Annotated in this window: 213 protein-coding genes and 2 pseudogenes (2 of these 215 running past the window's edge); 115 read left to right on the top strand and 100 right to left on the bottom strand. The window is 60.5% G+C overall.

What is annotated here, in order from left to right; translation table 11 throughout:
- Together gatA and gatC are read right to left on the bottom strand one after the other, a co-directional pair.
- On the bottom strand, positions 1–982 hold the 5' portion of the coding sequence (gene gatA, locus ACM6I7_RS16165) for an Asp-tRNA(Asn)/Glu-tRNA(Gln) amidotransferase subunit GatA (protein ID WP_414888865.1). Its footprint begins 470 nt before the window's first position; 982 of the gene's 1452 nt are visible here — the first part of the coding sequence; the start codon lies at positions 980–982; its stop codon lies beyond the left edge, outside the window.
- A gap of 16 nt (positions 983–998) precedes the next feature.
- Entirely contained in the window at positions 999–1286 is a 288-nt protein-coding gene (gatC, locus tag ACM6I7_RS16160) for an Asp-tRNA(Asn)/Glu-tRNA(Gln) amidotransferase subunit GatC (RefSeq protein ID WP_003221657.1), read from the bottom strand.
- Between the two features lie 211 nt (positions 1287–1497).
- Here gatC and mreB point away from each other — a divergent pair, with 211 nt between their 5' ends.
- The 8 genes from mreB to tldD all read left to right on the top strand — a co-directional run bounded on the left by mreB (position 1498) and on the right by tldD (position 12682).
- A complete protein-coding gene (gene mreB, locus ACM6I7_RS16155; protein ID WP_002555108.1) occupies positions 1498–2535 on the top strand; it encodes a rod shape-determining protein MreB in 1038 nt (345 codons plus the stop codon).
- 141 nt (positions 2536–2676) lie between these two features.
- The gene (mreC, locus tag ACM6I7_RS16150; RefSeq protein ID WP_150370275.1) at positions 2677–3789 is read left to right on the top strand and encodes a rod shape-determining protein MreC; all 1113 of its coding nucleotides are present in this window, start codon (positions 2677–2679) and stop codon (positions 3787–3789) included.
- Complete coding sequence (gene mreD, locus ACM6I7_RS16145; RefSeq protein ID WP_096795347.1) at positions 3789–4280, top strand: rod shape-determining protein MreD; 492 nt, start codon at positions 3789–3791, stop codon at positions 4278–4280. Before mreC ends, mreD begins: the two co-directional genes overlap by 1 nt.
- Positions 4281–4324: 44 nt before the next feature.
- A complete protein-coding gene (locus ACM6I7_RS16140; RefSeq protein ID WP_096795348.1) occupies positions 4325–4921 on the top strand; it encodes a Maf family protein in 597 nt (198 codons plus the stop codon).
- A 58-nt stretch (positions 4922–4979) separates the two neighbouring features.
- A complete protein-coding gene (gene rng / locus ACM6I7_RS16135) occupies positions 4980–6437 on the top strand; it encodes a ribonuclease G (RefSeq protein ID WP_007961585.1) in 1458 nt (485 codons plus the stop codon).
- A 75-nt stretch (positions 6438–6512) separates the two neighbouring features.
- On the top strand, positions 6513–10316 hold the full coding sequence (locus tag ACM6I7_RS16130; RefSeq protein WP_414888864.1) for a YhdP family protein: 3804 nt from the start codon (positions 6513–6515) through the stop codon (positions 10314–10316).
- A gap of 58 nt (positions 10317–10374) precedes the next feature.
- Positions 10375–11235 (top strand): carbon-nitrogen hydrolase family protein, encoded by an 861-nt coding sequence (locus ACM6I7_RS16125; protein WP_096795350.1) that lies wholly within the window; start codon positions 10375–10377, stop codon positions 11233–11235.
- Between the two features lie 4 nt (positions 11236–11239).
- A complete protein-coding gene (gene tldD, locus ACM6I7_RS16120; protein ID WP_414888863.1) occupies positions 11240–12682 on the top strand; it encodes a metalloprotease TldD in 1443 nt (480 codons plus the stop codon).
- Positions 12683–12733: 51 nt separating this feature from the next.
- On the opposite strand, the gene yjgA is transcribed toward tldD, so the two are convergent.
- Entirely contained in the window at positions 12734–13258 is a 525-nt protein-coding gene (yjgA, locus tag ACM6I7_RS16115) for a ribosome biogenesis factor YjgA (protein WP_007961589.1), read from the bottom strand.
- Between the two features lie 108 nt (positions 13259–13366).
- Here yjgA and pmbA point away from each other — a divergent pair, with 108 nt between their 5' ends.
- The 6 genes from pmbA to ACM6I7_RS16085 all read left to right on the top strand — a co-directional run bounded on the left by pmbA (position 13367) and on the right by ACM6I7_RS16085 (position 18731).
- Positions 13367–14713 (top strand): metalloprotease PmbA, encoded by a 1347-nt coding sequence (pmbA, locus tag ACM6I7_RS16110; RefSeq protein ID WP_027610838.1) that lies wholly within the window; start codon positions 13367–13369, stop codon positions 14711–14713.
- A 248-nt stretch (positions 14714–14961) separates the two neighbouring features.
- Positions 14962–15369 (top strand): hypothetical protein, encoded by a 408-nt coding sequence (locus ACM6I7_RS16105; RefSeq protein WP_007967195.1) that lies wholly within the window; start codon positions 14962–14964, stop codon positions 15367–15369.
- A complete protein-coding gene (locus ACM6I7_RS16100) occupies positions 15350–16726 on the top strand; it encodes a class II fumarate hydratase (RefSeq protein WP_027610840.1) in 1377 nt (458 codons plus the stop codon). The genes ACM6I7_RS16105 and ACM6I7_RS16100 overlap by 20 nt, the downstream gene beginning before the upstream one ends.
- Positions 16727–16753: 27 nt before the next feature.
- A complete protein-coding gene (locus tag ACM6I7_RS16095; RefSeq protein WP_007967199.1) occupies positions 16754–17194 on the top strand; it encodes a hypothetical protein in 441 nt (146 codons plus the stop codon).
- 1 nt (position 17195) lies between these two features.
- Complete coding sequence (locus ACM6I7_RS16090) at positions 17196–17807, top strand: superoxide dismutase (RefSeq protein ID WP_103369140.1); 612 nt, start codon at positions 17196–17198, stop codon at positions 17805–17807.
- 30 nt (positions 17808–17837) lie between these two features.
- Complete coding sequence (locus ACM6I7_RS16085) at positions 17838–18731, top strand: ZIP family metal transporter (RefSeq protein ID WP_285375546.1); 894 nt, start codon at positions 17838–17840, stop codon at positions 18729–18731.
- A gap of 62 nt (positions 18732–18793) precedes the next feature.
- Here the strand turns inward: ACM6I7_RS16085 and ACM6I7_RS16080 are convergent, their stop codons facing one another.
- The 10 genes from ACM6I7_RS16080 to ACM6I7_RS16035 all read right to left on the bottom strand — a co-directional run bounded on the left by ACM6I7_RS16080 (position 18794) and on the right by ACM6I7_RS16035 (position 25908).
- Positions 18794–19069 carry an HPr family phosphocarrier protein gene (locus tag ACM6I7_RS16080; RefSeq protein WP_027610843.1) on the bottom strand — a complete coding sequence of 92 codons (276 nt, stop codon included), beginning with the start codon at positions 19067–19069 and terminating at the stop codon, positions 18794–18796.
- A gap of 15 nt (positions 19070–19084) precedes the next feature.
- Positions 19085–19942: an RNase adapter RapZ gene (rapZ, locus tag ACM6I7_RS16075; protein ID WP_414888862.1), complete on the bottom strand. Its 858-nt coding sequence runs from the start codon at positions 19940–19942 to the stop codon at positions 19085–19087.
- Positions 19943–19944: 2 nt separating this feature from the next.
- Complete coding sequence (gene ptsN, locus ACM6I7_RS16070) at positions 19945–20409, bottom strand: PTS IIA-like nitrogen regulatory protein PtsN (RefSeq protein WP_027610845.1); 465 nt, start codon at positions 20407–20409, stop codon at positions 19945–19947.
- A 12-nt stretch (positions 20410–20421) separates the two neighbouring features.
- The gene (gene hpf, locus ACM6I7_RS16065) at positions 20422–20730 is read right to left on the bottom strand and encodes a ribosome hibernation-promoting factor, HPF/YfiA family (protein ID WP_025109458.1); all 309 of its coding nucleotides are present in this window, start codon (positions 20728–20730) and stop codon (positions 20422–20424) included.
- A gap of 73 nt (positions 20731–20803) precedes the next feature.
- Positions 20804–22297 (bottom strand): RNA polymerase factor sigma-54, encoded by a 1494-nt coding sequence (locus ACM6I7_RS16060; RefSeq protein ID WP_027610846.1) that lies wholly within the window; start codon positions 22295–22297, stop codon positions 20804–20806.
- Between the two features lie 274 nt (positions 22298–22571).
- Positions 22572–23297, bottom strand: a complete 726-nt coding sequence (gene lptB / locus ACM6I7_RS16055; RefSeq protein WP_007967211.1) for an LPS export ABC transporter ATP-binding protein — start codon at positions 23295–23297, stop codon at positions 22572–22574.
- Positions 23297–23842: a lipopolysaccharide transport periplasmic protein LptA gene (gene lptA / locus ACM6I7_RS16050; RefSeq protein WP_096795357.1), complete on the bottom strand. Its 546-nt coding sequence runs from the start codon at positions 23840–23842 to the stop codon at positions 23297–23299. Before lptA ends, lptB begins: the two co-directional genes overlap by 1 nt.
- Positions 23829–24401, bottom strand: coding sequence for an LPS export ABC transporter periplasmic protein LptC (lptC, locus tag ACM6I7_RS16045; RefSeq protein ID WP_027610848.1), 573 nt, complete (start codon positions 24399–24401; stop codon positions 23829–23831). Before lptC ends, lptA begins: the two co-directional genes overlap by 14 nt.
- A gap of 8 nt (positions 24402–24409) precedes the next feature.
- Positions 24410–24934 (bottom strand): KdsC family phosphatase, encoded by a 525-nt coding sequence (locus ACM6I7_RS16040; RefSeq protein ID WP_007967216.1) that lies wholly within the window; start codon positions 24932–24934, stop codon positions 24410–24412.
- Positions 24934–25908 (bottom strand): KpsF/GutQ family sugar-phosphate isomerase, encoded by a 975-nt coding sequence (locus ACM6I7_RS16035; protein WP_027610849.1) that lies wholly within the window; start codon positions 25906–25908, stop codon positions 24934–24936. Before ACM6I7_RS16035 ends, ACM6I7_RS16040 begins: the two co-directional genes overlap by 1 nt.
- Before the next feature lie 274 nt (positions 25909–26182).
- Here ACM6I7_RS16035 and ACM6I7_RS16030 point away from each other — a divergent pair, with 274 nt between their 5' ends.
- From ACM6I7_RS16030 to hisC, 10 genes are all read left to right on the top strand, one after another.
- Entirely contained in the window at positions 26183–26992 is an 810-nt protein-coding gene (locus ACM6I7_RS16030; RefSeq protein WP_003221703.1) for an ATP-binding cassette domain-containing protein, read from the top strand.
- Positions 26992–27789 carry a lipid asymmetry maintenance ABC transporter permease subunit MlaE gene (mlaE, locus tag ACM6I7_RS16025; protein ID WP_027610851.1) on the top strand — a complete coding sequence of 266 codons (798 nt, stop codon included), beginning with the start codon at positions 26992–26994 and terminating at the stop codon, positions 27787–27789. Before ACM6I7_RS16030 ends, mlaE begins: the two co-directional genes overlap by 1 nt.
- A complete protein-coding gene (gene mlaD / locus ACM6I7_RS16020) occupies positions 27789–28256 on the top strand; it encodes an outer membrane lipid asymmetry maintenance protein MlaD (protein ID WP_007967220.1) in 468 nt (155 codons plus the stop codon). The genes mlaE and mlaD overlap by 1 nt, the downstream gene beginning before the upstream one ends.
- An 11-nt stretch (positions 28257–28267) precedes the next feature.
- Positions 28268–28921 (top strand): phospholipid-binding protein MlaC, encoded by a 654-nt coding sequence (locus ACM6I7_RS16015; protein WP_096795359.1) that lies wholly within the window; start codon positions 28268–28270, stop codon positions 28919–28921.
- Complete coding sequence (locus ACM6I7_RS16010; protein WP_027610853.1) at positions 28918–29223, top strand: lipid asymmetry maintenance protein MlaB; 306 nt, start codon at positions 28918–28920, stop codon at positions 29221–29223. The genes ACM6I7_RS16015 and ACM6I7_RS16010 overlap by 4 nt, the downstream gene beginning before the upstream one ends.
- Before the next feature lie 116 nt (positions 29224–29339).
- Complete coding sequence (locus ACM6I7_RS16005) at positions 29340–29579, top strand: BolA family protein (RefSeq protein WP_007953556.1); 240 nt, start codon at positions 29340–29342, stop codon at positions 29577–29579.
- A 22-nt stretch (positions 29580–29601) separates the two neighbouring features.
- Positions 29602–30867, top strand: coding sequence for a UDP-N-acetylglucosamine 1-carboxyvinyltransferase (gene murA / locus ACM6I7_RS16000; RefSeq protein ID WP_027610854.1), 1266 nt, complete (start codon positions 29602–29604; stop codon positions 30865–30867).
- A 127-nt stretch (positions 30868–30994) separates the two neighbouring features.
- Positions 30995–31630, top strand: coding sequence for an ATP phosphoribosyltransferase (hisG, locus tag ACM6I7_RS15995; RefSeq protein WP_007912384.1), 636 nt, complete (start codon positions 30995–30997; stop codon positions 31628–31630).
- 125 nt (positions 31631–31755) lie between these two features.
- Positions 31756–33081, top strand: coding sequence for a histidinol dehydrogenase (hisD, locus tag ACM6I7_RS15990; RefSeq protein ID WP_027610855.1), 1326 nt, complete (start codon positions 31756–31758; stop codon positions 33079–33081).
- 2 nt (positions 33082–33083) lie between these two features.
- On the top strand, positions 33084–34136 hold the full coding sequence (gene hisC, locus ACM6I7_RS15985) for a histidinol-phosphate transaminase (RefSeq protein ID WP_027610856.1): 1053 nt from the start codon (positions 33084–33086) through the stop codon (positions 34134–34136).
- Positions 34137–34256: 120 nt separating this feature from the next.
- Here hisC and ACM6I7_RS15980 read toward each other — a convergent pair whose 3' ends face one another.
- The 3 genes from ACM6I7_RS15980 to algW all read right to left on the bottom strand — a co-directional run bounded on the left by ACM6I7_RS15980 (position 34257) and on the right by algW (position 38336).
- Positions 34257–34976, bottom strand: coding sequence for a DUF4198 domain-containing protein (locus ACM6I7_RS15980; protein WP_115988202.1), 720 nt, complete (start codon positions 34974–34976; stop codon positions 34257–34259).
- A gap of 12 nt (positions 34977–34988) precedes the next feature.
- The gene (locus tag ACM6I7_RS15975) at positions 34989–37094 is read right to left on the bottom strand and encodes a TonB-dependent siderophore receptor (protein WP_115988201.1); all 2106 of its coding nucleotides are present in this window, start codon (positions 37092–37094) and stop codon (positions 34989–34991) included.
- Positions 37095–37181: 87 nt separating this feature from the next.
- Positions 37182–38336 carry a Do family serine endopeptidase AlgW gene (gene algW / locus ACM6I7_RS15970; protein ID WP_096795365.1) on the bottom strand — a complete coding sequence of 385 codons (1155 nt, stop codon included), beginning with the start codon at positions 38334–38336 and terminating at the stop codon, positions 37182–37184.
- 103 nt (positions 38337–38439) lie between these two features.
- On the opposite strand from algW, the gene ACM6I7_RS15965 reads away from it, so the two are divergent.
- The 3 genes from ACM6I7_RS15965 to cysN all read left to right on the top strand — a co-directional run bounded on the left by ACM6I7_RS15965 (position 38440) and on the right by cysN (position 42280).
- On the top strand, positions 38440–39198 hold the full coding sequence (locus tag ACM6I7_RS15965; protein ID WP_096795366.1) for a Nif3-like dinuclear metal center hexameric protein: 759 nt from the start codon (positions 38440–38442) through the stop codon (positions 39196–39198).
- 256 nt (positions 39199–39454) lie between these two features.
- Positions 39455–40372, top strand: a complete 918-nt coding sequence (gene cysD, locus ACM6I7_RS15960; RefSeq protein WP_003221715.1) for a sulfate adenylyltransferase subunit CysD — start codon at positions 39455–39457, stop codon at positions 40370–40372.
- A gap of 9 nt (positions 40373–40381) precedes the next feature.
- Positions 40382–42280: a sulfate adenylyltransferase subunit CysN gene (gene cysN / locus ACM6I7_RS15955; RefSeq protein ID WP_027610861.1), complete on the top strand. Its 1899-nt coding sequence runs from the start codon at positions 40382–40384 to the stop codon at positions 42278–42280.
- 800 nt (positions 42281–43080) lie between these two features.
- Here cysN and ACM6I7_RS15950 read toward each other — a convergent pair.
- Genes ACM6I7_RS15950 through ACM6I7_RS15940 form a run of 3 tightly spaced genes read right to left on the bottom strand, consistent with a single transcriptional unit; the run spans position 43081 to position 46473 of the window.
- Positions 43081–43986, bottom strand: coding sequence for an acyltransferase (locus tag ACM6I7_RS15950; RefSeq protein ID WP_414888861.1), 906 nt, complete (start codon positions 43984–43986; stop codon positions 43081–43083).
- Positions 43987–46086 carry a phosphate acetyltransferase gene (gene pta / locus ACM6I7_RS15945; RefSeq protein ID WP_027610863.1) on the bottom strand — a complete coding sequence of 700 codons (2100 nt, stop codon included), beginning with the start codon at positions 46084–46086 and terminating at the stop codon, positions 43987–43989. It abuts the gene before it with no gap.
- Positions 46087–46146: 60 nt separating this feature from the next.
- Complete coding sequence (locus ACM6I7_RS15940; RefSeq protein ID WP_414888860.1) at positions 46147–46473, bottom strand: DUF3565 domain-containing protein; 327 nt, start codon at positions 46471–46473, stop codon at positions 46147–46149.
- Between ACM6I7_RS15940 and ACM6I7_RS15935 the strand changes: the two genes are divergently transcribed.
- From ACM6I7_RS15935 to ACM6I7_RS15925, 3 genes are all read left to right on the top strand, one after another.
- A complete protein-coding gene (locus ACM6I7_RS15935; RefSeq protein ID WP_007968032.1) occupies positions 46442–46927 on the top strand; it encodes an FKBP-type peptidyl-prolyl cis-trans isomerase in 486 nt (161 codons plus the stop codon). The genes ACM6I7_RS15940 and ACM6I7_RS15935 overlap by 32 nt on opposite strands.
- Positions 46928–47049: 122 nt before the next feature.
- Positions 47050–47532, top strand: a complete 483-nt coding sequence (locus tag ACM6I7_RS15930; protein WP_027610864.1) for a glutathione peroxidase — start codon at positions 47050–47052, stop codon at positions 47530–47532.
- 141 nt (positions 47533–47673) lie between these two features.
- Complete coding sequence (locus ACM6I7_RS15925) at positions 47674–48777, top strand: NADH:flavin oxidoreductase (protein ID WP_414888859.1); 1104 nt, start codon at positions 47674–47676, stop codon at positions 48775–48777.
- A gap of 135 nt (positions 48778–48912) precedes the next feature.
- Here ACM6I7_RS15925 and ACM6I7_RS15920 read toward each other — a convergent pair whose 3' ends face one another.
- Positions 48913–50112: a glycosyltransferase family 4 protein gene (locus ACM6I7_RS15920; RefSeq protein WP_414888908.1), complete on the bottom strand. Its 1200-nt coding sequence runs from the start codon at positions 50110–50112 to the stop codon at positions 48913–48915.
- Positions 50113–50226: 114 nt separating this feature from the next.
- On the opposite strand from ACM6I7_RS15920, the gene ACM6I7_RS15915 reads away from it, so the two are divergent.
- Entirely contained in the window at positions 50227–50802 is a 576-nt protein-coding gene (locus ACM6I7_RS15915; RefSeq protein WP_143520542.1) for a hypothetical protein, read from the top strand.
- Positions 50803–50830: 28 nt separating this feature from the next.
- Here the strand turns inward: ACM6I7_RS15915 and cysZ are convergent, their stop codons facing one another.
- Entirely contained in the window at positions 50831–51586 is a 756-nt protein-coding gene (cysZ, locus tag ACM6I7_RS15910; RefSeq protein ID WP_414888858.1) for a sulfate transporter CysZ, read from the bottom strand.
- A gap of 311 nt (positions 51587–51897) precedes the next feature.
- Between cysZ and trxB the strand changes: the two genes are divergently transcribed.
- Entirely contained in the window at positions 51898–52860 is a 963-nt protein-coding gene (gene trxB / locus ACM6I7_RS15905; RefSeq protein WP_003221727.1) for a thioredoxin-disulfide reductase, read from the top strand.
- A gap of 183 nt (positions 52861–53043) precedes the next feature.
- Here the strand turns inward: trxB and ACM6I7_RS15900 are convergent, their stop codons facing one another.
- From ACM6I7_RS15900 to ACM6I7_RS15875, 6 genes are all read right to left on the bottom strand, one after another.
- Positions 53044–53382, bottom strand: a complete 339-nt coding sequence (locus ACM6I7_RS15900; protein ID WP_414888857.1) for a HopJ type III effector protein — start codon at positions 53380–53382, stop codon at positions 53044–53046.
- Positions 53375–53671 carry a DUF1244 domain-containing protein gene (locus ACM6I7_RS15895; RefSeq protein ID WP_007968038.1) on the bottom strand — a complete coding sequence of 99 codons (297 nt, stop codon included), beginning with the start codon at positions 53669–53671 and terminating at the stop codon, positions 53375–53377. The genes ACM6I7_RS15900 and ACM6I7_RS15895 overlap by 8 nt, the downstream gene beginning before the upstream one ends.
- Positions 53672–53767: 96 nt before the next feature.
- Entirely contained in the window at positions 53768–54139 is a 372-nt protein-coding gene (gene folX, locus ACM6I7_RS15890; RefSeq protein ID WP_007968040.1) for a dihydroneopterin triphosphate 2'-epimerase, read from the bottom strand.
- Positions 54140–54700, bottom strand: a complete 561-nt coding sequence (folE, locus tag ACM6I7_RS15885) for a GTP cyclohydrolase I FolE (RefSeq protein ID WP_095139529.1) — start codon at positions 54698–54700, stop codon at positions 54140–54142.
- Between the two features lie 22 nt (positions 54701–54722).
- Positions 54723–55433 carry a dihydromonapterin reductase gene (gene folM / locus ACM6I7_RS15880; RefSeq protein WP_097090402.1) on the bottom strand — a complete coding sequence of 237 codons (711 nt, stop codon included), beginning with the start codon at positions 55431–55433 and terminating at the stop codon, positions 54723–54725.
- Positions 55434–55608: 175 nt separating this feature from the next.
- The gene (locus ACM6I7_RS15875; protein WP_027610870.1) at positions 55609–56178 is read right to left on the bottom strand and encodes an antibiotic biosynthesis monooxygenase; all 570 of its coding nucleotides are present in this window, start codon (positions 56176–56178) and stop codon (positions 55609–55611) included.
- Between the two features lie 212 nt (positions 56179–56390).
- On the opposite strand from ACM6I7_RS15875, the gene ACM6I7_RS15870 reads away from it, so the two are divergent.
- Positions 56391–57350 (top strand): MerR family transcriptional regulator, encoded by a 960-nt coding sequence (locus tag ACM6I7_RS15870; RefSeq protein WP_166496200.1) that lies wholly within the window; start codon positions 56391–56393, stop codon positions 57348–57350.
- 3 nt (positions 57351–57353) lie between these two features.
- On the opposite strand, the gene ACM6I7_RS15865 is transcribed toward ACM6I7_RS15870, so the two are convergent.
- Positions 57354–57959, bottom strand: a complete 606-nt coding sequence (locus ACM6I7_RS15865) for a hypothetical protein (protein WP_027610872.1) — start codon at positions 57957–57959, stop codon at positions 57354–57356.
- Positions 57960–58014: 55 nt separating this feature from the next.
- Complete coding sequence (locus tag ACM6I7_RS15860) at positions 58015–58491, bottom strand: PAS domain-containing protein (RefSeq protein ID WP_027610873.1); 477 nt, start codon at positions 58489–58491, stop codon at positions 58015–58017.
- 151 nt (positions 58492–58642) lie between these two features.
- Between ACM6I7_RS15860 and ACM6I7_RS15855 the strand changes: the two genes are divergently transcribed.
- The gene (locus ACM6I7_RS15855) at positions 58643–59098 is read left to right on the top strand and encodes a flavodoxin (protein WP_096795376.1); all 456 of its coding nucleotides are present in this window, start codon (positions 58643–58645) and stop codon (positions 59096–59098) included.
- Here ACM6I7_RS15855 and ACM6I7_RS15850 read toward each other — a convergent pair.
- Positions 59088–59975: a LysR family transcriptional regulator gene (locus ACM6I7_RS15850; RefSeq protein WP_027610875.1), complete on the bottom strand. Its 888-nt coding sequence runs from the start codon at positions 59973–59975 to the stop codon at positions 59088–59090. The two genes, ACM6I7_RS15855 and ACM6I7_RS15850, sit on opposite strands and share 11 nt — an antisense overlap.
- A 94-nt stretch (positions 59976–60069) precedes the next feature.
- Here ACM6I7_RS15850 and ACM6I7_RS15845 point away from each other — a divergent pair, with 94 nt between their 5' ends.
- From ACM6I7_RS15845 to ACM6I7_RS15820, 6 genes are all read left to right on the top strand, one after another.
- Positions 60070–60456, top strand: a complete 387-nt coding sequence (locus ACM6I7_RS15845) for a CidA/LrgA family protein (RefSeq protein WP_115986674.1) — start codon at positions 60070–60072, stop codon at positions 60454–60456.
- Positions 60446–61132, top strand: a complete 687-nt coding sequence (locus tag ACM6I7_RS15840) for an LrgB family protein (RefSeq protein ID WP_210558911.1) — start codon at positions 60446–60448, stop codon at positions 61130–61132. Before ACM6I7_RS15845 ends, ACM6I7_RS15840 begins: the two co-directional genes overlap by 11 nt.
- A 131-nt stretch (positions 61133–61263) precedes the next feature.
- Positions 61264–62046, top strand: coding sequence for a class II aldolase/adducin family protein (locus tag ACM6I7_RS15835; protein WP_135294979.1), 783 nt, complete (start codon positions 61264–61266; stop codon positions 62044–62046).
- Positions 62046–62948 carry an alpha/beta fold hydrolase gene (locus ACM6I7_RS15830; RefSeq protein WP_414888856.1) on the top strand — a complete coding sequence of 301 codons (903 nt, stop codon included), beginning with the start codon at positions 62046–62048 and terminating at the stop codon, positions 62946–62948. Before ACM6I7_RS15835 ends, ACM6I7_RS15830 begins: the two co-directional genes overlap by 1 nt.
- A 201-nt stretch (positions 62949–63149) precedes the next feature.
- On the top strand, positions 63150–64061 hold the full coding sequence (locus ACM6I7_RS15825) for an SDR family oxidoreductase (RefSeq protein ID WP_007968066.1): 912 nt from the start codon (positions 63150–63152) through the stop codon (positions 64059–64061).
- A 602-nt stretch (positions 64062–64663) separates the two neighbouring features.
- The gene (locus tag ACM6I7_RS15820; RefSeq protein ID WP_414888855.1) at positions 64664–68146 is read left to right on the top strand and encodes a dermonecrotic toxin domain-containing protein; all 3483 of its coding nucleotides are present in this window, start codon (positions 64664–64666) and stop codon (positions 68144–68146) included.
- 30 nt (positions 68147–68176) lie between these two features.
- Here ACM6I7_RS15820 and ACM6I7_RS15815 read toward each other — a convergent pair whose 3' ends face one another.
- Positions 68177–68962, bottom strand: coding sequence for an IclR family transcriptional regulator (locus tag ACM6I7_RS15815; RefSeq protein WP_103369124.1), 786 nt, complete (start codon positions 68960–68962; stop codon positions 68177–68179).
- Between the two features lie 165 nt (positions 68963–69127).
- Here ACM6I7_RS15815 and hmgA point away from each other — a divergent pair, with 165 nt between their 5' ends.
- The 4 genes from hmgA (at position 69128) to ACM6I7_RS15795 (ending at position 73920) form a co-directional block, all read left to right on the top strand.
- Positions 69128–70432: a homogentisate 1,2-dioxygenase gene (gene hmgA / locus ACM6I7_RS15810; RefSeq protein WP_414888854.1), complete on the top strand. Its 1305-nt coding sequence runs from the start codon at positions 69128–69130 to the stop codon at positions 70430–70432.
- Between the two features lie 3 nt (positions 70433–70435).
- Positions 70436–71740 (top strand): fumarylacetoacetase, encoded by a 1305-nt coding sequence (fahA, locus tag ACM6I7_RS15805; RefSeq protein ID WP_134785459.1) that lies wholly within the window; start codon positions 70436–70438, stop codon positions 71738–71740.
- A gap of 12 nt (positions 71741–71752) precedes the next feature.
- Positions 71753–72388 (top strand): maleylacetoacetate isomerase, encoded by a 636-nt coding sequence (gene maiA, locus ACM6I7_RS15800; RefSeq protein WP_414888853.1) that lies wholly within the window; start codon positions 71753–71755, stop codon positions 72386–72388.
- A gap of 161 nt (positions 72389–72549) precedes the next feature.
- Entirely contained in the window at positions 72550–73920 is a 1371-nt protein-coding gene (locus tag ACM6I7_RS15795; RefSeq protein ID WP_414888852.1) for an MFS transporter, read from the top strand.
- Positions 73921–74103: 183 nt separating this feature from the next.
- On the opposite strand, the gene ACM6I7_RS15790 is transcribed toward ACM6I7_RS15795, so the two are convergent.
- Positions 74104–74907 carry a SirB1 family protein gene (locus tag ACM6I7_RS15790; protein WP_183785877.1) on the bottom strand — a complete coding sequence of 268 codons (804 nt, stop codon included), beginning with the start codon at positions 74905–74907 and terminating at the stop codon, positions 74104–74106.
- Positions 74908–75079: 172 nt separating this feature from the next.
- Between ACM6I7_RS15790 and ACM6I7_RS15785 the strand changes: the two genes are divergently transcribed.
- Positions 75080–76099 (top strand): Glu/Leu/Phe/Val dehydrogenase family protein, encoded by a 1020-nt coding sequence (locus tag ACM6I7_RS15785; protein ID WP_047597781.1) that lies wholly within the window; start codon positions 75080–75082, stop codon positions 76097–76099.
- 181 nt (positions 76100–76280) lie between these two features.
- Here the strand turns inward: ACM6I7_RS15785 and ACM6I7_RS15780 are convergent.
- The 5 genes and pseudogenes from ACM6I7_RS15780 to ACM6I7_RS15760 form a co-directional block, all read right to left on the bottom strand.
- Positions 76281–76535, bottom strand: a pseudogene (locus ACM6I7_RS15780) (YebG family protein); the annotation flags it as partial.
- Positions 76536–76722: 187 nt separating this feature from the next.
- Positions 76723–77493 (bottom strand): SDR family NAD(P)-dependent oxidoreductase, encoded by a 771-nt coding sequence (locus tag ACM6I7_RS15775; protein ID WP_115986654.1) that lies wholly within the window; start codon positions 77491–77493, stop codon positions 76723–76725.
- A gap of 13 nt (positions 77494–77506) precedes the next feature.
- Positions 77507–78655 (bottom strand): NADH:flavin oxidoreductase, encoded by a 1149-nt coding sequence (locus ACM6I7_RS15770; RefSeq protein ID WP_414888851.1) that lies wholly within the window; start codon positions 78653–78655, stop codon positions 77507–77509.
- Entirely contained in the window at positions 78652–79896 is a 1245-nt protein-coding gene (locus tag ACM6I7_RS15765) for an AfsA-related hotdog domain-containing protein (protein WP_115990443.1), read from the bottom strand. Before ACM6I7_RS15765 ends, ACM6I7_RS15770 begins: the two co-directional genes overlap by 4 nt.
- Before the next feature lie 156 nt (positions 79897–80052).
- On the bottom strand, positions 80053–80607 hold the full coding sequence (locus tag ACM6I7_RS15760; RefSeq protein ID WP_097090418.1) for an acyl-homoserine-lactone synthase: 555 nt from the start codon (positions 80605–80607) through the stop codon (positions 80053–80055).
- A 155-nt stretch (positions 80608–80762) separates the two neighbouring features.
- Between ACM6I7_RS15760 and ACM6I7_RS15755 the strand changes: the two genes are divergently transcribed.
- Positions 80763–81482, top strand: a complete 720-nt coding sequence (locus ACM6I7_RS15755) for an autoinducer binding domain-containing protein (protein ID WP_027610892.1) — start codon at positions 80763–80765, stop codon at positions 81480–81482.
- Positions 81483–81807: 325 nt separating this feature from the next.
- Positions 81808–82308, top strand: a complete 501-nt coding sequence (locus tag ACM6I7_RS15750; protein ID WP_003221775.1) for a phosphate-starvation-inducible protein PsiE — start codon at positions 81808–81810, stop codon at positions 82306–82308.
- Here ACM6I7_RS15750 and ACM6I7_RS15745 read toward each other — a convergent pair.
- The 3 genes from ACM6I7_RS15745 to ACM6I7_RS15735 form a co-directional block, all read right to left on the bottom strand.
- Positions 82305–82622 carry a DUF3509 domain-containing protein gene (locus ACM6I7_RS15745; protein WP_095139557.1) on the bottom strand — a complete coding sequence of 106 codons (318 nt, stop codon included), beginning with the start codon at positions 82620–82622 and terminating at the stop codon, positions 82305–82307. The two genes, ACM6I7_RS15750 and ACM6I7_RS15745, sit on opposite strands and share 4 nt — an antisense overlap.
- A gap of 295 nt (positions 82623–82917) precedes the next feature.
- Positions 82918–84219 (bottom strand): HAAAP family serine/threonine permease, encoded by a 1302-nt coding sequence (locus ACM6I7_RS15740; protein WP_096795389.1) that lies wholly within the window; start codon positions 84217–84219, stop codon positions 82918–82920.
- Between the two features lie 86 nt (positions 84220–84305).
- The gene (locus tag ACM6I7_RS15735; RefSeq protein WP_115988184.1) at positions 84306–85682 is read right to left on the bottom strand and encodes an L-serine ammonia-lyase; all 1377 of its coding nucleotides are present in this window, start codon (positions 85680–85682) and stop codon (positions 84306–84308) included.
- Between the two features lie 135 nt (positions 85683–85817).
- Between ACM6I7_RS15735 and ACM6I7_RS15730 the strand changes: the two genes are divergently transcribed.
- Positions 85818–86765: a LysR substrate-binding domain-containing protein gene (locus ACM6I7_RS15730; protein WP_007914183.1), complete on the top strand. Its 948-nt coding sequence runs from the start codon at positions 85818–85820 to the stop codon at positions 86763–86765.
- Between the two features lie 200 nt (positions 86766–86965).
- Positions 86966–87370 carry an HPF/RaiA family ribosome-associated protein gene (locus ACM6I7_RS15725; RefSeq protein ID WP_027610895.1) on the top strand — a complete coding sequence of 135 codons (405 nt, stop codon included), beginning with the start codon at positions 86966–86968 and terminating at the stop codon, positions 87368–87370.
- Positions 87371–87583: 213 nt separating this feature from the next.
- On the opposite strand, the gene fecA is transcribed toward ACM6I7_RS15725, so the two are convergent.
- The 3 genes from fecA to ACM6I7_RS15710 all read right to left on the bottom strand — a co-directional run bounded on the left by fecA (position 87584) and on the right by ACM6I7_RS15710 (position 91500).
- Positions 87584–89914 (bottom strand): TonB-dependent Fe(3+) dicitrate receptor FecA, encoded by a 2331-nt coding sequence (gene fecA / locus ACM6I7_RS15720; protein WP_414888850.1) that lies wholly within the window; start codon positions 89912–89914, stop codon positions 87584–87586.
- Positions 89915–90082: 168 nt separating this feature from the next.
- A complete protein-coding gene (locus tag ACM6I7_RS15715) occupies positions 90083–91015 on the bottom strand; it encodes a DUF4880 domain-containing protein (RefSeq protein ID WP_414888849.1) in 933 nt (310 codons plus the stop codon).
- Positions 91012–91500, bottom strand: coding sequence for a sigma-70 family RNA polymerase sigma factor (locus tag ACM6I7_RS15710; protein WP_027610898.1), 489 nt, complete (start codon positions 91498–91500; stop codon positions 91012–91014). Before ACM6I7_RS15710 ends, ACM6I7_RS15715 begins: the two co-directional genes overlap by 4 nt.
- A gap of 178 nt (positions 91501–91678) precedes the next feature.
- On the opposite strand from ACM6I7_RS15710, the gene ACM6I7_RS15705 reads away from it, so the two are divergent.
- From ACM6I7_RS15705 to ACM6I7_RS15680, 6 genes are all read left to right on the top strand, one after another.
- Positions 91679–91984 carry a DUF3649 domain-containing protein gene (locus ACM6I7_RS15705; protein WP_007967542.1) on the top strand — a complete coding sequence of 102 codons (306 nt, stop codon included), beginning with the start codon at positions 91679–91681 and terminating at the stop codon, positions 91982–91984.
- Complete coding sequence (locus tag ACM6I7_RS15700; RefSeq protein WP_414888848.1) at positions 91981–93564, top strand: PepSY-associated TM helix domain-containing protein; 1584 nt, start codon at positions 91981–91983, stop codon at positions 93562–93564. Before ACM6I7_RS15705 ends, ACM6I7_RS15700 begins: the two co-directional genes overlap by 4 nt.
- Entirely contained in the window at positions 93564–93890 is a 327-nt protein-coding gene (locus tag ACM6I7_RS15695; RefSeq protein WP_103369609.1) for a DUF3325 domain-containing protein, read from the top strand. Before ACM6I7_RS15700 ends, ACM6I7_RS15695 begins: the two co-directional genes overlap by 1 nt.
- A 1-nt stretch (position 93891) precedes the next feature.
- Positions 93892–94458 carry an RNA polymerase sigma factor gene (locus ACM6I7_RS15690; protein WP_414888847.1) on the top strand — a complete coding sequence of 189 codons (567 nt, stop codon included), beginning with the start codon at positions 93892–93894 and terminating at the stop codon, positions 94456–94458.
- Entirely contained in the window at positions 94455–95444 is a 990-nt protein-coding gene (locus ACM6I7_RS15685; RefSeq protein ID WP_414888846.1) for a FecR family protein, read from the top strand. Before ACM6I7_RS15690 ends, ACM6I7_RS15685 begins: the two co-directional genes overlap by 4 nt.
- 214 nt (positions 95445–95658) lie before the next feature.
- The gene (locus ACM6I7_RS15680) at positions 95659–98088 is read left to right on the top strand and encodes a TonB-dependent siderophore receptor (RefSeq protein ID WP_414888845.1); all 2430 of its coding nucleotides are present in this window, start codon (positions 95659–95661) and stop codon (positions 98086–98088) included.
- A 142-nt stretch (positions 98089–98230) separates the two neighbouring features.
- Here ACM6I7_RS15680 and ACM6I7_RS15675 read toward each other — a convergent pair whose 3' ends face one another.
- Positions 98231–99106, bottom strand: coding sequence for a helix-turn-helix domain-containing protein (locus ACM6I7_RS15675; RefSeq protein ID WP_097090427.1), 876 nt, complete (start codon positions 99104–99106; stop codon positions 98231–98233).
- Positions 99107–99360: 254 nt separating this feature from the next.
- Here ACM6I7_RS15675 and ACM6I7_RS15670 point away from each other — a divergent pair, with 254 nt between their 5' ends.
- Positions 99361–100263, top strand: coding sequence for a DMT family transporter (locus ACM6I7_RS15670; RefSeq protein ID WP_414888844.1), 903 nt, complete (start codon positions 99361–99363; stop codon positions 100261–100263).
- 19 nt (positions 100264–100282) lie between these two features.
- Here the strand turns inward: ACM6I7_RS15670 and ACM6I7_RS15665 are convergent, their stop codons facing one another.
- From ACM6I7_RS15665 to ACM6I7_RS15650, 4 genes are all read right to left on the bottom strand, one after another.
- Positions 100283–100792 carry a DUF2165 family protein gene (locus tag ACM6I7_RS15665; protein WP_103369613.1) on the bottom strand — a complete coding sequence of 170 codons (510 nt, stop codon included), beginning with the start codon at positions 100790–100792 and terminating at the stop codon, positions 100283–100285.
- A gap of 148 nt (positions 100793–100940) precedes the next feature.
- Entirely contained in the window at positions 100941–101915 is a 975-nt protein-coding gene (locus ACM6I7_RS15660) for a 2-hydroxyacid dehydrogenase (RefSeq protein ID WP_097090428.1), read from the bottom strand.
- A gap of 534 nt (positions 101916–102449) precedes the next feature.
- On the bottom strand, positions 102450–102824 hold the full coding sequence (locus ACM6I7_RS15655; RefSeq protein WP_414888843.1) for a DUF6124 family protein: 375 nt from the start codon (positions 102822–102824) through the stop codon (positions 102450–102452).
- Between the two features lie 382 nt (positions 102825–103206).
- Complete coding sequence (locus ACM6I7_RS15650) at positions 103207–104175, bottom strand: LysR family transcriptional regulator (RefSeq protein ID WP_027610909.1); 969 nt, start codon at positions 104173–104175, stop codon at positions 103207–103209.
- Positions 104176–104471: 296 nt separating this feature from the next.
- Here ACM6I7_RS15650 and ACM6I7_RS15645 point away from each other — a divergent pair, with 296 nt between their 5' ends.
- The 4 genes from ACM6I7_RS15645 (at position 104472) to ACM6I7_RS15630 (ending at position 109449) form a co-directional block, all read left to right on the top strand.
- Entirely contained in the window at positions 104472–105971 is a 1500-nt protein-coding gene (locus tag ACM6I7_RS15645; RefSeq protein WP_414888842.1) for an efflux transporter outer membrane subunit, read from the top strand.
- Positions 105972–106189: 218 nt separating this feature from the next.
- Positions 106190–108382 carry an FUSC family protein gene (locus ACM6I7_RS15640; RefSeq protein ID WP_414888841.1) on the top strand — a complete coding sequence of 731 codons (2193 nt, stop codon included), beginning with the start codon at positions 106190–106192 and terminating at the stop codon, positions 108380–108382.
- Positions 108372–108572 carry a DUF1656 domain-containing protein gene (locus ACM6I7_RS15635; protein WP_003221811.1) on the top strand — a complete coding sequence of 67 codons (201 nt, stop codon included), beginning with the start codon at positions 108372–108374 and terminating at the stop codon, positions 108570–108572. The genes ACM6I7_RS15640 and ACM6I7_RS15635 overlap by 11 nt, the downstream gene beginning before the upstream one ends.
- A 10-nt stretch (positions 108573–108582) precedes the next feature.
- Entirely contained in the window at positions 108583–109449 is an 867-nt protein-coding gene (locus ACM6I7_RS15630) for an HlyD family secretion protein (protein WP_047292653.1), read from the top strand.
- 130 nt (positions 109450–109579) lie between these two features.
- On the opposite strand, the gene ACM6I7_RS15625 is transcribed toward ACM6I7_RS15630, so the two are convergent.
- Both ACM6I7_RS15625 and ACM6I7_RS15620 read right to left on the bottom strand, forming a co-directional pair.
- A complete protein-coding gene (locus ACM6I7_RS15625) occupies positions 109580–109978 on the bottom strand; it encodes a DUF4440 domain-containing protein (protein WP_414888840.1) in 399 nt (132 codons plus the stop codon).
- Entirely contained in the window at positions 109975–111345 is a 1371-nt protein-coding gene (locus tag ACM6I7_RS15620) for an MFS transporter (RefSeq protein WP_414888839.1), read from the bottom strand. The genes ACM6I7_RS15625 and ACM6I7_RS15620 overlap by 4 nt, the downstream gene beginning before the upstream one ends.
- Positions 111346–111454: 109 nt before the next feature.
- Here ACM6I7_RS15620 and ACM6I7_RS15615 point away from each other — a divergent pair, with 109 nt between their 5' ends.
- A complete protein-coding gene (locus ACM6I7_RS15615) occupies positions 111455–112336 on the top strand; it encodes a LysR substrate-binding domain-containing protein (protein WP_414888838.1) in 882 nt (293 codons plus the stop codon).
- 100 nt (positions 112337–112436) lie between these two features.
- Here the strand turns inward: ACM6I7_RS15615 and ACM6I7_RS15610 are convergent.
- From ACM6I7_RS15610 to ACM6I7_RS15600, 3 genes and pseudogenes are all read right to left on the bottom strand, one after another.
- A pseudogene (locus ACM6I7_RS15610) lies at positions 112437–112625 on the bottom strand (short-chain dehydrogenase); the annotation flags it as partial.
- Positions 112626–112686: 61 nt separating this feature from the next.
- Positions 112687–113511, bottom strand: coding sequence for an SDR family oxidoreductase (locus ACM6I7_RS15605; protein ID WP_414888837.1), 825 nt, complete (start codon positions 113509–113511; stop codon positions 112687–112689).
- Between the two features lie 36 nt (positions 113512–113547).
- Positions 113548–114012, bottom strand: coding sequence for a multidrug transporter (locus ACM6I7_RS15600; RefSeq protein ID WP_098967290.1), 465 nt, complete (start codon positions 114010–114012; stop codon positions 113548–113550).
- A 178-nt stretch (positions 114013–114190) separates the two neighbouring features.
- Between ACM6I7_RS15600 and ACM6I7_RS15595 the strand changes: the two genes are divergently transcribed.
- The gene (locus ACM6I7_RS15595; RefSeq protein WP_414888836.1) at positions 114191–117043 is read left to right on the top strand and encodes an RHS repeat domain-containing protein; all 2853 of its coding nucleotides are present in this window, start codon (positions 114191–114193) and stop codon (positions 117041–117043) included.
- A gap of 73 nt (positions 117044–117116) precedes the next feature.
- On the opposite strand, the gene ACM6I7_RS15590 is transcribed toward ACM6I7_RS15595, so the two are convergent.
- The 13 genes from ACM6I7_RS15590 to yaaA all read right to left on the bottom strand — a co-directional run bounded on the left by ACM6I7_RS15590 (position 117117) and on the right by yaaA (position 135255).
- Positions 117117–118568: a mannose-1-phosphate guanylyltransferase/mannose-6-phosphate isomerase gene (locus ACM6I7_RS15590; RefSeq protein ID WP_183785837.1), complete on the bottom strand. Its 1452-nt coding sequence runs from the start codon at positions 118566–118568 to the stop codon at positions 117117–117119.
- Between the two features lie 155 nt (positions 118569–118723).
- The gene (locus tag ACM6I7_RS15585) at positions 118724–119380 is read right to left on the bottom strand and encodes an alginate O-acetyltransferase AlgF (RefSeq protein WP_007969549.1); all 657 of its coding nucleotides are present in this window, start codon (positions 119378–119380) and stop codon (positions 118724–118726) included.
- A 15-nt stretch (positions 119381–119395) separates the two neighbouring features.
- Entirely contained in the window at positions 119396–120568 is a 1173-nt protein-coding gene (locus tag ACM6I7_RS15580; RefSeq protein ID WP_135295000.1) for an alginate O-acetyltransferase, read from the bottom strand.
- 10 nt (positions 120569–120578) lie between these two features.
- A complete protein-coding gene (locus ACM6I7_RS15575) occupies positions 120579–122144 on the bottom strand; it encodes an MBOAT family O-acyltransferase (RefSeq protein WP_007969546.1) in 1566 nt (521 codons plus the stop codon).
- Between the two features lie 194 nt (positions 122145–122338).
- Positions 122339–123463, bottom strand: a complete 1125-nt coding sequence (locus ACM6I7_RS15570) for a mannuronate-specific alginate lyase (RefSeq protein ID WP_115988166.1) — start codon at positions 123461–123463, stop codon at positions 122339–122341.
- A gap of 8 nt (positions 123464–123471) precedes the next feature.
- Entirely contained in the window at positions 123472–124932 is a 1461-nt protein-coding gene (locus tag ACM6I7_RS15565; protein WP_204894936.1) for an alginate O-acetyltransferase AlgX-related protein, read from the bottom strand.
- 10 nt (positions 124933–124942) lie between these two features.
- Complete coding sequence (algG, locus tag ACM6I7_RS15560) at positions 124943–126529, bottom strand: mannuronan 5-epimerase AlgG (RefSeq protein ID WP_414888835.1); 1587 nt, start codon at positions 126527–126529, stop codon at positions 124943–124945.
- Between the two features lie 26 nt (positions 126530–126555).
- On the bottom strand, positions 126556–128037 hold the full coding sequence (locus tag ACM6I7_RS15555) for an alginate export family protein (RefSeq protein ID WP_027610925.1): 1482 nt from the start codon (positions 128035–128037) through the stop codon (positions 126556–126558).
- A complete protein-coding gene (gene algK / locus ACM6I7_RS15550; protein WP_177416189.1) occupies positions 128034–129539 on the bottom strand; it encodes an alginate biosynthesis TPR repeat lipoprotein AlgK in 1506 nt (501 codons plus the stop codon). Before algK ends, ACM6I7_RS15555 begins: the two co-directional genes overlap by 4 nt.
- Positions 129540–129554: 15 nt before the next feature.
- Positions 129555–130724: an alginate biosynthesis protein Alg44 gene (locus ACM6I7_RS15545; RefSeq protein ID WP_027610927.1), complete on the bottom strand. Its 1170-nt coding sequence runs from the start codon at positions 130722–130724 to the stop codon at positions 129555–129557.
- Positions 130725–130759: 35 nt separating this feature from the next.
- The gene (alg8, locus tag ACM6I7_RS15540; protein WP_414888834.1) at positions 130760–132241 is read right to left on the bottom strand and encodes a mannuronan synthase; all 1482 of its coding nucleotides are present in this window, start codon (positions 132239–132241) and stop codon (positions 130760–130762) included.
- A gap of 106 nt (positions 132242–132347) precedes the next feature.
- Positions 132348–133664: a nucleotide sugar dehydrogenase gene (locus ACM6I7_RS15535; protein WP_414888833.1), complete on the bottom strand. Its 1317-nt coding sequence runs from the start codon at positions 133662–133664 to the stop codon at positions 132348–132350.
- Positions 133665–134475: 811 nt separating this feature from the next.
- Positions 134476–135255: a peroxide stress protein YaaA gene (yaaA, locus tag ACM6I7_RS15530; RefSeq protein ID WP_103369088.1), complete on the bottom strand. Its 780-nt coding sequence runs from the start codon at positions 135253–135255 to the stop codon at positions 134476–134478.
- A gap of 314 nt (positions 135256–135569) precedes the next feature.
- Between yaaA and ACM6I7_RS15525 the strand changes: the two genes are divergently transcribed.
- The 6 genes from ACM6I7_RS15525 to ACM6I7_RS15500 all read left to right on the top strand — a co-directional run bounded on the left by ACM6I7_RS15525 (position 135570) and on the right by ACM6I7_RS15500 (position 140853).
- Positions 135570–136646, top strand: coding sequence for a polysaccharide deacetylase family protein (locus ACM6I7_RS15525; protein WP_414888907.1), 1077 nt, complete (start codon positions 135570–135572; stop codon positions 136644–136646).
- A gap of 337 nt (positions 136647–136983) precedes the next feature.
- The gene (locus ACM6I7_RS15520; protein ID WP_027610931.1) at positions 136984–138378 is read left to right on the top strand and encodes a PhoH family protein; all 1395 of its coding nucleotides are present in this window, start codon (positions 136984–136986) and stop codon (positions 138376–138378) included.
- Between the two features lie 237 nt (positions 138379–138615).
- Entirely contained in the window at positions 138616–139089 is a 474-nt protein-coding gene (gene moaC / locus ACM6I7_RS15515) for a cyclic pyranopterin monophosphate synthase MoaC (RefSeq protein WP_027610932.1), read from the top strand.
- Positions 139086–139328, top strand: coding sequence for a molybdopterin converting factor subunit 1 (gene moaD, locus ACM6I7_RS15510; RefSeq protein ID WP_027610933.1), 243 nt, complete (start codon positions 139086–139088; stop codon positions 139326–139328). The genes moaC and moaD overlap by 4 nt, the downstream gene beginning before the upstream one ends.
- 3 nt (positions 139329–139331) lie before the next feature.
- Entirely contained in the window at positions 139332–139784 is a 453-nt protein-coding gene (gene moaE / locus ACM6I7_RS15505) for a molybdopterin synthase catalytic subunit MoaE (RefSeq protein ID WP_007965204.1), read from the top strand.
- Positions 139785–140076: 292 nt separating this feature from the next.
- A complete protein-coding gene (locus ACM6I7_RS15500) occupies positions 140077–140853 on the top strand; it encodes an ABC transporter substrate-binding protein (protein ID WP_027610934.1) in 777 nt (258 codons plus the stop codon).
- A gap of 124 nt (positions 140854–140977) precedes the next feature.
- Here ACM6I7_RS15500 and ACM6I7_RS15495 read toward each other — a convergent pair whose 3' ends face one another.
- The 5 genes from ACM6I7_RS15495 to ACM6I7_RS15475 all read right to left on the bottom strand — a co-directional run bounded on the left by ACM6I7_RS15495 (position 140978) and on the right by ACM6I7_RS15475 (position 146284).
- Entirely contained in the window at positions 140978–141604 is a 627-nt protein-coding gene (locus ACM6I7_RS15495; RefSeq protein WP_027610935.1) for a transcriptional regulator, read from the bottom strand.
- 92 nt (positions 141605–141696) lie between these two features.
- Positions 141697–142824, bottom strand: a complete 1128-nt coding sequence (locus ACM6I7_RS15490) for an NAD(P)/FAD-dependent oxidoreductase (protein ID WP_097086319.1) — start codon at positions 142822–142824, stop codon at positions 141697–141699.
- Positions 142825–142976: 152 nt separating this feature from the next.
- Positions 142977–143921 (bottom strand): ornithine cyclodeaminase family protein, encoded by a 945-nt coding sequence (locus tag ACM6I7_RS15485; RefSeq protein ID WP_027610937.1) that lies wholly within the window; start codon positions 143919–143921, stop codon positions 142977–142979.
- 137 nt (positions 143922–144058) lie between these two features.
- Positions 144059–145531 (bottom strand): ATP-dependent RNA helicase RhlB, encoded by a 1473-nt coding sequence (rhlB, locus tag ACM6I7_RS15480; RefSeq protein WP_414888832.1) that lies wholly within the window; start codon positions 145529–145531, stop codon positions 144059–144061.
- A 96-nt stretch (positions 145532–145627) separates the two neighbouring features.
- Positions 145628–146284: an alpha/beta hydrolase gene (locus ACM6I7_RS15475; protein WP_103369080.1), complete on the bottom strand. Its 657-nt coding sequence runs from the start codon at positions 146282–146284 to the stop codon at positions 145628–145630.
- A 468-nt stretch (positions 146285–146752) separates the two neighbouring features.
- Here ACM6I7_RS15475 and ACM6I7_RS15470 point away from each other — a divergent pair, with 468 nt between their 5' ends.
- From ACM6I7_RS15470 to ACM6I7_RS15430, 9 genes are all read left to right on the top strand, one after another.
- On the top strand, positions 146753–147784 hold the full coding sequence (locus tag ACM6I7_RS15470; protein ID WP_007965188.1) for an amino acid ABC transporter substrate-binding protein: 1032 nt from the start codon (positions 146753–146755) through the stop codon (positions 147782–147784).
- A gap of 65 nt (positions 147785–147849) precedes the next feature.
- The gene (locus tag ACM6I7_RS15465) at positions 147850–149031 is read left to right on the top strand and encodes an amino acid ABC transporter permease (protein ID WP_096795182.1); all 1182 of its coding nucleotides are present in this window, start codon (positions 147850–147852) and stop codon (positions 149029–149031) included.
- A gap of 10 nt (positions 149032–149041) precedes the next feature.
- Positions 149042–150139 carry an amino acid ABC transporter permease gene (locus ACM6I7_RS15460; protein WP_007965184.1) on the top strand — a complete coding sequence of 366 codons (1098 nt, stop codon included), beginning with the start codon at positions 149042–149044 and terminating at the stop codon, positions 150137–150139.
- 13 nt (positions 150140–150152) lie between these two features.
- Entirely contained in the window at positions 150153–150917 is a 765-nt protein-coding gene (locus ACM6I7_RS15455) for an amino acid ABC transporter ATP-binding protein (RefSeq protein WP_003221897.1), read from the top strand.
- Positions 150918–151053: 136 nt separating this feature from the next.
- Entirely contained in the window at positions 151054–151713 is a 660-nt protein-coding gene (locus ACM6I7_RS15450; protein WP_041064777.1) for a FadR/GntR family transcriptional regulator, read from the top strand.
- Positions 151703–152989 carry a CynX/NimT family MFS transporter gene (locus ACM6I7_RS15445; RefSeq protein ID WP_150370318.1) on the top strand — a complete coding sequence of 429 codons (1287 nt, stop codon included), beginning with the start codon at positions 151703–151705 and terminating at the stop codon, positions 152987–152989. Before ACM6I7_RS15450 ends, ACM6I7_RS15445 begins: the two co-directional genes overlap by 11 nt.
- Positions 152990–153192: 203 nt before the next feature.
- Positions 153193–153663 carry a nuclear transport factor 2 family protein gene (locus tag ACM6I7_RS15440; RefSeq protein ID WP_027610944.1) on the top strand — a complete coding sequence of 157 codons (471 nt, stop codon included), beginning with the start codon at positions 153193–153195 and terminating at the stop codon, positions 153661–153663.
- Between the two features lie 39 nt (positions 153664–153702).
- Positions 153703–154005, top strand: coding sequence for a GIY-YIG nuclease family protein (locus tag ACM6I7_RS15435; RefSeq protein WP_027610945.1), 303 nt, complete (start codon positions 153703–153705; stop codon positions 154003–154005).
- A gap of 84 nt (positions 154006–154089) precedes the next feature.
- On the top strand, positions 154090–155025 hold the full coding sequence (locus tag ACM6I7_RS15430; RefSeq protein WP_414888831.1) for a glutathione S-transferase family protein: 936 nt from the start codon (positions 154090–154092) through the stop codon (positions 155023–155025).
- 158 nt (positions 155026–155183) lie between these two features.
- On the opposite strand, the gene ACM6I7_RS15425 is transcribed toward ACM6I7_RS15430, so the two are convergent.
- Both ACM6I7_RS15425 and yejK read right to left on the bottom strand, forming a co-directional pair.
- On the bottom strand, positions 155184–155534 hold the full coding sequence (locus ACM6I7_RS15425) for a glutaredoxin family protein (protein WP_027610947.1): 351 nt from the start codon (positions 155532–155534) through the stop codon (positions 155184–155186).
- Positions 155534–156538 carry a nucleoid-associated protein YejK gene (yejK, locus tag ACM6I7_RS15420; protein WP_027610948.1) on the bottom strand — a complete coding sequence of 335 codons (1005 nt, stop codon included), beginning with the start codon at positions 156536–156538 and terminating at the stop codon, positions 155534–155536. The genes ACM6I7_RS15425 and yejK overlap by 1 nt, the downstream gene beginning before the upstream one ends.
- A 395-nt stretch (positions 156539–156933) precedes the next feature.
- Here yejK and ACM6I7_RS15415 point away from each other — a divergent pair, with 395 nt between their 5' ends.
- Positions 156934–157215: an HU family DNA-binding protein gene (locus tag ACM6I7_RS15415; protein WP_003221909.1), complete on the top strand. Its 282-nt coding sequence runs from the start codon at positions 156934–156936 to the stop codon at positions 157213–157215.
- A 185-nt stretch (positions 157216–157400) separates the two neighbouring features.
- Here the strand turns inward: ACM6I7_RS15415 and rlmF are convergent, their stop codons facing one another.
- The 5 genes from rlmF to ACM6I7_RS15390 all read right to left on the bottom strand — a co-directional run bounded on the left by rlmF (position 157401) and on the right by ACM6I7_RS15390 (position 164134).
- Positions 157401–158420 carry a 23S rRNA (adenine(1618)-N(6))-methyltransferase RlmF gene (rlmF, locus tag ACM6I7_RS15410; protein ID WP_414888830.1) on the bottom strand — a complete coding sequence of 340 codons (1020 nt, stop codon included), beginning with the start codon at positions 158418–158420 and terminating at the stop codon, positions 157401–157403.
- A gap of 234 nt (positions 158421–158654) precedes the next feature.
- The gene (locus tag ACM6I7_RS15405) at positions 158655–161501 is read right to left on the bottom strand and encodes a valine--tRNA ligase (protein WP_103369076.1); all 2847 of its coding nucleotides are present in this window, start codon (positions 161499–161501) and stop codon (positions 158655–158657) included.
- Positions 161502–161750: 249 nt separating this feature from the next.
- Positions 161751–162146, bottom strand: coding sequence for a DNA polymerase III subunit chi (locus ACM6I7_RS15400; RefSeq protein ID WP_414888829.1), 396 nt, complete (start codon positions 162144–162146; stop codon positions 161751–161753).
- Positions 162147–162154: 8 nt separating this feature from the next.
- Positions 162155–162583, bottom strand: a complete 429-nt coding sequence (locus ACM6I7_RS15395) for a DNA polymerase III subunit chi (protein WP_414888828.1) — start codon at positions 162581–162583, stop codon at positions 162155–162157.
- 60 nt (positions 162584–162643) lie between these two features.
- The gene (locus ACM6I7_RS15390; RefSeq protein WP_414888827.1) at positions 162644–164134 is read right to left on the bottom strand and encodes a leucyl aminopeptidase; all 1491 of its coding nucleotides are present in this window, start codon (positions 164132–164134) and stop codon (positions 162644–162646) included.
- Positions 164135–164442: 308 nt separating this feature from the next.
- Between ACM6I7_RS15390 and lptF the strand changes: the two genes are divergently transcribed.
- From lptF to pdxJ, 8 genes are all read left to right on the top strand, one after another.
- Positions 164443–165564, top strand: a complete 1122-nt coding sequence (lptF, locus tag ACM6I7_RS15385; protein WP_414888826.1) for an LPS export ABC transporter permease LptF — start codon at positions 164443–164445, stop codon at positions 165562–165564.
- Positions 165557–166618 carry an LPS export ABC transporter permease LptG gene (lptG, locus tag ACM6I7_RS15380; protein WP_007965162.1) on the top strand — a complete coding sequence of 354 codons (1062 nt, stop codon included), beginning with the start codon at positions 165557–165559 and terminating at the stop codon, positions 166616–166618. The genes lptF and lptG overlap by 8 nt, the downstream gene beginning before the upstream one ends.
- A gap of 172 nt (positions 166619–166790) precedes the next feature.
- Complete coding sequence (lepA, locus tag ACM6I7_RS15375) at positions 166791–168587, top strand: translation elongation factor 4 (protein WP_003221926.1); 1797 nt, start codon at positions 166791–166793, stop codon at positions 168585–168587.
- Between the two features lie 9 nt (positions 168588–168596).
- Complete coding sequence (lepB, locus tag ACM6I7_RS15370; protein WP_096795193.1) at positions 168597–169451, top strand: signal peptidase I; 855 nt, start codon at positions 168597–168599, stop codon at positions 169449–169451.
- 183 nt (positions 169452–169634) lie between these two features.
- Positions 169635–170324 (top strand): ribonuclease III, encoded by a 690-nt coding sequence (gene rnc / locus ACM6I7_RS15365; protein WP_024011703.1) that lies wholly within the window; start codon positions 169635–169637, stop codon positions 170322–170324.
- The gene (gene era, locus ACM6I7_RS15360) at positions 170317–171219 is read left to right on the top strand and encodes a GTPase Era (protein ID WP_003221935.1); all 903 of its coding nucleotides are present in this window, start codon (positions 170317–170319) and stop codon (positions 171217–171219) included. The genes rnc and era overlap by 8 nt, the downstream gene beginning before the upstream one ends.
- Positions 171220–171387: 168 nt before the next feature.
- Entirely contained in the window at positions 171388–172077 is a 690-nt protein-coding gene (recO, locus tag ACM6I7_RS15355) for a DNA repair protein RecO (RefSeq protein ID WP_007965159.1), read from the top strand.
- Positions 172078–172116: 39 nt separating this feature from the next.
- A complete protein-coding gene (gene pdxJ, locus ACM6I7_RS15350) occupies positions 172117–172860 on the top strand; it encodes a pyridoxine 5'-phosphate synthase (protein WP_064382428.1) in 744 nt (247 codons plus the stop codon).
- A 126-nt stretch (positions 172861–172986) separates the two neighbouring features.
- Here the strand turns inward: pdxJ and mltF are convergent, their stop codons facing one another.
- Positions 172987–174447, bottom strand: coding sequence for a membrane-bound lytic murein transglycosylase MltF (gene mltF, locus ACM6I7_RS15345; RefSeq protein ID WP_097086355.1), 1461 nt, complete (start codon positions 174445–174447; stop codon positions 172987–172989).
- A 285-nt stretch (positions 174448–174732) separates the two neighbouring features.
- Here mltF and purL point away from each other — a divergent pair, with 285 nt between their 5' ends.
- The 4 genes from purL (at position 174733) to ACM6I7_RS15325 (ending at position 180997) form a co-directional block, all read left to right on the top strand.
- The gene (purL, locus tag ACM6I7_RS15340; RefSeq protein ID WP_414888825.1) at positions 174733–178629 is read left to right on the top strand and encodes a phosphoribosylformylglycinamidine synthase; all 3897 of its coding nucleotides are present in this window, start codon (positions 174733–174735) and stop codon (positions 178627–178629) included.
- A 5-nt stretch (positions 178630–178634) separates the two neighbouring features.
- Positions 178635–178946 carry a YqfO family protein gene (locus ACM6I7_RS15335; RefSeq protein WP_150370326.1) on the top strand — a complete coding sequence of 104 codons (312 nt, stop codon included), beginning with the start codon at positions 178635–178637 and terminating at the stop codon, positions 178944–178946.
- 1147 nt (positions 178947–180093) lie between these two features.
- Positions 180094–180456: a DUF6124 family protein gene (locus tag ACM6I7_RS15330; RefSeq protein WP_414888824.1), complete on the top strand. Its 363-nt coding sequence runs from the start codon at positions 180094–180096 to the stop codon at positions 180454–180456.
- A gap of 244 nt (positions 180457–180700) precedes the next feature.
- Positions 180701–180997: a hypothetical protein gene (locus ACM6I7_RS15325; protein ID WP_414888823.1), complete on the top strand. Its 297-nt coding sequence runs from the start codon at positions 180701–180703 to the stop codon at positions 180995–180997.
- An 80-nt stretch (positions 180998–181077) separates the two neighbouring features.
- On the opposite strand, the gene nagE is transcribed toward ACM6I7_RS15325, so the two are convergent.
- The 7 genes from nagE to ACM6I7_RS15290 form a co-directional block, all read right to left on the bottom strand.
- Entirely contained in the window at positions 181078–182793 is a 1716-nt protein-coding gene (gene nagE, locus ACM6I7_RS15320; RefSeq protein WP_414888822.1) for an N-acetylglucosamine-specific PTS transporter subunit IIBC, read from the bottom strand.
- Between the two features lie 35 nt (positions 182794–182828).
- A complete protein-coding gene (ptsP, locus tag ACM6I7_RS15315) occupies positions 182829–185342 on the bottom strand; it encodes a phosphoenolpyruvate--protein phosphotransferase (protein ID WP_414888821.1) in 2514 nt (837 codons plus the stop codon).
- Positions 185343–185376: 34 nt separating this feature from the next.
- Positions 185377–186387: an SIS domain-containing protein gene (locus ACM6I7_RS15310; protein WP_150370649.1), complete on the bottom strand. Its 1011-nt coding sequence runs from the start codon at positions 186385–186387 to the stop codon at positions 185377–185379.
- Positions 186380–187486 (bottom strand): N-acetylglucosamine-6-phosphate deacetylase, encoded by a 1107-nt coding sequence (gene nagA / locus ACM6I7_RS15305; RefSeq protein WP_330206305.1) that lies wholly within the window; start codon positions 187484–187486, stop codon positions 186380–186382. The genes ACM6I7_RS15310 and nagA overlap by 8 nt, the downstream gene beginning before the upstream one ends.
- Before the next feature lie 24 nt (positions 187487–187510).
- A complete protein-coding gene (locus ACM6I7_RS15300) occupies positions 187511–188242 on the bottom strand; it encodes a GntR family transcriptional regulator (protein WP_027610964.1) in 732 nt (243 codons plus the stop codon).
- 282 nt (positions 188243–188524) lie between these two features.
- Positions 188525–189040 (bottom strand): L,D-transpeptidase family protein, encoded by a 516-nt coding sequence (locus ACM6I7_RS15295; protein WP_027610965.1) that lies wholly within the window; start codon positions 189038–189040, stop codon positions 188525–188527.
- A gap of 48 nt (positions 189041–189088) precedes the next feature.
- Positions 189089–189640 (bottom strand): NUDIX hydrolase, encoded by a 552-nt coding sequence (locus ACM6I7_RS15290; protein WP_027610966.1) that lies wholly within the window; start codon positions 189638–189640, stop codon positions 189089–189091.
- Between the two features lie 146 nt (positions 189641–189786).
- Between ACM6I7_RS15290 and ACM6I7_RS15285 the strand changes: the two genes are divergently transcribed.
- The 5 genes from ACM6I7_RS15285 to purT all read left to right on the top strand — a co-directional run bounded on the left by ACM6I7_RS15285 (position 189787) and on the right by purT (position 193084).
- Positions 189787–190386: a CoA pyrophosphatase gene (locus ACM6I7_RS15285; protein ID WP_007967803.1), complete on the top strand. Its 600-nt coding sequence runs from the start codon at positions 189787–189789 to the stop codon at positions 190384–190386.
- 47 nt (positions 190387–190433) lie between these two features.
- Positions 190434–190958, top strand: coding sequence for a gamma carbonic anhydrase family protein (locus ACM6I7_RS15280; protein ID WP_025112181.1), 525 nt, complete (start codon positions 190434–190436; stop codon positions 190956–190958).
- Positions 190955–191170 carry a DUF1289 domain-containing protein gene (locus ACM6I7_RS15275; RefSeq protein ID WP_096795202.1) on the top strand — a complete coding sequence of 72 codons (216 nt, stop codon included), beginning with the start codon at positions 190955–190957 and terminating at the stop codon, positions 191168–191170. Before ACM6I7_RS15280 ends, ACM6I7_RS15275 begins: the two co-directional genes overlap by 4 nt.
- A 165-nt stretch (positions 191171–191335) precedes the next feature.
- On the top strand, positions 191336–191803 hold the full coding sequence (locus ACM6I7_RS15270) for a VUT family protein (RefSeq protein ID WP_096795203.1): 468 nt from the start codon (positions 191336–191338) through the stop codon (positions 191801–191803).
- A 99-nt stretch (positions 191804–191902) separates the two neighbouring features.
- Positions 191903–193084, top strand: coding sequence for a formate-dependent phosphoribosylglycinamide formyltransferase (gene purT / locus ACM6I7_RS15265; RefSeq protein ID WP_024011715.1), 1182 nt, complete (start codon positions 191903–191905; stop codon positions 193082–193084).
- Positions 193085–193171: 87 nt separating this feature from the next.
- Here the strand turns inward: purT and ACM6I7_RS15260 are convergent, their stop codons facing one another.
- The 3 genes from ACM6I7_RS15260 to ACM6I7_RS15250 form a co-directional block, all read right to left on the bottom strand.
- Positions 193172–194488, bottom strand: a complete 1317-nt coding sequence (locus ACM6I7_RS15260) for an MFS transporter (RefSeq protein ID WP_414888820.1) — start codon at positions 194486–194488, stop codon at positions 193172–193174.
- Between the two features lie 345 nt (positions 194489–194833).
- Entirely contained in the window at positions 194834–196066 is a 1233-nt protein-coding gene (locus ACM6I7_RS15255) for an HlyC/CorC family transporter (protein WP_414888819.1), read from the bottom strand.
- A 12-nt stretch (positions 196067–196078) separates the two neighbouring features.
- A complete protein-coding gene (locus ACM6I7_RS15250) occupies positions 196079–196891 on the bottom strand; it encodes an inner membrane protein YpjD (RefSeq protein ID WP_027610969.1) in 813 nt (270 codons plus the stop codon).
- Positions 196892–197086: 195 nt separating this feature from the next.
- On the opposite strand from ACM6I7_RS15250, the gene ffh reads away from it, so the two are divergent.
- The 6 genes from ffh (at position 197087) to ACM6I7_RS15220 (ending at position 201175) form a co-directional block, all read left to right on the top strand.
- On the top strand, positions 197087–198463 hold the full coding sequence (ffh, locus tag ACM6I7_RS15245) for a signal recognition particle protein (protein WP_414888818.1): 1377 nt from the start codon (positions 197087–197089) through the stop codon (positions 198461–198463).
- 261 nt (positions 198464–198724) lie between these two features.
- Positions 198725–198976 carry a 30S ribosomal protein S16 gene (rpsP, locus tag ACM6I7_RS15240; protein WP_003185073.1) on the top strand — a complete coding sequence of 84 codons (252 nt, stop codon included), beginning with the start codon at positions 198725–198727 and terminating at the stop codon, positions 198974–198976.
- 5 nt (positions 198977–198981) lie between these two features.
- Positions 198982–199518 carry a ribosome maturation factor RimM gene (rimM, locus tag ACM6I7_RS15235; RefSeq protein ID WP_047601381.1) on the top strand — a complete coding sequence of 179 codons (537 nt, stop codon included), beginning with the start codon at positions 198982–198984 and terminating at the stop codon, positions 199516–199518.
- 3 nt (positions 199519–199521) lie between these two features.
- Positions 199522–200274, top strand: coding sequence for a tRNA (guanosine(37)-N1)-methyltransferase TrmD (trmD, locus tag ACM6I7_RS15230; RefSeq protein WP_003221981.1), 753 nt, complete (start codon positions 199522–199524; stop codon positions 200272–200274).
- Positions 200275–200319: 45 nt separating this feature from the next.
- Positions 200320–200670 carry a 50S ribosomal protein L19 gene (rplS, locus tag ACM6I7_RS15225; RefSeq protein WP_003175895.1) on the top strand — a complete coding sequence of 117 codons (351 nt, stop codon included), beginning with the start codon at positions 200320–200322 and terminating at the stop codon, positions 200668–200670.
- 91 nt (positions 200671–200761) lie between these two features.
- On the top strand, positions 200762–201175 hold the full coding sequence (locus ACM6I7_RS15220; RefSeq protein ID WP_007908981.1) for an acyl-CoA thioesterase: 414 nt from the start codon (positions 200762–200764) through the stop codon (positions 201173–201175).
- 107 nt (positions 201176–201282) lie between these two features.
- Here the strand turns inward: ACM6I7_RS15220 and ACM6I7_RS15215 are convergent, their stop codons facing one another.
- A complete protein-coding gene (locus ACM6I7_RS15215) occupies positions 201283–203091 on the bottom strand; it encodes a cation:proton antiporter (protein WP_414888817.1) in 1809 nt (602 codons plus the stop codon).
- A 108-nt stretch (positions 203092–203199) separates the two neighbouring features.
- Here ACM6I7_RS15215 and xerD point away from each other — a divergent pair, with 108 nt between their 5' ends.
- From xerD to ACM6I7_RS15180, 7 genes are all read left to right on the top strand, one after another.
- A complete protein-coding gene (gene xerD / locus ACM6I7_RS15210) occupies positions 203200–204096 on the top strand; it encodes a site-specific tyrosine recombinase XerD (protein ID WP_007967784.1) in 897 nt (298 codons plus the stop codon).
- A gap of 313 nt (positions 204097–204409) precedes the next feature.
- Positions 204410–205141, top strand: a complete 732-nt coding sequence (dsbC, locus tag ACM6I7_RS15205; protein ID WP_007967782.1) for a bifunctional protein-disulfide isomerase/oxidoreductase DsbC — start codon at positions 204410–204412, stop codon at positions 205139–205141.
- A gap of 131 nt (positions 205142–205272) precedes the next feature.
- On the top strand, positions 205273–206577 hold the full coding sequence (locus tag ACM6I7_RS15200; RefSeq protein WP_007908972.1) for a homoserine dehydrogenase: 1305 nt from the start codon (positions 205273–205275) through the stop codon (positions 206575–206577).
- A gap of 66 nt (positions 206578–206643) precedes the next feature.
- Positions 206644–208053 carry a threonine synthase gene (gene thrC, locus ACM6I7_RS15195; RefSeq protein ID WP_027610971.1) on the top strand — a complete coding sequence of 470 codons (1410 nt, stop codon included), beginning with the start codon at positions 206644–206646 and terminating at the stop codon, positions 208051–208053.
- 119 nt (positions 208054–208172) lie between these two features.
- On the top strand, positions 208173–209537 hold the full coding sequence (locus tag ACM6I7_RS15190; protein ID WP_414888816.1) for a transporter substrate-binding domain-containing protein: 1365 nt from the start codon (positions 208173–208175) through the stop codon (positions 209535–209537).
- 116 nt (positions 209538–209653) lie between these two features.
- Complete coding sequence (locus tag ACM6I7_RS15185) at positions 209654–210061, top strand: response regulator transcription factor (RefSeq protein WP_095138296.1); 408 nt, start codon at positions 209654–209656, stop codon at positions 210059–210061.
- A 162-nt stretch (positions 210062–210223) separates the two neighbouring features.
- Positions 210224–210505, top strand: a complete 282-nt coding sequence (locus ACM6I7_RS15180; RefSeq protein WP_027610974.1) for a DUF3509 domain-containing protein — start codon at positions 210224–210226, stop codon at positions 210503–210505.
- Positions 210506–210680: 175 nt separating this feature from the next.
- Here the strand turns inward: ACM6I7_RS15180 and ACM6I7_RS15175 are convergent, their stop codons facing one another.
- Together ACM6I7_RS15175 and ACM6I7_RS15170 are read right to left on the bottom strand one after the other, a co-directional pair.
- A complete protein-coding gene (locus ACM6I7_RS15175) occupies positions 210681–211661 on the bottom strand; it encodes a TIGR02285 family protein (RefSeq protein WP_414888815.1) in 981 nt (326 codons plus the stop codon).
- Positions 211588–212787, bottom strand: a complete 1200-nt coding sequence (locus ACM6I7_RS15170) for a CaiB/BaiF CoA transferase family protein (RefSeq protein WP_027610976.1) — start codon at positions 212785–212787, stop codon at positions 211588–211590. Before ACM6I7_RS15170 ends, ACM6I7_RS15175 begins: the two co-directional genes overlap by 74 nt.
- A gap of 146 nt (positions 212788–212933) precedes the next feature.
- Between ACM6I7_RS15170 and ACM6I7_RS15165 the strand changes: the two genes are divergently transcribed.
- The 4 genes from ACM6I7_RS15165 to ACM6I7_RS15150 all read left to right on the top strand — a co-directional run bounded on the left by ACM6I7_RS15165 (position 212934) and on the right by ACM6I7_RS15150 (position 217233).
- On the top strand, positions 212934–213476 hold the full coding sequence (locus tag ACM6I7_RS15165; RefSeq protein ID WP_027610977.1) for a YaeQ family protein: 543 nt from the start codon (positions 212934–212936) through the stop codon (positions 213474–213476).
- Positions 213477–213531: 55 nt separating this feature from the next.
- On the top strand, positions 213532–215241 hold the full coding sequence (gene recJ, locus ACM6I7_RS15160; RefSeq protein WP_414888814.1) for a single-stranded-DNA-specific exonuclease RecJ: 1710 nt from the start codon (positions 213532–213534) through the stop codon (positions 215239–215241).
- Between the two features lie 268 nt (positions 215242–215509).
- Positions 215510–216616: an NADH:flavin oxidoreductase/NADH oxidase gene (locus ACM6I7_RS15155; RefSeq protein ID WP_096795213.1), complete on the top strand. Its 1107-nt coding sequence runs from the start codon at positions 215510–215512 to the stop codon at positions 216614–216616.
- Positions 216617–216699: 83 nt separating this feature from the next.
- Positions 216700–217233, top strand: coding sequence for a GNAT family N-acetyltransferase (locus ACM6I7_RS15150; protein WP_096795214.1), 534 nt, complete (start codon positions 216700–216702; stop codon positions 217231–217233).
- A 159-nt stretch (positions 217234–217392) separates the two neighbouring features.
- Here ACM6I7_RS15150 and ACM6I7_RS15145 read toward each other — a convergent pair whose 3' ends face one another.
- Complete coding sequence (locus tag ACM6I7_RS15145) at positions 217393–219021, bottom strand: glucan biosynthesis protein D (RefSeq protein WP_414888813.1); 1629 nt, start codon at positions 219019–219021, stop codon at positions 217393–217395.
- Between the two features lie 392 nt (positions 219022–219413).
- On the opposite strand from ACM6I7_RS15145, the gene ACM6I7_RS15140 reads away from it, so the two are divergent.
- Complete coding sequence (locus ACM6I7_RS15140) at positions 219414–219599, top strand: hypothetical protein (protein ID WP_003222012.1); 186 nt, start codon at positions 219414–219416, stop codon at positions 219597–219599.
- 49 nt (positions 219600–219648) lie between these two features.
- Here ACM6I7_RS15140 and ACM6I7_RS15135 read toward each other — a convergent pair whose 3' ends face one another.
- Positions 219649–220155: a Bro-N domain-containing protein gene (locus ACM6I7_RS15135; protein WP_097086381.1), complete on the bottom strand. Its 507-nt coding sequence runs from the start codon at positions 220153–220155 to the stop codon at positions 219649–219651.
- Positions 220156–220594: 439 nt separating this feature from the next.
- Here ACM6I7_RS15135 and ACM6I7_RS15130 point away from each other — a divergent pair, with 439 nt between their 5' ends.
- Entirely contained in the window at positions 220595–221848 is a 1254-nt protein-coding gene (locus ACM6I7_RS15130) for an AAA family ATPase (RefSeq protein ID WP_097086382.1), read from the top strand.
- A 2-nt stretch (positions 221849–221850) separates the two neighbouring features.
- Positions 221851–222477 (top strand): RloB family protein, encoded by a 627-nt coding sequence (locus ACM6I7_RS15125; protein ID WP_285375377.1) that lies wholly within the window; start codon positions 221851–221853, stop codon positions 222475–222477.
- Between the two features lie 44 nt (positions 222478–222521).
- Here the strand turns inward: ACM6I7_RS15125 and ACM6I7_RS15120 are convergent, their stop codons facing one another.
- The 6 genes from ACM6I7_RS15120 to ydcS all read right to left on the bottom strand — a co-directional run.
- Entirely contained in the window at positions 222522–224006 is a 1485-nt protein-coding gene (locus tag ACM6I7_RS15120; RefSeq protein ID WP_414888812.1) for an APC family permease, read from the bottom strand.
- A gap of 219 nt (positions 224007–224225) precedes the next feature.
- Positions 224226–225650 (bottom strand): gamma-aminobutyraldehyde dehydrogenase, encoded by a 1425-nt coding sequence (locus tag ACM6I7_RS15115; protein ID WP_414888811.1) that lies wholly within the window; start codon positions 225648–225650, stop codon positions 224226–224228.
- A 166-nt stretch (positions 225651–225816) separates the two neighbouring features.
- The gene (locus ACM6I7_RS15110; protein ID WP_285375369.1) at positions 225817–226626 is read right to left on the bottom strand and encodes an ABC transporter permease; all 810 of its coding nucleotides are present in this window, start codon (positions 226624–226626) and stop codon (positions 225817–225819) included.
- Positions 226616–227551, bottom strand: a complete 936-nt coding sequence (locus tag ACM6I7_RS15105; RefSeq protein ID WP_096795795.1) for an ABC transporter permease — start codon at positions 227549–227551, stop codon at positions 226616–226618. The genes ACM6I7_RS15110 and ACM6I7_RS15105 overlap by 11 nt, the downstream gene beginning before the upstream one ends.
- Position 227552: 1 nt before the next feature.
- On the bottom strand, positions 227553–228590 hold the full coding sequence (locus ACM6I7_RS15100; RefSeq protein WP_098967401.1) for an ABC transporter ATP-binding protein: 1038 nt from the start codon (positions 228588–228590) through the stop codon (positions 227553–227555).
- Positions 228591–228834: 244 nt separating this feature from the next.
- A protein-coding gene (gene ydcS, locus ACM6I7_RS15095; protein WP_115988133.1) for a putative ABC transporter substrate-binding protein YdcS crosses the window boundary here: on the bottom strand, positions 228835–229095 show its 3' end. 891 nt of this gene lie beyond the right edge of the window; the window shows 261 of its 1152 coding nt (coding positions 892–1152); its start codon lies off the right edge, out of view — the gene reads right to left on this strand; it ends in the stop codon at positions 228835–228837.

Genomic DNA, 229095 nt, shown 5'->3' with positions numbered 1-229095 from the left:
GGCCGAAACGCACGCCGTCGAAACGCGACAGGTTTGAGGATGCTTCGGCCGGGGCGATCACGTAGTACGCAGGAATCGCGTGCTGCATGTTCGGCAGGCTGATTTCCTTGATCACGGCACCGAGCTGCTGCAGCTCTTTGATGCTGTTCTGGATCAGCTCGGCGATGCGCGGGTCGAGACCGGCGCTGAAGTATTCCTTCGGCACGCCGATGCGCAGGCCCTGCAGCGAAGTGTTGAGGCTGGCGGAGTAATCCGGAACCGGCTCATCGATGCTGGTGGAGTCGTTCTGGTCGAACCCGGCCATACCTTGCAACAAAATCGCGCAGTCTTCGGCCGTACGCGCCAACGGGCCGCCCTGATCGAGGCTGGAGGCGTAAGCGATCATGCCCCAGCGCGAAACACGACCGTACGTCGGTTTCAGGCCGGTGAGGTTGGTGAATGCAGCGGGCTGACGGATCGAACCACCGGTATCGGTGGCCGTGGCCGCCGGCAACAGACGAGCGGCAACCGCCGCCGCCGAACCACCGGACGAACCACCCGGCACGTGTTCCAGGTTCCACGGGTTTTTCACCGCGCCGTACCAGCTCGACTCGTTGGCCGAACCCATGGCGAATTCGTCCATGTTGGTCTTGCCCAGGGTCACGGCGCCGGCAGCGGCCAGTTTCGCGACCACGGTGGCGTCGTACGGGGCCTTGAAGTTGTCGAGCATCTTCGAACCGCAGCTGGTGCGGATGCCTTGAGTGCAGAACAGGTCCTTGTGGGCGATCGGCGCACCGAGCAGGGCGCCGCTCTCACCGTTGGCCCGGCGTGCATCGGCGGCTTTCGCCTGCTCGAGTGCCAGCTCTTCGGTGAGGCTGATGAAACTGTTGAGCTGCGGATCGAGCTGGGTAATACGCGCCAGCAGGACTTTGGTCAGCTCTTCGGAGGAAAACTTTTTATCGGCGAGACCGCGGGCGATCTCGGCCAGAGTCATTTGATGCATTGCAGGCTCTTTCCCTTTAGTCGATGACTTTCGGAACCAGATACAGGCCGTTTTCGACCGCTGGTGCGATGGACTGATAGGCCTCGCGGTGATTGGTCTCGGTCACGACGTCGGCGCGCAGGCGCTGACTGGCTTCCAGCGGGTGGGCCAAAGGCTCGATACCGTCGGTATCGACGGCCTGCATTTCGTCGACCAGCCCGAGAATGCTGTTGAGGGCGGAAGTAATGTGCGGAAGATCGGCATCATTCAGGCCAAGGCAGGCCAGATGTGCGATTTTTTCCACGTCGGAGCGTTCTAGCGCCATCGGGATTCTCCAGTGGAAAACAGAACGGACGGCGTCCGTGTGTTAGATTGTCGGAACACTACCGCACTTCTACGGTCATAAGGCCGCGATTGTGGGGCTTGGTGCACAGAAAAGCGGCCAATTTAACATATTGGCGCCTTGCCCAAAATCCCTGTCGTTGTTAGAGTTTGCCGCACTTTTTTACCCACGCGTTGCCTAGGGTCCCTTTCCCATGTTCAAGAAACTGCGTGGCATGTTTTCCAGCGATCTTTCCATTGACCTGGGCACTGCCAACACCCTTATTTACGTGCGCGAGCGCGGTATCGTCCTGAATGAGCCATCGGTTGTGGCCATTCGGACACACGGTAACCAGAAAAGTGTCGTTGCTGTCGGCACCGAAGCCAAGCGCATGCTCGGCCGTACGCCGGGCAACATTGCTGCCATTCGTCCGATGAAGGACGGCGTGATCGCCGACTTCAGCGTCTGCGAAAAGATGCTGCAATACTTTATCAACAAGGTTCACGAAAACAGCTTTCTGCAGCCCAGCCCTCGTGTGCTGATCTGCGTTCCATGCAAATCCACCCAGGTTGAGCGTCGGGCCATCCGTGAATCGGCCCTCGGTGCCGGTGCCCGTGAAGTGTTCCTGATCGAAGAGCCGATGGCTGCTGCGATCGGTGCCGGCCTGCCGGTTGAAGAAGCACGCGGTTCGATGGTCGTCGATATCGGTGGTGGCACCACTGAAATCGCGCTGATCTCCCTGAACGGTGTGGTCTACGCCGAATCCGTCCGCGTGGGCGGCGACCGCTTCGACGAAGCGATCATCACCTACGTGCGCCGCAACTACGGCAGCCTGATCGGTGAATCGACTGCCGAGCGCATCAAGCAGGAAATCGGTACGGCCTACCCGGGCGGCGAAGTTCGCGAAGTCGACGTTCGCGGTCGCAACCTGGCCGAAGGCGTTCCACGTGCATTCACCCTGAACTCCAACGAAGTGCTGGAAGCTCTGCAAGAGTCCCTGGCCACTATCGTTCAGGCGGTGAAAAGCGCGCTGGAGCAATCGCCGCCGGAACTGGCTTCCGATATCGCCGAGCGTGGCCTGGTGCTGACCGGTGGTGGCGCACTGCTGCGTGACCTCGACAAGTTGCTGGCCCAGGAAACCGGTCTGCCGGTGATCGTTGCCGAAGATCCGCTGACCTGCGTTGCTCGCGGCGGTGGCCGTGCATTGGAAATGATGGACAAGCACACCATGGATCTGCTCTCCAGCGAATAAGCGCCGGTTTGCAATACGTGGGTGAGCGCACAGGCAGCACTTTGCAGTGCTGCCTGTTGGCGTTTATCTTCTGTCAGTCTTCATCCAGGCCGGTTTGATGCCGTATGAATAAACAGAACATTTGCCTGGGAGGAGCGGCTTATTAAACCGCTTTTCGCCAAAGGCCCTTCGTTGGGTGTGCGCCTGTTGGTGCTGGCCGTGCTATCGGTCGCGCTGATGGTGGTCGATGCCCGCTTCGACCTGCTCAAACCCGCGCGCAAACAAGCGTCGCTGGTGTTGATGGACGCCTACTGGATCACCGACCTGCCCGGACGGCTGTGGGAAGGGATCGCCAGTCAGTTCGGCAGCCGCACCGAGCTGGTCGCCGAAAACGAAAAACTCAAGACCGAGAACCTGCTGTTGCAGGGCCGCATGCAGAAGCTCGCCGCCCTTACCGAGCAGAACGTGCGGCTGCGCGAGTTGCTCAATTCCTCCGCGCTGGTCAACGAAAAGGTCGAAGTGGCCGAGTTGATCGGCATGGACCCCAATCCCTTCACCCATCGCATCATCATCAATAAAGGTGAGCGCGATGGCGTGGTGCTCGGTCAACCGGTGCTCGATGCACGCGGTCTGATGGGCCAGGTGGTCGAGTTGATGCCTTACACCTCCCGGGTGCTGCTGCTGACCGACACCACTCACAGCATTCCTGTGCAGGTGAACCGTAACGGTCTGCGGGCGATTGCCAGCGGCACCGGTAACCCGGAACGCCTGGAACTGCGCCATGTCGCCGATACCGCCGACATCAAGGAAGGCGATCTGCTGGTCAGCTCCGGCCTGGGTCAGCGTTTCCCGGCCGGTTATCCGGTGGCGACGGTCAAGGAAGTCATCCACGATTCCGGCCAGCCGTTCGCGATTGTCCGCGCGGTGCCGACCGCTGCGTTGAACCGCAGCCGTTATCTGCTGCTGGTGTTCAGTGACAACCGCACCGCCGAAGAGCGCGCCAACGATGCGGCGCAGGCCCAGGAAAATCTCGATGCGCAGGGCGGTGGCCCGATGCTTCCGGCCACGGTGCCGAAAGTCGTCAACACACCGGCAGCGGCGGCAACGCCAGCTGCGTCGACCGCTCCAGCGCCCGCTGCTGCGGCCAGCACCACGCCGGCCAAACCTGCAGCCAAGCCCCCGGCGGCAAGCAAGCCGCCGGCATCCCAGCCTGCTGCGCGCCCGACGGCGAAACCACCTGCCGCCACGCCAGCCAACACCGGGAGACAAGAATAATGGTCGGCGCTACCGCTTCGCGTAACGGCTGGATTGTCTGGCTGACGTTTGTCTTCGGCATCCTGCTCAGCGTTTCACCGCTGCCGATGTTCATGGAAATCCTGCGTCCCCTCTGGCTGGCCTTGCTGCTGACTTTCTGGGCGTTGTACATGCCGCATACGGTCGGCATGGTCACCGCGTTCTGCCTGGGGCTGGCCGAAGACGTGCTGCAGGGCGATCTGCTTGGCCAGAATGCCTTGATCCTGACGCTGATCACTTTCCTCGTGCTGTCGTTGCAGCAGCGTCTGCGGATGTTCCCGATGTGGCAGCAATGCCTGGTGATCCTGGTGATCTTCGGCCTCGCTCAACTGGTTCAACTGTGGCTCAGCGCCTTGACCGGCAATCGTCAGCCCACCCTGGCGCTGGTACTGCCGGCACTGGTCAGTGCCTTGCTCTGGCCTTGGGTCAGCTTCGCTTTGCGTGGATTGCGCCGGCGCTACAAAATCAACTGATTCGGTCAGGCATGTGCCCGCACCTCGACAAGGGAGATGTCTTGATGAAGCCGCTTTACCTCGCCTCTGGTTCGCCGCGTCGGCGTGAGTTGCTCACGCAGATCGGCGTGCCGTTCTCCGCCATCAGTGCGGACATCGATGAAACCCCAATCCCCGAAGAATCGCCCTCGGCCTATGTCGAACGCCTCGCGCGTGGCAAGGCCGAGGCCGGTCGACGCACGCGGGTGTCCGACGCGGCGTTTTGCGTTCTGGGCGCGGACACCGCCGTGGTGCTCGACGGCAAAATTCTTGGCAAACCGGTGGACGAAGCCGATGCATGCGCCATGCTGATGATGTTGTCCGGCAAGGAGCATGAAGTGCTGACCGCCATCGCCGTGCTCGAAGGCGAGCGCTGCGAGTCGCGCGTGGTGCGCAGTCTGGTGCGGTTCCGCCCGATCAGCCGCGAAGAGGCTGCGGCCTACTGGGCCAGTGGCGAACCCCGGGACAAGGCCGGCGGTTATGGCATTCAGGGCCTCGGCGCGGTGTTTGTCGCCGGGCTCAATGGCAGCTATTCGGCGGTGGTCGGGCTGCCGGTTTGCGAAACCGCAGAACTGTTGGGCCATTTCGGCATACCCTGTTGGCAAAACCTGAACGCGCAATGAGCGTCGTACGAATCAAGATGCGGCCATTATCGTGAACATGCCTGAACGAGACCCTGCCATGAGTGAAGAGATTCTGATCAACATCACGCCGATGGAATCGCGCGTGGCGGTGGTCGAAAACGGTGTGCTGCAAGAAGTCCACGTTGAGCGCACGCAAAAACGCGGGATCGTCGGCAACATCTATAAGGGCAAGATTGTCCGGGTGCTGCCGGGCATGCAGGCGGCATTCGTCGACATCGGTCTGGATCGCGCCGCGTTCATTCATGCCTCGGAAATTTCTTTGCGCGAAGGCCCGGCGGTGGAAAGCATCAGCGCGCTGGTGCACGAAGGGCAGAGCCTGGTGGTACAGGTGACCAAGGATCCGATCGGTTCCAAGGGCGCGCGCCTGACCACGCAGCTGTCGATTCCGTCGCGCTATCTGGTGTACATGCCGCGCACCGCCCACGTCGGCATTTCCCTGAAAATCGAAGACGAAGCCGAGCGCGAGCGCCTCAAACAGGTGGTCAGCGATTGTGTGGCCAAGGAAGGAATCAAGGAGGCCGGTGGCTTCATCCTGCGTACCGCCGCCGAAGGTGCCGGGGCCGATGAGATCCTCATGGACATCCGCTACCTGCGCCGTCTGTGGGATCAGATCAATGCGCAGATCCAGACCATCGGCGCGCCAAGTGTGATCTACGAAGACCTCGGTCTGGCCCTGCGCACCTTGCGCGATCTGGTCAGCCCGAAGATCGAGAAAATCCGTATCGACTCCCGGGAAACCTTCCAGAAAACCACGCAGTTCGTCGCCGAACTGATGCCGGAAATCGCCGATCGTCTGGAACACTATCCGGGCGAACGGCCGATTTTCGACCTGTATGGCGTCGAAGACGAAATCCAGAAAGCCCTCGAACGCAAGGTGCCGCTCAAGTCCGGCGGTTATCTGGTGGTCGATCCCGCGGAAGCCATGACCACCATCGACGTCAACACCGGCGCGTTTGTAGGCCATCGCAACCTTGAAGAAACCATCTTCAAGACCAACCTCGAAGCCGCCACCGCGATTGCCCGGCAGATGCGCCTGCGCAATCTGGGCGGGATCATCATCATCGACTTCATCGACATGGAAGATGAGGAGCATCAGCGCCAGGTGCTGCGCACCCTGGAAAAACAGCTCGAACGTGATCACGCCAAGACCAACATCATTGGCATCACCGAGTTGGGCCTGGTGCAGATGACCCGCAAGCGCACCCGTGAAAGCCTTGAGCAAGTGCTGTGCGAGCCGTGCAGCAGTTGCCAGGGCCGGGGCAAGTTGAAGACCCCGGAAACCATCTGTTACGAGATTTTCCGCGAGATTCTTCGCGAAGCCCGCGCCTATCAGGCCGAAGGTTACCGGGTGCTGGCGAACCAGAAAGTGGTGGACCGTTTGCTCGATGAAGAGTCCGGTAACGTCGCCGAGCTTGAAGGGTTCATCGGCCGCACCATACGCTTTCAGGTCGAAACCATGTATTCCCAGGAACAATATGACGTGGTGCTGCTCTGAACCCCTGCAGCACAACTAATCCAAAACGGCTGGCCTCAGCTTTCAGTAGTTTTTTTGCCATGGGAGCCAACTGACATGGAGCGTCTGACACGCATTTTGGCCGCACTGACCCGCTGGGGGCTGGGCCTGTGCGCGTTGGTTCTGGTGTTGATGGCGTTGTACGTCAGCCTCGGTCGGGAACTGACGCCGCTGGTGGCGGAATACCGCACCGATATCGAAGACAAGGCCACCGCCGCACTCGGCATGCCGTTGCAGATCGGCGAACTGGAAGGCAACTGGAGCGGCTTCGCGCCGATTCTGCTGGCCCATGATGTGATGGTCGGTGACGGCGCCAATGCCTTGCGTCTGGATCGGGTGCGCGTGGTGCCTGATCTCTGGGCCAGTCTGCTGGCGCGCGAAGTCCGCATCGCCCACCTGGAACTGAACGGCCTGAAAATCAGCGTCAAGGAAGCGCAGGACGGTACCTGGGCGCTGGAAGGCCTGCCGGTGCAGAACGATCAGCCGCTGGATCCCGAGCAATTGTTCCAACGTTCGCAGATGGTTCAGCAACTGTCGGTGCTCGACAGTCAGGTGACCGTGCAGCCGCTGGATCAGGCGCCGATGACCTTTACCTACGTCGGACTGAATCTGAAAACCGGCAGCAGCCGTCAGCGTCTTGATGCTCGTCTGACCTTGCCCGATGGGCAACCGGTGGCGATGAGCCTGCGTACACGGATTCGCCCCTCTCAATTGCCGAACAGTTCGGTGGAAGGTTATGTCAGCCTGCCGCAAAGCGATTGGTCGAAGTGGCTGCCTGAGCGTGTGACTCAACAGTGGAATTTTTCCGAGATCAAAGCGGGCGGCGAGCTGTGGGTGAACTGGAACGACGGCGCTCTGCAAAGCGCCGCCATCCGTTTGAACGCACCACAGGTGACCGGCGCTTATGCCGAGCGCAAGCCGATCAAGATCAGCAATCTGGCGCTCAACGGCTATTACCAGCGCGATGACGAGGGCGCGATTGTCACTCTCGATTCGCTGGCGATGAACTTCGGCGAGACCCGCTGGGAATCCCATGTGCAGCTCAAGCAGACGGTGGCCACCGATAAAACCGATGAGTTGTGGCACTTGCAGGCCGACCGCCTCGACCTGACACCGATCACGCCGTTGCTCAATGCGCTGGGGCCGTTGCCCGAAAACGTCGCTACGGTCGTCGACCACCTGAAGGTGACGGGTGGACTGCGCAACGTGCTGCTGGATTTTCGTCCCAATGCCACCGACGGCTCGAAATTCGGCTTTGCGGCCAACCTCGATAATGTCGGTTTCGATGCCTATCACGGTGCCCCGGCGGCGCGAAACGTCAGTGGCAGCCTCAGCGGCAACCTCGACGGTGGCGAGTTGCGCCTGGACAGCAAGGATTTCGTCCTGCACCTCGACCCGATCTTCGCCAAGCCATGGCAATACATCCAGGCCAATGCCCGACTGACCTGGAAGCTCGATAAAGAAGGTTTCACCCTGATCGCGCCGTACCTGAAAGTGCTGGGCGAAGAGGGCAAAATTGCCGGCGACTTCCTGATCCGCCTGCACTTCGACCATAGCCAGGAAGACTACATGGACCTGCGCGTCGGGCTGGTCGATGGCGATGGTCGCTACACCGCCAAATACCTGCCCGAAGTCTTGAGTCCGGCCCTCGACGAGTGGCTGCGTACAGCGATCCTCAAGGGCGCCGTGGATCAGGGCTTCTTCCAGTACCAGGGTTCGCTGAGCAAAAACGCCAAGGACGTGGATCGCAGCATCAGCCTGTTCTTCAAGGTGCATGACGCCGAGCTGGCGTTCCAGCCGGGCTGGCCGCACGTGAGCAAGGTCAGCGGCGATGTGTTCATCGAGGACAGCGGCGTGCGCATCGTGGCCGACAAGGGCCAGTTGCTCGACACCCAGGTCAGCGACGTTTTCGTCAACATTCCCCATGTGCCGGCCGGGCAGCCCACCCATCTGTTGCTCGACGGCGGGTTTGCCGGCGGGCTGGGCGATGGCTTGAAGATTCTGCAGACCGCGCCGATCGGTACCGGCGAAACCTTTGCCGGCTGGGAAGGCGAGGGCGATTTGCAGGGCAGGGTCAAACTCGACATTCCGCTGGAAAAGGGCGATCTGCCGAAGATCCTCGTCGATTTCAAAACCGCCAATGCGCGCCTGAAACTGGCTGAGCCGAAGCTGGAACTGAGTCAGCTCAAGGGCGATTTCCGTTTTGACAGCGCCAAGGGGCTGAGCGGGCAGAACATCGCCGCCAGGGCCTTCGACAAGCCGGTGACCGCGCAGATTTTCGCTGATGGCAGCCCGAACAAGCTCAAGACTCGGGTCGCGGCTTCCGGGCAGGTCGAGGTCAAGAAGCTCACTGACTGGCTGGGCGTGACTCAGCCGTTGCCGGTTTCCGGGACCCTTCCGTATCAGTTGCAGGTCAACCTTGACGGCACTGACAGTCAGCTCACTGTCAGCTCCAGCATGAAAGGTGTGGCAGTGGATCTGCCGGCACCGTTCGGCATGTCGGCCGAGCAGGGTCGTGACACGGTGTTCCGCATGACGTTGCAAGGTGCGGAGCGGCGTTACTGGGTCAACTACGATCAACTGGCGAGCTTCACCTTCGCCGCGCCGCCGAGCAATATCGCCGAGGGTCGCGGTGAGCTGTTCCTCGGTACCGGCGACGCACTCCTGCCGGACGCCAAGGGCCTGCGCATTCGCGGTGTGCTGTCGGAGCTGGACGTCGCGCCGTGGCAGGATCTGGTCAGCAAATACGCCGGCAACGATCCGGGCGGCAGTGCCAAACAATTGCTCAACAGTGCCGACTTCAAGGTGGGCAAGCTCACCGCATTCGGCACCACGCTCGATCAGGCCGCCGTGCAGGTCAATCGCAAGCCATGGGCGTGGAATCTGTCGCTCGACAGCCAGCAGGCCAAGGGTTCGGCCAGCCTGCCCGATGCCAAGGGCGCGCCGATCGCGGTCAATCTGCAATACGTACGTCTGCCGGCGCCGGATCCGACGGTGCAGGCCGACGAGAATTCGCCTGATCCGCTGGTTTCGGTCGACCCGACGAAGATTCCCGCGCTGGATATCACCATCAATCAGTTGTTTCTGGGCCAGGATCTGGTGGGCGGCTGGTCGCTCAAGGTTCGACCGACGGCCAAAGGCATTGCCCTGAACAATCTCGATATGGGCCTCAAGGGCATCCTGTTGCAGGGCAATGGCGGCTGGGAAGGGGCGCCGGGTTCGACCAACAGCTGGTTCAAGGGCCGGATCAGCGGCAAGAACCTTGCCGATGTGCTCAAGGGCTGGGGCTTTGCGCCGAGCGTGACCAGTGAAGAGTTCCACATGGATGTCGATGGCCGCTGGCCGGGCTCGCCGGCATGGCTGGCAACCAAGCGCTTCTCCGGCACGCTGGATGCCTCGCTCAATAAAGGTCAGTTCGTTGAAGTGGAGGGCGGCGCGCAGGCGTTGCGGGTGTTCGGTCTGCTCAACTTCAACTCCATCGGCCGTCGTCTGCGTCTGGACTTCTCCGACTTGTTTGGCAAAGGCTTGAGCTACGATCGGGTCAAGGGCCTGTTGGTGGCAAATAACGGCGTGTATGTCACCCGCGAGCCGATTCGTCTGACCGGTCCTTCGAGCAATCTTGAGCTGGACGGTACGCTGGATCTGGTCGGCGATCAGGTCGACGCCAAATTGCTGGTGACCTTGCCGGTGACCAACAACCTGCCGATTGCCGCGTTGATCGTCGGCGCACCGGCGGTCGGCGGGGCGCTGTTCCTGATCGACAAGCTGATCGGCGACCGCGTGGCGCGCTTCGCCAGCGTCAAGTACACCGTCAAAGGCCCGTGGAAAGAGCCGAAAATCACCTTCGACAAGCCTTTTTGAACAGCCACATCCCAGGCCTATGGAGTAGCATGGCCGCATACCTGTTACGGAGTGCGCCATGTCTTTAGCGGTGATTCAAATGGTCAGCCAGAGTGATGTGCTGGCCAATCTGGCGCAGGCTCGACGCCTGCTCGAACAGGCCGCGGCCGGCGGCGCGAAGCTGGCGGTGCTGCCGGAAAACTTCGCCGCCATGGGCCGTCGCGACATCGCCGACATCGGCCGTGCCGAAGCGCTTGGCGAAGGTCCGATCCTGCCATGGTTGAAACAGACCGCCCGCGACCTCAAGTTATGGATAGTGGCCGGCACCTTGCCGTTGCCGCCGCTTGGGCAACCGGACGCCAAGTCGCATGCCTGTTCGCTGCTGGTCAACGATCAGGGTGAAACCGTGGCACGGTATGACAAGTTGCACCTGTTCGATGTTGATGTGGCGGACAATCGCGGGCGGTATCGCGAATCCGATGACTATGCTTATGGCAGTGGCGTGGTGGTCGCAGACACGCCGGTTGGCCGAGTCGGCCTGACCGTGTGTTACGACCTGCGCTTTCCGGAGCTGTACAGCGAATTGCGCGCCGCCGGTGCCGAGTTGATTACCGCCCCGTCGGCCTTCACCGCAGTGACCGGTGCGGCGCATTGGGATGTGCTGATTCGCGCCCGGGCCATCGAGACGCAGTGTTATGTATTGGCGGCAGCGCAGGGCGGGACTCACCCGGGACCGCGTGAAACCTTCGGTCATGCGGCGATTGTCGACCCGTGGGGCCGTGTGCTGGCGCATCAGGATCAAGGCGAGGCGGTATTGTTGGCCGCACGCGACAGTGATGAACAAGCGTCTATCAGGGCGCGAATGCCGGTGACGAGTCATCGGCGGTTTTTCTCGCAGGGCGCCCAGCGGCCTGCTTCAGAACATGAATTTAAGGCGTAAACCTATGAGCGAGTTGTTGTCCTCAGTCAGTGATCACCTGTTGGCGCCCGGCGGCGTGACCATCGAGAGCCTGCAAGGTGTGCTCGGCGATCTGGCCGGCCCGGGCATTGATGCTGCCGATCTGTATTTCCAGGGCCAGATCTCCGAATCGTGGTCGCTGGAAGACGGTATCGTCAAGGAAGGCAGCTTCAACCTCGACCAGGGTGTTGGCGTGCGTGCGCAGTCCGGCGAGAAAACCGGTTTTGCCTACAGCAATGCGATCACCCTTGAGGCCCTCGGCGCTGCGGCCCGTGCCGCGCGTTCGATCTCCCGCGCCGGGCAGAACGGCACGGTGCAGGCGTTCAGCACTCAGGATGTCGCGCAGTTGTATGCGCCGGACAACCCGCTGGAAGTGCTGAGCCGCGCCGAGAAAGTCGAGCTGCTCAAGCGCATCGACGTCGCCACCCGCGCTCTCGATCCACGGATTCAGCAGGTCAGCGTGAGCATGGCCGGGGTCTGGGAACGGATTCTGGTGGCGTCCACCGACGGTGGCCTGGCCGCTGATGTGCGTCCGCTGGTACGTTTCAACGTCAGCGTGATCGTCGAGCAGAATGGGCGTCGCGAGCGCGGCGGACATGGCGGCGGCGGGCGTACCGACTACCGTTATTTCCTCGCCGAAGACCGTGCCATGGGCTATGCCCGTGAAGCACTGCGTCAGGCCCTGGTGAATCTGGAAGCGATTCCGGCACCGGCCGGCACCTTGCCTGTCGTCCTCGGTTCGGGCTGGTCCGGTGTGCTGCTGCACGAAGCGGTCGGTCACGGTCTGGAAGGCGACTTCAACCGCAAGGGCAGTTCGGCCTACAGCGGGCGGATGGGCGAAATGGTTGCCTCCAAGCTCTGCACCATTGTCGATGACGGCACGTTGAGCGGTAGTCGCGGCTCGCTGAGCGTCGACGACGAAGGCACTCCGACCGAGTGCACCACACTGATCGAGAACGGCGTGCTCAAAGGTTACATGCAGGACAAGCTCAATGCGCGTCTGATGGGCGTGGCCCGTACCGGCAACGGTCGTCGCGAGTCCTACGCGCATCTGCCGATGCCGCGCATGACCAACACCTACATGCTCGGAGGCGAGAGCGATCCGGCGGAAATCATCGCGTCGGTGAAGAAGGGCATCTACTGCGCCAACCTTGGCGGCGGTCAGGTCGACATCACCAGCGGCAAGTTCGTGTTCTCCACCAGTGAGGCGTACCTGATCGAGGACGGCAAGATCACCGCGCCGGTCAAGGGCGCGACGTTGATCGGCAACGGCCCCGAGGCGATGAGCCGGGTGTCGATGGTCGGTAACGATCTGGCGCTGGACAGCGGTGTGGGCACGTGCGGCAAGGACGGGCAGTCGGTGCCGGTGGGTGTCGGTCAGCCGACGCTGAAGATCGATGCGATTACCGTGGGTGGCACGGGAGCATAAACAGAGGTGGAGCTGCGGGTGGCGCGCAGGGCGGCCACCCGATGGCGAGTATCAACGCAGGCCGCGTTGGGTATCGTCCAGCTCACGGATGTACTTGAAGATCTTGCGGCTGGAAGCAGGAGGTTTGTTGTGTGCAACCTCGTGCTGAGCCTGACGGATCAGGGAACGCAGTTGCTGGCGATCGGCGTCGGGGTATTCGACGACGAATTTCTCCAGCACGGCATCGTCACCAGCGATCAGGCGGTCACGCCAGCGTTCGAGGTTGTGGAAACGCTCGTTGTACTGACGGGTGGAGGCATCGAGTTGATCGAGCAGGACCAGAATCGCGTCAGTGTCCTGATCGCGCATCAGTTTGCCGATGAACTGCAGGTGCCGTTTACGCGCGATGTTCGCGGTGTGCTTCGGCGCATCAGCCAGGGCCCGGCGCAAGGCGTCGGTCAATGGCAGTTTTGCCTGCAAGTCGGGCTTGAGTGTTGTAAGGCGCTCGCCAAGGTCAACCAGAGCATGCAGCTCGCGTTTGACCTGAGATTTGCTTTTTTCTCCCGTATCGAGGGAGTCGTCGTAAGAATCAACCATGGTGGCAGTCCGCAAAGAAACGCCGCCATGATAACCAGTCGGGGGCCGCTTGTCCGGCCCGGTCGCTCGATGACCCCAGCCGAAAGCAGAATTTGAGTGGAGATGAGCATGAGTGCAGTTCAAAGCGTCGGCCCGCAAGCATTGCCGGCACTGCAGGAACAGGTCGAGCAGATCATCGCCGAAGCCAAGCGTCAGGGAGCCAGTGCCTGCGAAGTCGCGGTGTCGCTGGAGCAGGGTTTGTCGACGTCGGTGCGCCAGCGTGAGGTCGAGACGGTCGAATTCAATCGCGACCAGGGCTTTGGCATCACCCTGTACGTCGGCCAGCGCAAAGGCTCAGCCAGCACGTCCGCCACCGGGCCGGACGCGATTCGTGAAACCGTTGCCGCTGCACTGGCGATCGCCAAACACACCTCTGAAGACGAAGCCTCGGGCCTCGCCGATGCCGCGCTGATGGCCAGGGATGTGCAGGATTTCGACCTGTTCCACGAATGGGACATCACCCCGGAGCAGGCCATCGAGAAGGCGTTGCTCTGTGAAGCCGCCGCGTTCGACGCCGATGCGCGAATCAAGAACGCTGACGGCACCACCCTCAGCACCCATCAGGGCTGCCGTGTATATGGCAACAGCCACGGTTTCATCGGTGGTTACGCGTCGACCCGGCACAGCCTGAGCTGCGTGATGATCGCCGAAGCCGACGGCCAGATGCAGCGCGATTACTGGTATGACGTCAATCGTCAGGGCAGCCTGCTGGCGGATCCGGTGAGCATCGGCCAGCGTGCCGCGCAACGCGCCGCGAGCCGTCTGGGCGCGCGTCCGGTACCGACCTGCGAAGTGCCGGTGCTGTTTTCCGCTGAACTGGCGGGCGGCTTGTTCGGCAGCTTCCTGTCGGCGGTTTCTGGCGGCAGTCTGTATCGCAAATCGTCGTTCCTCGAAGGCACGCTGGGGCAGAAGCTGTTTCCGGAATGGCTGACCATCGACGAGCGTCCGCACCTGATGCGCGCCATGGGCAGTGCGTCCTACGACGGTGATGGTCTGGCCACCTACGCCAAACCGTTTGTCGAGAAGGGCGAGTTGGTGTCGTACATCCTCGGCACGTACTCCGGGCGCAAACTCGGCATGCCGAGCACCGCCAACGCGGGTGGCGTGCACAACCTGTTCGTCACTCACGGTGATGAAGATCAGGCGGCGCTGTTGAAACGCATGGGCCGTGGCCTGTTGGTTACCGAGTTGATGGGCCATGGCTTGAACATGGTCACCGGCGACTATTCGCGTGGGGCGGCGGGGTTCTGGGTCGAGAACGGCGAAATCCAGTTCGCGGTGCAGGAAGTGACCATCGCCGGCAACATGCGCGACATGTTCAAGCAGATCGTCGCAGTCGGTAATGATCTGGAGCTGCGCAGCAATATTCGTACGGGCTCGGTGCTGATCGAGCGCATGACTGTCGCGGGCAGCTAAGCCCCAGCGGTCAGACAAGAAAGGCGCGCCACCTCATCGGGTGGCGCGCCTTTTTTCTTGGCTCCACACAAAACCTTGTGGGAGCGAGCCTGCTCGCGAAAGCGATAGCAGCCTGCTGCAGCAGCGACTGACACGACGCCTTCGCGAGCAGGCTCGCTCCTACAATGGAGTCTGTGTAATCAGGCGCTCTTGTTTTGGTTCTCATTATCATCTAATAATAAATCTCATCTCCGAACGAGTCCCGGATCATGAGTTCTGCCTTGCACGAGCAGCCGTACCTCGAAAGCTGGCGCTGGATGAGTCGCCAGATCCGTTGCGCGATGGATCCTGACGAACCACGCCTGATCGAACATTACCTGGCCGAAGGCCGTTATCTGGCCTGCTGTACGGCGACTTCCCCGTGGACCATCGCTGAAACCTCCTTCCGTTTGTTGATCGACACGGCCACCGATATCGCCTTGCCGTGGCACTGGCGCAGCCTGTGTCTCGATCAAGCCTGGCGGCCGTTGCGTGAAATGGAGCGCCTGTCGCTGTGCAACTGCCGGCTCCAGCGCTGGCAGCGCTACACCTGGCAACTGGCGACCTGCGAGTTGCTTCCCTCGATTCCTCTCATTGAATTAGTCCAAGGATTTACCGATGACCAAGACACGTATTGAGCGCGACAGCATGGGCGAATTGCAGGTGCCGGTGGACGCTCTCTACGGCGCGCAGACCCAGCGCGCAGTGGATAACTTCCCGATCAGCGGCAAGCCGATGCCAACGCAATTCATCCGTGCGCTGATCCTCGCCAAAGCCGCCGCCGCGCGGGCCAACGTCGAGCTCAACCAGCTCAGCGCCGGCCAGGGCAAAGCTATCAGCGATGCCGCGCAAGGCCTGCTCGAAGGCGATTTCATGCAGCATTTCCCGGTGGATATCTTCCAGACCGGCTCCGGCACCAGCTCCAACATGAACGCCAACGAAGTGATCGCGACCCTCGCCAGCCGCCTGCTCGGCGAGCCGGTCAACCCGAACGATCACGTCAACTGCGGCCAGAGCAGCAACGACATCATTCCGACCACCATCCACGTCAGCGCCGCCCTGGCGTTGCACGAACAACTGCTGCCGGCGCTGTTGCATTTGGTGCAGGTCATCGAAAACAAAGCCGAACAGGTGCACCACCACGTCAAAACCGGCCGCACGCACTTGATGGACGCGATGCCGGTGCGCATGAGTCAGGTGCTCAATGGCTGGGCGCAGCAGCTCAAGGCCAACATCGGTCATCTGCAGGACTTGCTGCCGAGCCTGCAATCGCTGGCGCAGGGCGGTACGGCGGTCGGCACCGGGATCAACGCGCATCCGGAGTTTGCCAAGCGTTTCAGTCGCCAGCTCAGCCAACTGACGAATGTGCAATTCACTCCGGGCAAGGATCTGTTCGCCCTGATCGGCTCGCAGGACACCGCCGTCGCCGTCTCTGGTCAGCTCAAGGCCACCGCCGTGTCGCTGATGAAAATTGCCAATGACCTGCGCTGGATGAACTCTGGTCCGCTCGCCGGCCTTGGCGAGATCGAGCTGGAAGCCCTGCAACCGGGTTCGTCGATCATGCCGGGCAAGGTTAATCCGGTGATCCCGGAAGCCACCGCCATGGTCGCCGCACAAGTGATCGGCAACGACTCGGTGATCACCATCGCCGGCCAGTCGGGCAATTTCGAACTGAACGTGATGCTGCCGATCATCGCCCAGAACCTGCTGAGCAGCATCGAACTGCTGGCCAATGCCAGTCGTCTGCTCGGCGACAAGGCCATCGCCAGCTTCAAGGTCAATGAGTCGCGGCTCAAGGAAGCGCTGTCGCGCAACCCGATTCTGGTCACCGCGCTCAACCCGATCATCGGCTACCAGAAAGCCGCCGAAATCGCCAAGCAGGCCTACAGACAAGGGCGCCCGGTGATCGACGTCGCGCTGGAACATACCGATCTGTCCCGCAGCCAACTGGAAGAGTTGCTCAACCCCGAGAAACTCACCGCCGGCGGCGTGTAAACCCCGCAACCGCTTTGGAGGCTCACCATGGAGCACTGGAAACGCACGATCGAACGGGCTAATCGCTGCTTCATGCTGGGCGAGCTGATTGATGCCCGCGAGGCTTACCTGCAAGCCCTGGCGCTGGCGCAAGTATTGTTCGAGCGCTGGGCAGATGCCGATGAAGCGGTGGCGGCCTGCGTCATCTCCCACCACAACCTGGCGGATCTGCACTTGCGCCTGAATCAGCCGGAGGAGAGCGCCGAGTACCTCTGTGCGATTCATCAGCGGCTGTTGCAGACCATGCAGGACGAGCGCCTGCGTCCCGCTCTGCGGGAAGCGGCGTTGCGCCAGAGCAGCAAGACCTACGTCGAACTGCTGAATTTCATCAGCGAGCACGGCGAATACCCGCGCACCCAGCGCCTGCTGCACCCGGACACCGGCAACGCACGCCGCGCGTCAGCCTCACATCATCATGGAGTCCACTGAAATGGCTTTTACCTTGCCTGCCTTGCCTTACGCCTACGATGCCCTGGAACCGCACATCGATGCGCAAACCATGGAGATCCACTACACCAAGCACCACCAGACCTACATCAACAACCTCAATGCCGCCGTCGAAGGCACTGAGTACGCCGAATGGCCGGTGGAAAAACTGGTCGCCAGCGTTCAGCAGTTGCCGGAAAAACTCCGCGCGGCCGTGATCAATCAGGGTGGCGGGCATGCCAACCATTCGCTGTTCTGGGAAGTCATGGTGCCCAACGGCGGTGGCAAGCCGGACGGCGCGCTGGCCAAGGCGATTGACGACCAACTGGGCGGTCTCGACAGCTTCAAGGACGCCTTTACCAAAGCCGCGTTGACCCGTTTCGGCAGCGGCTGGGCCTGGCTCAGCGTGACCCCGGAGAAAAAACTGGTCGTGGAAAGTAGCGGCAATCAGGACAGCCCGTTGATGAACGGCAACACGCCGATTCTCGGTCTGGATGTTTGGGAACACGCCTACTACCTGCGTTACCAAAACCGTCGCCCGGAATACATCAACGCGTTCTACAACGTGATCAACTGGCCGGAAGTTGCTGCGCGCTACCAGGCTGCACTGGTTTAAGTCTTCTATAAAAACAATCCAGGGCTGACTATGGGCACTGAAACACTGGCGATTGGCGGTGGGCGCATGTTTCGTTACGCGGTCGGGTCGCTGTTGCTGCTGGCGGGCATGACCCTGCTGGCCGTGCACGGGCTGGAATGGCTGGATCTGCAGCCGCGATTGTCACGCGCATTGCAGGGCGGCGCGATCTGCGCCCTCGGCACGGCGCTCGGCGCGGTGCCGGTGCTGGTGATCCGGCGTATGCCGCAGAGGCTCAGCGATACGCTACTGGGTTTCGGCGCCGGTGTGATGCTGGCGGCGACCGCGTTTTCGCTGATCGTGCCGGGTATCGCTGCTGCCGAAAGTCTGGGCCTGACACCGTGGGCCGCCAGCGGGTTGATCTGCTTCGGCATCATGCTCGGTGCGTTCGCTCTGTATCTGGTGGATCTGAAACTGTCCGGCGCCTCACCGGAAATGCTCGTCGGTACCCCCGAGCACCCGGTGATTCCGCCGCGCATCTGGCTGTTCGTCTTCGCCATCATTGCTCACAACATCCCGGAAGGCATGGCGGTGGGGGTGTCTGCTGGCGGCGGCATGCCGGATGCCGACAGTCTGGCGATGGGCATCGCCTTGCAGGATGTGCCAGAGGGATTGGTGATTGCGCTGGTACTGGCGGGGGCGGGAATGTCGCGGGTCAAGGCATTCTTGATCGGCGCGGCGTCAGGACTGGTCGAGCCGGTGTTTGCACTGCTCTGTGCCTGGCTGGTCAGTCTGGCGGAGCTGTTATTGCCGTTGGGGCTGGCGCTGGCGGCGGGGGCGATGTTGCTGGTGGTGACGCACGAAGTCATTCCGGAATCGCGCCGCAATGGTCATGACATGCTGGCCAGTCTTGGCTTGCTGATCGGGTTTTGTCTGATGATGGTGATGGATACGGCGTTGGGTTGAATACCAAAAGATCGCAGCCTGCGGCAGCTGTTGCCAAGGCTGCGATCTTCGGTGCTGGGCTGTCAGCCCCCTTCATCGAAGTAGTTGTTGATCAGCTCCACCAAAGCAACCATGGCCTCCTCAGCCTGTTCGCCTTCGGTGCTCAAATGGATCTTGGTGCCCTTGCCGGCCGCGAGCATCATCATCGCCATGATGCTTTTGCCGTCTACTGCTGTCTCGGGTGTGCGACCGACTCTTATCGTGGTCTCCGGAAACTTGCCGGCCACGCCGACGAATTTGGCCGATGCCCGGGCATGCAGACCCAATTTGTTGATGATTTCGATTTCACGAGCAGGCATCGCGGTGTGAATCCTTTAAGTGAGGTCGCGGTGGCGAACCTGGACGTTCTTCAGGGTTTTCTGCAGGGCCTGACCCAGACGTTCAGTCAGGTAAACGGAACGGTGATGCCCGCCGGTGCAGCCAATGGCAATGGTGACATAGGCGCGGTTACTCGCAGCAAAGCGTGGCAGCCATTTGTTCAAGTAGCCGAAGATGTCCTGGAACATCTCCTCAACCTCCGGTTGTGCAGCCAGGTACTCGGCGACAGGTGCGTCTAGACCCGATTGTGCACGCAGTTCCGGTTTCCAGTAAGGATTGGGCAGGCAGCGCACATCGAACACCAGATCCGCGTCCACCGGCATGCCGCGCTTGAAGCCGAACGACTCGACCAGAAACGCCGTGCCCGGCTCCGGCTGGTTCAACAGTCGCAGCTTGATGGTGTCACGCAACTGGTACAGATTGAGATTGGTGGTGTTGACCTTGAGGTCGGCCAGATCGGCGATCGGGCCGAGCAGGGCGGTCTCATCGTTGATTGCCTCGGCCAGCGAGCGATCGGCATTGCTCAACGGATGGCGCCGGCGGGTTTCCGAAAAGCGCTTGAGCAGGGTTTCATCGTCGGCATCCAGATACAACACATCGCACTGGATGTGCCGGGCCCGGACTTCTTCAAGCAGCTCAGGGAAACGCGACAGGTGGCTCGGCAGATTGCGTGCATCGATCGACACGGCCACCAGCGGCTGGGCCAGTTCGGTGTGAATCAGGGCGCGTTCGGCGAGCTCCGGCAGCAGACCGGCCGGCAGGTTGTCGATGCAGTAGTAGCCGTTGTCCTCAAGGACATTCAGGGCGGTACTTTTACCCGAGCCGGAGCGGCCGCTGACGATGATCAAGCGCATGATTAATGACCGTTCTGCTCGCTCAGGACGACCTGATACAAGGCTTCGTTGCTCGGTGCGCTGCGCAGTTTTTCGCGCACTTCCTTGCGATCGAGCATGCTGGCGATCTGGCGCAGTAATTCCAGGTGGGCATCGGTGGCAGCTTCCGGGACCAGCAGTACAAACAGCAGGTCGACCGGTGCGCCGTCGATGGCATCGAAATCGATGGGGGCATCAAGATGCATCAACGCGCTGATAGGCGCTTCGCAGCCTTTGAGGCGACAGTGGGGAATGGCGATGCCGTTGCCGAAACCGGTGGATCCGAGTTTCTCACGGGCTACCAGGCTCTCGAAAACATCCTGCATGGCCAGATCCGGCACTTCTTTATGGATGAGGTTGGCAATCTGTTCGAGGGCTTTCTTTTTACTGCCGCCCGGCACGTTCACCAGGGAACGGCCGGGGGTCAGGATACTTTCAAGTCGGATCATGGGTTGGGAGTGTTAACGACCTGTCGCGCCCTGGAGGAGGCTCTGGGTCTTTTCCTTATGCTTTTTGAGTTGGCGATCCAGCTTGTCGGTCAGTGAGTCGATCGCAGCGTACATGTCGGTATCTTCTGCGTTGGCGACCACTTCGCTGCCGGGTATATGCAAGGTGGCTTCGATTTTCTGCTTGAGCTTTTCGACGCACATCGTGACTTGCACGTTGGTGATCTTGTCGAAATGGCGCTCCAATCGTTCGAGTTTCTCGTTGATGTAGGTGCGCAGAGGTTCGGTCACTTCCAGTTGGTGTCCACTGATGTTGACTTGCATACAGCTTCTCCTTCGTTGCCAGTGCATAAAGCGGCAGGCCGAAGAGCCTGCCACTGGAACGCTGTAACGTGGCTTACATCAACCGCTTGCGTTCGCTCGAAGGCGCGATCCCGAGGGATTCGCGGTACTTGGCGACGGTGCGGCGAGCCACCTGAATGCCTTGTGCCTCCAGTAAACCAGCGATCTTGCTGTCACTCAACGGCTTTTTCTGATTTTCCGCCGCAACCAGTTTTTTGATGATCGCGCGGATCGCCGTCGACGAGCATTCACCGCCTTCGGAGGTGCTGACGTGGCTGGAGAAAAAGTATTTCAGTTCATAAATACCGCGCGGGGTATGCATGAATTTCTGCGTGGTGACCCGGGAAATCGTCGATTCGTGCATGCCGACCGCCTCGGCGATGTCATGCAGGACCAACGGCTTCATGGCTTCATCGCCATACTCCAGGAAGCCGCGCTGATGCTCGACGATCTGGGTGGCCACCTTCATCAGGGTTTCGTTGCGGCTTTGCAGGCTCTTGATGAACCAGCGTGCCTCTTGCAACTGGTTGCGCATGAAGGTGTTGTCGGCGCTGGTGTCGGCGCGACGGACGAAACCGGCGTACTGCGCGTTAACCCGCAGACGGGGCACTGACTCCTGATTCAGCTCGACCAGCCAGCGTTCGTTATCCTTGCGCACAATGACGTCGGGCACCACGTACTCGGCTTCGGTCGATTCGATCTGCGAGCCCGGACGCGGATTGAGGCTTTGCACCAGTTCGATGACCTGACGCAACTCGTCTTCCTTGAGCTTCATACGCCGCATCAACTGGCTGTAGTCGCGACTGCCGAGCAGATCGATGTAATCGCTGACCAGACGTTTGGCTTCGTTGAGCCACGGGGTCTTGGCCGGGAGCTGACGCAGTTGCAGCAGCAGGCATTCGCCGAGGTTGCGCGCGCCGATACCGGCCGGTTCGAACTGCTGAATGCGGTGCAGAACGGCTTCGATCTCGTCCAGCTCGATGTCGAGCTCCGGATCAAAGGCGTCGAGAATTTCTTCGAGGGTTTCGTCGAGGTAGCCCTGATTGTTGATGCAATCGATCAGGGTCACGGCGATCAGGCGGTCGGTGTCGGACATCGGCGCCAGGTTCAATTGCCACAGCAGATGGCTTTGCAGGCTTTCGCCGGCGGACGTGCGGGTGGTGAAGTCCCACTCGTCGTCATCGCTGCTGGGCAGGCTGCTGGCGCTGGTCTGGTAGACGTCTTCCCAGGCGGTATCAACGGGCAGTTCGTTAGGAATGCGCTCGTTCCATTCGCCATCTTCCAGATTGTCCACCGTCGGGGCGGCTTCCTGATAGGACGGTTCCTGAATGTCGGTGTTGGGTTTTTGTTCGGCGTTGTCGGCCAAAGGATCGGTATTGTCGAAGTCGTCGCCTTCTTCCTGGCGTTCGAGCATCGGATTGGATTCCAGGGCCTCCTGGATTTCCTGTTGCAGGTCCAGGGTCGACAATTGGAGCAGGCGGATGGCCTGTTGCAGCTGCGGTGTCATCGTCAGCTGCTGGCCCATTCTCAAGACTAGCGATGGTTTCATGGCAGGGGCTTAACACCTTATTCGCCGGCGCGCATGCGCCATCCACTACAGGGCGCCGGAGCGCCAAACTTAAGCAAATTATATGCCTGAAACTGTCGTGTTTGCCTAGAGCGCTGTAACAATAAAAGCGTATAAAACTTTGTTGACGCATCGCGTCGGAGCACGGTGAACATCTTTGAGGCGTCGTGTCTGCCCAGAGCGCTGTAACAATAAAAGCGTATAAAAGCCTGCTTCATCGATACAGCACCCGGAGGCTGGCCAAGTGCCTTGGTGCTTACAGGCGGAACTCGTGGCCCAGGTACACTTCCTTCACCAGATCGTTGGCGAGGATGGTCGCCGCATCGCCTTCCGCGATCAGTTGACCGTCGTTGACGATGTAGGCGGTTTCGCAGATATCCAGGGTCTCACGCACGTTGTGGTCGGTGATAAGAACACCGATGCCCTTGGCCTTGAGGTGATGGATGATCTGCTTGATGTCGCCGACCGAAATCGGGTCGACACCGGCGAACGGTTCGTCGAGCAGGATGAATTTCGGTGCGGTCGCCAGGGCGCGGGCGATTTCCACCCGGCGGCGTTCACCACCGGACAGGCTCATGCCGAGGTTGTCGCGGATGTGGCTGATGTGGAATTCCTGCAGCAGGCTTTCCAGTTCCTTGCGACGACCGGCCTTGTCGAGTTCCGTGCGGGTTTCGAGGATGGCCATGATGTTATCGGCCACCGACAGTTTGCGGAAGATCGACGCTTCTTGCGGCAGATAGCCGATACCGGCCTTGGCACGGCCGTGCATCGGCTGATGGCTGACGTCCAGATCATCGATCAGTACGCGACCCTGATCGGCCTGCACCAGACCGACGATCATGTAGAAGCAGGTGGTCTTGCCGGCGCCGTTCGGGCCGAGCAGGCCAACGATCTGACCGCTGTCGATCGACAGGCTGACGTCGCGCACAACCTGGCGGCTTTTATAGGCCTTGGCCAGGTGTTGAGCTTTCAGAGTTGCCATTACTGGGTTTTCTCGTCGGTTTTCTTCTTCGGCTGGATCACCATGTCGATACGCGGACGCGCTTCGGTGACTTTGCTGCCGGTAGCGCGACCGGCACTGGCCAGTTTCTTCACCGTGTCATAGACGATTTTCTCGCCCTGAGTGGTGTTGTTGTCCTTGTCGACAACCTTGGCCTTGTCGATCAGCACGACGCGGTTTTGCGCGGCGTGGTACTGAATCGTCACGCCCCAGCCCTGAACAGGCTTGGCGTCACCCTGGGTTTGCAGTTGCTCGAAGTAGGCAAGGTTGCCCACCGAGGTCACCACGTCGATATCGCCGGTCGGAGTACGGGTGATGGTCACCGTATTGCCCTTAACGATCATCGAGCCCTGGGTGATGATCACATCACCTTTATAGGTGGCGATGCCGTTCTTGTCGTCCAGCTGGGCGTCGTCGGCCTGAATGCGGATAGGTTGCTGCTGATCGTTCGGCAGAGCCCAGGCGCTCACGCTTCCCAGTGCTGCGCCCAGACTGAGCAAAATAGGGAGGGTTTTAACGAGCCTCATACTGTCCTCTTACGTTCGATTGCAGGTGTATCCTGCTTTCCTTCAAATACGCCTTCATTCCCACGCCAGTCGATACACCGCCAGCGCCGTCGATTCTAACGGGTTGCTCGGTCTGCGCATATTGCTGCTGAGGGAACACCGTCATGCGTGTGCTGGTGATCAGGGTGTCGCGTTTCTTTTCATCGGTGCGCTTGATGCGTACCGAGTCGATCAATTCTACCTGCGTTCCGTCCGGATTCACTTCGCCGCGCTCGCTGGTCACGTGCCACGGAAACTCGGTGCCGCGATACATGTTGAGGTCGGGTTTTGTAACCAGGGTCACATCCGTCGCTTTCAGGTGTTCGGCCTTGTCCGACGTCATTTCGTACTGCACTTTGCCGTCCGGCAGATATTGCAGGGTATGCGTATTGGTGGCGTACCAGTCGATGGCAGTGTCTTCGACCTTGGCCACAGGCTTGTCGAGGAAACGTTCCGGACTGATGTTCCAGTAGCCGACCGCCGCAAACATCGCAGCGATGCAGCCGAACAGCAGGAAGTTGCGAAATTTTTTGCTAAACATGATTTGGCTCACAGGTACGCGGCGTTGGCCGCATCAAGGCGGCCCTGGGCGCGCAGGATCAATTCGCAGAATTCACGGGCGGCACCTTCGCCACCGCGGGCCCGAGTGACGCCATGGGCGTGTTCGCGCACGAAGTCGGCAGCATTGGCAACGGCCATGCCCAGGCCTACGCGGCGGATCACCGGCAAGTCAGGCAGGTCGTCACCCAGGTAGGCGACCTGTTCATAGCTTAGGCCCAGTTGCGCCAGCAGGCCGTCCAGAACCACCAATTTGTCTTCGCGACCCTGAAACAGGTGCGGGATACCGAGGTTCTTCGCCCGGCGTTCAACCACCGGGGTCTTGCGGCCACTGATGATGGCAGTCTCGACACCGGCATTCATCAGCATCTTGATGCCCTGGCCGTCGAGGGTGTTGAAGGTCTTGAATTCGCTGCCGTCTTCGAGGAAGTACAGGCGCCCGTCGGTGAGGACGCCGTCGACGTCGAACACCGCCAGTTTGATCGCTTTGCCGCGTTGCAGCAGATCGGTGGTCATTACATCACTCCTGCACGCAGCAGATCGGAGAGGTTGAAGGCGCCGATCGGGCGATCTTCTTCATCTACGACCACCAGTGCGTTGATTCGGTGGTCTTCCATGATTTTCAGGGCTTCGGCGGCGAGCATCTCGGGCCGTGCGGTCTTGCCGTGTGCGGTCATGACCTGGTCGATGGTGGCGCTGCGGATGTCGATGCTGCGGTCCAGCGTGCGGCGCAAATCGCCGTCGGTGAAGATTCCGGCCAGTTTGCCATCGGCTTCAACGATCGCGGTCATGCCCAGACCCTTGCGGGTCATTTCCATGAGCGCGTCCTTGAGCAGGGTGCCGCGCTGCACTTGCGGCAGCTCTTGCCCGGCATGCATGACGTTTTCCACTTTCAGCAGCAGGCGTCGACCCAGAGCGCCGCCCGGGTGTGAAAAAGCAAAATCTTCGGCGGTGAAACCACGCGCTTCCAGCAGCGCCACGGCCAGGGCATCACCCATGACCAGTGCCGCCGTGGTCGAGGAAGTCGGTGCCAGGTTCAGTGGGCAGGCTTCGTGTTCGACATGAACGTTGAGATTGACTTCGGCAGCTTTGGCCAATGGCGACTGCGGATTGCCAGTCAGACTGATCAACTGGATGCCGAGGCGCTTGATCAATGGCAGCAGGGTGACGATTTCGTTGGTCGAGCCGGAGTTGGAGAGGGCGAGGATCACGTCGTCGCGGGTGATCATGCCCATGTCGCCATGGCTGGCTTCGGCCGGGTGGACGAAAAATGCCGGGGTGCCGGTGCTGGCCAGGGTCGCGGCAATCTTGTTGCCGACGTGCCCGGATTTGCCCATGCCGACCACGACCACACGGCCTTTGCTGGCCAGAATCATCTCGCAAGCGCGTACGAAATCGGCGTCGATATGGGGCAACAAGCCTTGTACGGCTTCCACTTCGAGGCGAATGGTGCGTTGTGCCGATTGAATCAGGTCGCTGGATTGGCTCATGTCAGAAATCGTATAGCCCGATGAAAAGGCGGCGATTATAGCGGTTATGTTGAAAAGCCTCACGCAAGTTCGTCGTGCTTTGTCATTCCGCGTCAGCAAAACCCCGAAAAAGTGCCGTCAGGCCTGTCATATCGTTGAACGCGGAGGGGCGGGGCCTTGGGCGCTTGGCGTTTGCAGTGATATAGTTCGCCGCCAGTTCGGCCTGCCCGGGAGGTATGTGCTTTCTGCGGAAAGCCAGGCGTCCGAGTGAGAGGCTGCATCGCAAGGAGTTTAGATGAGTGCCGATAACGCCTACGCGGTCGAGCTGAAGGGAGTCTCCTTCAAGCGCGGTGCGCGCAGCATTTTCAATAACGTCGATATTCGCATCCCGCGTGGCAAGGTTACCGGCATCATGGGACCTTCCGGGTGCGGCAAGACCACTTTGTTGCGCTTGATGGGGGCACAGTTGCGTCCTTCCAGCGGCGAAGTCTGGGTCAACGGCCAGAACCTGCCGACGCTGTCGCGCAGTGATCTGTTCGATGCGCGCAAGCACATGGGCGTGCTGTTTCAAAGCGGCGCGCTGTTCACCGATCTCGATGTCTTCGAGAACGTCGCTTTCCCCCTGCGCGTTCATACCCAATTGCCGGATGAAATGATCCGCGACATCGTCCTGCTCAAATTGCAGGCGGTCGGTTTGCGCGGTGCCATCGAGCTGATGCCCGACGAGCTGTCCGGCGGCATGAAGCGTCGGGTCGCCCTGGCCCGGGCGATTGCGCTCGATCCGCAGATTCTCATGTATGACGAGCCTTTCGTCGGCCAGGATCCGATCGCCATGGGCGTGCTGGTACGCCTGATCCGTCTGCTCAACGATGCGCTGGGGATCACCAGTATCGTGGTCTCCCACGATCTGGCCGAAACCGCGAGCATCGCTGACTACATCTATGTAGTGGGTGATGGTCAGGTGCTGGGGCAGGGTACGCCGGACGAGTTGATGAATTCGGATGAGCCGCGTATTCGCCAGTTCATGACCGGCAACCCCGATGGCCCGGTGCCGTATCATTTTCCAGCGACGGATTACCGCGCAGATCTTCTGGGGAAGCGCTAATGCGCAGAATTTCACTAATAGAACGCGTACGCCGGTTCGGCGAGGCGGCGATCGACGCCGTCGCGGTGTTTGGCCGCGCGACCCTGTTCCTGTTTCACGCCCTGCTCGGTCGTGGCGGTATCAGCGGCGGTTTCGGCCTGCTGGTCAAGCAGTTGCATTCGGTCGGCGTGATGTCGCTGGTGATCATCGTCGTGTCGGGGATTTTCATCGGCATGGTGCTGGCGCTGCAGGGCTTCAGTATTCTGTCGAGCTACGGTTCGGAGCAGGCGGTGGGGCAGATGGTGGCCCTGACGTTGCTGCGTGAACTGGGGCCTGTCGTGACGGCGTTGCTGTTTGCCGGGCGTGCCGGTTCGGCGCTGACCGCAGAAATTGGCAACATGAAGTCCACCGAACAGCTTTCCAGCCTGGAAATGATCGGTGTCGATCCGCTCAAATACATTATTGCCCCGCGTCTGTGGGCCGGTTTCATTTCCCTGCCGGTGCTGGCGATGATTTTCAGCGTGGTGGGAATCTGGGGCGGTTCGTGGGTGGCTGTCGACTGGCTTGGCGTGTATGAAGGCTCCTACTGGGCGAACATGCAGAACAGCGTGAACTTCACCAGCGATGTGCTCAACGGCGTCATCAAAAGTGTCGTTTTCGCCTTCGTCGTGACCTGGATCGCCGTATTCCAAGGCTATGACTGTGAGCCCACTTCCGAGGGCATCAGTCGCGCCACCACCAAGACCGTGGTATTCGCCTCGCTGGCGGTACTGGGCCTGGACTTTATTCTGACCGCTTTGATGTTTGGAGATTTCTGATGCAAAACCGCACCCTGGAAATCGGTGTCGGCCTGTTCCTGCTGGCAGGGATCCTGGCTTTGTTGCTACTGGCTCTGCGGGTCAGTGGCCTGTCTCCGACTTCGACCACCGACACCTATAAACTGTATGCCTACTTCGACAATATCGCCGGTTTGACGGTCAGAGCCAAAGTGACCATGGCTGGCGTAACCATCGGCAAGGTCACGGCCATCGATCTGGATCGCGACAGCTTCACCGGTCGGGTAACCCTGCAAGTGGATAAAAAGGTCGACAACCTGCCGACCGACTCCACAGCGTCTATCCTGACCGCTGGCCTGTTGGGCGAGAAGTACATCGGTATCAGCGTGGGCGGCGAAGACACCCGTCTGAAGGATGGTGGAACCATCCACGACACCCAGTCGTCTCTGGTACTGGAAGACCTGATCGGTAAATTCCTGCTCAATACCGTTAGCAAAGACGCCAAATGAGGAGCTTTTGAATGATCTCTACCTTGCGACGTGGCCTGTTGGTGTTGCTTGCGGCACTGCCGATGCTGGCTAACGCTGCGCCCGGACAGTCGGCGCACGACCTGATTCAGGACACCACGAACCGGATGCTGGCCGACTTGTCGGCCAATAAAGAGAAGTACAAGAAGGATCCGCAGGACTTCTACACGGCGCTGAACACCATCGTCGGACCTGTGGTGGATGCCGAAGGCATTTCCAAGAGCATCATGACGGTCAAGTATTCGCGCAAGGCCACGCCGGCGCAGATGCAGACCTTCCAGGAAAACTTCAAGCGCGGCCTGTTCCAGTTCTATGGCAATGCCTTGCTCGAATACAACAACCAGGGCATCACGGTTGATCCGGCCAAGGATGAGTCCGGCGATCGCACCAGCGTCGGCATGACCGTCAAGGGCAACAACGGCGCGATCTACCCTGTGCAGTACACGCTGGAGAAGATCAATGGCGAGTGGAAACTGCGCAATGTGATCATCAACGGCATCAACATCGGTAAGCTGTTCCGTGATCAGTTCGCCGACGCGATGCAGCGCAATGGCAACGATCTGGACAAGACCATCAACAATTGGGCTGGCGAAGTGGCCAAGGCCAAGGAAACCACCGAGAAAGCTGCCGAGAAGCCAGCGCAATGAATGAGGCGGCAGTTCGTATGAGTGATGTCGACGAGCTATTGCTCAGCGGAGTGCTGGACTATCGCACAGGTCCCGACCTGCGCAAGGAAGGCCAGGCGCTGATCAAGTCCAGCAAGGCGGCATCGCTGGTCATCGATTGCTCGGCAGTGAAGAAGTCCAGCAGCGTCGGTTTGTCGTTGCTGCTGTGCTTCATGCGCGATGCCCAGGCGGCCGGCAAGGCCGTCAGCATCCGTGCGATGCCGGAAGACATGCGCGAAATCGCTCAGGTCAGTGAACTGACCGAGTTGCTGGCGCACCCCTGAACCCGCATCGATAAACAAGCCCCCCGTCAGAGTCCTGCCAATGCGGGGTTCGCAGGCGCGGGGCTTTTTTGTATGATGTCCGACCCGTGCGCACAGGGCGCCGATTGAGGTTGAGCATGCAGGCCGTAGAAGTGAAGAGCTTCCTTGAAGGAAAGCTGCCAGGAACGCAGGTGGAAGTTGAAGGCGAAGGCTGCAACTTCCAGCTGAACGTGATTAGTGATGAACTGGCGGCGTTGAGCCCGGTCAAGCGTCAGCAAAGCATCTATGCCCATTTGAACCCTTGGATCGCCGATGGCAGCATCCACGCGGTCACTATGAAATTTTTCAGCAGCGCGGCCTGGGCCGAGCGCACCTGAGCCCTAGGGCGTCGAGATTCTTATGGATAAATTGATTATTACCGGTGGCGTTCGTCTTGATGGCGAAATCCGTATCTCCGGGGCGAAGAACTCCGCCCTGCCGATTCTGGCTGCCACCCTGCTGTGCGATGGCCCGGTGACCGTTGGCAACCTGCCGCACCTGCACGACATCACCACCATGATCGAGCTGTTCGGTCGCATGGGCATCGAGCCGGTGATCGACGAGAAACTCAGCGTCGAAATCGACCCACGCACCATCAAGACCCTGATCGCGCCGTACGAACTGGTGAAAACCATGCGTGCCTCGATCCTGGTACTGGGCCCGATGGTTGCGCGTTTCGGTGAAGCCGAAGTCGCCCTGCCTGGCGGTTGCGCGATCGGTTCGCGTCCGGTCGACCTGCACATTCGTGGCCTCGAAGCCATGGGCGCGGTGATCGACGTCGAAGGCGGCTACATCAAGGCCAAGGCGCCTGAAGGCGGTCTGCGCGGTGCGCACTTCTTCTTCGATACCGTCAGCGTGACCGGTACCGAAAACATCATGATGGCAGCCGCCCTGGCCAAGGGTCGCAGCGTGCTGCAGAACGCTGCGCGCGAGCCTGAAGTGGTTGACCTGGCGAACTTCCTCAACGCCATGGGCGCCAAGGTATCCGGCGCCGGTACCGACACCATCACCATCGATGGCGTCGAGCGTCTGGGTTCGTGCTTCTACAAAGTCATGCCCGACCGTATCGAAACCGGCACCTACCTGGTGGCCGCTGCGGTCACCGGTGGCCGCGTGAAGGTCAAGGACACTGATCCGACCATTCTTGAAGCGGTCCTGGAAAAGCTCCGTGAGTCCGGTGCGGAAATCACCTGCGGTGAAGACTGGATCGAGCTGAACATGCACGGCAAGCGCCCGAAAGCGGTCAACGTGCGTACCGCGCCGTACCCGGCGTTCCCGACCGACATGCAGGCGCAGTTCATCTCGCTCAACGCCATTGCCGAAGGCACCGGTGCAGTGATCGAGACGATCTTCGAAAACCGTTTCATGCACGTGTACGAACTGCACCGCATGGGCGCCAGGATCCAGGTCGAAGGCAACACCGCGATCGTCACCGGTACTGAAGTCCTGAAGGGCGCGCCAGTGATGGCCACCGACCTGCGTGCTTCGGCCAGCCTGGTGATCTCGGCACTGGTTGCTGAAGGCGACACCCTGATCGACCGCATCTACCACATAGACCGTGGTTACGAGTGCATCGAAGAAAAACTGCAGATGCTGGGCGCCAAGATCCGTCGCGTTCCGGGCTGATTGCTGCATGCGGACACAGGGACGTGTCCACTGAATTTGTTTCGAGTCGAGCCGGTATCCGGCTCGATGTGTGTCCGGCGCCGATTGCGACCGGACATGAGTACCTTGATAAGGACTGACGTTTCCCATGTTGACCATCGCACTGTCCAAGGGCCGCATCCTTGACGACACTCTGCCGCTTCTCGCTGAAGCGGGCATCGTGCCGACCGAGAATCCGGACAAGAGCCGCAAGCTGATCATCCCCACCACTCAGGATGACGTACGTCTGTTGATCGTGCGTGCCACCGACGTGCCGACCTACGTCGAGCATGGCGCGGCCGACCTTGGCGTCGCCGGTAAAGACGTGTTGATGGAATACACCGGCCAGGGCCTGTACGAGCCGCTGGATCTGCAGATTGCCCAGTGCAAGCTGATGACCGCCGGCAAGATCGGTGCGCCGGAACCCAAGGGCCGTCTGCGCGTGGCGACCAAGTTCGTCAATGTCGCCAAGCGTTACTACGCCGAACAGGGTCGTCAGGTCGATATCATCAAGCTCTACGGCTCGATGGAGCTGGCGCCGCTGATCGGTCTGGCCGACAAGATCATCGACGTGGTCGACACCGGCAACACCCTGCGCGCCAATGGCCTGGAGCCTCAGGAACTGATCGCCACGATCAGCTCGCGCCTGGTGGTCAACAAGGCTTCGATGAAGATGCAACACGCCCGAATCCAGGCGTTGATCGATACCCTGCGCAACGCAGTGGAATCGCGACACCGCGGCTGATGTACCTGCGCGACCCTTGGTCGCGCCGTCTATCCGCCTCATAGCCAGAATTCTCAGGTGCCCAAGCGGATCGAATGATAGTTTCGGGCGCCTGAGTTTTTCGCCATTCCTATGAGGCTCTCGCTATGACCGCACCGACTGCAATTCGCCGACTCAACGCTGCTGACCCGGATTTCGCGCATCATCTGGATCATCTGCTGAGCTGGGAAAGTGTGTCTGACGACTCGGTCAATCAGCGCGTGCTGGACATCATCAAGGCGGTGCGCGAGCGCGGCGACGCGGCGCTGGTCGAGTTCACCCAGAAGTTCGACGGCCTCGAAGTGGCGTCGATGGCCGACCTGATCCTGCCGCGCGAGCGTCTGGAACTGGCCCTGACCCGCATCACCGTGGCACAGCGCGAAGCGCTGGAAAAAGCCGCGGCGCGGGTGCGCAGCTATCACGAAAAACAGAAACAGGACTCCTGGAGCTACACCGAGGCCGACGGCACCGTACTCGGGCAGAAGGTCACGCCGCTGGATCGCGCCGGCCTGTACGTACCGGGCGGCAAGGCGTCGTACCCGTCTTCCGTGTTGATGAACGCGATTCCGGCCAAGGTCGCCGGCGTGACCGAAGTGGTCATGGTCGTGCCGACCCCGCGCGGTGAGCTCAATGAACTGGTGCTGGCGGCGGCGTGCATTGCCGGCGTTGACCGGGTGTTCACCATCGGCGGTGCGCAAGCGGTTGCCGCGCTGGCTTACGGCACTGAAAGCGTGCCACAGGTGGACAAGGTCGTCGGCCCGGGCAACATCTATGTCGCCACCGCCAAGCGTCACGTGTTCGGTCAGGTCGGCATCGACATGATCGCCGGCCCGTCGGAAATCCTTGTGGTGTGCGACGGCCAGACCGATCCGGACTGGATCGCCATGGACCTGTTCTCCCAGGCCGAACACGACGAAGACGCCCAGGCGATTCTGGTCAGCCCGGATGCCGAATTCCTCGACAAGGTCGCCGCCAGCATCGACAAACTGCTGCCGACCATGGACCGCGCAACCATCATCGAAACCTCGATCAATGGTCGCGGTGCACTGATTCATGTGCGCGACATGGCGCAAGCCATCGAAGTCGCCAACCGTATCGCCCCGGAACACTTGGAGCTGTCGGTCGCTGATCCACAAGCGTGGTTGCCGCAGATCCGTCACGCCGGCGCGATCTTCATGGGCCGCCACACCTCCGAAGCGCTGGGCGACTACTGCGCTGGCCCGAACCACGTGCTGCCGACCTCCGGCACTGCGCGGTTCTCCTCGCCGCTGGGTGTGTACGACTTCCAGAAACGTTCGTCGATCATCTTCTGCTCCGAGGCCGGTGCCTCCGAGCTGGGCAAGACCGCTTCGGTGCTGGCCCGTGGCGAATCCCTGAGTGCGCACGCACGCAGCGCCGAATACCGCATCAAAGCTGAGCAGAAGGGGAACTGATTATGAGTAAATTCTGGAGCCCGTTCGTCAAGGATCTGGTGCCGTATGTGCCGGGCGAACAGCCAAAGCTGACCAAACTGGTCAAGCTCAACACCAACGAAAACCCCTACGGCCCGTCGCCAAAAGCCCTGGCGGCGATGCAGACCGAACTCAACGACAACCTGCGTCTGTACCCGGACCCGAATAGCGATCTGCTGAAAAACGCCGTCGCTAACTACTACGGCGTGCAGAGCAATCAAGTGTTTCTCGGCAACGGTTCGGACGAAGTGCTGGCGCACATCTTTCACGGTCTGCTGCAACACGAGCAGCCGCTGCTGTTCCCGGACATCAGCTACAGCTTCTATCCGGTGTATTGCGGTCTGTACGGCATCCAGTTCGATGCCGTGCCGCTGGACGCGCAGTTCCAGATCAACCCGGCGGACTACGCCAAACCGAACGGCGGGATCATTTTCCCCAATCCGAACGCACCGACCGGTTGCCTGTTGGCGCTGGAGGCGGTCGAGCAGATCCTCAAGGCCAGCCCGGATTCGGTAGTGGTCGTGGATGAGGCGTACATCGACTTCGGTGGCGAAACCGCGATCAGCCTGGTGGATCGTTATCCGAACCTGCTGGTGACCCAGACCCTGTCCAAGTCGCGCTCGCTGGCCGGCCTGCGCGTTGGTCTGGCGGTGGGTCATCCGGATCTGATCGAAGCGCTGGAGCGGATCAAGAACAGCTTCAACTCCTATCCGCTGGATCGCCTGGCGATTGTCGGGGCGGCGGCAGCGTTCGAGGATCGCGAGTATTTCGACAAGACCTGCCGTCTGGTGATCGAGAGCCGTGAATGGGTGATCGCGCAATTGCAGGCCAAGGGCTTTGAAGTGCTGCCTTCGGCGGCGAACTTCATCTTCGCCCGTCACCCGCAACACGATGCAGCAGGGCTGGCAGCCAAACTGCGCGAGCAGGGTGTGATCGTGCGTCACTTCAAGCAGGAGCGGATTGCCCAGTTCCTGCGGATTTCGATCGGTACGCCGGAGCAGAATCAGGCGCTGATCGACGGTCTCGGCAACCTCTGACCCGCCGCTGAACCTGTGGGAGCGAGCCTGCTCGCGAAAGCGGTTTTTCATTCAACATCCTTGCTGAATGTTTTGCCCCCCTTCGCGAGCAGGCTCGCTCCCACATTGGTTTTGTGTTGGTTATTCGTGATGCGGTTCGCCAAGGAACGTCAGCGAACTGAACAGCCCGCGACTGTTCACATCCGCGCTGTCCTTCACCGGCACTTCCACCTGCGCCGCAATCACATTCAACCCTTCATTACGCACCAGCACTTGCGCACGACCGTCCTTGTCCGTTTCAGTGCTCAGGGTGTTCGGTGCATTGCGATAGTCGCCAATCAGCTTCACGCCCGCTGCCGGTTTGCCATCGAGCAGCACCCGTACCGGCAGTGATTTGCCCGGGCCGACGGTCAGCGGGTCGACCTCCGGCAAAATCAGCAACTTGATCTGCTCAAGCCTGGGCAACTTTGCTCCCGGTTGATAAATCGCCAGGCTGTACTTGAGCGTCTCGGTGGCTTCGACAGCACCCGGCACTTTGCTGCGGCCTTCGTTGATCCATTTTCTGTCGGCGGTTTGCGACCACATGCCGTTGTTCAGTGCGACGGCCATGACCGCCGGTGTTTTTAGCGGCTTCAGGCGCGCGTGATCGGACAGGCGTTCGACACTCACCGGGATCATTTTGCCGCTTGTGTCATAGGCCCAGGCGCCGCTGATTTTCTGCGCCTTGAAGGCATTGTCTTCGGCGCCGTGGCCGTAGATCACTTCGATGTTGCCGCGCCGTTGTTCTGTCCACAGGCCGTGGGCCGAAGCCTGAGTGGCGAACAGGGCGGCGATGATCAGCAGGGTTTTGCCGTATTGCATGGTGACGTCCTTTTACAGGTTGAGTGTCAGGCTGACGGTGAAATTGCGCGGCTCGCCGGGGTTGACCCAGTAATTGCTGTAGGAGCGCTCGTAGTATTTTTCGTCGAAGAGGTTGTTGAGGTTCAGGCCAACCGTGACGTTGTCGCTGGCCTTGTAATGGGCCAGCAGATCGACGGTGTGATAGGCCGGCATTTCAAAATCACCGCCGGCTTCACCGGAGCGATCGCCGACATAGGTGAACGCCGCGCCGACGTCCGAGCCGCGCAAATGGCCGTCCTGAAATTCGTACACACCGAGCAGGCTGCCACTGCGCTTGGCCACGCCAAGGATGCGGCTGCCGGTCGGGATTGCCGCGTCGCCCTTGGTCACTTCAGCGTCGATGTAAGCGAAGGCACCCATCACCCGCACGGCATCGGTCACTTGCCCGGTCACTTGCCAGTCGAAACCGCGACTGCGCGCCTTGCCCATCGCGCGGCTGGTGTCGGTGCCCGGGTCGAGGGCTAGGACGTTCTCCTTGTCGATGTGGAAGAAGGCGAGGGTGCTGCTCAGGCGCTCGTCGAACAGTTCGTTCTTGATCCCGATTTCGTAACCGATGCCCTCTTCGGGATCGAAGGATTTGCCGGAGGCGTCGAGGCCGTTATTCGGTTTGAACGAGGTCGAGGTGTTGGCGAACAGGCCGGTGTTCGGCGTCAACTGATAGAGCAGGCCGGCGCGTTGGGTGAGGGCGTCGTGAGTCTGCTGGCTTTTGGCATCGCGGGTGTGATCGTCGATGCGTTGATCAAAGTGTTCGAAGCGTGCGCCGATCATCCCGCGCAGTTTGTCGGTGAAGATGATTTGATCCTGCAGGTTCAGTGCGTGGCTTTCGACGTGTTCGAAGAAGTCAGTACCCGAGCGTGGGCCGTTGGGTTTCGGTTGGCCGTAGATCGGCTTGTAGATGTCGATGGCGTAGGGACCGCCAGCGATGGTAGTGACGCGTTCGTTCTTGCGGAAGTTCTCGTATTCGGTGCCGATCAGCAGTTCGTGCTGCCATGGGCCGAGGTCGAACAGACCGCGCAGCTCCAATTGGGTGATGCTGTCGTGCCAGTTAGTGTCCCGTTCGCGGTAGCGTCGGTTGACCGTGTGACCATCGGCGTTCAGCGCACGACTTTCAGACGCGTCGCCCCACAGTTTGCCTTCCTTGTAGTGGCTTGCCAGACGCAGTTTCCAGCTGTCGTTGAGGTGATGTTCGAGGGTGGCCTGGAGCAGGTTGTTGTGGTTGTCGATGTTGCCGTCGTTCGGTTCACCGAGGAAGGTCGAGCGCGAAACGCCGCTCCATTTGTTGTTCGGCGCGACGATTCCTCGGTCGAACGTGGAGTTGTGCCGGACGATTTCGCTTTCCACCAACAACGAAGTGTCCGGGCTCAGTTGCCAACTGATCGAAGGTGCGACGAAGACCCGCTGGCTGTCGACGTGATCACGGAAGCTGTGGTTGTCTTCGACCGCGAGGTTGATCCGCGAGAGCACGTCCCCCTGCTCGTCGAGCGGCGTATTGACGTCCAGTGCCGTGCGATAACGATCCCAGCTGCCAGCGCTGGTCTGCAGGGTGGTGAACGCTTCGGGCTGCGGCTTTTTGGTGACGATGTTCACCGTGCCGCCAGGATCGCCACGGCCATACAGGCTCGCGGCCGGACCTTTGAGGACTTCGATGCGCTCCACATTGGCCGCGTCCGGCGTGCTCGGGTAGCCGCGATTGGCGCTGAAACCATCCTTGTAGAACTCCGAGGTGGTGAAGCCGCGTACGCTGTATTCGTACAGCGTCAGGCCGCCAAAATTGTTCTGCTTCGACACGCCGCCGGCAAATTCCAGTGCGCGTTCGACATTGTGGCTGCCCAGATCCTTGAGCACGCTGGCCGGCACCACGCTGATCGCTTGGGGAATGTCGCGGATGGCGGTGTCGGTTTTGGTTGCACTGGCGGAGCGCGTCGCGCGGTAGCCGCTGACCGGCCCGCTGGCGGACTCGTAATCGGAAGTGACGCTGATGGCGTCGAGTTCGAGGGGTTGCGGATCTTCGGCGAATACAGGATCGCCCAGCAGGCCCAGGGTCAGGCCAAGCAGCGAAGCCTTTTTTCGAGACGACATGTTATGTTGTTCCAATCGTTAAATTGAAACAATATAACATGCCTGTTGAGAGTGTCTTTCATTCGCGCACTCGGCGCGAATAAAGTTTTACTCTTCTTCTTTCACCGGTGCAGGCGGCGGACGCAGGCCGATTTCAGCGGTGAGCTTCAGTTCTTTGCCGTTGCGCATGACCTGAATGGTCACTTTGTCAGTCGGCTTGATCCGCGCCACTTGGTTCATGGACTTGCGGCCATCACCGGCCGGTTCGCCGTCGATACTCAGAATCACGTCACCCAGTTGCAGGCCGGCCTTCTGTGCCGGACCATCGCGGAAGATCCCCGCCACGACAATCCCCGGGCGCCCGGACAGGCCAAACGACTCGGCCAGTTCCTGGGTCAGCGGCTGCACTTCAATACCGAGCCAGCCACGAATCACCTGACCGTGCTCGATGATCGACTTCATTACTTCCATCGCCAGTTTCACCGGGATCGCAAAACCGATGCCCTGCGAGCCACCGGACTTGGAGAAGATCGCCGTGTTGATCCCGGTGAGGTTGCCGTTGGCATCGACCAGTGCGCCGCCGGAGTTGCCCGGGTTGATCGCCGCGTCGGTCTGGATGAAGTCTTCGTAGTTGTTCAGGCCCAACTGGTTACGCCCGGTGGCACTGATGATGCCCATGGTCACGGTCTGGCCGACGCCGAACGGGTTGCCGATGGCCAGCGCGACATCGCCGATGCGGATGCTGTCGGAGCGGCCGACGGTGATCGCCGGCAGGTTTTTCAGGTCGATCTTCAACACCGCGAGGTCGGTTTCCGGATCGCTGCCGATCACCCGGGCGAGGGTTTCGCGACCGTCCTTGAGCGCCACCACGATCTGGTCGGCGCCGGTGGTCACGTGGTTATTGGTCAGAATGTAGCCTTCCGGGCTCATGATCACCCCGGAACCGAGGCTCGATTCCATGCGTTTCTGCTTCGGCGAGTTGTCACCGAAGAAGCGCCGGAACTGCGGGTCTTCAAACAGCGGGTGCGCCGGTTTGTTGATGACCTTGGTGGTGTAAAGGTTGACCACCGACGGTGCGGCGATGGTCACTGCGTCGGCATAGGACACCGGTCCCTGCTGCACGCTGGTGGTTTGCGGGGCCTGTTGCAGGTTGACATCGAGGCTCGGCAGCCCGACCCACTGCGGGTAACGCTGAATAATCAACAGAGCGATAAGCACACCGGCCAACAGCGGCCAGCCGAAAAAACGCAGCGCCTTGAGCATTAAGCACGTCCTGGAAAAGTTGCAGGCGGGGTCAGACCGCCCATAATGTCGCGCATTATACGAGGCCGCGCGCGCCTCTGAACGGGATTTTCAGGAGTCTTTCATGGCCGTCGCCCTCAGCACCCTCGTCGAAGAAGCCGACCGTTACCTCGGCAGTGCGAAAATCGCCGATTATTGCCCGAACGGCCTGCAGGTCGAAGGCCGACCGCAAGTGATGCGCATCGTCAGTGGCGTCACCGCCAGTCAGGCCTTGCTCGATGCTGCGGTGGAAGCCGAAGCGGATCTGGTGCTGGTGCATCACGGTTATTTCTGGAAAGGCGAGAACCCGTGCATCACCGGCATGAAGCAGCGGCGTTTGAAGACTTTGCTCAAGCACGACATCAGTCTGCTCGCCTATCACTTGCCGCTGGATCTGCATCCGGAGGTTGGCAACAACGTGCAACTGGCGCGTCAGCTGGACATTACCGTTGAAGGGCCACTGGATCCGGACAACCTCAAAATTGTCGGACTGGTCGGGTCGTTGAATGAGCCGATGACTGCGCGTGATTTCGCCCGCAAGGTTAAAGACGTCATGGGCCGCGAGCCGCTGCTGGTCGAGGGCAGTGGGATGATTCGTCGGGTCGGCTGGTGCACCGGTGGCGGGCAGGGCTATATCGATCAGGGCGTGGCGGCGGGTGTCGATCTGTTCCTCAGTGGTGAAGCCTCCGAGCAGACCTTCCACAGCGCGCGGGAAAACGACATCAGCTTCATCGCCGCCGGTCACCACGCCACCGAGCGCTATGGCGTGCAGGCGCTGGGTGACTACCTGGCAAAACGTTTCGCCCTCGAACACATCTTCATCGATTGCCCGAACCCGATCTAAGGCTAAACCTTATTTCAGTGTGGGAGCGGGCTTGCTCGCGAATGCGGTGGTTCAATCAGCGGCGATGTTGGATGACACACCGCTTTCGCGAGCAAGCCCGCTCCCACAGGAACAGCATTGCCCGGCCGAACCGGCAGGCATATTCATATGCCCTTTCGATCTAGTAGGCGTCCTGATTAGAAGAGGTCGCTGTGCTAGGATTCCCCGCTCGAACACGGCCCGCTGGCCGTTCATAAGAAAGCTTTCGTGAGTAGCCATGGTCGACAAACTGACGCATCTGAAACAGCTGGAGGCGGAAAGCATCCACATCATCCGCGAGGTGGCCGCCGAGTTCGACAACCCGGTGATGCTGTACTCCATCGGTAAAGACTCCGCCGTGATGCTGCATCTGGCACGCAAGGCGTTCTTCCCGGGCAAACTGCCGTTTCCGGTGATGCACGTCGACACTCGCTGGAAATTCCAGGAGATGTACAAGTTCCGCGACAAGATGGTCGAAGAGCTGGGCCTGGACCTGATCACCCACATCAACCCCGATGGCGTGGCGCAGAACATCAACCCGTTCACCCACGGCAGCGCCAAACACACCGACATCATGAAGACCGAGGGCCTGAAACAGGCGCTCGACAAGCATGGTTTCGACGCCGCGTTCGGCGGCGCCCGTCGCGATGAAGAGAAGTCCCGTGCCAAAGAGCGCGTGTACTCGTTCCGCGACAGCAAGCACCGCTGGGACCCGAAAAACCAGCGCCCTGAGCTGTGGAACGTCTACAACGGCAAGGTCAACAAGGGCGAATCCATTCGGGTGTTCCCGTTGTCGAACTGGACCGAACTGGACATCTGGCAGTACATCTACCTCGAAGGCATCCCGATCGTGCCGCTGTACTTCGCCGCCGAGCGCGAAGTGATCGAGAAGAACGGCACGCTGATCATGATCGACGACGACCGTATCCTCGAACACCTGTCTGACGAGGACAAGGCACGCATCGTCAAAAAGAAAGTGCGTTTCCGTACCCTTGGCTGCTACCCGTTGACGGGCGCGGTGGAGTCCGAGGCTGAAACCCTCACGGACATCATTCAGGAAATGCTCCTGACGCGAACTTCCGAGCGCCAGGGCCGGGTCATCGACCACGATGGCGCAGGCTCGATGGAAGACAAGAAACGTCAGGGTTATTTCTAAGGGGTTGTCATGTCGCACGCATCTGATTTGATCAGCGAGGACATCCTCGCCTACCTGGGCCAGCACGAACGTAAAGAGCTGCTGCGCTTTTTGACCTGCGGTAACGTCGATGACGGCAAGAGCACCCTGATCGGGCGCCTGCTGCACGACTCCAAGATGATCTACGAAGATCACCTGGAAGCCATCACCCGTGATTCGAAGAAAGTCGGCACCACCGGTGACGACATCGACCTGGCGTTGCTGGTCGACGGTCTGCAGGCCGAGCGTGAGCAGGGCATCACCATCGATGTCGCCTACCGCTATTTCTCCACCGCCAAACGCAAATTCATCATCGCCGACACCCCTGGCCATGAGCAGTACACCCGCAACATGGCCACCGGTGCGTCCACCTGTGACCTGGCGATCATCCTGGTCGACGCCCGTTACGGGGTGCAGACCCAGACCCGTCGCCACAGCTTCATTGCCTCGTTGCTGGGCATCAAGCACATCGTCGTCGCCATCAACAAGATGGACCTGAAAGACTTCGATGAAGGCGTGTTCGAGTCGATCAAGGCCGACTACCTGAAGTTCGCCGAAGGCTTGAAGATGAAGCCGACCAGCATGCACTTCGTGCCGATGTCTGCCCTCAAGGGCGACAACGTGGTGAACAAGTCCGAGCGCTCGCCTTGGTACAAAGGTCAGTCGCTGATGGAAATTCTCGAGACCGTGGAAGTGGCGGGCGACCGCAACTTCACCGATTTGCGTTTCCCGGTGCAGTACGTCAACCGTCCGAACCTGAACTTCCGCGGTTTCGCTGGCACCCTCGCCAGCGGCATCGTGCACAAGGGCGACGAAGTGGTGGTTCTGCCGTCGGGCAAGAGCAGCCGCGTCAAATCCATCGTCACCTTCGAAGGTGAGCTGGAGCAGGCCGGCCCGGGTCAAGCGGTGACGCTGACCATGGAAGACGAAATCGACATCTCCCGTGGCGACCTGCTGGTGCATGCCGACAACGTGCCGCCGGTCACCGACAGCTTCGAAGCGATGCTGGTGTGGATGGCTGAAGAGCCGATGCTGCCGGGCAAGAAATACGACATCAAGCGCGCCACCAGTTACGTGCCGGGCTCCATCGCCAGCATCGTCAACAAGGTCGACGTCAACACCCTTGAAGAAGGTCCGGCGAGCGCGTTGCAGCTCAACGAAATCGGCAAGGTGAAGATCGCGCTCGACGCGCCGATCGCCCTCGACGGTTACGACAGCAACCGCACCACCGGCGCGTTCATCGTCATCGACCGTTTGACCAACGGCACCGTCGGCGCCGGCATGATCGTCGCTCAGCCAGTGGCTCATGGGACTGCCTCGCACCACGGCAAACTGGCTCACGTTGCCACTGAGGAACGTTCCCAGCGTTTCGGCCAGCAGCCAGCGACCGTGCTGTTCAGCGGCCTGTCGGGCGCGGGCAAGAGCACGCTGGCCTACGCGGTCGAGCGCAAGCTGTTCGACATGGGCCGTGCGGTGTTTGTGCTCGATGGTCAGAATCTGCGTCACGACCTGAACAAAGGGCTGCCGCAGGATCGTGCCGGTCGTACCGAGAACTGGCGGCGTGCTGCGCATGTGGCGCGTCAGTTCAACGAGGCGGGTCTGTTGACCCTGGCGGCGTTTGTTGCGCCGAGCGCCGAAGGTCGCGAGCAGGCCAAGGATCTGATCGGCAAGGAGCGTCTGCTGACGGTTTATGTGCAGGCTTCGCCGGCGGTGTGTGCCGAGCGTGATCCGCAGGGCTTGTATGCTGCGGGTGGCGATAATATTCCGGGTGAGTCGTTCCCGTATGACGTGCCGCTGAATGCTGATCTGGTGATCGACACGCAGTCGCTGTCGTTGGAAGAGAGCGTCAAGCAGGTGTTGGATCTGCTGCGTAAGCGTGGCGCGATTTAAGCTTTAGTCGGAAATAAAAGGCCCGCGGATGAGTGATCATCGGCGGGTTTTTTATTGGGGGGCATTTGGTTTTCGGCGGTGGCGGCCTTTGGGCTGGCCATGCTCTGGGTGGGTTGTGTGAATATCCGTTTCTTCGGGTGTTGCTGATTGCGGTTCCGCCCTTACGGCGGGTCACTTTTTACAAACGCCTAAAAAGTAACCAAAAACGCTTGCTCCTGCGTTCGGCCCGCTCGCTGGGGCTCGGGGTCCCTTCGCTGCGGGATTGATCCGGGCGCAGCGCCTCCGGTTTGCTTCGCTGCACCTCCTCTCGCTGTGTTTGGCTGCGCCAAACGGTCGCTGCGCTCCCACCCCCGGATCAATCCCTACGCTCAGCCTTCCGACGTCGCCCGTGGATCAAGATCAAAAGCTTTCGGCGAGCTGACACTCGGCCATTTGAGTGGTGAAAAGCGTGCGCCTGGCTTTAGCTTTTCCTGTGGGAGTTGGCTTGCCAGCGATGGCGGCCTCACAGCCGACCAATCTCTACCTGAATACACCGTGTTCAAACTGTGGGAGCGGGCTTGCTCGCGAAGGCGGCCTGACAGCCGACTAATCTCTACCTGAATACACCGTGTTCAAACTGTGGGAGCGGGCTTGCTCGCGAAGGCGGCCTCACAGCCGACCAAGCTCTAACTGAATGCACTCCATCCTGAATGCACTCCATCCAACTGTAGGAGTGAGCCTGCTCGCGATAGCGGTATGTCGTTCAACATTGGGAGTGGCTGTTCCACCGCTATCGCGAGCAGGCTCGCTCCTACAGGGGATTAACGTTTGTCTGCGAATTCGCGGTGCATCTGTTCCAGCAGCGCATCCTTGTCCTGCCATAGCTGGTTGATCCAGCCCTGGAATTGCAGGCGATATTCGCCGTCCTGGTCGTAGTTCTTGCCGATGAAGGCTGGCGGGATTTTCAGTTCTTCAAAGTGCACCACCACGTCGCGCACGTTGCCGCACAGCAGATCCCAGAAACCCGGACGCCCGCCTGGATAGTGAATGGTCACGTTGACGATCGACTCCAGTTGCTCACCCATCGCGTCCAGCACGAAGGCGATGCCACCCGCCTTGGGTTTGAGCAGGTATTTGAACGGCGACTGCTGCTGCGCGTGCTTGCCTTCGGTGAAGCGTGTGCCTTCGACGAAGTTGAAAATCCCCACCGGGTTGTTGCGGAATTTCGCGCAGGTCTTGCGCGTGGTTTCCAGGTCTTTGCCTTTCTTCTCCGGGTGTTTTTCCAGATAGGCCTTGGAGTAGCGTTTCATGAACGGAAAGCCCAGCGCCCACCACGCCAGGCCAATTACCGGGACCCAGATCAGCTCCTGCTTGAGGAAGAATTTCAGCGGCTGGATGCGCCGGTTGAGCACGTATTGCAGCACCAGGATGTCGACCCAACTCTGGTGGTTGCTGGTGATCAGGTATGAGTGTTGGTAGTCCAGACATTGCAGGCCGCTGATGTGCCAGCGGGTGCGGCGCACCAGGTTCATCCAGCCTTTGTTGTTGCTGATCCAGGCTTCGTGGGTGTGGCTCATCAGCCACAGTGAGGCGCGGCGGGCGAGGTCGAAGGGCAGCACTTTGATCAGCGCGACGCAGAACAGGAACGAGCACAGCAGAATCGTATTGAGTGCCAACAGCAGCGCGGCGATCACGCCGCGAATCGGGGCGGGCAGGAAGTCCAGCATTTACACATCCATAGGTCGGTTGGCGGCTTGAATCGCGGTCAGGGCGATGGTGTAGACGATGTCGTCGACCTGCGCGCCGCGCGGCAGGTCGTTCACCGGTTTGCGCAGGCCTTGCAGCATCGGGCCGAGGCTGACGCAGTCGGCGCTGCGCTGCACGGCTTTGTGGGTGGTGTTGCCGGTGTTCAGGTCAGGGAACACGAACACCGTGGCGCGACCGGCCACCTGGCTGTTCGGCGCCAGTTGCCGGGCAACGTCTGCGTTGGCAGCGGCGTCGTATTGCAGCGGGCCGTCGATCAGCAGCGAGTGCTGTTGCTCGTGGGCGAGCAGGGTGGCTTCGCGGACTTTCTCGACTTCTTCGCCGCTGGCCGATTCGCCGCTGGAGTAACTGATCATCGCCACGCGCGGGGTGATGCCGAATGCTGCTGCGGAATCAGCGCTTTGCAGGGCGATCTCCGCCAGTTCGGCGGCGCTCGGGTGCGGGTTCATCACGCAGTCGCCGTAGACCAGCACTTCTTCGGGGAACAGCATGAAAAACACCGACGACACCAGCGTACAGCCCGGTGCGGTCTTGATCAGTTGCAGGGCCGGGCGGATGGTGTTGGCGGTGGTGTTGATCACGCCCGAGACCAGGCCGTCGACCTCATCCAGCGCGAGCATCATGGTGCCGATCACCACGGTGTCTTCCAGTTGCTGTTCGGCCATCGGCGCGTTGAGGCTTTTGCTTTTGCGCAGCGCGACCATCGGCTCGATGTAGCGCTCGCGAATCAAGTCCGGATCGAGGATCTCCAGCCCCGGCGGCAACTCGATACCTTGCGCACGGGCCACGGCTTCGACGTCTTCGGGTTTGGCCAGCAGCACGCAACGGGCGATGCCGCGCTCCTGGCAGATCGCCGCCGCTTGCACGGTGAGCGGCTCGCTGCCTTCGGGCAGCACGATGCGTTTATTCGCCGACTGCGCCCGTTGAATCAGTTGGTAGCGGAATACCGCTGGCGACAGACGCATTTCCCGCGGGGTGCCACAGCGCTGATGCAGCCATTTGGCGTCGAGATGACTGGCGACGAAATCGGTGATGATCTCCGCACGTTCGCGGTCATCGATGGGGATTTCCTTGTTCAGGCCATTGAGCAGGTTGGCGGTGTCGTAGGAGCCAGTGCTCACCGACAGCACCGGCAGACCGGCCTGCAGCGCGCCACGGCATAGGTCCATGATGCGTGGATCGGGCAGGGTGTCGCTGGTCAGCAACAGCCCGGCCAGCGGTACGCCATTGAGTGCCGCGAGGCTGACCGCGAGGATGATGTCGTCGCGATCACCCGGGGTCACCACCAGTACGCCGGGCTTGAGCAGCTCCACAGTGTTGCGCATGGTCCGTGCGCAGATGATGATTTTGGTCATGCGCCGGGTTTCGTAATCGCCGGCGTTCAGCACCTGCGCGCCCATCAGGTCGGCGACGTCGCGGGTACGCGGTGCATTGAGTTCGGGTTGAAACGGAATGCAGCCGAGCAGGCGGAAATCACCGCTGCGCAGTAATGGCGAATGCTCCTTCAATCGTGTGGCGAAGGCATCCATGCTCTCGTCGGTCTTGACCTTGTTGAGGATTACGCCGAGGACTTTTGGATCTTTCGGGCCGCCGAACAATTGCGCCTGCAATTCCACGCGACCGGAGAGTTCGGCAAGCACTTCGTTTTCCGGGGCCGAGACCAGAATCACCTCGGCATCCAGGCTTTTCGCCAGGTGCAAATTGACCCGCGCGGCGTAGCTGGCGCTACGGGTCGGCACCATGCCTTCGACCACCAGCACATCTTTGCCGATAGCAGCTTGCTGATAGAGGGCGATGATTTCTTCGAGCAACTCATCGAGCTGACCGTCGCCGAGCATCCGCTCGACATGGGCCAGGCCCAGTGGCTGCGGCGGTTTCAGGCCGTGGGTGCGCGCCACCAGTTCGGTGGAACGCTCCGGGCCAGTGTCGCCCGGATGCGGCTGGGCAATCGGTTTGAAGAAGCCGACTTTCAGTCCGGCCCGCTCCAGGGTACGCACCAGCCCGAGGCTGATGGAGGTCAGACCCACGCCAAAATCGGTGGGCGCGATAAAAAAAGTTTGCATGCGGATTCTCTAAAGGTGCATGGCAATGGTGGCGATCTATACGTGACCGCCTACCGCAATTCAGTCGCCAAGGTTATCGCTAACCGAGCCTTGTGCGCACCAACCGCAGTCAAAGGGTTGGCCTATTTTTTCAATACGTTGCGCCGGGTCCAGGACCCATGGCCGCGATTGCCACGGCGGCTGGTGACGCAGGTGCTGGGTGTGGCCACAGGAAAGCTCGGCCATCCAGTGACCGTCTTCATCCTGATGGAAGCCGGCGATTGTCGAATCCCGTTTGTCCGGGTTGTGTTCGCTTTCGCGCGATTGCTTCGCTAAACTTGGCCTTTCTATATTCTTCTGCAAAAGGTCTCGCCCCATGCTGATCGCCGCCAATAAGGCTGTCTCCATCGACTATACCCTGACCAACGACGCTGGTGAGGTCATCGACAGCTCCGCCGGCGGCGCTCCGCTGGTCTACCTGCAAGGCGCAGGCAACATCATCCCGGGCCTGGAAAAAGCTCTGGAAGGCAAAGCTGTTGGTGACGAGCTGGAAGTGTCCGTTGAGCCGGAAGACGCTTACGGCGAATACGCTGCCGAACTGGTCAGCACCCTGAGCCGCAGCATGTTCGAAGGCGTTGACGAGCTGGAAGTCGGCATGCAGTTCCACGCTTCGGCGCCGGACGGCCAGATGCAGATCGTGACCATCCGTGACCTGGACGGCGACGACGTCACCGTTGACGGCAACCACCCACTGGCCGGTCAGCGCCTGAACTTCAAAGTGAAGGTCGTTGCTATCCGTGACGCCAGCCAGGAAGAAGTCGCTCATGGCCACGTCCATGGCGAAGGTGGCCATCACCACTGATTTTCTGCGCTAAGCTTCGAGTACTGGAGAGGCGCCTGCGGGCGCCTTTTTAGTCCGCGGCTGTCCTTGGTGCTCTCGCCAAGTGGCTGTTTCGAGTAGAACACGGGAATCTGGAGTCCGTCATGAGTGCTTTTCACGACCTTAAGTTGACAGCCCTGGATGGTCAGGAGCTACCGCTGGCGCCTTTCAAAGGCCAAGTCGTGCTGGTGGTCAACGTCGCCTCCAAATGCGGCTTGACCCCACAGTACGCGGCGCTGGAAAACCTCTACCAGCAATTCAAGGGCAAGGGCTTCAGTGTGCTGGGCCTGCCGTGCAATCAGTTTGCCGGTCAGGAACCGGGTACCGAACAGCAAATCCAGGAGTTCTGCAGCCTGAACTATGGCGTGACGTTCCCGTTGTCGAGCAAGCTTGAAGTCAACGGCCATGATCGTCATCAGCTGTACCGCTTGCTGGCGGGCGAGGGTGCGGAGTTTCCGGGGGATATCACCTGGAACTTCGAGAAATTCCTGCTCGGCAAGGATGGACGGGTATTGGCGCGATTCTCGCCGCGCACGCCGCCGGATGATCCCACCATTGTCCACGCGATTGAAAAAGCGCTGGGCTGAAACACAAAAATCGCAGCCATCGAGCTGCGATTTTTTTTGCCTGACTTTTGACCCTTAATCATTCAAATCAATAGTGCTGTTAAAAGGCGCTGACTGTTCATATTATCGCCGTCATAAAGTCATTCCCTGTGGAGCCTTCCAATGCCGGTGCAAGCCCTGTTCAAACCGTTTCACCTCGGTGCCCTCGAACTGCCGACCCGCGTGGTGATGGCGCCGATGACCCGCTCGTTTTCCCCGGGTGGCATACCCAATTCCAAAGTGATCGAGTACTACCGTCGCCGCGCTGCGGCCGGTGTTGGCCTGATCATCACCGAAGGCACCACTGTCGGTCACAAGGCTTCCAACGGTTACCCGAATGTGCCGCAGTTCTTCGGCGAAGCGCCACTGGCCGGCTGGAAAAAAGTCGTCGACGCGGTGCACGCCGAGGGCGGGAAGATTGTTCCGCAACTGTGGCATGTCGGCAGCGTGCGCCGCATCGGCACCGAGCCGGACGCCAGCGTCCCGGCTTACGGCCCGACGGAAAAACTCAAGGATGGCCAGGTCGTGGTGCACGGCATGACCAAACAAGACATTCAGGACGTGATCGGTGCTTTCGCCCAAGCGGCGAAGGATGCGCAAAGCATCGGCATGGACGGCGTGGAAATCCACGGCGCCCACGGCTATCTGATCGACCAGTTCTTCTGGGAAGGCAGCAACCAGCGCACCGACGAATACGGCGGCAGCCTGGCCAACCGTTCGCGCTTCGCCATCGAGCTGATTCAAGCGGTGCGTGCGGCAGTCGGTGAAGGCTTCCCGATCATCTTCCGTTTTTCGCAGTGGAAGCAGCAGGATTACACCGCGCGTCTGGTGCAGACCCCGGAGGCGCTGGGCGAATTCCTCAAGCCGTTGGCCGACGCCGGGGTGGACATTTTCCACTGCTCGACGCGGCGTTTCTGGGAGCCTGAATTTGACGGTTCCGAGCTGAACCTCGCCGGCTGGACGCGCAAACTGACTGGCAAACCGACCATCACCGTAGGCAGCGTCGGCCTCGACGGCGAGTTCCTGCAGTTCATGGTCAACACCGACAAGGTCGCGCAACCGGCAAGCCTGGAGAAACTGCTGGAGCGTCTGAACAACGACGAGTTCGATCTGGTGGCAGTGGGCCGTGCGCTGCTGGTGGATCCGGACTGGGCGCTGAAAGTCCGTGAAGGGCGTGAGCAGGATATTCTGCCGTTCAGCCGTGAGGCGTTGATGACGCTGGTTTAAGCGTCGCCATTACCGACCCCTTCGCGAGCAGGCTCGCTCCCACAGGTTTCTCTGGGTTCACAGAATCTGTGTTCACTGAAGATCCCTTGTGGGAGCGAGCCTGCTCGCGAAGGCAGGTTCAAAATCAGCAAAGATCTAAGGTAATGTCTGCGCATTCGGCAACACCTGCTCCCGCAGACACGCGCCACGCAAATGCTTTTCAAACTGCTCGATGATCGCCGCCCACCCTTGGCGACTGGCATGCTGGCGCGCATTCAGGCGCACGCAACGCAAGGTCTCATCCTCCTCCAGCAACCACGCCGCCGCATCGCAGAACGCATCCTCATCTCCGGGCATCGCCAACACGCCGTTGTAACCGTGGCGAATGTGCTGCGCTGCCGCAGCCTGATCGTACGCCACCACCCCCAGCCCTGACGCCAGTGCTTCCAGCACCACATTGCCGAAGGTTTCGGTCATGCTTGGGAACAGGAAGATATCGCCGGACGCATAGTGCGCCGCCAGTGCTTCGCCGCGCTGTGAACCACAGAAGATCGCCTCGGGCAGCTCCTTTTCCAGCGCAGGCCGTTGCGGCCCGTCGCCGACCACGATCAGCTTCAGCTTGCGCTGTGGATAAGTGCCGCACAGGGTGTCGAAGCAGCGCTTGAGCAGGCCGAGGTTCTTTTCCGGGGCCAGCCGGCCGACGTGAATCACCGCGATGTCCTGCTCGCTCAGGCCCCATTGCTCACGCAAGCCGTTCAGGCGCTTGGCCGGGTGAAACAACTGGCTGTCCACGCCGCGGGAGAGCAGGGCGAGGCGGTCGAAATGCCGACGCTCCAGTTCCAGGCGCTGACTGACACTGGGCACTAGGGTCATCGCCGAGCGGTTGTGAAACCAGCGCAGATAATGCGTGAGCAAGCGCGTCAGCAAACTCAGTCCGTACTGGTTGGTGTACTGCTGAAAATTGGTGTGAAAGCCGCTGACCACCGAGATCCCCAGGCGTCGCGCCGCACGCAACGCCGACAAACCGAGCGGGCCTTCGGTGGCGATGTACAAAACGTCCGGGCGATGACGCTTCCAGCGCCGCAGCAGCTTGTGCATCGACGACTGTCCCCATTGCAGACCGGGATAACCCGGCAACGGCCAGCCTCGACACAACAGCAAGGCATCGTCCTCGACGCGCTGCGGATCTCCCGCCTGGCGCGGTCGCACCAGTTCCACCTGATGCCCACGCGCGCGCAAGCCATCGCACAAGCGACCAAGGGTATTGGCCACTCCGTTGATTTCCGGTGGGAAGGTTTCGCTGATCAGGGTGATATGCAGAGCTGTCGTCATGACCTCAGTGTCGATTGAGGCGATGTCGTCATTGTGTCGAGTTGATGATCGATTGATGACAGCTGCTTACCGTGTGCCTAAACCTTTTGCCTGCCCGGTCGTTAGCCTTGACTTGAACTCTTTCCAGGAAATATGGCTGTGTCCGAGAATGCTTATGCACCGCCTGAGGCGGAACTGTTGGTTGCGGATGAACAAACACCAGAGTTTTATGTTGTTGCACGGTGGAAGTTCATTCTGCTGGCGATCCTCAGTTTTGGCCTGTATTTCTACTTCTGGATTTACAAAAACTGGAGTCAGTACAAGCGCAGTACTCGACAGGAGCTATGGCCGTGGGCGCGAGCGTTTTTCTATTTGTTTTTCGTGCATCAGCTTTATCGGCAAGCCAAAAAACGAATCCATGACAGAGGTGGAAAGTCCGATTGGGATCTTGAGCAATGGGCAACAGTCTTTGTTGTACTGACCGTAGTCGCGCACATATTCGAAAAGCTTCCCAAGCAGATTCCAGAGCTGAGTTTTCTTGGCCTTGTCGCCTTGATCATGCTGCCGATAAGAGTTTATGTCGCAAGCCAAGGGCAACAACTGATCAATTTGGCCGCCAGCGATCCTCAAGGCCTGAGTAACAATCGCCTCAACGCCTGGAACTTGCTGATTATCTTGCCAGGCGCTGCGGCGTGGGTATTGGTAGGGCTGCTTCTAGGCGGCGTTTACCCCTGAGTTGCCAGAAGGATTGATGCCTGGAGGCTCAGACTTTTTCCTGAGCCAGCATCTCGGCACCGCGTTCACGCACCCAGAACAACGTCGCCCCGGCCACTGCAGCCGGCATCATCATAATGTTCACCACCGGAATCAGCAGCGCCAGATAGACGATCCCGCCAAAACTCATGCTCTGCCAGCGTTTCTGCCGCAGCCAGGCGAGCATCTCGTTCCAGCCCAGTTTGTGGTTGTCTGCCGGGTAGTCAATGTACTGGATCGCCATCATCCACACGCCGAACAGCAGCCACAGCGGGGCGGCGACGATGTTCACTACCGGGATGAACGAGAGAATGAACAGGCCGATCGCCCGCGGCAGGAAGTAGCCGAGTTTGCGCATTTCCCGGGCGAGGGTGCGCGGGATCATCGCAATCAGTTCGCCCCAGCTGAAGGCCGGGAAATCATCGGTGCCGCGTACCACCACTTCGACTTTTTCCGCGAGGAAACCGTTGAACGGCGCAGCGATCACGTTGGCGAGCATGGTGAAGGTGAAGAACACCATCAACGCCACCAGCACCACGAACAGCGGCCAGAGGATGTAGCTGAGGAAACTCAGCCAGTCGGGCAGCGACGGCATCAGGCTGTCGACCCACAGGCTGAACTGATGGCCGGCCAGATAGATCAATCCGACGAACAGCACCAGGTTGATCGCCAGTGGCAGCAACACGAACAGGCGCAGGCCCGGGCTGAGAACCAGTTTGAGGCCTTCGCGCAGGTATTGCGGGCCGGACAGAACAGGGGCGGGCATAAGGTGCTCCGAGCAAGGGAAAACGCGCCGACCTTACCGACTTTGCAACAGGTGCGAAAGCGCGGCAGAGCGATCGACATTCACTGTAACAAAGACGTCGATCCGGTCGGAGTCTGCGTATAGAGACCACCTATGAGCTGGATTGTTAATCCGTATTTCCTTAATCTTGCCCCCCTCGATACGCTGCACCCAACTTTTTACAGGACTGTCGAGCTCATGCCTTCCCCAAGGTTATCCACAGTCCTTTTTTATTCCCGCCGGCAGTCCGGCGTTCCGCGCCAGTGTTTCGGCCCGGTCAACAGGAGCAGGTCATGTCTGAAGTCCGTCATTCGCGAGTGATTATTCTCGGTTCCGGCCCTGCCGGTTACAGCGCTGCGGTCTACGCCGCCCGTGCCAACCTCAAGCCACTGCTGATCACCGGCATGCAGGCCGGCGGTCAATTGACCACCACCACCGAAGTCGACAACTGGCCGGGCGACGTGCACGGCCTGACCGGTCCGGCCCTGATGGAGCGGATGCGCGAGCACGCCGAGCGTTTTGAAACCGAGATCGTTTTCGATCACATCAACGCCGTGGACTTCGCTGCCAAGCCGTACACCCTGACCGGCGACAGCGCGACTTACACCTGCGACGCCCTGATCATCGCTACCGGTGCCAGCGCTCGCTACCTGGGCCTGCCGTCGGAAGAAGCGTTCATGGGCAAAGGCGTTTCGGCCTGCGCGACCTGCGACGGTTTCTTCTACCGCAACAAGCCAGTGGCTGTGGTCGGCGGCGGCAACACCGCTGTTGAAGAGGCGCTGTACCTGGCTAACATCGCCAGCACCGTGACCCTGATCCACCGTCGCGAAACCTTCCGCGCCGAGAAGATCCTGATCGACAAGCTCAACGCCCGCGTGGCCGAAGGCAAGATCATCCTCAAGTTGAACGCCAACCTCGACGAAGTGCTGGGCGACAACATGGGCGTGACCGGTGCGCGTCTGAAGAACAACGACGGCAGCTTCGACGAGATCAAAGTCGACGGCGTGTTCATCGCCATTGGCCATACCCCGAACACTTCGCTGTTCGAAGGCCAGTTGACCCTGAAAGACGGTTATCTGGTAGTGCAGGGCGGCCGTGACGGCAACGCCACTGCCACCAGCGTTGAAGGCATCTTCGCTGCCGGTGACGTGGCTGACCATGTTTACCGTCAGGCCATCACCTCGGCCGGCGCTGGCTGCATGGCGGCACTGGACACCGAGCGTTACCTGGACGGTCTGCAGAACGCTTCGTTCTAAATCGCAGACACAAAAAAACCGGCTTCGGCCGGTTTTTTTTGTGCCCGTATTTCCGCTACATCGCATAACCCTGTGGGAGCGGGCTTGCTCGCGAAAGCGGTGTGTCAGACAAAGAAAAGTCGCCTGGCACGGCGCCTTCGCGAGCAAGCCCGCTCCCACAGGGGATGGGGTTGGCTATGGAAATCAGCGACGGGTCAGGGGCTGCGTTTCGAACTTCACACCCGCCAGACCGTGCTTGATCAGCGCGCGGATATTGCCGTGGTCGCTGCCCTCAGGCGTCGCCACCACCGAACGGTAATGTTCACCGAACGCCAGCAGCGCTTCTTCATCACTCAAGCCTTCCAGCAGTGCCAGACCCAAAGTCTTGCACGAACCTTCGTTCTTCCCGGCGGCGTTTTCCACGCCACCGTTGTTGAACGCCTGAGGCTGGTAGTCGTAACCGGCGGCGATGAAAGCCAGGGTGTCGGCGAAAGCGTGTTCGCCGCTTTTGAGGCTGGCGCGCAGGGTGTTCAGATCACTCATTGGGTTTTCCTTTGGCGAACGCCGCCTGTTGTTCGGCGCTGGCTTCTTGCTGGTATTGGGCTTTCCACTCGGCGTAAGGCATGCCGTAAACCACTTCACGGGCGTCGTCGAGGCTGACCTCGATCTGACGGTCATCGGCGGCAGCCTTGTACCATTTGGACAGGCAGTTGCGGCAGAATCCGGCGAGGTTCATCAGGTCGATGTTCTGCACGTCCTTACGGCTGTCCAGGTGGGCGACCAGCCGGCGGAAGGCGGCGGCTTCGAGTTCGAGGCGTTGTTGCTCGGTCATGGGAGTCTCTGCGAGACAGCTTCAAGCGACGAGCTTCAAGCTGCAAGATGGGTGGCGTTGATACGAAGTTTACAGCTTGCCGCTTGAAGCTTGAAGCTAGCGGCTCGCTGCAAGCGTTATTGACACCGACTCGGCAAAACGCAGCGCATGCGGCTTGTCGACTTCGACTTCGGCGTACAGCACTGCAGCATGAGTCATCACCAGATCCAGCAGTTCCTGGGTCAGGCGTTCGAGCAGCGCAAACCGATTGCCCTCGACGTGAGCGATGATCGCCTTGGTGATGGTGCGGTAATTCAGCGCGTGATCGATGTCGTTGTCGCGCACCGCTTCCTGCGCCGCGTACAGGATCGTGAGATTGATCAGCACATCCTGCTTGTTGAGGATCTCGTCCTCGTTGATCCCGATAAAGGTGCGCAAGCGCAGATCCTTGACCCGGATGCGCGCCATTCCCGGTTGAAGTTGTGACATTTACTTGCTCCGTCCAATCAATTGCAGGAACTCCTGGCGGGTGTTGCTCGAGTCGCGAAAGGCGCCGAGCATGACCGAGGTGTTCATGGTCGAATTCTGTTTCTCGACACCGCGCATCATCATGCACATGTGCCGGGCCTCGATGACCACCGCGACGCCGGCGGCATCGGTGACCTGTTGCACCGCATCGGCAATCTGCCGGGTGAGGTTTTCCTGAATCTGCAAGCGCCGGGCGAACATGTCCACCAGCCGCGCGATCTTCGACAGCCCCAGCACCTTGCCTGTCGGAATATAAGCCACATGGGCCTTGCCGATGAAGGGCAGCAGGTGATGTTCGCACAACGAGTAGAGCTCGATGTCGGCGACGATGATCATCTCGTCGCTGTCGGAGGCAAACAGCGCGCCGTTGACGATCTGATCCACACTCTGTTCATAGCCGTGACACAGGTATTGCATGGCTTTGGCCGCGCGCACCGGGGTATCGAGCAGACCTTCGCGGTCGGGGTCTTCGCCGAGGCCGATGAGGATCTCGCGGTAATTCTCGGGCAGGGAACGGCTCATGGGGTGATCCTCGCGCAGCAGCTTATTTGACGTGCCGTCCGCCGTTGACGGTCAGGGTCGTGCCGGTGACATAGGGGTTGTCGAGCAGATAGCGCAGGCTCTGGTAGATCACTTCGCTGCCGGGCTCGATGCCCAGCGCGGATTTGGCCAGCGCCCTGGCGCGGTACGCCGCGTCGTCGTCGGGATTGAACAATAGCAGGGCCGGCGCGATGCCGTTGACTTTGATTGCCGGCGCGTAGCGCGCGGCGAAGGACAGGGTCAGGCTGTCGAGCCCGGCTTTGCTGGCGCAATAACCGATGTGTTTGCTGCTGCCCTTGCGCGTGACGTCGTCGCTGATGTGGATGATGTCGGCCGGGGTCGAGCCTTTGAGCAGGTCGGCGCAGTGCAGGTTGATCAGATACGGCGCGAGCATGTGCACGTTGAGCATGCGCGAGAAGGCCTCGGCTTCACTGCCCGGGGTTTCCGCCAGCCATTCGGAGGCGTTGTGGACGATGGCGCGCAGGCAGTCGGTGTGGGTTTTCAGTTCATCGATGAAGGCGAGGATGGCGGCTTCGCTGGAGAAGTCCGCGAACACCGCGACAGCGCCCAGATCACGCAGGGCTTGTACGCCCGGACGTTCGCTGCGGTAGGTGAAGATGACCCGATGGCCGTCTTCAAGCAAACGCTGTGCGCAGTGCAGACCGACACGCTGGCCGGCACCGGTGATGAGGATCGGGGCGGAGGATATGGACATGAACGGCTCGCGTCGCGGTTGGAGCAAAAACTATAACAGCGACATGAGCCATGCACCTATCGTCGGCCTTACCAATACCTGTGGGAGCGAGCCTGCTCGCGAATGCGGTGTCTCAGTCGACATCAATGTTGAATGGCAGTCCGTATTCGCGAGCAGGCTAGCTCCCACACAGAGATCATCGATTCTGCGTAGAGGGTGTTGCAGGCAAAGGTCGCGCAGGCACAGCGTTCAACCAGTTGGCCAGCAACCGCGTCGACAACGGAATAAAGAAATACACCATCAAGGGCGTCAGGCACGCCGTGCTGATCAATACCCGCGGCAGCAGGCTCATCTCGCCGAGCAGCGGTCCGAGGACAAAGTTGAACAGCAGCGACACCGGGAAGAACGCCAGCCAGATCGCCACGGCCTGTTTCCAGCGTGGTGGCCGTTGACCGGCAGCGCCGAACCAGCCTTCGATGCCGCTGACCCGATGCTCCTTGGGATGCTCGAACAGATCGCTGCCCCGCGCCAGCCACGCGGTCCGCGAGACCGAGTGCTCCCAGGCGTGCAGGGTCTGCTCGTCGACGAAGCGGAAAATGATCTGGAATTCGTTGTCACCGGGTGGCGGAGCGAGCACGCCGGAACCCAGGTAACCGGGAAAGTCAGTGGCCAGTTGTTCGCCTTCGCGCAGCCAGGCAATCAGGTCCTGATAGCGACCGTCGGCGACGCGACGCGCAACCATCAGCGTGACGGGGGAAGTAGACATTGTGTATCTCCATATTTCGAGTGCGGCGCTCCGGGTAGGAGGTTTCGCATTGCGCAAACCGGGGTAGGGGTCTGCGCTTTTCAACAAGCAAGGATTATTCCCGATTTTGATGACAGTTTCAGAGACTTTCGTCTCTGTTTATTGGGTTGAACCGACAGAGGGCATCGGATGTAGAATGGGATCCAAATTCAACGAGCGGACAAACCTGCACCATGGCTGTTATCACGGACGCTAACCCTGCCTCGCAGGCTTCTGTCGCACTTGAGCGCGAAGAGTTGTTCCCTATTCGGGAGGTGTCGCGGCTGACCGGCGTCAACCCGGTAACGCTGCGTGCATGGGAGCGCCGCTACGGTTTGATCCAGCCGACGCGCACCGAAAGCGGGCACCGGTTGTATTCGATGACCGAAATCGAGCGCGTGCGCAGCATCGTCGACTGGATCGATCGCGGCGTGGCCGTGAGCAAGGTCGGCAAGATTCTCGCCAAGACCGAGCCGCTGAAAGTGCTGGCTCATATCATTCCTGATGATCTGGTGCAGGCTGATTACGGTCAGTGGCAGCAACAGGTGCAGGCCGCGATCAGCGCGTTCGATGACCGTGCGCTGGATCAGGTCTACAACCAGATTTTCTCTTCATACGCGCTGCCGGTGGTGTTCCAGGACATCCTCATGCCGTTGTGGCTGCAGATGCTGCAGCGCCAGGATGCCTTCGGGCAGACCAGCGAGTGGCTGTTTTTCGACGGGTTCCTGCGGGCGCGGGTGTTGCAGCGGATCGTCGCGCTGCGCGGCACCCAGCCGCGCAAAGTGATTGTCAGTGCGCTCGCCGGTCAGTGTCGTGAACTCGAGCTACTGGTTGCCGCGTTGTTTCTCAGTGGCAATGATGCGGGCGTGCGGGTGCTGACCACCGGCCAGCCATTCGATGAGTTGGCGCTGGTGTGCGAGCGGATCAAGCCGCAGGCGCTGGTGCTGTTTTCCAACCATGCCCCCACCGCGGATTTGCCGCGCCGTCTGAATCGACTGGCCTTGAGTCTCGACTGTCAGGTAATGCTCGCCGGCGACGCTGCCGATCTGGCACAGGACAGTCTGGCCGGATCCTCGATCGGTTGTCTGGGCAATGAAGGAGCGACGATGCGTCAGCGCATGACGCAATTTCTCGCAGGTACGCTGGATACCTGAATATCAGGTGTGCAGGGCGGGGTGGGTCAGACGGTGTTGTTGCAGGATGAACTGGCGCAGCCGTTCGGTTTCATCGGCGTCGGTCTGGCTCAGCTCGTAGGCGTAGAAGCCGTGCTCGGTTTCGCGCTCGAAGTTGCCGCGCAGGGAAATCCGCTCGTAACCTGAAGGGCTGAACCACAGCGCGAAATGCTTGGGCGGTTTGGTCTTGTTGCGCATTTCCAGCAGCACGCCTTTGTGCGACACCTCGTGCACCCACATCATGCCCGGTTGGCCTTTGGCATTTTCCAGCGCGACCGGCTCTTCGAGAGTCAGGCGCCATGGGCGAATCATCGGCCCGTCTTCGTAAATGCTCGGCACGCCCAGGCGCAGGTGCAACGCGTGGAATTCGTCTTCCACCAGGTGCAGCGGAAAGGTCATTTGCTGATTTTCGAAATTGGCCTGAATGGTCACTTGCTCGTGAGCCGCCAGGCGTGTGAGCAGGTCACGGATCTGCGAACCTCCATTGACCAACAGGCTCGACGTCGCATCCCGCACATTGAGCTGCGGGTTGTGCTGCATGGTCTGGATGAAATCCAGCTCATCCTGGGTCAGGAGTGCGTCGCGTTGCATGGCCTGGCTCGAAAGAAATAGTTACAAAGTCATTGGTGATTGTAGTTACTGACACTTAGTTCGCAGTTTTGTTTGCGCCGTTCGTCGCTTTCAGGGCGGCGAGTTCGGCTTGCAAGGCGGCAACTTGTGCTTCCAGTTGTGCAACGCGTTGCTGCGCCTTGACCTGAACCGTGACATCTTTCTGCACACCGACGAAATAAGTCTGGCCGTCATCAGCGTTTTTCACTGTCGACAACGACAGCTCGTTCCAGAATGGTGTGCCGTCCTTGCGGTAGTTGCGCAGGATTTCCCGGCACGCCCCGCCGTTGTGCAAGGTGTCGCGAATCAGCGACAGACCGGCTTGATCGCGGTCTCCTGACTGCAGAAAGCGGCAGTCCTGATAAAGAATCTCTTCGCTGCTGTAACCGGTCAGGCGTTCGAAGGCCGGGTTTACGTAAATCAGGATGTTGTCCTGCTCGCCTTCCTTTTCGGCCACCACGATTCCATCGTTCGACGCGTTGATCACCATTTGCAGCAGACTGGCGTTGATCATCAATGAATCCTTTCAGTGTCGATAATGGCTGGCATTCTAGAAGTTCCAACGCCGCTGTCTACTGGCTATCACGGCGAATCGGGGCTGGATCGCGGCTTTTGCGTCGGACTGCTACTATCGCCGCTCTTTTTTCCGCTTCAGGATCAGATTGATGAAAGTCGCCATCCTCTCCGGCTCGGTATACGGCACGGCCGAAGAAGTCGCCCGTCACGCGCAGAACCTGCTGAAAGACGCCGGTTTTGAAACCTTCTACAACCCGCGCGCCAGCCTGGCGGATATCCAGGCGTTCGCACCTGAAGCGTTTCTCGCGGTGACGTCTACCACCGGCATGGGCGAATTGCCGGATAACCTGCAGCCGCTGTATTTCAGCCTTCGCGATCAGTTGCCAGCCGCGTGGCGCGGTTTGCCGGGTGCGGTGATCGGTTTGGGGGATGCCAGTTACGGCGATACGTTCTGTGGCGGCGGCGAACTGATGCGTGAGTTGTTCGCCGAACTGGGCGTGCGCGAAGTGCAGGAGATGCTGCGTCTGGACGCCAGCGAAAGCGTGACCCCGGAAACTGACGCTGAGCCATGGCTGGCGCAATTGATCGCCACGCTCAAGGGCTGATCGCGCGCTCACGCAGCAGAGCCATCCAGGCCTGCGCGGCTTTCGACAGATAGGCGCCTCGGCGCCAGATGAAGGCGATGTCCCAGCGCAAATAATCTGGCGCGCGCAAGGTCAGGCGCACCACGCCCGGACGCTCCAGTGCCCGGGCCACCACGCTGGGCAGCAGCACCACGCCTTGCCCGGCGGCCACCAGTGCCACGAGAAAATCCGCCTGCCCGCTGCGCCCGCCTTCTTTCGGGGTAAAGCCCAGTTGCTGGCAGGCCTGCAGTAAACGGTCATTGAGCACGAAGCTGCGCTGATACAACAGGAACGGCGTGTCGGCCAATTCCTCAAGGCCAATCTCGCCGCGCCCCGCCAACGGATGATCCACCGGCAATAACGCATCGAGTTTCTCATCGCAGAACGGCTGGAAATCGAACTGCGGATCTTTCGGCAGCAGGCTCCCGCCTAACTCCAGTTCGCCGCTGAGCACCGCTTGCTCGACATTGCGGCTGCCGCCTTCAAGCAATTGAATGCTGATGTTCGGATAGCGCCGGCGATACTCGGCGAACAACCCGGCGAACAGTGCATCACTGCCCAGCAGCGGCAGACCGAGGCGCAATTCGCCGCGTGCCAGTTGGCTCAGATCATCCAGTTCGCTGAGCAATTCATTGCGCAGGCGCAACATGCCCTCGGCGCGCTGCAGCACCACGCTGCCCGCGGCGGTCAGGCGCAATTGCGAGCCGAGTCGTTCGAGCAACGGCGTGCCGAGGCTCTGCTCCAATTGCGCGACTTGCTTGCTCACCGCCGACTGGCTGATGTGCAGGGTTTTCGCCGCTTGGGTGAAGCCGCCTTGGTGCATGACTTCGACAAAACTGCGTAGCTGTTTGAATTCCATCATCCGATTCCATTGTGGAATAGGGCTGAGTCTAACAATTCGCTTCTGGGATGACAGGGCGCTTCGTAAAATAAGCCCCTGTAAGGAGCCCATCATGAACGCCGCATCCCTCAAATACCTGTCCCGTCTCTGCGTCGAACTGGCCGTGTTGCTCGGTCTCTACCTGCTCGGCTGCCAGATCGCCGCGTGGCTGGCCTGGCCGATTCCCGGCGGCGTGATCGGCATGGCCCTATTGCTGCTGGCATTCGCGTTTGGCTGGGTCAAACCGGCGGCGCTGCAACTGGGTGCCGGATTGCTGATGGCCGAGATGCTGCTGTTCTTTATTCCGGCGCTGATGAGTCTGCTCGACTACGGCGCGCTGTTGCGCGATGACGGCTGGCGGATTTTGCTGGTGATCGGCGCCAGCACCCTGATGGTGATGCTGGTGACAGCCTTCACCGTGGAGCTGGCCGTGCGCCTGAGGCGGTCCCATGAAGCTTGAATGGATGCCGATGTTCTGGCTCGCCTTTACCCTGTTGGCGTACCTGTTCAGTCGCTGGATTTACCGGCGCACCGGGCGTTACTTGCTGTCGCCGCTGATTCTGGTGCCGGCACTGCTGCTGGCGCTCGCCGTGCCGCTGCACACCGCCTATGCCGAATACGCCAGCAACACCCATTGGTTGATGCTGGTGCTCGGGCCGGTGACGGTCGCCTTCGCCGTGCCGATCTGGCAGCAGCGGCGTCTGCTGGTGCGGCACTGGTCAGCGCTGCTGTTGGGTATGCTCGCCGGCAGCGCGGCGTCGATCGCTACGTCGTTCGGCCTGGCCAAGGCGTTGGCGCTGGATAGCTCGGTGACGATGTCGCTGGTACCGCGCTCGATCACCACGCCGTTCGCCATGCCGCTGGCGCAGGATCTCGGTGGCGTGCCGGAACTGACTGCCGTGTTCGTGATGTTTACCGGCGTGTTCGGCGCGATGCTCGGCGGCGTATTGCTCAAGTGGCTGCCGTTGCGCAGTGCCCTGGCGCGCGGTGCGTTGTTCGGGGTTGGCGCGCACGGCGCAGGCGTCAGTCGGGCGCATGAAGTGGGTGGTGAGGAAGGCTCGGTGGCGGGGCTGGTGATGGTGCTGACCGGGCTGCTCAATCTGTTCGCCGCACCTTTGTTGGCGTCGTGGCTTTGACATGGATCCAAGGAGTTTGCCTGGCTGACCCGCTCAGTCATCAAGCTGGCTGGCAATGCAACTACGCGATCCTCTGCGCCTGACTAGACTGCTCGTACGTGCAGAACAATAAGAACGCAGAGGTGCATACAGTGAGCGTAGCCCCCGTCCAATTGTCCCTTGATGTCAAAGACCAGGTCAGTGCCGCGGAATGGCAGACCCGGGTCGATCTCGCCGCCTGTTATCGGCTGGTTGCGCTACATGGCTGGGATGACCTGATCTTCACCCACATCTCGGCCAAGGTCCCGGGCACCGAAGACTTCCTGATCAACCCGTTCGGGTTGATGTTCCATGAGATCACCGCGTCGAGCCTGGTCAAAGTCGATCAGGCCGGCCACAAGCTCATGGACAGTCCCTACGAAATCAATCCCGCCGGTTACACCATCCATAGCGCCGTGCACGAGGTACGGCACGATGTGGTTTGTGTGCTGCATACCCACACCGCGTCCGGTGTAGCCGTTTCCGCGCAAAGACAGGGTGTGTTGCCGATCAGCCAGCAGTCGCTGTTCGTGCTGTCGAGCCTGGCCTATCACGCCTATGAAGGCGTGGCGCTGAATCACGAAGAGAAGGCGCGCTTGCAGGCGGACCTGGGCGAGAACAATTTCCTGATGCTGCACAACCACGGGTTGCTGACCTGTGGCGGTACCATCGCCGACACCTTTCTGATGATGTTCACCTTCCAGCGCGCCTGCGATATTCAGGTCATGGCGCAGACCGGCGCTGCTGAACTGATCGCCATCGAACCGCAGATCCTGGCGGGCGCCAAAGCGATGATCGCCGGCGTGACCAAAAGTGCTCAAGGCATGGGCGGCGCGCTGGCCTGGCCGGCGCTGCTGCGCAAACTCGATAAACAAGACCCCGGATATAAACTCTGATGCCTCTTGCCGAGATTCCTCTGTGTGTCTGGCGCAAACGCAGCCGGACGTTTGTCTTTCGCGGCCAGTCGATCCGTTACTGGACGGCGGGGCAGGGTGAGCCGCTGCTGCTGATCCACGGTTTCCCGACGGCCAGTTGGGACTGGCACTACCTGTGGCAGCCTCTGGCCCAGCGCTACCGGGTGATCGCCTGTGACATGCTCGGTTTCGGTGACTCGGCCAAACCGTTGAATCACCGCTACAGCCTGCTGGAACAGGCCGACCTGCAACAGGCGCTGCTGGCGCATCTTCAGGTCGAGCAAGCTGTGCATGTGCTGGCCCACGATTACGGCGATAGCGTTGCCCAGGAGTTGCTCGCCCGGCATTACGAAAACCGGATCGAGGTGGCCAGTTGTGTCTTTCTCAATGGCGGGCTGTTCCCCGAAACCCATCGTCCTGTGCTGATGCAAAAGCTGCTGCTCAGCCCGCTGGGCTGGATGATCGGCCGGGCGTTCAGCCGTGATGCACTGGTGAAAAGTTTCCGCCAGATCTTCGGCCCGCAGACCGGCCCCAGCGAAAGTGAACTGGATGATTTCTGGAGCCTGATCGAAACCCATCGTGGCCCACGCATCCTGCACAAACTGATCGGCTACATCCCTGAGCGGCGGGTGCAACGTGATCGCTGGGTGACGGCGATGCAACGCGGCGAGGTGTCGCTGCGAGTTATTGACGGTGAGGTCGACCCGATCTCCGGTGCGCACATGGTCGAGCGTTACCGCGAGCTGATTGCCGACGCCGATACGGTGCTGTTGCCGGGCATCGGCCACTATCCGCAGATCGAAGCGCCGGTGCAGGTGCTCAAGCATTACCTGGCGTTTCGTGAGCGCCTGGAGTTACCGCCGCGCAAGGTCGCATGCTCCTGACAGATCAAAAGATCGCAGCCTGCGGCAGCTCCTAAACCGATCTTCTGTAGGAGCTGCCGCAGGCTGCGATCTTTTGATCTTTTGACGCCCTCATCATCCCTCACCCTTATCGCGCACCATTCAGCCTCAGCCGTATTCGTTGTGACCCAAAGCCCTGTGCCTGACACTCGGACTCAATACTGGCCTGCTGGAGTTGCTGCGATGAATGAGTCCGTACGTTTCGAAGATAAAGTCGTGATCGTCACCGGCGCCGGTGGTGGCCTGGGGCGAGCGCACGCTTTGCTGTTCGCCCGGCACGGTGCCAAAGTGCTGGTCAACGACCTCGGCGGCTCGACCCAGGGCGAAGGGGCCAACGCCTCCGCCGCCGACCGTGTGGTGGCGGAAATTCGCGAAGCCGGCGGCATCGCCGAGGCCAACCATGACTCGGTCACCGACGGCGACAAACTGGTGCAAAACGCCCTCGACGCCTTTGGCCGTGTCGACGTGGTGGTGAACAACGCCGGGATTCTGCGCGACAAGACCTTTCACAAGATGGACGACGCCGACTGGGATCTGGTCTACCGCGTCCACGTCGAAGGCGCCTACAAAGTGACCCGCGCCGCGTGGCCGCACTTGCGCGAGCAAAACTACGGAAGGGTGATCTTCACCGCCTCGACCTCGGGCATCTACGGCAACTTTGGCCAGTCCAACTACGGCATGGCCAAACTCGGCCTCTACGGCCTGACCCGTACCCTGGCCATCGAAGGTCGCAAGAACAATATTCTGGTCAATGCCATCGCGCCTACCGGCGGCACGCGCATGACCGAAGGCCTGATCCCGCCGCAAGTGTTCGAACAGCTCAAACCGGAGCTGGTCAGCCCGCTGGTGGTGTACCTGGCCAGTGAACAGTGCCAGGAAACTTCCGGCCTGTTTGAAGTCGGTGGCGGCTGGATGGGCAAGGTGCGCTGGGAACGCAGCCTCGGTGCTGGCTTCGATCCCCGCAGCGGCTTCTCCCCGGAAGATGTCGCGGCGCACTGGCAGCAGATCTGCGACTTCGAAGGCGCGGCGCATCCGAAGGACAACATTGAAGCGCTGAAGGAAATGATGGCGAATTTGCAGAAGTATTCGCTGTAACGTTTGCCACGCCCCGCAAATACCGATCCCGCCGGTAAAGCCTTCGCCCATAAAAAAGGCCGCTACAAACGCAGCGGCCAAGGTAAGACGTTGGATCAAGGAGCTACAAATCAACGTCAGTGAACACCGGGGCGATCAATCGAAGCATCGACTCATCTGAAATCGGTCAGCGCTGGCGCGAGTTGCTCAGCAGCCAAGGCTTGGTGCTTTGCGGCGTCTGCCTGAAAGCCCGCTCAGAATAAGCATTTGAACCCGAAGGAAAAATAGCGATTCCGGACATGCACTGTTACGGGGCGTGCAACAGTCTTGATCGCGCCACAGGATCCTGCACGGACTGCGCAAAGTGTTCGCGCCCGGAAATATATCGCTTCGCTGTCTATTCTGGATGGTTGAGTTAGTTACTTTGTATGAGGCTTTGTGCGGATTATTTGTTTGTGAATTTGTCATTTTTTACAGGTGGTTTTTTTTGTTTTGGTTAATACCTTGTAATCTATATTTGTTGAAATGAACTGGCGCTTCTTGTTTGTTAAAAATAAAACTATCTTTCGCTATCGCAGTGATGCGGGGTTGCGTTCACTGAACTTGAAAGATAGGACTTGAATATGGATAAGTTATACAAAAGCTTGATGCGAGGTTCTGAAGGTGCAGAAGTAACCTGGAGGGCTGAGTGGGTAAAGTCCGCTGCCGCGCAGAATGATTTGTTCGCTATTGTTGAGGCGATCCCGAAAGTTCGGCAGATTGCTCGGCAGGCATTGCAGCAAGAATTGCAGCAGCGGCAGAAGAATATCGATATCGATAATGTTTTTATAAATATTACCGATCAGTCCAGTGAGATTGAACGTCGTCCTTCGGGGAAACTGTCTGAGGTATTGCTTCATTGTCTTGATAATAATGTGGCGCCGAGCTATCTGGCTGGCGGCGGGGACGGTGTCTTTCACCTGCCCGATACCGTTGGCGAAGAGATGAGAGTCAAGGGCTTCAGTATTATCGAGGCTGAGGAGGCTATTACTTATACGCTGCGAAACATGGAGAGCAGCCTGCGTTCGGAGATAGGCAAATATTGGGCGGCCCCCGTAAAAGTCGCAACAACTGAAAATACCGGACTGACAAATAAACAGGCCTTGCAGCAGGCTTATAACGTTGTGCTGACAGCGGAGCTTTCTTTAAAAGCCATGGCGGGATTTCTGGATCATGGCATGGCGACGCGCTATTGCTATTTGTTGAACCTGGAAAACGGCGCCGGCGCTTATAACGTTGTGGTGAGTCCTGAATCCGACTCTCGCACTTCGCTTGTTCCGGGGTTTGTCCTCGATAATGCGATGCGGGCGGATCCGCAAATGAAACTGCTCAATGAGTCCACCGGTTATGTCATTCACACGCCAGGCAACGGCTTTGAATACTTCGCCAGGAATATCGACGCGCACGCAACGCTGCTGGCGCGTGTATCGGCGTCCGGTAGCAAAATCGCTTTCCCTAAAGCCACGCAAAGTGTGTCTGCTCATTGTGTCGACGCTTACTTGAAGGGACAACTTGAGACGCTTGCAAGTCTGATGCGTGATCGCAATGGCCAGACTCGAGCGTTCAGCCGGGTATTGCAGGACAATCAGATGTTGTCGGTGATGCGTGCTGACATCGGTCGTCGATTCGATCAAGTGCAGGCAGAACTCAAGCGGACCGAATGGCCACTCTGGCTGAAGAACGGTGGTAACGCTCTTCAGCAGCGTTACGTCGAGCTTGAGCACTCGATGGAGAAATATCACTCTGACTACCGGGTGGTTTTCGACAGGTGTTTCTCTTTTAAAGATTATGTCTTGCGTTGTTTTTCCGAGTGGGCGATGAGCGCGTTGGGTGAGCAACTGGAAGCCGAGACGATAATGGTGCGCAGCGTCCACAAGATGCAACTGGGGGGCCGCACCCTCGAGCAGGTCGACAGTCGGACCCTGACGGAATTCATCATCTTCGGTCTGCATGACGAGGGGTATAAAGCCGAAATCAGCCTCACCGGGTTGCCGTCCGGCAGCAGGCTATCCGCTGCTGCACTTGAGCAATGGTTGAACAACATCAACTTGCGCTCGCAGTTTGTATCCAGTCTTCCAACTGATCCATCGCCGGAGTTTGCACAGGCGTATCGCGACCACTTGCACAGCAACATCGAGTTCGCGCTTTTCGTTGCGCGCCATTCGGGCGCCTTCAGTGAAACCGAAGCGAAGGTCATTGAAAGGGCGTTGGCAGGTGACCTTTCGGTGTCTATCCGCGGATTGAAACTGAGCCTGCAGATTCCAGGGCCCGCCTTGAAAGGTGTGATGGTTTTTCGGGCACCGGAGACTCGGAACTATCTTGTTTATCTGATAACACCTGCAGGCAAATCCGTTTTCATGGCGTTTGCGGATGTACTCGCTCTGAACAAATGGTTTGAATCGGCCATGACCGCTGATCGTGAATACGCGGCGTCATTGATTCATCCGGACTATTTGCACGATGCCGGATCCTTGCGCGGTATCAGCCGTCACTCCACCCATTATCTGTACAAGCTGGATACTCAATACTCGGATCTTTTCCCCAATGGCACAGCGCCGTTGCTCAATGACGTCAATCTCGCTTTTCAGTCTGAGCTGGCGTTACACAAGACCATTGCGCCTGCGCCTTACCGCTATCTCGGAATTGAGCCGCGCAAACGTTACGCTCGATTGAATACCGAACTGAAAGCGCTCTCCACCGTAGAGGCAAGGGACAATGCGTTCCCTTCTTTCGAACGCTTTACCCACGATGCGGTAAAGCAGAACCTTGAAAGTCTGTTGCGTTCGCGAGGACGAAATGTCGAGATCAATCCCGATCAGATTATTGTCCAGACTGACGATTTTCAGAAAAGCGTAACGGATCTGCTCATCGAAGGGCTATCGTTTGAAGCTGCCAATCCGGCTTATCCGAGCAAGTATGACCCGAGGTATTTTTTGACGGACGGCCATCCGGCGATCGATCAACTGGATATTCGCGATCTGTCCTCGTTATCGAAAACATTCCGTCCTGGTGACAGGTATACGGAAATGCTCAATACCGACTATCTGGACGGGAAGCATCCTGGCTATGCATTCAAGCGCGCCGTTCACGCAAAAAAAATTCGCTGTCAGATGCATTACGATCTGCTCTCCAACTACATCGATGGCAGGTTTGGGTCTGACATTTTTTTAGCGCTACAACGGGTTGTCGGCAGTTTGAAAGAGGATGTCTATCACTACCCGATCAATGATTCGTCCGCAGAAGGTGATGAAGGTCTTTACGAATTCAATATCGGGAAAACAGGCTTGACCAAGTCGAGGGATCGTACGGTTGCGGGTGTCTACATCCTGCGGATGAACGTTCTCGGCCAGTTCCACGACTGGTTATATACGCCCGATGCGCCGGATGGCGTTGCCTATCGACCCATCAACGATTTCATTCCATCGATTCGTTTCCAATATGGACCGATGCGCGATTACTACTTTGACCGGGTTGCGATCGTCGATCAAAAAGTAATCAATGACTATTTTGACGATCTTGCCGCAAGCGGGAAACCCCTGCCTCCGGTCAAGACGCAAGAACGCGCCAAGTTGAACAACCTCTTCACGTTCCATGATCGGAGAGTGCGTCGCGCATTGAGCGATATCGATGAGCGAACCACCAGTTTGAAGGAGGTTATCGCGGGACTGGTTTACGATGGCCTGATCAAAGTGGTGAATGTCATCAGTCTCGCCGTGCCGCCTATCGGCTCCGTGGCCGTTGCGGTGCAGATGATGAAAAGTGTCTACGACGGAGCACAGGCGCAACGGCGCGGTGACTACTCGGCGGCACTGGGATACGGCGCGGACGCGTTGATCGGACTATTTACGCTTGGCCAGGCGGCCACAGCCGGTGCGAGCGCAGAGGTGATCAAGCAGGTGACCAACGTTCAACGATCGTTTCTCGGTCTGGTCGATGATGCACGGTCGGCGGCGCAATTCGTCGCCGAGGCGGCGGGTCATAAAGCGGCAGATCAACAGTTGATCGATTTCTTCACTGAATTGATGAAGGATCGGGTAACCGGCATCAGCCAGACCATCGTGCGCTGATCCCGGGCTGGCGCTTGGAGATCGCCTGACTCAACCGGCTTGCTCATACCCCATGCGCCAGCTCACGGCCCGCGCCGCCGCCAGTAACCGCTGCGCCGCCGGGCCGTCTTCATCAGCGTGGAACAGTGAAGTCGGGCCGACGATGGTCAGCACCGCGGCGATCTGCCCGACTGCGTTGAACACCGGGGCTGACAACGCGTCCACACCTGGCATCAACAAGCCGTGCACATGATGCAGACCGCGTTCGCGGATCTGCTCGCACAAACCGCTGTAGGCATTTTGATCGGCCAGTGGATGGCCGGCGACGGCGATTTCCTGCTCGCGCAACTCATCGGTTTCCCGATGCGGCAGAAAGGCACTGAACACCAGCCCGGTGGACGAGCTGAGTAACGGCAACACCGAACCCAGTTGCGTCACCACCGTCACCGCGCGCACCGCCGGTTCGATGTGCACCACGGTCGCGCCCTGATTGCCCCACACCGCCAGAAAACAGGTTTCGTTCAGTTCATCGCGCAACTCGGACAGGGGCAGGGCGGCGACTTTCAACACGTCCATACTGTTCAGGGCCGCCAGGCCCACGCGCAACGCTTCACGGCCGAGTCCGTAATGGTTGGTGGCAGCGTTCTGCTCGGCGAAACCACTGGCGATCAGTGCCTGGAGATAGCGGTGCACCTTGCTCGCCGGCATCTGCACATGCTCGGCCAGACGCGATAGTGAGGTAGAGGGCGACAACTCGGCCAACGCCTTGAGGATGTCGGTGCCGACCTCGGCGGAGCGGACTTTCTGTTTGCCGTTGCTGTCGCTGGTTTTTTCCATGGTGCGGCCGGAATCCGAAAACGAATGGGCGTCTTTATAGCTTGACGCTGGATAGCGAGCAAATTACGTTATGCGTAATCGAATTACGATAATAACAACCCCGGCGTGCGCAAAGCTCTGAGCCAGAGCGATGGGCCACTGCCGACTCCCTGTTCAGGAGGCTCCATGAACCTCGATTCAAACGCGTCGGAGCTGACGTACCAGTCCGGTTTCGGCAACGAATTCAGCAGTGAAGCGTTGCCCGGCGCCGTGCCCATCGGCCAGAACTCCCCGCAAAAAGCCCCGTACGGCCTCTATACCGAATTGCTCTCCGGCACTGCGTTTACCATGACCCGCAGCGAAGCCCGGCGTACCTGGATGTACCGGATCCAGCCGTCGGCCAATCACCCGGCGTTCGTCAAACTGGAGCGGCAACTGGCCGGCGGCCCGTTGGGTGAAGTGACGCCCAATCGCCTGCGCTGGAATCCTCTGGATATCCCGGCCGAGCCGACTGATTTCATCGACGGTCTGGTTGGCATGGTGGCCAATTCGGCGGCGGAAAAACCAGCCGGCATCAGCATCTATAACTACACCGCCAACCGTTCGATGGAGCGGGTGTTTTACAACGCCGACGGCGAACTGCTGCTGGTGCCGCAACTGGGGCGGCTGCGAATTGCCACTGAACTCGGCGTGCTCGAAGTCGCGCCGCTGGAAATTGCTGTGCTGCCGCGTGGCCTGAAATTCCGCGTCGAGCTGCTTGATCCGCAGGCGCGCGGTTACGTTGCCGAGAACCACGGCGCGCCGCTGCGCCTGCCGGACCTGGGGCCAATCGGCAGCAACGGCCTGGCCAATCCACGGGATTTCCTCGCGCCGGTCGCGTCTTATGAAAACCTGCAGCAGCCGACGACGCTGGTGCAGAAATTCCTCGGCCAGTTGTGGGGCACCGAGCTCGATCATTCGCCGCTGAACGTGGTCGCCTGGCACGGCAACAACGTGCCGTACAAATATGATCTGCGCCGTTTCAACACCATCGGCACCGTGAGCTTCGATCACCCGGATCCGTCGATCTTCACCGTGCTGACCTCGCCGACCAGCGTGCACGGTCTGGCCAACCTCGACTTCGTGATCTTCCCGCCACGCTGGATGGTCGCCGAGAACACCTTCCGTCCGCCGTGGTTCCATCGCAACCTGATGAACGAATTCATGGGCCTGATCCAGGGCGAATACGACGCCAAGGCTGAAGGCTTCGTGCCCGGCGGTGCCTCGCTGCACAGCTGCATGAGCGCCCACGGCCCGGATGGCGAAACCTGCACCAAAGCGATCAACGCGGAACTCAAACCGGCGAAGATCGACAACACCATGGCCTTCATGTTCGAGACCAGTCAGGTACTGCGCCCAAGCCGCTTCGCCCTCGACTGCACGCAACTGCAATCCACATACGACGCCTGCTGGGCCACGCTGCCCGCCACGTTCGACCCGACCCGGAGATAACCCATGACTCAGACTTCCATTACCCGCAGCTGGGTTGCTTCGGCCAATGGCCACGCGGATTTCCCGCTGCAGAACCTGCCGCTCGGTGTGTTCAGCACTGGCGGCTCGGCGCCGCGCGCGGGCGTGGCGATCGGTGAACATATTTTCGATCTGCAGGTGGCGCTTGAAGCCGGCCTGTTCGACGGCCCGGCACGCAGCGCGGTCGAAGCCATGCACGGCGGTCTGCTGAACGCCTTCTTCGACCTCGGTCGCGAAGCCCGCGTAGCCTTGCGCAGCCGCTTGCTGGAATTGTTCGGCGAGGGCAGCACTCATCGCGGCGCCATCGAAGCCCAAGGCGCAAAACTGCTGCCACTGGCTGCCGATTGTCAGATGCACCTGCCGGCGCGCATCAGCGACTACACCGACTTCTACGTCGGCATCGAACACGCGCAAAACGTCGGCAAACTGTTCCGCCCGGACAACCCGCTGCTGCCGAACTACAAGCATGTGCCGATCGGTTATCACGGTCGCGCCTCCACCGTGCGCGCCTCCGGCACCGACGTGCGCCGGCCGAAAGGCCAGACCCTGCCAGCCGGTGCCAGCGAGCCGACTTTTGGCCCTTGCGCCCGTCTGGACTATGAGCTGGAACTGGGCATCTGGATCGGTCAGGGCAACGACATGGGCGAGCCGATTGCCATCGGTGACGCCGCCGAACACATCGCCGGTTTCTGCCTGCTCAACGACTGGTCGGCCCGCGATATCCAGGCCTGGGAATACCAGCCACTCGGCCCGTTCCTCTCCAAGAGTTTTATCACCAGTGTTTCGCCATGGGTGGTGACGGCCGAAGCGCTGGAGCCATTCCGCATGGCGCAACCTGCGCGCCCGGAAGGTGATCCGCAGCCGCTGCCATACCTGTTCGACAAACGTGATCAAGATGGCGGCGCCTTCGACATCGAACTGGAAGTGCTGCTGCTCACCGAAGCCATGCGCGAACAGAATCTGCCGGCCCATCGCCTGACCCTGAGCAACACTCGCTACATGTACTGGACCGTCGCGCAAATGGTCGCGCACCACAGCGTCAACGGCTGCCAGTTGCAGGCCGGTGACTTGTTCGGTTCGGGCACCTTGTCCGGTCCGCAAAGCGGTCAGTTCGGCAGCCTGCTGGAAATCACCGAGGGCGGTAAAAAGCCGATCGAACTGGCCTCCGGCGAAGTGCGCAAATTCCTCGAAGACGGCGACGAAATCATTCTGCGTGCGCGCTGCGCCCGTGACGGTTTTGCCTCGATCGGCTTCGGCGAATGCCGCGGCAAAGTGCTGGCGGCGCGCTGACAGGAGCGGATCATGGATCTCTACACCTATTACCGTTCCACCTCGTCGTATCGGGTGCGTATCGCGCTAGCGCTGAAAGGGCTCGACTACACCACGTTGCCGGTCAATCTGATCGCGCCGTCGGGAGGTGAGCATCGCCAGCCGGCGTATCTGGCGATCAATCCGCAGGGCCGGGTGCCGGCCCTGCGCACCGATGACGGCGAGCTGCTGATTCAGTCGCCGGCGATCATCGAGTACCTGGAAGAGCGTTATCCACAGCTGCCACTGCTGCCCGAAGATCTCGCTGCCCGTGCTCATGTGCGCGGTGTGGCGGCGGTGATCGGCTGCGATGTGCATCCGCTGCATAACGTCAGCGTGCTCAATCGCCTGCGTCAGTTGGGCCACGAAGAGCCGCAGGTGGTGGAGTGGATCGCGCACTGGATCAGTCAGGGGCTGGCGGCCGTCGAGCAATTGATCGGTGACAGCGGTTTCTGTTTCGGTGAGTGGCCGTGTGTGGCGGATGTTTATCTGATTCCGCAGTTGTATGCGGCGGAGCGCTTCGGTGTTTCGCTGGAGGCTTATCCGCGGATTTGTCGAGTGGCGGCGTTGGCGGCTGAGCATCCGGCGTTCATCAAGGCGCATCCGGCGAACCAGCCGGATACCCCTTAAAGCTTCACCTTGCCCCAATGTGGAAGCGGGCTTGCTCGCGAAAGCGGAGTGTCAGGTACCGGGAAGCTGACTGATACACCGCTTTCGCGAGCAAACCCGCTCCCACAGGGGAGATTCGGCGCCCGCCAAAAAAATCATAAAAACAAAACAGGTACCTTGCGATGCACAACCAGATTGCCAGCTTTCGCGCGGCACTCGACGTCCGTCCTGTGTCCCGCTATCAGTGGTTATTGCTGATCCTGCTCGCCTTGCTGCTGGTCACCGACGGCTATGACGCCCAGGTGCTCGGTTACGTGGTGCCGGCTCTGGCTCAGGACTGGGGGCTGGAGAAAGCCGCATTCGGGCCGGTTTTCAGTGCCAACCTGTTGGGCCTGACCCTTGGTTCGCTCGCGGTGACGCCGCTGGCCGATCGCTTCGGCGTACGGCGGATCCTGCTCGCCTGCGTGTTGATCTACGCCAGCCTGACGGTGTTGATGGTGTTCGCCGATTCTCTGAACACCTTGATGATCGCGCGCTTCATCTGCGGCATCGGCATGGGCGGGGCGATGCCCAGTGCCATGGCCTTGATGTCGGAATATTCACCGCCTCGTCTGCGCACCTTGATGGTGACGCTGGCCGCTTGTGGGTTTTCGTTTGGCGGTGCGGCGGGTGGTTTTGTTGCTGCGGGCTTCATCGACCGCTTTGGCTGGCAAGCGGTGTTCCTTGCCGGTGGTGTCACGCCGTTGCTGCTGTTCCCGTTCCTGTGGTGGATGCTGCCGGAGTCGCTGCCACGTCTGCTGCGCGATGCACCGCCCTATGCGCGCCTGCGCAAAGTCACCGCGCGAATGCTGCCGGACTGGCAACCGCCGGCCGCGTCCGTCGAACAGAACAAGCGCGAGCAGGGCAGCAAATTGACCGTGGTCGAGCTGTTCCGCAACGGTTATGCGCGCCCGACCCTGCTGATCTGGGCGACGTTTTTTGTCAGCCTGATTCTGTTGTATTTCATGATCAGCTGGCTGCCGACGTTGTTGCTGGAAAGCGGTCTGAAACTCAATGAAGCCAACCTGGTGACCTCGATGTTCCTGTTCGCCGGCACCTTGGGCGCAGTATGCATGGCGTGGTTCGCCGACCGTTTGAAACGCAAGGTGCGGCTGCTCTGCGCAGTGATGGCCGGGGCGGCGCTGTGCACGATTCTGCTGGGTTTGAACCACGATAATCCACGTTATCTGGTGGCCTGCGTGTTTGCCGCCGGGTTCTGCATCATCGGTGGGCAACTGACGCTGAACGCCTTCGCCAGCAACTTCTACCCAGCGCATGTGCGGGCCACGGGCACGGGCTGGGCGTTGGGGGTAGGGCGCTTCGGTTCGATCCTCGGGCCGCTGTTCGGCAGCATGCTGCTGGCGATGCACATTCCGGTGACGCAGATTTTCTTCTTCTGCGCGATACCGGCGGTCATTGCGGCGCTGCTAATCATCCAGGTGCGCTCGCCTTCAGATATCCCGCAATCCAATGTGGGAGCGAGCTTGCTCGCGAAGAACGATAACGCAGTCTGACAGGAACAACGGTGGCGCCTGCTTCGCGGGCAAGCCACGCTCCCACAAGGGATCGTTGTGATGCAGAAGAATGGGGCCACGCTGAACCCTGTGGGAGCGGGCTTGCTCGCGAAGGCGATCCAGGCTTCGATGCATTCATCGCTGACACCACGCTTTGCGAGCAAGCTCGCTCCCACACAGGGATTAGTGGACGACTGAATTCGGCGGCAGGTGCCCAAGCCGTTCAGTCAGGCGCAGGCGCTGGATCGGATCGTCGCTGAGCAGCAGCGCATGTTCCAGGTCGAAGCGCTCGGCGTTCGGGCAATCAAGCCGTTGATACAGGCTGGCGCGGGCCAGATAATCGGCGGCGCTGGCACCGCCCAGTTCCAGCACGCGTTCAGCATCGATCAGCGCGGCGATGTAATCCTCATGGGCCAGATGCAACTGCCGCAGGTTGCGTGACAGGCGCTGGAGCATCTGCTCTGGGCTGGCGGTGGCCAGATGGTCGGCATTGAGTTTGAGGTGCGCGCCGTACTGACGTTGCAACAACTCGCGACAGTCATTGGGGTACAGCCGCCGACCGCCGCAGGGATCCAGCAGGTGATCTGCACCGGGCACCCGCAGCAGGAAATGCCCGGGGAAGTTCACCCCGACCAGCGGAATCTCCAGACCACGGGCCAGTTCCAGAGCAATCAGGGACAGGGTCAGCGGCTGGCCGCGGCGGGTCTGCAACACTTTGTGCAACAACGCGACCTGTGGGCGTAGCGGCAGAAAATCGTCCTGAGAGAAGCCCAGATCATTCAACCGCCGCAGCAACGGTTGCGCCAGTTCGCTGACTGGCAGCATTGGCAAGCCGTAGCTGACGCGCTGTTGCAGCTCCTTGAAGTCCTGTTGCAGCGCTTCTACATCGAGGCCTTTTTCGTGCTCGGCAGCCATCCACAGCGCCGCTTCGAACAGCGCGGGCGGTGAACGGTGCAGACAATCGAAAAAGCGTTGGCGCGGACTCATCGAAATCTCCGGGGAATGCCTCGTTTTAGCCCCGTCCGCGCCATTCGTCCAGTACCGGCCAGGTTATGCCGCAAAGTCGCCGTCGAAGCGGGCGCTTATTCCGGTGCGCTTCAGCAATTTTTGGGCGCAAGCCTATACTGGCGTCTACCAGAAGTGATTCGGGAGCCTGCCGATGTTCGCTCTCATGCAAAGCACTCGCCTGGAATCGCTGCACCTCAGCGTTGACCCGGTCACCGGGTTGAAGGCGGTCATTGCCATTCATAACAGTCGCCTCGGGCCTGCCCTGGGCGGTTGCCGTTATCTTGCCTATCCCAACGACGAATCCGCAGTCGAGGATGCCATACGCCTCGCGCAGGGCATGAGCTACAAGGCGGCACTGGCCGGGCTCGATCAGGGCGGCGGGGTGGCGGTGATCGTGCGCCCGGCGCATGTGGAAAACCGCGCCGCGCTGTTCGAAGCGTTTGGCCGCTGCATCGAGCAGCTCGACGGTCGCTACATCACCGCCATCGACAGCGGCACTTCGGTGGCGGACATGGATTGCATTGCCCAGCAGACCCAGCATGTCACCAGCACCACCTCGGCCGGCGACCCGGCGCCGCATGCGGCGATGGGCGTGTTCACCGGGATTCGCGCCACCGCCATGGCGCGGCTGGGCAGCGACAATCTTGAAGGCTTGCGCGTGGCGATTCAGGGCTTGGGCAATGTCGGATATGCGCTGGCGGAGCAACTGCATGCGGCGGGCGCCGAGTTGCTGGTCAGCGACATCGACCACGGCAAGGTGCAACTGGCGATGGAACAGCTCAACGCACATCCGATCGCCAACGACGCCTTGCTCAGCACACCCTGCGACATCCTTGCGCCGTGCGGCCTGGGTGGTGTGCTCAACAGCCACACGGTGACGCAACTGCGCTGTTCGGCGGTGGCCGGTTCGGCGAACAATCAACTGACGCATCTGGATGTGGCTGATCAACTGGAGCGACGCGGGATTCTGTATGCGCCGGATTACGTGATCAATGCGGGCGGGTTGATTTATGTCTCGCTCAAGCATCGCGGCGAAGAGCTGGGGACGATTACTGCGCACCTGTCGAAGATTTCTTCGCGGCTGACCGAGGTGTTTGCCCATGCGCAGGCCGAGAAGCGCTCGCCGGCGCGGGTGGCGGATGAGTTGGCGGAAAAAGTCCTGTATCGCTGAAAAGCAAAAGATCGCAGCCTGCGGCAGCTCTTACAGGGAATACGCATTCCATATGTAGGAGCTGCCGCAGGCTGCGATCTTTTCGATTCAAACGTTGTTACTTGGCAGCTTTCGCCGCTTTTGCCGGTTTGACCGGTGCTTCATCGGATTCTGCCGGCCCAGTCTCTTCAGCCACTGGCTCGGCCGGTGCATTGATCAGCTCCGACAGCGCATCAGGCTGGCTCTTGAAGGCCTTGGCGAACACATCGCGGTTCTTCGCCATGTAGATTCCGACTTCTTCAACCTGCTGCTCGTTCAGCGACGGCACGGCTTTTTGCAACACTTCGGACAGCATCTCGGCCAGTTCGAGCATTTTGTCATGACGGTCAGCTTCGGCTTTATCCATGAACAAGCGCTCCAGATCTCGGCTGCTGCGGTATACCACTTCGACGGCCATTCACCACCTCACATGCCTTCACATTAGTTGTCTTAGCGACTACTGTATTTATATACAGCGAAAGGATAAGCGAATCCCTGCGCTTTGGGTAGTGGCTTTTCAATGTAGACCGGATTCGGCATTTTTCCTGATGCACGCGCCTCAAACAAAACGACCCGCACACGGCGGGTCGTTGGTTTATTTGATTTCAGAACTTGCCGCTGGCGTAACCCCCATCGATGGGCATGATCACACCCGTGACGTATGCGGATTGATCGCTGAGCAGCCAGAGCACCGCGTTGGCCACTTCGTCCGCCGTGCCGAAGCGTTTCATCGACGTCACGTTGATTTTGCGCTGGGTGTTTTCCGGTGCGGCTTTCAGGCGTGCCTCGTTGTTCATGCCGCCGAGGATCGGCCCCGGGGCGACCGCATTGACCCGAATGCAGCCGCCTTCTTCCAGCCGCGCGTTTTCGATCGACGCCACCTGGGTCATGCCGTTGATCGCCTGCTTGCTGGCGACATAGGCCACCTGGCCGCCAATCGGCACCACCCCGGCACAGGATGAGGTGTTGACGATCGCCCCGGTGCCGCGCTCGAGCATCAGCTGCAGTTCATGGCGCATGCAGTGGTAGGTGCCGTTGACGTTGATATTCATCACCTTCATCCAGTCATCCGGGCACGATTGCGCGAGCGCCCCGTACTTGGCGGTCACGCCGGCATTGTTGAACGCGCAATCGAGGCGGCCGTAGACCGAACGAATGGTCGCGAACGCCTGCTCGACCTGCGCCGGGTCGCCGACATCGCAGGCTATGAAGCGGCAGTGCTCACCCAGTCGATCGGCCAGCGCCGCGCCTTTTTCTTCGTCCCGGCCGAATACGATCACATCGGCGCCGGCCTTGATCAGGCGTTCGCTGACGGTCTCGCCGATGCCGCTGGTGCCGCCGGTGACCAGGCACACTTTTCCCAGAAAATCGTACATATGTCGCATCTCCTTATGCCAACGCGGGGCGTAAATATTTCGGGTTCACGCAGCAATACACCCGATCCAGTCGCGGATTGCTTTTGTCACTGAAGCACTGGCTGTCCCATCGGCATTTGTGGATGTCGGCGGAGCGGCCTTGCAGGGTTTTGTTGATCAGGTCGTTGTCGGCAAACAGCGCCCGCGACATACCCACCCAATCGCATACGCCGTCGGCGAGCAACTGCTCGGCCTTGTCCAGACCGTCGATGAAACCGGCGTAACCCACCGGTACTGTCGACACCGACTTGATCGCCCGCACTCCGGCTTGCAGGTAATGGTCCATAGTCTCCGAATGCACAATCAACTGGCCGAACGTCGCGCCCATGCACATCGAACATTCCAGCGCGGCAACGCCGGCCTGACAGAGCGCCTGCACGGTTTCCTTGAGGTCCGGATATTGCAGCCCTTCAGCGCCCAGACGGTCGTCGATGCCCAGACGAATAGTGACGATCAGTTGGCCCTGGGTGCGCTCGCGGATGGCCCTGACCACGTCGAGCAACAGCCGCGCGCGGTTCTCTTCGCTGCCGCCATATCGGTCGGTGCGCTTGTTGGTGTGCGGCGAGAGAAAGCTGCTCAGCAGGTAGCCGTTGGACGCCTGCAACTGCACCAGCCGCGCGCCGTTGGTCCAGGCCAGCCAGGCGGAATGGGCGAACTGCTCGATCACCAGGGCGATGTCGCTTTCGTCCATGATCCGCACGCGGTAGTCCGGGTCGAGTTTCGACACGCGCGGGCAGGGCACGCCGCTCGGGGTCAGCACGGCAACGCCGGTGTGCGTGGTGGTGCCCTGACCGCCGTAATGCTGCAATTGCACACCCACCGGCGTGTTGACCTGCTCGGCCATCGCGAACATCGCCTTGAGCGATTCGCCCTGATGCTCCTCGAACAGGCCGAGCCCGGTGCTCTGTAAACGCGACTGCGGCGAGACCGTGGCGTTGCACAGAAACGCCATGGAGCAACCGCCCTCCATGATGCCCTGATAGAACTCGATCATGGCGGGCGTCACACACCCGCTGTGATCGGCCAGGTCCACGCCCATCGACGCGAAGAACAGCCGATTGCGCAACTCCAGCCCGCCGGCCAGCCGCAGCGGCTCCAGCACGTGGGGATAGCGCGGCATCATGCTTCCTTCCTTTGTTCGGGCATCGCCGAAGCCTGGTCGAAGGTCATCCACAACGGTTGGCCGAGGACGGGCGCCGGAACCGGCGCGGTTTCTTCGTGGGAGAAGTAAGCGAACTGTTTGAGCACTTCGCGCCACTTGAAGCGCAACGGCGAATCCAGCTCTGCCAGGTGCAGTTTGAGCGTGCCGGCCTTTGTCGCGTCGCTGGCGTGCAGCGATTGCAACGGCAGGCTGATCATCCCTTCGTTTTCCAGGTACAGGTAGACGTGTCCGCGCTCGGAAGCCTCGAGCGGGCTGTCGCATTGCACTTGCAGGCCGGCCATCGACAGCAGCTCAAGGCGGGCGGAGAGGTGACGTCCGGAATCCAGGCGCACCAGCACTTCATGGCGGATGCCCTTGAGCGGACGGAACCAGCAGGCGGGGTCGATGTTGATGTTCCGCATGCGCTTGAACACCGGCATCTTGATCACTTCACCGTGCAGGCGAATGTCGGCCACCAGCTCGCCCCGCTGGAAGAATCGCGCACGCTTGTCGACCTTGCGCGCCCGCGGCTGGGCCATGCCTTCGTAGTCGCCAACCAGCACATCCACCTGAAACGAAGACTCGGTGTAACGGGGAAAACTCGACAGCAGATCAACGATGGAAATCGACACCTCACCGCGGGCATAACCGCTGTGCTCGTAGAACTGCGCGTACATCGCCTGGCGTGCCGCTTCGATCAGCATCAGGCCGGGCACGTGTTCGTGGTGCTTGCGGTAGAAAAAGTAATTGGCGGTGTCGTTGAACAGGGTGAAATAGAGCAGACCCTGCTGCGGGCAGCCGTCCAGGTTTTTCAGGACATCATGTACCTGCCGGCGCTGATCGAGGCTCAGGCCGTTGCCGCAACCGGGCAGTCGAGCCAGTTTGGCTTCGGTGCTTTCCAGCACCCAGATGCCGCTGAGGATCAGGTGGTCGGTGGCCTTTTCGTAATTCGTCAGCAGTTCCGGCAGACAGTCCGACAGGCCTGCCTGTTCGAGCTCTTCCAGGTCAATGATGGTTGGCAGCGAGCGCAGCACCAGACGTTCGCTGTCCAGCCGATAGGCCTGATTGACGATCTCCAGATCCATTGGATCAAGGTTCGCCCGTTGCACGACGGCGGCCGGCAGCCAGGCCGGCAGCAAGTGGTGAGCGTCGTAAATCAGCACGTCGTCATCGTGGCCTTTGTGGACGATGTCTTTGGCAACTTTCCTGTGCATGTCGATCATGATCATCCCTCTGTGTTGAACGTTGGTTGTAAGGCAGTTGCTATCCATGGCGTGAAATCGACCCACACCCAAAGGTGCTGCTCGACGCGTATCAGCAGCTTCAGTTGATGTGTTTTCTTGTTTTCTTGTTTTCTTGTTATCGAGTGTCGGGCAGGGTTACTGCACCGTGATGTAGCAGGCGCCCAGGGTTCGGTTGTCCAGAACCTGCAGCGGCGCCAGCCATTTGTAGTCGATGCCGCCACGTCTGAGCAGGCGTCCGATGGCAACCGGGGACACTGACACCAGATGTGAAACGCCGCAGGTTCGGGCGTACTCCAGCGTGGCCATGAACAGGCCAACGGTGTTTTCGTCGGACATCACCTGTTCGTTTTTACCGCCCTCGGCATCGAGGTCCAGTGAGGTGAAGCGCGACAGCTCCCAGATGTCATCGCCGCACGGGGCAGGCTTGTCGCCGAGCAACGAAGTGAATACTTCACTCAGCAGATACGGCTGGGTGGTGGGCAGCAGGCGGGCGCATCCCTTGATGTTGCCGTCGTGCTCTTCGGCGACAATGTAGTGAGTGCCGCTGTGATCAAATTGGTCGAATTCGAAATCGTCCGGCGTGGATAATTGCCAGCCGAGGCGTTCGACGAACACCTGATAGCGATATTGAGCCAAGCGTTGACGCTTTAGTGTCGTCAACTCGTCATAACGTCCTGACAAGTAATCCATCACAGATTCCGTTTAGTGATTGGTTGGGTGGCGATTAAAGTGCACACTGCGCTCGCATACTACCTGTCACCCTTGACAGCTAGCGGAAACATTTGGAAATATGCTAGGCATGTTGGCAAGAGGCCGACAGCATTAACTGTGGGAAAGGAATCTCTATGTCATATTGGCAGGCTGAACTGTTGGAAAACGCCATGTCTGCAACGGATGTCGAGTTGTTGTTCGACAGTATCAAGACCGTCGCCAGGCAGTTGGAGTTTGATTATGTGGCTTACGGGTCACGCCGACTTTTCCCCATCACCAAACCTTGTCTTTTTCTCGCCAATAATTATTCGCCCGCCTGGCAAGCTGCCTATTCCGCCAATCGTTACCTGGACATCGATCCTTACGTCCAGCGCGCAATGCGCAGCGTGAAACCGGTGCTGTGGGACGCTGAACTCAAGGCTCAGATGCCCGAATTCTGGCAGGATGCGCAGGCTCACGGGCTCTCGGAGGGCTGGGGGCAGACGCTGCTCAATAGCGAAACTCAAGGGCTGGTGACCTTTGCCCGGGGCAGCGGGACGATCACCGCGCAGGAACTCGAAACCAAACAGGCGCAGCTGTCCTGGCTGGCCCAGATTACTCACCTGGGGCTGACGCGCCTGCAGATGCGCGGCGCCGATTCGGTGCTCCCGGTACCGATAGAACTGTCGCAGAGGGAAAAGGAAATCCTGCAATGGACCGCTGACGGAAAGTCATCGGACGATGTTTCGGTGATCCTCGGCATCAGCAAAAGGACAGTAAACTTCCATATTAACCATTGCCTGAAAAAACTCGGTTGCCAAAACAAGATCGCCGCTGCAGTTAAAGCTTCGCTGATGGGGCTGCTGTGGAAATAATTACCCTGGTCATTTATTGGATAACTAACTGGTGAATAACCGGAGTGTTTGTGCGCGAGTTCACAGATTTTCCCGATTAATAATATTTCATTTATAAGCTAATGCCTTTTCAAGCGTAACGAATTCATCAAGAAACTTCAGTTATAGCGTCACAAACATTCCTGTCGACGGTGCCTGCTCAACGGTGCGACCAAACGCCACGGCGCAGGTTTCATGCCGGCTCGCCATGATGCGTGGCCTCGTTTCTGCATGGCGCATAGCGCATACGGAAAACCGTCACGTCCAACCGGCATCATCCGCTCGCATCGGGCTAAGGAACATCATCGTGAAAATCAACTGGGCCGAGAAACTGCGGCAAAACGTGCATCAACTGGCCGAGTCCCTGGGCAACCTGTTCGTCGAGACCTTCCACTACCTGGCGCTGTTCGCCATTGGTGCGGTGACCGCATGGGCGGCGGTGATGGAATTTCTCGGCATGCTCGAAGAAGGCCACATCAAGATCGATGACATTCTGTTGCTGTTCATCTATCTGGAACTGGGGGCGATGGTCGGGATTTACTTCAAGACCAACCACATGCCGGTGCGCTTCCTGATCTACGTGGCGATCACTGCGCTGACCCGCCTGCTGATCTCCAACGTTTCGCACCACAACCCGCCGGACATGGGCATCATCTACCTGTGCGGCGGCATTCTGCTGCTGGCGTTCTCGATCCTGGTGGTGCGTTACGCCTCGTCGCAATTTCCGTCGGTGAAGATCGAAAAACCGCAACGCAAGCTCGGCGCCGGCTCCGGTGAACACCCCGAGATCGAGAAGGGCGAGCTTTAAAGGCCCATCGACGGCCGAGGCTGGCCGTTGCTCTGCTGCGGTGGCGGGGGCAGCCCGCCGCCGCTGGTCATTGCTTCGAGGATCGCCATGGCGCTATGGCCTTGCTCGATGGCGATGCCGAACTGAATGCTTTGCACCAGCCGCTTGAGCCGTACCGGATCGTTGCGCTGTTCGGCGCTGATCATCCGTTTGGCGACGATCCGGCCGCTGTTGGACAGGGTCAGCATGATGCTGCCGTCCAGCCCCTGAATGCTCAGGTTGATCTGATAGTCCGGCGCGAAGGCATCGGTAATGATCTGAAAAGGGTTGTCCATGATGCGTCACCGCCTGATTGAACGTGCAGTTGTTGACCGGCCGTGATCGGGTTGGTTCGCAATACCTGATCATCGGCGATTCCGTGGCCTGTGTTGTTGCTTTATGTAGGAGCTGCCGCAGGCTGCGATCTTTTGATCTGAGCTGTTTTGACTTCGGTCATGAAGATCAAAAGATCGCAGCCTGCGGCAGCTCCTACAGGGGATTTGCAAGGGGCATGCCGGGAAAATTGTTGGACAATGGATACGGCATAAAAAAGGCGAGCCCATGGCTCGCCTTTGTCATTTGTGGCCCGTTTCAGGGCAGAACCGAGTAGATGATCGCCGACAGTGCAATCAGGCCGATCAGCACCACGAACACGTTCGACACCTGGCCCGAGTACTGGCGCAAGGCTGGCACACGGCGGATGGCGTACATCGGCATCAGGAACAACAGGCAGGCAATCACTGGCCCGCCGAGGGTTTCGATCATGCCGAGGATGCTCGGGTTGAACGTCGCCACGGCCCAGCAGCTGAGGATCATGAACAGCGCGGTCGCACGGTTCAGCCAGCTCGCCGACATCACCTTGCCACGGCCGCGCAGGCTCTTGACGATCATGCCCTGAAAGCCTTCGCTGGCGCCGATGTAGTGGCCGAGGAAGGATTTGGTGATTGCCACAAGCGCAATCAGCGGTGCGGCGTAGGCGATGACTGGGGTCTGGAAGTGGTTGGCCAGGTACGACAGGATCGAAATGTTCTGCGCCTTCGCTGCTGCCAGATCGGCCGGCGACAGCGCCAGTACGCAGCTGAAGCAGAAGAACATCACCGTCACCACCATCATCCCGTGGGCCATGGCGAGGATGCCGCTGCTCTTGCGTTCGGCCTCGGCGCCGTAGCGCTGCTTCTGGTCAACCGCGAAGGCGGAGATGATCGGCGAATGGTTGAACGAGAACACCATCACCGGGATCGCCAGCCATAGGGTCTTGAGGAACGTCGACAGCGGCATCGCTTCCTTGGCGCTGGCGAAGAACGCGCCGTTCCAGTTGGGGATCAGGCTCAGGCCGAGCAACAGCAGCGCGGCGACGAACGGATAGACCAGCACGCTCATGGCTTTGACGATCACGTTCTGCCCGCAGCGCACGATCGCCATCAGGCCAAGGATCAGCACCAGCGACAGGATTGCCCGAGGTGGCGGCGCGATGTGCAATTGATGTTCGAGAAAACTGCTCAGGGTGTTGGTCAGTGCAACGCTGTACACCAGCAGGATCGGGAAGATCGCGAAGAAGTACAGCAGGGTGATCAGCTTGCCGGCACCGATGCCGAAATGTTCTTCAACGACTTCGGTGATGTCGCCCGAACGCCCGGACAAGACGAAGCGGGTCAGGCCCCGGTGGGCGAAAAAGGTCATCGGGAACGCCAGCAACGCCAGAATCAACAATGGCCAGAAGCCGCCGACACCGGCGTTGATCGGCAGAAACAAAGTGCCGGCACCGATGGCGGTGCCATACAGACCGAGCATCCAGGTGGTGTCGGATTTGCTCCAGCCCTTGTGGGCTATTTCGGTGTTGCGTGTGCGATCTACAGCGGGATTTTCGGCAGCAGGTGTACGTACATCGGTCATCGTTTTTGCCTCGTTATTATTTTTGCTCGGGCTCACGGTTGGCGGGCCGCAAGTTGCGGCCCGCCGGGACGGTCAGGGAACGCGCGTCAGCATTCCACCCAGTTCACAGCCAGGCCGCCCCGTGAAGTCTCTTTGTATTTGTCGTGCATGTCGGCGCCGGTATCGCGCATGGTGCGGATCACCCGGTCGAGGGAAATGAAGTGTTTGCCATCGCCGCGCAGGGCCATTTGCGTGGCGTTGATCGCCTTCACCGCGGCGATGGCGTTGCGTTCGATACACGGCACCTGCACCAGGCCGCCGACCGGGTCGCAGGTCAGGCCGAGGTTGTGTTCCAGGCCGATTTCAGCGGCGTTTTCCAGTTGCTCCGGGGTTGCGCCGAGCACTTCAGCGAGGCCCGCCGCGGCCATGGCGCAGGCCGAACCGACTTCGCCCTGGCAGCCGACTTCGGCGCCGGAGATCGAGGCATTTTTCTTACACAGAATGCCGACGGCGGCGGCGCCCATGAAGAAAGCGACGACGTCATCGTCAGACGCGTCCGGATTGAATTTCATGTAGTAGTGCAGCACCGCCGGAATGATCCCGGCCGCGCCGTTGGTCGGCGCGGTGACCATGCGCCCGCCGGCAGCGTTCTCTTCGTTGACGGCGAGGGCGAACAGGTTGACCCACTCCATCGCCGACAGCGTCGAACTGATCACGTTCGGCTTGCCGATTTCCAGCAGGCTGCGGTGCAGTTTCGCCGCGCGGCGCGGTACGTTCAGACCACCGGGCAGGATGCCTTCGTGGCGCAGGCCCTGCTCAACGCACTCGCGCATCACCGACCAGATGTGCAGCAAGCCGTTACGGATTTCGGCGTCGCTGCGCCAGGCCCGTTCGTTGGCCATCATCAGCTCTGAGACTCGCAGGTTGTGGGTTTTACACAGGCTCAGCAGTTCGGCGGCGCTGGAAAAATCGTACGGCAACACCACGTCGCCGGCCGGCGCCACACCGGACTCGGCTTCCGCCGCTTCGATGATGAAACCGCCGCCAATCGAGTAGTACGTTTGTGTGAACAGCTCGGCGCTTTCGCCAAAGGCTGTCAGCGACATGGCGTTGGGGTGGTAGGGCAGGCTTTCGTCGAGCAGCAGGAGATCGTGCTGCCAGTTGAAGGAAATTTCTCTCTGGCCGGCCAGCAGCAACAGGCCGCTTTCGCGCATTTGCCGGATGCGTGGATCGATGGTCGCCGGATCAATGCTGTCCGGCCATTCGCCCATCAGGCCCATGACCGTCGCGCGGTCGGTGGCGTGGCCGACACCGGTGGCCGACAGCGAACCGTACAAACGGATTTCCACGCGACGCACATCGTTGAGCAAGCGTTGCTCGATCAGCGCCTGGGCGAAGGTCGCGGCGGCGCGCATCGGGCCGACGGTGTGGGAACTGGACGGACCGATGCCGACTTTGAATAGATCGAAAACACTGATAGCCATGCTAAACCCTTACAAGCAATGGAGTAGGAATCGCTGCCATTTTTTGTAGGACAAGCGCAATGTCGGCGATACTGCCTACGTCAGATCTACGTGACCAACGAAACTTCCTAAGAAAGCCTTTAGCAGGACTAAACAATGAGTCGTCAATTGCATGCCCAGACCTACGTCTGGCTGCAGGTGTTTTCCTGTGCCGCGCGGCACCTGTCGTTCACCCGTTGCGCTGAAGAGCTGCACATCACTCCGGGGGCGGTCAGCCAGCAGATTCGCCAGCTGGAAGAGCGCCTCGGTTTTCGCCTGTTCCACCGACGGGCGCGGGGTGTGGAGTTGAGTGCGGAAGGCCAGCGGTTGGCCATCACGGTCAATGAGGCCTACGGCAGCATCGATGCTGAACTGCGTCGACTGGATGCGGGGATGATCAGCGGGATTCTGCGGGTGCGCTCGATTCCGTCGTTCCTCAGCAAATGGCTGACCCCGCGTTTGCCGCGTCTGCAACAGCGTTATCCCGACATTCAGTTGCGCCTAGTGGCCGAGGACAGCAGCGTGCCGTTGCACGAGGGCGATTTCGATCTGGCAATCGATCTGAACGACGGCAGCTATCCGGGGCTGTTATCCACAGCCTTGCTCGATGAGCAGATTTTCCCGGTGTGTGCGCCGAGTTTGCTGCGCGGACGCCCGCCGCTGCACGGGCCGGCGGATCTGGTGCATTTCCCGTTGTTGCACGACATCACCGCCTGGCGCGGCAGTTATGAATACGCGGAATGGGAGTTTTATCTCAACGCGATTGGCTTTGAAGGCGCCGACGTACGGCGTGGGCACACGTTCAATCGCAATCACCTGACCATCGAAGCGGCGATCGCCGGTATGGGTGTGGCGATTGCCCGGCGCACGTTGCTCAACGATGAACTGGAGCGCGGGACGTTGATTGTGCCGTTCGGCCTGTCGGTGCCCAACCACAAACGCTACGTGCTGCTGTATGCGCCGGGGGCGTTGAGCCATCCGGGCGTGCGTGCGGTGCATGACTGGCTGGTGGAGGAAGCGGGGATTTTCCGCAGCTTGCACCCGTTGAACGACGGGCAATTGTGAGCAGATTTTGCAGGGTTGCGAGGCGACCCAACTCCCGACCTTACCAGTGACTTGCTCGGTTGTCCGGCTTTTTTTGCGAATGAATATTTATCTTTTTTCAGGGGTTGAAATGTTCGTCAGTCGGGCCGATTGTTGTAACCAGGAGGTCAGGAAATCCAATTCAAGGCCTCTGGCGAGCTAGCTGAAATAAGGGATGAACTATGCAAATCCAAGTCAACAGCGATAACCATATTCAAAGCAGTAAGCGACTGGAGGAGTGGGTACGTACAACTATTGAGAGCACGCTCGAACGTTATGAAGAAGACCTGACCCGTGTCGAAGTCCACCTGAGCGACGAGAACGGCGACAAACCAGGTCCCCATGACTTGCGCTGCCAACTGGAAGCGCGGCCAAAAGGCCATCAACCGATTTCCGTCACCCATAAAGCCGATTCGCTGGAACAGGCGATCGACGGTGCAGCCGAAAAACTGGAGCACGCGCTGGAGCACCTGTTTGGCAAACTGCGAGGCAAGCCCCGCGCCGCCATCGTGCCATTCAGCAAGGCGAATGACGCACTGCTGGAAGAAGAGTTTCTGGAGAATGAGCAGGCAGCGATCAACAGTTGATGCGCTGATTTTTCAAGCCACCCCATGAGAACGGGCCTGCGCAAGCAGGCCCGTTTTTGTTTGTGTTGCTGAACAGTGTGGCGAGGGAGCTTGCTCCCGCTGGGCTGCGAAGCGGCCCCAATACCTGCACGGCGTTCAACAGCCAGACTGTATCAGCAGGATTTACGGCTGCTCCGTAGCCGAGCGGGAGCAAGCTCCCTCGCCACAGTTTTATTAGAAAGCTACAGAAGTTTGCACATACACCGTGCGCGGTTCACCCACGTACTTGCCTTTATTGTTGTCATCAAACGAGCGGGTGAAATACTGGGTGTTGAAAATGTTCTTCACCCCCACCGCCACGTTCAGATCCGACAATTGCGGGCCGAAGTCATAACCGGCGCGGCTGCTGAACAGCATGTAGCCGGGGATCTTGCCGGTGCTGCCGTCGGCGCTTTCCCTGGAGGTGTTGGCATTGTCGGCGAACTGGTCGCTCTGGAAGCTGCTGTCGACATTGAGTTTCCACGGGCCTTCGGTGTAACCGACGCCAATCGTGCCTTTGTGTTTCGACGAGAACGGCACGCGATTGCCCTTATTTGGCCCGTCCTCACGGATGGTCGCGTCAACATAGGCATAAGTGGCGTACACATCGAAACCGGCGAGTGCCGGGCTCAAGTCATCCAGCGCGTAGTTGACGCTGGTCTCGATGCCCTGATGGCGGGTCTCGCCCCGGGCGATCACCGAATCGTTGGTCTGGTTGCTTTCGTACTGGTTGTCGAAGTTGATCAGGAACGCACCGATTTCCGCGCGCAGGGTGCCGTTGTCATAACGGGTTCCGAGTTCCCAGGTGCGGGCCTTCTCCGGTTTGACTTCGCCGCTGCTCACACGGTTGGGCATCTGACTGTATTGCACGCTGCCGAACGAACCTTCGGTGTTGGCGTACAGATTCCAGCTGTCGCTCAGGTGATACAGCACGTTCAGCGCCGGCAGCGCGGTGTTGTAGTCGCCCTTGTATTTGACGTCGGTCAGGTTGTTGGTCTGCTGCGACTCGATCATCTCGTAGCGCACGCCCGGAGTGATGGTCCATTTGCCGATGTCGATGCGATCGTCGACGAACAACGCATTGGCTTCGGTGCCACCGCGGGTGTCGCGGTCGTTGCGGCTGTCGGTAGTCGGGTATTGGTTGCTGCTGATCGGCGTGCGATAGCGCAACTCGTGGCCGGCCTCGTTGATGTAGCGGTAACCGACGCCTACTTCATGGCTGGTCGGGCCGAGGTCGAAGCCTTGGGCGAAACGTGTTTCGAAACCGCGTACCCAATATTCGCGCGGTGACAGCGAGAGGAAACTGCCCTGATCCAGATAACCGCTGCGCAGGGTCTTGGTGAAGAAAGTGTTGGCGGTGAATTCGCGGCGATCTTCCTGATAGCGATAGCCGAAGTTGAACATCGTCCGACGGCCCCAGAACTGATCTTTCAGGCGTGTCGACTGATACGGATCGGCGTTGTAATCGGCAACGCTGAGGCCGCCGGGCATGTCGGCCTTGCCTTCGTAATACTGGGCCATGGCGTTGAAGCTGTTGGCCTCGTCGAGCTGATATTTGCCCTTGAGGATCAGGTCGTCGATTTCGCTGTCGCTGTGTTCACGCCAGTCACCGCCACGGGTGCCGGAGTAAAGCAGCGCGCCGCCCAGACCATTTTCGTTGGTGCCGCCGGCCAGCAGGTTGGCGCTGGTCTTGAAGCCGTCATGGCTCGACGACGGACTGGTCTCCGTCTGGAAACCACCCTTGACCGTCGGCTCATCCGGGATGGCACGGGTTACGAAGTTGACCACCCCGCCAACGTTCTGCGGGCCGTAACGCACGGCGCCGCCGCCACGCACCACGTCCACGGCATCCATGTTGCCCATGCTGATCGGCGCAAACGACAACTGCGGTTGGCCGTACGGTGCGAACGGCACGGGAATGCCGTCCATCAGTACGGTCGAGCGCGCGGCCAAGCGCGGATTGAGACCGCGAATGCCGAAGTTCAGCGCCATGTCGTGGCTGCCGGTGCCGTTGTTTTCCGGGGCATTGACCCCGGGGATGCGGTTGAGCACGTCGCGCGCCTGAGTCGCGCCTTGACGTTCGAAGTCTTCGCGGCGGATCACATCGCGGGCGCCGGGGTGTTCGAACACGTTGACCTGCGCCGCTTCACCGAGCCAGTCACCGACGACCTTCGAGGTGTCCAGCTCCAGCGCCGTGTCGCCGACCGGTTGCAGGCTGAAGGCATTGTTGCCTTCGGCGCGAGCTTGCAGGCCGGTGCCTTCGAGCAATGCATCGAGGCCTTCTGCGGTGCTGTAGCTGCCTTCGAGGCCACGGCTTTGCACGCCTCGGGTGATCTGCGAGCCGAAGGAAATCAGCACGCCGGCTTCACGACCAAACTGGTTGAGGGCGTTTTCCAGCGACGCCGGAGCGATGTGGTAAACCTTGGTTTCGGCAGCCATGACCGGTAGGGCGCTGAAGCTCAGGCTGGCGCCCAGTAAGAGGTTGCGCAGGCGGCGGGCCAGTGGCGTGAGACGGGTGGGGTGCATGAAGGTTGATCCTGAGAAGGTTGAATCAAGGGGGCTTTCCTTCTCTGTCACGCCAGATCTGAAAAACGGCTCATTTTTTTTGAAAGCAAAAGATCGCAGCCTTCGGCAGCTCCTACACTTGTTCAGCCTGTAGGAGCTGCCGCAGGCTGCGATCTTTTGATTTTGCTTCTACGCCCGCGCCTCGACGCTCACCCAATAACGAGTAAACCGCCGCACTTTCACCGGCAGACTGATTTGCAGCAGATCAAGAATCCGCTCGCTGTCGTCCAGTGGATAGGTCCCGGAGATCAGCAAGTCGGCCACCTTCGCATCGCAATGCAACTGGCCGCGACGGTAGCGGCCGAGCTCTTCAAGAAAATCGCCCAGGCGCATGTGTGCGGCGATCAGCATGCCGTCAGCCCAGGCGCCGCTGTTGGCGTCCAGTGGCTTGGCTTCGCTGACTGAGGTGGCACTGAAACTCAGCTGACGGGCAACGGGTAGCCACATCGGCTCGCGCCCGGGGCGGGTCAATTCGACCTGGCCTTCGAATAGCGCCACCTGCGTGCGATCGGCAAATTGCCGGACGTTGAGCCGGGCAGCAGCGGTTCTCAACAGCCCTTGCGCCGTGCGCACTTCGAACGCTTGGGCGGTGCTCAGGAGGATCTCGCCTTCCAGCAAACGGATCAGCCGTTGCGTGCTGTCCACGTCCGCCGCACTCGCGGTGTTGAGCTGCAACTGGCTGCCCGCACCCAGCGTAACTTTGCGGCGCTCCCCCAGCGGACTGCGGTAATCGGCGAGCAGCGTCGGCAGCGGATTGTGCTCGCGCATCCCCCAGGTGACAGCAGAACCGGCACCGAGAAGCAGCAGCAATTTGAGCGCCTGACGGCGACTGGAAGACTTCGGCCCGTTCAACGCGGCGTGGGCCAATGGCGACACCACGCCGCGCAAGCGCTGGTTGACCCGCTGCATGTGCTCCCACGCGCGACGATGTTCGCTGTGGGCGTCCAGCCATTGTTGCCAGGCTTGTTGCTGACGCGGGGAGAGCGTGCCTTGCTGCATTTCCATCAGCCAGTGCACGGCCTGTTCGGCCACTTGCGCAGAGAAATCCGGAGCGCGGTTCATAGGGCGAAATAGCAGCGCAGGGCGGCTTTGTGCAGATGACGTTTGACCGTGGCCACCGAGATGCTTAGCTCGGCGGCGATTTGCGGATAAGTCAGGCCATCGACCTGCGCCAGCAAAAAGGCGCGCTTGACCAGACGCGGCAAGCCATCGAGCAGCTGGTCCAGCTCGATCAGGGTTTGCAGGATGATCGCTTTGTCTTCTTCCGATGGCGCAACCATTTCCGGCATCTGCGCCAGCGTGTCGAGGTAGGCGCGTTCCAGATCCTGACGACGGTAATGATTGAACAGCACGCGTTTGGCGAGGGTGGTGAGGAAGGCGCGCGGCTCGATGATCACTGCGGGTTCGCGAGAGCTGAGCACGCGGATGAACGTGTCTTGCGCCAGATCCGCCGCGCTGTCCGGGCAGCCGAGTCTGCGCCGCAACCAGCCGGTGAGCCAGCTGTGGTGGTCGTGGTAGAGCGATTCGACGGGATGGGCGGACGACAAGGGTATTACTCCGGGCGCATGATCGATGCGTTAGAGAACAAGAACTGTTCGCATTGTAGGGGCGGGCGAGGGTGTCCGGCAATCAGATGCTTTTGCGTATGAGAATATTTATCATTAATATTGCTCGCCTGTTGGTTCGGCTCGTTGGCCGGACGTTTTTTCGTTTCAGGGTCGAAACATGAAAGGCAAACTCGCCTCACTTCCCATGTCCTATCGTCTGGCCGTCACCTCGCGGGTGCTGGCGGCGGTGTTCGGCGGCTATCTGGTCGCGGCGCTGGCCAGTGTCGCGCTGACGATGTGGCTGCCGTTGAGCCGCGCCGAAGCGGTGGTGACCGGTATGACCATTTCCTTTCTGGTCTATCTGGTCGCGGTGCTGTGGTGCTTCGCTTGCCGCACGGCGTGGTCGGCGTGGGTCGGTTTGCTGGTGCCCAGCGTGATTCTGGCGACGGTGTCGGGTGCCGCGCGGGGCTTGGGTTACGCATGAAAGAGGGCTTTCGTCAGTCGATGGCCTGGCTGCACACCTGGACGGGGCTGGTGTTCGGCTGGCTGCTGTTTGCGATTTTTCTGACCGGGACGCTGGCCTATTTCAAGGATGAGATCAGCCACTGGATGCAGCCGGAAATTCCCGCGCGGCCGATTAATGCCGAAGCGAGCCTGACCCTGGCGCAAAGTTACCTGCAGCAACACGCCGCCGGCGCCTCGCGCTGGCTGATCGACTTGCCCGACGCCCGCGATCCCGGCCTGACGGTGCGCTGGCAACAGGCTCCGAACACACCGGGCGAGCGCGGCAAGTTCGAATCCAGAACACTCGACGCGCAGACCGGCAGTGAAGTCCAGGCCCGCGAAAGCCTGGGCGGCGAGTTCTTCTATCGCTTCCATTTCCAGCTGCAAATGCCTTATCCATGGGGCCGCTGGCTGGCGACGATGGCGGCGATGGTGATGTTCGTCGGGCTGATCACCGGCATCATCACCCACAAGAAAATCTTCAAGGACTTCTTCACCTTTCGCCCGCGCAAAGGCCAGCGTTCATGGCTCGACGGGCATAACGCGGTCGGCGTGATGGTGTTGCCGTTTCACTTGATGATCACCTACAGCAGCCTGGTGATTTTCATGGCGATGGTCATGCCGGCGAGCATTCTGGCGTCCTATAACGGCGACGTGCGCACCTTTTACGACGAAGTTTTTCCGGCATCGAAGACCCCTGAGCGAGCCAACCGGGCGGCGCCGCTGAGCCCGATGGCTCCACTTCTGGCCAAGGCCAGCGAGCAGTGGGCGGGAGGCAGCACCGCGCGGCTGACGGTGAACAATCCGGGGGACGCGAATGCCTCGGTGGTGCTGTCGCGCCGTGGCGACCGCGTCGTCCACGATTTCGGGCGCGCGGTGACGTTCAATGGCGTCACCGGCGAGCGCCTCGGCAGCACGCCGGAGCAGCCCGTGGCGATGGCGGTCGGCGGCACGTTCTACGGTTTGCACATGGGCCACTTTGCCGGGTCGACATTGCGCTGGCTGTATTTCATCTGTGGTCTGGCGAGTACCGCGATGATCGGCACCGGGCTGGTGATCTGGCTTGGCAAGCGCCAGCTCAAACACGCCAAGAGCGGCGTGATGCCGTTCGAATTGCGCTTGGTGGAAGTGCTGAACATCGCCAGCATGGCCGGGCTGGTGGTAGCGGTGGCGGTGTTCTTTTTGGCCAATCGCCTGTTGCCGGCAGATCTGGCCGGGCGCGCCGATCAGGAAGTGAATGCGTTTTTTGTCGCCTGGGTCTTGAGCGTGGTGCATGCGTTGCTGCGCAAAGGGCGCAAGGCCTGGGTCGAACAGCTCGCGCTGGCTGCCGTGCTGTTTATCGCGGTGCCGCTGATCAATCTGACCACACCGTGGAATCTCGGGGTAACGCTGGCGCAAGGTGACTGGACGCTGGCGGGTTTCGATCTGACGTGCCTGGGCGCAGGTCTGTTCCTCGGCTGGGCCGCATGGAAAATGCAGCGTGCCGGCGGCGCCGTCAGCGTGAAAAAAACATCCCGCGAAAAGCCGCGACCGATCGCGCTTGAGCAGGAGGTCAGCTGATGTTGCTGGCGTTGTTGCTGTGCTATGCCGCCTTCAGCGCGTTGTGTCTGTCGATGCCTCGGCACCATGATGAACTGCTCGGCAACAAACCCTCGGCCCGACGCGCACGGGTTTTGAAACTCGCTGGTTGGCTGTTGCTCGGGCTGTCGCTTTGGGCGGCAGTCGCTGCACACGGCTGGAGTTTCGGTCTGGTCGACTGGTTCGCGGTACTCATGCTCAGCGCCTTGGCGTTGGTGCTGTTGCTGCCGTATCGCCCACGCTTGGCCCTCGCACTGGCCGGGTTGAGTCTGCTGGCCAGCCCGGTCGCTGCCTGGGCGCAGGTCTGACATGCTGATCGGTCATCCTCCGGAATCCCACGACGACGAGCTGCACGGCGCGCGTGCGCATTTTCTTCAGGTGTTCCTGTCGCAGCGCTCGCAGATGGAGGCGCTGGTCAACCGGCGCGTCGGTTGCCGGGCCACGGCAGCGGATCTGGTGCAGGATCTGTTCCTGCGTTTCTGGCGACGGCCGTTGGTGCAGGTCGAAGAACTCAGCACCTACCTGTTGCGCTGCGCCGGCAACATCGCCATCGACCACTTGCGCAGCGAAGGCACCCGGGTGCGGGTCAATGAGGGCTGGCAACCGGATGCGCCGGACAGCCACGGCAGCGAACCGCAAGCCGCGCTCGAAGCAGGCAATGATCTGCGCCATGTCGAAGCAGCGTTGCGCGCCTTGCCCGAGCGCACCCGACAGATCTTTTTGCTCAATCGCATCCACGGCCGCAAATACGCAGACATCGCCAAGGCCATGGGCCTGTCCCAAAGCGCCGTGGAAAAACATATGATGCGCGCCCTCGAGGCCTGCAAGGCCAGCCTGCGCGAACCCGCGCCACGCCTGCCAGGGAAAGCACCGTGAAAGTCACCGACCGCGTCACCCCGACGCCTGCTCAGGAGCAGGCCGCGCTCGCCTGGCTGAGCCTGCTGCACGACCGCCCGAGCACCGGCGATCAACTGACCTTCAGCCAATGGCTGCGCGCCGACCCGGCCCACGCCGAGGCCTACGCCCAGGCGCAAGTGCTCTGGGAGTTGAGCGAAAGTCCGGCGCGTACCTTGGCCGATGAAGAGGCGTTGGCGTTGCAGGGCTACCTCAATGCGATGGATCGTCCGCGTCGTTCAACGCTGCTGCGCTGGTCGGGCGCGCTGGCGATGGCCGCGTGTCTGATGCTGATGATCAGCCTTGGCACGGGTTGGCAGCCGCAGCGCTGGATCGATGATCTGGGTGCCGATTACGTTTCGGCACCGGGCGAGATCCGCACCGTGACCCTGGCCGATCAATCGCAAGTCACGCTGGATGCCGACAGTGCCATCGCGGTGGATTTCAGTCATGGCGAGCGGCATGTGCAATTGCGTCGCGGTGCCGGATTTTTCAGTGTCACGCATACGGGGGATCCGTTTGTGGTCGCGGCGGAGAAGGGCGAGGCGCGGGTGCTCGGCACGCAGTTCGAAGTGCGTCTGCAGCCCGGTGGTGCGCAAGTCACGGTGCTGTCCGGGCGTGTTGGCGTGACGGCGGATCGCAACGCGCAACAGCAGATTCTGACCGCCGGCCAGCAAGTGGCTTACGGGCAGGGCAGTGCGGAAAAACTGCACCCGGTGGACAGCGAAGCGCAACTGGCTTGGCGTCAGGGCTGGCTGAATTACTACAAGGCGTCGCTGGCCGATGTGGTGGAGGATCTGCGGCGCTATTACCCGGGACGGATTGTTGTGCTCAATGATGAGTTGGCTGCGCGCAAGGTCAGCGGCAGTTTTCCGAGCAAGGATCCGCAGGCGGTGTTGAGTTCGTTGCAAGGGGTGCTGGGGTTTGAGCAGCATCAGGTGCTGGGGCATCTGATTATTTTGCGCTAGGGCTACTGGCCTCTTCGCGAGCAAGCCCGCTCCCACAGGGGAATGCATTCCAGAATGTGGGAGCGGGCTTGCTCGCGAAGGCGTCAGAACTACCGACACTGCTCTCGAAAAATATTTTCAAATTTGTGGTGAGGTAAACCGCAGCCCCATCCGTGTAGTAACTGAAACTGCGAGTCATTCGCATCCGTTGCGGTTCTACACAGGTCATTGAGCAATGAAGTCCAGGGCAAAATCGGGTTCGGTCAAACAGTGGTTGGGTGTTTCGGCATTGAGTTTTTCGGCGTTGGCGCTGTTGCCGCTGAGTGTGGCGCTGGCCGCTGAAACCGTCAGCAGCCCGACACAGAAACAGTTCAGTTTCTCCCTGAGCGCCAAACCACTGCCCCAGGCTCTGAGCGACTTCAGCCGCGTCACCGGGCAAAGCGTGGTCTACACCGATGAAGCGCCGTACGGCCTCAACGCCCCGGCCGTCAGCGGCCAGATGAGCGCCGAACAGGCGCTGCAACGCCTGCTCAGTGGTTCCGGCATGACCTTTCGCCGTACCGACAGCCACACCCTGGCGCTGGAACCGCAACCCACCGCAGGCGCACTCAATCTTGGCGCGACCACCATCACGTCGATGCGTGACGAGTCGATGAGCTATCAGCCGCCGCAGACCAGTTCGGTGATGCGCTCCTCGGCTTCGCTGCAGGAAATCCCGCAGACCGTCAACGTGATCCCGGCCCAGGTCATTCGCGATCAGGCCCCGCGCAATCTCGACGATGCGCTGGCCAACGTCAGCGGCATCACCCAGGGCAACACCTTGGGCAGCACGCAAGACTCGGTGATGACCCGCGGTTTCGGCGACAACCGCAACGGCTCGATCATGCGCGACGGCATGCCGATCGTGCAGGGCCGTGGCATGAACGCGACGGTCGATCGGGTCGAAGTGCTCAAGGGCCCGGCCTCGTTGCTCTACGGCATTCAGGATCCGGGCGGCGTGGTCAACCTGGTCAGCAAGAAGCCGGAACTGACTCAATACAACGCGCTGACCCTGCGCGGTTCTACCTACGGCGACGGCAAAAATGGCAGCGGTGGCACCTTCGACAGCACTGGTGCGCTGGGTGAATCAGGGCTGGCTTATCGGCTGGTGCTGGACCATGAAGACGAAGATTACTGGCGCAACTACGGCACTCACCGCGAGACGCTGATCGCGCCGTCGCTGGCCTGGTTCGGCGAGCGTAGCAAGCTGTCGTTCGGCTATGAACACCGCGAGTTTCTGACCCCGTTCGACCGGGGCACGGTAATCGATCCGCGCACCAACCATCCGCTGGACATCTCGCGCAACGAGCGTCTGGACGAGCCGTTCAACGACATGGAAGGCCGTTCCGACCTGTACCACTTCGAAGCCGACCACGAACTCAACGACGACTGGAAAGCCCATTTTGGCTACAGCTGGAACCGCGAAACCTACGACGCCAGCCAGGTACGCGTGACCGCCATCGACACCAAAAAAGGCACGCTGACCCGCAGCATGGACGGCACGCAAGGCGCGATCAGCACTGACCGTTTCACCACCGCCAGCCTCGAAGGCAAAGTCAACCTGCTGGGCATGCAACATGATCTGGTGTTCGGCGTCGACGACGAGTACCGCAAGATCTACCGCGCCGACCTGATCCGCCAGAAAAGCCTGAGCACCTTCAGCTATGTCAATCCGGTGTACGGCCGCGAAGTCGAAGGCACCACGGTCAGCCCGGCGGACAGTGCGCAGACCGATCTGCTGCGCAGCGATTCGGTGTTTCTGCAGGACTCGATACACCTCAACGACCAGTGGATTCTGGTCGCCGGCGGACGCTTCCAGGAGTACGACCAGTACGCCGGCAAAGGCGTGCCGTTCAAGGCCAACACCGACAGCAACGGGCAGAAATTCGTACCGCGCGCCGGTCTGGTGTATCGCTACACCGACGAATTATCGTTCTACGGCAGCTACACCGAATCGTTCAAACCCAACTCGACCATCGCCCCGCTCAGCGGCAGCAACACCGTGCTCGACGGCAGCATTGCGCCGGAAGAGGCCAAGTCGTGGGAACTGGGTGCGCGGCTGGATATGCCGGGGCGCATCACCGGCAATATCGCGCTGTTCGACATCAAGAAGCGCAACGTACTGGTCTCCAATTCTGAAGGCCCAACCACCATTTACAGCGCGGCTGGCGAAGTGCGTTCCCGGGGTCTGGAACTGGACCTGACCGGGCAGTTGACCGATCGCTGGAGCCTGATCGGCGCCTATGCCTACACCGATGCCGAGGTCACCGAAGACCCGGACTACAAAGGCAATCGCTTGCAAAACGTGGCGAAGAACAGCGGTTCATTGTCGGCGGTGTATGACTTCGGCAGCGTGATTGGTGGCGACCAACTGCGGGTCGGTGCCGGGGCGCGGTATGTCGGCGAACGCGCGGGCAATGCGGTGAATGATTTCGACCTGCCGAGCTACACCGTGGCCGATGCGTTTGCCACTTACGACACGAAGCTTGAAGGGCAGAAGGTCAAGTTCCAGCTCAACGTGAAGAACCTGTTCGACCGCACCTACTACACCTCTGCGGCGAGCCGGTTCTTTGTGTCGATGGGCGATTCGCGGCAGATTTCGTTGTCGAGCACTTTGGAGTTCTGATCCAGGACCGCGTCATCGTTCTTCGCGAGCAAGCCCGCTCCCACATTGGATGGTGTTATTCACACAATCTGAGTTCACTCTGAACCCTGTGGGAGCGGGCTTGCTCGCGAAGCGGCCCGATCAGGCAATAAAAAACCCGGATCTAACGCAAAAACGCCTGTCGATAATCCCCCGGCGTCCCACCCAATACTTGCCGAAACCGGTTAGTGAAATGACTGGCGCTGGCAAACCCGCACGCCAATGCAATCTCCCCCAGCGGCAACGCCGTGCCACGCAACAATTCCCGCGCCCGGTTCAAGCGCCGCGCCAGCACGTACTGATGCGGCGGCAGGCCGAAGCTCACGCGAAACATCCGCGCAAAGTGGTATTCCGACAGCGCACACAATCCGGCCAGTTGCCCGAGGCTGATCGGCTCGGCCAACTGATTGTCGATGAACTCGACCAGTTGCCGCCGCTGATGGGGGGCCAGTCCGCCCTTGAGGCGCACACCCTGCCGGGCGCCGACCTGGCTGAGCAGGGTATGGCTGATCAATTCATGCGCAATGCTGCTGGTCAGCAGGCGTTCGGCCGGTTCGTCCCAATTCAGTGTCAGTAACTGACGAAAGCGTCGGGCCTGCTGCGGATCTTCCAGAAAGGTCTGCTCGCGCAACTGCATCTCTCGCGGCTCGCGATCAAGCAGCGTGACGCAACCCAAGGCAAATTGTTCGGCGCTGAAATACAGATGAGCGAGACGCAGATCGCCGTTGATCACCCAGCCCGATTGGTGATCGGCGGGCAGGATGCACAACTTGTCCGGTCCGCCCTTGCGCCCCGGTTGGCCACGGCGAAAGGTGCCCGTGCCCCCGGCGATGTAGCAGGAAAGCGTGTGGTGGCTCGGCGTTTCGTATTCCTGGGCATCGTGGTGGTTGGTCCACAGGGCCGCAGACAAGCCGTCACCGAGATCGGCGCTGTGCAACAGGCGTGCATTCGGCGAGCGGTTGAGGGCTTGGAAGACTTGCAAGGTATCGATAGCGGCCATATTCGGTTCTCTCCAACGCCTTGCATCCTACTCCGTAGCTTTCGCGCTGCCAGCCTGTCGAGCGACAAAAGCGCAAGAATCTGCAAGCGCCCCGATCGTTGCTGTCGCACCCTGAACCTCCATACAACACAACCCTGTGGCGAGGGCGCTTGCTCCCGCCGGGCTGCGCAGCGGACCCATCAGTGAGTGCTGCGCACTCAAGCGCGAGCAAGCTCGCTTGCCACAGAGTGCCCGGTGTTCTCAGGAGTTTCGTCATGAACCTTTCGCTGTATCTGCTGACCGTGCTGATCTGGGGCACCACCTGGATTGCCCTGAAATGGCAACTGGGCGTGGTGGCGATTTCGGTGTCGATCGTTTATCGCTTCGGTCTCGCCGCGCTGGTGCTGTTCGTGCTGTTGCTGCTCAGTCGGCGGCTGCAACCGATGAATCGGCGCGGACATCTGATCTGTGTGGCGCAGGGGCTGTGCCTGTTCTGCGTCAACTTCATGTGCTTTCTGACCGCCAGCCAGTGGATTCCCAGCGGGCTGGTGGCGGTGGTGTTTTCCACGGCCACTTTGTGGAATGCGCTCAATGCACGCGTATTCTTCGGTCAGCGCATCGCGCGCAATGTTTTGATGGGCGGGGCGCTCGGCCTGTTCGGTCTGGGAATGCTGTTCTGGCCGGAACTGGCCGGCCATCACGCCAGCCCCGAAACGTTGCTTGGTCTTGGCCTGGCGCTGTGTGGCACCTTGTGTTTTTCGGCGGGCAATATGTTGTCGAGTCTGCAGCAGAAGGCAGGCTTGAAACCCTTGACCACCAATGCCTGGGGCATGGCCTACGGGGCGGCGATGTTGTCGGTGTGGTGTCTGGTCAATGGCATTGCGTTCGACATGGAGTGGTCGCCACGTTACGTCGGGGCGTTACTGTATCTGGTGATCCCCGGTTCGGTGATCGGCTTCACCGCGTACCTGACGCTGGTCGGACGTATGGGGCCGGAGCGTGCGGCGTATTGCACCGTGCTGTTCCCGGTGGTGGCACTGAACGTGTCAGCGTTTGCTGAAGGTTATCAGTGGACGGCACCGGCGTTGCTCGGGCTGGTGTTGGTGATGCTGGGTAATGTCTTGGTGTTTCGTAAGCCGAAAACGCTGGTGGCGCCGGTGCAGGGGAAGTTGGTATGAAACAAACGATCACTGAACATCAGCGCTCGACTTTCAAGGTGATGTAAATCATCACCGGGAATATGAAGTCAATGATATGCCGGGCCCAGTCCTTGGCATTCCATGATTGTGAGGTGTCCATGTCAAACCATTCCACACCCACGGTTTGCAGGCACACGTAATAAATGAAAATTGCCGTCAGTATGCCCATGATCGAGAACTTTTTTGCCTCGTGGAATACCTCTGCAGGCGCATTGATGTGCCGATAGAGTTGATAGGTGCCTATCAGGCATAACGTCGTATACGTTACTTCCAGCGTGATGATGAACCAGTAGATCCGGTGATGAATCATCGGTGAATCGATGGCTCGGTACTTTATGGACTCATTGGCGGTGGTAGTGTCCATGCTCAGGATATGAGCCACGTACGTGTAGTTCGAATCATAGTCGGTAAAGTTGTGAATCATCACCAATACACCAAAGAAGCTGATGTAAGCCATCAATATAACTTTGCTGTAGCGAATAACTTTATCGGTTGTCAGGTTGTTCACGGGATTAGCTCTCCATAGCAGTGGTCGATCATTCGATTGCCAGGCAGAGCTTATAATGCTGTTGTTAAGTTGGCTTTGTTGTTCAATTTCAAGTTGTGTAGGGCGGCAACTAACGGGCAAGTGCGGTTCTGCACTTGCCCGTCATTTTTTATCCGCGCCAGACTTGCGGATTGACCAGGTCCTGCGGGCGTTCGCCGAGCAGCGCGCTGCGCAGATTGGCCAGTGCACGATTGGCCATGGCTTCGCGCGTTTCATTCGTGGCGGAGCCGATGTGCGGCAATGTCACAGCATTTTTCAACTGGAACAGCGGCGACTCGGCCAGCGGTTCTTTCTCGTAGACGTCCAGTCCTGCGCCACGGATGCGATTGTTTTGCAGGGCTTCGATCAGCGCCGGCTCGTCGACCACCGGGCCACGGGAGATGTTGACCAGAATCGCCCCCGGCTTCATCAACGCCAATTCGCGATGGCTGATCAGGTGGCGGGTCTTGTCGCTGAGCGGCACCACCAGGCAGACGAAGTCGGCTTCGGCCAGCAGTTGGTCAAGGCTGCGGAATTGCGCGCCGAGTTGCTGTTCCAGTTCGGTCTTGCGGCTGTTGCCGCTGTAGATAATCGGCATGTTGAAGCCGAAGTGGCCACGGCGGGCGATGGCAGCGCCGATGTTGCCCATGCCGACGATGCCCAGGGTCTTGCCGTGGACGTCACAGCCGAACAACGGTGCGCCGACGCTGGCCTGCCATTGGCCGGCCTTGGTCCAGGCGTCGAGTTCGGCGACGCGGCGGGCGCTGCTCATGATCAGGGCGAAGGCGAGGTCGGCGGTGCTTTCGGTGAGCACGTCCGGGGTGTTGGTGAGCATGATCCCGCGTTCATTGAAGTAGTCGAGGTCGTAGTTGTCGTAGCCGACGGAGACGCTGGAGACTACTTCGAGTTTTGTGGCTGTTTCGAGTTGGGCCTTGCCGAGTTTGCGGCCGACGCCGATCAGGCCGTGGGCGTGGGGGAGGGCTTCGTTGAATTGGGCGTTGATGTCGCCGTTCTTCGGGTTGGGGACGATGACGTCGAACTCTTGTTGCAGGCGTTCGATCATGGGCGGGGTGATGCGGCTGAAGGCCAGGACTGTTTTTTTCATCGCTATGGGCTCGGCTTCTGGGCTTTATTGCCAAGCAAGCTAACATTTCTGTTTTGGGTTGTCTTGGCGGCCTCTGGGCCGACCATGCTTTGGGTTGATGGGGGACATATCCGTTGCTTCGGGTGCTGCTGCTGGCGGTTTCGCCCTTACGGCGAGTCACTTTGGCAAACGCCCCAAAGTAACCAAAGGTCTTGGCCCCGGCGTACGGCCCTCGCCGTGGCTCGGGTTCCTTCGTTGCGGGGTTCATCCGGGGGAATCGCCTCCGGTTTGCTTCGCTGCACCTTCTCTCGATGTATGCGGCTTCGCCGCATGGCGCTGCGCGCCTCCCCCCGGATAAACCCCTCCACTCAGCCTGCCGATGGGGCCGGCACGGCAAGATCAAGAGCTTTCGGCGAGCTGACACTCGGCCATTTGAGTGGTGAAGAGCATGCGGTCTGTCTGGACTGCTTTGCTTTTCTGTAGGAGTGAGCCTGCTCGCGAAGGCGGCCTGACAGCCGACCAGTTTCCAACTGACTGACCCGCTCCCACAATGGCTCAGCTGTGTGCTGCAGATTGGCTCACTTCCACATTATCCAGCACCCGATTCACCGCCAGCTCGGCCAGCATGATGATTTGCTGGATCGCCAGTATCGTCTGTCGCTGCGGGCTTTCGACATAGGCCGTAATGTCGCTGGTCATGATGCTTGCCGAGGCCAGTGATTCGCAGGCGTGAACCAGCAGGCTTTCGTTGTCCATGTCGGGGACGACCTGGAACATGCTGCTGGGTTTGTGGAATCTCACAGCGGCGGCGGAAGGTTTCAGGTAATGGTCGAGTGCACGCTCGGCGGCGTCGTGGAGCTTTTTTGAATCGAGGGATTCGTAGGGGGAGGTGCTTTCGGCTTGGGGCGGATTGGGTGTGGGTTTGATCATGGTGGAACTCCATTCGGGATGTGGAGTTCGCCACGTACTGCGACCAAGCAATAGGGTGGCGAACCGTACGCAGGTTGGTCGACCAGGGAATGGAAACCCGGCAGGGCCAAGGCCCTCCCACGCACAGCTCGCCATTAAGCAAGCTTAAAAAGTGCGCCATTCTAAACCCGGACGACCAAGTCCGGTCGTTGATTCGTCAACGACCCCCTGAGCCTATCCACCCCACTTCCGAGCCACAACCGTCAAAACCTGTCGGAAAACTCCCTTCAAATCACCGCTTTTGTAGGAGCTGCCGTAGGCTGCGATCTTTTGATTTTTAAACATCAAGGGCAAAAGATCGCAGCCTGCGGCAGCTCCTACAGTGAACACCGTGTGTTGAAAATCAGTTGGCGACGCGGGCTCCGGCGAGGCTCCCACTCAACTCATACGCCGCCAGTTCCGCCTGATGCGCCGCCAATATCTCCGGCAGTGACCCGCGCAAATACTCGACCCAAGTCTTGATCTTCGCATCCAGGTATTGCCGCGACGGGTAGATCGCGTACAGGTTGAGTTCCTGCGAGCGATAGTTGGGCATCATCCGCACCAGCGTGCCGTTGCGCAGGCCTTCGATGGCGGCGTAGACCGGCAGGACACCGACGCCCATGCCGCTGATGATCGCGGCTTTCATTGCGTCGGCGGAGTTCACCAGGAATGGCGAGCTGTTGATGGTGACCATTTCCTGGCCGTCCGGGCCGTTGAAGGCCCATTTTTCCAGGGGGATCACCGGGCTGACGAGGCGCAGGCAGGCGTGGTTCAGCAGGTCTGCGGGTTTTTGCGCGCAGCCGTTGGCTTTCACATAGGCCGGGGAGGCGCAGACGATGCTGTAGGTGATGCCCAGGCGTTGTGAGACGAAGCCCGAGTCCGGCAGTTCGCTGGCCAGCACGATGGACACGTCGTAGCCCTCGTCGAGCAGGTCCGGCACGCGGTTGGCCATGGTCAGGTCGAAGGTCACGTCCGGGTGGGTCTTGCGGTAGCGGGCGATGGCGTCGATCACGAAGTGCTGGCCGATGCCGGTCATGGTGTGCACTTTCAACTGGCCGGCGGGGCGGGCGTGGGCCTGGCTGGCCTCGGCTTCGGCTTCTTCGACATAGGCCAGGATCTGTTCGCAGCGCAGCAGGTAGCGCTTGCCGGCCTCGGTCAGGGCGATGCGCCGGGTCGTGCGATTGAGCAGGCGGGTTTGCAGGTGGGCTTCCAGGTTGGAGACCGCGCGCGAGACGTTGGCCGTGGTGGTGTCGAGTTGCACGGCGGCGGCGGTGAAGCTGCCGGCTTCGGCCACACAACTGAAGGCGCGCATGTTTTGCAATGTGTCCATGGGGTGCTCTCAAGGGAGATGGCAAATTGTGACACGAAGTTTCAGGGGCTGAGACCCCCGACCAACGGATTATCTCGTTAACGGTAACAAAGATTCACAGGAATCCCAGCTTATCGCCACCAAGGCGCCCACCTAGAATTGCGCCGCTCCCTGTAGGAGCTGCCGCAGGCTGCGATCTTTTGATTTTGTTTTAAGGGAATCAAGATCAAAAGATCGTCCGAACGCGGCCCGAGCCTTCGGCAGCTCCTACAGAAGGGAACACGCCCGCCTTACCCCTCTTTCAGGAATTCGCAGCTGTGCCGCGTCGCATCAACAGAGCGCTTTTGCCGCTCAGTGTTCTGGCTTTTACCCTGGGTCTCAGCGGCTGCATCTCAACGCAAGGAATCGCCCCGCATAGCAAGGCATTGGAAGCCGACGCACTGGCCACTGACGACGCGATTGCTCACGCCGCCAAAGACGCCCACTGGCCCACCGCACAATGGTGGCAAGCCTACGGCGATCCGCAACTCAATCACTGGATCGACCTCGCCGTGCAGGGCAGCCCGAGCATGGCCATGGCCGCGGCGCGGGTGCGTCAGGCCAAGGCGCTGGCCGGTGTCGCCGAGGCCGCCGAGTCGTTGCAGATCAATGGCGAGTCAACGCTCAAGCGCCACAACTGGCCGACTGACCAGTTCTACGGCCCGGGCGAGTTGGCCAACACCACCACTTGGGACAACAACGCCGCGCTGGGTTTCAGCTACGCCCTCGACCTCTGGGGCCGGGAAAGCAATGCCAGCGAACGCGCGGTGGATCTGGCGCACATGAGCGCCGCCGAAGCGCGGCTGGCGCAGCTGGAATTGCAGAACAATATCGTGCGCGCCTACATCGAGCTGTCGCTGCATTACGCCCAGCGCGACATCGTCGCCGCGACCCTCAAGCAGCAACAGCAGATTCTCGATCTGGCGCAGAAGCGTCTCGACGGCGGTATCGGCACGCACTTTGAAGTCAGTCAGGCGGAAACGCCGTTGCCGGAGACCCATCGGCAACTGGATGCGCTGGACGAAGAAATCGCCCTGAGCCGTAACCAGATCGCCGCGCTGGCCGGCAAAGGCCCGGGCGCGGGCGCGCAGTTGCAGCGGCCGACGCTGGCGCTGGGTGCTGCGCTGAAACTGCCATCGGCATTGCCCGCCGAGTTGCTCGGTCAGCGCCCGGACGTGGTCGCCAGTCGCTGGCAAGTGGCGGCGCAGGCACGCGGCATCGATGTGGCGCACGCCGGGTTTTATCCCAACGTCGATCTGGTCGGCAGACTCGGCTACATGGCCACCGGCGGCGGTGCGCTGGAGTTTTTGACTGGCAAGAAGCTCAACTACAACGTCGGCCCGGCGATCTCGCTGCCGATCTTCGACGGTGGGCGTTTGCGCAGCGAGTTGGGCGAAGCCTCCGCCGGGTATGACATCGCCGTGGCGCATTACAACCAGACGCTGGTCAATGCGCTGAAGAACATTTCCGACCAGTTGATCCGTCGCGAGTCGATGGACAAGCAGCAAGCCTTCGCCGCCGAGTCGGTGGCTACTGCGCAGAAGACCTACGACATCGCGATGATCGCTTATCAGCGTGGCCTCACCGATTACCTCAACGTGCTGAATGCGCAGACCTTGCTGTTCAAGCAGCAGCAAGTGCAGCAGCAGGTGCAGGCGGCGCGCTTGAGTGCGCATGCCGAGCTGGTGACGGCGCTGGGTGGCGGCCTCGGGGCTGGCAATGACGTGCCCACAGCCGAGCAAACCCAGGCCCCGAAAACCCCGACCCTTTTGCGGTGAATACACGATCTCTTTGGCAATTTAATACCTGTGGTGAGGGGATTTATCCCCGATGGGCTGCGAAGCAGACCCAATACGGGCCTGTGCAATCTGACTGTGAGAACTCAATTGCCTTGTTTGGGGTTGCTGTGCAACCCGTCGGGGATAAATCCCCTCACCACAAAAATTGATGTTTGCCACAGATAACTCTTCAGTCCTCAATCATTGAGCAAGACCAAATGACTCCCTTGCCCGCACCTTTACGCTGGCTCTACTCCCTGGAATGGCGCCGGGGTTTGTTTGACTGGGCGCGCAGCGATGGCGTGACCTGGGTGTATATCTTCAAGGTATTGCTCGCCGCGTTCCTCACGCTGTGGCTGGCGATGCGCCTGGAGTTGCCGCAACCGCGCACGGCGATGATCACCGTGTTCATCGTCATGCAGCCGCAGAGCGGCCAGGTGTTCGCCAAGAGTTTCTATCGTTTCCTTGGCACCCTGGCCGGGTCGGCGATGATGGTCACGCTGATCGCGCTGTTCGCGCAAAACACTGAGTTGTTCCTCGGTTCGCTGGCGATTTGGGTCGGCATCTGCTCGGCCGGTGCGGCGCGTTGCCGTAACTTCCGCGCCTACGGTTTTGTCCTCGCCGGCTACACCGCCGCGATGGTCGGCCTGCCGGCGCTGGCGCATCCGGACGGTGCGTTCATGGCCGCCGTCTGGCGGGTGCTGGAGATCTCGCTGGGGATTCTCTGCTCGACGGTGGTCAGCGCCGCGATCCTGCCGCAAACAGCCAGCGCGGCGATGCGCAACGCGCTGTATCAGCGCTTCGGGGTGTTCGCGTTGTTCGTCACCGACGGCCTGCGCGGGCGTAGCAAAGCCGAGTCGTTCGAAGCGAGCAACGTGCGTTTTATCGCCGAAGCCGTGGGCCTGGAAGGGCTGCGCAGCGTCACCGTATTCGAAGACCCGCACATGCGTCGGCGCAACGGTCGCCTCAGCCGTTTGAACAGCGAGTTCATGGGCATTACCACGCGCTTCAACGCGCTGCATCAGTTGCTCGAACGCTTGCGTGTGAATGACGAAGAACACGTGGTGGCCGCGATCAGGCCGGGCCTGCAGGATCTGGCGGAAGTACTCGACGGCTTCAGTGGCCGCGCCTTGACCAGCCCGGACGCGGCACGTTTGGCGACGGCATTGGCCACGTACAAGGAAGGCCTGCCGACGCGCGTGCGAACCTTGCGCGGCATTTTCCAGGAAACCGGTCCGAGTGAAGCCGAACAACTGGATTTCCACACTGCATACGAGCTGCTCTATCGCTTCGTCGATGACTTGCACAGTTATGCACAGACCCACGCCTCGCTGGCCGATCACCGCCACGAACGCGAGCGCTGGGACGAACCGTTCACCCCGCAAACCAACTGGTGGGCCGCTGCGGCTTCGGGGATTCGCGCCTCGTTCATCCTGATTGTGCTCGGTAGTTACTGGGTCGCCACCGCGTGGCCGAGCGGCGCGACCATGACCCTGATTGCTGCCGCGACCGTGGGCCTGTCTGCCGCCACGCCCAACCCCAAACGCATGGCTTTTCAAATGGCCTGCGGGACTTTTCTCGGGGCGCTGATCGGCTTCGTCGAGATGTTTTTCATCTTCCCGTGGATCGACGGATTTCCGCTGCTGTGTGTGATGCTCGCGCCAGTCATCGTGCTCGGCTCGTTCCTCGCTTCGCGGCCGAAATATGCCGGGATCGGCCTGGGTCTGTTGATCTTCTTCAGCACCGGTTCGGTGCCGGACAACCTGACCATTTACAACCCCTACAGCTTCATCAACGACTACATCGCCATGGTCATGGGCATGCTGGTGTGTGCCGCTGCCGGCGCGATCATTCTGCCGCCGAACAGCCGCTGGTTGTGGAAGCGCCTGGAGCAGGATCTGCGCGAGCAAGTGGTCTATGCGATCAGCGGCAAGCTCAAGGGCCTGGCATCGAGTTTCGAGAGTCGTACTCGTGACTTGCTGCATCAGGCTTATGGTCTCGCCGCCGGGCAGCCGACCGTGCAGAAGAACCTGCTGCGCTGGATGTTCGTGGTGCTCGAAGTCGGCCACGCGATCATCGAATTGCGCAAGGAACAGGCGATCCTCCCGGTGCATCCGGCGTATGCCGAATCGCAGCCGTGGCGTCAGGCGATCCGCGTCATGGGCCGGGCGCTGGTGCGACTGTTTCTGCAACCGAACCCGAGCAATCTGGAGCGCGCACTGGTGGCGGTCGATCACGCGATCAGTCGGGTCGCCGCGACCGACGAGCCGTTTGCGCCGCACTTCGACACGTCCGCGTTACGCCGGGTGAAGAGCTATCTGCATTTCATCCGCACCTCGTTGCTCGACCCGCAATCACCACTCGCTGCCTATGCCGTCGCCAAGCCCGAAGGACTTGCCCATGCCTCGTGAAATCGCCTTCCACGGCGTGTACATGCCGACCATGACCCTGATGTTTTTTGTCGCTGCGGCGCTGGCCTGGGCACTGGACCGGTTCCTCTCGGGGTTCGACCTGTACCGCTTTTTCTGGCACCCGGCGCTTTTGCGTCTGAGTCTGTTTACCTGTCTGTTCGGCGCCATGGCGCTGACTGTCTACCGTTGAGAACGTTCTGATGAAAAAGTTTTTCAGCCTGCTCGCGACCCTGCTGGTGCTGGCCCTGGCACTGTGGATCGGCCGGACCCTGTGGGAGCACTACATGAACACCCCGTGGACCCGCGACGGTCGAGTGCGGGCGGACATCATCAACGTCGCGGCCGACGTCACCGGGGAAGTGATCGACGTACCGGTGCGCGACAACCAGTTGGTGAAGAAGGGCGATTTGCTGATGCAGATCGATCCCGAGCACTACCGCATCGCGGTCAAGCAGGCGCAGTCGCTGGTCGCTTCGCGCAAGTCGACCTGGGAGATGCGCAAGGTCAACGCGCATCGTCGTGCCGACCTCGACAACCTGGTGATCTCCAAGGAAAACCGCGACGACGCCAGCAACATCGCCGACGCCGCGCTGGCCGACTATCAACACGCGCAAGCACAACTGGAAGCCGCCGAACTCAACCTCAAACGCACCGAAGTGCGCGCGGCAGTCGACGGCTACGTGACCAACCTCAACGTGCATCGCGGCGACTACGCGCGCATCGGCGAAGCGAAAATGGCCGTGGTCGACATGAACTCGTTCTGGGTCTACGGCTTCTTTGAAGAGACCAAACTGCCGCACGTGCGCGTAGGCGACAAGGCCGACATGCAACTGATGAGCGGCGAAGTGTTGAAGGGCCATGTCGAGAGCATTTCCCGCGGCATCTACGACCGCGACAACCCGGAAAGCCGCGAGCTGATCGCCGATGTGAACCCGACGTTCAACTGGGTGCGTCTGGCGCAGCGGGTGCCGGTGCGCATTCACATCGATGAAGTGCCGGAGGGGGTGTTGTTGGCGGCGGGGATTACTTGCACGGTGGTGGTGAAGCAAGAGTCGGTGGACAACTGACAGACCGCGTTGCGGCCATTCGCGAGCAGGCTCGCTCCCACAAGGGATCTTCGATGTGCCACAGATCCAGTGTGGGAGCGAGCCTGCTCGCGAAGAGAACAACCCGGTCTTTCAGACCAAAACCGAGTAATCATTCAGCGCAAAACGTCTCCTGCAAATGCCGCCACAGCACCCACCCGGCCTCGGTCTTTTCAAACACCACCGTCGACCGGCGATCGGTGCGCAACCCGCTCGCATCGCTCTGCTGCTCGCGATAACTCAGCGTCGCGCCATGCGCATGCAGCGCAATCCCGCGCAGCTCACTGAGCTCGATCCTGAACCCGGGCTTCTTCCCGCCCGCCGCGTGAAACAGCGCACGCAAGGCTTCGATATCCAGCGCCCGGCCCAGCGGCGTGACCATGGAAAAATCCGCCGAGAATCGGCTCAGCAAGCGCTCCATTTCGGCTGAATCCTGCTCCACGGCAAACCAGCGTTCGATCACCAGGTGCGCCTGGAACACTTCATCAAAATATTCGTTGTAGTCAGTCATGTGGATTTTTCCTGAAGGGGAGGTGGGCTCAGCAGGGCGAGCACTGTGGAGGCGTCGAAACGCAGCACGGCGATCATGGGCAACAAGGTGAGCAAGGCCGCTGCGACAAAGCAGTATTTGAATCCGTTGCCGCCCAGTGCACCCAACAGCGAACTGAGCAGCGCGGCGCCAAGACAGAAACCGAGCTGGCGATTGATGTTCCACAGAGCGCTGGAGTGGCCCATTTTTTCCGGCGCGATGCCGACAAATGCCAGGCTCTGCGCGGTGACGCTGCACAGGCTGCCGCCCAGTCCCATCAAGGCATAGGCAATGATCAGCGGCGTGGCGGCGGGTTGTTCGATGCGCATCAGCAGGACAATCCCCAGGCACTGCAAAAGCATCCCGGTGATCAGCAGCGGTTTGGGGCCAATGCGGTTGAAACTGCGTTTGCCGAGCATGATCGCCACCCCCGATGCGGCCGCCCAGGACAGCATCAGCGCACCGGTCTGCGCGGCGCCGAAGCCGAGGTCGTGCAGGTACAACACGGCAATCATGTTGGTGCCGGTAAACACCCCGGGCACGAACAGGTAGATCAGCATTGCCAAACGCAGTGACGGACTCTTGAGCAGTTGCAGGTCGAGCACCGCGTCGGGTTTGTGCCAGCCATCACGCAGGTACATCCATAAGGTCAGGACGCCGAGCAGCAGAACTCCGGCGGCGAGGTGACGGGTAGCGGCGGCGCTCGCCAGGCTCACGGCAATCAACAACAGAGTCAGAGCTGCCACCGCTAGCAGCAGGCCGCGCATATCCAGTGTCGGGCGTTCCGTGCCGGGTTGATCCGCTTGCAACCAGCGCAGACCGAGGCCGAACGCGAGCAGCGCCAGCGGCATGTTCAGATAGAAAATCCAGCGCCACGACAACGCCTCGACGATCAGGCCGCCCGCCGCTGGCGACAGGGCCGGCACCATCAGCGCGACCATCAGCACCACGCCGGTCAGGTGCGCGCGTTGTGTCGCTGGATACTGCCGATAAGCCAAGGCCTGACCGATCGGCAGCAACAACCCGCCACCGAGCCCCTGCAACAGACGCCAGCCAATCAGACTCTCAATCGACCCGGCTTGGGCCACCAGACCGGAAGCGATACCGAACAGCAACAACGAGCCCAGAATCAGCCGCCGTTCGCCCAGCCGCGCCGCCAGCCACACGCTCAGCGGAATGATCAGTATCAGCCCGAGCATGTAGGCGTTGGTGATCCACGCCAATTGCGTCACCGAGGCCTGTAATTCCCGGGCGATGTCCGGGTAGGCGATGCTCGCGGCGAACATGTTCAGCAGGTCGAGGGCGAACCCGAACAGATACACCAGCGCGACTTTCGAGCGATAGGCCATGGCAGCTTCCCTGTGATGAGACGCGCAGGGTAGTGCGCTTCAGGCGTTAGGAAAACGCTGGTTTGCCTGCTAGTTTGTCAAAATAATTTTGACAGGGAGCGCGCTGGATATGGTCAGCCTGGACCGTTTTGACACTTTCAAAGCCGTGGTCGAGGCCGGGTCGTTGACGGCGGCGGCTGAGACGCTGGGCCAGACCCGCGCGGTGGTGAGCTTCAATCTCAAGCGCCTGGAAGAAGAACTGGGCGTCACCTTGCTCACGCGTAACACTCGGCAACTGGCCCTGACCGATGCCGGCGAGCGCTTCTATCGGCGCTGCCTGCGCACCCTCGACGAAGCGCGACTGGCGATCGAGGAGGCGCGCTCCGAGCATTCGCAACTCAAGGGCACGTTGCGCATCACCACCACTGTGGAGTTTGCCCTGGCCCAAGTGGTGCCGGCGCTGGAAGTGTTTCGCCAGCAACAGCCGCAACTGAACATTCACTTGTCGACGTCTTCGACCCACGCCGATCTGATCTCCGAGCGCTTCGACATGGCGATCCGTCTGGGGCGCATGCACGACTCGAATTTGCGCGCGGTGCAGTTGTCGAGGTTCGAAGTGTTTGCGGTGGCGGCGCCGCAACTGGTCGAGCGCTTCGCGCCGGTTGCCACGCTGGCGACGCTGGAGTCGATGCCGACGCTGGGCCATGGCCGAGTTCCGGAAATGACCGTGACCGACCCGACCGGCCGTGAGCATGTCTACCAGCCAAAACCGGGGACCACCGCCATCGTCGCCGACAACTCGGCGACGCTCAGGGCGTTTGCGTTGACCGGGCAAGGCGTGGCGATTTTGCCGCAGTGGCTGATTCAGGAGGATCTGCAGGCCGGGCGATTGGTGCGGTTGCTGGCCGATTACCGCTTTGCCCCGCAGGGTGTCTACGCGCTGTATCCGGATACCCGGCATTTGCCGCTGAAGGTGCGGGCGTTTATAGATTTCATGAAGGGTTGGGGTTGAGTGTTGGCTGATCTGGCCCCTTCGCGAGCAAGCCCGCTCCCACATTTGGAATGCATTCTCCTGTGGGAGCGGGCTTGCTCGCGAAAGCGTCAACCCGGTCTCAGAGCTTCCCACGCAAGCCGAACCGCTTCATCAACGTCGATTCCAGCAACCCCTTGGGCAATAACGTCGCCAGCAATGGCAACGCGCGGCTGCCATTACCAATGCGGATCAAGCGTGGCGGCGTGTTCTGCTGCACCGCCTTGAGCAACTCAGCCGCAAACTCACTGGCCGGGGTCGGCTTGTCCTCCCACATTTGGAATGCATTCTCCTGTGGGAGCGAGCCTGCTCGCGAAAGCGTCAACCCGGTCTCAGAGCTGGCCGCGCAACCCGAACCGCTTCATCAACGTCGACTCCAGCAATCCCTTGGGCAATAACGTCGCCAGCAATGGCAACGCGCGGCTGCCATTACCAATACGGATCAAGCGTGGCGGCGTGCTCTGCTGCACAGCCTTGAGCAACTCAGCCGCAAACTCACTGGCCGGGGTCGGCTTGTCCTGCGAGGCCTTGGCCCGCGCACGAATTCCCTCACGCAACGGATACCACGGTGATTGCTCGTTGATCAGTTGCTCCGCTTCATGCCCGGCATTCTTGGCGAAGCTCGACTGAATCGCTCCCGGTTGCACTTCCATCACGCGGATGCCGAACGGCGCCAGCTCCATGCGCAGCGCATCGCTCAGCGCATGTACCGCGGCCTTCGAGGCGCAGTAGGCGCCGGCGAACGGCGTGACCAGTACCCCTGAGACACTGCCGATGTTCACCACCAGCCCCTTGGTCCGGCGCAGTACCGGAAACAGGGCGCGGGTAACGCCGACAATCGAGAACACATTGGTTTCGAACTGGCGCTGCATGGCCGGCACGCCACCGTCGAGCAGCGGCCCCATCGCGCCATAACCGGCGTTGTTGATCAGCACGTCGAGGCCGCCGTGTTGCTGGTTGATGCGCTCGGCGAGTTGTTCCAGCGCCACACTGTCATTGACGTCCAGCGCGATCGCGCTGAACCCGGCAGCGGCGAGGGTCGCAACATCATCAGCCTTGCGCGCACTGGCCCAGACCTCGTAACCGGCGGCTTTGAACGCGTCAGCGAGGGCGCGGCCAATGCCGCTGGAGCAACCGGTAATCAACGCAACGGGCATGGCGCATTCCTTGTGCAAAAAATGGGAGGAGGGGGATCAGTCGGAGAAACTGCCCTGCAAGCGCTCGGCACGAAACTCCAGGGTTTGTGGGCGATAACCGGGGCGCAGTGGAGGCATTGGCAGGCAATCTTCCCAGTCGCCGCCGGCCTGCAGTTCGCCGGGGCCGCGATAGCGCGGGGCGGTGTATTGGTTGTCGGCCAGATTGACCGTGTCGCCCGGCGCGTAAGCTGCGATGCGCCAGCGCAGTTCAGTCAGCGGCACGTCGTTGCCGTTTTTCATTTTCAATTGCAGCGGCCGATCTGCCGGGCATTGCTCCGGTGCATAGCTGATGCGCATCTCAAGGCGCGCCAGTTGCTTGAGCTCGCGGTTGTCCAGCCACACCACCCACATGGCCACCAGGCCCAGACCGACAGCCGCGGCCACGGAGACCGGCACAGCCTTGGCGGGATAGCGCAGCAGCAGAATCAGCCAGGTGATGATCAGCAGGATGCCGATGAACATGAGGGAACGCTCCTTGGTTCGTGAGTACCATCCTACCGGAGGGCCGGCGCAACGGACATTCGCGCGTATTCCGAATGTACCGTCAGTCGGTACTGTAATTTCTGACAGTTGAAAATCGCAAAGCGCGGATGCTCTGATGCCCTGAAGCATGGATAACGCTAGTGCCGGGAGCAAGCTGATGAACAAGCATGGCAAAACACCGACGCTTTCAGTAAGCGACCCGCGCGGGCTGCAGGTTCGGACGGTTGGTTATTGGCGTGCCGACGACCTTTGCCCAGCTCAAACCCGCGTCAATCGCACGGTGCGCGACGCTGCCGGAAGGGTTGTGGAACAGTGGGATCCGCGCCTGTGGGCACTGCAAACGACCGAGCCGCTGACGCCAGCGAATCTGCGCACCCTTTATTCGTTGATCGGGCAAACGCTGCGCTCCGACAGCGTCGATGCCGGTACGCAGCTGGCGTTGAACGGGCTGGGTGCCGAGACGCTGTACGACTGGGACAGTCGAGAGACCTGGCGCGAGGTGCAACACGACCCGTTGCTGCGTCCGATTGCCGTGTTCGAAGAAGGCGCATCCGAGCCTAGGCGGTGCGTCGAACGTCTCACTTACGGTCAGCCCGGCGCGGGTGATCCCTCCCGGAATCAGCTGGGCCAGTTGATTCGGCACGATGATCCGGCGGGTAGTGTGTGCTCGCAAAGCTTTGCAATCAGTGGGCAATGCATTGAAAGCACGCGGCACTTCACCCTCGACCCCAGCGTCCCCGATTGGCCGCAAAACGTTGATGACCGCCAGCGCTTGCTGGAGCCTGGTGACGGTGCAACGACCCGCTGGCGCTTCGGGCCGCTGGGGCAGGTACTCGAACAAGTCGATGCACGTGATAATCGACAGGACCGCGAGTTGACGCTGGACGGTCAGTTGCGCGCCTGCCATCTGCAATTGCGGCACCAGACCAAAGCGCAAACGCTGGTGAGCGACATTCGTTACAACGCTGATGGGCAAGTCACTCAGGAACTGGCGGGCAATGGTGTGCTGACGACGCTGACCTATCAGCCCGAGGACGGTCGTTTGCGAACCCGCCATGCGAGGAAAGCCGGGGGCGAGGTATTGCAACATCTGATCTACGACTACGACCCGATGGGTAACTTGCTGAGCATCGAGGACAAGGCACTGCCGATCCGGTATTTCGCCAACCAGCGTATCGATCCTGTCAGGCGTTTCGACTATGACAGCTTCTACCAGTTGCATGTGGCCACCGGTTGGGAAGCAGGTGCTGCTACTCAAGGTCCGGCGTCCATCGGACGTGACGATCCGGCAGCAGTGAGCAATTATCGACAGACCTTCGACTACGATGAATCCGGCAATCTGCTGCTGCTGACGCATGTTGGCGTGCGCAATGGCCGCGAGCTCAAAGCTGCGCGATCAAGTAATCGCTGTTTGCCTTACCGTAATGGCGTGCCACCGACGGAAGAGGAGATTGCCGCGGCGTTCGATCCCCGTGGCAATTTGCGAGCGCTGTACGCGGGGAGTTCATTGACGTGGAATCTGCGTAATCAGTTGCAATCGGTCACGCCGGTCGAACGTGCCAGCGGCCCCAATGACCGTGAACACTATTGCTACGACGGTGCCGGCCAACGTGTGCGCAAGATTCGCTCACTCCAGACGAATGCCCGCGGCGTCACGGCCCAGGTGCGCTATTTGCCTGGGCTGGAGCTACGTACCGACACGGCCACCGGTGAACAACTGCAAGTGATTTTCGTCGAGGGCCACATCAGCCGTGTACACGTGCTGCACTGGGAAAGTCCTCCGCCCACCGGTTCCAATGACCATTTTCGGTACACGCTGACGGATCATCTCGGATCGACCTGCCTGGAACTGGGCGAGGATGCCCGGTTCATCAGTCAAGAAACTTTCTTCCCGTTCGGTGAAACGGCGTGGAGCAAGGACACCGAGGCCAGTTACAAAACCCTGCGTTATTCGGGCAAGGAGCGCGATGCCACAGGTCTCTATTATTATGGCTATCGCTATTACATGCCGTGGTTGCAGCGCTGGTTGAATCCTGACCCGAAAGGCTTTATCGACGGGCCGAACCTGTATCAGATGGTGGGTAACTCGCCCATGAACCATGTCGACACCGATGGGGGCGGGAAGACCGCCACATCAGAGTTGGCTGACAGTGTGCAAAAGCAGCAGGCATTAATGAGCACGATGACCTCGGCGGCAGCGGACGTCAGAAACTCATTGCTCAACCACACTCAGGCGCGACACCGGTTTCAGGCCCTGGTCAGGCGCGTCGGGACGCAACTGGCCAGCAGCATGTTCAGCGCAGGCGCTCAAGCCGCAGGGGGCACGATTGGCACTGCAATGGGCACCGTGTTCGGACCGGTAGCCGGTTCGCTTGGGGGCAAGATTGGCACGAAGGTCGCCGATAAGTTGGCGGGTGCAGCCATCGACAAGGTGGTGGACACCTATCAGTTGAACCGACCTATCCATTTCAAGGGCAGCGAATTGAATCCCAAGGTTCTGGTTGAAAGCGTCGAGCCGAAAAAGAAGCTGAGTCTTGCCACAGTGAAACTGCAATTGGCAGCGCATGATCCGCGCACGGCCGACGGTCGATCACGCTTGACCGAAATGGTGCGCGCCAAGGCCGAGGATAAAGTGATCGAGGCAGTCTCTGAAAAGCTGGGACCAGAAACTCGGGGGCTGTTCCAGACGGGGCGGGAATTCATCCATGCAGCGCAGGGACTGAATGCTGAGGCGTTGAGCAACACTTACGAACATCTTTCGGCAGGCATCGACATGGTCGAGTTCAGGACGCAGGCCATCCTTACCGAGCTGGCAACCACCGGCAGCGCGGATCCGGAGCTTTTCGAAGCGGTCTCCGACTTGTCGATGCAAACGTCCAGTACGCTGCAGAGCCTGCAGCGGACCCAGGACTTTATCGGACTGCTCGCACCGGCTCCTTACGCGGGAAGGCAGCAATCGCTGGGGGGATATTCCCGGCCGAGGCTGACTCGACAACATTCGTTGAGTTGAAAAAAGCCCCCGCCCAACCCACTGCGGATAGGGGACGCAGCGGGCTGGACGGGGGCTTCTCATTGCCGGGCGATCACTGCGCGATGGTTTTCACCGACACGCCACGTTCGATCGGGGTGGAGCGACCGTAGATATCTTCGAAGCGTTCGATATCGTCTTCGCCCAGGTAGCTGCCCGATTGCACTTCGATGATTTCCAACGGGATCTTGCCCGGGTTGCGCAGGCGGTGCACCGAGGCGATCGGGATGTAGGTCGACTGGTTTTCAGTGAGCAGAAAGACGTTCTCGTCGCAGGTCACTTCAGCAGTGCCGCTGACCACGATCCAGTGTTCGGCGCGGTGGTGGTGCATCTGCAGCGACAGGCACGCGCCCGGTTTGACCGAGATGTGCTTGACCTGGAAACGCCCGCCCATGTCCACCGAGTCGTAGGAACCCCACGGACGATAAACCTCGCAGTGGTTCTGGGTTTCGCTGCGACCCTGCTCGTTGAGGGTGTTGACCATCTGCTTGACGCCCTGAACCTTGTCCTTGTGGGCGATCATCATCGCGTCTTTGGTTTCGACCACGACGATGTTTTCCAGACCGATCACCGACACCAGTTTGCCGTTGCCGTGGATCATGCAGTTCTTGCTGTCCTGGATAACCACATCGCCTTTGCTGACGTTGCCGTTGGCGTCTTTCTCGTTGACTTCCCACAGCGACGACCAGCAACCGACATCGCTCCAGCCAGCGGTCAGCGGCACCACGCAGGCACGCTGGGTTTTTTCCATGACGGAGTAGTCGATGGAGTTGTCCGGGCAGCAGGCGAAAGTGGCTTCGTCCAGGGTAACGGTGTCGGCGTCCTGCTGGCTGCGCTCGAGGGTCAGCAGGCAGGTGTCGTAGATGTCCGGATCGTGCTTTTTCAGCTCTTCGAGGAAGCGGCTGGCGCGGAACAGGAACATGCCGCTGTTCCAGTAGTAGCCGCCGGATTCGACGTATTCGGTGGCGCGTTTGACGTCGGGTTTTTCGACGAAGTGCGAGACGCGGCTGACGCCTTCCGGCAGCAGCGAATCGCCGGTGGACTTGATGTAGCCGTAACCGGTTTCCGGCTTGGTTGCCGGCACGCCGAACAGCACCATTTCGCCGTTTTCGGCGGCGACAGTGGCCAGGGCGAGGGCGCGTTGCAGGGCTTTCTGGTCTTCCAGCACGTGGTCGGCTGGCAGCACCAGCATCAGTTCGTCACGGCCTTCGTTGACCAGCATCATCGCGGTCAGCGCTACCGCTGGCGCAGTGTTGCGGCCGAACGGCTCCATGAGGATGCGCTGGCATTCAAGGTTACGGGTGGCCAACTGCTCGTTGACGATGAAGCGGTGATCCTTGTTGCAGACCACGATCGGCGTGTCCATGCCTTCGAACACCAGGCGCTCCAGAGTTTGCTGGAACAGCGTGTGTTCACCGGTCAGGGCCAGGAATTGTTTAGGGAATTGCTTACGCGAAAGCGGCCAAAGACGTGAACCGCTACCACCTGACAAGATCACCGGAATCATATTGTTTACTCCATAAAAATCGATTGGTTAGAGGCCCTGTGGGAGCGAGCCTGCTCGCGAAAGCGGTACATCAGTCGACATTGATGTTGGATGTCGGACCGTATTCGCGAGCAGGCTCGCTCCCACAGGGTTACTGCGTCAGTTCATGAAATTGGTTAGCGAGTCGACACCGGGCGTTTCACCCAGACTGGCGACAGGCTGCTGCCGGAACCGGTGACGTACAGCACCGCTGCTTCACCGCGCTCAAGGGCGACCGGTTTCACGTCGCCGACTTTCTTGTCGCCTTCGTACAGCGCCAGGCTGACTTTCACCGGGTTGATTTCACGTTCGCCACGGCCCTTGGCCGCCACGTTCGGCACCACGTCGGTCTTGCCGTCGGCGGTCTTCAGGGTCAGCGGCTTGTCGCTGAGGTTCTGCACGCGCACCAGGGATTTCTGCTTGTTCTTGAACGGTGGTTCTTCGATCAGTTGTGGCGCGCCGGACGCGTTGTTGACCAGGGTGTAGTAGTGGTCACCGGCGAGTTTGACCGGCAGGGTCTGGCTGCCGACCTTGGCGCTGTAGTCGCCGCCCGGCATGAAGCTGAAGTCGCTGCTGGCCAGTGGCGCAACGTCGCTCAGGTTGGTGCTGCCGACGGTGGCGCTGACTTCGGCGTTGCTGGCGTTGTAGACGCGCACGAAGGTCGAGCCTTTCGGCGCGGTCGGGCCGTACAGCGCGGCGTCACCACCGGCAAAGGCCTGGACCGACAGCACGCTCAGACCCGCAACCAATGCGAAGCGTTTGGCGAGACGACGAGGAGTAGTAGTGAAAGTCATGGTGTTACCTCTCTTTCAGTTTTGCGCCCGATCGGGCGTCTCGGATTTAGTGTTGATGGCTACGTTTTGTTGGCGAGCACCGGCTTGTTTGAGCTCTGCGACCCACTGTGGGTCGGCGTCGCCGATTTCGTTGTTCACAGGCAGATATCGTTCAGGAAACTCCCAGATCAGCACCTGTGGCGGGCTGTTCTTGAAGTCATCGCTTTTCAGGTAGCTGAGCATCGGCAGGATCGGGCCGTGGCCGTCCTCGGCGTAATTGACCACGTCGCTGTGCAGCGCTTGTTTCAGCGCACCGACGAAGTTCCAGTTGGGGTTGGCGCTGTAGCTGGTGCCGATCAGCGCGACCGGTACTTCGCTGCTGGCGAACAGCGCGTCGTCACCGGCAGGCTGCTCGGCGGCCACGGTGTTGCGCTTCTGCAGCGGCTCTTGTGCCGGCATCAGGTTTTCAAACAGCGGATCCAGTGGCAGGAACAGACGCAGGTCGCCCTTGTGCGTGACCTTCTCCGCTGGCGTGGTGACAAAGCGCTGTGGCTCGCCGCTGAGCGGGAACTTGTCGGCGATGGTTTTCGCCAGGGTGTTGGCGGCGATTTCAGCGCCTTCCGGGGTCCAGTGGGTGTCGGTGCGCAAGAACACTTGCTGACCGTTCTGCTTGGCCTGTTGCAGCGGGCCGAGCAGGTCCGGGGCGAGGATCTTGTCTGCCGCGACACGGGCGTGGAAGTCCTGATAGAGGTTGGCGTGGATGCTCGCCGGTTTCACTTCACCCAGGTGTTCCGGGTACAGGCGCACCTTGGCCGGCACGATGGCCATCACCAGTTTCACGCCTTTGGCTTTGAGGGTCTGGCGCACGCCTTCGACCAGCGCGTAGTTGCCTTGCAGGTTCAGTTCTTCGTTGACGATCGGGTTGAATTCCTCGTCGCTGTACAGCCACTGATCGCGACCGAGCACTACGCCTGGACGACCTTCGTTGAACAGTTTGAAATCCAGCGCCGCCCAGAGGTTGGTGCCCAGACGCTTGATCGGAAACTGATCGTCGTAGTGGGTTTCCACGGCTTTGGTCCAGCGACCGTTAAGCACGGTCGCATCGGCGTTGGTGCTGAAGCCGAAGAAGCTGCGCACCGACCACAGACCGAGCACCAGCAGGGTCAGCAGAAACAGCGCGATGTAGAAGATGCGTAATGAGCGGGTCATGTCAGATCCCTCAGAACTGGAAGTAAAGGAACGGCGAGAAGCTTTGCGCCGAGAGTTTGAGAATCGAGGCGATGAACAGCAGCAGGATCAGCCCGCGCATCACGTAGCGTGACCAGTCCGCCGTCCAGTAGGCCGGTTGCACCTGGGCTTCGACGCCGACGGTGTAGCCAGGCTCGTGGATGCTCGCCGGGTTTTCGCCAGGCGCGGCTTTGATCATGCCCGGGGTCGCGGTGGCAGGGCCGTTTGCTTCGACGTTGACTTCAGGTTTGCTCTTCACCGGAGGCTGGTTGGTGTACAGATCACGCAGGCCGAAGAACGCCAGGGTTGCGTACGCCACCACCAGGGTCGCCACTTGCAGACCGGTGAGGCTGGCGCGGTTGAGTTCCGACAGCGACCAGTCACTGAAGCTGAACATCGCGCCGTACATGCGCCCGGCGACGTGCAGGTTTTCGGCACGGAAGATCACCCAGCCCATCACCACCAGCAGGAAGGTCAGCGCCCAGCGGATCGGGTTCAGGCTGCGCGGCGAGGTGTTGATGCCGAGCATTTTTTCGATCGCCAGCCACATGCCGTGCCAGGCGCCCCAGACGATGTAAGTGATGTTCGCGCCGTGCCACAGACCACCCAACAGCATGGTCAGGAACAGGTTGCGATAGGTCATCAGCGTGCCTTTACGGTTACCGCCGAGGGTGATGTACAGGTAGTCACGCAGCCAGGTCGACAGGCTGATGTGCCAGCGGCGCCAGAACTCGGTGATCGACTGGCTGATGTACGGCTGCTTGAAGTTTTCCATGAAGCGGAAACCCATCATCAGGCCCAGACCGATGGCCATGTCGCTGTAACCGGAGAAGTCGAAATACAGCTGCGCGGTGTACGCCAGCGCACCAAGCCAGGCATCCCCGGTGGTCGGGTTTTGCAGGGCGAAGCAGTGGTCGGCGACCACAGCGAGGGTGTCAGCGATGAAGACTTTCTTGATGAAACCCTGCATGAACCGCGTGCAGCCCTCGGAGAACTTGTCGAGGGTGTGCGTGCGGTTATTGAACTGGTCGGCGAGGTCGCGAAAACGCAGGACCGGGCCGGCAATCAGGTGCGGGAAGATCGCCACGAACGCCGCGAAGTCGATCAGGTTGCGGGTGGCCGGGGTGTCGCCGCGATACACGTCGATGATGTAGCTGATCGACTCGAAGATATAGAACGAGATACCGATCGGCAGCAGCACGTGGGTCAGGATGAACGGTTCCAGACCGAACGAGGTCATGATCGCGTTGATGCTGTCCACGCCGAAGTTGGCGTACTTGAAGTAGCCGAGGATGCACAGGTCGACCGCCACGCCGAGCAGCAGCCAGCGCTGCGCCGGTTTGGTACGCACGCCGGCGGCACCAACTTTCAGGCCGATCCAGTAGTTCCACAGGGTGACGCCGGCGAACAGCGCCAGGAAGTCCACCCGCCACCACGCGTAGAACACGTAGCTGGCGATCAGCAGCAACAGGTTGCGATAGCGTTGCCCGCTCAAGTAGTACAAGCCGAGAAAGATCGGCAAGAACAGAAACAGGAACACGTTGGATGAAAATACCATCCCGATCTCTCCATGTTTGAACCAACAGTCAAGGGCCAAAGCCCCCCCAAACCCCCCGTGAAAATTCAGGGGGCGACATCACTTCACTGTGGGAGCGGGCTTGCTCGCGAAGGCGGTGTGTCAGTCGACATCAGTTTTGAATGTCAGACCGCATTCGCGAGCAAGCCCGCTCCCACAGGGGATTGCATTCACTCTTACGAACCCTTGTTGCCCTTCTCGTGGGACGGGTCGTAGACCTTGGTCAGGTCGCCACCCAGGCGGAAGGTCTTGAACGGCTGCATGCCGTGCTTCTTCTCGATCACATCCGCCGGGCAGGTGTAGAGGGTGCAGAACGGTTCGAGCCAGGCGAATTTCATGTCCTCTTTCAAGTCGGTCATGTCCTGCTCTTTGCCGTTCTTCTTCTCGAACTGGTCCGGGTCTTTCACCCCGGCCAGCACCCGATCACCCAGACGCTTGAGCGCGCTGTTGTTTTCCTGACGCAGATCGACGCCGTTGACCTGAGCGAAACTGGCGATCATCGCCAGTGGCGGCAGGGCGTAGTTGTGATAGGCGAGGGCGCGTTGCTGGCGCTTGAGTTCGTTGGGCAGGAAGCCGTCGGCGTCGATTTGATTGACCCCGACCTTGTATTCCTTCACTGCCCAATCAAATAGGTCGCGACGGTTGGTGGCGATCGAGGTCGCCATCACCGACCACGCGGCCCAGTACGAGTGGTTGTTGGTTTTTTCCAGCGGCAGGTTGTCCCAGTCGCTGACCACCTGATCGGCCATCTTGCTGAACCACGCCTCGATCTGCTGCGCTTCTTGCTGATGCGTGGCCAGCGGATGCGAGTCGGAGAACTTCAGGCGAATGTACGAAGAGGCCATGCTGCCCAGCGCCCATTTGCGCATCGATTTGCCGGTGTGGTTGAAGTCTTTCGACATCAACGCATCAGCCTTGGCCCACGCGGTCAGCCAGTTAAGCGTGCAGTCGAGCTGCTCCGGACGACCGTCGCGCATGAACTGCATCACCCGTTTGGCGGTGCCGCGCTCCAGCGTGGTGATGTCCTTGGTGGTGTCGCGGAAGGCTTTTTCCGACTGCACGTTCAGGGTCGCGCGGGCCTTGTCCGAGCCTTCGTATTTGCTGCGAAATTGCAGCGGTCCGGTGTACGGCGCCGGCATCGCGTCGCAGCCTTCGCTGTTGTCGCCACTCTTGAATTTATCCACCGGGGCGAAATAGCCCTGTGGCGGACGCAGTGGCGCGGCGGCCTGAGTGGCCCCGGCGAACATCGCCAGGGTCAACAGGGATGGCGCAAGCAAGTGTTTGATCGTTCGATTTCGCATAGCAGACCTCATTGCCCGAGCTGAGCGGTTTGTGGCCCAGCGCCCGGGAATACGTTGCGTTTGCAGATTTTCGCTTCGACTTTTTGTGGCGCGGTACCCGCTTCTGGGCCTTGGACTTCGACTGCCAGCAGATTTTGCGAGGCCCAGTCTTCGTCCGTGCGCAGCTCAAAGGCGAAACGACCGTCGGTGTCGGAGGTTTCCGGTTTCTCGATCTTGATGTCCTCGTGGCGACCGTTCATGTACCAGAGGGTGGCTTGCAGGGTTTTCACCGATGGATCGGCGAAGCGGATGTCGACCTGATGGCTGCTGTTCTGCAGGTTCAGGTTCTTGCTGTTGACCAGCAGTTCCTGTTTGCCGCCAGGCTTGAGCGTGGTGCTGGCGGACATTTGCGCGTCTTTGCCTTCGCAGCCGTTGTCGAGAAGGGACATCATCTGGCGATAGATGGTTTCCTGGTCGAGGCGGTACAGCGGCGAGAATTCCCAGATCAGAATCTTCGGCGGAGTCTTCTGGAATTCATCGCTACCGAGGTACTGCAGCATCGAACCTTCGAGACCACCGCCGGGGAAGGCGACGTTGAGAATGTCTGCACCGATTGCCTCTTCGAGGAAGCCGGCGAAGTTGTAGTTCTTGCCGCTGTGCGAGGTACCGACGAGGGTGATTTGCGGGTTACCGGAATCACCGAACAGGTCGCCGTCACCGGCTTCGCCTTTCGGCTCGGTGGTGAACTGGTCCATGTACTGGATCGCGTAACTGGTGCCGCACAGTTGCCCGGCCATGTTGTGCAGGGTGCCGGTCTTGCCCATGCGTCCGGTGCGTTTGGTTTCGAATTCACGCTTGGGAATATCGGCGAAGGCCGGGATCTGCTTGACCTTCTCGGCGACAATTTTCGCCGTGCGCTGAGCGCCGTATGGGGTCCAGTGCTGGTCGCCGCGGAAGTAGAAATCGTGGGCGGGCAGGGTGTCCGGCAGCGATTCGTTGGTCAGCGGCGACAGGTCCGGCACCACGTAACCCATCTGCGCGAAACGGCCGAGCATGGTTTTGTAGTTGCCCAGCGCTTTCTCGTAATCGAACGCGGCTTTTTCCTGCGGGTTGAGCTTGTTGCGGTTCACCAGGCCACGGGTCGGCTGGTAGACGATCACCAGTTCGACGCCTTTGGCCTTGAACGCATCGTGCAGCTGTTGCAGGCGTTTGTAGCCGGCCGGGGTGGTGTTGAACTCGGTGCGCAGGTCTTCTTGGGTACGGAACAGCCAGTCACCCTGCGCCTGCACCAGGGTGGTGAAGTTCTGCTGATAACGCGTGGTGTAGTTCTTCGCATCGTGCGCGGCCGGGCACAGATTGCAGCACGGTTCGGCGCTGAATTTTGGCGGAGTGGCGCCCGCCGCTTCATCGGCGCGAGCACCATTGCTGGCCGCCAGAATGCCCACGGTCAGGGCCGACAGGCTGAGTAATTTGATCAAGTGTGGGTGCATAAAATTATCCTCAGTCCTGCATTTCGGTCTGGCGTTCGACAGGGTCGATCAGCACGGCTTTCTGCTGGCGCACCAGCAAGTCGAGAATTTCATCCTGGCGCTCGCCAAGGATGCCGTTGAAGCTGATGCCGCTGGATTTGGTCGGCGCCAGCATCGATACGCGGTACAGCTCGACGCTCAACGGCGAATCGATCGACAGCGGGCCACTGCCGTTGGCCGCCAGTTCACCGCCAACCACGATCAGCGAGACTTGCGCGTCGAACGGGTCGAGCTTGATGTCACGGTCGGTGTCGGTCAGGTCCTTGATGTGGCCGTAGACGCCGGTCAGGCCGTTGGCCATGGCGACGTTTTCGTAGAGGCGGATGTTCACGCTGTTACGAATGCGGATGCCGTGGCGCTTGTTGCTGATGACCTTGTTGCCCCACAGCAGGTTGTCGGCGGACTCGTAAAGCGTGATGCCGTCCGTGTGGTTCTTGTAGATCTCGTTGTAGGCAATGATGTTGTTGACGCTGTTACGGTCGATCACTAGGCCCGAGAGGTGGTTGTCGTAGCTCTTGTTGTTGAAGATGAAGCTGTCGTTCACTTCACGGGAAATGATGATGCCGTGCTTCTTCTTCGTACCGTGGACGGTGTTCTCGGCAATGATCAGACCGTGGGAACGGTCGTGCGGGTCGATGCCGTAGACGATGTTGTCCTTGTAGGTGTTGCCCTTGACCACGAAGTCGCGGGTCTCGTAGCAATAGAAGCCGTACCACATGTCGGAGAACTCGGAGCCGACGATCCAGCCGGTCGGTTCAGGGCGTTTGAGCACCTTGGCCATGTTCGGCGTGTACTGGGAAATACTCACCCCGTACGACTTACTGTTGGCGTAACCGAAGCTGGCCATCTTGCTGTTGACGATGTAGGTCTCGGTGCCGCCCCAGGCCAGCAGAAACGGACGGAATTCCTTCGGCGAACGGAAGGTGGCCGGGCCGTTGTCCTTCTCGCGCCAGCCAGTGACTTTGGTGTCACGCACGTACAGCTGACCGTCGTTGACCAGGAACGAACCGGCCTCTTGCGACAGACGCAACTCCTGGGTCTGACCATCGATTTCGAGGATGCCTTTGCGACCGACCACAATCGGCAGCTTCGCCAGGTACACGCCCGGCGAGGTCTCGCTGAAGTACTGCTTGGGCAGTTTCTGCGCCAGATCCTTGAGGTTCAGGTAGCCGTCGTCGACGAAGATCGCCTGCGGGATGCCGTGCTGACGCACCACCCATTCGGCCATCTTGTTGTCGCCGCCGATGAAGTCCTTCAGGGCGTCTTCCTGCATCATCCGGCGCACGCTGATCTTGCCCGGTTTGCTGCGATTGATCTTCGCGGCAGCGGCTTCGGCGGTGAAGCCGGACAGGTCGGGCAGTTTCGGCTTGGCCAGTTCCAGCGCCTCGGTCGGCGCGCTGCTGACGGTGTAGGTCTTGGCTTGTTGCAGCTCTTTGGCGGTGGTCACCGGTTTGCCCTGTTGAGGCACAGCCGGTTCCACCGTGGCGAACGCGCCAGCGGAGGCCAGCAGCATGGCGCCGGCCAACAGGCTGAGCGAGCCTTTCCTTGCATGGTGCATGTCGGGCACTCCCTTGGCGGTTTGCATCAGAAGCGCCAGATCACGTCGATGAACGCGCGGTGCATGTACGAATCGACCTGGCTGCCATAGGCATCACCGGGCTTGAACACACCGCCACGGAAGCGCACCAGCGCCGACGGTTCGTCGATCGACTGGCTCAGGGCTGCCGGCAGCAAGCCTTGCTTGAAGTACTTGGTCACCACCAGGTCCATTTCCTGACCCAGATCCTTGTTGCCATCCTGCAGTGGCAGCGAGGTGCTGGAGAGGATTGCGCCGGTGACGTCGTCGGTGTTGTTTTCCACGGCGTTGATGCCGTTGCTGCCTACCGGTTTGTTGCCGTCCACGCGCCAGAACTTGTGGTAGATCAGGCTGGCGTCGTACTGGTCGTTGAGCATCCACGAACCGAACAGGGTGGCGGTCTGCATGTTGTTCATTTCGCCACGGAACGCTTCGCCGAAACGGTGCACCCGCGAGCGGGTACCGGTGTAGTTGGAGCGGTTGCTCTCCAGACCGTTCTGCTGGTAATCGGCGCTGGCGCGGGCGTAGGCCGCACCGACCTGCCACTGCGGATCAAGGCGCAGACGCACGCCCAGGTCGGTGGCCCAGCCGTTGATGTCATCACTGCGCTTGGCTTGTGCCGGACGGCTGCCATCGGCGTTCAGCGGATTGACCGAATCAAGGTCGCCGCTCATGCCGGTGATGCTGCCCCAGTAGTTGACGGTGTTGGTGTTGCGCCAGTTGTAGGCGTCGCTGTCGGCAGTCAGGCCGAGCCAGCTGATGTCGCCGTTCTGGGTTTTGTCGAGGGTGTCGCGGGGCACGCCCGGTTCGGCGTAATCGAGCTTGCCGTTGTCGTGGGTGTGATGACCGCGAATGCCGACCCAGTTACCCGGTGTCCACTGGTAGGCGGCATCGGCGTAGGCGTGCAGGCGATCCTTGTCTTTCGGCGCCAGCTCTTTGAGGTCAGTGCGGTATTCGCTGAAGCGTTCGGCGACACCGACGTTGGCGCGCAACAGGGTGGTGTCGAAGGTCCAGTTCAGCGCTTCGATGTTGGTGTCGCGCCATTGGCCGTCGTCATTGCGCAGGCGCTGGCGACCGAGCTTGAGCATCTCGCCGGGGTACGGCGTCAGGCCGCTGTAGCCGACCCAGAACTCGCGCATCGCCAGATAGTTTTTCTTGGTTTTGCGGTCGCTGTTGTCGGTGGTTTGCTCACCGTCGGACTGCTGCAGGGTGTCGGTCTCGATGATGTCGGTCGAGGTCACGGCCTGACCCATGGCGTAGGCACTCCACGCGCCGCTTTCGCCGTAGATCCAAGGACGCAGGTCCAGGCCCACACCGTTGACGTCGCCGCCGCTGGCGGTGCCGAGGTCGCGGTCGTCTTCGGACTGGCCGGTGATTTTCACTTCCAGGCCGAAGTTCTTGGTTTCAGTGATCGCGGCCAGTGTCGGGCAAGACCAGATCAGCGCGAACGTGAGGCCAATGCCGGCCTTCACAAAGGGATTCAACTTCATAGGGATTCCTCGCCGTCTTCTTCTTGCAGGGCGTGCAGTTGCAGCGTGTTCTGGTTCAGGGCGCCACGGCTGGCCTGTTCCTGTTGCAGCAGGCGCTGGGCTTCGGCCAGACGCTCGGGCGGCAATTGCGCGGCCAGGGTGGTCGCCAGTTCATCGGCTTGCGGGGTGTTCTGCGCCTTGGCCAATTGGCTGAATACGTAGGCGTTGAGCGGGTCGGGCTTGGTGCCCTTGCCTTGGGAAAACAGTTGGGCGATGGCGAAATCGGCGCTGTTCTGGCCGTTGCGCGCGGCGGTCAGCAGGTGGTCGAGGGCCTTCTGCGGATAGACCTTGCCCAGGTAACCACGGCGATAGATCTGGCCGAGGTAATAGTCGGCGGCGACTTCGCGGCCGACGGCTTTCTGGAAGTGTTCTTCGGCGACTTTCGCGTCGGCCGGCACCAGTTTGCCTTCGTAGTAGAGCTTGCCCAGCAACAGTTCGGCGCGCGGCTGGTCGGCGGCGCGGCCGTTGTCCAGGTACTTCATCATCTGATCGACGTCGCCCAGTTCCGGGAAGTCGTAGAGCAGCTGCGCGAGGGTCACCCACGATGCCGGGTAGCCCGGGGCGATCGGTTCGAGCAGCGACTGCGCGGTCTTCTCGTCGGTCTTGCCCAGGGTCGAATCGGCCAGCACGCGGGCCACCGAATCGACGCGCTGCGCGCTGACCGTGCCACGGCTGTAACCGGCCTGCATCTGCTTGATCAGCTCGGCCTGTTGCTCAGGCTGGGCCCGTTTCTGATAGACCGTAGCCAGTTCGACGTAACAGATGTCGGTGGTGTTGAGCGCGGCCTTGCAGATCTTTTCCACGTCATCCAGATGCTGGTCGTAAGTGCCCTGGGTGCGATACAGCAGCACCTGCGCCAGACCGGCTTCGGGGTAGCCGGATTTGCGCCACTGATCGATCTGCTGCTGCGCGTTGATGTTCGGGAAGCTGTGCGGGAATTGCAGGTACAGCATCGCCAGCGGGATCAACGTGTTGCCTTCGCCATTGGCGGCGGCTTTTTTCAGCAGGCTTTCGGCTTCGTGGTGCTCGGCTTCGGTTGACCCGGGCTTGGCTACCAGCAGGCGACCGAGACGGGCCTGGGCCCGTGGCGAAACATCGGCGGCGGCGCGGTAGGTCGCTTCGGCCTGTTTGATCTGCTCGGGGTCGCGGCTGTCGACCTGGATATCGGCGAGGCCGACTTGCGCCTCGCTGTAACCCAGATCCGCCAATGCGCGGTAGTTCTGCGCGGCGGTGGCAGTGTCGCCACGCTTGAGCGCTTCGTTGGCCAGACGTTGGTCGGGCAGGCCGGCGCAACCGGCGAGACTCACCGCCAGTGCAACTGCACACAGCGGACCCATGTGGGAGCGGGCTTGCTCGCGAAGGCGGTGTGTCAGCCCACACTGATTTTGAATGTTGAACCGCATTCGCGAGCAAGCCCGCTCCCACAAGGGCTGCGGCGTGTTCAAAAGAGTAGGAATCGTCACAGGCATGTCCTCGACTTAAAGACCGGCAGCCATGGCTTTGTCGATCAGCCAGTTCAGGTTCGGGCCACGGTCGCTGTTCACTTCCACCGGGCGCCCGGCGAAGCTGCTGTCCAGCGGCTCGTCAGGCTGGATCTGCACGCGGATGTCGGAGGACAGGTCGGCGCTTTTCAGGCTGGTGCTGCTGACGATCTTGCCGGTGCGGGTCTGGTCTTCGCCGGCGATCTGGAAGCTCACTGGCGTACCCGGACGCACGTCGCCGAACTGGCGATAGGAGAAGCGTGCATCGACGGTGGCCTGTGTATTGCGCGGCACCAGGGTGAAGATCACGTCGCCCTTGCTCGCGTACTGACCGTCAGCCACCAGTTGCTGGGCCACGGTGCAATCGCAAGGCGAGGTGAGGGTGCCGGTCATCTGCTTGCCGAACAGTTCTTCAACCTTGGCCGGTTGCAACTGGTCTTCGTCCAGATGGCCCTTGAGCACGTCGAGCATGCTGGTGCTGAAGGTCGCCAGCGGCGCGCCTTTGGCGGCGACGCCGTCGGACTTGACCAGGCTCTGCACCGTGCCGTCACGCGGCATGGTGATGTTCATTCCCGGCACGCTGACCAGACCTGCTTGCGCGTGGCTGACGAAGTACATGCCGTACACCGACTTGAAGACGAAACCGAAAGCGACCAGACCGATGGCGAAAATGCCGGCGCTGAAAGTCACGGCTTTCAGACGCCCGAACGGGGTCATGCCGCTCCCGCCGTCCTTGACCTTGCGCGCCTTGGTGAAGTTGTCGCGCTGCAGGGTCGCCAGTACTTCACCCATGCTGACGATGTCGCCGGCCAGGTGCGAAGTGATCAGGTGGCGCAGGGTGGAAATATCCTGCGGTTCCAGGTTCTGGAACTGGCAACCGGCGCGGCCGCTCTGGCGATCGTAGGAGCGCACTTGAAGTTCGACGTCCATGGCCAGACCGAGGTTGTCGATGACGAATTGCAGGCGTGCCTTGTACACCTCGCCGATGGTCAGCGGCAGTTGCCCGGCGTTGAACGCCAGACCACCGGCGGACAGGTCGAGGACCCGCGCTTCGACCGGCGTCCGGTCCGGGCCGAAGAAGCGCAGTTTGGCCGGGATTTTCACTCGGGCGTGCTGACGCTGGGCTTCGGATTCATGCACTACGTTGGCGTTGACGGCGGTATTCATGGGGGCGATTTCCTTGTTAATTCAATAGGGGCAGGTCAGACCATCATCAGCAGCACGGCGACGAAAATGCTGCCGGCGGAGAAGGTCATGGTCCGAGACGACCAGGTGTTGAACCAACGTTGAAAGCTGGCGAGATCACGGGTCAGGGAAGTGGGTTGGCGCGTCCAGGATTGCTGGTCGAGGCGGAAGAACACGTAGATCTTCACCAGCGCACCGACGATCTGGTTGTAATACAGAATCACGGGATAGGCCGGGCCGATCCGGTGACCGGAGCACGACAGCAGCAGGGTCAGAATCAGGCGGGTGATACCGATCCACAGCAGGTAGGCGAGGATGAACGCGCCGCCGTACTTGAAGCTGGCGATGATCGCCACGGTCAGGCCCAGCAACGACGTCCACATCGATACGCGCTGATCGAACAGCACCACCGAGGTGAAGGCACCGAGGCGTTTCACACCCAGGCCCAGCGCTCGCGAGTTCTGGCGCAGGTTGTTGCCGTACCAGCGGAACATCAGTTTGCGGCTGGCCTTGATGAAGCTCTTTTCCGGCGGATGCTCAACGGTGTTGATCGCGGCGTCCGGCACGTAAAAGGTGTCGTAACCCAGGCGCATCAGGCTGAACCAGCTCGACTTGTCGTCGCCGGTGAGAAACTTGAAACGGCCCAGGCGCCAGTGTTGCAGCGAGTCGCTTTCGACGTCGGCGATGAATTCCGGATCGGTCACCACGGTGGCGCGGAACACCGACATACGCCCGGTCATGGTCAGCACGCGCTTGGACAGGGCCATCGAGCACATGTTGATGTGACGCTGGGCGAAACGCAGCTTGTGCCATTCGCTCATGATGTAGCCGCCACGTACTTCGCAGAATTCGTTGGTGGTCAGGCCACCGACGTTGCCGAACAGCTGGAACCACGGCACGGTCTTGCGCACGGTGCCTTCGCCGAGCACGGTGTCGCCGTCGATCACGGCCACCACGGCACGGTCGTCCGGCAGGTGACGGGAGATCGCGCGGAAACCATAAGCCAGGCCATCGCGCTTGCCGGTGCCGGGAATGCGCACGAAGTCGAGCTTCACGCGGTCTGGCGGATTCATCCGCGCCCACAGCGCCTTGACCAGCAGCTCATCGGACATTTCGACGATCGAGCAGACCACGGTGGTCGGCAGTTCGCAGTCGATGGCTTCGCGGATCACCGAGCTGTAGACCTGCGCGGTGGTCAGCGCGTCGATACGGAAACTGGTGACCATCAGAAACACATGCGACGGGTCCGCCGCCTTACCCAGCTTGCGCACTTTGCGGCGCAGGAGCGGGTAAACGATGTAGAGAAAAATCATGCCGCGCACAAAGTGCGTTGCACCCATCGAGTAGCGCCAGATACCCACGGCGCCAATCAGGAAAATAAAGTCCTTCGACTCGGAGTCGAACGTGGACGTGGGCAGCATCAAGGCCAGGCCCAACAACAAACTGAGGTAAAACAGCCAACCGGCGGCCTGAAGTAGGCCGTGCTTTAGCCTGTGCATAATCTGCATCCGTCTCTATCTCGGGCGAGCCTGTCGGGTGGCCCGATGGGGTTAAGGCAGGCGAAGAACCGGCCGAGGGTTCAAATCCCCCGGCCGGAAGGCTGACTTACCAGCAGATACCTTCAGTGCGAGTACCCCGGTTGGTGGCTTTGGCCATGAAGCCGACCAGGTCGATGACCTGTTTGCCTTGCGGTGCTTCCTGGGCCAGCGAGCGGAATTTCTCGTCGCGGTTGCCGAGGATGATCACGTCGGAGTTGTCGATCACCGAATCGAAGTCCGAGTTGAGCAGGGACGACACGTGCGGGATCTTCGACTCGATGTAGTCCTTGTTCGCGCCGTGAACACGGGCGTACTCGACGTTGCTGTCGTAGATGCTCAGGTCGTAACCCTTGCCGATCAGCATTTCGGCCAGTTCCACCAGCGGACTTTCGCGCAGGTCGTCGGTACCGGCCTTGAAGCTCAGACCGAGCAGGGCGACTTTACGTTTGTCGTGGCTTTCAACGATGTCGAAGGCGTTCTGCACTTGCGATTCGTTACTGCGCATCAGCGAGTTGAGCAACGGTGCTTCGACGTCAAGCGAACCTGCACGGTAGGTCAGGGCGCGCACGTCTTTGGGCAGGCACGAACCACCGAAGGCGAAGCCCGGGCGCATGTAGTACTGGGACAGGTTGAGGGTCTTGTCCTGGCAGACCACGTCCATCACTTCACGACCATCGACGCCGACCGCTTTGGCGATGTTGCCGATCTCGTTGGCGAAGGTCACTTTGGTCGCGTGCCAGACGTTGCAGGTGTACTTGATCATCTCGGCGACCGCGATGTCCTTGCGGATGATCGGCGCGTCGAGTTCTTCGTACAGCGATTGCAGAACGTCGCCCGAGGCCTTGTCGAACTCGCCGATGACGGTCATCGGTGGCAGGTCGTAGTCCTTGATCGCGGTGGATTCACGCAGGAACTCCGGGTTGACCGCGACGCCGAAATCGACACCGGCCTTCTTGCCCGAGCAGTCTTCGAGGATCGGGATCACCACGTTGGCGACGGTGCCCGGCAGCACGGTGCTGCGTACCACGATGGTGTGGCGGGTGGTTTTTTCACGCAGTACGAAACCGATCTCGCGGCACACCGCTTCGATGTAGTTCAGTTCCAGGTCGCCGTTCTTCTTACTCGGCGTACCGACGCAGATCATCGACAGGTCGGTGTCACGAATCGCCTCGGCGAAGTTGGTCGTACCGCGCAGACGACCGGTCTCGATACCCTGAGCCAGAAGTTCGCCCAGACCCGGTTCCACAATCGGCGACTTGCCGGCGTTGATCATGTCGATCTTGTCTTTGGCAACATCGACGCCAACCACGTCATGGCCCCGTGCAGACAGGCAACCGGCACACACTGCGCCAACGTAACCCAAACCAAATATGCTGATGCGCATCGCAATTACCTCTGTGTTTTATCAAGCCATTAGATGGCCGGAGTTAATGGTGTTCAGCGGTCATAGTGCACTCGAAAGTGCGGCATAAAGGCGCCACAATGCCGTGTGCAGGCATACTAAGTTCCGAGTGTCTAAATAAGTGCACTCAAGATGTGCGCAACTAGGCCTTAGTTGTTATGACTTGCCCTGTTATGCAGCGGATCTTCTTGCTGGAAGACTCTTGTGCATGTGTTCAGTCCACCTGATGTCGGACGAAAGGACCGTAGATCAAGCGGTTGGGTGCTCAGGCGAGCACAATTACAGGGGCGCAGCCTTGGCCTTGTAGAGGATGTTTATGGTGCGTATCACCTATCCATCGTTAGTTGATCAGATGAGTGAACCATCTAGGCAAGTTGCTGTGACAACTTGGTTACATGGTTCTCCGCTCTGCGTAAGTTATCTCGTACAAACTCGGCGAGAATCGTTACCGGTGGTATGAGCTATGCATTTGGACATAGTTCCTACCCGCTCATCGCGAAATCTGAAATTTTTTGAAATATTGCCAAAGATGGCACTGGTCTCAATTTGATAGCACTTTCGATTTGGGCCTTTGTTAATCGGTGCGTAATCGAGCTAGATAGTTTTGTGCCACTACCGTAAAAAAATTTACGTGCCACTACTGAAAAAAAGTGCGGCTGTCGAGTGAAACTAAAATTAGAATTGGGCAGGACGATTTTATGGCGCCAATAAAACGGCGAAATGTTGCGAGGGATTTTTGACGTCGTGCGAGCTGCACGACTCTTTATAGACAGAGTCGTGCAATGGGCATGCTTTATTCCGGGGCGTGGTCGCGCAGAAACACCAGATTGTCCGGTTTCGATTGCTCGGCGCTGTAGCGATAACCCTGCACATCGAACTGCTTGAGCAGGGCAGGATCGTTGATTTTTTCCTGAATCACGAAACGGCTCATCAGGCCGCGGGCCTTCTTCGCGTAGAAGCTGATGATCTTGTACTGGCCGTTCTTCAGGTCCTTGAAATCGGTGTTGATGATCCGGGCGTTCAGGGCGCTGCGTTTGACCGCCGAAAAGTACTCGTTGGAGGCCAGGTTCAGCAGCACATCGTCGCCCTGATCGGCCAGCGCTTCGTTGAGCCATTTGCTGATGCGCGTACCCCAGAACGCGTACAGGTCCTTGCCACGGGCGTTGGCCAGTTTGGTGCCCATTTCCAGACGATACGGCTGCATCAGGTCCAGCGGACGCAGCAGGCCATAGAGACCGGAGAGCATGCGCAAGTGCTTTTGCGCATAGTCGAACTGAGCTTCGCTGAACGATTGCGCGTCGAGGCCGGTGTACACGTCACCCTTGAACGCGAGCAGCGCCTGCTTGGCGTTTTCCGGGGTGAAGGCGGGCGTCCAGCTGCCGAAACGCGCGGCATTCAGGCCGCCGATCTTGTCGGACACGTGCATCAGTTCGCTGATCTGTGCCGGGCTCAGTTCGCGCAGCTGCTGGATCAGCTCCTGAGAGTGATCGAGGTATTGCGGCTGGGTAAAGCGCTGGGTCGCCGGCGGTGTTTCGTAATCGAGGGTCTTGGCGGGGGAAATCACCATCAGCATGAAGTCGTCTCCTTTAATCGTGGGGGCGATTCTAGGGGGTTGGCCGGGTTGACTCCAGCTATCAAGCCCATAGGTGATCGACGGCCTAACTCAAACCCTCTGTGGGAGCGAGCCTGCTCGCGAAAGCAGATTCAGATTCACTATAAATGTGGACCGATACACCGTATTCGCGAGCAGGCTCGCTCCCACAGGAGATAGGTGTTGCTGCGGGGAATCCTGCGGGATCAGCTATAGTGCCGCGCGGGTTTGGTTATGGAGACACCCCTTTGCGCATTGTTCTTTTATTCACCGCGTGGCTGTTGAGCTTCGGGGCCATGGCGGCGCCGGGCGATGTGGCGACGCTGGATCGCAGCACCTGGCCGGAGCAACTGAGCAGCCCGACGCTGTTCGACGTCGCCTCGCGCGCGGAAATCCTCATGTTCGCCCGGGGCCTGCTCGGCACCGAGGCGCTGGACGAGGCCGCGCTGGCCCAGCGCCTTGGGCTGCGCACGGTCAACGTCGACGCGATCAGCCACCTGCGGCAGCGGCTCTGGGAACGTCTGTTGGCCAACTACAACTTCGCCCAGCAGAGCTGCGATCAGGATGCCTCGTTCTGCTTCCTCGTCGAAGACCTCTCGACCCTGCGCGAGCAGGCCGCCAAGTTCGTGGTCAGCGACGACAGCTATTACACCAAGTGGGCCGAGCCGAGCCGGTTGTTTCATCTGCAGTATCTGGACGAGCTGATGCGCAAGGCCGCGCTGTCACCGCAAACCAGCAGCGAAGTCGATCAATTCGGCGACTACGAGCGCAATGGCGACGAGATGCACGATCGACTGTTTCTGCTGAGCTTCGACAGCGCCGCCAATCTGCAGCCGGACAACACCGACTGGATTGCCGACTATCTGCGCAAAGCCAATCTCAGCGGCACGTTCTTCCTGTTGGGCAAGGATGTTCAGGCGCGTCTGGCCGATCACTCGGTGAGCAATCTGCAATCGGAGTTCTCGAAACAGTGTGTCGGCGTGCAGGGTTGGGAGTTCCGTTCCCACAGCTATTGGCAGGACTGGCAGGACTCGGTGCGCCGCAGCGCCGATCTGGTGAAGAACAAGTTGCCGGAAAACTACGTGTCGCTGTTCCGTCCGCCGGAGGGGCAGCGTCGCTCTGATGCTGGCAGTTTCTTCCGCAATCAGGGCCTGCAAGTGGCGCTGTGGGACATCGATGCCCAGGATGGTGCCGGCAAGCTCAAGGGCGCGCAGAGCGCGCAGCGGGTGCTGACCCTGATGCTGCTGTGGCGTCACGGGGTGATCAATTTCAACATGAAACAGGATGCGGTGAAGACCGCGTTGCCGTGGCTGATCACGCAAACTGCACAAAGCGGCATCGGCTTTGAAGACTGTCAGGACGGGTTTCGCTGACAAACGGCAAAAGCCCGGAAACATTGGGCTTGGGGTGATTTTTCCAGAGAACTCGATGCAGGCGGACTTCCGACTTTAGCGGGGTCTGGACGGTCCGCCAAGGGCTTTTCGTCACTCTGCAAAATAAACTTAAAAAAACCGTCAAAGTGCTTTTTTATGTCATGGGTTTTGGAGTATTACGAAGACAGACCGCCGAAACCTGCAACACAGGTGGCGTCTTCCAAGACTCCTTTTGTGTGCAGTTCATCCAGTCCCTCGTGGATGAATTCGGCAGTCACTTCGAGGCGCAGCACCGCCCAGGTATTGCGTCGAATGGCTCCCACAAAGGTGACCGAGTATGGATGATCACGGACGTAGCCCTTCTTCCAACCAGCCAATCCTTTATGTACTCGATACCAACGTATTGATTCACGATCCAAATGCCCTGCTGAATTTCGAAGAACACCACGTCGCGATCCCGATGACCGTGCTCGAAGAGCTGGACAAGCTCAAGAGCGGCCATCACAGCGTTGCTGCCGAATGCCGCCAGGCGATCCGGCTGATCGACAAGACCCTGGGCGATGCCTCCCCCGAGGACGTTGAACTGGGTGTGCCGATCCAGCGCGGCAAGGGCGGGCCAAAGGGCTTGCTGTCAATTCTGATGAGCAAACAGGCCGAATCGAACCTGATTCTGCCCGAGCATCTGAACGACAACAAAATCATCAACCAGTTGATCGACCTGCACACCCGTGATCCGAAGAAGGCCGTGGTGCTGGTCACCAAAGACATCAACATGCGCCTCAAGGCGCGCGCCTGCGGGATCGATGCCGAGGACTACAGCACCGACCAGTTGGTCGATGACGTGTCCCTGCTGCCCAACGGCTACCACAACATGACGGGCTCCTTCTGGGACCGCGTGAGCAAGGTCGAAACCCGTCAGGATCACGGCCGCACCTGGCATCAGGTGCAGTTGATCGATAACCTGCCGGCGGTACACATCAACGAGTTCATCATTGACGAACAAGGCTTTGTCGGCTGGATCAAGGAAATCCAGGAAGACAAGCTGCTGATCCTCGACTTGCATCAGGAACCGCTGCTGCACCAGGAAGCCTGGGGTCTCAAACCGCGCGATATCTACCAGAGCCTGGCGCTGTATGCGTTGCTGGATCCGGACATTCATCTGGTCAACCTGTCGGGTGCCGCCGGTTCCGGTAAAACCATTCTGGCGCTGGCTGCAGCGATCGAGCAGACCATGGTCAGCAAGCGCTATCGCCGGATCATCGCGACTCGTAGCGTGCAGGGCCTGGACCAGGAAATCGGCTTCCTGCCGGGTACTGAAGCGGAAAAAATGGAGCCTTGGCTGGGCGCCATCACCGACAACCTCGAAGCCTTGCACATGGATGACGAAAACACCCATGGCAGCGTCGATTACATCCTCAGCAAAGTGCCGTTGCAGTTCAAATCGCTCAACTACATTCGTGGTCGCAGCTTCCAGCAGAGCCTGATCCTGATCGACGAATGCCAGAACCTCACGCCGCACCAGATGAAAACCATCATCACCCGGGCCGGCGCCGGTTCCAAAGTGGTGTGCCTGGGCAACCTGGCACAGATCGATACCCCTTACCTGTCCGCGACCAGCTCCGGGCTGACCTACCTGACCGAACGCTTCAAGGATTTCCCCAACGGGGTGCACATCACCCTGCAAGGGGTGCCTCGCTCGATTCTGGCCGAATACGCCGAATCGCATTTGTAACCCTTCACCCAAAACCGGGCGGCCTGACAGCCGCCCGTTTTTTATGGATGAACGCATCACCCAATGTGGGAGCGGGCTTGCTCGCGAATGCGGTGTGTCAGTCACCATCGATGTAGCCTGATGCACCGCCTTCGCGAGCAAGCCCGCTCCCACAGGGGCAACGGTGAATTCATAATCAGTGATGCGGAAATTTGACCCACAGGTTTACAATCCCTGCTCCTGATCAGGAGTAATCCCGTGCTGACTCATCTCGATTCCCAAGGTCGCGCCAACATGGTCGACGTCACCGAAAAAGCCGTGACGTTCCGTGAGGCGACGGCCCAAGCGCTGGTGCGCATGCTCCCCGAAACCCTGCAGATGATCGTCAGCGGCGGCCATCCCAAGGGCGACGTGTTTGCCGTGGCGCGCATTGCCGGCATTCAGGCGGCGAAGAAAACCAGCGATCTGATCCCGCTGTGCCATCCGCTGATGCTGACCGGGGTCAAGGTCGAGCTCAGCGCCGAAGGTGACGACAGTGTGCGCATCGTCGCCCGCTGCAAGCTGTCAGGGCAGACCGGCGTAGAGATGGAAGCACTGACCGCTGCCAGCGTCGCCGCACTGACCATCTATGACATGTGCAAAGCGGTGGACCGCGGCATGATCATCGAAAGCGTGCGTCTGCTGGAGAAGGTCGGCGGCAAGAGCGGGCATTTTCAGGCGGAGCAGCCATGAAGCTGACGGTTAAATTCTTTGCCCGTTACCGTGAAGCGCTGGGCGTGGACTCGGTGGAGGTCGAAGGCGATTTCGCCACGGTCGACGCTGTGCGTGCGCTGCTCGCGCAACGCGAGGGCGCCGAAGTGCTGAGCGAACAGAACCTGATGTGCGCACGCAACGAAGACCTGTGCCAGCTCGACGAGCCGGTGAGCGATGGCGACGAAGTGGCGTTTTTCCCCACCGTGACCGGAGGCTGAGGCATGGCGATTCGGGTGCAGTCCACGGCGTTCGATCCCGGCGCTGAAGTCAACGCGATGCACGCGGCAAATGTCGGTGTCGGCGCGGTGGTAAGTTTTGTCGGCTACGTGCGCGACTTCAATGATGGGCTGGATGTGGCGGGGATGTTCCTTGAGCATTATCCGGGCATGACCGAAAAAGCCCTCGGCAAGATCGCCGTCGAGGCCGAGCAGCGCTGGCCGCTGCTGAAGCTGGAAGTGCTGCACCGCATCGGCGCGCTGGAGCCGGGCGAGCCGATCGTGTTTGTCGGCGCGGCCAGCGCCCATCGCCAGGCGGCGTTCGACGCCTGCGCCTTCGTCATGGACTACCTGAAAACCCGCGCGCCGTTCTGGAAGAAAGAGAACACCAGTGACGGCCCGCGCTGGGTTGAGGGGCGTGACAGTGATCATGCCGCTGCGGATCGCTGGAAAAAATAGTTTTTATAGCGCCTTCAAGTCCGTCTTCGCGAGCAGGCTCGCTCCCACATTGGATCTTCATGAACGCAGATATTGTGTTCGCTACAGATCCCCTGTGGGAGCGAGCCTGCTCGCGAAGGCGTCACCTGCATCACCAAAATCCTCTTTCTTCGCCCAATTGACGGAATGTACATATAAGTCCAACATGGATTTATAAGTACAAAAAAACGTCAATCTTGCCGCTCGTAGCTCCCTGCTCCCTGCTGCTCTTCTTCGTCTTGCCAAACCAACAACAACCCGCGAGAGAACGAACATGAAGAAACTCCCCCTGATTACCGGTCTGGCCCTGAGCCTGTTGGCGTGCACCAGCTCGTTTGCCGCCGAGAAAACCTTGCGCATCGGCATCGAGGCCGCTTATCCACCGTTCGCTTCGAAAACCGACAAGGGTGAAATCGTCGGTTTCGACTACGACATCGGCAACGCCCTGTGCGCACAGATGAAGGTCAAATGCGTGTGGGTCGAGGGTGAGTTCGATGGCCTGATCCCTTCGCTGAAAGTGAAGAAAATCGACATGGCGCTGTCGTCGATGACCATCAACGAAGACCGCAAGAAGTCGGTGGATTTCACCCACAAGTACTACTTCACGTCGTCGCGACTGGTGATGAAGGAAGGCGCCACGGTCGATGACCAATACGCCAGCCTCAAGGGCAAGACCGTCGGCGTGCAGCGCGCCACCACCACCGATCGTTATGCTACCGAGGTGTTCGAACCGAAGGGCATCAACGTCAAGCGCTACGGCAATAACGAAGAAATCTACATGGACCTGGCGGCCGGGCGGCTCGATGCGATTTTCGCCGACACCATCCCGCTGAACGATTTCCTGTCGATGCCACGCGGCAAGGGCTATGCGTTTGTCGGGCCGGAGCTGAAGGATCCGAAGTACGTGGGCGAGGGCGCGGGGATCGCGGTGCGCAAGGGAAATACCGAGCTGGTCAGCGAGTTGAACACGGCCATCGACGGGATTCGGGCGAGTGGCGAGTATCAGAAGATTTCCCAGAAGTACTTCAAGTCTGACATTTACGGCGACTGACAGCCCGCTATCGCTGGCAAGCCAGCTCCCACAGTGACCGAGTCGTGCACAGATTTTGTGTACACCAAAAAAACTGTGGGAGCTGGCTTGCCAGCGATGGGGCCGGAAATGCCAATGCAGATCTTCAGCCCTTCAATTCCTTCAAATGCTTGTACACCGTCGCCCGCCCCATGTTCAGCACATTGGCCACATAGTTCGAGGCGCTCTTGCCCTTGAACGCGCCTTCGGCGTGCAGCGCCAGCACCAGTTCGCGCTTGTGATCGCGGGTCAGCAGATTCAGGCTCAGCTGGCGCTCGCGCAGCCAGGCGTGGAGGAAGGTGTTGATGCGTTCCTGCCAGTCATCGCGAAACAGTGAATCCGGCTGCGGGATCAGTTTGCTCGGCGACAGGAACAGATCCAGCGCGGCCTTGGCATTCTCGAATAACGAAATATTCAGGTTGATGCACAGCACCGCCAGCGGCCGGTCTTCACCGTCGCGCAGCACGGTGCTCAGGCTGCGGATTTTCTGGCCGTCCCAATTAAGCTTTTCGTACGGGCCGATGTTGCGCTCACTCACTTCCTCGCTGAGCATGTCTTCAAGCGATGAATCGTCGCCGATCTCGCGCTTGGACAGGTTGTTGGCGATGTAGTCGACCTTCTGTGTGCGCAGGTCGTGCAGCACCACTTCGGCGTGGGGAAAGAACAGCGTGGCGATGGCGTCGGCGATGGCACGGAAGTTATCCAGTGCCGGATCGAATTCGGGGGCGGTCATGATTGTGGAGCTCCAGGCGGCGTCAGCGCCCCCGTGCACGGGGGCGCTGCGAGTGTGCCGCAATCCGTTGGGCGCGTCATCCGCAGGGGCCATCAGCGCAGTCGTGAAGGGGAGAGCATGGCGCTGCTCAGGCCGAACTGCTGCAACGACTCAGGCAACGGCTGACCACGCACCAATGCCGCGCTGGCCTGGCCCATGGCCGGTGAAGTCTGAATACCGTAACCGCCCTGGGCCGCGACCCAGAACAGCCCCGGCACCTGCGGATCGAAACCGCTGAGCAGATCACCGTCGGCGACGAAGCTGCGCAGTCCGGCCCAGGTGCGGGTCGGGCGGCGGATAGTCAGGGTCGTGGCCTCTTCGATCTGGTAGATGCCCATGGCGATGTCCAGCTCTTCCGGTTGCACGTCATGCGGTTCGACCGGGTCGGCGTTGGCCGGCGAGCCGAGGAACATCCCGGCGTCGGGCTTCATGTAGAACGATTCGTCGAGGCTGACCAGCATCGGCCAGTGATGAATGTCCACGCCCTCGGGGCCGGCGAAAATGAACGCTGCGCGGCGCTTGGGTTGCAAGCCCAGCGCCTGGGCTCCAGCCAGTGCGCCGATCTGGTCAGCCCAGGCGCCGGCGGCGTTGATGATGACCGGCGCGCTGAAGGTCTGACCGTTGGTTTGCACCTGCCAGAGGCCAGCGGCGTCGCGCGTCAGGCCCAGCACTTCGCAATCGGTGTGCACCTCGCCGTTGTTGCGGCGGATACCGCGCAGGTAGCCCTGATGCAGGGCGTCGGTGTCGATGTCACTGGCGGTCGGATCGTAGATCGCGCCGTGGACTTTTTCCCGACGCAGGATCGGCAGACGGGCGCAGGCTTCGTCGGCGCTGAGCAGCTGCATTTCTGGCACTGTGGCTTTGGCGCTGAGGTACTGGTTGTTCAGCTCGGCGGCGTCACCGCTGAAGTCCACGGTCATTTCGCCGCGCGGTGTCAGCAATGGGTGCTCGCAAAAGCCGCTCGGCGGATGGTCGAAAAACTCACGGCTGGCCAGTGTCAGCGCGCGCACCTGCGGCGTACCGTAGGCGGCGGTGTACAGCGCGGCAGAACGCCCGGTGGAGTGATAGGCCGGGTGCGATTCACGTTCGAGCACGATCACTTTGGCGTGGGGCGACAGCCAGAAACCGGTGGAAGCGCCGGCAATCCCGCCGCCGATGATGATGAAGTCTGCCTGGCTCATGAAAGGTCTCCGGTGTTTACGCAATATCAAGGCGTTCACTATTCCCCTGTGGGAGCGAGCCTGCTCGCGAAAGCGGTGTATCAGTCGACATCTTCGGTGAATGTCAGACCGCATTCGCGAGCAGGCTCGCTCCCACAATGGGATGTGTGGTGTCAGTTATTTAATTGATAAACCGCATTCGCCAGCGCAATGTCTTCCAGGCCCAGGCCAATTGAACGGAAAAATACGTGACGGTCGTAATCAGGGCGCGGCACTTTCTCGCTGAGCAGGTCGGCGAGGTCACCGACAATCGCAGACTTGTCCCAGCCATGCTGCTCGGTCGCGATCAACATCTCACCGGCCGAGCCCGGCGTGGTCAGCCGATAGTCACAGAACACTTGCATGTCGCCCAGGCTCTGCGGCGGCACCTCATGGGCGCGTGGCGCGTTGGTGCTGATCGAGGTGATCAGCGCCGGTTTGCTCAAGCTGGCCGGGTCGATGACCGGGCCGGCGGACGAGGTGCAGAGCATGATCACGTCCGCGTCTGTGAGGGCGACATCGCGGCTGTCGGCAATCTTCACCCCCGGGTAGATCTCTTTCAGCAGCGCCCGGGTTTCAGCGTCTTCAGACAGGCTCGGCGAATACACGCTGATGTTCTGCCAGTCGCGCAGACCTTTCACGTAATGCAAATGAGCCTGGGCAACCTTGCCGCTGCCGATGATCGCCAGTCGTTGGGCATTCAGCGGGGCGAGGGCATCGACTGCAACGGCGGTGGTCGCTGCAGTGCGTGCGGTGGTCAGCTCGCCGGCATCGCAAAGCAGCAGCGGTTGGCCGGTTTTCATCGACATTAATAGGGTCCACGCTGTCACCAGTGGCCCTTGCTCGCGGACGATGTACGGCGAGGTCTTGACCCCGTACACGCCGTCCTCGGCCAGCACCCCCAGATAATTGATGAAGTCGCCGGCGCCCTGCGGAAACTCCACCAACTGCTGCGCCGGTTGCACGGCGTGGCCGGCGGCGAGGTCGCGGAACAGTTTTCGCAGGATCTGCGGCACGTCGATGCGCGCCAGCAGCTCGCGGGCCTGGGTATGGTCGATTACGTAGGGTGTACTGGTCATGTCAGGCTCCACGGTCTGGATATAAACTAATTTGTCCATTATGGACTTTTAGTTATCTACCGCAAGCGCCTGTTGAAAACGCCGGGCAAAAAAAAGCGCAGTCCGTTGCCGGCTGCGCTTTTTGCGTTACAGATCGCTTACTGCGGCTGCGGACGCTTGCGTTCCACCGCGCGCAACAGGTGCGTCGGTGGTGTTTCGCAGCTGATCTTGCGACCGAGTTTTTCTTCGATCGACGGCAACTGGTAGGAGTCGTCCTCGCCGGCGAAGCTGATCGACACGCCGTCGGCGCCCGCGCGACCGGTACGGCCGATGCGGTGTACGTAGTCGTCCGGCACTTCCGGCAGGGTGAAGTTGATCACGTGGCTGATGCCGTCGATGTGGATGCCGCGACCGGCGACATCGGTGGCCACCAGCACGCGGATCTTGCCTTCGCGAAAGCCTTCGAGGGTCTTGATGCGCTTGTGCTGCGGCACGTCGCCGGACAGTTGCGCGGCGTTGATGCCGTCACGCACCAGGCGTTCTTCGATACGGCGCACTTCGTCCTTGCGGTTGGCGAAGACGATCACGCGTTCCCAGCCGTTGTCGTTGACCAGGTTGTAGAGCAGTTTGTATTTGTCAGCCGCGGCCACGGCATAGATGTGCTGCTCGACGTTTTCGTTGGCCACATTGGTGATTTCGATTTCGACGATTGCCGGATCGGTGGTCCATTGCTTGGCCAGGTTCATCACGTCTTCGGTGAAGGTCGCGGAGAACAGCAGGGTCTGACGCTCGGACTTCGGCGGAGTCTGGCGAATGATCTGCCGCACTTGCGGGATGAAACCCATGTCGAGCATGCGGTCGGCTTCGTCCAGCACCATCACTTCGACCATGTCCAGGTGCACGTCGCCGCGCTGGTTGAAGTCGAGCAGACGGCCCGGGGTGGCAACGAGGATGTCGCAGTGGCGTGCTTCGAGGTGCTTGAGCTGCTTGTCGAAGTCCATGCCGCCAACGAACGTCATCACGTTGAGGCCGGTGTACTTGGTCAGGTCAGCGGCGTCCTTGGCGATCTGCACCACCAGCTCGCGGGTCGGCGCGATGATCAGCGCACGGGGTTCGCCCATGTAGCGTTCTTTCGGCGGCGGCGTCTGCAGCAACTGAGTGATGATCGAGATCAGGAACGCGGCGGTCTTGCCGGTACCGGTCTGCGCGCGACCGATGGCGTCTTTGCCGGCAAGAGTGAAACCCAGCACCTGCGCCTGGATCGGCGTGCAGTACGGGAAGCCCAGGTCCTGGATGGCGTGCATCAGTTCCGGAGCGAGCTTGAAATCGTGAAAGCGGGTTTTGCCTTCCTGGGGTTCGACGACGAAATCTTCGAGCTTCCAGGGAATGACCGGTGCCTTGGGCTTCGGTTCGCGGCGCGGCCGGGGTGGTTTCGGCGCTTCGGCGCGGACCGGTTCGGTGGCGCCGGCAGGTTGCGGCTCGGGCTGGGGTGTCGCTACCGGAGCCGGACGTTCAGCCTTGGGCGCATCGCTGCGAGGGCCGGGGGCGTGCGACGGCGCACTGGGGACTGGCGCGAGCTGCTCAGCCTCGCTTTTACCGAACATTTTCTTGAGTGCTTTGAGCACGGTCATCTCATCAATTGGTTAAGGAATGTACGCCGGCCAGTGTAATGCAAGAAACGGGCGCGGCGTAGTGGGATGATCAAAGGGGCGTTCGCGCTGAAACGATCAACGCAGGCGTTCAGCCAGCCAGACGCCGATGTCGCGAATTTCTTCGGGTAACACTTCGTGCTCCATTGGGTATTCCTGCCATGTCACGGTGACACCATGCTTCACCAAATGCTCATAGGCGCTGCGCCCCATCGAGTTCTGCACCACGCCGTCGAACTGGCCGTGCAGGCACAGCGCGGGAATACGCTGCTGACTGGCTGAAAGCTCCATCTCGTCAGTGAAGGTCGGGGCATAGGTGGACAGGGCAAGTACGCCACCCAACGGACCTTGCCACTTTATATAAGCGGTGTGCAGAACGACGGCGCCCCCCTGGGAAAACCCGGCGAGAAAAATCCGCGAAGCGTCTATTCCGCTGGCGCGCTCCTTTTCGATCAATTCAATGATGCGATCCGCCGACGCTTCCAACTGCTCACGGTCAATCGACCGCGCCGGGCTCATGGCCTTTATGTCGTACCAGCTCGGCATCTCGTAACCACCATTGATGGTGACGGGCTGGGTTGGCGCTTGCGGCAATACAAAGCGGGTAGTCAGCAGGCTTTCCTGCAGCGCTTCGGCGACCGGCAAGAAGTCATAGCGGTCCGCGCCGAGGCCGTGCAGCCAGATTACGCAGGCGTCTGCAGGCTTTACGGGTTGAAGAATCAGGGGCTCGGTCATGGCTGCTCCAAAAATGTGCGGGCGCTCTCAATAAGTGCGTGATTGAGGTGCGCGTCCGGTCGATCCGTTAAGAAGATGTCGCAAGGCTACAAGTTTTGCTATTGACCTGTCGCGCAATCGCTTCAGCAAGCGGTGTGGTACGGGCTTTGCTATGGAGGATTCTGTACGAAGCGTCCTACGCCTTGCGGTAACACTATCAGTGTACGTCTTGCGACGGGATTGCAAAGAATCCGGTGATGGATGTTCGCCAATGGCCGCTACGGGCAAAGCGAACGTGAAAGGGCTACAGCCCGTTCGGCCGATTGGTGAGAAGTGAGTTGTCCATGATGTGGATTTTCTCCTACTAGACTCATAGCGAAGGTCTTACGTCGGTTGACCCCAAAAAAAGCCAACACGGGTCAACAACGCCTCAAAAGGGTGCGACTGGACTCAAGCTCCGACACAACAAGAGCAAAACTGGAGGTTTGAATGAAGATGTTGAAATCCACTCTGGCGGTCGTGACTGCAGCAGCAGTACTCGGCGTCAGCGGGTTCGCTCAGGCGGGTGCAACCCTGGATGCCGTGCAGAAGAAAGGTTTCGTGCAATGTGGCGTGAGCGACGGTCTGCCGGGTTTCTCGGTACCGGACGCTTCGGGCAAGATCCTCGGGATCGACGCTGACGTCTGCCGCGCTGTGGCCGCTGCCGTATTCGGCGACGCCAACAAGGTCAAGTTCAGCCAGTTGAACGCCAAGGAGCGCTTCACCGCGCTGCAGTCCGGCGAAATCGACCTGCTCTCGCGCAACACCACCATGACCAGCTCGCGTGACGCCGGCATGGGCCTGAAATTCCCGGGCTTCATCACTTACTACGACGGCGTGGGCTTTCTGGCCAACAACAAGCTGGGCGTGAAAAGTGCCAAGGAACTGGACGGTGCAACCATCTGCATCCAGGCCGGTACCACCACCGAACTGAACGTCTCCGATTACTTCCGCGCCAACGGCCTGAAGTACACCCCGATCACTTTCGATACCTCCGATGAAAGCGCCAAGTCGCTGGAATCCGGTCGTTGCGACGTGCTGACCTCCGACAAGTCGCAGCTGTACGCACAGCGCAGCAAACTGGCTTCGCCAAAAGACTACGTGGTGCTGCCGGAAACCATCTCCAAAGAACCACTGGGCCCGGTCGTGCGTAACGGCGACGACGAGTGGCTGGCGATCGTTCGCTGGGTTGGCTACGCGCTGCTGAACACTGAAGAAGCCGGCGTGACCTCGAAAAACGTGTTGGAAGAAGCCAAATCCACCAAGAACCCGGACGTCGCTCGTCTGCTGGGTGCTGACGGTGAATACGGCAAAGACCTGAAACTGCCGAAGGACTGGGTTGTGAAAATCGTTTCGCAGGTCGGTAACTACGGTGAAATCTTCGAGAAAAACCTCGGCAAGAGCACTCCGCTGGAAATCGACCGTGGCCTGAACGCGCTGTGGACCAACGGCGGCATTCAGTACGCACCACCAGTGCGCTAATGGTTCTATCACCCGGCGGGCCAACCGCCGGGTGATGTTCTGTTCCATTTCTTCCGGGGCACTTCATGCAAAATTCAATCGGCGCACCAAAGCAGAGGCTCAGCCTCAGCGATCCGCGAGTGCGTGCGTGGCTGTTTCAGATCATCACCGTCGTGGCGGTGGTCGCCATGGGCTGGTATCTGTTCGACAACACCCAGACCAACCTGCAGCACCGGGGCATCACCTCCGGTTTCGACTTTCTGGAGCGCAGTGCCGGGTTCGGCATCGCTCAGCACCTGATCTCCTACACCGAAGCGAACAGTTACGCTCGGGTGTTCGTGATCGGCCTGCTCAACACCCTGTTGGTGACCTTCATCGGCGTGATCCTGGCGACCCTGCTGGGCTTCATCATCGGTGTGGCGCGACTGTCGCCGAACTGGATCATCAGCAAACTGGCGACCGTGTACGTGGAAGTGTTCCGCAACATTCCGCCGCTGCTGCAGATCCTGTTCTGGTACTTCGCGGTATTCCTGACCATGCCGGGACCGCGCAACAGCCACAACTTCGGCGACACCTTCTTCGTCAGCAGCCGGGGCCTGAACATGCCGGCCGCGCAAATGGCTGACGGCTTCTGGGCGTTCTTCATCAGCGTGGTGCTGGCCATTGTCGCCATCGTGCTGATGTGCCGCTGGGCCAACAAGCGTTTCGAAGACACCGGCGTCCCGTTCCACAAGTTCTGGACCGGCCTGGCGATCCTGCTGGTGATCCCGACCTTGTGCGCGCTGATCTTCGGTGCCCCCCTGCACTGGGAAATGCCGCAACTCAAGGGTTTCAACTTCGTCGGCGGCTGGGTGCTGATCCCGGAACTGCTCGCGTTGACCCTGGCGCTGACCGTGTACACCGCCGCGTTCATCGCGGAAATCGTCCGTTCGGGGATCAAGTCGGTCAGCCATGGCCAGACCGAAGCGGCGCGTTCGCTTGGCCTGCGCAACGGCCCGACCCTGCGCAAGGTGATCATTCCGCAAGCCTTGCGAGTGATCATTCCGCCGCTGACCAGCCAATACCTGAACCTGGCGAAGAACTCGTCGCTGGCTGCCGGTATCGGTTATCCGGAAATGGTTTCGCTGTTCGCCGGCACCGTGCTCAACCAGACCGGTCAGGCGATCGAAGTCATTGCCATCACCATGAGCGTGTACCTGGCGATCAGTATCAGCATTTCCCTGCTGATGAACTGGTACAACAAGCGCATTGCGCTGATCGAGCGGTGAGGAAACGCGCATGACAACCCATACTTTCAAACCCGACATGCCACCGCCGGCCAAGGTCTTCGGCCCGATGGCATGGATACGCGCGAACATGTTTTCCAGCTGGCTCAACACCCTGCTGACCCTGTTTGCGTTTTATCTGATCTACCTCGTGGTACCACCGATCCTCAGCTGGGCGATTCTCGATGCCAACTGGGTCGGCACCACCCGCGCCGACTGCACCAAGGACGGCGCCTGCTGGGTGTTCATTCAGCAGCGTTTCGGCCAGTTCATGTACGGCTACTACCCGACCGGCCTGCGCTGGCGCGTCGACCTGACCGTGTGGCTGGCGGTGATCGGCGTGGCACCGCTGTTCATCTCGCGCTTCCCGCGTAAAGCGGTGTACGGTCTGAGCTTCCTGGTGATCTACCCGATTGTCGCCTGGTGCCTGCTGCACGGTGGCGTGTTCGGCCTCGACGCCGTGGCGACCAGCCAGTGGGGCGGTCTGATGCTGACCCTGGTCATCGCCACCGTGGGTATCGCCGGCGCCTTGCCGCTGGGGATCATTCTGGCGCTGGGCCGGCGCTCGAACATGCCGGCGATTCGTGTGGTCTGCGTGACCTTCATCGAGTTCTGGCGCGGCGTGCCGTTGATCACGGTGCTGTTCATGTCCTCGGTGATGCTGCCGCTGTTCCTGCCCGAAGGCATGAACTTCGACAAGCTGCTGCGGGCGTTGATCGGGGTGATCCTGTTCCAGTCGGCCTACGTTGCCGAAGTGGTGCGCGGCGGTCTGCAAGCGATCCCCAAAGGTCAGTACGAAGCGGCAGCGGCGATGGGCCTCGGTTACTGGCGCGCCATGGGCCTGGTGATTCTGCCGCAAGCCTTGAAGCTGGTAATCCCCGGCATCGTCAACACCTTCATTGCGCTGTTCAAGGACACCAGCCTGGTGATCATCATCGGCCTGTTCGACCTGCTCAACAGCGTCAAGCAAGCCGCTGCCGACCCGAAATGGCTAGGCATGGCCACCGAAGGCTACGTGTTCGCCGCCCTGGTGTTCTGGATTTTCTGTTTTGGTATGTCGCGCTATTCCATGCATCTGGAACGCAAGCTCGACACTGGCCACAAGCGTTAGGAGTTCTCTGTAAATGAGCGAAGCAATCAAAAAGCCTGTCGGCCCTGAAGGCATTATCCAGATGCAGGGCGTGAACAAGTGGTACGGCCAGTTCCACGTGCTGAAAGACATCAACCTCAACGTCAAACAGGGCGAGCGCATCGTCCTGTGCGGCCCGTCAGGTTCCGGCAAATCGACCACCATCCGCTGCCTCAACCGTCTGGAAGAGCACCAGCAGGGGCGCATCGTTGTCGACGGCGTGGAGCTGACCAACGACCTCAAGCAGATCGAAGCGATCCGCCGCGAAGTCGGCATGGTGTTCCAGCACTTCAACCTGTTCCCGCACCTGACCATCCTGCAGAACTGCACGCTGGCGCCGATGTGGGTGCGCAAGATGCCCAAGCGCAAGGCCGAGGAAATCGCCATGCATTATCTGGAGCGCGTACGCATTCCGGAGCAGGCGCATAAATTCCCGGGGCAACTGTCCGGCGGTCAGCAACAGCGTGTGGCGATCGCTCGTGCGCTGTGCATGAAACCGAAAATCATGCTGTTCGACGAACCGACTTCGGCACTCGACCCGGAGATGGTGAAAGAGGTGCTGGACACCATGATCGGTCTCGCCGAGGACGGCATGACCATGCTCTGCGTGACCCACGAAATGGGCTTCGCCCGCACCGTGGCCAACCGTGTGATCTTCATGGACAAGGGCGAAATCGTCGAACAGGCGGCGCCGAACGACTTCTTCGACAACCCGCAGAATGACCGTACCAAGCTGTTCCTGAGCCAGATCCTGCATTGATCGAAATCAGCCAGTGAAATAAACCCGGACCTGTTCCGGGTTTTTTTTTGCCCGCGATTTGCCCCTTGTGCCGATTCGGCTGCCTGACTACCATGTCAGGAAATTCATCCTATGATTGGATGAAAGGGCGAATTTCATGACAGACATCTCACCTTTGATCAAACGATCCCTGGTCGATCAGGCCTTGGATCAGTTGCGCCAGCGCATAACCGATGGCGTGTGGCAGGTCGGCGAACGGCTGCCGACCGAGCCTGAGTTGTGCGCCGAACTGGGCATCAGCCGCAACACCGTGCGCGAAGCCATGCGCGTGCTGGCGTTTTCCGGATTGATCGAAATCCGGCAGGGCGACGGCAGTTATCTGCGCGCAGTGGTCGATCCGATGGACACGCTCAAGGCGTTGTCCCGCTGTTCGCTGGAGCAGGCGCGCGAGACTCGGCACATTCTCGAAGTCGAGGCGATTGGCCTGGCCGCGTTGCGTCGCACCGATGAAGATCTCGCCGCGCTGCGCGAAGCGCTCGGCACCAGCGGCAGCCACTACCACGGCGATCTCGACACTTACATTGCCTGCGATCTGGTGTTCCACCGCCGTCTGGTGGACGCCGCGCACAACCCCACCCTCAGCGAGTTGTATCGCTATTTCTCCAGCATCGTCGGCGCGCAATTGCGCCAGACGCTGAACATCGTCCCGCGCCGTCAGGAAGTGTTCGACCTGCACATCGAGTTGCTCGATGCCGTCGAACAACGCGACCCGGAACGGGCCAAAGCCATATCGAGGCAGTTGATCAATGAACCTTGAAAGCGATAAAAACCTCCCAATCCCCAAGCGCACGGCGGAGCTCGAAGAGCTGCTGATCGACGCCGAGGCTGACGACGAACAAGTGCAGCAAAGCCATCCGCTGGTGCGCCGGCCGTGGCTGTTGCTGCTGGGGCTGATTCTGGTCGCACTGAACCTGCGCCCGGCGCTGTCGAGCATGGCGCCGCTGCTCAGCGAAGTGTCGAAAAGCCTTGGCCTGTCTGCGGCTCAGGCCGGTCTGCTGACCACGTTGCCGGTGTTGTGCCTGGGCTTGTTTGCGCCGCTGGCGCCGATACTGGCGCGGCGTTTCGGCGCTGAACGGGTGGTGCTGGGGATTCTGCTGACCTTGGCCGCCGGCATCATTGTGCGCAGCAACTTCGGTGAGATCGGGCTGTTTGCAGGTAGCGTGCTTGGCGGTGCGAGCATCGGCATTATCGGCGTGCTGCTGCCGGGCATCGTCAAACGCGACTTCGCCAGACACGCCGGGACCATGACCGGCGTGTACACCATGGCCCTGTGCCTGGGCGCGGCAATGGCCGCGGGTTCCACCGTGCCGTTGAGCGAACACTTCGACCACAGCTGGGCACTGGGCCTGGGCTTCTGGGTAATCCCGGCGCTGGTGGCGGCGTTGTTCTGGCTGCCGCAGGTCGGGCAGAAACACGGCGCGCACAACGTCGCCTATCGGGTGAAAGGTCTGCTGCGCGATCCGCTGGCGTGGCAAGTGACCTTGTACATGGGCCTGCAATCGTCGCTGGCGTACATCGTGTTCGGCTGGTTGCCGTCGATTCTGATCGGCCGCGGCCTGACTCCGACCCAGGCCGGCCTGGTGCTGTCCGGCTCGGTGATCATCCAGCTCGCCAGTTCGCTGGCTGCGCCGTGGCTGGCGACCCGTGGCAAGGACCAGCGCCTGGCGATCGTGGTGGTGATGGCGCTGACCCTCGGTGGTCTGTTCGGTTGCCTGTATGCGCCGATTGAAGGGCTGTGGGGCTGGGCGATTCTGCTGGGTCTGGGGCAGGGCGGTACGTTCAGCCTGGCGTTGACCTTGATCGTGCTGCGCTCGCGGGATTCGCATGTGGCGGCGAACCTGTCGAGTATGTCCCAGGGCTTCGGCTACACCTTGGCGTCGATGGGACCGTTCGCGGTCGGCGTGGTGCATGACTGGACCGGCGGCTGGAATGCGGTGGGCTGGATCTTCGGCATCATTGGCACCGGTGCGATCATTGCCGGGCTGGGTGCGGGCCGGGCGCTGTACGTGCAAGTGCAAAGCGAGAAAATCTGACACGGTTCAACTTGTAGGAGTGAGCCTGCTCGCGATAACGGTGTGTCGGTCAACATTGCGCTGACTGATACACCGCTATCGCGAGCAGGCTCACTCCTACAGTGGTTCTGTGTGTTGCTGATATTCGGTGCACGAATGCCGATAGTGTTTCTGCGATTTGCAGCTTATCGTGCTGGCAATCTGTCCATTTCCGGAGTTTGCCCATGAGCGAAGCCCACGCCGCCCTGATCACCCGCTTCTACCAGGCCTTCCAGCGCCTCGACGCCGAGGCCATGGCCGCCTGCTATACCGACGATGTGGTGTTCAGCGATCCGGCCTTCGGTGAACTGCGCGGGCGCGATGCCGGCGACATGTGGCGCATGCTCACCACCCGCGCCAAGGACTTCTCCCTGACTTTCGACAATGTCCGCGCCGACGAGCGCAGCGGCGGCGCGCACTGGGTGGCCACTTACCTGTTCAGCCAGACTGGCAACGTGGTGATCAACGATATCCAGGCGCGCTTCGTCTTTCGCGACGGCAAGATCTGCGAGCACCACGATCACTTCGACCTGTGGCGCTGGTCGCGGCAGGCGTTGGGCTTCAAAGGCCTGCTGCTCGGCTGGACTCCGCTGGTGCGCAACGCGGTCCGGGCGCAGGCGCTTAAAGGTCTGAAGGCATTTCAGGCTACTCGCTGATAAGATCGCGGCCTGTTTCCTACACGTCCAGATCCCGAAGTGACCAGCCTCAGCGAAAAACCGGTTGAAGTCGTCGAGCCAGTGAGCAAGGCCTGGTTCGTCTACCTCGTGCGCGCGGCCAACGGTTCGCTGTACTGCGGGATCAGCGACGACCCGGTGCGCCGCTTCGCCAAGCATCAAAGCGGCAAGGGCGCACGCTTCTTCCTGTCCAGCCCGGCGATGGCGCTGGTCTACACCGAGCGTTGCCGCGACAAGAGCGACGCGTTGCGTCAGGAACGGCTGATCAAAAAACTGCGCAAGAGCGCCAAGGAATGCCTGGTCGCGTCTTATCAATCTGACTGATTGGTTCTCATCAGGCAGATCTGTAGGCTGCTAATCAAATGCACGCTAAGCTGCGGACTCACTTTCTGTGCGGCGGAGCCGAGCATGTCCGAGTTGATTCTGCATCATTACCCGACCTCTCCATTTGCCGAAAAGGCTCGTCTGCTGTTGGGCTTCAAAGGCTTGTCGTGGCGCTCGGTGCACATTTCGCCGGTGATGCCCAAGCCGGATCTGACCGCGCTGACTGGCGGCTACCGCAAGACCCCGGTGTTGCAGATCGGCGCCGACATCTATTGCGACACATCGTTGATTGCCCGTCGTCTGGAGCAGGAAAAAGCCCTGCCGGCGTTTTTCCCGGAAGGCCAGGAAATGACCAGCGCCAGCTTCGCCGCTTGGGCCGATTCGGTGGTGTTCCAGCATGCGGTCAGCCTGGTGTTCCAGCCGGAATCGGTCGCGGTGCGCTTCGGCAAGTTGCCGCCGGAAGCGATCAAGGCCTTTATCGCTGACCGTGCCGGGCTGTTCAGTGGAGGCAGCGCCACGCGACTGTCGGCCGAACAGGCCAAGCATCAATGGCCAACGCTCATGGCGCGGCTGGAGCAGCAATTGCAGCGCGAGCAGGGCGACTTCCTGTTCGGTGAGCCGTCGATTGCCGACTTCGCCCTGGCGCATCCGCTGTGGTTCCTCAAGGCGACGCACGTCACTGCGCCGTTGGTCGATGAATATCCGGCCGTGACTGCCTGGCTGGGCCGTGTGCTGGGCTTTGGTCATGGTGCCGCGAGCGAAATGACTGCCGAGGAGGCGCTGGAAGTGGCGCGCAGTTCGACGCCGGCGGCGCTGCCGGATGAGCAGTTTGTCGATCCGAACGGTTTCAAGGCCGGGCAGCAGGTGGCGATTGCCGCGACAGATTACGGGGTTGATCCGGTGGTGGGTGAGTTGCTGTTTGCTGGCCGCGAAGAGCTGATCCTGCGCCGTGAAGACCCGCATGGCGGCGTGGTGCATGTGCACTTCCCGCGCTTTGGTTTCCGCATCGAAGCCCGCTGATCAGCAAGCGGCTTTTGCTTGGGGGGCAATTGTGGTGAGGGGATTTATCCCCGATGGGGCGCGAAGCGCCCCCAAAAAACTGAACGCCCTACCAAGCAGATTTTGCGACGGCTTCGCCGCCGATCGGGGATAAATCCCCTCACCACAGAGGAGTTGTGTTATTTCAGGGCGGCGAGGATCTCATCCGGGTCGAACCCGCGAATCAACGTGCCATTCACGTCGATCAGCGGAATCCCGCGCCCACCCAGCGCCTCATACGCCTTGCGCGCCTCGGCGTTCTTCTCGATATCAAATTCCCTGAAAGGAATCCCCTTGCTGTCGAGAAAGCGCTTGGTCTGCTTGCAGTAGCCGCACCAGTCGGTGGCATACAGCACGACATGGGCGTTGGCGCGAACCTGCTCAGAGACCATCTGCGACGGGTTGAACACCCGCTCGATCTTGCCCCAGTTCTGATAGATCACGACTACCAGCAGAACCAGCGCAACCTTCTTCAGCACATTGCCGAGCATCAGTTGCGGCGCTTGAGCTGATCGGTGAGCGAGGTTGGCAGGCCCTTGATGATCAAGGTGCCGGCCTCCTCGTCGTACTCGATCTTCGAACCCAGCAGGTGCGCTTCAAAGCTGATCGACAGGCCTTCGGCGCGGCCGGTGAAGCGGCGGAACTGGTTGAGGGTGCGTTTGTCCGCGGGAATCTCCGGCGACAGGCCATAGTCCTTGTTGCGGATGTGATCGTAGAAGGCTTTCGGCCGTTCTTCGTCGATCAGCTCCGACAGCTCTTCCAGGCCCATCGGCTCGCCGAGCTTGGCCTGGCTGCTGGCGTAATCGACCAGGGTCTTGGTTTTCTCGCGGGCGGAGTCTTCCGGCAGGTCTTCGCTTTCGACGAAGTCGCTGAAGGCCTTGAGCAGCGTGCGGGTCTCGCCCGGGCCATCGACGCCTTCCTGGCAGCCGATGAAGTCGCGGAAGTATTCCGAAACCTTCTTGCCGTTCTTGCCCTTGATGAACGAGATGTACTGCTTGGACTGCTTGTTGTTCTGCCACTCGGAGACGTTGATCCGCGCCGCCAGGTGCAATTGGCCGAGGTCGAGGTGACGCGACGGCGTCACGTCCAGCTCATCGGTCACCGCCACGCCTTCACTGTGGTGCAGCAGGGCGATCGCCAGGTAGTCGGTCATGCCTTGCTGATAGTGGGCGAACAGCACGTGGCCACCGACCGACAGGTTCGACTCTTCCATCAGCTTCTGCAGATGCTCGACCGCAACCTTGCTGAACGCGGCGAAGTCCTTGCCGCCTTCCATGTATTCCTTCAGCCAGCCGCTGAACGGGAACGCACCGGATTCCGGGTGGAACAGGCCCCAGGCTTTGCCCTGTTTGGCGTTGTAGCTCTCGTTGAGGTCGGCGAGCATGTTCTCGATGGCCGCGGACTCAGCCAGTTCGGAGTCACGGGCGTGCAGAACTGCGGGCGTGCCGTCAGGTTTTTTGTCGATCAGGTGGACGATGCAATGACGGATCGGCATGGGCTTCTCGGCTGGTGGAAGGGAGGAGGGCAGGCTCCCCCGAAAAAGCGCCCAGTGTACCGCAACCACTGGTTTTGGCGCGGGGTGAAGGGCAAATCCAGGGCGGGTGGGTGCCCTTATGCAGTTTTTTACCGATTTAGAGCAATAAAGCTGACCAAATGGGTAGCTAGAGGCGGATATTTCCCCGTCTCTGTGCTAGTTTTGCCCGGTCTTACGCGAAGTCACTGCGTTAAGCGTGCAATCAGCATTTGTCAGGTCGAACCAAACCCTGATTTCGGCATCTATAACCCGACTCGTCGTGGTTATCGCCGAGGGTGCCAGATCCAGAAGATCGGGCTCGATGGCTGACACTGCACTCTGCAATCCATATGAATTTGATAGGGAAGGAACACTACATGGCTCTTACTAAAGACCAACTGATCGCCGACATCGCTGAAGCTATCGACGCGCCGAAAACCACCGCGCGTAACGCTCTGGACCAACTGGGCCAAATCGTTGCCGATCAGCTGGAAAACGGCGGCGAAATCACCTTGCCAGGTATCGGCAAGCTGAAAGTGACCGAGCGTCCTGCCCGCACTGGCCGTAACCCTTCGACTGGCGCTGCCATCGAAATCCCTGCCAAGAAAGTGATCAAGCTGGTTGTGGCCAAAGGCCTGACCGACGCTGTGAACAAGTAAGACGCAGCGATAAAAAACCGTGCACCGGAGTGATCCGGGCACGGTTTTTTTGTGTCTGCGATTTGGCGATGCACCTCGAACCTTTGTAGGAGTGAGCCTGCTCGCGATAGCGGTGTGTCAGTCACCTTGATGTCGGCTGATACACCGCTTTCGCGAGCAAGCCCGCTCCCACAAGTAGCTCAGTGTCAGCGAACCCAGCGCTCGCGACGCCAGATCTGCTGCTCGGACTTGGTCTGGAAGGTCCACGCCACGAAGCGGCTCTGTTTCTGCCCTTGCGACATCTCCACCACCTGGCTTTCCAGCACACCGGCATTCTTCAGCGCGGTTTCGATGGCGGGCAGGTTCGAGGCTTTCGACACCAGCGTGCTGAACCACAGCACCTTGTGCTGGAAGTGCGCGCTTTCGGCGATCAGTTGTGTCACGAAACGCGCTTCACCGCCCTCACACCACAGTTCGGCGGACTGACCACCGAAGTTCAGCACCGGCAGTTTGCGTTTCGGGTCGGCCTTGCCCAGTGCGCGCCATTTGCGCTCGCTGCCCTTGGTCGCCTCTTCCATCGAAGCGTGGAACGGCGGGTTGCACATGGTCAGGTCGAAGCGCTCGCCCGGCTCCAGCAAGCCGATCAGGATGTGCTTGCGGTTTTCCTGCTGGCGCAGCTTGATGACCTTGTTCAGGTCGTTGGACTGGACGATGGCTCGGGCGGCGGCCACGGCCGTCGGGTCGATTTCCGAACCGAGGAAGTGCCAGCGGTATTCGCTGTTACCAATCAGCGGATAAACGCAGTTGGCGCCCATGCCGATGTCCAGCACGTTGACGATCGCACCGCGCGGGACCTTGCCGTCGTTCATGCTGGCCAGCAGGTCGGCGAGGAAATGCACGTAATCGGCACGGCCCGGGACCGGTGGGCACAGATAGTCCGCCGGGATGTCCCAATGCTCGATGCCATAGAACGCCTTGAGCAGCGCCCGGTTGAACACGCGCACCGCGTCGGGGCTGGCGAAGTCGATGCTTTCCTTGCCGTACGGGTTGGTGATCACGAATTTCGCCAGTTCCGGCGTGGTCTTGATCAGCGCCGGGAAGTCGTAGCGACCCTGGTGGCGATTGCGCGGGTGCAGGCTGGCCTTTTCACGCGGCTCGACGGCTTTGGCCGGGGTCGCGGCATCAGGCTTCTTGCGCGCAGGTTTGGGGGTGCGGGGGGCGTTCATGGGTGTGATCGATTCGGGTATGGCTGAAAGTGGCGGGTATTGTCCCACATCTAAAGGCAACACCGTTCAAACTGTGGGAGCGGGCTTGCTCGCGAAAGTGGTGTGTCCACCAACACATAGGTTGAATGACACACCGCCTTCGCGAGCAAGCCCGCTCCCACAGGGGATTTGTAGCGATTCTTGAATAAAAAAGGGAGGCCTTTGCGGGCCTCCCTTGTTCATTGCGGCTTGCCCTTACAGGCTGGAAATCCGCGCGTGCTGCTCGGCCAGTTTGCCCAGGGCCTGTTCAGCCTCGGCCAGTTTGGCGCGTTCCTTCTCGATGACTTCGGCCGGGGCCTTGTCGACGAAACCGGCGTTGGACAACTTGCCACCAACCCGCTGGACTTCGCCCTGCAGACGCAGGATTTCCTTGTCCAGACGTGCCAGTTCGGCGCCCTTGTCGATCAGACCGGCCATCGGCACCAGCACTTCCATCTCACCCACCAGAGCGGTGGCGGACAGCGGTGCTTCTTCGCCGGCGGCGAGTACGGTGATCGATTCCAGACGCGCCAGCTTCTTCAGCAGCGCCTCGTTTTCGGTCAGGCGACGCTGATCTTCAGCGCTGACGTTCTTCAGGTAGATCGGCAGCGGTTTGCCCGGGCCGATGTTCATTTCGCCACGGATGTTACGTGTGCCGAGCATCAGACCCTTGAGCCATTCGATGTCGTCTTCGGCGGCCGGATCGATGCGCGCCTCGTTGGCCACCGGCCAGGGTTGCAGCATGATCGTCTTGCCCTGAATACCGGCCAGCGGCGCGATGCGCTGCCAGATTTCTTCAGTGATGAACGGCATGAACGGGTGCGCCAGACGCAGCGCCACTTCCAGTACGCGCACCAGGGTGCGACGGGTGCCGCGCTGACGCTCGACCGGAGCGTTTTCGTCCCACAGCACTGGCTTGGACAGTTCCAGGTACCAGTCGCAGTACTGGTTCCAGATGAACTCGTACAGCGCTTGCGCGGCGAGGTCGAAACGGAACTGATCCAGTTGACGGGTCACTTCGGCTTCGGTGCGCTGCAGTTGCGAGATGATCCAGCGATCCGCCAGCGACAGCTCGTAGGCTTCGCCGTTCTGGCCGCAGTCTTCGCCCTTGTCCAGAACATAACGCGCGGCGTTCCAGATCTTGTTGCAGAAGTTGCGATAGCCTTCGACGCGGCCCATGTCGAACTTGATGTCGCGACCGGTGGACGCCAGCGAGCAGAAGGTGAAGCGCAGGGCGTCGGTGCCGTAGCTGGCGATGCCGTCGGCGAACTCGTCGCGGGTCTGCTTCTCGATCTTCTTCGCCAGTTTCGGCTGCATCATGCCGGAGGTGCGTTTCTGCACCAGGGCTTCCAGCTCGATACCGTCGATGATGTCCAGCGGGTCCAGGACGTTGCCCTTGGACTTGGACATCTTCTGGCCCTGGCCATCACGCACCAGACCGTGCACGTAAACGGTCTTGAACGGTACTTGCGGGGTGCCGTCCTCGTTCTTGATCAGGTGCATCGTCAGCATGATCATCCGGGCAACCCAGAAGAAAATGATGTCGAAACCGGTGACCAGCACGTCGGTGGAGTGGAATTTTTTCAGGAACTCGGTCTTTTCCGGCCAGCCGAGGGTGGAGAACGTCCACAGGCCCGAGCTGAACCAGGTGTCGAGCACGTCGTTGTCCTGTTGCAGCGCAACGTCCGGGCCGAGGTTGTGCTTGGCACGCACTTCGGCTTCGTCGCGACCGACGTAGACCTTGCCCGACTCGTCGTACCAGGCCGGAATCCGGTGGCCCCACCACAGCTGACGGCTGATGCACCAGTCCTGGATGTCGCGCATCCACGAGAAGTACATGTTTTCGTACTGTTTTGGCACGAACTGGATACGGCCGTCTTCAACGGCGGCAATCGCCGGTTCAGCCAGAGGCTTGGTCGACACGTACCACTGGTCGGTCAGCCACGGCTCGATGACGGTACCGGAACGGTCGCCTTTCGGCACTTTCAGGTTGTGATCGTCGACGCTGACCAGCAGGCCGGCGGCGTCGAACGCAGCGACGATCTGCTTGCGCGCTTCGAAACGCTCGAGACCGGCGTATTCGGCCGGGATCTTGCCGTCGATGCTGTCATTCAACGTGCCGTCGAGGTTGAACACCTGGGCTGCTGGCAGCACGTTGGCGTTCTTGTCGAAGATGTTCAGCAGCGGCAGGTTGTGGCGCTTGCCGACTTCGTAGTCGTTGAAATCGTGGGCCGGGGTGATCTTCACGCAACCGGTGCCGAACTCTGGATCGCAGTAATCGTCGGCGATGATCGGGATGCGGCGGCCAACCAGTGGCAGCTCGACAAATTTGCCGATCAGGGCTTTGTAGCGCTCATCGTTCGGGTTAACCGCGACGGCGGAGTCACCGAGCATGGTTTCCGGACGGGTGGTCGCGACGATCAGGAAATCGTTGCCTTCAGCGGTTTTCGCGCCGTCAGCCAGCGGATACTTGAGGTTCCACAGGAAACCTTTCTCGTCGTGGTTTTCCACTTCGAGGTCGGAAATCGCCGTGTGCAACTTGGTGTCCCAGTTGACCAGACGCTTGCCGCGGTAGATCAGGCCGTCTTCGTGCAGGCGTACGAAGGCTTCTTTAACCGCTTCCGAGAGACCGTCGTCCATGGTGAAGCGCTCGCGGCTCCAGTCCACGGACGAGCCGAGGCGGCGGATCTGGCGGCTGATGTTGCCACCGGACTGATCTTTCCACTCCCAGACTTTCTCGAGGAACTTCTCGCGGCCCAGGTCATGGCGGTTCTGGCCGGTGGCTTCCAGTTGACGCTCCACCAGCATCTGCGTGGCGATACCGGCGTGGTCGGTGCCCGGCTGCCACAGGGTGTTGCGACCCTGCATGCGGCGGAAACGGATCAGGGCGTCCATGATCGCGTTGTTGAAACCGTGCCCCATGTGCAGGCTGCCGGTGACGTTCGGCGGCGGGATCATGATGGTGTAGGAATCGCCCGCGCCTTGCGGTGCGAAATAGTTCTCGGACTCCCAGGTGTTGTACCAGGAAGTTTCAATGGCGTGCGGCTGGTAGGTCTTATCCATGCGCGGCGGGACCCTATTGGCATTTATTCAGGAAAAGCCGGGAAGTATAGCGGGGCAAGGGGCTGAGGGCGAGCGGGGGGAGGCTGGGCGGACACGAATGTTGGGGGGAGCCTTGTGGTGAGGGGATTTATCCCCGATGGGCCGCGCAGCAGCCCTAATATTTCAATCACGCTGCGTATTTGCAGGGTTCACGACTGCTGCGCAGCCGATCGGGGATAAATCCCCTCGCCACAAGGAGATCCATCCGGGTTATTCGTACTGGCTGAGGAGCCGTTCCATCCGCGCCTCGAGGCGGCGTTTGATTTCGGTTTCGATGTGCGGCGCGAAGTCGTCGATCACGTCCTGCATGATCAATTGCGCAGCGGCGCGCAGTTCGCTGTCCAGGTGCAGCAGGGCGTCCGGGCCTTTATCCACAGGTGCTGCCGGTTTGGCAGCAGGCGCCGGGGTCGGAGCTTGGTGCGGTTCGATGGCGGGCGGCGTGGCGTCGACGGCCTCGAACAGCATCGGAATCTGTTCCTGTTCGCCGTCCTCGACCGTGTCGGTCAGCAAGGGCGGTTGCAGGTTGTCATCGCCGAGCAACTGGCGGATCGATTCGAGATCGTCCAGCAGGTGTGCGGGCTTTTGCAGCGGTTTTGGAGTGTCCATCGGCGTACTCAGAGTCGCTGTAAACGGTGATCTTGCAGAGGATAGCCCTGTTCGCGGTAGAAACGGAAACTCTCCCGTGCCGCCGCGCGAATCGTCGGATCTTCCACCACCACTTCCGCCACGCGGGCGAATTTACTGGCGAAGGCCGGGACTTTCAGGTCGAGGTTGACCAGCAAGTCCTGATGCTCGCCGCAGTCAGCGCCCGTTCCCAGCACGATCAAACCGTCCGGTTCGCTCTCGGCAGGGCCGTGCGGCACGAACGTTTCGCCCTTGAACGCCCACAGGCGCGCATCGAGATCGTCACGCTGAGCAGCATCGCTGCAATGCAGGTAGATGCGGTGGCCCATGCGCCAGGCTTTCTCAGTGAGCTTGCAGGCAAAGTCCAGGCGAGCCGATGGGTCGGCGCTGGGCAGGATATAGAAGTCGACTTTGGTCATTGCGGTTCCTGAGCCTTGAGCGGCGTCACCGTAGAGTGACGCCGCCCAGGTTCATCGGTTTCAGGCTTTGGCGCGGTCCAGCAGGTATTGGGTCAGCAGCGGAACCGGACGGCCGGTGGCGCCCTTGTCCTTGCCGCCGCTGGTCCATGCGGTGCCCGCGATGTCCAGGTGCGCCCAGTTGAGGTTCTTGGTGAAGCGCGACAGGAAGCACGCGGCGGTGATGGTGCCGGCCTTCGGCCCGCCAATGTTGGCGATGTCGGCGAACGGGCTGTCCAGTTGCTCCTGGTATTCGTCGAACAGCGGCAGTTGCCAGGCGCGGTCGTCAGCGGCTTTGCCGGCGCTGAGCAGTTGCTCGATCAGTTCGTCGTTGTTGCCCAGCAGGCCAGACGTGTGTGCACCGAGTGCAACCACGCAGGCACCGGTCAGGGTGGCGATGTCGATCACCGCTTGCGGCTTGAAGCGTTCGGAGTAGGTCAGGGCATCGCACAGCACCAGACGGCCTTCGGCGTCGGTGTTGAGGATTTCCACGGTCTGGCCGCTCATGGTGGTGACGATGTCGCCCGGACGCGAAGCATTGCCGCTCGGCATGTTTTCGGCGCAGGCGAGGATGCACACCAGGTTGATCGGCAGTTTCAGTTCGAGCACGGCACGCAGGGTACCGAACACGGAGGCCGCGCCACCCATGTCGTACTTCATTTCGTCCATGCCGGCGCCCGGCTTGAGGCTGATGCCGCCGGTGTCGAAGGTGATGCCTTTGCCGACCAGCGCGTAAGGCTTCTCGGATTTCTTGCCACCGTTGTATTGCATGACGATCAGGCGCGGCGGTTGGGCGCTGCCTTGGCCGACGGCGTAGAACGAGCCCATGCCCAGGGATTTGATCTTCTTCTCGTCGAGGACTTCGACTTTCAGATCCTTGAACTCTTTGCCGAGGTTCTTGGCTTGCTCGCCGAGGAAGGTCGGGTGGCAGATGTTCGGCGGCAGGTTGCCCAGATTACGGGTGAAGGCCATGCCGTTGGCGATCGCGGTGGCATGGTTCACGGCGCGCTGCACTTCAGCCTGAGCAGCCTTGATGGTCAGCAGGGTGATTTTCTTCAGGGCGCGCGGTTCGGCTTTCTGGCTCTTGAACTGGTCGAAGGTGTATTCACCGTCCACCAGGGTTTCCGCCAGCAGACGGGTCTTGCCGTAGCTGTCGCGGTTCTTGACGATGATTTCATCCAGGGCCAGCACGGCATCGCTGCCACCCAGACCTTTCAGGGTATTGAGGATGCCAGCCACGATTTTACGGAACGGACGGTCACCCAGTTCTTCATCCTTGCCCACGCCGACCAGCAGCACGCGCTCGGCTTTGAGATTCAGCAGGCTGTGCAGCAGCAGGCTCTGACCGACCTTGCCGGCCAGATCGCCACGCTTGAGCACGGCGCTGATCGCGCCACCGCTCAGCTCGTCGACCTGTCTGGCGGCGACGCCGAGTTTGCGGCCTTCGCCGACGGCAACCACCAGGGTGGCGGTTTTCAACGTTTCTGGGCTAACGCTTTTTACAACCAGTTCCATGTCCGGATCCCTGAATGAATGGTCAACACACAGGCGTTCGACGGTGTCCGCAGTCGCCTGCTTATAGATAGAAGAGGCGCAGGTCTGTGCCTGCGACGAAGGCGGCAGTTTGAACCTCGCTCACCGCGCCTGACAACCCTCGGTTGTGCGATCTTCAACGGAATCTACGCTTGGGTGAGTGTGCGCAGTGACAGGCGCCCTCAATCACAGGATAATGCCGCATCTTTTTTCGACGGCTCTGCCTTGCGGGTCGCTCGAAACATTTGCTTGTTTGGCCGCCTTAGCCTGACAACCCTGGAGTGTCTGGTTTGATCGTCTTCCGTTATCTGTCCCGTGAAGTGATGTTGACCCTGAGCGCCGTCAGCGCCGTGCTGCTGGTCATCATCATGAGCGGTCGCTTCATCAAATACCTTGCCCAGGCCGCTGCGGGCCAACTCGATCCGGGATCGCTGTTCCTGATCATGGGTTACCGTCTGCCGGGTTTCATGCAACTGATCCTGCCGTTGGGTCTGTTTCTCGGGATCCTGCTGGCTTACGGCCGGTTGTACCTCGAAAGCGAAATGACCGTGCTCTCGGCCACCGGCATGAGTCAGCAGCGTCTGCTGCGCATGACCCTGTTCCCGGCAACGCTGGTGGCACTGGTGGTGGCGTGGCTGAGCCTGAGTCTGGCCCCGCAGGGCGCCAACCAGTTCCAGCTGCTGCTGAACAAGCAGGACGCCCTGACCGAATTCGATACCCTCGAACCTGGCCGTTTCCAGGCGTTGCGTGACGGCACTCGGGTGACCTACACCGAAAGCCTGACCGACGATCGCGTCAACCTCGGTGGCGTGTTCATCTCGCAGAAAAACCTCGGCTCCGATCAGAAGGACCGCGGGATTTCCGTGCTGGTGGCCGAAAAAGGCCGCCAGGAAGTTCACTCGGACGGCAACCTCTATCTGATCCTGCACAACGGCTATCGCTATGACGGCAGCCCGGGTCAGGCCGATTACCGCGCGATCAAATACGACACCTACGGCGTATTGCTGCCAAAACCGGATGCCAGTGACGAAGTCACCGACCGTGACGCGATCCCGACTTCGACCCTGCTGGGCGCCGACGACGAGCGTTCCAGGGCCGAACTGCAATGGCGGATTTCCCTGCCGTTGCTGGTGTTCATCGTGACCCTGATGGCGGTGCCGCTGTCGCGGGTCAATCCGCGTCAGGGCCGTTTCCTGAAGCTGCTGCCGGCGATTCTTCTTTATATGGCTTACCTGACCATCCTGATTGCCGCCCGCGGCGCCCTCGAAAAAGGCAAGATCCCGCCGGCCCTTGGCCTGTGGTGGGTGCACGGGATCTTCCTGGTCATCGGTCTCGGCCTGCTGTACTGGGAGCCGATGCGTCTGAAGCTGGCCAGCCGTCGCAGCGCTGCGCTGGAGGTGGCCCGTGGTTAAACTCGACCGCTACATCGGCAGCAGCGTATTCGTGGCGATCATCGCCGTGCTGGCGATCATTCTGGGTCTGGCGACCCTGTTTGCCTTCATCGACGAGATGAGCGACGTCAGCGATACCTACACGCTGACCGATGTGCTGAGCTTCGTCCTACTCACCGCGCCGCGTCGCCTGTACGAAATGCTGCCGATGGCCGCGCTGATCGGCTGTCTGATCGGCCTCGGCAGTCTGGCCAGCAGCAGCGAACTGACGGTCATGCGTGCCGCGGGTGTGTCCATCGGGCGCATCGTCTGGGCCGTTATGAAGCCAATGCTGGTGCTGATGCTGGCTGGCGTGCTGATCGGCGAATACGTGGCCCCGGCCACCGAAAGCATGGCCCAGGCCAATCGCTCGCTGGCGCAAGGCAGCGGCGACGCGCAGAGCGCCAAGCACGGCATGTGGCACCGTCAGGGTGAGGAATTCATCCATATCAACGCCGTGCAACCCGACGGTCTGTTGTATGGCGTGACCCGCTATCACTTCGACAAAGAGCGCCACCTGCTCAGCTCCAGCTTCGCCAAGCGTGCGGAGTTCGACGGCAAGCGCTGGCTGCTCAGCGACGTGACCACCACGGTGTTCCACGAGCGCAGCACCGAAGTGGTGAATGCGCCGAGCGAGGAGTGGGACGTGTCGCTGAGCCCGCAACTGCTCAATACGGTGGTGATGGCGCCTGAGTCGCTGTCGATTTCCGGTCTGTGGGGCTACATCCACTACCTGGCGGATCAAGGCCTGAGCAATGGCCGCTATTGGCTGGCATTTTGGGTCAAGGTGTTGCAGCCGCTGGTCACCGCCGCGCTGGTGCTGATGGCGATCTCCTTCATCTTCGGTCCGTTGCGCTCGGTCACCCTCGGTCAGCGAGTGTTCACCGGTGTGCTGGTGGGCTTCACCTTCCGCATCGTCCAGGATCTGCTTGGCCCTTCGAGCCTGGTGTTCGGTTTCTCGCCGCTGTTCGCGGTGCTGGTGCCGGCCACGGTCTGTGCGCTGGCGGGTGTGTGGTTGCTGCGACGGGCCGGCTGATGGCCGCGTTGTTGCCAACGCTGTAACCGCGAAAACGCCTCGGTCGACAGATCGGGGCGTTTTCGTATGCAATCCGGGTGACAGGCGAACGTGACGCTTGCGCCGTGTATCAGGTACAATTCCCGGCTATTTTTCGGCGGGCCAAGCCTGCAGCCTTTTTGAGTGTTGATCCGTGAGTGATTTGAGTCATATCCGCAATTTCTCCATCATCGCCCACATTGACCATGGCAAGTCGACGCTGGCTGACCGTTTCATCCAGATGTGCGGTGGCCTGGCCGAGCGTGAAATGGAAGCCCAGGTACTGGATTCCATGGATCTGGAGCGCGAACGCGGGATCACCATCAAGGCCCACAGCGTTACCCTCTATTACAAAGCCAAAGATGGCGTCACCTACCAGCTGAACTTCATTGACACCCCGGGTCACGTCGACTTCACCTACGAAGTCAGCCGTTCCCTGGCCGCGTGTGAAGGTGCGTTGCTGGTGGTCGATGCCGGTCAGGGTGTTGAAGCCCAGTCCGTGGCCAACTGCTACACCGCCATCGAGCAAGGCCTCGAGGTCATGCCGGTGCTGAACAAGATCGACCTGCCCCAGGCCGAGCCGGACCGCGTCAAGGACGAGATCGAGAAGATCATCGGCATCGACGCCACCGACGCCGTCACCTGCAGCGCCAAGACCGGCCTGGGTGTCGACGAAGTGCTCGAGCGTCTGGTCGCGACCATTCCTGCGCCGACCGGCAACATCGAAGATCCGCTGCAAGCGCTGATCATCGACTCCTGGTTCGACAACTACCTGGGCGTTGTCTCCCTGGTGCGCGTGCGTCATGGCCGCGTGAAGAAGGGCGACAAGATCCTGGTGAAATCCACCGGCAAGATCCACCTGGTCGACAGCGTTGGTGTATTCAATCCGAAGCACACTGCTACCGCTGACCTCAAGGCTGGCGAAGTGGGCTTCATCATCGCCAGCATCAAGGACATTCACGGTGCACCGGTCGGTGACACCCTGACCCTGAGCTCGACTCCGGATGTGCCGGTTCTGCCCGGTTTCAAACGCATCCAGCCACAGGTTTACGCCGGTCTGTTCCCGGTCAGCTCCGACGACTTCGAGGATTTCCGCGAAGCGCTGCAGAAACTGACCCTGAACGACTCGTCGCTGCAGTACACCCCGGAAAGCTCCGACGCACTGGGCTTCGGCTTCCGTTGCGGGTTCCTCGGCATGCTGCACATGGAGATCATCCAGGAGCGCCTCGAGCGCGAATACGACCTGGACCTGATCACCACCGCGCCAACGGTAATTTTCGAGCTGGTGCTGAAAACCGGTGAAACGATTTACGTCGACAACCCATCCAAGCTTCCGGATGTGTCGGCCATCGAAGACATGCGCGAGCCAATCGTGCGGGCCAACATTCTGGTTCCGCAGGAACACCTGGGCAACGTCATCACCCTGTGCATCGAGAAGCGCGGCGTACAGGTCGACATGCTGTTCCTCGGCAATCAGGTCCAGGTGACCTACGACCTGCCGATGAACGAAGTGGTCCTGGACTTCTTCGACCGTCTCAAATCCACCAGCCGTGGCTATGCTTCGCTGGATTACCATTTCGATCGTTACCAATCGGCTAATCTGGTGAAACTGGACGTGCTGATCAACGGTGACAAGGTCGACGCCCTGGCGTTGATCGTGCACCGTGACAATTCGCACTTCAAAGGTCGCCAGTTGACCGAGAAGATGAAAGAACTGATTCCTCGTCAGATGTTCGACGTGGCGATCCAGGCGGCCATTGGCGGTCAGATCGTTGCCCGGACAACCGTCAAGGCACTCAGAAAGAACGTATTGGCCAAATGCTACGGCGGTGACGTAAGCCGTAAGAAAAAGCTGCTTGAAAAGCAAAAGGCCGGTAAGAAACGCATGAAGCAGGTCGGCAACGTGGAAATTCCACAAGAAGCCTTCCTTGCCGTGCTCAGGTTGGAATAGTCAGGTCCTATGTCACTAAATTTCCCGCTGTTGCTGGTCATCGCCGTGTTGGTCTGCGGCCTGTTGGCGTTGCTCGATCTGCTGTTCCTGGCGCCGCGTCGGCGTGCTGCCATTGCCTCTTACCAAGGCAGTGTCAGCCAGCCCGAGCCCGTGGTGGTCGAGAAGCTGAACAAAGAGCCGTTGCTGGTTGAATACGGCAAGTCGTTCTTTCCGGTGCTGTTCATCGTGCTGGTGCTGCGTTCGTTCCTGGTGGAACCGTTCCAGATCCCGTCCGGCTCGATGAAACCGACTCTGGACGTGGGCGACTTCATTCTGGTGAACAAGTTTTCTTACGGGATCCGCCTGCCGGTGATCGACAAGAAAATCATCGAAGTCGGTGATCCGCAGCGTGGTGATGTGATGGTGTTCCGCTACCCGAGCGACCCGAACGTCAACTACATCAAGCGTGTAGTCGGCCTGCCGGGCGATACGGTGCGTTACACCGCCGACAAGCGTCTGTTGGTCAATGGCGAGTCGATTGCCGAGCAACTGGTCGGCTCCGAGCCGGGCACGCTGGGCAGCGCGGAACTCTACAAGGAAAAACTCGGCGCTGCCGAGCACCTGATCCGCAAGGAAATGAGCCGCTACCGCGCTACGCCGGACCATACCTGGACCGTGCCGGCCGGGCACTACTTCATGATGGGCGACAACCGCGACAACTCCAACGACAGTCGCTACTGGGATGACCCGAACATTCCCAAGGATCTGCTGGGCATGGTTCCCGACCAGAATATCGTCGGCAAAGCCTTCGCTGTCTGGATGAGCTGGCCGGAACCGAAACTCAGCCACCTGCCGAATTTCTCGCGGGTTGGCCTGATCAAGTAATCAATCACGGCGCTGTTGACCACAGCGCCGAATGCATTTCTGGAGTCGACACAAATCGGCACCAGGGCATGAAGCCACGATATTCAGGACGTCATTTTTGAACACAGCGTTAATTGTCCCAGGCCTGCGCCGTACCCCGGCGATGGCAGTGGAATCCAGCCACGAACTCAGCGTGGGTAAACCGTGAGCGTTTCTCTAAGCCGTCTCGAGCGTCAGCTCGGTTATACCTTCAAGGATCAGGAGCTGATGCTGCTGGCCCTCACGCACCGCAGCTTTGCCGGGCGTAACAACGAACGCCTGGAATTCCTCGGCGATGCCATCCTCAACTTCGTCGCTGGCGAGGCGCTGTTCGATCGCTTCCCGCTGGCCCGCGAAGGCCAGTTGTCGCGTTTGCGCGCACGTTTGGTGAAGGGTGAGACACTGGCTGTGCTGGCCCGTGGTTTCGACTTGGGCGACTACCTGCGTCTGGGATCGGGCGAACTGAAAAGCGGTGGCTTCCGTCGCGAATCGATTCTGGCCGATGCCCTCGAAGCGTTGATCGGCGCGATCTACCTGGATGCCGGCATGGACGTCGCTCGCGAGCGCGTACTGGCATGGCTGGCCGGTGAGTTCGAAGGCCTGACGCTGGTCGATACCAACAAGGATCCCAAGACCCGTCTGCAGGAACATCTGCAATCGCGCGGTTGCGAACTGCCACGCTACGAAGTGGTGGATATCCAGGGTGAGCCGCACTGCCGTACCTTCTTCGTCGAGTGCGAAGTGGTCTTATTGAATGAAAAAAGCCGAGGTCAGGGTGTGAGCCGTCGTATTGCCGAACAGGTAGCGGCCGCCGCAGCACTGATTGCCCTGGGCGTGGAGAATGGCAATGACTGATACAAACGCAACTCGCTGTGGCTACGTTGCCATCGTCGGCCGTCCCAACGTCGGTAAGTCGACGCTGCTGAACCACATCCTCGGCCAGAAGCTCGCGATCACCTCGCGCAAGCCGCAGACCACCCGTCACAACATGCTCGGGATCAAGACCGAGGGTGACGTGCAGGCGATCTACGTCGACACCCCCGGCATGCACAAGGGTGGCGAAAAGGCCCTGAACCGCTACATGAACAAAACCGCTTCGGCAGCATTGAAAGACGTCGACGTGGTGATCTTCGTAGTCGATCGCACCAAGTGGACCGAAGAAGACCAGATGGTCCTGGAGCGCGTGCAGTACGTGACCGGCCCGCTGATCGTCGCACTGAACAAGACCGACCGCATCGAAGACAAGGCCGAGCTGATGCCGCACCTGTCGTGGTTGCAGGAACAGCTGCCGAACGCACAGATCATCCCGATTTCCGCGCAACACGGGCACAACCTCGACGCGCTGGAAAAGGTCATCGCCGATCACCTGCCGGAGAACGATCACTTCTTCCCGGAAGACCAGATCACCGACCGTAGCAGCCGTTTCCTCGCCGCCGAACTGGTGCGCGAGAAAATCATGCGTCAGATGGGCGCCGAGCTGCCGTACCAGATCACCGTCGAGATCGAAGAGTTCAAGCAGCAGGGCAAGACCCTGCACATCCACGCGCTGATCCTCGTCGAGCGTGACGGCCAGAAGAAGATCATCATTGGCGACAAGGGCGAGCGCATCAAGCGCATCGGCACCGAGGCGCGCAAGGACATGGAGCTGCTGTTCGACTCCAAGATCATGCTCAACCTTTGGGTCAAGGTGAAGGGCGGCTGGTCCGACGACGAGCGTGCACTGCGTTCGCTGGGTTACGGCGACCTGTAATCACCGTTCCTGAGAACACCGATACCCACTGTGGGAGCGAGCCTGCTCGCGAAGGGAAGTAACATTCAGCATTGATGTTGACTGTCACTCCGCTTTCGCGAGCAGGCTCGCTCCCACATTTGGTTTTTGGGTGGTGTGTAAAAACCGCGTTTCTTCATCGAGAACTCCATGTCGCAAACCCCACCTCCTGCCCAACTCGCCTACGTCCTGCATTCGCGCGCCTACCGCGAAACCAGCGCGCTGGTCGACTTCCTCACGCCGCAAGGGCGGCTGCGGGCGGTGTTGCGCAGTGCGCGGGGCAAGGCCGGGACACTGGCGCGGCCGTTCGTGCCGCTGGAAGTCGAGTTTCGTGGCAAGGGTGAACTGAAGAATGTCGGGCGCATGGAAAGTGCCGGCAACGCGACCTGGATGGTCGGTGAGGCGCTGTTCAGTGGCCTCTACCTCAATGAGCTGCTGATCCGCCTGCTGCCCGCCGAAGACCCGCACCCGGCGGTGTTCGACCATTACGCTGCAACACTGCTGGCCCTGGCCGAGGGTCGCCCGTTGGAGCCGCTACTGCGTTCTTTCGAATGGCGCCTGTTGGACGATCTCGGTTACGGCTTCTCCCTGAATACCGATATCCACAGCGAACCGGTCGCGCCGGACGGTCTGTATCGTCTGCAAGTGGACGCCGGACTTGAGCGGGTGTTTCTGTTGCAGCCGGGCTTGTTCAACGGCACCGAGCTGCTGGCCATGGCCGAAGCCGACTGGACCGCGCCCGGCGCACTGTCGGCGGCCAAGCGGCTGATGCGTCAGGCACTGGCCGTGCACTTGGGCGGTCGCCCCCTCGTCAGCCGCGAGCTATTTCGCAAGCCCTGATATGCTGTGCGCCGAATCTTTCCCTTCAGGAGCGCATCCGTGACCACCAGCAATCGCATTCTTCTTGGCGTGAACATCGACCACGTCGCCACCCTGCGTCAGGCCCGTGGCACACGCTACCCGGATCCGGTCAAGGCAGCGCTGGACGCGGAAGAGGCTGGCGCCGACGGCATCACCGTGCACTTGCGTGAAGACCGCCGGCACATTCAGGAGCGCGACGTGCTGCTGCTCAAGGATGTGCTGCAGACCCGCATGAATTTCGAAATGGGCGTCACCGAAGAAATGATGGCGTTCGCCGAACGCATCCGTCCGGCGCACATCTGCCTGGTTCCGGAAACCCGTCAGGAACTGACCACTGAAGGCGGTCTGGATGTAGCGGGGCAGGAAGAACGCATCAGGGCAGCGGTCGAGCGCCTGTCGAAGATCGGCAGCGAGGTGTCGCTGTTCATCGATGCTGACGAGCGCCAGATCGCTGCGTCGAAGCGCGTCGGTGCGCCGGCCATCGAACTGCACACCGGGCGTTACGCCGATGCCGAAACCCCGACTGAAGTTGCTGAAGAATTGAAGCGTGTGGCGGACGGTGTGGCGTTTGGTCTGGCGCAGGGCCTGATCGTCAATGCCGGGCATGGCCTGCATTATCACAACGTCGAAGCCGTGGCGGCGATCAAAGGCATCAACGAATTGAACATCGGCCATGCGCTGGTGGCGCATGCGTTGTTCGTCGGGTTCAAGTCTGCAGTGTCCGAGATGAAGGCGCTGATCTTGGCTGCCGCCAAGCACTAAGCCTCGACACAAAAACCTGTGGGAGCGAGCCTGCTCGCGAAAGCGGTAAATCAGTCAACCATGATGTCGACTGACACGACGCCTTCGCGAGCAGGCTCGCTCCCACATTTGTTTTTGGGGCGGTGGTTAGAGCGGGGCAGGCTCTTGAGCCGGTTTTGACTTGTCGATACCGGGCACATGCAGATTGCCCTCGGCCACCTGATCGCCTTCAAGCTGCGGCTGGGTCACCCAGGTCAGGATGTCGTAGTAGCGACGGATGTTCGCCACGAAATGCACTGGCTCGCCGCCCCGGGCGTAGCCGTAGCGGGTCTTGCTGTACCACTGCTTCTGCGACAGGCGCGGCAGCATCTTCTTCACGTCCAGCCACTTGTCCGGGTTCAGGCCTTCGCGGGACGCCAGTTTGCGTGCGTCATCGAGGTGACCGCTGCCGACGTTGTACGCCGCCAGGGCAAACCAGGTGCGGTCCGGCTCCTGAATCGATTCGTCGAGCTGATCCTTCATGTAGGCCAGGTACTTGGCGCCGCCCATGATGCTTTGCTTGGGATCGAGACGGTTCGACACGCCCATCGCCTGAGCGGTGTTCTGGGTCAGCATCATCAAACCGCGCACGCCGGTTTTCGAAGTGACTGCCGGTTGCCACAGCGATTCCTGATAACCGATGGCCGCCAGTAGGCGCCAGTCGACTTTCTCTTTCTTGGCGTAGGTTTTGAAGTGCTGTTCGTATTTGGGCAGGCGCTGCTGCAAGTGCTGGGCGAAGGTGGTGGCGCCCATGTAGCCGAGGACATCGACATGGCCGTAATAACGGTCTTTCAGGCGCTGCAGGGTGCCGTTCTTCTGCACCTTGTCGAGGTAGGCGTTGATCTCGTTGAGCAGGCTGTTGTCTTCGCCAGCAGCCACCGCCCAACTCTGGCTGCGCGCATCGCCGAGGTCGAAGGCCACGCGGATGTTGGTGAAGTACACCTGGTTCATCGCCACTTCGTTGGAGTCGACCAGCGTCAGGTCGATCTGGCCTTCATCGACCATGCGCAACAGGTCGACCACTTCAACGGCGTCGGATTCTTCGTATTCGATGCCTGGAAATTTCTTTTTCAGCTCCGCCAGTTGTTCAGCGTGGGTGCTGCCCTTGAGCACCATGATCTTCTTGCCGACCAGATCGCCTGGGTCGGTAGGGCGCGACTGGCCGTTGCGGTAGATGATCTGCGGGGTGACTTCGAGGTAGGAGTGGGAAAAGCGCACCTGCTTCTTGCGATCCTCGCTGCTGACCAGACCTGCCGCCGCCAGCACCGGGCCGTTCGGCTTGCCGATCTGATTGAACAGGTCATCGAGGTTGTCGGCGGTCTCGATCTTCAGTTCAACCCCCAAATCGTCGGCGAAGCGCTTCACCAGCTCGTATTCGAAGCCGGTTTCACCGCTGCGATCCTGAAAGTAGGTGGCGGGGCTGTTACGGGTAATCACCCGCAGCACACCATCCTCCTTTACGCGCTCGAGTGTGTTGGGTTTATCAACACAGCCACCGAGCATCAGGAAGAGTCCGGTTGCGATCAGCCATTTGGCGTACCGCGGACGCAAAGCCGTTGGGAAAAACATCTGCGCAGTATACGCAAACGGCTGCGGGCGCCATATCTCGACAGTGAGCGGCTTGTCTGCTAGAGATCACAAAACCGCACGAAACCCCGCAGGAATGGGGCTGAACGGCATTTTGTGACAGGAAAAATAAGCACGGCTCGTGCACCCTCGGAATTTGACTTCAAAGGCAGAAACACAGATTGATATCCGAGTGCAACCGTGCGTAGCGTTTCGGGTGATGTTGAGGGCGGTTTAGGCTAGAATGCACGGCCTCAAAGCACACCCCTTCCCGAGGCTGTCCCGAAGATGTTGATCCTGCGCGGCGCTCCTGCCCTTTCTGCCTTTCGCCACAGCAAACTCCTTGAGCAACTGAGCCAGAAGGTTCCAGCTGTCAGTGGCCTGTATGCTGAATTCGCTCACTTCGCCGAAGTCACCGGCGTCCTGACCGGCGACGAACAGCAGGTGCTTGCGCGCCTTCTGAAGTACGGCCCAAGCGTTCCGGTACAAGAGCCGACCGGCCGTCTGTTTCTGGTGTTGCCGCGTTTCGGCACCATCTCGCCATGGTCGAGCAAGGCCAGCGACATCGCTCGCAACTGCGGCCTGAGCAAGATCCAGCGCCTGGAGCGCGGCATCGCGTTCTACGTGGCCGGCCAGTTCAGCGACGCCGAAGCCCAGCAAATCGCCGACGTGCTGCATGACCGCATGACCCAGATCGTTCTGGGCAATCTGGAACAGGCCGCCGGTCTGTTCAGCCACGCCGAGCCTAAGCCGCTGACCGCGATCGACATTCTCGGTGGCGGCCGCGCCGCGCTGGAAAAAGCCAACACCGAGCTGGGCCTGGCCCTGGCCGAAGACGAGATCGACTACCTGGTCAACGCCTTCAACGGTCTCAAGCGCAACCCGCACGACATCGAACTGATGATGTTCGCCCAGGCCAACTCCGAGCACTGCCGCCACAAGATCTTCAACGCCAGTTGGGATATTGACGGCGAAAGCCAGGAAAAAAGCCTGTTCGGCATGATCAAGAACACCTATCAGATGCACAACGAAGGCGTGCTGTCCGCTTATAAGGACAACGCTTCGGTGATCGTCGGTAACGTCGCCGGCCGCTTCTTCCCGGATCCGGAAACCCGCCAGTACGGCGCGGTGCAGGAGCCGGTGCACATCCTGATGAAGGTCGAAACCCACAACCACCCGACCGCGATCGCCCCGTTCCCGGGCGCGTCCACCGGTTCCGGTGGCGAGATTCGCGACGAAGGTGCAACCGGTCGTGGCGCCAAGCCAAAGGCCGGCCTGACCGGTTTCACCGTGTCCAACCTGCAGATCCCGGGCTTCGAACAGCCGTGGGAAGTGCCGTACGGCAAGCCTGAGCGCATCGTTACCGCGCTGGACATCATGATCGAAGGCCCGCTGGGCGGCGCCGCGTTCAACAACGAATTCGGTCGTCCGGCCCTGACTGGCTACTTCCGTACCTTCGAACAGTCGATCACCACCCCGCACGGTGACGAAGTTCGTGGCTACCACAAGCCGATCATGCTCGCCGGCGGCATGGGCAACATCCGTGAAGAACACGTCAAGAAAGGCGAGATTCTGGTCGGCTCCAAGCTGATCGTGCTTGGCGGCCCGGCAATGCTGATCGGTCTGGGCGGCGGTGCTGCGTCCTCGATGGCCACCGGCACCAGCTCGGCGGATCTCGACTTCGCTTCCGTACAGCGTGAAAACCCTGAGATGGAGCGTCGCTGCCAGGAAGTCATCGACCGTTGCTGGCAGTTGGGCGACAAGAACCCGATCAGCTTCATCCACGACGTGGGTGCGGGCGGTCTGTCCAACGCCTTCCCTGAACTGGTCAACGACGGCGACCGTGGTGGCCGTTTCGAACTGCGCAACATTCCAAATGACGAGCCGGGCATGGCCCCGCACGAAATCTGGTCCAACGAATCTCAGGAACGTTACGTTCTGGCGGTCGGCCCGGCCGACTTCGAGCGCTTCAAGGCGATCTGCGAACGTGAGCGCTGCCCGTTCGCCGTGGTCGGCGAAGCCACTGCCGAGCCGCAACTGACCGTGACGGACAGCCACTTCGGCAACAACCCGGTGGACATGCCACTGGAAGTGTTGCTGGGCAAGGCCCCACGCATGCACCGTTCGGTGGTTCGCGAAGCCGAGCTGGGCGACGATTTCGATCCGTCGAACCTCGACATCAGCGAATCCATCGAGCGCGTCCTGCATCACCCGGCCGTGGCGAGCAAAAGCTTCCTGATCACCATCGGCGACCGCACCATCACTGGCCTTGTGGCCCGTGACCAGATGGTTGGCCCATGGCAGGTTCCGGTGGCCGACGTCGCAGTTACCGCCACCAGCTTCGACGTCTACACCGGTGAAGCGATGGCGATGGGCGAGCGGACTCCGCTGGCGTTGCTGAACGCTCCGGCGTCGGGCCGCATGGCCATCGGCGAAACCCTGACCAACATTGCCGCTTCGCGCATCAACAAGATCTCCGACATCAAACTGTCGGCGAACTGGATGTCCGCTGCCGGCCACCCGGGCGAAGACGCGCGTCTGTACGACACCGTGAAAGCGGTCGGCATGGAACTGTGCCCTGAGCTGGGCATCACCATTCCGGTCGGCAAGGACTCGATGTCCATGGCCACCCGCTGGAACGATAACGGTGAAGAAAAAACCGTGACCTCGCCGATGTCGCTGATCGTGACCGGTTTCGCCCCAGTGGCTGACATCCGTCAGACCCTGACCCCGGAACTGCGCATGGACAAGGGCACCACTGACCTGATCCTGATCGACCTCGGTCGCGGTCAGAACCGTATGGGTGCTTCGATCCTTGCCCAGGTGCACGGCAAGCTCGGCAAGCACGCGCCGGACGTCGATGACGCCGAGGACCTGAAGGCCTTCTTCGCAGTGATCCAGGGCCTCAACGCCGACGGTCACCTGCTGGCTTACCACGACCGTTCCGACGGTGGTCTGCTGACCTCCGTGGTGGAAATGGCTTTTGCCGGCCACTGCGGTCTGAGCCTGAACCTGGACAGCGTTGCCGAAAACTCGGCAGAAATCGCTGCGATCCTGTTCAACGAAGAACTGGGTGCGGTGATTCAGGTTCGTCAGGACGCCACGCCAGACATCCTCGCGCAGTTCAGCGCGGCCGGTCTGGGCGACTGCGTGTCGGTGATCGGTCAGCCGATCAACAATGGCCAGATCAACATCACCTTCAACGGTGACACGGTGTTCGAAGGTCAGCGTCGTCTGCTGCAACGTCAGTGGGCCGAGACCAGCTACCAGATCCAGCGTCTGCGTGACAACGCCGACTGCGCCGAGCAAGAATTCGACGCGCTGCTGGAAGAAGACAACCCGGGCCTGAGCGTCAAGCTGAGCTTCGACGTCAACCAGGACATCGCAGCGCCTTACATCAAGAAAGGCATCCGCCCACAGGTTGCCGTGCTGCGTGAGCAGGGCGTCAACGGTCAGGTGGAAATGGCGGCAGCGTTCGACCGCGCCGGTTTCAACGCGATCGACGTGCACATGAGCGACATTCTCGCTGGCCGCGTCGACCTGAACGAGTTCAAAGGTCTGGTGGCCTGCGGTGGCTTCTCCTACGGCGACGTACTCGGCGCCGGTGAAGGCTGGGCCAAGTCGGCGCTGTTCAACAGCCGTGCCCGCGATGCGTTCCAGGGCTTCTTCGAGCGTAACGACAGCTTCACCCTCGGTGTGTGCAACGGTTGCCAGATGATGTCCAACCTGCACGAGCTGATCCCGGGCAGCGAGTTCTGGCCGCATTTCGTGCGCAACCGCTCCGAGCAGTTCGAAGCGCGCGTGGCGATGGTGCAGATCCAGGAATCGAACTCGATCTTCCTGCAGGGCATGGCCGGTTCGCGTATGCCGATCGCCATCGCTCACGGTGAAGGCCATGCCGAGTTCTCCAGCGAAGAAGCCTTGCTGGAAGCCGATCTGTCCGGTTGCGTGGCGATGCGTTTCGTCGACAACCACGGCAAGGTCACCGAAGCCTACCCGGCCAACCCGAACGGCTCGCCGCGCGGGATTACCGGTCTCACCAGCCGCGACGGTCGTGTGACGATCATGATGCCGCACCCGGAGCGGGTGTTCCGCGCGGTGCAGAACTCGTGGCGTTCGGAAGACTGGACCGAGGATGCTCCTTGGATGCGCATGTTCCGTAATGCTCGCGTCTGGGTGAACTAAGCGTCGTGTACAAGCTCGGGTTTTTTGTTCCTGACAGTCATGTCGAGGTGGTCAAGGACGCTGTATTCGCTGCCGGTGGTGGGCGGATCGGGGACTATGACCACTGTGCTTGGCAGGTGCTTGGGTCTGGTCAGTTTCGGCCTTTGCACGGCAGTCAGCCGTTCATTGGTGAGGCGGGGCAGGTTGAGCGGGTCGAGGAATGGAAGGTTGAGCTTGTGGTTTGTGACGCTTTGATTGGTGATGTGGTGGCTGCTTTGAAGTTGAGCCACCCTTACGAGACGCCGGCTTATGAGGTGTGGCGGCTGGAGGATTTCTGATCTTTCTGCCGCTGGAACGGGAAGCCCGCAGATGAGTAATTGTCTGCGGGTTTTTTGTTGCCTGCGATTTGCTTTTCTGTAGGAGTGAGCCTGCTCGCGATGGCGCCCTGACAGGCGACCATGCTCTGGCTGACTGTGTGAATATCCGTTGCTTCGGGTGCAGCGGCTGGCGGTTTCGCCCTTACGGCGAGTCACTTTTTACAAACGCCTAAAAAGTAACCCAAAACGCTTGCTCCTGCGTTCGGCCCGCTCGCTGAGGCTCGGGGTCCCTTCGCTCCGGTATTGATCCGGGCGCAGCGCCTCCGGTTTGCTTCGCTGCACCTCCTCTCGCTGTGTTTGGCTGCGCCAAACGGTCGCTGCGCTCCCACGCCCGGATCAATCCCTCCACTCAGCCTTCCGACGTCGCCCGTGGATCAAGATCAAGAGCGACAGCCGAGCTTGCGCTCATCCTGGAGTGGGGCGGCTTCGCCGCATGGGGTGTGCGCTTGCTAAATTGCAGGAGCCAGCTTGCTGGCGAAGGTGGCCTGACAGCCGACCAATCTCTACCTGAATACACCGGGTTCAAACTGTGGGAGCGGGCTTGCTCGCGAAGGCGTCCTGATAGCTCACTGATCCATTGCAGATGCCCACAACTCCTGTGGGAGCCTGGCTTGCCAGCGATGGCGGCCTGACAGCCGACCAGTCTCTATCTGGTGCAGTACTCACCTGTAGGAGCTGCCGAAGGCTGCGATCTTTTGACTTTGGTTTTTTACAGTCAAAGGGCAGATCAAAAGATCGTCCGAACGCGGCCCGAGCCTTCGGCAGCTCCTACACGGGATGTTTTGTGTTTAAGAGTGTGTGGAATTACCAGAAGCTTCCCACAAGGTTTTCAGGTTGTCCCTCGGACGTCCGGTCTCTAGGCTTCGTCTGTCGCTGCCAATTCAGCGACCGGGAGGTGAGATACCCGATTTGGATCCCCAGACAAGTGCCCCCATAATTGCGGCCAGCTTTCGCTGTCAGCAATTCATTATGGCGGCTATGTACGGGCGGACTTCGGTCCGGCCGGATTTGGGGTCCTTACCGGTAATCTCACTCCGTACATAGCTGCCACCTCTTCTTCGAGTGAGATCGGGAACAAGTGGCTACAACACTTAAAAGGACTTGTTCGATGGACAAACTGATCCCCGACCCACCCAACGAAACCATAGCACCACCCGTAGACGCCATCCGGGTTGAAGACCTGACGAAAGACCGTGAAGCCATCAAGCGCGCTGTCGATTTCTACTTCACCCCGCAATCCGCTCAGGCGCATCAGCCCAGCACAATGTTCCTGGTCAACCCCAGCATCGACACCGAAACCCTGCTGGCCCACGCCTACGAATCGTTGGCCTGCGCCAGTGCCATGGCCAGCAACTTCGCCAGCGAACTCAGCGGCCTGCAACGCAGCACCGCACTGGCGATCCAGCAAATCGTCATGCTCGCCGAACTGGCGGTAAATCGAGCGCTGGATCGAGTCGATCCGCAAACCTGATTCATCGGATGATCATTGCAAACCGGCTCGTCCCGTCGCGGATCTCATATCCTTTTTGGGGAATTGAGACCTCACGTGGGAGCGGGCCGTCGGCGATCAAGTTTTGGATTCAATGCTTAGGTTCGTCTTGATGATGACCAATCATCGGAAACCACCGCTTACCTGTAATTTCTGACAGTGGTGCGATTCGGCAAACTTCTGTCTGATGAGACTTCCATTCACAACAGGTAAGAAGGATTTTGCTATGTCTACTGAAAAAAACACTGTGCCGGTAATTACCTCCATGAAAGACAGCCAAGGCGAGGAGATTCCAAACGGCGGTACGACCTCCTCCACTGTTGTGCAGTCGAGCGGCTTGGCGTCTGCCGGCGATGAACTCCAGATTTTCGACGGTGCTACTTTGAAGGGGCGAGTTGTCGCTGACGCTGCAGGCACTTGGCACTTTATCTTGACGGCTTTGTCAGTGAGCAGGCATGCGATTACTGCCAAAGGACGGGCTGGTATCTCCGCACCGCGTACGTTCATCGTCACCGTCAAGTAAACATCCGATAAAAAAGCCGCTGAGCTCCACAGCCCAGCGGCGTTTCGTTTATCAGTGAGGCTGGTGAATTTTGCCGTGGGTTATACCTTGGCGCTGACCTCACTCCGTTTAACCAACGCCTCAATCGCCCCACTCAAACTCGCCGCTTTCTCGCCAATCAACAAATGCCAGACCCCACCCTCCAGCGGGCTGACACCCTGGCAACCCAGCTCTTTCAACTGAGCCTCGGACAACGCTTTACCATCGACCAGTTGCAGGCGAATGCGGGTCAGGGCGATGCAGTCCAGTTGCAGCACATTCTCGCTACCGCCCAAGGCAGTCAGCCATTGTTGGGCTTCCGGTGCAGTGACCAATGCAGCCTTCGATTCCTCGACCACCACCGCAGGCGCAGCCACCAACGCACGCCCCAGCGCCGGCATGGCGAGGCGGATTTCGTCGGCGATGCTGTCGGCCAGTGGCCCGACCACTACCTGCAAGCTGCCGCCCTTGCCCGGACGCACAACCGCCATCGCACCCAGCGCTTTCAGATCGGCATCGGATGCTTTGTTGCGATCGACCATTTCCAGGCGCAGACGAGTCGTGCAGGCGCCAACGGTGACCAGGTTCTCGGCACCGCCCAAGGCTTTGATGTAAGCCGCAGCGCGCTCGTTCTCGGTGAGAACTGCCTTGTCAGCCGCCGCCACATCCTCACGCCCCGGCGTCTTCAGATTGAAACGACGAATACAGAAATCAAACACCGCGTAATACACCACGGCATAGGCCAACCCGACCGGAATCACCAGCCAGCCATTGGTCGAGCGCCCCCAACCCAGCACCATGTCGATGAAGCCGCCGGAGAAGGTAAAACCGAGGTGGATGTTCAGCGCATTGGTGATCGCCATCGACAACCCGGTCAGCAGCGCATGCAGCAGATACAGCAAGGGTGCGAGGAACATGAAGGCGAATTCAATGGGCTCGGTCACCCCGGTCAGAAACGACGTCAGGGCCATCGACAGGAAGATCCCGCCCATCACCTTGCGGCGCTCCGGCAACGCGTTGCGGTACATCGCCAGGCATGCGGCGGGCAGGCCGAAGATCATCATCGGGAACATGCCGGTCATGAACTGGCCGCCCTTCGGATCGCCGGCGAAGTAGCGTGACAGGTCACCGGTGACTAACGCTCCGGTGGTCGGGTCGGTGAAGTTGCCGAATACGAACCACGCCATGTTGTTGAGGATGTGGTGCAGGCCGGTGACGATCAGCAGGCGGTTGAACACGCCAAACACGAACGCACCAATGCTGCCACTTTCCATCATCAAGGCGCCGAAGCTGTTGATGCCGTGCTGGATCGGCGGCCAGATGTAGCCGAACACCACGCCCAGCGCGACGGCGGCGAAACCGGTGACGATCGGCACGAAGCGCCGGCCGCCGAAGAATGCCAGGTACTCCGGCAGCTTGATGTCCTTGAAGCGGTTGTACAGCGCGCCGGCCATCAGGCCGCTGACAATCCCGGCGAGCATGCCCATGTTGATGCTCGGGTCGAGCACCTTGAGCGTGGAGATCATCACCAGGTAACCGATCACCCCGGCCAGGCCTGCGGTGCCGTTGTTGTCCTTGGCGAAACCGACAGCGATGCCGATGGCGAAGATCATTGCCAGGTTGGCGAAGATCACTTGCCCAGCATCGTGGATGATCGCGATGTTCAGCAGGTCGGTGTCACCCAGACGCAGCAGCAGGCCGGCAATCGGCAGGATCGCGATCGGCAGCATCAGCGCGCGGCCGAGGCGTTGCAGGCCTTCGATGAAGAGTTGGTACATGGTGGTTCTCCCTGCTCTTTATAGAGAGCTTGTTGTTAGTGCAGAGGCCAATGCTGGTGGCAGGCGTGACGTACCGCAGCGGCGCTGTTGAGTTTCAACAGGTCGAGGCTGAGGCGTTGGCATTCGGCCTCGTGCAACTGGCGCACGCGATCCTTGATTTCACCGATTTGCACCGGGCTCACCGACAGCTCGGTCACGCCGAGGCCGATCAGCACTGGTGTCGCCAGTGGATCGGAGGCGAGGGCACCGCACACGCCAACCCAGCGTTTGTGCACCGCCGCGCCTGCGCAGGTCATGGCGATCAGCCGCAGCAACGCCGGGTGCAGGGCATCGACGCGAGCGGCGAGACCTGCGTGGTCGCGGTCCATGGCCAAGGTGTATTGCGATAGATCGTTGGTACCGATCGAGAGAAAGTCGGCGTGCTCGGCCAGTTGTTCGGCTTGCAGCGCGGCGGCGGGGACTTCGATCATCACGCCGATTTCCGGGCGCTGATTAATGCCCAACTCCAGGCACAGCGCATCGACCCGCTGACGGATGTGCAGCAGTTCATCGACTTCGGTGACCATCGGCAACAGGATCCGGCAACGGCGCAGCGGGCTGACTTGCAGCAGTGCGCGCAGTTGCTGATCGAGGATTTCCGGACGGGCCTGTGCCAGACGAATGCCGCGCAGACCCAAGACCGGGTTGGCTTCGGCGGGCAGCGGCAGGTAGTCGAGTTGCTTGTCGCCGCCGACGTCGATGGTGCGGATGATCACCGAGTGCTCGCCCATGGCATCGAGCACGGCTTGATAGGCGATGCGCTGCTCTTCGACGTCCGGCGCGGTCTGCCGGTCGACGAACAGAAACTCGGTGCGCAGCAGGCCGACGCCATCGGCGCCGTTGGCAAAGGCGTCTGCCGCTTCATGGCTGGAGGCGACATTGGCGACCACTTCGATCGCCACGCCATTGCGGGTTTCAGCGGGCAGATGCGCCTTGGCCTGTTGCGCATCGCGGCGTTGCTGACGCTCGATTTGCGCCTGTTGTACTTCGGCCAGGCGTTCGGTGCTCGGCGCCAGTTCGAGGCGACCGCCATCGGCATCCAGCACCACCGACTGACCTTGTGCTTGATCGAGTAAAGCGGCGCCCAGTGCAACCAGGCAAGGCAGACCTTTGCCGCGCGCCAGAATCGCCACGTGCGACGTCGCGCCGCCCTCGGCCATGCACAACCCGGCGACACCTTGCGCGCTGAGTTGCAGCAGATCCGACGGCGTCAGTTCATGCGCAGCGACGATGGCCCCGGCCGGCACTTCGTAATGCCAGGCTTCGCCGAGCAGGGCGCGCAGGACACGTTGCTTGAGGTCGCGCAGGTCGTTGGCGCGTTCGGCCAGCAGCGCACTGCCGGTGTGTTGCAGCACTTCGCACTGCACGTCGATCGACTGGCTCCACGCGTGGGTCGCCGCTGTGCCTTGGTCGATAGCATGCTGCGCGGCGTCGAGCAGGGCCGGGTCTTCGAGCAGTGCCAGGTGCGCGGCGAAGATCGCTTCTTCGTCGGTGCTCTTGTGCTTTTTCGCTTGGGCGAGGGTAGCGTTGATTTCGCCGCGAACCTGATTCAGCGCGCTTTCAAGTTTCTGCAGTTGCTCAAGCGGAGCATGATTGCCCGCATCTGCCGGCAGGCTGATCGCGTTCAGGCGAAACAGCGGCCCGCCGACCAGACCCGGTGCGGCGCACACACCCTGCAATACGCCAGCCTCGGCGGGGCGTTTGCGCGGTGCGGCGTTGACCGGTGCAGCAGCGTGATGATCATCGGGCAGGGCGGTCGCCAAGGCATTGAGCAAGGCTTGCAGCGCGGCTTCGGCGTCCGGCCCCTGACAGCTGACCTGCACCTCATCCTGCTCGCCGATGGCCAGTCCCATCAGCCCGATCAGGCTGTTGCACGGCGCCGACTTACCAGCGAAGTGCAGCTGCGACTGGCTCTTGAAGCCTTGTGCGGTCTGCCGAATCAGTGCGGCAGGGCGCGCATGCAGACCGCCGCGATGAGCCACCAACACTTGCCCACGCACCTCAGGCCCGCCAGTTTCTTCAACATTCGCAGCCGCACCGTTGCGGGCAATAATGTGCAGCAACGGCTCGCCGACCTTCACCGCTTTGAGTGTGATCGGGCGCACCTGGAAATCCTGGCTGTTGGTCAGGATCAACAGGCTGACCAGGCTTTTGCACTGCTGGCCGACCTTGTCCAGGTCATAGCGCAACAACGGCTGGCCGTTGCTGACCCGCGTGCCTTCCTTGACCAGCATCGAGAAGCCTTCGCCGTTCAGTTCAACGGTATCGAGGCCCAGGTGCAGAAGGATTTCCGCGCCGTTGTCGGCGCGCACGGTCAGCGCGTGGCCGGTGCGGGCGACGTGGATGATCTCCCCGGCGCAGGGCGAATACAGGGTGTCATTCAGCGGGTCGATGGCGATGCCGTCACCCATCGCGCCGCTGGCGAACACCGCGTCCGGGACTTTGGCGAGCGTGAGCACCGGGCCGCTGAGCGGGGCGCTGAGGGTCAGCTCTTTATTGTTGTTGTGCATGGCTCGGTCTCATCAGGTGTGCAGTCATTCGGGCTTAGTGCGTACGGGTCACTTTGCTCAGGTGGCGCGGCTGATCCGGGTCCATGCCACGGGCCACGGCGAGACCTGCGGCCATCACGTAGAAGCTCTGGATCGCCAGAATCGGGTCGAGGGCTGGGTGTTCGGCGCGGCTCAGGGTCAGGTCGCGTTCGAGGATGTCGTCCGGCGCGGCCAGCAACACGCGAGCGCCGCGTTGACGCATCTCTGCCGCGAGGCTGATGAGGCCCGCCTGTTCGGCACCGCGTGGAGCGAACACCAGCAGCGGGTAGTGTTCGTCGATCAGCGCCATCGGGCCGTGACGGACTTCGGCACTGCTGAAGGCTTCGGCCTGGATCGCCGAGGTTTCCTTGAATTTCAGCGCGGCTTCCTGAGCGATGGCGAAACCGGCACCACGGCCAATGACCATCAGCCGTTCGCAATCTTGCAAGGCATCGATGGCCGCGCTCCAGTCCTGTTGCGCCGCGTCGCGCAGGCCTTCGGGTAGGGCGTTGTGCGCTTCCAGCAGTTCGCTGTCTTCTTTCCAGTGCGCGATCAGGCGGGCGCTGGCGCTCAGGGTGGCGATGAAACTCTTGGTCGCGGCGACGCTGCTTTCGATACCGGCGAGCAACGGCAGGCTGAATTCACACGCCGCTTCCAGTGGCGAATCGGCGGCATTGACCATCGATACGCTCAGTGCGCCGCGCTTGCGCAGCAGACGCAGACTGTTGACCAGATCCGGGCTCTGACCCGATTGCGAGAACGCGAACGCCACCTGACCGCTGACCTTCAGCGGCGCCTGCTGCATGGTCACCACCGACATCGGCAGCGACGCCACCGGCACCCCCAGTTGCTGCATGGTCAGGTAGGCGAAGTAGCTCGCCGCGTGGTCGGAGCTGCCGCGCGCGACGGTCATCGCCACTTGTGGTGGCTGACGGCGCAGGCGCCCGGCGATCTCGATCATCTGCGGGTCGAGTTGTTGCAATTGGGCTTGCACGGCCTCGAACGAGGACAGCGCCTCTTCAAGCATTTTTGAAGTCAATGTCTTCTCCTTCGACCATGACGGCGGTCAGTGTGAGCGAGCGATCCAGCCGCACGCAGTCGGCCCAGGCCCCCGGTTGCAGGCGCCCGCGTTCAGTGATGCCGAGGTAGTCGGCGGGAAATTGCGATAGACGCTGCGAAGCCTCGGCGATCGGCAGACCGATCTTCACCAGGTTGCGCAGGGCCTGATCCATGGTCAGCGTGCTGCCGGCCAGCGTGCCGTCGGGCAGGCGCACGCCGCCCAGGCATTTGGTCACGGTGTGGCTGCCGAGCTTGTATTCACCGTCGGGCATGCCGGCGGCGGCGGTCGAATCGGTGACGCAGTACAGGCACGGGATCGAACGCAGGGCCACGCGGATCGCACCGGGATGCACGTGCAGCAAGTCCGGGATCAGTTCGGCGAATTTGGCGTGGGCCAGCGCGGCGCCGACGATCCCCGGTTCGCGGTGATGCAGCGGACTCATGGCGTTGTACAAATGGGTGAAACTGGTCGCGCCAGCCTCCAGAGCGGCGACGCCTTCCTCGTAGCTGCCGAGGGTGTGGCCGATCTGCATGCGGATGCCCCGGCTGCTCAGTTCACGAATCAACCCGTCGTGACCGGCGATTTCCGGGGCGATGGTGATCACCCGGATCGGCGCCAGCGCGAGGTATTGCTCGACCTCGGCCATCAACGCGGTGTGGGCGAAGTTCGGTTGCGCGCCGAGTTTTCCGGGGTTGATGTACGGGCCCTCCAGATGCACACCGAGGACGCGGGCGGCACCTTGCGGACGCTGTTCGCAGAACTCGCCGACCTCTTTCAGCACGCTGGAGATCTCGGCACTCGGCGCGGTCATGGTGGTGGCCAGCAGCGAAGTGGTGCCGAAGCGCACGTGGGTGCGAGTGATGGTTTCGAAAGCGCTGGCGCCTTCCATGATGTCTTTGCCACCACCGCCATGGACGTGCAGATCGATGAAACCCGGCAGCAGGTAGGGCAGATCATTGTCGGCCGGATCGCAGGGCACGCCTTCGATCGACACGACTTTGCCGTGTTCGTGGATCAGCCGGCCGCGAACCCAGCCGCTGGCGGTGAGGATGTTGTCTTCGGACATTTCGGTTCTCGCTTATGGCCGCTCTTAACGACGCAGCTCTGCAACAAAGTCGTAGTAGTCGTTGCGGCAATAGGTGTCGGTGACTTCGATCGGCGTGTTGTCTTCGAGGTAGCCGACCCGGGTCATCAGCAGCATGGCGGTGCCGGGGGCGATGCCGACCAGCGCGGCGAACTCGTCCGAGGCGTTGATCGCCTGGATGTGCTGCAGGGCGCGGACGATCGGTTTGCCGATGCCGTCGAGGTATTCGTAGAGTGAATCGCCGACCAGGTGCGGCTTGGGCATGATCGAGGCGGGCAGAGTGCTCATCTCGATGGCCATCACCGTGTCGTCGGCCTTGCGCAGGCGTTTCATGCGCGCGACCTTGTCGTTCGGCGACAGGCTCAGGCGGATCAGTTCTTCGTGAGTCGGCAGGGTGATTTCGCGTTCCAGCCACTGCGAGCTGGGGACAAAACCCTTGAGGCGAAGCATTTCGCTGAAGCCCGAGAGGCGTGACAGCGGTTGTTCCAGACGGGGTGTGATGAAGGTGCCGGAACCTTGCAGGCGGCGGATCAGACCTTGATCGAGCAGCACTTCCAGCGCCTTGCGGGCGGTGACCCGGGAGATACCCAGTTGCTCGCTGAGGTTGCGCTCGGACGGCATCGCCTGCTCGGCCTTCCACTGCCCGGAATGGATCGCCGATTCCAGATTGCGCGCCAGCTGCAGGTACAGCGGCGTCGGCTGGGAGTCATCTGGGCGTAGGGCCTGGAGGTCGTTCATGTAGGTCATTTCCGACGCGAGTATAGGATTGTTGTGGCTCGCTTGTGGGGCGGAAATTAATACCACTTGAATACCATGTCAACGCGGGGAATTGGCGTGTAGCCCAATGAAATGGCGAGTTTCGAGGGTTGTGGCTTGAAGTGGTATTAGGGGTGGGCTTTAGAACGCAAAAGATCGCAGCCTGCGGCAGCTCCTACAGTGGCAAGTGGTATCAACCCTGTAGGAGCTGCCGCAGGCTGCGATCTTTTGATTTATTTTTTTCAGGTGACCAGTGGTCGCTGGTTAAGGACGGATCTCGATCATCGTGCCGTCCGGCACCAGACCCCAGACTTCACGCATGTCCATGTTGCGCATGGCGATGCAGCCGTCGGTCCAGTCCAGGGTGTGGAACAGGTCTTCCGGGGTTTCTTCCGAATCCGGGGTGCCGTGGATCATGATCATCCCGCCAGGCTCGACGCCTTCGCGGCGGGCGCGGGCCGAATCGCTGATGTTCGGGTAGGAGATGTGCATCGCCAGGTTGAATTTTTCACTGACCTTGCGCCAGTCGATCCAGTAGAAACCTTCGGGCGTGCGTTTGTCGCCTTCAATCAGTTTCGGTCCTTTTTTCGCGCCCTTGCCCAAGGAGATTCGATAGGTCTTGATCGGCTTGCCGTCGGCGATCAATTGCAGTTGATGAGCCGATTTGAGCACCAGGATTTTTTCGATCATCGGGGTATTCGACGGCGTCACGGTGGTCACGAATGACGCTTGGGACACGGTGACGAACGACAGGCAAAACAGGGCAAGCAACCAGCGCATTGAAACGATTCCCCAAGGAGTGACGCAGATATTTTATTTATAGAAGCTTTAGGTGATGGCAGGCTGCGTCAACGGCGGAATCGATTCGGAGCGAACCGGGTAGCTTTCGGCGCGGCGATCAGCGAAGAAGCATTCTAAGGTACGCCCCACGGTGCGGAAAGCCAGCTCGTCCCACGGGATGTCGGCTTCGTCGAATAGTTGTACTTCGAGGCTCTCGGGCCCGGCAGCAAAGTCCAGATCGGCCAGTTCGGCACGGAAGAACACGTGTACCTGGCTGATGTGCGGCACGTCGATCAGCGTGTAGATGCTCAGATTACGCACTCGGGCGCAGGCTTCCTCGGCGGTTTCGCGGATCGCGGCCTGCTCGATGGTTTCGCCGTTTTCCATGAAACCGGCAGGCAGCGTCCAGTAACCGAGGCGTGGCTCGATGGCGCGGCGGCAGAGCAGCACTTTACTGCCCCAGGTCGCGACGCAACCGGCGACGATATTGGGGTTTTGATAGTGAATGGTCTGACAGCTGTCACAGACAAATCGCAGCCGCGAATCGCCTTCGGGAATGCGCTGGGTCACCGGGTTGCCGCACTGGCTGCAAAATTTCATGCTGGGGTTCCTGAATGCTGCGCCTATCTTGGCGTGCAGCGGTGCCGGTCGGCAAGTTGTCGTTTCGCGACATGGCCCGGCGAGGGGCTTGGGCGGCTGCAATGATTGGTGCATGATGCAGGGTAAGGCACAGATCGAGAACACTCATGCTGGACGAGCTACTGCATAGGGTAAGCAACCACACACCGCGCACGCTGGAGACCGATAAACGTTTCCCCGAGGCCGCTGTTCTGGTGCCGATCACCCGCAGTGACGAACCCGAGCTGGTGCTGACCCTGCGCGCCAGCGGCCTCTCGACCCATGGCGGCGAGGTGGCCTTTCCCGGCGGTCGCCGCGACCCGGAAGACCCCGACCTGATCTTCACCGCTCTGCGCGAAGCTGAGGAAGAAATCGGCCTGCCACCGGGGCTGGTCGAGGTCATCGGCCCGCTCAGCCCGCTGATCTCCCTGCACGGCATCAAGGTCACGCCGTATGTCGGGGTGATCCCGGACTTCGTCGAATACCAGGCCAACGATGCCGAGATCGCAGCGGTGTTCAACGTGCCGCTGGAGTTTTTCCGCAAAGATCCGCGCGAACACACGCACCGTATCGATTACCAGGGCCGTAGTTGGTATGTGCCGAGTTATCGCTACGGCGAATTCAAGATCTGGGGTTTGACCGCTATCATGATCGTCGAACTGATCAATCTGCTCTATGACGAACAGATCAGCCTGCATCATCCGCCCAAAAGCTATATCAACACCTGAAGCCATCGCTCGAATGGCCCGTCATCGTGAGCCCTGAGGAAAACAAGATGAAATACCGCCTGGGCGACGCCCGCGTCGACACCCATCCACAGAGCTGGGTCGCGCCCAATGCCGTGCTGGTGGGCAAGGTCAGACTGGAAGAGGGCGCCAACGTCTGGTTCAACGCCGTATTGCGCGGCGACAACGAACTGATCCTGATCGGCAAGAACAGCAACGTCCAGGACGGCACGGTGATGCACACCGACATGGGCTATCCGCTGACCATCGGCACCGGCGTGACCATCGGTCACAACGCCATGCTGCATGGCTGCACCGTCGGCGACTACAGCCTGATCGGCATCAACGCGGTGATCCTCAACGGGGCGAAAATCGGCAAGAACTGCATCATCGGCGCCAATTCGCTGATCGGCGAAGGCAAGGAGATCCCCGATGGCTCGCTGGTGATGGGCTCGCCGGGCAAGGTCGTGCGTGAGCTGACCGAGCCGCAGAAGAAGATGCTCGAAGCCAGCGCCGCGCACTATGTGCATAACTCGCAGCGCTATGCGCGTGATCTGGTCGAGCAGGAAGAATGAGTACTCCCGAAAGACCGGTTGCCTCGCCGTGTGTGAATATCTGCGCACTGGATGACGACGATATTTGTACCGGTTGCCAGCGTACGGTCGCTGAGATCACCCGCTGGGGGCGGATGACCAATGACGAGCGGCGGGTGGTGCTGGGGTTGTGTCATGAGCGGGCGAAGGCGAGTGGGTTGGTGTGGATGATCCCCGGGAAATCTGGCGTCTGACAAACCGCCTTCGCGAGCAAGCCCGCTCCCACATTGGATTTGTGTTCACATTCGATCAACTGTGGGAGCGGGCTTGCTCGCGAAGAGGCCAGAACAGTCGCCACTTCTTATTGGCCCGACTCCAAGCCTGAAGTAACCTGTGCGCCAATTTCCCAGGTCGCCGCCATGATTTTCCTCATCGCCTACATCAGCAGCGTCGTGCTGATCAACTTCGCTTTCTCCACCGCGCCACACCTGGACATCATCTGGTCGGCCTGGGGCGGGTTGGTATTCGTGTTGCGCGACATGGTGCAAACCCGTTTCGGTCACGGTGCGCTCGTGGCGATGCTGGCGGCGCTGGTGTTGTCCTACGTCACTTCCGATCCGTCCATCGCCCTGGCCAGCGCCACGGCGTTCGCGGTGTCGGAAATCATCGACTGGCTGGTGTTCAGCGTCACCAAACGGCCGTTGCGCGACCGCCTGTGGATCAGCTCGGCGCTGAGCATTCCGCTCGATACCTTCATCTTTTTCGGCATGATCGACCAGATGACGCCACCGGTGATCATCACTGCACTGGTCTCGAAGTTCGCTGGCGTCACTGCCGTCTGGCTGATCATGGCCTGGCGCGAGCGCAAACAGGCTGTCGCCAGCTGAGCCAAACCCTGCGGTTCATGTAAAATGCCGCGCTTTCTCCCCATGGAAAGCGCGTCTGGCGTTGCTTTCCTCGATGATCCGCTTCTTTGAGGACCTGAGATGACCCGTATCGGAACTCCATTGTCGCCGACCGCGACCCGCGTATTGCTGTGTGGCTGTGGTGAGTTGGGCAAGGAAGTGGTGATCGAGCTGCAACGCCTGGGCGTTGAAGTGATTGCCGTCGACCGTTACGCCAACGCGCCGGCGATGCAGGTGGCGCACCGCAGCCACGTGATCAACATGCTCGACGGCGCCGCGCTGCGGGCAGTCATCGAAGCCGAGAAACCGCACTTCATCGTGCCGGAAATCGAAGCCATCGCCACCGCCACGCTGGTCGAGCTGGAAGCCGAAGGCTTCACCGTGATCCCGACCGCCCGCGCCGCGCAACTGACCATGAACCGCGAAGGCATCCGCCGTCTGGCCGCTGAAGAGCTGGACCTGCCAACCTCGCCGTACCACTTTGCCGACACCTTCGAGGACTACAGCAAAGCCGTTCAGGACCTGGGTTTCCCGTGCGTGGTCAAGCCAGTCATGAGCTCGTCGGGCAAAGGCCAGAGCCTGCTGCGCAGCGCCGATGATGTGCAGAAAGCCTGGGATTACGCGCAAGAGGGCGGTCGCGCCGGCAAAGGTCGGGTGATTATCGAAGGGTTCATCGATTTCGACTACGAAATCACTCTGCTGACCGTGCGCCACATCGGCGGCACCACGTTCTGCGCACCGGTCGGTCACCGTCAGGAGAAGGGCGACTATCAGGAATCCTGGCAGCCGCAGGCCATGAGCCCGATTGCTCTGGCCGAGTCCGAGCGCGTGGCCAAAGCCGTGACCGAGGCCTTGGGTGGTCGCGGGCTGTTCGGCGTCGAGCTGTTCATCAAGGGTGATCAGGTGTGGTTCAGCGAAGTTTCGCCGCGCCCGCATGACACCGGTCTGGTGACCCTGATTTCCCAGGACCTGTCGCAGTTCGCCCTGCATGCGCGCGCCATTCTCGGTCTGCCGGTGCCGCTGATCCGTCAGTTCGGCCCTTCGGCTTCGGCAGTGATTCTGGTGGAAGGGCAGTCGACCCAGACCGCGTTCGCCAACCTGGGCGCAGCGCTGAGCGAGCCGGATACGGCGTTGCGTCTGTTCGGCAAGCCTGAAGTCAATGGTCAGCGCCGGATGGGCGTGGCGTTGGCGCGGGATGAGTCGATTGAGGCGGCGCGTGCGAAAGCGACCCGTGCGTCTCAGGCTGTCGTGGTCGAGCTGTAAACCGAGTCGCCCCTATCGCGAGCAGGCTCACTCCTACAATTGGAATGCGTTCCCCTGTAGGAGTGAGCCTGCTCGCGATTCGCTCTGTCAGGCCACCTGATTCAGATCGTTATTGCGCGTTTCCTTCAGGCACAGCACAGCAATCAGGCTGAGCACCGCTGCCGCCGACACATACCCGCCGACATAACTCAAACCACCCATTGCCACCAGTTTCTGCGCGAAGAACGGAGCCGCCGAGGCGCCGACGATCCCGCCGAGGTTGTAAGCGGCCGATGCGCCGGTATAGCGCACGTGGGTCGGAAACAGTTCCGGCAGCAGCGCGCCCATCGGGGCAAACGTCACCCCCATCAGGAACAGCTCGATGCACAGGAACAGTGCCACGCCCCAGGTCGAACCTTGCGTCAGCAACGGCTCCATCAGAAACCCGGACAGAATCGCCAGCACGCCGCCAACGATCAGCACCGGTTTGCGCCCGTAACGGTCACTCGCCCAGGCGGACAACGGTGTTGCCGCGGCCATGAACAGCACGGCAAAACACAGCAGTCCAAGGAACGTCTCACGGCTGTAGCCGAGGGTGGACACGCCGTAGCTCAGGGAGAACACCGTCGAGATGTAGAACAGCGCGTAGCACACCACCATCGCCGCCGCGCCGAGCAGAGTGGGCGCCCAGTACTGGGTGAAAAGCTCGACCAGCGGCACCTTCACTCGCTCCTGACGGGCGATGGCGTTGGCGAATACCGGGGTTTCGTGGAGTTTCAAGCGCACATACAGGCCGACCATCACCAGTGCCGCGCTGAGCAGAAACGGAGTCCGCCAGCCCCAGCTGCGGAACTGCTCGTCGTCGAGGGTCATGGCCAGGGTCAGGAACAGGCCATTGGCTGCAAGAAAGCCGATTGACGGGCCAAGCTGCGGGAACATGCCGAACCACGCCCGTTTGCCCTTGGGCGCATTCTCCGTGGCCAGCAACGCCGCGCCACCCCATTCGCCACCCAATCCCAAACCCTGACCGAAACGCAGCACACACAACAGAATTGGTGCCCAGGCGCCAATGCTGGCGTAACCCGGCAGCACGCCGATCAGCGTGGTGCACACGCCCATCAGCAAGAGCGAGGCGACCAGTGTCGACTTGCGCCCGATGCGGTCACCGAAATGGCCGAACAGCGCCGAACCCAGCGGGCGGGCGAGGAAGGCGATGCCGAAGGTGAGAAACGCCGAAAGCATCTGCGCGGTGCCGGACGTCTGCGGAAAGAACACCGGCCCGATCACCAGTGCGGCGGCCGTGGCGTAGACATAGAAGTCGTAAAACTCGATGGCGGTGCCGATGAAACTCGCCGTCGCCACGCGGGTGGCGGAGTTGGTCGGCTGGGCAGGCGCGGTGGCGCTGTAAGCGGTACTGGTCGTCATGCGGTGATCCCTGACAGTCATGGCTCCGTTGGAGCGAATTATTATGGTTGAACACCCAGGGATGTGGGATGAGACGCGAGCGCTGTTTCGAGTAGGAACAGTCGTCGGGGTGGTGCGGAAAATTACCGAAACCGTTGGCGTGCGGGGTAAGCACAGGGCTCGGCGGCGCTTGGGTAAGCGGCTCGATTATAGGAAGGGGGCTAACGAATGAACAAGAGCAAAGATCGCAGCTGTCGGGCTTTCTGTGGCGAGGGAGCTTGCTCCCGCTCGGGCGCGCAGCGGCCGCCAAGAGGGTGGGGTCGCTACGCAACCCAGCGGGAGCAAGCTCCCTCGCCACAACAGCGCTTAGATCTTGGCGGGCACCAAGCTTGTATGCCAGATCAGCACCTTGCTCACCCGGTTGTCCTCGGTCTCGAGAATCTCCAGTCGATAACGCCCGATCTTCAAGCACACCGCGCTGTCCGGAATGGTCTCCAGCGCCTCGGTCACCAAGCCGTTGAGGGTTTTCGGTCCGTCGCTCGGCAAATGCCAGCCCAGGCATTTGTTCAGTTCGCGGATCGACGCTGTGCCGTCGATCACCATGCGCCCGTCGGCCTGCGGATGGATGTGCGGGTTGTCGAGGCTGTGCTCGCTTTCGAATTCGCCGACGATTTCTTCGAGAATGTCTTCCAGGGTGACGATGCCCAGCACCTCGCCGTACTCATCCACCACCATGCCCAGGCGGCGCTGCTGCTTGTGGAAGTTCAGCAGTTGCAGTTGCAGCGGCGTGCTTTCCGGGACGAAGTACGGTTCGTAGCTGGCGGCCAGCAGCGCTTCGCGGCTCAGTTGGCCATCGTTGAGCAGATGGCGGATCTGCCGGGTGTTGAGCACCGCTTCGACCTGATTGATGTCGCTATGGAACACCGGCAGGCGCGTGCGCTTGTTGTGGCGCAGTTGTTCGACGATCGCTTCGATCGAGTCGTCGAGGTTGATGCCGTCGACATCGCTCCGTGGCACCAGAATGTCGTTGACCGTGATGTTGTCCAGCGCATGGATGCCTGAGACCGGGTGGGTGCGAGACGGATGTTCCTGGTCGTCGTCAGGGCCGGCAGGTTCTTCGTCTTCGCTTTGCTGCACCACCTGGGGTTTGCGCGCGAAGGGACGCAGCAGCAGACCGCTGATGCGACTCAGCAGCCAGGCCAGCGGGTAAAGGATTTTCAGCGGAACGGCCAGCAGGGTATTGCCGAACGACAGTACTGCATCCGGATAGCGCTGGGCCACGGTGCGCGGAAAGTAGTCGGCAAACACCAGCAACACGGCACCGGCGCCGAGGCAGGCGGCCCACGGGCCGTTTTCTTCGCAAAGGAAGATTGCCAGCAGTGTGGCAATGACCACCGCGAGGGCGCGGCACAGGGTGTTGCACAGGATCAGACTGTCGAGCGGGAAGCTCAGCTTCGCCAGCGGCTTATCGCTGGCGCGCGAAGCGGTGCGTTGCGCGAGCAAGTGCTGCTGCGCGATTTCGACGGCGGTAAACAGCCCCGACCATAAAATCAGCAGGACAAATACCGCGAGCATCGGCCCTATGGGCAAACCGTCCATTTATGCCGCCCGTCAGATGTGCAGGATGTATTCACGAACCAGTTTGCTGCCGAAATACGCCAACATCAGCAGGCAGAAACCGGCGAGAGTCCAGCGAATCGCCTTGTGGCCACGCCAGCCGAGGCGATTGCGGCCCCACAGCAGCACGCTGAACACGATCCAGGCCAGGCACGCCAGCAGGGTCTTGTGCACCAGATGCTGGGCGAACAGGTTCTCGACGAACAGCCAGCCGGAGATCAGCGACAGCGACAGCAGCGTCCAGCCGGCCCAGAGGAAACCGAACAGCAGGCTTTCCATGGTTTGCAGTGGCGGGAAATTCTTGATCAGGCCCGACGGGTGCTTGTGCTTGAGCTGGTGATCCTGCACCAGCAGCAGCAAGGCCTGGAACACCGCGATGGTGAACATGCCGTAGGCGAGGATCGACAGCAGGATGTGGGCGAGGATGCCCGGTTCTTCGTCGATGATTTGTACCGTGCCGGCCGGGGCGAACTGCGCCAGCAACACCGTCGCCGCGCCGAGCGGGAACAGCAGCACCAGCAGGTTTTCAACCGGGATCCGCGAGCAGGCCAGTAGCGTCAGGGCGATGACAGCCGCGGCGATCAGGCTGGCGGCGCTGAAGAAGTCCAGGCCCAGGCCGATCGGCGTCAGCAGGTGAGTGAGCAGGCTGGCGCTGTGGGCGAGCACGGCGAGGATGCCGAGCGTAACCAGCAGGCGCTTGTTCGCCTTGGCGCCGGAGGCCAGGCGGGTGCCCTGATAAAGGGTCGCAGCGGCATAAAGAAGCGCGGCGGCGATGGTAGTCAGCAAACTGGGTGACAAGGGGAGCATAAATCCTGTTAGGCAGGCCCGAAAGGCGCTGAGTTTGGCATAGAACCGCCACACCACGAAAGTGCGAGGTGTCCGCCCGACGCAGTCTTCGCTATAATCCGCGACCTGCCCTCGCCGCAGGCTCGCCGAGCACATGTTGAATCCGGTCTGGGCCGCCATTATCCCGGTCTACACAGGGCCTGAAAGGATCGCGCAATGTTTGAAAACTTAACCGACCGTCTCTCGCAGACGCTGCGCCATGTCACCGGCAAGGCAAAGCTGACTGAAGACAATATCAAAGACACCCTGCGCGAAGTGCGCATGGCGTTGCTCGAAGCCGACGTCGCCCTGCCGGTGGTCAAGGACTTCGTCAATTCGGTCAAGGAGCGCGCTGTCGGCACCGAGGTGTCGCGCAGCCTGACGCCGGGCCAGGCCTTCGTGAAGATCGTCCAGGCCGAACTCGAAAGCCTGATGGGCGCGGCCAACGAAGACTTGAACCTGAGCGCCGTGCCGCCCGCCGTCATTCTGATGGCCGGTCTGCAGGGTGCCGGTAAAACCACCACCGCCGGCAAACTCGCGCGCTTCCTTAAAGAACGCAAGAAGAAGTCGGTGATGGTCGTGTCGGCGGACATCTACCGTCCGGCTGCGATCAAACAGCTGGAAACCCTGGCCAACGACATCGGCGTGACGTTCTTCCCGTCCGATCTGAGCCAGAGGCCGGTCGACATCGCCAACGCGGCTATTAAAGAAGCAAAACTGAAATTCATCGACGTGGTCATCGTCGACACCGCCGGTCGTCTGCACATCGACGAAGAGATGATGGGCGAGATCAAGGCGCTGCACGCCGCGATCAACCCGGTCGAAACCCTGTTCGTGGTCGACGCCATGACCGGTCAGGACGCCGCCAACACGGCCAAGGCCTTCGGTGATGCGCTGCCGCTGACCGGTGTGATCCTGACCAAGGTCGACGGCGATGCCCGTGGCGGTGCCGCGCTGTCGGTGCGCGCGATCACCGGCAAGCCGATCAAGTTCATCGGTATGGGCGAGAAGAGCGAAGCGCTCGATCCGTTCCACCCTGAGCGTATCGCTTCGCGGATCCTCGGCATGGGCGACGTGCTCAGCCTGATCGAACAGGCTGAAGCGACCCTCGACAAGGACAAGGCCGACAAACTGGCCAAGAAGCTGAAGAAGGGCAAGGGCTTCGACCTCGAAGACTTCCGCGATCAACTGCAACAGATGAAGAACATGGGCGGCCTCGGCGGCCTCATGGACAAGCTGCCGAGCATCGGCGGCGTCAACCTGTCGCAAATGGGCAATGCCCAGAACGCGGCAGAGAAGCAGTTCAAGCAGATGGAAGCCATCATCAACTCCATGACCCCGGCCGAGCGCCGCGACCCTGAGCTGATCAGCGGTTCGCGCAAGCGCCGGATCGCCATGGGTTCCGGCACTCAGGTGCAGGACATCGGTCGCTTGATCAAGCAGCACAAGCAGATGCAGAAGATGATGAAGAAATTCACCGCCAAAGGCGGAATGGCGAAAATGATGCGCGGCATGGGCGGTATGTTGCCCGGCGGCGGCATGCCGAAAATGTGATTCAGGACACCATGACTTCGCCGGTCGTCGCACCGGCGCAGACCCTGCAAGGACGCAGGATCAACAGCAAACCCGCACTCGGCGGGAGCTGACTGGCCGTTTTCATCGACGGCTCTATATGCAAATCCGCACGGCATGCCATAGGCGCCGGAAAAAGTCATTTGCAAAAGTCCGGATATTCCTTAGAATATGCGGCCTTTCGGGCACCCATGCCCGCTGTGCATTTAGATTTGCAGCACCGACTACAGGAACGATGTTCACATGCTAACAATCCGTCTTGCCCTTGGCGGCTCCAAAAAGCGCCCGTTTTACCACCTGACCGTAACCGACTCGCGTAACCCGCGTGACGGCTCCCACAAAGAACAGGTTGGCTTCTTCAACCCTGTTGCCCGTGGTCAGGAAATCCGTCTGTCCGTGAACCAAGAGCGCGTAGCCTACTGGCTGAGCGTTGGTGCACAGCCATCTGAGCGTGTTGCTCAGTTGCTGAAGGAATCTGCCAAGGCTGCAGCCTGAGCAGTATGAGCGCGACGCCAGAAAAAGCTGATGACCTGATCGTTGTCGGCAAGATTTTTTCGGTTCACGGCGTTCGCGGCGAGGTGAAGGTCTTTTCCTTTACCGATCCGATTGAAAACCTGTTGGACTACCGCAACTGGACGCTTCGGCGCGAAGGCGTGGTGAAACAGGTCGAGCTGGTCAGCGGCCGATCCACTCAAAAGGATCTGGTTGCCAAGCTCAAAGGCCTCGACGATCGCGATGAAGCCCGTCTTCTGAGCGGTTACGAGATTTGCATCTCACGAAGCCTTTTGCCCAACCTGACAGGCGACGAGTACTACTGGTACCAGTTGCAGGGTCTGAGCGTCATCAACCAGGACGAGCAATTGTTCGGCAAGGTTGATCACCTGTTGGAGACCGGCGCGAACGATGTATTGGTGGTCAAGCCCTGCGCAGGCAGCCTGGATGATCGCGAGCGGTTGTTGCCCTATACGGAGCAATGCGTGCTGGCAATCGACCTGGAAGCAGGCGTGATGCGGGTGGAATGGGACGCGGACTTCTAAGCAATGGCCAGCCTGCGCGTAGACGTCATTACGCTGTTCCCCGAGATGTTCTCGGCCATCAGTGAGTACGGCATTACCAGTCGTGCGGTCAAACAGGGGCTCTTGCAGCTGACCTGTTGGAATCCGCGGGATTACACGACGGATCGGCATCACACTGTGGACGATCGCCCGTTTGGCGGTGGTCCGGGCATGGTGATGAAGATCAAGCCCCTGGAAGATGCTCTGGTTCAGGCCAAGGCAGCAGCCGGGGAGGCGGCGAAGGTGATTTACCTGTCCCCCCAAGGCCGTCAACTGACTCAGTCGGCGGTACGCGAGTTGGCAAAATCGGATGCATTGATCCTGATTGCCGGCCGCTATGAAGGCATTGACGAGCGCTTTATTGAGGCTCATGTCGATGAAGAGTGGTCGATTGGTGACTATGTACTGTCTGGCGGCGAGCTGCCGGCCATGGTCATGATCGATGCGGTTACACGACTGCTGCCCGGAGCTTTAGGGCATGCGGATTCCGCTGAGGAAGATTCCTTTACGGATGGTCTGCTGGATTGCCCGCACTACACCCGACCTGAGGTGTATGCGGATCAGCGTGTTCCCGACGTGTTGCTAAGTGGCAATCACGCGCATATCCGGCGTTGGCGTTTACAGCAGTCCCTTGGTAGGACCTATGAACGACGCGCCGATCTTCTGGAAAGCCGCTCGCTTTCTGGAGAAGAGAAGAAGCTGCTCGAGGAATACATCCGCGAGCGGGACGATAGTTAACAACGTATCGATGGTAGATCAGTTGATTTACCTTAGGAGCACAGCATGACCAACAAAATCATCCTTGCACTCGAAGCAGAGCAGATGACCAAAGAAATCCCTACCTTTGCCCCAGGCGACACCATTGTCGTTCAGGTGAAAGTGAAGGAAGGCGATCGTTCCCGTCTGCAAGCGTTCGAAGGCGTTGTCATCGCCAAGCGTAACCGCGGCGTGAACAGTGCGTTCACCGTTCGTAAAATCTCCAACGGTGTTGGCGTAGAACGTACTTTCCAGACCTACTCCCCGCAGATCGACAGCATGGCTGTTAAACGTCGCGGTGACGTACGTAAAGCCAAGCTGTACTACCTGCGCGACCTGTCGGGTAAAGCAGCTCGCATCAAGGAAAAACTGGCTTAAGTCCAGCTTCCGATGCAGAAAAAAGCAGCCTACGGGCTGCTTTTTTGTTGCCTGTAATTTATCCACAGCATTTTTGTTTCAGGCCAGAACCATGACCACCCGCGACCAGGAAATCCAGCGCCGTACCGAACTCTCGGTAACCCGCGTGACCAAAGCCGTCTTCCCGCCGACCACCAACCACCACAACACCCTGTTCGGCGGCACCGCGCTGGCATGGATGGACGAAGTGTCGTTCATCACCGCCACCCGCTTCTGCCGCCTGCCGCTGGTGACTGTTTCAACCGACCGCATCGACTTCAACCACGCGATCCCGGCCGGCTCCATCGTCGAACTGGTCGGTAAAGTGATCAAGGTCGGCAATACCAGCCTCAAGGTCGAGGTGGAAGTGTTTGTCGAGAGCATGAGTTGTGATGGCCGCGAGAAGGCGATTCATGGGCAGTTCAGCTTTGTCGCTATTGATGATGACAAGCGGCCGGTGCCGGTGCTGCCTGGGTTTGCAGCCTGATCTGGAACCGAGTCGCGCCATTCGCGAGCAGGCTCGCTCCCACAGGCTTTGTGTCGGACACAATTTCCGATCACTGTGGGAGCGAGCCTGCTCGCGAATGCGTCAGCTCAGGCGCTGCTGCTCTCAGGCTGAATCAACGCCAACAACGTCCACCCGGATCCCGGTTTCAAAACGGTCTCCGGCGTCACCACATGCACCCAGCCGCTGTCATCGCGCATGAACAGCAGCGTCGCCCGATTGCCATGCAATGCCTGGTAATCCTCCCAACCGAACCCGTCCGTCAACGTCGTGCTGTACACCTCGGCGCCGTTGCTGATCAGGCTGGCGAGCTTGGCGTAGGTCAGCGCCTCGCTCCCCAGCTGATTGCCGCGATGTTCCAGGCTTGCCCGATGCTTGTCACTGCGACGACTTTCCTGACCACTGGCCAGACCAAACAGGCGTTGATGACCAAAGTCGTGTCGAAAACGCATCGCCGCCAGGGTGTTCAGTTCGCCCGACGGCGATAGCGCCAGCAGATGCCCCAGCCCCACCAGATCCAGATGCGCATCCGCATGCTGAGAAGCCGGGTTACCAAAGTACGTCGGCAAACCCTCCATGCGCGCCGCACGAATATTCTCCCAGCTCGAATCGGTCAGCAGCACGCGGCTGCCCAGTAGCTGCAACGATTTACCCAGCAGGCGCGCCGGGCCGTTGGCGCCGACGATCAGGAAGCCGCTCGGCGCCGGTTCAGCGACGTTCAGCAAGCGTGCCAGTGGCCGAGCGGTTGCACTTTGCAGCACCACGGTGCCGATGATCACCGCGAAAGTCAGCGGCACCAGCAGCAGCGCACCTTCGTGCCCGGCTTGATCCAGACGAATCGCGAAAATCGCCGACACCGCCGCCGCCACGATCCCGCGCGGGGCGATCCAGCACAGCAGGGCGCGTTCACGCCAGCTCAGGCTAGAGCCGGCAGTGCTCAACAGCACGTTCAGCGGGCGCGCGATCAGTTGAATCACCAGCAGCAGAATCAGCACCAGCGGCCCGAGGCCGATCAGGGCATGCAGGTCCAGCCGCGCCGCCAGCAGAATGAACAACCCGGAAATCAGCAGCACGCTGAGGTTTTCCTTGAAGTGCAGGATGTGCCGCACATCCACGCCCTTCATGTTCGCCAGCCACATGCCCATCAGCGTCACCGCCAGCAGGCCGGACTCGTGCATCACCTGATTGGATGCAATGAAGATCCCCAACACCGCCGCCAGCGAGGCGAGGTTATGCAGGTACTCGGGCAACCACTGGCGCCGGATGATGGTGCCCAGCACCCAGCCGCCGACCACCCCGAATACGCTGCCGCAGACAATCACCCCGCCGAAGGTCAACAGGCTCTGTTCGAGGCCGTTGCCCTCGGAGCGGGCGATGATGAAGCTGTAGACCACCACCGCGAGCAGGGCGCCGATCGGGTCGATGACGATGCCTTCCCAGCGCAGGATGTTGGCGATCGAGGCTTTCGGCCGCACCACCCGCAGCATCGGCACGATCACCGTCGGGCCGGTCACCAGCGTCAGGCTGCCGAACAGGATCGCCAGCAGCCAGTCGAAGCCGAGCAAGAAGTGCGTCGCGACGGCGATGACCACCCAGGTGACGAGCGCACCGAGAGTCACCAGCCGATGCACGACACTGCCGATCTCGCGCCATTCCGACAGGTGCAGGGTCAGACTGCCCTCAAACAGGATCAACGCTACCGCCAGCGACACCAGCGGCATCAGCAGCGGGCCGAACATTTCCTGCGGGTCGAGCCAGCCCAGCACCGGCCCGGCGAGAATCCCGGTCAGCAACAGAAACAGAATCGCCGGCAGCTTCAGGCGCCATGCCAGCCACTGGCAACCCAGCGCAGCGGCGCCGATCCCGCCAAATGCCAAGAGAATTTGCTGCTCGTTCATTGATGCTCCCTGTTCCTTGAATTAGCGGGCTATGAAAGACTAGCGGCCATTCCTACAGTTCACTCTACATTTGCGCACAGCCTCGGAGGTTGTGTGTCTTGAGCGCCCATGCCTGCCATCGACCATCCGCTGATTGACCAATTCCTCGACGCCCTGTGGCTGGAAAAAGGCCTGTCCGACAACACCCGCGGCGCTTACCGCAGCGATCTGGCGCTGTTCAATGGCTGGCTGCAGGAGAAAAACCTCGAGCTGATCAATGCCGGTCGCGAGTTGATCCTCGATCACCTGTCCTGGCGTCTGGAGCAGAACTACAAACCGCGTTCCACCGCCAGATTTCTTTCCGGTGTGCGTGGCTTTTATCGCTATCTGCTGCGGGAAAAGCTGATTACGGTCGATCCGACCTTGCGCGTCGACATGCCGCAACTCGGTCGGCCTTTGCCCAAGTCGCTGTCGGAAGCCGACGTCGAGGCGCTGCTCAAGGCGCCGGATCTGAGCGAAGCCATCGGCCAGCGTGACCGCGCCATGCTTGAGGTGTTGTATGCCTGTGGTCTGCGGGTGACCGAACTGGTCAGTCTGACGCTGGAGCAGGTCAACCTGCGTCAGGGCGTGTTGCGGGTGATGGGCAAGGGCAGCAAGGAGCGGCTGGTGCCGATGGGCGAAGAGGCGATTGTCTGGGTCGAGCGCTATATGCGTGATGGCCGTAGCGAGCTGCTCGGCGGGCGCCCCAGCGATGTGCTGTTCCCCAGCCAGCGCGGCGAGCAGATGACCCGCCAGACCTTCTGGCACCGGATCAAGCATTGGGCCAAAGTCGCCGGGATCGGCAAATCGCTGTCGCCGCACACCTTGCGCCATGCGTTTGCCACGCACCTGCTCAACCACGGCGCGGATCTGCGGGTGGTGCAGATGCTGCTGGGGCACAGTGACCTTTCCACTACGCAAATCTACACCCACGTCGCCCGCGCGCGGTTGCAGGACCTCCATGCCAAACACCACCCAAGAGGCTGATGCAACCTTCAATGTTGGAGTCATTACCTGTGGTGAGGGGATTCATCCCCGATGGGCTGCACAGCAGCCCCAAAAACTTTGGGTTTAATAAAAACACCAAAGTATCCATTTACGACCGCAGCGCCTGCATCGGGGATAAATCCCCTCACCACAATAATGTGTGCCAGTCAGCCTTGAGTGTCTTGTGTCAGGCGCATTCGGCCATGCGAGCCTTATGTGGTAGGCTTTGCCGGTTTGCACGATGGACGGTTATGACCCGGTGTTCCGGCACGGGCGTTCTGACCGTTTCATTTGTCCGCCTTCAGGAGTTCTCATGCGTCTGACCCAGATTTTCGCCGCCGCAGCCATTGCGTTGGTCAGCACCTTTGCCGTCGCCGATGACGCGGCCGACAAAGCCATTCGTCAAAGCCTGGAAAAACTCGAACTCGAGGTTCCGGTAGAAAGCATCAGCGCCAGCCCGTTGCCGGGCATGTATGAAGTCAAGCTCAAGGGCAGCCGCGTGCTGTACGCCAGCGCCGACGGCCAGTACATCGTTCAGGGCTACCTGTTCCAGCTCAAGGACGGCAAACCGGTCAACCTGACCGAGAAGACCGAACGCCTGGGCATCTCCAAACTGATCAATGCCATTCCAGTGGCCGAAACCGTGGTGTATCCGGCGGTGGGCGAAACCAAATCGCACATCACCGTGTTCACCGACACCACCTGCCCGTACTGCCACAAGCTGCACGCCGAAGTGCCTGAGCTGAACAAGCGCGGCATCGAAGTGCGTTACGTGGCGTTCCCGCGTCAGGGCCTCGGCTCGCCGGGTGACGAGCAACTGCAAGCCGTGTGGTGCTCGACCGACAAGAAAGCCGCCATGGACAAAATGGTCGATGGCAAAGAAATCAAGGCCGCCAAGTGCGCGAACCCGGTTTCCAAACAGTTCGCTTTGGGTCAGTCGATTGGCGTGAACGGCACACCGGCCATCGTTTTGGCTGACGGACAAGTCATTCCGGGCTACCAGCCGGCGCCACAAGTCGCCAAACTGGCGCTGGGCGCCAAGTAATTCGCATCGTCACGGTCCGCCGTTGACGATCATGGTCCGGCAGCAACATCGCCGGGCCATTAATAGAGAGCCGCGAACACGCGGTTGTTTTCCGGCCGACCTTGCGTCGGCCGTTTCATGGGGAGTTCACAGTGAATCCGGTCAAAGTAGGCATCTGTGGGTTAGGGACCGTCGGTGGCGGTACCTTCAACGTACTTCAGCGCAACGCCGAGGAAATTGCTCGTCGTGCCGGGCGTGGGATCGAAGTGGCACAAATTGCCATGCGCACGCCAAAGCCTCAGTTCCAGACGACCGGTATTGCGATTACCAACGATGTCTTCGAAGTGGCCACGAACCCTGAGATCGACATCGTCATAGAGCTGATGGGCGGCTACACCGTTGCCCGCGAGCTGGTACTCAAGGCCATCGAGAATGGCAAGCATGTGGTCACCGCGAACAAGGCACTGATCGCCGTTCACGGTAATGAGATTTTCGCCAAGGCACGCGAGAAAGGCGTGATCGTGGCGTTCGAAGCGGCTGTGGCCGGTGGCATTCCGGTGATCAAGGCGATCCGTGAAGGCCTGTCCGCCAACCGCATCAACTGGGTCGCCGGGATCATCAACGGCACCGGCAACTTCATCCTCACCGAAATGCGCGAGAAGGGTCGCACCTTCGAAGACGTGCTGGCCGAAGCGCAAGCGCTGGGCTACGCCGAAGCCGATCCGACCTTCGACGTCGAAGGCATCGACGCCGCGCACAAACTGACGATTCTGGCTTCCATCGCGTTCGGCATTCCGCTGCAATTCGACAAGGCCTACACCGAAGGCATCACCAAGCTGACCACCGCTGACGTGAACTACGCCGAGGCGCTGGGCTACCGGATCAAGCACCTCGGTGTGGCGCGCAGTACCGCTGCCGGCATCGAGCTGCGCGTACACCCGACGCTGATCCCGGCCGATCGCCTGATCGCCAACGTCAACGGCGTGATGAACGCCGTGATGGTCAACGGTGACGCTGCCGGTTCGACGCTGTTCTACGGCGCCGGTGCCGGCATGGAGCCGACCGCTTCGTCGGTGATCGCCGACCTGGTGGACGTGGTTCGCGCCATGACGTCCGATCCGGAAAACCGCGTGCCGCACCTGGCCTTCCAGCCGGACTCGCTGTCGGCGCATCCGATCCTGCCGATCGAAGCCTGCGAAAGCGCTTACTACCTGCGCATCCAGGCCAAGGACCATCCGGGCGTACTGGCTCAGGTGGCGAGCATCCTCTCGGAGCGTGGCATCAACATCGAGTCGATCATGCAGAAGGAAGTCGAGGAACACGACGGTCTGGTACCGATGATCCTGCTGACCCACCGCGTGGTCGAGCAGCGTATCAACGATGCGATCGCCGCCCTCGAAGCCCTGGCCGGCGTGAATGGTCCGGTTGTGCGGATCCGCGTCGAGCACCTGAACTAAGTCGTTGTCCTGCAATGGCCCCGTGAAAGGGGCCACTGTTGTGCACACTCTCCATTGGAGTCAGTCATGCGTTACATCAGTACCCGCGGCCAGGCACCGGCCCTGAATTTCGAAGACGTCCTGCTGGCCGGTCTGGCCACTGACGGCGGTCTGTACGTCCCGGAAAACCTGCCACGTTTCACCCAGGAAGAAATCGCTTCCTGGGCCGGTCTGCCGTACCACGAGCTGGCTTTCCGGGTCATGCGCCCGTTCGTGACCGGCAGCATCCCGGACGCCGATTTCAAAAAGATCCTCGAAGAAACCTACGGTGTGTTCTCGCACAGCGCCGTTGCGCCGCTGCGTCAGCTCAACGGCAACGAATGGGTGCTCGAGTTGTTCCACGGCCCGACCCTGGCGTTCAAGGATTTCGCCCTGCAACTGCTCGGTCGTCTGCTCGATTACGTGCTGGAAAAGCGCGGCGAGCGCGTGGTCATCGTCGGTGCCACCTCGGGTGACACCGGTTCGGCCGCCATCGAAGGCTGCAAGCACTGCGAAAACGTCGACATCTTCATCCTGCACCCGCACAACCGTGTGTCCGAAGTGCAGCGTCGGCAGATGACGACGATTGTCGGCGAGAACATCCACAACATCGCCATCGAAGGCAACTTCGATGACTGCCAGGAAATGGTCAAGAACAGCTTCGCCGACCAGAGCTTCCTGAAGGGCACGCGCCTGGTAGCGGTGAATTCGATCAACTGGGCGCGGATCATGGCCCAGATCGTCTACTACTTCCACGCAGCCCTGCAGTTGGGCGGCCCGGCGCGTTCGGTGGCGTTCTCGGTACCGACCGGCAACTTCGGCGACATCTTCGCCGGTTACCTGGCGCGCAACATGGGCCTGCCGATCAACCAGTTGATCGTCGCGACCAACCGCAACGACATCCTGCACCGCTTCATGAGCGGCAACCAGTACGTCAAGGAAACCCTGCACGCTACGCTGTCGCCGTCGATGGACATCATGGTTTCGTCGAACTTCGAACGCCTGCTGTTCGACCTGCACGGTCGCAACGGCGCGGCGATTGCCGGGCTGATGGATTCGTTCAAACAGGGCGGTGGTTTCAGCGTCGAGCAAGAGCGCTGGACCGAAGCCCGCAAGCTGTTCGACTCGCTGGCCGTGGATGACGCGCAAACCTGCGAAACCATCGCCGAAGTCTACGCGCAATGCGGCGAAGTGTTGGACCCGCACACCGCCATCGGCGTCAAGGCCGCGCGCGAATGCCGCCGCAGCCTGGACATCCCGATGGTGATCCTGGGCACCGCACATCCGGTGAAATTCCCGGATGCCGTGGAGAAAGCGGGTGTAGGAAAAGCTCTCGAACTGCCTGCACATCTTTCTGATTTGTTCGAGCGAAACGAGCGCTGCACCGTTCTGCCAAACGAGCTGAAAGCCGTACAGGCCTTTGTCAGCCAGCACGGCAACCGCGGCAAGCCGCTGTAAGCCGAAAAAGCTGTCACATTTTGAAGCCCGTCTCCTGACGGGCTTTTTTGTTTCTGCTGCCACACTGCTCGGGTTTTCGCCCATGAAGGACGGGTGAGTCGATCACGAAGGAAGTGGCAATGCTGTTTGAGAGAGGATGGAAATACACCCTGAAGCGGGTTTTTCTGTTGTGCCTGTTGGTTGGCTGGCGCGTGGGCGTTGCGGCGCATCTGGCGCATGATGAAGAGCAGTTGAACATCGGCACCGTTGTGCTGAGTGAAGCCGAGCAGCAATGGGTTCGCGATAACCCGACGGTGATCGTGGCGGCGGAGCAGTACCCGTTGTACCTGTTTCTGGATGAGCATGGTCATTGGAGCGGCTTGAACAACGATGTGCTCAAACGCATCAGTGCCATGACCGGGTTGCAATTCGTTTACCGGGAGTCGTTTTCCACCGCGCAGATGCTCGAGCGCCTGGAAACCGGTGCCGCAGACATGAGCACGACCCTGGCGATGAATGATGAGCGCCGTTTGAGTCTGGATTTCAGTCATGCCTTTGGCGGTGCCGGCTGGGTATTTGTCGGCCGCGCCGGCGAGCCTGGAGTGCAATCGCTGGAGCAGTTGGCCAAACGGGTGCTGGTATTGCCGGGGCGGCACGCGCTGGAGGGGGTGATCCGACGCGATTATCCGTCCATCGAATTACGTTCGGTGAAAACCTATGCCGAGGCACGGGCGCTGGTCGAAAGCGGTGAGGCCTATGCCACCATCGAAAATGAAATCGGTGCGCAGCTCTATCCCTCGGGCTTGCTGAAGGTTGGCGAATTGCTGGAGGGAAAATGGGAGGCGGATCTTCTGGCCGTGCGCAAGGGCCAGCCGCAATTGCTGAGCATCCTGAACAAGGCGCTTGAAGCGTTCCCGGCTTCCGAACTCCGGGCCATTCGCCTTAACTGGCTGGGCGGCATCGGGCCGAAACCAGCCGCTGCGGGCTGGCAACACTGGTCCCGGCCGAGCTACTGGGGCGTGTTTGTGGTGGGGGCTTTTTTCGGGTTGTCGCTGTTATGGCATCGGCGCATGGCGGCGCTGATCAAACAGCATCGGGACGTGCAGAGCCAACTCGGCGATCAATTGGTTTTCCAGCGCGCGCTGATAGACGCCATGCCTGACCCGGTGTTCGTCCGCGACCTGGAAGGACGCCTGATCCTCTGTAACAAAAGCTACGAAGAGGCGTTGTCGATCCGTTTCGAACAGGTGCAGGGATGCCGACTGATCGACGTCGATGCCTTGCCGCGTGCCACCGCTGGCATGCTGCATGAGGAGTTCATGATTCAGCTGAGAACCCGCCGAACCCGTTTCAGCAGACGCCGCCTGCAATTCAAGCATGGCAATCGGGACATCTATCAATGGACGGTGCCGTTTTACAGTGCCAATGGGGAGTTGCGAGGCCTGCTCGGCGGGTGGACGGACATCACCCGGCGTGATGCGGCAACGGGGGGACATCCGCATTGATATAGGGAAATTTCCTATATCACGCGCCTCCTTTTCCGATGGGGGACTGAAGGAGGCTGCCCTAAAGTGGACAGCAACTGCGGACGAGTCCGCGATTGCCGTTTCAGAGGTCGTCCATGCGCTCGCTCAAAGTACTGATTCTCGAACCCGATCCTTATCGAATGATGGCGTTGCACCAGATGCTCAATGCGTTCGGTATCTATGACGTACTCACGGCGCCATCGCTGGCCTCGGCGCGTTGCTCGCTGGAGCGTCGCACCCGGGTCGACATTGCGATCTGCGATCCGCAGTTGAAAGGCGGGGAAGGCCTGGCGCTGATCCACCATCTGGCGGCCGAAGGGGAGGCCAATGCGCTCATTCTACTGGGGCGTGTAGCGCCGGGCTTGCTGAGCGATCTCGAAAGCCTGCTGCAAACACACGAGGTGACGCTGCTGGGACGCCTGCAAACGCCGGTTTCGGCCGTGCTGATGCGCGGGCTGCTTGACAGCTACCTACAAGCGGCAGCCCATCCGGCGGGGGCTTGAGCCGACGGTTATGTTTCTGTCATCTTCACCGTGCATGCTCTGACAGACCGCTAACTGCTCCGGGAGCAGCGCGGTATTCAGAACTTTCTTCTCGGGCCGGTGGTCATTTATTGTGAACACGCCCCAGGCACAATGTTTTCGGACTATTGAGTGGAGATCGAGATGGAAAGTATCAGTCTATTGCTCGGTGAGGCTCTGAGCCCGTATCAGGTGACGTTGACTCCGTGTGGCGCCCATGGCGAATGCCTGGTGACGCTGAAGAACAGCAACGGCGCCCTCGTGGTGGAGCGCGAATTCAATCAGGCGCAGTTGAGCGACAAACGCCTGCTGACAGATGTGGTTGACGGTTTGCACCGTGACGTCCTGATCGCCGAAGGGCGGCTGGAGCCCTGTGTGATTGCGGCATTGCGCAATGCGGCGCTGGATAAGCGTGCGGCCCTGTAAAGATGAAATATTTTTTGTGGGAACCTTCCTGCATCCCCGTCAGTCAGACCCCGTAACAGCAGGATCAAGCATTGTGCTCCGGTGCTTGTCGCTTGCTGCTACGGGTCTTTAAGCAGACCGCGTTTAACCCCGAGTTGTCTCCCCACTGCTCGGGGTTTCTTTTTGCCCGCAGGTTTTACTGCGTGGCCTGTTGCTCGAAAAAAATCCGCGCCTGTTGCAGGTAATCCGTGCGCATTTCAGGGTCCAGCCAGTCGGCATACGACTGGTTCAGTTGCTCGTGGGGCAGGGTACGCAGCAGTTGGTTGATCTCACTGATCGCCTGACGGCCCTGAGAAGTATCGGAACACCCGACAAAGCCAGACAGATACTTGCCGGTGCCGCGAATCGGAAAGAACACCAGTTGGTCTTCGGCAATTTGCGCCTGCTGCGCCTGATAGCGGATCTCCGGCCAGTAACCCAGCACCACTTGCAGACGCCCCAGGCGCTGCATCGACAGCAGGCTGCTCAGGGCGTCGTTGCCATAATGCGGCGTCAACGCACCGCCGGGAGCCTGCTTGAGCAGACTGTCGAGATACTCGCCGTAACTGCGTTCCGCGACAACTCCGACCTTGATCTCGCCATTGGCCAGAAATGCCGGCAGATCGACTTCACCGTCGATCAGGTACGGCGCCAGTACGTCGCGATCTTTCTGACGCACCACCAGACCATTACTGACAGCGCGAAACGCCGGGATAGAGAAAGTGATCCATTGCGTGCGCTCCTTGCTCCAGATCAGCGACGGATCGCAGGTAAAGGACGGCTCGTGCAGCATCTGCATGCCCCGGGCGCGATTGACCCGCATCAGCGTGTGTTCGTATTGCGGCATGCCGGCGATCAGCATCGGCATCAGTTGATCGATGACGCCCTGGCCCTTTTTCGGGCCTTCGAAGATGGTCAGGGGCGGCAGGTCGCGCAGCAACCAGACCAGCGTGGGTTTCGCTTGCGCCCAGGCGGGCAGGGCGAGCAGAAACAACAGGCCGAACAGCCGCCACGTCCACCAGTGGTGGGCGCGGTTGGCGTCCGATGTCTGCCGATGTTTCAGCTTAGATAGCTCCGTCTGCGCGCAACCGGGCGATCTGCTGTTCGTCGTAGCCAAGATCGTGCAGTACCTGCGCATTGTGTTCACCGAGCTGCGGTCCGACCCATTCGGAAGTACCCGGTGTCTCGGAGAGTTTCGGCACGATGCCCGGCATCTTGAAAGGCTTGCCGTCCGGCAGCTTCGCCTGCAGGAACATTTCCCGGGCGAGGTACTGCGGATCGCTGAACATGTCCTCGGCACTGAAGATCCGGCTGGCCGGCACTTCCGCCTGATTGAGCAGGTCGAGCACGCTTTGCAGCGGCAGCGAATTGACCCAGCGGTCGATCACGCCATACAACTCGTCGCGGCGACTGTCGCGCCCGTCGTTACTCGCCAGTGTCGGGTCGTTGGCCAGATCCTCGCGGCCGATGATCAGCATGAAGCGCTTGAAGATCGCGTCACCATTGGCGCCGATCTGCACATGCTTGCCGTCGGCGCTGGTGTGGATCGATGACGGTGTGATGCCCGGCATGATGTTGCCGGTGCGCTCGCGGATGAAGCCGAACACGTCGAACTCCGGCACCATGCTTTCCATCATGGCGAAAATCGCCTCGTACAACGCCACATCGACCACTTGGCCGAGACCGCCGTTGACCTCGCGATGACGCAGCGCCATCAGCGCACCGATCACGCCCCACAACGCGGCAATCGAGTCACCGATGGAGATCCCGGTGCGCACCGGTGGCCGGTCTTCGAAGCCGGTGATGTAGCGCAAACCGCCCATGGACTCGCCGACCGCGCCGAAGCCCGGTTGATCCTTCATCGGCCCGGTCTGGCCGAACCCCGAGAGGCGCACCATCACCAGTTTCGGATTCAGCGCGTGCAGGGTTTCCCAGCTCAGCCCGAGTTTTTCCAGCACGCCGGGGCGAAAGTTTTCGATCAGGATGTCGGCTTCGCCCAGCAGTTTTTTCAGGATCGCCAGGCCGTCGGGGTGCTTGAGGTTCAGGGTCAGCGACTTCTTGTTGCGCGCCTGGACGAACCACCACAGCGAGGTGCCTTCATACAATTTGCGCCACTTGCGCAGCGGATCACCGCCGTCGGGCGATTCGATCTTGATCACTTCGGCGCCGAACTCGCCGCAGATGCGCGAGGCGAACGGCCCGGCAATCAACGTACCCAATTCAATGACTTTCACACCGCTGAGCGGTTTGTTGGCGAACGGCATACTGAATCCTGTAGGACAAGGCTGAGCGGATACAGCGTTTTAACATAGCCGGCTGTCAGACGCCGCAGGTTGATCGCCATCAATTCGATGATTGCCTACGGCATCGGTTAGACTTGCCGACTTTCCTCGTATCAAGAAGCCCGTTCATGGCCCAGCCGTCTACCACGTACAAATTCGAACTGAACCTCACTGACCTCGACCGCAGCATCTACGAGAGCGTCAAGCAGACCATCGCCCGTCACCCTTCGGAAACCGAAGAGCGCATGACCGTGCGGCTGCTGGCCTACGCCCTCTGGTACAACGAGCAGTTGTCGTTTGGCCGTGGTCTGTCGGACGTGGATGAACCTGCGCTGTGGGAAAAAAGCCTGGATGATCGCGTTCTGCACTGGATCGAAGTTGGCCAGCCGGACGCCGATCGTCTGACCTGGTGCTCGCGTCGCACCGAACGCACCAGCCTGCTGGCCTATGGCAGTCTGCGCGTGTGGGAAGGCAAAGTGATCCCGGCGATCAAGAACCTGAAAAACGTCAACATCGCCGCTGTGCCGCAGGAAGTGCTGGAAACCCTGGCCAAGGACATGCCGCGCGTCATCAAGTGGGACGTGATGATCAGCGAAGGCACGATCTTCGTCACCGACGACCGCGGTCAGCATGAAGTCCAGTTGCAATGGCTGCAAGGTGAACGCGGCTGATCCTGCGTCGTTCACTGATTAATCCCACGTATTCAAGAGAAGTTTCCGTTAGCCCATGCGTATTGATCCTCGACCGTTGCCTGCCACGCTGCCGTTTCTCGGTGACCTGCCACCTTTGCTGACTCGTTTGTACGCGGCGCGGGGCGTGCAATCCGAGGCGGAGCTGGATAAAAGTCTGGCGCGGCTGATTCCGTTCCAGCAGCTCAAGGGCATCGAGGCAGCGGTGGATCTGCTGGTGACGGCGCTGGAGCAGCGTCAGCGGATTCTGATCGTCGGTGACTTCGACGCCGATGGCGCGACGGCCAGTACAGTCGGCGTGCTCGGCTTGCGTCTGCTGGGTGCGGCGCATGTCGATTATCTGGTTCCGAACCGCTTCGAATACGGCTATGGCCTGACCCCGGAAATCGTCGAAGTCGCCCTGACGCGCGAGCCGCAGTTGTTGATCACTGTCGACAACGGCATCTCCAGTGTGGAGGGTGTGGCGGCGGCGAAAAAGGCCGGGCTCAAGGTGTTGATCACCGACCACCACTTGCCCGGCGATGAACTGCCGCTGGCCGATGCGTTGGTCAACCCAAACCAGCCCGGCTGCGAGTTTCCGAGCAAGGCGCTGGCCGGGGTCGGGGTGATTTTCTACGTGTTGATGGCCTTGCGCGCGCGCCTGCGCAGCCTTGGCTGGTACGAGAGCAAGCCGCAGCCGAACATCGGTGAACTGCTGGATCTGGTGGCGCTGGGCAGCGTTGCCGACGTGGTGCCGCTGGACGCCAACAACCGGATTCTGGTGCATCAGGGCCTTGAGCGGATTCGCGCCGGGCGTGCACGACCGGGGATCAAGGCGATTCTTGAAGTGGCCAAGCGTGACGCGGCGCGGATTACCTCCACCGACCTGGGTTTCATCGTCGGCCCGCGCCTGAACGCGGCGGGGCGCCTGGATGACATGAGCCTCGGGATCGAATGCCTGCTCACCACCGACGCCAATCTGGCGCGGGAAATGGCCGCGCAACTGGATGGTATGAACCAGGATCGCAAATCCATCGAGCAGGGCATGCAGCGCGAGGCGCTGGCCCAGCTCAAGGACTTGCCAGTGGAATCGATGCCGTTTGGCCTGTGCCTGTTCGATCCCGAGTGGCATCAGGGCGTGATCGGCATTCTCGCCTCGCGGATGAAAGAACGTTATTTCCGTCCGACCATTGCCTTCGCCGATGCCGGTGACGGTTTGCTCAAGGGCTCGGGGCGTTCGGTGCAGGGTTTCCATATTCGCGATGCCCTGAGCGTGGTGGCGGCGCAGCATCCGAACCTGATTGCCAAGTACGGTGGTCACGCGATGGCGGCCGGCCTGACCTTGCCGCAAGAGAATTTTCCGCTGTTCGCCGAAGCTTTCGATGCCGAAGTGCGTCGGCAACTTCGTGAGGAGGACCTGACCGGGCGCATGCTTTCGGATGGCACGCTGGCGGTCGAGGAATTCCATCTGGAACTGGCCCGCGCCCTGCGCCATGCCGGGCCTTGGGGCCAGCACTTCCCGGAGCCGCTGTTCCATGGCGTGTTCCAGTTGGTCGAGCAACGGGTGGTCGGCGAGCGGCACCTGAAAGTGGTGCTGAAAAGCGAGTGCGGGTCGGTGAAGCTGGATGGCATCGCTTTCGGCATCGACCGTGATGTCTGGCCGAACCCGACCATTCAGTGGGTCGAGCTGGCCTACAAGCTCGACGTCAACGAGTTCCGGGGCAACGAGACGGTGCAACTGATGATTGCCCACATCGAACCGCGCTGACGCCATTCGCGAGCAGGCTCGCTCCCACAGGCACGGTGTTGACTTTGTGGGAGCGAGCCTGCTCGCGAAAGCACCCTTTCACACACTGAATCACTCTGAACCCTCCCTCATCCCCGGTTGTCGACTAGGCTCTAAGCACTGCTTGATTGGCCTTGTGACGTCTGTCGAATGTTTTGCCCGCGGGGGCGGGTGCTGCACCTTTTTCCTGTCACTCGTCGACTTTTCAAACAGAACCCTGGAGCCTGCCCACTGATTTGAGAGGTGCCCCATGAGTCTGCTGCTCGAACCCTTTACCCTTCGCCAACTGACCCTGCCCAACCGCATCGCCGTGTCGCCGATGTGCCAGTATTCCAGCGTCGACGGTCTGGCCAACGACTGGCATCTGGTGCATCTGGGCAGCCGCGCGGTGGGCGGTGCCGGCCTGATTTTTACCGAGGCCACGGCGGTCACCGCCGACGGGCGAATCACCGCTGAAGACCTCGGTTTGTGGAACGACGAACAGATCGAACCGCTGCAACGCATCACCCGCTTCATCACCGCTCAGGGTGCGGTTGCTGGCGTTCAACTGGCCCATGCCGGGCGCAAGGCCAGCACCCATCGGCCATGGATAGGCAAACACGGCAGCGTCAAACCGGAGGATGGCGGCTGGATCCCGGTCGGGCCGTCACCGATTGCCTTCGACCCGCAACACACGCAACCCAAGCAGCTGGATGAAGGGCAAATCGCCGAAGTCATCCAGGCCTTCGTTGCTGCGGCCAAACGCGCGTTGACCGCAGGTTTCAGCGTGGTCGAGGTGCATGCCGCCCATGGTTATCTGCTGCATCAGTTTCTGTCGCCATTGAGCAATCAGCGCCGCGATCAATACGGTGGTTCGTTCGAAAACCGTATTCGGCTGGTGTTGCAAGTCACCGAGGCCGTGCGCGAGGTCTGGCCACAAGAGTTGCCGGTGTTTGTCCGGGTGTCGGCCACCGACTGGGTCGAAGACGGCTGGAACCCGGATGAAACCGTGGAACTGGCGCGCCGCCTCAAGGCATTGGGAGCGGATCTGATCGACGTCTCTTCCGGTGGTACCGCCGCCAACGCCGAGATTCCGGTGGGGCCGGGTTATCAGACGCGCTTCGCCGAACGGGTGCGCAAGGAGTCCGGCATCGCCACCGGCACCGTCGGCATGATTACCGAGCCGGCGCAGGCCGAGCACATTCTGCGCACCTGTCAGGCCGACATCATCTTCCTCGCCCGCGAGCTGCTGCGTGACCCGTACTGGCCGCTGCATGCCGACGATGATCTGGGCGGGCGCAAAGCGGTATGGCCGGCGCAGTATCAGCGCGCGACCCATCGTGATCAGCCGATTCACGAATCCGATCTGCGCGATTGATTTCAAACCGGCGCAACGTCTATAAAACCCGCCATTGAACCGGCGGGTTTTTTCTTGCCTGCCATTTGCCAAGGAAGTCGAGCATGTTGATCGAGCGAGAACTGACCGAACACGACTTGCCGTTGCTGGCGCAGATCGACCGCAGCGAGCTGGTGGAGGAATGTTATCGGCTGGAAAAAGGTGAGCTGATTCTGTATCCGGTGCATTTCGACATGCGTGGCTGGCCGGAAGGGGAAGCTGAGGAAAACGCGCTGGCGCTGGAGAAGTGCTTGCGGCGCGGTGGCTGGTTGTACGGGGTTTTCGATGGGCAGGCGCTGGTCGCGGCGGTGGTTGTGGATAACCGGGTTATTCACAATCAGGGGTTGAGCATGCGGCAGATGAAGTTTCTGCACATCAGCCGTGATTACCGCGGGCAAGGGCTGGGGGCGAAGTTGTTTGCGCTGGCCTGCGAGCAGGGGCGGCGATTCGGTGCCCAGGCGTTGTATGTTTCAGCGACTGAATCGCGCAACACTGTGGAGTTTTATCAGAGACAGGGTTGCCGGTTGGTGGATCAGGCGGATCCGGAGTTGTTTGATCAAGAACCCAGAGACATTCATCTGTATTGCCCACTGACCTGACGCAGTTTCTTCAATATCCGATGTTGAATGTTCTGACGCATTCGCGAGCAAGCCCGCTCCCACCGTGGTTCTGTGTCGGTCGCAAACTGTGTGATCGACCGGGATCCAGTGTGGGAGCGGGTTTGCTCGCGAAGAGTCCCTTACAGGCGCCTCAAATCATCAAGGATACTTGCGCTTGTCCGGTGCCGGCGGGAAGTACTGGTACAGCCAGGTCTCGCTTAATGTGCGGTCATTGGTGCGGATGAACAGGCGCAGTTCCACCGGGTCGACGCTGTCGCTGGTCGGGTACCAGTCGAACAGGACCCGGTAACCCTTGATGTCATCGAGCACCAGCACGCTGAAGTCCTGCACCTTGCCGTTGGAGCAGGTGACCACCGGTTCGATCCCGGTGCCCTGCGGCAGGCGATCCAGGCCACCACCGGTGAAGTCCACGGCAAAACGACGGGCCCAGACCGGCGGGTAATGCTCGCCTGGTGCCCAGCCTTCGACGAAACCACCCATGCCCGACCGGGTCGCATGCACCCGCGCCAGCGGCGTGCCGACCGGTGGCAGGGCGCTCCAGTAGAGCTTGTAGCCATAGTTCAGCGAGTCGCCGGCGGCCACCGGCTTCTTCGGCGTCCAGAATGCGACGATGTTGTCGAGGGTTTCGCCGGTGGTAGGAATTTCCAGCAGATCGATCGAGCCTTCGCCCCACGCGGTGGTCGGTTCGACCCACAGGCTCGGGCGCTTGCTGTACCAGTCAACGGTGTCCTGATAGTTGGCGAACTCGTGGTCGGTCTGCACCAGGCCGAAGCCTTTCGGATCGGTATCGGCGAACGCGTTGAACTGCAGGGTCGCCGGGTTGTTCAGCGGGCGGCAGATCCACTCGCCATTGCCACGCCACATCGTCAGGCGATCGGAGTCGTGGATCTGCGGGTGAATGGTGTCGCACATACGGCGTTCGTGGGTGCCGCAGCTGAACATGCTGGTCATTGGCGCGATGCCCAGTTGTTCGATGGCGGTACGCGCGTTGATGTGGGCGTCGATCTCCATCACCACGCGCTCGGCCTGGCAATCGATGTCGAAGCGGTACGCACCGGTGGCGCTCGGCGAGTCGAGCAGGGCGTAGACCACAAAACGGGTGGCGTTCTGCTCTGGAGTCTCAAACCAGAACTTGGTGAAGTCAGGGAATTCTTCGCGCTTTTTCGCGTAGGTGTCGACGGCCAGACCACGGGCCGAGAGGCCATATTGGCCAGTGGCATCCACCGCACGGAAATAACTGGCGCCGAGGAACGACACCACGTCATGGCGATCCAGCTCCGGGGCCTTGAACAGCTTGAAGCCGGCAAACCCCAGGTCGCCCTTGAGCTGTTGGGTGTCGACCGAGGTGTTCTCGTAGTTGAACAGCGTCGGGCGGAAATGCACTTCGCGGGCGGTGCGGGTCTTCGGATCGACGCTGTACATGCGCACCGGCTGGCGGAAACCCATACCGACGTGGAAGAACTGCACGTCCAGCTGACCCTTGTTTTCTTTCCACAACGAATGATCGCCGTCGTAGCGGATCGCGTTGAAGTTCTGCGGGGTCATGGTCGCCAAAGTCGGCGGCAGCACCTGTTTGCTGTCCTGATAGGCCGAGCCGGCCAGTTGCTTGGCCTGGCGCTTGAGCGCTTCGAAGTCGAAAGCCTGGGCCTCGCCATCGGCGGCGCCACCATTGGCGGACCAGGCACGGGCGGCCAGCAGGCCGGAAGCCGAGAGACCGGTGTAAGCCGCAATGGCCATCGACGCTTTGAGCAAATTCCTGCGGTGCATAAATACAACCTGTCGTGAGCAATCCCGCGCCGTTCCTGGCACGTGCTGGATCAGAAATTACGGTTCGGACAAGCCTTCGGCCAAACGCAACGGATTATAAACAGATGCCGGCTAGCTTAAACGGTTCGCTCGCCGAGCAAAATTCGTTGATTCACAGTGACAGAGTGTCAATGAAACAAGACATGTCGGTTAAAAATCTGACAGGGCGTTCTGATTTATGCGGCATATCTGCTTTTTTCGACTAATTACTCTAAAAACCGCTTTTCAGCGCCGATTTAATTTCTATTCTATGGGCATGACCGGTGTTGACCGGTAGGGCACACGGCGCTGCTGTAAGGGGCAGGGCGATGTGGTGGTTTAGCAATTCTTTGAAGTATTGAAGGACATCGTCCATGGCAAAAATACAAGGTATCGCCGAAATGCTCGGCATCTTCCCCTGCCTCGGCAGCGGCCGTAGAAGGCGTCGTTTGAGTTCTGAAGAGCTGAAACTGGTGGAGCGTTATCGCGAGTTGTCGGAGAGCGACCGGATTGCGATGCGGTATCTGGTGGATGCGATGCGCAGTGTTTCGCGGTTTTGAGTGGAAATAAAAAGGGGCGGACTGAAAGGTCCGCCCCTTTTTATCTGGATCAGCTACACGTTCCCAGAACTGGATACGGCCGCTGGCCGCGCATCAACTCCGGCACATCCCGCCATTTGACCCACGCCTGCTGTTGCCAGTGCAGCAGCGGTACGGTAACGCCTGCCCAATGCATTGAGCTCAAGCTCGGGTGGTTTTCCACAGGGCTTGATTGAGTTTCGCGCAGCATCGGGATGACTTCATGGCTCAGCCATTGGCGCAGGTGTCGGTTTTCCGGGACGAAGTGATGGACGAGCAGGGCGAACAGGCCGGACTCGCTGACCATCGCGCAATCGATGATTTCGCCGTTCCGACGCAGGAGGACATGGCGACGCTGGTCGGGATCGAGTTTCAGGGTGAGGCGTTCGTTCAGGGGGTAACCCATCAAGCGACCGAGATCTTGCACGCAGAACCAGGCTTCGTGGTCTTGCATGAAGGCGTGGAGGAAGCGGTTGTGGCGGGTGAAGGCGGTGGGGGTGAAGTGGGTCGACGATGAGTTTTGGATTTGTGCAGACATGTAGTGACTTCCGATTTGAGTAGGAAAGTCGCCATCAACTCCTCGACAAGTTGGGTGGCGAACCGTATGGCGTTCGAAGTCGGGATACTTCCAGTCAAACACGGAAAAGCCAGAAGGCCCGCGCCACACGGCCCGCCATAAAGCAAAACTGAAGCTACGACAGCCACAGTTCAATGGAGGGCATGCAAGCACCGCGTTGACAGTTTCCGGCTTCGACCCCGGGTCGCTGATTTGGCAGCGACGGGATAAAGCCTATCGGTCAGGCGCTTGCGGCGACAAGTCTACTCTGTGGACGCGCAGCGTAGGAAATTGGGCTTTTTGGGGGAGGCTGTGTCTGTAGGAAATGCCTGTTTTTGCATTGCTTGCAGCCAGGCTGCGTCTGAGGCGCGTTTTTTCATTTATTTATGGAGATTCATGCAACGAACTGCAGGTTTTATCCATGCTGATCGAATTTTCCGTTTCCAATTACCGCTCGTTCCGGGACAGGCAAACGCTGTCCATGGTCGCGAGCCCTCGGCTGAGCAAGGCGCGAAACGTCTTCAGCGCCGGCACGAGCACTGAAAAGCTCCCGGACCTGCTCAAGGTCGCCGCCATTTACGGACCCAACGCTTCTGGCAAATCGTCGCTAATTCGCGCAATGGGCATCGTCGGCAGATTGCTGGCGACACCCGCAGGCATCCATGGCGACGTACTACCGGTTGCATCCTTTCGCTTTGACGAGACGCTAAGAGAAGCGCCCAGCGTTTTTGAATACGACTTTGTTCAAAGCGGGTTGCGCTATCGATTCGTGCTCGGCTTGACAGCGCAGCGCATTGTCCATGAACAATTGCTCTGTTATCCAAAAGGAAAGGAAACCTTGCTCTACAACCGTCAAGTTGATTCCCTCGGTGAGCATTACACCTTTGGTAAAGCCCTTGAAGGCGGTAAGGACGTGCATTGTGCGTGGCGGCGTTTGACCAGTCCCAGGATGCTGTTTATTGCACAAGCCGTTACCCACAGCAGCGAAGAGCTGACGCAGTTGCGCGCACCATTTTGCTGGTTTCAAAGAGGTTTGCTGGTAGTCGAGCAGAGCAATATGCAGGGCCTCTCTACCGCATCGATTCGTTTTCTGCAGATGGTTGAAAGTCATACCAGTGATCTGCGTGATTTTCTCTGCGCTCTGGATATTCCGGTATCTGCGATCCAGCTCAGTTCGGAGCATTCCACTGCGCCTCCAGACAATCGAAAGATGACGTTGAAGGAGTTTATTGCCGCTGCGCAGGGAGACAAGTTGACCCTGACGCATGCCAGTATCTCAGGCGAGGCTGAATTCGATTTTGCCGAAGAATCGTGCGGCACCAAGAACCTGATCGGCTTCTGGTTGCCGTGGTTCATGATGAATCAGGCTGGCGGCAGCGGCGTTCTCTGTGTCGATGAATTGAACAGCAGTCTGCATCCTGAAATCGTCGGGGTCCTGATTGGCAAACATCTGGACAGCGGGCTGAATACTCAGTTGATTTTCACCACTCACGACACGCACTTGATGAATGAAAAGATTCTGCGGCGTGATCAGTTCTGGATTTCGGAGCGTGATGCATATGGCGCGACAAGTCTGTTTTCCGTGCACGACTTTGAGGGCCGGGAGAGTGAGGACGTCGAGAAGCGTTACTTCGAGGGACGCTATCGCGGACTGCCACTGATCAGGCAGGGCTGAAAATGGTGAGTTCGAGCAAGTCGTTTGATCGAAAAGCGTCACGCTTCAAACCACAGCCCAAAGTGCTGGTGCTCTGCGAGGACAGTAAGTCGGGAAAGCGTTATCTGGAGGAGGCCGCGTTTCACTTTCGGGCCCGGGCTCAGGTTGAGATCGTCCATTGCGGCGTGACACACCCGAGCGGTATCGTGGAGCGGGCGGTGATGCGGCAGAAGCGCTTTGACAAGGTATTTTGTGTGGTGGATCGCGATACACATCTGTGTTTCGAGCGCGCGTTGAATACAGCCAGATCGCATCCAAAAATCTACGTTATCGCATCGTATCCGTGTTTCGAGTTCTGGCTTCTTTTGCACTTTGGTTTCAGTCGCAAGCCATTCCGGGCCGTGGGGAAAAGCTCCCCAGGTGACCTGGTGAGCAAGTGCTTGAGGACGAAACCCGACATGGCGGGCTATGAGAAGGGTAGGGACATCAGTTATTTCACTCAGTTGCTGGGTGAGCCGTTCCAGCGGGCGAGAACGCTTGCGCCGAAAGTGCTTGAGGACGTCGCCGTCAGTGGTGAGCCCAATCCCAGTACGGAAATCCATTTGCTGATGGATGAGTTCGAGACCTTATCCAGGCCGCAACTGATCTAGCACCCTGCATCGTGCCCGCCTCCCTGCGCGCAGGTTGCTGATATTTAGCGACTCACCTTCCACGCATCCCCAGCCGGCGCCCTCCCATGGTCATACGGCTTGCCAATCCACATATAAATCAACCCCAAACCAATCACAATGGCCGTGCTCAACACCATCGCATAATTCACGTACCACGCCGCATCCGGCGTACGTGGCCAGGCCATGTTGATGATCGCGCCGACGCCATACACCAGCGCGCCGATGTTCACCGGCCAGCCCCACGCGCCGAGGGTGAATTTGCCGCTGGGTTTCCAGCCTTTCATACGCGCGTACAAAGCGGCCAGCACGATCATCTGGAACGCGAGGTAGATGCCGATGGCGGCGAAGCTGACGATGGTGGCCACGGCGTCTTGCAGGAAGAAGCCGAGGGCGATGATCAGGGCGGGCAGGACGCCGGACACGAACAGCGCGGCAACCGGCACCTGAGTGGTAGGAGAAATCTTTTTCAGCAGTCGGCTGCCGATGACCATTTCGTCGCGAGCGTAGGAATACAGCAGACGACTCGCCGCAGCCTGCAGGCTGATGACGCAGGAGATGAAGGAAATCATTACCACGCCCATCACCACTTTCGAGCCGACCGGGCCGAAGGCGTTGTTGAGGATGGTGGTGACCGGGTCCTTGTCGGTGCCGTTGATCACCGCTTGCATGTCCGGCACGGCGAGGATCAGCGCCAGGCAGGCGAACATCGCCGCGATGCCGCCGATGTAGATGGTCATGCGCATGGCCACCGGGATTTTTGCGCTGGGGTTCGGGGTTTCTTCGGCAACGTCGCCGCAGGCCTCGAAGCCGTAGTAGAGGAACATCCCCGCCAGCGAAGCGGTGAGGAACGCCGGCAGGTACGAGCCGTCGACGCGGATGTCGAAGGTGTTGAACAGCACGCTGATCGGCTGATGACGTTCGAAGATCAGCAGGTACACGCCAACGATCACCGCACCGATCAGTTCGCAGAGGAAGCCGAACATGGCGATACGCGCCAGCACTTTGGTGCCGCTCAGATTGACCAGCGTGGCGAACAGGGTCAGCACCAGCGCGATGACGATGTTGGTGTTGTTGCTCGGCTCAAACCCGAGCATCGCCGCCAGATACGGGCCGGCACCGACGGCCACCGCCGCGATGGTCACGCACAGGGCGATGGAGTAGATCCAGCCGACCATCCACGCCCATTTTTTGCCGACCAGACGTCGCGCCCATGGATAAACGCCGCCGGAAATCGGGAACTGTGAAACCACTTCGCCGAAGATCAGGCACACCAGCAACTGGCCGCAACCGACCAGCAAGTAAGCCCAGAACATCGGTGGCCCGCCGGCCGCGAGGCACAGGCCGAACAGGGTATAAACCCCCACGACCGGTGACAGATAGGTGAACCCTAAAGCGAAGTTTTCCCACAGGCTCATACTGCGGTTGAAGTTCGAGGTGTAGCCGAGTTTGCGCAGTTGTTCGGCATCGCTGTCGGCAACGGCGGCCGAGAGTTCGGGTGAGGCACTCATGTGTTTTACTCCGGGAAATCGGCAGATTTCGGATGGCCGAGGCCGTGGCGGGGCTTTGTGGGCACCGCCCGGGTCGGTAGTTATTGTTTTGGGATCCTGGTGGTGCGTAATGCCGGTTTCCTTCCTGAAACCGAGGTGACGCCTTCGCGAGCAAGCCCGCTCCCACCTTGGAATGCGTCCCCCTGTGGGAGCGGGCTTGCTCGCGAAGCTTTTAAAGGCTTAGTGCTTGAACATCACATGCCGAACCGTGGTGTAGTCCTCCAGCCCGTACATGGACATGTCCTTGCCATAGCCCGACAATTTCTGACCGCCATGGGGCATTTCGCTTACCAGCATGAAGTGCGTGTTGACCCAGGTGCAGCCGTACTGCAACCGCGCCGACAAGCGATGCGCGCGTCCGACATCCGCCGTCCACACCGAGGAGGCGAGGCCGTAGTCGGAGTCGTTGGCCCACTCCAGCGCCTGCGTTTCATCGGTGAACTTGGTTACTGACACCACCGGCCCGAACACTTCGCGGCGGACGATCTCGTCATCCTGCTGCGCGTCGGCCAGCACCGTCGGTTCGAAGAAGAAACCGTCGCCTTCCACAGCCTTGCCGCCGGTGATCAAGCGAATGTGCGACTGCGCCACGGCGCGTTCGACGAAAGCGGCCACGCGGTCGCGATGTTGCGCGGTGATCAGCGGCCCCAGCTCGGTCGACGGATCATCCTGCAAGCCGTATTTGATGCTGCTCACCGCCGCGCCGAGCTTCTCGACAAACTTGTCGTAGATGCCCTGCTGCGCGTAGATCCGGCACGCGGCGGTGCAGTCCTGTCCGGCGTTGTAGAAACCGAAGGTGCGGATGCCTTCAACGGCGGCATCGATGTCGGCGTCGTCGAAGATGATCACCGGGGCCTTGCCGCCCAGCTCCATGTGCATGCGTTTGACGCTGTCGGCGGTGCTGGAAATGATGTTCGAACCAGTGGCGATGGAGCCAGTCAGCGAGACCATGCGCACTTTAGGATGCGTGACCAACGGGCTGCCGACGGTAGGACCGCGACCGAATACCAGATTGAGTACACCGGCCGGGAAGATTTCCGACGCCAGTTCGGCCAGACGCAACGCGGTCAGCGGGGTCTGTTCCGACGGCTTGAGCACCACGGTGTTACCGGCGGCGAGGGCTGGGGCGATTTTCCAGGCGACCATCATCAACGGGTAGTTCCATGGCGCGATGGAGGCGATCACACCCACCGGGTCGCGGCGGATCATCGAGGTGTGGCCGGGCAGGTATTCGCCACCGGCCGAACCGCTCATGCAACGACTGGCGCCGGCGAAGAAACGGAACACATCGGCAATCGCCGGGATCTCGTCGTTCAGTGCGGCGCTGTAGGGTTTGCCGCAGTTGTCGGATTCGAGTTTGGCCAGTTCCTCGCCATGAGCTTCGATGGCGTCGGCGAGTTTGAGCAGCAGCAGCGAACGGTCTTTCGGCGTGGTTTGCGACCACTCGGCGAAGGCGTTGTCGGCGGCGCGCACGGCGGCGTCGACCTGGGCCTCGGAGGCTTCGTTGATCTCCACCAGTATGCTGCCGAGCGCCGGGTTGAGCACCGGTTGGGCCGGGCCTTCGCCGTTGACCAGGTGGCCATTGATCAAGAGTCTGGTTTGCATGTCTGTTGTCCTCACTAACACTTTTATTGTTCTGGCCGAATCGATAACCCTGTGGGAGCGAGCCTGCTCGCGAAAGCGGTGTGTCAGCCGACATCAATGCTGGATGTGTCGGCTTCTTCGCGAGCAGGCTCGCTCCCACAGGGGGATTTTGGTGTTTGTCAGATATTCATTTCCCACCACTGCCCGCGACACTCTCGCCACCCCGGGTCAGGTAATACGCGCCGAGAATCGGCAGCATGGTCACCATCATCACCAGCATGGCGACGACGTTGGTCACCGGCACATCCCGTGGGCGGCTGAGCTGGTTGAGCAGCCACAACGGCAACGTGCGCTCATGCCCGGCGGTGAACGTGGTGACGATGATTTCGTCGAACGACAGCGCAAAGGCGAGCATGCCGCCGGCCAACAGCGCGGAGCCGAGGTTCGGCAGGATGATGTAGCGGAAGGTCTGCCAACCGTCGGCACCCAGATCCATCGAGGCCTCGATCAAACTTTGCGAAGTACGCCGCAGACGGGCGATGACGTTGTTGTAGACGATCACCACGCAGAAGGTCGCGTGACCAACGATGATGGTGAACATCCCCGGCTCGATCCCCAGTGTCTTGAACGTCGCCAGCAGCGCGATCCCGGTGATGATCCCCGGCAGCGCGATCGGCAAAATCAGCATCAGCGAAATGCCCTGCTTGCCGAAGAAATCGCGGCGGTACAACGCTGCCGAAGCCAGCGTACCGAGCACCATCGCGATCAAGGTGGCGATGGCGGCAATCTGCAGCGAAAGCTTGATCGCCTCCAGCACATCCGGCCGCGAAAACGCCACGCTGAACCAGTGCAGGGTGAAGCCCTTCGGCGGAAAGCTGAACGCGGCTTCCTCGATGTTGAAGGAGTAAAGAAAGATGATCAGGATCGGGAAGTGCAGAAACACCAACCCGCCCCAGGCGGCAATGCGCAGGCCCAGTGAAGCGCGCTCAGAGTGCATCGAAGGCCCCCAGTCGTTTGACGATGGACAGGTAAACCGCGATCAACACAATCGGCACCAACGTGAACGCTGCGGCCATCGGCATGTTGCCGATCGCACCTTGCTGCGCGTAGACCATGCTGCCGACGAAGTAGCCCGGCGGGCCCACCAGTTGCGGCACGATGAAATCGCCCAGGGTCAGCGAAAACGTGAAGATCGAGCCGGCAGCAATCCCCGGAATCGACAACGGCAAAATCACCTGCATGAAGGTCTGGCGCGGCCTGGCGCCGAGGTCGGCGGAGGCCTGCAGCAGTGACGGCGGCAGACGTTCCAGCGAAGCCTGAATCGGCAGGATCATGAACGGCAGCCAGATGTAGACGAACACCATGAACCGCCCCAGATGCGAGGTCGACAGGGTGCTGCCGCCCACCCCGGGAATCCCCAGAATGAACTGCAACACCGGCTCCAGTCCCAAATGTTGCACGAACCACTGCGCGACACCGCCCTTGGCCAGCAGCAACGTCCAGGCGTAGGCCTTGACGATGTAACTGGCCCACATCGGCAGCATCACCGCGATGTAGAAAAACGCCTTGGTCTTGCCCGTGGTATAGCGCGCCATGTAGTAGGCAATCGGGAACGCGACGATGGCGCTGGCGATCGACACGACGATGGCCATGCTCAGCGTGCGCAGGATGATGTCGAAGTTCGACGGCTGAAACAGCGCGGCAAAATTCGCCAGTGTCAGGTCAGGGGTGACCGCCATGGTGAAGTCGTCAAAGGTGTAGAACCCCTGCCACAACAGCACCAGCAACGAGCCGAGGTAGATCGCGCCGAACCACAGCAACGGCGGCACCAGCAGCAGCGACAGATACAGATTCGGCTTGCGATAGAGCAGGTTGGAAAACCGGCGCAAGGGCGGTGCTTGGGTCATTGCGAGCGTGCTCATGTCAGACCCCGCTCGCCACGGTGTCGTGCAGTGGAATCATCGCTTCCCGCGCCCAGCGTGCGCTCAGGCGCTGGCCGGTCTGGTGTTGTGCGCTGCTGTCGATCCACTGATTGTTGGCGTGGCTGATGCTCAGGGTCTGGCCGTTTTCCAGCGTCAGTTCATAGCGCGTGGCGCTGCCCTGATACTGGATGTCGTGGAGCAGACCGCTGACTTCGATTTCATGGCTGGCGAGCGGCCCTTCGGCGAAACGCACGTGTTCGGGGCGAATCGAAAACGGCTGCGGATGGCCGCTGAGCTGGCGGGCCAGATCGCCGCGAATCACGTTCGAGGTGCCGACGAATTCGGCGACGAACGTGGTGGTGGGTTTCATGTACAGATTGCGCGGGGTGTCGACCTGTTCGATGCGGCCCTTGTTGAATACAGCGACGCGATCGGACATCGACAGCGCCTCGGTCTGGTCGTGAGTGACGAAGATGAAAGTGATGCCGAGCTGGCGTTGCAGCTTCTTCAGTTCACTCTGCATCTGCTCGCGCAGTTTCAGGTCGAGTGCGCCCAACGGTTCATCAAGCAACAGCACGCGTGGACGATTGACCAAGGCGCGGGCGAGGGCGACACGCTGGCGCTGACCGCCGGACAACTGCACCGGTTTGCGTGCGCCATAACCGCCGAGGGCGACCATGGCCAACGCCTCTTCGGCGCGCTTGTGGCGCTCGGTTTTGCTCACGCCTTTGACCTTCAATCCATAGGCGACGTTGTCCAGCACGTTCATGTGCGGGAACAGTGCGTAATCCTGGAAGACGGTATTCACATCACGTTGATACGGCGGCAGACCGGCGGCTTCGGCGCCGTGAATGCGGATCGAGCCGGCGCTCGGTTGTTCGAATCCGGCGATCAGGCGCAGGCAGGTGGTCTTGCCCGAGCCGGAAGGGCCGAGCATGGAAAAGAACTCGCCGTCCTGGATGTCGATGGAAACCCGGTCAACGGCCTTCACCTCGCCGAACTGCCGGGAAACGTTGGTGAACTGGACTGCAAGCGTCATGGTGCGGTGCTCCAAAAAGGCGTGGGCCGTCGCAGCGGTCCTCGCCTGGACTTCTGAAAAAACTGAAACATCTAACGGTGAATGCGATCCGCTTTTAGCTCCCTCTCCCTCCGGGAGAGGGCGGGGGGTGAGGGTGGCCTCATTGGCCGTCGCCCTTCAATCAAGAGCAAAGTCAAAAGCCACCCCCTCACCCCAGCCCTCTCCCCCAGGGGGGAGAGGGAGTTAGACCAAGTTGCTCTCGGGCTTACCTGCCGCCCATGATCGCAATGTAGTCCTGAGTCCAGCGGCTATAAGGCACGAACTTGCCGCCCTCGGCTTGCGGGGTTTTCCAGAAGGCGATCTTGTCGAACTGGTCGAAGCCATTGGTCTTGCAACCCTCGGCGCCGAGCAGTTCGCTCTCTTTGCACGCCGCGGGCACGGCTGGCAGCGAACCAAACCACGCCGCCACGTCACCCTGGACTTTCGGCTGCAACGACCAGTCCATCCACTTGTACGCGCAGTTCGG

Source organism: Pseudomonas sp. IT-93MI4 (genome assembly GCF_949767635.1).
Taxonomy (GTDB): domain Bacteria; phylum Pseudomonadota; class Gammaproteobacteria; order Pseudomonadales; family Pseudomonadaceae; genus Aquipseudomonas; species Aquipseudomonas putida_A.
This window is presented reverse-complemented; position numbering and strand designations above follow the sequence as displayed.

Bases quoted from the DNA above. Each gene is read 5' to 3' on its own strand.
- ACM6I7_RS15330 (WP_414888824.1), top strand. From the start codon at position 180,094: ATGGACAAACTGATCCCCGACCCACCCAACGAAACCATAGCACCACCC.
- ACM6I7_RS15140 (WP_003222012.1), top strand. From the start codon at position 219,414: ATGGCAAAAATACAAGGTATCGCCGAAATGCTCGGCATCTTCCCCTGC.
- ACM6I7_RS15105 (WP_096795795.1), bottom strand. From the start codon at position 227,551: ATGAGCACGCTCGCAATGACCCAAGCACCGCCCTTGCGCCGGTTTTCC.
- alg8 (WP_414888834.1), bottom strand. From the start codon at position 132,241: ATGCACAGGCTAAAGCACGGCCTACTTCAGGCCGCCGGTTGGCTGTTT.
- ACM6I7_RS16060 (WP_027610846.1), bottom strand. From the start codon at position 22,297: ATGAAACCATCGCTAGTCTTGAGAATGGGCCAGCAGCTGACGATGACA.
- purL (WP_414888825.1), top strand. From the start codon at position 174,733: ATGTTGATCCTGCGCGGCGCTCCTGCCCTTTCTGCCTTTCGCCACAGC.
- rlmF (WP_414888830.1), bottom strand. From the start codon at position 158,420: ATGAACGCCCCCCGCACCCCCAAACCTGCGCGCAAGAAGCCTGATGCC.
- mlaE (WP_027610851.1), top strand. From the start codon at position 26,992: ATGCGCAGAATTTCACTAATAGAACGCGTACGCCGGTTCGGCGAGGCG.
- ACM6I7_RS15935 (WP_007968032.1), top strand. From the start codon at position 46,442: ATGCTGATCGCCGCCAATAAGGCTGTCTCCATCGACTATACCCTGACC.
- ACM6I7_RS15285 (WP_007967803.1), top strand. From the start codon at position 189,787: ATGCTGGACGAGCTACTGCATAGGGTAAGCAACCACACACCGCGCACG.
- ACM6I7_RS15525 (WP_414888907.1), top strand. From the start codon at position 135,570: ATGGCGGCGCCGGGCGATGTGGCGACGCTGGATCGCAGCACCTGGCCG.
- ACM6I7_RS15980 (WP_115988202.1), bottom strand. From the start codon at position 34,976: ATGCAATACGGCAAAACCCTGCTGATCATCGCCGCCCTGTTCGCCACT.
- ACM6I7_RS15635 (WP_003221811.1), top strand. From the start codon at position 108,372: ATGCCTCGTGAAATCGCCTTCCACGGCGTGTACATGCCGACCATGACC.
- hpf (WP_025109458.1), bottom strand. From the start codon at position 20,730: ATGCAAGTCAACATCAGTGGACACCAACTGGAAGTGACCGAACCTCTG.
- ACM6I7_RS15100 (WP_098967401.1), bottom strand. From the start codon at position 228,590: ATGACGCTTGCAGTCCAGTTCACCAACGTTTCCCGGCAGTTCGGCGAG.
- ACM6I7_RS15455 (WP_003221897.1), top strand. From the start codon at position 150,153: ATGAGCGAAGCAATCAAAAAGCCTGTCGGCCCTGAAGGCATTATCCAG.
- ACM6I7_RS15930 (WP_027610864.1), top strand. From the start codon at position 47,050: ATGAGTGCTTTTCACGACCTTAAGTTGACAGCCCTGGATGGTCAGGAG.
- trxB (WP_003221727.1), top strand. From the start codon at position 51,898: ATGTCTGAAGTCCGTCATTCGCGAGTGATTATTCTCGGTTCCGGCCCT.
- cysD (WP_003221715.1), top strand. From the start codon at position 39,455: ATGGTCGACAAACTGACGCATCTGAAACAGCTGGAGGCGGAAAGCATC.
- hisC (WP_027610856.1), top strand. From the start codon at position 33,084: ATGAGTAAATTCTGGAGCCCGTTCGTCAAGGATCTGGTGCCGTATGTG.
- murA (WP_027610854.1), top strand. From the start codon at position 29,602: ATGGATAAATTGATTATTACCGGTGGCGTTCGTCTTGATGGCGAAATC.
- ACM6I7_RS16100 (WP_027610840.1), top strand. From the start codon at position 15,350: ATGACCAAGACACGTATTGAGCGCGACAGCATGGGCGAATTGCAGGTG.
- ACM6I7_RS15130 (WP_097086382.1), top strand. From the start codon at position 220,595: ATGCTGATCGAATTTTCCGTTTCCAATTACCGCTCGTTCCGGGACAGG.
- mlaD (WP_007967220.1), top strand. From the start codon at position 27,789: ATGCAAAACCGCACCCTGGAAATCGGTGTCGGCCTGTTCCTGCTGGCA.
- ACM6I7_RS15185 (WP_095138296.1), top strand. From the start codon at position 209,654: ATGCGCTCGCTCAAAGTACTGATTCTCGAACCCGATCCTTATCGAATG.
- lepB (WP_096795193.1), top strand. From the start codon at position 168,597: ATGTCACTAAATTTCCCGCTGTTGCTGGTCATCGCCGTGTTGGTCTGC.
- ACM6I7_RS15310 (WP_150370649.1), bottom strand. From the start codon at position 186,387: ATGCTTGAAGAGGCGCTGTCCTCGTTCGAGGCCGTGCAAGCCCAATTG.
- ACM6I7_RS15940 (WP_414888860.1), bottom strand. From the start codon at position 46,473: ATGGAGACAGCCTTATTGGCGGCGATCAGCATGGGGCGAGACCTTTTG.
- ACM6I7_RS15840 (WP_210558911.1), top strand. From the start codon at position 60,446: ATGAAGCTTGAATGGATGCCGATGTTCTGGCTCGCCTTTACCCTGTTG.
- moaE (WP_007965204.1), top strand. From the start codon at position 139,332: ATGGCGATTCGGGTGCAGTCCACGGCGTTCGATCCCGGCGCTGAAGTC.
- rapZ (WP_414888862.1), bottom strand. From the start codon at position 19,942: ATGCGCTTGATCATCGTCAGCGGCCGCTCCGGCTCGGGTAAAAGTACC.
- ACM6I7_RS15865 (WP_027610872.1), bottom strand. From the start codon at position 57,959: ATGCAACGCGACGCACTCCTGACCCAGGATGAGCTGGATTTCATCCAG.
- ACM6I7_RS16030 (WP_003221703.1), top strand. From the start codon at position 26,183: ATGAGTGCCGATAACGCCTACGCGGTCGAGCTGAAGGGAGTCTCCTTC.
- rplS (WP_003175895.1), top strand. From the start codon at position 200,320: ATGACCAACAAAATCATCCTTGCACTCGAAGCAGAGCAGATGACCAAA.
- gatC (WP_003221657.1), bottom strand. From the start codon at position 1,286: ATGGCGCTAGAACGCTCCGACGTGGAAAAAATCGCACATCTGGCCTGC.
- ACM6I7_RS15705 (WP_007967542.1), top strand. From the start codon at position 91,679: ATGAAAGGCAAACTCGCCTCACTTCCCATGTCCTATCGTCTGGCCGTC.
- ACM6I7_RS15400 (WP_414888829.1), bottom strand. From the start codon at position 162,146: ATGGACACTCCAAAACCGCTGCAAAAGCCCGCACACCTGCTGGACGAT.
- ACM6I7_RS15670 (WP_414888844.1), top strand. From the start codon at position 99,361: ATGAACCTTTCGCTGTATCTGCTGACCGTGCTGATCTGGGGCACCACC.
- ACM6I7_RS15695 (WP_103369609.1), top strand. From the start codon at position 93,564: ATGTTGCTGGCGTTGTTGCTGTGCTATGCCGCCTTCAGCGCGTTGTGT.
- fahA (WP_134785459.1), top strand. From the start codon at position 70,436: ATGACTCAGACTTCCATTACCCGCAGCTGGGTTGCTTCGGCCAATGGC.
- hisD (WP_027610855.1), top strand. From the start codon at position 31,756: ATGACCGCACCGACTGCAATTCGCCGACTCAACGCTGCTGACCCGGAT.
- ACM6I7_RS15170 (WP_027610976.1), bottom strand. From the start codon at position 212,787: ATGCCGTTCGCCAACAAACCGCTCAGCGGTGTGAAAGTCATTGAATTG.
- ACM6I7_RS15740 (WP_096795389.1), bottom strand. From the start codon at position 84,219: ATGACCGATGTACGTACACCTGCTGCCGAAAATCCCGCTGTAGATCGC.
- ACM6I7_RS15965 (WP_096795366.1), top strand. From the start codon at position 38,440: ATGGCCGTCGCCCTCAGCACCCTCGTCGAAGAAGCCGACCGTTACCTC.
- ACM6I7_RS16130 (WP_414888864.1), top strand. From the start codon at position 6,513: ATGGAGCGTCTGACACGCATTTTGGCCGCACTGACCCGCTGGGGGCTG.
- ACM6I7_RS15655 (WP_414888843.1), bottom strand. From the start codon at position 102,824: ATGATCAAACCCACACCCAATCCGCCCCAAGCCGAAAGCACCTCCCCC.
- cysN (WP_027610861.1), top strand. From the start codon at position 40,382: ATGTCGCACGCATCTGATTTGATCAGCGAGGACATCCTCGCCTACCTG.
- ACM6I7_RS16035 (WP_027610849.1), bottom strand. From the start codon at position 25,908: ATGAGCCAATCCAGCGACCTGATTCAATCGGCACAACGCACCATTCGC.
- ACM6I7_RS15490 (WP_097086319.1), bottom strand. From the start codon at position 142,824: ATGAGCCAGGCAGACTTCATCATCATCGGCGGCGGGATTGCCGGCGCT.
- ACM6I7_RS15295 (WP_027610965.1), bottom strand. From the start codon at position 189,040: ATGCGCTGGTTGCTTGCCCTGTTTTGCCTGTCGTTCGTCACCGTGTCC.
- rpsP (WP_003185073.1), top strand. From the start codon at position 198,725: ATGCTAACAATCCGTCTTGCCCTTGGCGGCTCCAAAAAGCGCCCGTTT.
- ACM6I7_RS15440 (WP_027610944.1), top strand. From the start codon at position 153,193: ATGAGCGAAGCCCACGCCGCCCTGATCACCCGCTTCTACCAGGCCTTC.
- algW (WP_096795365.1), bottom strand. From the start codon at position 38,336: ATGCTCAAGGCGCTGCGTTTTTTCGGCTGGCCGCTGTTGGCCGGTGTG.
- ACM6I7_RS15830 (WP_414888856.1), top strand. From the start codon at position 62,046: ATGCCTCTTGCCGAGATTCCTCTGTGTGTCTGGCGCAAACGCAGCCGG.
- ACM6I7_RS15860 (WP_027610873.1), bottom strand. From the start codon at position 58,491: ATGATCAACGCCAGTCTGCTGCAAATGGTGATCAACGCGTCGAACGAT.
- ACM6I7_RS15485 (WP_027610937.1), bottom strand. From the start codon at position 143,921: ATGACCAGTACACCCTACGTAATCGACCATACCCAGGCCCGCGAGCTG.
- purT (WP_024011715.1), top strand. From the start codon at position 191,903: ATGACCCGTATCGGAACTCCATTGTCGCCGACCGCGACCCGCGTATTG.
- ACM6I7_RS15735 (WP_115988184.1), bottom strand. From the start codon at position 85,682: ATGGCTATCAGTGTTTTCGATCTATTCAAAGTCGGCATCGGTCCGTCC.
- ACM6I7_RS15850 (WP_027610875.1), bottom strand. From the start codon at position 59,975: ATGGAATTCAAACAGCTACGCAGTTTTGTCGAAGTCATGCACCAAGGC.
- ACM6I7_RS15615 (WP_414888838.1), top strand. From the start codon at position 111,455: ATGGTCAGCCTGGACCGTTTTGACACTTTCAAAGCCGTGGTCGAGGCC.
- trmD (WP_003221981.1), top strand. From the start codon at position 199,522: ATGGCCAGCCTGCGCGTAGACGTCATTACGCTGTTCCCCGAGATGTTC.
- ACM6I7_RS15640 (WP_414888841.1), top strand. From the start codon at position 106,190: ATGACTCCCTTGCCCGCACCTTTACGCTGGCTCTACTCCCTGGAATGG.
- pmbA (WP_027610838.1), top strand. From the start codon at position 13,367: ATGAGTGCAGTTCAAAGCGTCGGCCCGCAAGCATTGCCGGCACTGCAG.
- ACM6I7_RS15570 (WP_115988166.1), bottom strand. From the start codon at position 123,463: ATGCGAAATCGAACGATCAAACACTTGCTTGCGCCATCCCTGTTGACC.
- folE (WP_095139529.1), bottom strand. From the start codon at position 54,700: ATGAGCCGTTCCCTGCCCGAGAATTACCGCGAGATCCTCATCGGCCTC.
- ACM6I7_RS15125 (WP_285375377.1), top strand. From the start codon at position 221,851: ATGGTGAGTTCGAGCAAGTCGTTTGATCGAAAAGCGTCACGCTTCAAA.
- ACM6I7_RS15135 (WP_097086381.1), bottom strand. From the start codon at position 220,155: ATGTCTGCACAAATCCAAAACTCATCGTCGACCCACTTCACCCCCACC.
- ACM6I7_RS15765 (WP_115990443.1), bottom strand. From the start codon at position 79,896: ATGATCGACATGCACAGGAAAGTTGCCAAAGACATCGTCCACAAAGGC.
- ACM6I7_RS15760 (WP_097090418.1), bottom strand. From the start codon at position 80,607: ATGGATTACTTGTCAGGACGTTATGACGAGTTGACGACACTAAAGCGT.
- ACM6I7_RS15535 (WP_414888833.1), bottom strand. From the start codon at position 133,664: ATGCGCATCAGCATATTTGGTTTGGGTTACGTTGGCGCAGTGTGTGCC.
- ACM6I7_RS15520 (WP_027610931.1), top strand. From the start codon at position 136,984: ATGGATGATCACGGACGTAGCCCTTCTTCCAACCAGCCAATCCTTTAT.
- ACM6I7_RS15795 (WP_414888852.1), top strand. From the start codon at position 72,550: ATGCACAACCAGATTGCCAGCTTTCGCGCGGCACTCGACGTCCGTCCT.
- lptB (WP_007967211.1), bottom strand. From the start codon at position 23,297: ATGGCAACTCTGAAAGCTCAACACCTGGCCAAGGCCTATAAAAGCCGC.
- ACM6I7_RS15650 (WP_027610909.1), bottom strand. From the start codon at position 104,175: ATGGACACATTGCAAAACATGCGCGCCTTCAGTTGTGTGGCCGAAGCC.
- ACM6I7_RS15745 (WP_095139557.1), bottom strand. From the start codon at position 82,622: ATGGACAACCCTTTTCAGATCATTACCGATGCCTTCGCGCCGGACTAT.
- ACM6I7_RS15785 (WP_047597781.1), top strand. From the start codon at position 75,080: ATGTTCGCTCTCATGCAAAGCACTCGCCTGGAATCGCTGCACCTCAGC.
- ACM6I7_RS15465 (WP_096795182.1), top strand. From the start codon at position 147,850: ATGCAAAATTCAATCGGCGCACCAAAGCAGAGGCTCAGCCTCAGCGAT.
- ACM6I7_RS16085 (WP_285375546.1), top strand. From the start codon at position 17,838: ATGGGCACTGAAACACTGGCGATTGGCGGTGGGCGCATGTTTCGTTAC.
- ACM6I7_RS15150 (WP_096795214.1), top strand. From the start codon at position 216,700: ATGTTGATCGAGCGAGAACTGACCGAACACGACTTGCCGTTGCTGGCG.
- ACM6I7_RS15725 (WP_027610895.1), top strand. From the start codon at position 86,966: ATGCAAATCCAAGTCAACAGCGATAACCATATTCAAAGCAGTAAGCGA.
- ACM6I7_RS15325 (WP_414888823.1), top strand. From the start codon at position 180,701: ATGTCTACTGAAAAAAACACTGTGCCGGTAATTACCTCCATGAAAGAC.
- ACM6I7_RS15900 (WP_414888857.1), bottom strand. From the start codon at position 53,382: ATGAGTGATCTGAACACCCTGCGCGCCAGCCTCAAAAGCGGCGAACAC.
- ACM6I7_RS15300 (WP_027610964.1), bottom strand. From the start codon at position 188,242: ATGAACGACCTCCAGGCCCTACGCCCAGATGACTCCCAGCCGACGCCG.
- ACM6I7_RS16140 (WP_096795348.1), top strand. From the start codon at position 4,325: ATGAAGCCGCTTTACCTCGCCTCTGGTTCGCCGCGTCGGCGTGAGTTG.
- ACM6I7_RS15715 (WP_414888849.1), bottom strand. From the start codon at position 91,015: ATGAACCGCGCTCCGGATTTCTCTGCGCAAGTGGCCGAACAGGCCGTG.
- ACM6I7_RS15790 (WP_183785877.1), bottom strand. From the start codon at position 74,907: ATGAGTCCGCGCCAACGCTTTTTCGATTGTCTGCACCGTTCACCGCCC.
- ACM6I7_RS15115 (WP_414888811.1), bottom strand. From the start codon at position 225,650: ATGCAAACCAGACTCTTGATCAATGGCCACCTGGTCAACGGCGAAGGC.
- ACM6I7_RS15730 (WP_007914183.1), top strand. From the start codon at position 85,818: ATGAGTCGTCAATTGCATGCCCAGACCTACGTCTGGCTGCAGGTGTTT.
- ACM6I7_RS16105 (WP_007967195.1), top strand. From the start codon at position 14,962: ATGAGTTCTGCCTTGCACGAGCAGCCGTACCTCGAAAGCTGGCGCTGG.
- ACM6I7_RS15700 (WP_414888848.1), top strand. From the start codon at position 91,981: ATGAAAGAGGGCTTTCGTCAGTCGATGGCCTGGCTGCACACCTGGACG.
- ACM6I7_RS15590 (WP_183785837.1), bottom strand. From the start codon at position 118,568: ATGATTCCGGTGATCTTGTCAGGTGGTAGCGGTTCACGTCTTTGGCCG.
- pta (WP_027610863.1), bottom strand. From the start codon at position 46,086: ATGCAAACTTTTTTTATCGCGCCCACCGATTTTGGCGTGGGTCTGACC.
- ACM6I7_RS15270 (WP_096795203.1), top strand. From the start codon at position 191,336: ATGATTTTCCTCATCGCCTACATCAGCAGCGTCGTGCTGATCAACTTC.
- nagA (WP_330206305.1), bottom strand. From the start codon at position 187,486: ATGTCCGAAGACAACATCCTCACCGCCAGCGGCTGGGTTCGCGGCCGG.
- rhlB (WP_414888832.1), bottom strand. From the start codon at position 145,531: ATGACCGTGCTCAAAGCACTCAAGAAAATGTTCGGTAAAAGCGAGGCT.
- ACM6I7_RS15870 (WP_166496200.1), top strand. From the start codon at position 56,391: ATGGCTGTTATCACGGACGCTAACCCTGCCTCGCAGGCTTCTGTCGCA.
- ACM6I7_RS15445 (WP_150370318.1), top strand. From the start codon at position 151,703: ATGAACCTTGAAAGCGATAAAAACCTCCCAATCCCCAAGCGCACGGCG.
- fecA (WP_414888850.1), bottom strand. From the start codon at position 89,914: ATGCACCCCACCCGTCTCACGCCACTGGCCCGCCGCCTGCGCAACCTC.
- ACM6I7_RS16090 (WP_103369140.1), top strand. From the start codon at position 17,196: ATGGCTTTTACCTTGCCTGCCTTGCCTTACGCCTACGATGCCCTGGAA.
- yjgA (WP_007961589.1), bottom strand. From the start codon at position 13,258: ATGGTTGATTCTTACGACGACTCCCTCGATACGGGAGAAAAAAGCAAA.
- rimM (WP_047601381.1), top strand. From the start codon at position 198,982: ATGAGCGCGACGCCAGAAAAAGCTGATGACCTGATCGTTGTCGGCAAG.
- ACM6I7_RS15575 (WP_007969546.1), bottom strand. From the start codon at position 122,144: ATGGTATTTTCATCCAACGTGTTCCTGTTTCTGTTCTTGCCGATCTTT.
- ACM6I7_RS15555 (WP_027610925.1), bottom strand. From the start codon at position 128,037: ATGAAGTTGAATCCCTTTGTGAAGGCCGGCATTGGCCTCACGTTCGCG.
- ACM6I7_RS15775 (WP_115986654.1), bottom strand. From the start codon at position 77,493: ATGTACGATTTTCTGGGAAAAGTGTGCCTGGTCACCGGCGGCACCAGC.
- ACM6I7_RS15825 (WP_007968066.1), top strand. From the start codon at position 63,150: ATGAATGAGTCCGTACGTTTCGAAGATAAAGTCGTGATCGTCACCGGC.
- ACM6I7_RS15165 (WP_027610977.1), top strand. From the start codon at position 212,934: ATGGCCCAGCCGTCTACCACGTACAAATTCGAACTGAACCTCACTGAC.
- ACM6I7_RS15675 (WP_097090427.1), bottom strand. From the start codon at position 99,106: ATGGCCGCTATCGATACCTTGCAAGTCTTCCAAGCCCTCAACCGCTCG.
- ACM6I7_RS16015 (WP_096795359.1), top strand. From the start codon at position 28,268: ATGATCTCTACCTTGCGACGTGGCCTGTTGGTGTTGCTTGCGGCACTG.
- ACM6I7_RS15545 (WP_027610927.1), bottom strand. From the start codon at position 130,724: ATGAATACCGCCGTCAACGCCAACGTAGTGCATGAATCCGAAGCCCAG.
- ACM6I7_RS16095 (WP_007967199.1), top strand. From the start codon at position 16,754: ATGGAGCACTGGAAACGCACGATCGAACGGGCTAATCGCTGCTTCATG.
- ACM6I7_RS15580 (WP_135295000.1), bottom strand. From the start codon at position 120,568: ATGACCCGCTCATTACGCATCTTCTACATCGCGCTGTTTCTGCTGACC.
- ACM6I7_RS15680 (WP_414888845.1), top strand. From the start codon at position 95,659: ATGAAGTCCAGGGCAAAATCGGGTTCGGTCAAACAGTGGTTGGGTGTT.
- xerD (WP_007967784.1), top strand. From the start codon at position 203,200: ATGCCTGCCATCGACCATCCGCTGATTGACCAATTCCTCGACGCCCTG.
- tldD (WP_414888863.1), top strand. From the start codon at position 11,240: ATGAGCGAGTTGTTGTCCTCAGTCAGTGATCACCTGTTGGCGCCCGGC.
- ACM6I7_RS16010 (WP_027610853.1), top strand. From the start codon at position 28,918: ATGAATGAGGCGGCAGTTCGTATGAGTGATGTCGACGAGCTATTGCTC.
- ACM6I7_RS15585 (WP_007969549.1), bottom strand. From the start codon at position 119,380: ATGACTTTCACTACTACTCCTCGTCGTCTCGCCAAACGCTTCGCATTG.
- ACM6I7_RS15180 (WP_027610974.1), top strand. From the start codon at position 210,224: ATGGAAAGTATCAGTCTATTGCTCGGTGAGGCTCTGAGCCCGTATCAG.
- ACM6I7_RS15280 (WP_025112181.1), top strand. From the start codon at position 190,434: ATGAAATACCGCCTGGGCGACGCCCGCGTCGACACCCATCCACAGAGC.
- ACM6I7_RS15425 (WP_027610947.1), bottom strand. From the start codon at position 155,534: ATGCTCGGCAATGTGCTGAAGAAGGTTGCGCTGGTTCTGCTGGTAGTC.
- ACM6I7_RS15595 (WP_414888836.1), top strand. From the start codon at position 114,191: ATGAACAAGCATGGCAAAACACCGACGCTTTCAGTAAGCGACCCGCGC.
- ACM6I7_RS15190 (WP_414888816.1), top strand. From the start codon at position 208,173: ATGCTGTTTGAGAGAGGATGGAAATACACCCTGAAGCGGGTTTTTCTG.
- ACM6I7_RS15470 (WP_007965188.1), top strand. From the start codon at position 146,753: ATGAAGATGTTGAAATCCACTCTGGCGGTCGTGACTGCAGCAGCAGTA.
- yaaA (WP_103369088.1), bottom strand. From the start codon at position 135,255: ATGCTGATGGTGATTTCCCCCGCCAAGACCCTCGATTACGAAACACCG.
- recJ (WP_414888814.1), top strand. From the start codon at position 213,532: ATGCGTATTGATCCTCGACCGTTGCCTGCCACGCTGCCGTTTCTCGGT.
- ACM6I7_RS16125 (WP_096795350.1), top strand. From the start codon at position 10,375: ATGTCTTTAGCGGTGATTCAAATGGTCAGCCAGAGTGATGTGCTGGCC.
- ACM6I7_RS15820 (WP_414888855.1), top strand. From the start codon at position 64,664: ATGGATAAGTTATACAAAAGCTTGATGCGAGGTTCTGAAGGTGCAGAA.
- ACM6I7_RS15690 (WP_414888847.1), top strand. From the start codon at position 93,892: ATGCTGATCGGTCATCCTCCGGAATCCCACGACGACGAGCTGCACGGC.
- hmgA (WP_414888854.1), top strand. From the start codon at position 69,128: ATGAACCTCGATTCAAACGCGTCGGAGCTGACGTACCAGTCCGGTTTC.
- algG (WP_414888835.1), bottom strand. From the start codon at position 126,529: ATGCACCATGCAAGGAAAGGCTCGCTCAGCCTGTTGGCCGGCGCCATG.
- ACM6I7_RS15630 (WP_047292653.1), top strand. From the start codon at position 108,583: ATGAAAAAGTTTTTCAGCCTGCTCGCGACCCTGCTGGTGCTGGCCCTG.
- ACM6I7_RS15950 (WP_414888861.1), bottom strand. From the start codon at position 43,986: ATGCTGGACTTCCTGCCCGCCCCGATTCGCGGCGTGATCGCCGCGCTG.
- ACM6I7_RS16005 (WP_007953556.1), top strand. From the start codon at position 29,340: ATGCAGGCCGTAGAAGTGAAGAGCTTCCTTGAAGGAAAGCTGCCAGGA.
- mreB (WP_002555108.1), top strand. From the start codon at position 1,498: ATGTTCAAGAAACTGCGTGGCATGTTTTCCAGCGATCTTTCCATTGAC.
- ACM6I7_RS15220 (WP_007908981.1), top strand. From the start codon at position 200,762: ATGACCACCCGCGACCAGGAAATCCAGCGCCGTACCGAACTCTCGGTA.
- ACM6I7_RS15660 (WP_097090428.1), bottom strand. From the start codon at position 101,915: ATGAAAAAAACAGTCCTGGCCTTCAGCCGCATCACCCCGCCCATGATC.
- maiA (WP_414888853.1), top strand. From the start codon at position 71,753: ATGGATCTCTACACCTATTACCGTTCCACCTCGTCGTATCGGGTGCGT.
- ACM6I7_RS15500 (WP_027610934.1), top strand. From the start codon at position 140,077: ATGAAGAAACTCCCCCTGATTACCGGTCTGGCCCTGAGCCTGTTGGCG.
- mltF (WP_097086355.1), bottom strand. From the start codon at position 174,447: ATGTTTTTCCCAACGGCTTTGCGTCCGCGGTACGCCAAATGGCTGATC.
- ACM6I7_RS15215 (WP_414888817.1), bottom strand. From the start codon at position 203,091: ATGAACGAGCAGCAAATTCTCTTGGCATTTGGCGGGATCGGCGCCGCT.
- ACM6I7_RS15250 (WP_027610969.1), bottom strand. From the start codon at position 196,891: ATGCTCCCCTTGTCACCCAGTTTGCTGACTACCATCGCCGCCGCGCTT.
- folX (WP_007968040.1), bottom strand. From the start codon at position 54,139: ATGTCACAACTTCAACCGGGAATGGCGCGCATCCGGGTCAAGGATCTG.
- ACM6I7_RS15895 (WP_007968038.1), bottom strand. From the start codon at position 53,671: ATGACCGAGCAACAACGCCTCGAACTCGAAGCCGCCGCCTTCCGCCGG.
- ACM6I7_RS15415 (WP_003221909.1), top strand. From the start codon at position 156,934: ATGGCTCTTACTAAAGACCAACTGATCGCCGACATCGCTGAAGCTATC.
- ACM6I7_RS15110 (WP_285375369.1), bottom strand. From the start codon at position 226,626: ATGCACTCTGAGCGCGCTTCACTGGGCCTGCGCATTGCCGCCTGGGGC.
- ACM6I7_RS15605 (WP_414888837.1), bottom strand. From the start codon at position 113,511: ATGCCCGTTGCGTTGATTACCGGTTGCTCCAGCGGCATTGGCCGCGCC.
- ptsN (WP_027610845.1), bottom strand. From the start codon at position 20,409: ATGATCCGACTTGAAAGTATCCTGACCCCCGGCCGTTCCCTGGTGAAC.
- ACM6I7_RS15600 (WP_098967290.1), bottom strand. From the start codon at position 114,012: ATGTTCATCGGCATCCTGCTGATCATCACCTGGCTGATTCTGCTGCTG.
- ACM6I7_RS15845 (WP_115986674.1), top strand. From the start codon at position 60,070: ATGAACGCCGCATCCCTCAAATACCTGTCCCGTCTCTGCGTCGAACTG.
- ACM6I7_RS15260 (WP_414888820.1), bottom strand. From the start codon at position 194,488: ATGACGACCAGTACCGCTTACAGCGCCACCGCGCCTGCCCAGCCGACC.
- ACM6I7_RS15450 (WP_041064777.1), top strand. From the start codon at position 151,054: ATGACAGACATCTCACCTTTGATCAAACGATCCCTGGTCGATCAGGCC.
- ACM6I7_RS15145 (WP_414888813.1), bottom strand. From the start codon at position 219,021: ATGCACCGCAGGAATTTGCTCAAAGCGTCGATGGCCATTGCGGCTTAC.
- ACM6I7_RS15390 (WP_414888827.1), bottom strand. From the start codon at position 164,134: ATGGAACTGGTTGTAAAAAGCGTTAGCCCAGAAACGTTGAAAACCGCC.
- ACM6I7_RS15460 (WP_007965184.1), top strand. From the start codon at position 149,042: ATGACAACCCATACTTTCAAACCCGACATGCCACCGCCGGCCAAGGTC.
- ACM6I7_RS15275 (WP_096795202.1), top strand. From the start codon at position 190,955: ATGAGTACTCCCGAAAGACCGGTTGCCTCGCCGTGTGTGAATATCTGC.
- lptC (WP_027610848.1), bottom strand. From the start codon at position 24,401: ATGTTTAGCAAAAAATTTCGCAACTTCCTGCTGTTCGGCTGCATCGCT.
- ptsP (WP_414888821.1), bottom strand. From the start codon at position 185,342: ATGCACAACAACAATAAAGAGCTGACCCTCAGCGCCCCGCTCAGCGGC.
- ACM6I7_RS15875 (WP_027610870.1), bottom strand. From the start codon at position 56,178: ATGTCTACTTCCCCCGTCACGCTGATGGTTGCGCGTCGCGTCGCCGAC.
- thrC (WP_027610971.1), top strand. From the start codon at position 206,644: ATGCGTTACATCAGTACCCGCGGCCAGGCACCGGCCCTGAATTTCGAA.
- hisG (WP_007912384.1), top strand. From the start codon at position 30,995: ATGTTGACCATCGCACTGTCCAAGGGCCGCATCCTTGACGACACTCTG.
- ACM6I7_RS15255 (WP_414888819.1), bottom strand. From the start codon at position 196,066: ATGGACGGTTTGCCCATAGGGCCGATGCTCGCGGTATTTGTCCTGCTG.
- dsbC (WP_007967782.1), top strand. From the start codon at position 204,410: ATGCGTCTGACCCAGATTTTCGCCGCCGCAGCCATTGCGTTGGTCAGC.
- ACM6I7_RS15565 (WP_204894936.1), bottom strand. From the start codon at position 124,932: ATGCACCCACACTTGATCAAATTACTCAGCCTGTCGGCCCTGACCGTG.
- ACM6I7_RS15975 (WP_115988201.1), bottom strand. From the start codon at position 37,094: ATGTCGTCTCGAAAAAAGGCTTCGCTGCTTGGCCTGACCCTGGGCCTG.
- ACM6I7_RS15120 (WP_414888812.1), bottom strand. From the start codon at position 224,006: ATGAGTGCCTCACCCGAACTCTCGGCCGCCGTTGCCGACAGCGATGCC.
- ACM6I7_RS15855 (WP_096795376.1), top strand. From the start codon at position 58,643: ATGAAAGTCGCCATCCTCTCCGGCTCGGTATACGGCACGGCCGAAGAA.
- nagE (WP_414888822.1), bottom strand. From the start codon at position 182,793: ATGTACCAACTCTTCATCGAAGGCCTGCAACGCCTCGGCCGCGCGCTG.
- ACM6I7_RS15290 (WP_027610966.1), bottom strand. From the start codon at position 189,640: ATGAAATTTTGCAGCCAGTGCGGCAACCCGGTGACCCAGCGCATTCCC.
- yejK (WP_027610948.1), bottom strand. From the start codon at position 156,538: ATGCCGATCCGTCATTGCATCGTCCACCTGATCGACAAAAAACCTGAC.
- ACM6I7_RS15815 (WP_103369124.1), bottom strand. From the start codon at position 68,962: ATGGAAAAAACCAGCGACAGCAACGGCAAACAGAAAGTCCGCTCCGCC.
- folM (WP_097090402.1), bottom strand. From the start codon at position 55,433: ATGTCCATATCCTCCGCCCCGATCCTCATCACCGGTGCCGGCCAGCGT.
- ACM6I7_RS16080 (WP_027610843.1), bottom strand. From the start codon at position 19,069: ATGCCTGCTCGTGAAATCGAAATCATCAACAAATTGGGTCTGCATGCC.
- era (WP_003221935.1), top strand. From the start codon at position 170,317: ATGACTGATACAAACGCAACTCGCTGTGGCTACGTTGCCATCGTCGGC.
- ACM6I7_RS15495 (WP_027610935.1), bottom strand. From the start codon at position 141,604: ATGACCGCCCCCGAATTCGATCCGGCACTGGATAACTTCCGTGCCATC.
- ACM6I7_RS15925 (WP_414888859.1), top strand. From the start codon at position 47,674: ATGCCGGTGCAAGCCCTGTTCAAACCGTTTCACCTCGGTGCCCTCGAA.
- moaD (WP_027610933.1), top strand. From the start codon at position 139,086: ATGAAGCTGACGGTTAAATTCTTTGCCCGTTACCGTGAAGCGCTGGGC.
- cysZ (WP_414888858.1), bottom strand. From the start codon at position 51,586: ATGCCCGCCCCTGTTCTGTCCGGCCCGCAATACCTGCGCGAAGGCCTC.
- lptA (WP_096795357.1), bottom strand. From the start codon at position 23,842: ATGAGGCTCGTTAAAACCCTCCCTATTTTGCTCAGTCTGGGCGCAGCA.
- ACM6I7_RS15475 (WP_103369080.1), bottom strand. From the start codon at position 146,284: ATGACCGAGCCCCTGATTCTTCAACCCGTAAAGCCTGCAGACGCCTGC.
- ACM6I7_RS16040 (WP_007967216.1), bottom strand. From the start codon at position 24,934: ATGACCACCGATCTGCTGCAACGCGGCAAAGCGATCAAACTGGCGGTG.
- rng (WP_007961585.1), top strand. From the start codon at position 4,980: ATGAGTGAAGAGATTCTGATCAACATCACGCCGATGGAATCGCGCGTG.
- mreD (WP_096795347.1), top strand. From the start codon at position 3,789: ATGGTCGGCGCTACCGCTTCGCGTAACGGCTGGATTGTCTGGCTGACG.
- ACM6I7_RS15405 (WP_103369076.1), bottom strand. From the start codon at position 161,501: ATGGATAAGACCTACCAGCCGCACGCCATTGAAACTTCCTGGTACAAC.
- ACM6I7_RS15395 (WP_414888828.1), bottom strand. From the start codon at position 162,583: ATGACCAAAGTCGACTTCTATATCCTGCCCAGCGCCGACCCATCGGCT.
- ACM6I7_RS15625 (WP_414888840.1), bottom strand. From the start codon at position 109,978: ATGACTGACTACAACGAATATTTTGATGAAGTGTTCCAGGCGCACCTG.
- ACM6I7_RS15155 (WP_096795213.1), top strand. From the start codon at position 215,510: ATGAGTCTGCTGCTCGAACCCTTTACCCTTCGCCAACTGACCCTGCCC.
- recO (WP_007965159.1), top strand. From the start codon at position 171,388: ATGTCGCAAACCCCACCTCCTGCCCAACTCGCCTACGTCCTGCATTCG.
- ACM6I7_RS15620 (WP_414888839.1), bottom strand. From the start codon at position 111,345: ATGGCCTATCGCTCGAAAGTCGCGCTGGTGTATCTGTTCGGGTTCGCC.
- ACM6I7_RS15770 (WP_414888851.1), bottom strand. From the start codon at position 78,655: ATGATGCCGCGCTATCCCCACGTGCTGGAGCCGCTGCGGCTGGCCGGC.
- ACM6I7_RS15175 (WP_414888815.1), bottom strand. From the start codon at position 211,661: ATGCGCAGGTACTGCACGATCTTGGCTACGACGAACAGCAGATCGCCC.
- ACM6I7_RS15430 (WP_414888831.1), top strand. From the start codon at position 154,090: ATGTCCGAGTTGATTCTGCATCATTACCCGACCTCTCCATTTGCCGAA.
- ffh (WP_414888818.1), top strand. From the start codon at position 197,087: ATGTTTGAAAACTTAACCGACCGTCTCTCGCAGACGCTGCGCCATGTC.
- ACM6I7_RS15755 (WP_027610892.1), top strand. From the start codon at position 80,763: ATGTCATATTGGCAGGCTGAACTGTTGGAAAACGCCATGTCTGCAACG.